This is a genomic window from Stenotrophomonas maltophilia group sp. SKK55 (assembly GCF_057179845.1).
The window spans coordinates 698,252-923,999 of record NZ_JBXUHP010000018.1 but is presented as its reverse complement, the minus strand read 5'-3'; the positions used below and the strand labels follow the sequence as shown (position 1 = coordinate 923,999).

Annotated in this window: 205 protein-coding genes, 1 tRNA gene and 1 pseudogene (2 of these 207 cut by a window edge); 132 read left to right on the top strand and 75 right to left on the bottom strand. The window is 64.5% G+C overall.

Annotation, left to right across the window (positions count from 1 at the left end):
• On the top strand, positions 1-511 hold the end of the coding sequence (locus tag AC2A1N_RS13320) for an MFS transporter (protein WP_484372500.1). 749 nt of this gene lie to the left of the window's left edge; the window shows 511 of its 1,260 coding nt (coding positions 750-1,260); its start codon lies off the left edge, out of view; its stop codon occupies positions 509-511.
• A 4-nt stretch (positions 512-515) separates the two neighbouring features.
• Here AC2A1N_RS13320 and AC2A1N_RS13315 read toward each other — a convergent pair whose 3' ends face one another.
• Positions 516-1,463 (bottom strand): nucleoside hydrolase, encoded by a 948-nt coding sequence (locus AC2A1N_RS13315; RefSeq protein ID WP_134968082.1) that lies wholly within the window; start codon positions 1,461-1,463, stop codon positions 516-518.
• 151 nt (positions 1,464-1,614) lie between these two features.
• Here AC2A1N_RS13315 and AC2A1N_RS13310 point away from each other — a divergent pair, with 151 nt between their 5' ends.
• Positions 1,615-1,926 carry a hypothetical protein gene (locus tag AC2A1N_RS13310; RefSeq protein WP_242893538.1) on the top strand — a complete coding sequence of 104 codons (312 nt, stop codon included), beginning with the start codon at positions 1,615-1,617 and terminating at the stop codon, positions 1,924-1,926.
• A gap of 148 nt (positions 1,927-2,074) precedes the next feature.
• On the opposite strand, the gene AC2A1N_RS13305 is transcribed toward AC2A1N_RS13310, so the two are convergent.
• The 13 genes and pseudogenes from AC2A1N_RS13305 to AC2A1N_RS13245 form a co-directional block, all read right to left on the bottom strand.
• Positions 2,075-2,794: a GntR family transcriptional regulator gene (locus tag AC2A1N_RS13305; protein ID WP_242893574.1), complete on the bottom strand. Its 720-nt coding sequence runs from the start codon at positions 2,792-2,794 to the stop codon at positions 2,075-2,077.
• A gap of 105 nt (positions 2,795-2,899) precedes the next feature.
• Positions 2,900-4,267, bottom strand: coding sequence for an SLC13 family permease (locus AC2A1N_RS13300; protein WP_242894389.1), 1,368 nt, complete (start codon positions 4,265-4,267; stop codon positions 2,900-2,902).
• Positions 4,268-4,371: 104 nt separating this feature from the next.
• Positions 4,372-5,292 (bottom strand): malonate decarboxylase subunit epsilon, encoded by a 921-nt coding sequence (mdcH, locus tag AC2A1N_RS13295; protein WP_242894391.1) that lies wholly within the window; start codon positions 5,290-5,292, stop codon positions 4,372-4,374.
• Positions 5,289-6,146 carry a triphosphoribosyl-dephospho-CoA synthase MdcB gene (gene mdcB, locus AC2A1N_RS13290; RefSeq protein ID WP_242894393.1) on the bottom strand — a complete coding sequence of 286 codons (858 nt, stop codon included), beginning with the start codon at positions 6,144-6,146 and terminating at the stop codon, positions 5,289-5,291. Before mdcB ends, mdcH begins: the two co-directional genes overlap by 4 nt.
• Positions 6,143-6,784, bottom strand: a complete 642-nt coding sequence (gene mdcG / locus AC2A1N_RS13285) for a malonate decarboxylase holo-[acyl-carrier-protein] synthase (RefSeq protein WP_242894395.1) — start codon at positions 6,782-6,784, stop codon at positions 6,143-6,145. The genes mdcB and mdcG overlap by 4 nt, the downstream gene beginning before the upstream one ends.
• Positions 6,777-7,481 (bottom strand): biotin-independent malonate decarboxylase subunit gamma, encoded by a 705-nt coding sequence (gene mdcE, locus AC2A1N_RS13280; protein WP_242894407.1) that lies wholly within the window; start codon positions 7,479-7,481, stop codon positions 6,777-6,779. Before mdcE ends, mdcG begins: the two co-directional genes overlap by 8 nt.
• Positions 7,482-7,483: 2 nt before the next feature.
• A complete protein-coding gene (locus AC2A1N_RS13275; protein WP_242894397.1) occupies positions 7,484-8,392 on the bottom strand; it encodes a biotin-independent malonate decarboxylase subunit beta in 909 nt (302 codons plus the stop codon).
• On the bottom strand, positions 8,389-8,709 hold the full coding sequence (gene mdcC / locus AC2A1N_RS13270; protein WP_111201157.1) for a malonate decarboxylase acyl carrier protein: 321 nt from the start codon (positions 8,707-8,709) through the stop codon (positions 8,389-8,391). The genes AC2A1N_RS13275 and mdcC overlap by 4 nt, the downstream gene beginning before the upstream one ends.
• A gap of 10 nt (positions 8,710-8,719) precedes the next feature.
• Positions 8,720-10,363, bottom strand: coding sequence for a malonate decarboxylase subunit alpha (gene mdcA, locus AC2A1N_RS13265; protein ID WP_242894399.1), 1,644 nt, complete (start codon positions 10,361-10,363; stop codon positions 8,720-8,722).
• 156 nt (positions 10,364-10,519) lie between these two features.
• A complete protein-coding gene (locus AC2A1N_RS13260; protein WP_478458072.1) occupies positions 10,520-12,712 on the bottom strand; it encodes a TonB-dependent siderophore receptor in 2,193 nt (730 codons plus the stop codon).
• Between the two features lie 328 nt (positions 12,713-13,040).
• A pseudogene (mqo, locus tag AC2A1N_RS13255) lies at positions 13,041-14,735 on the bottom strand (malate dehydrogenase (quinone)).
• Positions 14,736-14,928: 193 nt separating this feature from the next.
• Positions 14,929-15,375 carry a GNAT family N-acetyltransferase gene (locus AC2A1N_RS13250; RefSeq protein WP_019336987.1) on the bottom strand — a complete coding sequence of 149 codons (447 nt, stop codon included), beginning with the start codon at positions 15,373-15,375 and terminating at the stop codon, positions 14,929-14,931.
• A gap of 169 nt (positions 15,376-15,544) precedes the next feature.
• On the bottom strand, positions 15,545-16,450 hold the full coding sequence (locus AC2A1N_RS13245; RefSeq protein ID WP_061480394.1) for a LysR family transcriptional regulator ArgP: 906 nt from the start codon (positions 16,448-16,450) through the stop codon (positions 15,545-15,547).
• A 138-nt stretch (positions 16,451-16,588) separates the two neighbouring features.
• Between AC2A1N_RS13245 and AC2A1N_RS13240 the strand changes: the two genes are divergently transcribed.
• Complete coding sequence (locus AC2A1N_RS13240) at positions 16,589-17,224, top strand: LysE/ArgO family amino acid transporter (protein WP_049422777.1); 636 nt, start codon at positions 16,589-16,591, stop codon at positions 17,222-17,224.
• 163 nt (positions 17,225-17,387) lie between these two features.
• Positions 17,388-19,376, top strand: coding sequence for an alpha/beta hydrolase family protein (locus AC2A1N_RS13235; RefSeq protein ID WP_061480393.1), 1,989 nt, complete (start codon positions 17,388-17,390; stop codon positions 19,374-19,376).
• A 56-nt stretch (positions 19,377-19,432) separates the two neighbouring features.
• Here the strand turns inward: AC2A1N_RS13235 and AC2A1N_RS13230 are convergent, their stop codons facing one another.
• Both AC2A1N_RS13230 and AC2A1N_RS13225 read right to left on the bottom strand, forming a co-directional pair.
• Positions 19,433-21,187: a peptide MFS transporter gene (locus AC2A1N_RS13230; protein ID WP_484372493.1), complete on the bottom strand. Its 1,755-nt coding sequence runs from the start codon at positions 21,185-21,187 to the stop codon at positions 19,433-19,435.
• 79 nt (positions 21,188-21,266) lie between these two features.
• A complete protein-coding gene (locus tag AC2A1N_RS13225) occupies positions 21,267-22,415 on the bottom strand; it encodes an acetyltransferase domain-containing protein (protein WP_484372491.1) in 1,149 nt (382 codons plus the stop codon).
• 200 nt (positions 22,416-22,615) lie between these two features.
• On the opposite strand from AC2A1N_RS13225, the gene AC2A1N_RS13220 reads away from it, so the two are divergent.
• The 3 genes from AC2A1N_RS13220 to AC2A1N_RS13210 all read left to right on the top strand — a co-directional run bounded on the left by AC2A1N_RS13220 (position 22,616) and on the right by AC2A1N_RS13210 (position 28,214).
• Complete coding sequence (locus AC2A1N_RS13220) at positions 22,616-24,580, top strand: OPT family oligopeptide transporter (protein WP_049435318.1); 1,965 nt, start codon at positions 22,616-22,618, stop codon at positions 24,578-24,580.
• A 184-nt stretch (positions 24,581-24,764) separates the two neighbouring features.
• A complete protein-coding gene (locus tag AC2A1N_RS13215) occupies positions 24,765-26,843 on the top strand; it encodes an alpha/beta hydrolase family protein (protein ID WP_154350387.1) in 2,079 nt (692 codons plus the stop codon).
• 141 nt (positions 26,844-26,984) lie between these two features.
• Entirely contained in the window at positions 26,985-28,214 is a 1,230-nt protein-coding gene (locus AC2A1N_RS13210) for a DUF819 family protein (protein ID WP_061480388.1), read from the top strand.
• Positions 28,215-28,381: 167 nt separating this feature from the next.
• On the opposite strand, the gene AC2A1N_RS13205 is transcribed toward AC2A1N_RS13210, so the two are convergent.
• Genes AC2A1N_RS13205 through AC2A1N_RS13185 form a run of 5 tightly spaced genes read right to left on the bottom strand, consistent with a single transcriptional unit; the run spans position 28,382 to position 31,406 of the window.
• Entirely contained in the window at positions 28,382-28,864 is a 483-nt protein-coding gene (locus tag AC2A1N_RS13205) for a hypothetical protein (RefSeq protein WP_484372488.1), read from the bottom strand.
• Between the two features lie 46 nt (positions 28,865-28,910).
• Positions 28,911-29,171, bottom strand: a complete 261-nt coding sequence (minE, locus tag AC2A1N_RS13200) for a cell division topological specificity factor MinE (protein ID WP_005408532.1) — start codon at positions 29,169-29,171, stop codon at positions 28,911-28,913.
• 2 nt (positions 29,172-29,173) lie between these two features.
• A complete protein-coding gene (gene minD, locus AC2A1N_RS13195; protein WP_006424120.1) occupies positions 29,174-29,983 on the bottom strand; it encodes a septum site-determining protein MinD in 810 nt (269 codons plus the stop codon).
• A 35-nt stretch (positions 29,984-30,018) separates the two neighbouring features.
• Positions 30,019-30,864 carry a septum site-determining protein MinC gene (gene minC, locus AC2A1N_RS13190; RefSeq protein WP_049413254.1) on the bottom strand — a complete coding sequence of 282 codons (846 nt, stop codon included), beginning with the start codon at positions 30,862-30,864 and terminating at the stop codon, positions 30,019-30,021.
• Positions 30,810-31,406: a GNAT family N-acetyltransferase gene (locus tag AC2A1N_RS13185; RefSeq protein WP_005415684.1), complete on the bottom strand. Its 597-nt coding sequence runs from the start codon at positions 31,404-31,406 to the stop codon at positions 30,810-30,812. Before AC2A1N_RS13185 ends, minC begins: the two co-directional genes overlap by 55 nt.
• Before the next feature lie 151 nt (positions 31,407-31,557).
• Here AC2A1N_RS13185 and AC2A1N_RS13180 point away from each other — a divergent pair, with 151 nt between their 5' ends.
• The 4 genes from AC2A1N_RS13180 to AC2A1N_RS13165 all read left to right on the top strand — a co-directional run bounded on the left by AC2A1N_RS13180 (position 31,558) and on the right by AC2A1N_RS13165 (position 35,181).
• Positions 31,558-32,754 (top strand): sensor histidine kinase, encoded by a 1,197-nt coding sequence (locus AC2A1N_RS13180; protein ID WP_154350389.1) that lies wholly within the window; start codon positions 31,558-31,560, stop codon positions 32,752-32,754.
• Entirely contained in the window at positions 32,754-33,395 is a 642-nt protein-coding gene (locus AC2A1N_RS13175; RefSeq protein WP_006424175.1) for a response regulator, read from the top strand. The genes AC2A1N_RS13180 and AC2A1N_RS13175 overlap by 1 nt, the downstream gene beginning before the upstream one ends.
• Positions 33,396-33,630: 235 nt before the next feature.
• Positions 33,631-34,704, top strand: a complete 1,074-nt coding sequence (locus AC2A1N_RS13170) for a polyketide cyclase (protein WP_005415686.1) — start codon at positions 33,631-33,633, stop codon at positions 34,702-34,704.
• Between the two features lie 105 nt (positions 34,705-34,809).
• On the top strand, positions 34,810-35,181 hold the full coding sequence (locus tag AC2A1N_RS13165) for a DUF423 domain-containing protein (protein WP_484372484.1): 372 nt from the start codon (positions 34,810-34,812) through the stop codon (positions 35,179-35,181).
• Positions 35,182-35,592: 411 nt separating this feature from the next.
• Here AC2A1N_RS13165 and AC2A1N_RS13160 read toward each other — a convergent pair whose 3' ends face one another.
• Genes AC2A1N_RS13160 through AC2A1N_RS13140 form a run of 5 tightly spaced genes read right to left on the bottom strand, consistent with a single transcriptional unit; the run spans position 35,593 to position 38,291 of the window.
• Positions 35,593-36,402, bottom strand: a complete 810-nt coding sequence (locus AC2A1N_RS13160; RefSeq protein ID WP_484372482.1) for a M15 family metallopeptidase — start codon at positions 36,400-36,402, stop codon at positions 35,593-35,595.
• 9 nt (positions 36,403-36,411) lie between these two features.
• The gene (locus AC2A1N_RS13155) at positions 36,412-37,005 is read right to left on the bottom strand and encodes a PH domain-containing protein (RefSeq protein WP_484372480.1); all 594 of its coding nucleotides are present in this window, start codon (positions 37,003-37,005) and stop codon (positions 36,412-36,414) included.
• A 3-nt stretch (positions 37,006-37,008) separates the two neighbouring features.
• On the bottom strand, positions 37,009-37,188 hold the full coding sequence (locus AC2A1N_RS13150; RefSeq protein ID WP_005415690.1) for a DUF4177 domain-containing protein: 180 nt from the start codon (positions 37,186-37,188) through the stop codon (positions 37,009-37,011).
• Positions 37,185-37,364: a type II toxin-antitoxin system antitoxin gene (locus AC2A1N_RS13145; protein ID WP_005415691.1), complete on the bottom strand. Its 180-nt coding sequence runs from the start codon at positions 37,362-37,364 to the stop codon at positions 37,185-37,187. The genes AC2A1N_RS13150 and AC2A1N_RS13145 overlap by 4 nt, the downstream gene beginning before the upstream one ends.
• A 45-nt stretch (positions 37,365-37,409) precedes the next feature.
• Positions 37,410-38,291 carry an SPFH domain-containing protein gene (locus AC2A1N_RS13140; RefSeq protein ID WP_484372478.1) on the bottom strand — a complete coding sequence of 294 codons (882 nt, stop codon included), beginning with the start codon at positions 38,289-38,291 and terminating at the stop codon, positions 37,410-37,412.
• A 137-nt stretch (positions 38,292-38,428) separates the two neighbouring features.
• Here AC2A1N_RS13140 and purT point away from each other — a divergent pair, with 137 nt between their 5' ends.
• The gene (purT, locus tag AC2A1N_RS13135) at positions 38,429-39,616 is read left to right on the top strand and encodes a formate-dependent phosphoribosylglycinamide formyltransferase (protein WP_014646362.1); all 1,188 of its coding nucleotides are present in this window, start codon (positions 38,429-38,431) and stop codon (positions 39,614-39,616) included.
• A 405-nt stretch (positions 39,617-40,021) separates the two neighbouring features.
• Complete coding sequence (locus AC2A1N_RS13130) at positions 40,022-40,315, top strand: immunity protein YezG family protein (RefSeq protein WP_484372475.1); 294 nt, start codon at positions 40,022-40,024, stop codon at positions 40,313-40,315.
• Positions 40,316-40,406: 91 nt separating this feature from the next.
• On the opposite strand, the gene AC2A1N_RS13125 is transcribed toward AC2A1N_RS13130, so the two are convergent.
• Both AC2A1N_RS13125 and AC2A1N_RS13120 read right to left on the bottom strand, forming a co-directional pair.
• Positions 40,407-41,615 (bottom strand): endonuclease/exonuclease/phosphatase family protein, encoded by a 1,209-nt coding sequence (locus AC2A1N_RS13125; protein WP_154350392.1) that lies wholly within the window; start codon positions 41,613-41,615, stop codon positions 40,407-40,409.
• A 37-nt stretch (positions 41,616-41,652) separates the two neighbouring features.
• Positions 41,653-42,408 (bottom strand): arginyltransferase, encoded by a 756-nt coding sequence (locus AC2A1N_RS13120; RefSeq protein WP_061480378.1) that lies wholly within the window; start codon positions 42,406-42,408, stop codon positions 41,653-41,655.
• A gap of 156 nt (positions 42,409-42,564) precedes the next feature.
• Between AC2A1N_RS13120 and AC2A1N_RS13115 the strand changes: the two genes are divergently transcribed.
• Positions 42,565-43,125 carry an EF-hand domain-containing protein gene (locus tag AC2A1N_RS13115; RefSeq protein WP_061480377.1) on the top strand — a complete coding sequence of 187 codons (561 nt, stop codon included), beginning with the start codon at positions 42,565-42,567 and terminating at the stop codon, positions 43,123-43,125.
• A gap of 51 nt (positions 43,126-43,176) precedes the next feature.
• Here AC2A1N_RS13115 and AC2A1N_RS13110 read toward each other — a convergent pair whose 3' ends face one another.
• The 4 genes from AC2A1N_RS13110 to AC2A1N_RS13095 all read right to left on the bottom strand — a co-directional run bounded on the left by AC2A1N_RS13110 (position 43,177) and on the right by AC2A1N_RS13095 (position 46,911).
• Entirely contained in the window at positions 43,177-44,394 is a 1,218-nt protein-coding gene (locus AC2A1N_RS13110; protein ID WP_478486544.1) for an RNA polymerase sigma factor, read from the bottom strand.
• Between the two features lie 224 nt (positions 44,395-44,618).
• Positions 44,619-45,113: a hypothetical protein gene (locus tag AC2A1N_RS13105; RefSeq protein ID WP_061480375.1), complete on the bottom strand. Its 495-nt coding sequence runs from the start codon at positions 45,111-45,113 to the stop codon at positions 44,619-44,621.
• A gap of 4 nt (positions 45,114-45,117) precedes the next feature.
• Positions 45,118-46,038 (bottom strand): acyl-CoA thioesterase II, encoded by a 921-nt coding sequence (gene tesB, locus AC2A1N_RS13100; protein WP_429000375.1) that lies wholly within the window; start codon positions 46,036-46,038, stop codon positions 45,118-45,120.
• 96 nt (positions 46,039-46,134) lie between these two features.
• Positions 46,135-46,911 carry an enoyl-CoA hydratase/isomerase family protein gene (locus AC2A1N_RS13095; protein WP_134968499.1) on the bottom strand — a complete coding sequence of 259 codons (777 nt, stop codon included), beginning with the start codon at positions 46,909-46,911 and terminating at the stop codon, positions 46,135-46,137.
• 34 nt (positions 46,912-46,945) lie between these two features.
• Between AC2A1N_RS13095 and AC2A1N_RS13090 the strand changes: the two genes are divergently transcribed.
• Positions 46,946-47,392 carry a copper chaperone PCu(A)C gene (locus AC2A1N_RS13090; RefSeq protein ID WP_154350394.1) on the top strand — a complete coding sequence of 149 codons (447 nt, stop codon included), beginning with the start codon at positions 46,946-46,948 and terminating at the stop codon, positions 47,390-47,392.
• A gap of 72 nt (positions 47,393-47,464) precedes the next feature.
• On the opposite strand, the gene AC2A1N_RS13085 is transcribed toward AC2A1N_RS13090, so the two are convergent.
• The 3 genes from AC2A1N_RS13085 to uvrA form a co-directional block, all read right to left on the bottom strand.
• On the bottom strand, positions 47,465-48,190 hold the full coding sequence (locus AC2A1N_RS13085) for a hypothetical protein (protein ID WP_061480768.1): 726 nt from the start codon (positions 48,188-48,190) through the stop codon (positions 47,465-47,467).
• A gap of 90 nt (positions 48,191-48,280) precedes the next feature.
• On the bottom strand, positions 48,281-48,688 hold the full coding sequence (locus tag AC2A1N_RS13080; protein WP_061480767.1) for an acyl-CoA thioesterase: 408 nt from the start codon (positions 48,686-48,688) through the stop codon (positions 48,281-48,283).
• A complete protein-coding gene (gene uvrA / locus AC2A1N_RS13075; protein WP_484372470.1) occupies positions 48,688-51,681 on the bottom strand; it encodes an excinuclease ABC subunit UvrA in 2,994 nt (997 codons plus the stop codon). Before uvrA ends, AC2A1N_RS13080 begins: the two co-directional genes overlap by 1 nt.
• A 317-nt stretch (positions 51,682-51,998) precedes the next feature.
• On the opposite strand from uvrA, the gene rplU reads away from it, so the two are divergent.
• The 3 genes from rplU to cgtA all read left to right on the top strand — a co-directional run bounded on the left by rplU (position 51,999) and on the right by cgtA (position 53,819).
• Complete coding sequence (gene rplU / locus AC2A1N_RS13070) at positions 51,999-52,307, top strand: 50S ribosomal protein L21 (RefSeq protein WP_005408557.1); 309 nt, start codon at positions 51,999-52,001, stop codon at positions 52,305-52,307.
• An 18-nt stretch (positions 52,308-52,325) separates the two neighbouring features.
• A complete protein-coding gene (gene rpmA, locus AC2A1N_RS13065; protein WP_005415704.1) occupies positions 52,326-52,589 on the top strand; it encodes a 50S ribosomal protein L27 in 264 nt (87 codons plus the stop codon).
• A gap of 177 nt (positions 52,590-52,766) precedes the next feature.
• Positions 52,767-53,819 carry an Obg family GTPase CgtA gene (gene cgtA / locus AC2A1N_RS13060; protein ID WP_484372468.1) on the top strand — a complete coding sequence of 351 codons (1,053 nt, stop codon included), beginning with the start codon at positions 52,767-52,769 and terminating at the stop codon, positions 53,817-53,819.
• A gap of 217 nt (positions 53,820-54,036) precedes the next feature.
• Here cgtA and rpsT read toward each other — a convergent pair whose 3' ends face one another.
• Complete coding sequence (gene rpsT / locus AC2A1N_RS13055) at positions 54,037-54,306, bottom strand: 30S ribosomal protein S20 (protein ID WP_005408560.1); 270 nt, start codon at positions 54,304-54,306, stop codon at positions 54,037-54,039.
• Positions 54,307-54,423: 117 nt separating this feature from the next.
• Here rpsT and murJ point away from each other — a divergent pair, with 117 nt between their 5' ends.
• From murJ to AC2A1N_RS13020, 7 genes are all read left to right on the top strand, one after another.
• Complete coding sequence (murJ, locus tag AC2A1N_RS13050; RefSeq protein WP_095377769.1) at positions 54,424-56,028, top strand: murein biosynthesis integral membrane protein MurJ; 1,605 nt, start codon at positions 54,424-54,426, stop codon at positions 56,026-56,028.
• A gap of 75 nt (positions 56,029-56,103) precedes the next feature.
• Entirely contained in the window at positions 56,104-57,051 is a 948-nt protein-coding gene (locus tag AC2A1N_RS13045; RefSeq protein WP_069139084.1) for a bifunctional riboflavin kinase/FAD synthetase, read from the top strand.
• The gene (ileS, locus tag AC2A1N_RS13040) at positions 57,048-59,879 is read left to right on the top strand and encodes an isoleucine--tRNA ligase (RefSeq protein ID WP_484372466.1); all 2,832 of its coding nucleotides are present in this window, start codon (positions 57,048-57,050) and stop codon (positions 59,877-59,879) included. The genes AC2A1N_RS13045 and ileS overlap by 4 nt, the downstream gene beginning before the upstream one ends.
• Positions 59,879-60,403, top strand: a complete 525-nt coding sequence (lspA, locus tag AC2A1N_RS13035; protein WP_005415709.1) for a signal peptidase II — start codon at positions 59,879-59,881, stop codon at positions 60,401-60,403. Before ileS ends, lspA begins: the two co-directional genes overlap by 1 nt.
• A 27-nt stretch (positions 60,404-60,430) precedes the next feature.
• The gene (gene ispH, locus AC2A1N_RS13030; RefSeq protein ID WP_242893937.1) at positions 60,431-61,381 is read left to right on the top strand and encodes a 4-hydroxy-3-methylbut-2-enyl diphosphate reductase; all 951 of its coding nucleotides are present in this window, start codon (positions 60,431-60,433) and stop codon (positions 61,379-61,381) included.
• A 164-nt stretch (positions 61,382-61,545) separates the two neighbouring features.
• Complete coding sequence (locus tag AC2A1N_RS13025) at positions 61,546-63,429, top strand: M61 family metallopeptidase (RefSeq protein ID WP_484372463.1); 1,884 nt, start codon at positions 61,546-61,548, stop codon at positions 63,427-63,429.
• Positions 63,426-64,091, top strand: coding sequence for a lysoplasmalogenase (locus AC2A1N_RS13020; RefSeq protein ID WP_484372461.1), 666 nt, complete (start codon positions 63,426-63,428; stop codon positions 64,089-64,091). The genes AC2A1N_RS13025 and AC2A1N_RS13020 overlap by 4 nt, the downstream gene beginning before the upstream one ends.
• A gap of 82 nt (positions 64,092-64,173) precedes the next feature.
• Here AC2A1N_RS13020 and AC2A1N_RS13015 read toward each other — a convergent pair whose 3' ends face one another.
• The 5 genes from AC2A1N_RS13015 to AC2A1N_RS12995 are packed head-to-tail and all read right to left on the bottom strand — an operon-like array spanning position 64,174 to position 70,182.
• Positions 64,174-64,881, bottom strand: a complete 708-nt coding sequence (locus tag AC2A1N_RS13015; protein ID WP_484372459.1) for a hypothetical protein — start codon at positions 64,879-64,881, stop codon at positions 64,174-64,176.
• Positions 64,878-65,834, bottom strand: a complete 957-nt coding sequence (locus tag AC2A1N_RS13010) for a hypothetical protein (protein ID WP_484372457.1) — start codon at positions 65,832-65,834, stop codon at positions 64,878-64,880. Before AC2A1N_RS13010 ends, AC2A1N_RS13015 begins: the two co-directional genes overlap by 4 nt.
• A gap of 45 nt (positions 65,835-65,879) precedes the next feature.
• Positions 65,880-68,678, bottom strand: a complete 2,799-nt coding sequence (locus AC2A1N_RS13005; protein ID WP_484372455.1) for a TonB-dependent receptor plug domain-containing protein — start codon at positions 68,676-68,678, stop codon at positions 65,880-65,882.
• An 11-nt stretch (positions 68,679-68,689) separates the two neighbouring features.
• A complete protein-coding gene (locus tag AC2A1N_RS13000; RefSeq protein WP_061479135.1) occupies positions 68,690-69,658 on the bottom strand; it encodes a FecR family protein in 969 nt (322 codons plus the stop codon).
• Positions 69,655-70,182 (bottom strand): RNA polymerase sigma factor, encoded by a 528-nt coding sequence (locus tag AC2A1N_RS12995; RefSeq protein ID WP_080352916.1) that lies wholly within the window; start codon positions 70,180-70,182, stop codon positions 69,655-69,657. Before AC2A1N_RS12995 ends, AC2A1N_RS13000 begins: the two co-directional genes overlap by 4 nt.
• A 236-nt stretch (positions 70,183-70,418) precedes the next feature.
• On the opposite strand from AC2A1N_RS12995, the gene AC2A1N_RS12990 reads away from it, so the two are divergent.
• The 7 genes from AC2A1N_RS12990 to AC2A1N_RS12960 all read left to right on the top strand — a co-directional run bounded on the left by AC2A1N_RS12990 (position 70,419) and on the right by AC2A1N_RS12960 (position 82,887).
• Positions 70,419-73,292, top strand: a complete 2,874-nt coding sequence (locus AC2A1N_RS12990) for an autotransporter domain-containing protein (protein WP_484372452.1) — start codon at positions 70,419-70,421, stop codon at positions 73,290-73,292.
• A gap of 97 nt (positions 73,293-73,389) precedes the next feature.
• The gene (locus tag AC2A1N_RS12985; protein ID WP_242893919.1) at positions 73,390-74,394 is read left to right on the top strand and encodes a 2-hydroxyacid dehydrogenase; all 1,005 of its coding nucleotides are present in this window, start codon (positions 73,390-73,392) and stop codon (positions 74,392-74,394) included.
• Between the two features lie 205 nt (positions 74,395-74,599).
• Positions 74,600-79,981 (top strand): hypothetical protein, encoded by a 5,382-nt coding sequence (locus AC2A1N_RS12980; protein ID WP_484372450.1) that lies wholly within the window; start codon positions 74,600-74,602, stop codon positions 79,979-79,981.
• Positions 79,923-80,975: an RHS repeat-associated core domain-containing protein gene (locus tag AC2A1N_RS12975; RefSeq protein ID WP_484372448.1), complete on the top strand. Its 1,053-nt coding sequence runs from the start codon at positions 79,923-79,925 to the stop codon at positions 80,973-80,975. The genes AC2A1N_RS12980 and AC2A1N_RS12975 overlap by 59 nt, the downstream gene beginning before the upstream one ends.
• A 27-nt stretch (positions 80,976-81,002) precedes the next feature.
• Complete coding sequence (locus tag AC2A1N_RS12970; RefSeq protein WP_156476635.1) at positions 81,003-81,461, top strand: hypothetical protein; 459 nt, start codon at positions 81,003-81,005, stop codon at positions 81,459-81,461.
• A 145-nt stretch (positions 81,462-81,606) separates the two neighbouring features.
• Positions 81,607-81,682 (top strand) — tRNA-Thr (locus tag AC2A1N_RS12965).
• Positions 81,682-82,887, top strand: coding sequence for an RHS repeat domain-containing protein (locus AC2A1N_RS12960; RefSeq protein ID WP_484372446.1), 1,206 nt, complete (start codon positions 81,682-81,684; stop codon positions 82,885-82,887). Before AC2A1N_RS12965 ends, AC2A1N_RS12960 begins: the two co-directional genes overlap by 1 nt.
• Positions 82,888-83,347: 460 nt before the next feature.
• On the opposite strand, the gene AC2A1N_RS12955 is transcribed toward AC2A1N_RS12960, so the two are convergent.
• Positions 83,348-83,680 carry a hypothetical protein gene (locus AC2A1N_RS12955; protein ID WP_061479140.1) on the bottom strand — a complete coding sequence of 111 codons (333 nt, stop codon included), beginning with the start codon at positions 83,678-83,680 and terminating at the stop codon, positions 83,348-83,350.
• Between the two features lie 13 nt (positions 83,681-83,693).
• Complete coding sequence (locus AC2A1N_RS12950; RefSeq protein ID WP_061479141.1) at positions 83,694-84,329, bottom strand: GyrI-like domain-containing protein; 636 nt, start codon at positions 84,327-84,329, stop codon at positions 83,694-83,696.
• 353 nt (positions 84,330-84,682) lie between these two features.
• On the opposite strand from AC2A1N_RS12950, the gene cyoA reads away from it, so the two are divergent.
• Genes cyoA through cyoD form a run of 4 tightly spaced genes read left to right on the top strand, consistent with a single transcriptional unit; the run spans position 84,683 to position 88,699 of the window.
• The gene (gene cyoA / locus AC2A1N_RS12945; RefSeq protein WP_061479142.1) at positions 84,683-85,723 is read left to right on the top strand and encodes a ubiquinol oxidase subunit II; all 1,041 of its coding nucleotides are present in this window, start codon (positions 84,683-84,685) and stop codon (positions 85,721-85,723) included.
• A gap of 2 nt (positions 85,724-85,725) precedes the next feature.
• Positions 85,726-87,723: a cytochrome o ubiquinol oxidase subunit I gene (cyoB, locus tag AC2A1N_RS12940; RefSeq protein ID WP_061479143.1), complete on the top strand. Its 1,998-nt coding sequence runs from the start codon at positions 85,726-85,728 to the stop codon at positions 87,721-87,723.
• A complete protein-coding gene (cyoC, locus tag AC2A1N_RS12935; protein ID WP_005408583.1) occupies positions 87,720-88,358 on the top strand; it encodes a cytochrome o ubiquinol oxidase subunit III in 639 nt (212 codons plus the stop codon). The genes cyoB and cyoC overlap by 4 nt, the downstream gene beginning before the upstream one ends.
• The gene (gene cyoD, locus AC2A1N_RS12930; RefSeq protein ID WP_005415725.1) at positions 88,358-88,699 is read left to right on the top strand and encodes a cytochrome o ubiquinol oxidase subunit IV; all 342 of its coding nucleotides are present in this window, start codon (positions 88,358-88,360) and stop codon (positions 88,697-88,699) included. Before cyoC ends, cyoD begins: the two co-directional genes overlap by 1 nt.
• Positions 88,700-88,860: 161 nt before the next feature.
• Here the strand turns inward: cyoD and AC2A1N_RS12925 are convergent, their stop codons facing one another.
• Positions 88,861-90,918: a putative bifunctional diguanylate cyclase/phosphodiesterase gene (locus AC2A1N_RS12925; RefSeq protein WP_061479144.1), complete on the bottom strand. Its 2,058-nt coding sequence runs from the start codon at positions 90,916-90,918 to the stop codon at positions 88,861-88,863.
• Between the two features lie 150 nt (positions 90,919-91,068).
• Between AC2A1N_RS12925 and radA the strand changes: the two genes are divergently transcribed.
• The 4 genes from radA to AC2A1N_RS12905 all read left to right on the top strand — a co-directional run bounded on the left by radA (position 91,069) and on the right by AC2A1N_RS12905 (position 97,428).
• Positions 91,069-92,445 carry a DNA repair protein RadA gene (radA, locus tag AC2A1N_RS12920; protein ID WP_061479145.1) on the top strand — a complete coding sequence of 459 codons (1,377 nt, stop codon included), beginning with the start codon at positions 91,069-91,071 and terminating at the stop codon, positions 92,443-92,445.
• Between the two features lie 202 nt (positions 92,446-92,647).
• A complete protein-coding gene (locus tag AC2A1N_RS12915; protein ID WP_484372442.1) occupies positions 92,648-94,504 on the top strand; it encodes an ATP-binding protein in 1,857 nt (618 codons plus the stop codon).
• A gap of 49 nt (positions 94,505-94,553) precedes the next feature.
• On the top strand, positions 94,554-96,860 hold the full coding sequence (locus AC2A1N_RS12910; protein WP_484372440.1) for a tetratricopeptide repeat protein: 2,307 nt from the start codon (positions 94,554-94,556) through the stop codon (positions 96,858-96,860).
• A 103-nt stretch (positions 96,861-96,963) separates the two neighbouring features.
• A complete protein-coding gene (locus AC2A1N_RS12905; protein ID WP_484372438.1) occupies positions 96,964-97,428 on the top strand; it encodes a YqhG/Tai3 family protein in 465 nt (154 codons plus the stop codon).
• An 89-nt stretch (positions 97,429-97,517) separates the two neighbouring features.
• On the opposite strand, the gene AC2A1N_RS12900 is transcribed toward AC2A1N_RS12905, so the two are convergent.
• Positions 97,518-98,312 (bottom strand): cytochrome C assembly family protein, encoded by a 795-nt coding sequence (locus AC2A1N_RS12900; RefSeq protein ID WP_484372436.1) that lies wholly within the window; start codon positions 98,310-98,312, stop codon positions 97,518-97,520.
• Between the two features lie 122 nt (positions 98,313-98,434).
• Here AC2A1N_RS12900 and ffh point away from each other — a divergent pair, with 122 nt between their 5' ends.
• The 11 genes from ffh (at position 98,435) to AC2A1N_RS12845 (ending at position 106,297) form a co-directional block, all read left to right on the top strand.
• The gene (gene ffh / locus AC2A1N_RS12895; protein ID WP_014036403.1) at positions 98,435-99,811 is read left to right on the top strand and encodes a signal recognition particle protein; all 1,377 of its coding nucleotides are present in this window, start codon (positions 98,435-98,437) and stop codon (positions 99,809-99,811) included.
• A gap of 148 nt (positions 99,812-99,959) precedes the next feature.
• Complete coding sequence (locus AC2A1N_RS12890; protein ID WP_484372434.1) at positions 99,960-101,036, top strand: NAD(P)H-dependent flavin oxidoreductase; 1,077 nt, start codon at positions 99,960-99,962, stop codon at positions 101,034-101,036.
• Positions 101,033-101,815: an aminotransferase class IV family protein gene (locus AC2A1N_RS12885; protein ID WP_484372432.1), complete on the top strand. Its 783-nt coding sequence runs from the start codon at positions 101,033-101,035 to the stop codon at positions 101,813-101,815. The genes AC2A1N_RS12890 and AC2A1N_RS12885 overlap by 4 nt, the downstream gene beginning before the upstream one ends.
• 128 nt (positions 101,816-101,943) lie before the next feature.
• Entirely contained in the window at positions 101,944-102,546 is a 603-nt protein-coding gene (locus AC2A1N_RS12880) for a suppressor of fused domain protein (RefSeq protein ID WP_484372430.1), read from the top strand.
• A gap of 188 nt (positions 102,547-102,734) precedes the next feature.
• Positions 102,735-102,995 carry a 30S ribosomal protein S16 gene (rpsP, locus tag AC2A1N_RS12875; RefSeq protein WP_005415733.1) on the top strand — a complete coding sequence of 87 codons (261 nt, stop codon included), beginning with the start codon at positions 102,735-102,737 and terminating at the stop codon, positions 102,993-102,995.
• A gap of 44 nt (positions 102,996-103,039) precedes the next feature.
• Positions 103,040-103,552, top strand: a complete 513-nt coding sequence (gene rimM, locus AC2A1N_RS12870; protein WP_005415734.1) for a ribosome maturation factor RimM — start codon at positions 103,040-103,042, stop codon at positions 103,550-103,552.
• An 8-nt stretch (positions 103,553-103,560) separates the two neighbouring features.
• The gene (gene trmD, locus AC2A1N_RS12865) at positions 103,561-104,319 is read left to right on the top strand and encodes a tRNA (guanosine(37)-N1)-methyltransferase TrmD (RefSeq protein ID WP_005415735.1); all 759 of its coding nucleotides are present in this window, start codon (positions 103,561-103,563) and stop codon (positions 104,317-104,319) included.
• Positions 104,320-104,473: 154 nt separating this feature from the next.
• On the top strand, positions 104,474-104,875 hold the full coding sequence (gene rplS / locus AC2A1N_RS12860) for a 50S ribosomal protein L19 (RefSeq protein ID WP_005415736.1): 402 nt from the start codon (positions 104,474-104,476) through the stop codon (positions 104,873-104,875).
• Positions 104,876-104,957: 82 nt separating this feature from the next.
• Positions 104,958-105,338 carry a DUF6404 family protein gene (locus AC2A1N_RS12855; RefSeq protein WP_049417408.1) on the top strand — a complete coding sequence of 127 codons (381 nt, stop codon included), beginning with the start codon at positions 104,958-104,960 and terminating at the stop codon, positions 105,336-105,338.
• A 78-nt stretch (positions 105,339-105,416) separates the two neighbouring features.
• Positions 105,417-105,851 (top strand): DUF1801 domain-containing protein, encoded by a 435-nt coding sequence (locus tag AC2A1N_RS12850; protein ID WP_242890018.1) that lies wholly within the window; start codon positions 105,417-105,419, stop codon positions 105,849-105,851.
• A 38-nt stretch (positions 105,852-105,889) separates the two neighbouring features.
• Positions 105,890-106,297 (top strand): DUF1801 domain-containing protein, encoded by a 408-nt coding sequence (locus AC2A1N_RS12845; RefSeq protein WP_061479152.1) that lies wholly within the window; start codon positions 105,890-105,892, stop codon positions 106,295-106,297.
• A 68-nt stretch (positions 106,298-106,365) separates the two neighbouring features.
• Here the strand turns inward: AC2A1N_RS12845 and AC2A1N_RS12840 are convergent, their stop codons facing one another.
• Complete coding sequence (locus tag AC2A1N_RS12840; protein ID WP_484372427.1) at positions 106,366-107,838, bottom strand: MATE family efflux transporter; 1,473 nt, start codon at positions 107,836-107,838, stop codon at positions 106,366-106,368.
• A 62-nt stretch (positions 107,839-107,900) separates the two neighbouring features.
• On the opposite strand from AC2A1N_RS12840, the gene AC2A1N_RS12835 reads away from it, so the two are divergent.
• Both AC2A1N_RS12835 and AC2A1N_RS12830 read left to right on the top strand, forming a co-directional pair.
• Positions 107,901-108,140, top strand: coding sequence for a hypothetical protein (locus tag AC2A1N_RS12835; RefSeq protein ID WP_061479154.1), 240 nt, complete (start codon positions 107,901-107,903; stop codon positions 108,138-108,140).
• Positions 108,141-108,149: 9 nt separating this feature from the next.
• A complete protein-coding gene (locus AC2A1N_RS12830) occupies positions 108,150-108,557 on the top strand; it encodes an RNA-binding S4 domain-containing protein (protein WP_005415742.1) in 408 nt (135 codons plus the stop codon).
• Positions 108,558-108,776: 219 nt separating this feature from the next.
• On the opposite strand, the gene katG is transcribed toward AC2A1N_RS12830, so the two are convergent.
• From katG to mutS, 3 genes are all read right to left on the bottom strand, one after another.
• On the bottom strand, positions 108,777-111,014 hold the full coding sequence (gene katG, locus AC2A1N_RS12825) for a catalase/peroxidase HPI (RefSeq protein ID WP_484372425.1): 2,238 nt from the start codon (positions 111,012-111,014) through the stop codon (positions 108,777-108,779).
• A gap of 147 nt (positions 111,015-111,161) precedes the next feature.
• Positions 111,162-111,761: a DUF937 domain-containing protein gene (locus AC2A1N_RS12820; protein WP_231352615.1), complete on the bottom strand. Its 600-nt coding sequence runs from the start codon at positions 111,759-111,761 to the stop codon at positions 111,162-111,164.
• Positions 111,762-111,967: 206 nt separating this feature from the next.
• A complete protein-coding gene (gene mutS, locus AC2A1N_RS12815; protein ID WP_484372557.1) occupies positions 111,968-114,523 on the bottom strand; it encodes a DNA mismatch repair protein MutS in 2,556 nt (851 codons plus the stop codon).
• Positions 114,524-114,817: 294 nt separating this feature from the next.
• Between mutS and AC2A1N_RS12810 the strand changes: the two genes are divergently transcribed.
• From AC2A1N_RS12810 to AC2A1N_RS12700, 23 genes are all read left to right on the top strand, one after another.
• Positions 114,818-116,674: an integrase arm-type DNA-binding domain-containing protein gene (locus tag AC2A1N_RS12810; RefSeq protein WP_229295619.1), complete on the top strand. Its 1,857-nt coding sequence runs from the start codon at positions 114,818-114,820 to the stop codon at positions 116,672-116,674.
• A 91-nt stretch (positions 116,675-116,765) separates the two neighbouring features.
• The gene (locus tag AC2A1N_RS12805) at positions 116,766-117,422 is read left to right on the top strand and encodes a nucleotide-binding protein (protein WP_229295620.1); all 657 of its coding nucleotides are present in this window, start codon (positions 116,766-116,768) and stop codon (positions 117,420-117,422) included.
• Positions 117,423-117,459: 37 nt separating this feature from the next.
• Positions 117,460-118,389: a hypothetical protein gene (locus tag AC2A1N_RS12800; protein ID WP_032960358.1), complete on the top strand. Its 930-nt coding sequence runs from the start codon at positions 117,460-117,462 to the stop codon at positions 118,387-118,389.
• Positions 118,390-118,615: 226 nt separating this feature from the next.
• Positions 118,616-118,828: a hypothetical protein gene (locus tag AC2A1N_RS12795; protein WP_032960356.1), complete on the top strand. Its 213-nt coding sequence runs from the start codon at positions 118,616-118,618 to the stop codon at positions 118,826-118,828.
• Between the two features lie 120 nt (positions 118,829-118,948).
• The gene (locus AC2A1N_RS12790; RefSeq protein WP_484372422.1) at positions 118,949-119,638 is read left to right on the top strand and encodes a DNA N-6-adenine-methyltransferase; all 690 of its coding nucleotides are present in this window, start codon (positions 118,949-118,951) and stop codon (positions 119,636-119,638) included.
• Positions 119,631-120,356, top strand: coding sequence for an N-6 DNA methylase (locus AC2A1N_RS12785; protein WP_033833383.1), 726 nt, complete (start codon positions 119,631-119,633; stop codon positions 120,354-120,356). The genes AC2A1N_RS12790 and AC2A1N_RS12785 overlap by 8 nt, the downstream gene beginning before the upstream one ends.
• 613 nt (positions 120,357-120,969) lie before the next feature.
• A complete protein-coding gene (locus AC2A1N_RS12780; protein ID WP_136191690.1) occupies positions 120,970-121,131 on the top strand; it encodes a DUF3450 domain-containing protein in 162 nt (53 codons plus the stop codon).
• A 57-nt stretch (positions 121,132-121,188) separates the two neighbouring features.
• The gene (locus AC2A1N_RS12775) at positions 121,189-123,063 is read left to right on the top strand and encodes a DUF5906 domain-containing protein (RefSeq protein WP_141098023.1); all 1,875 of its coding nucleotides are present in this window, start codon (positions 121,189-121,191) and stop codon (positions 123,061-123,063) included.
• Positions 123,064-123,154: 91 nt separating this feature from the next.
• Positions 123,155-123,400, top strand: coding sequence for a hypothetical protein (locus tag AC2A1N_RS12770; RefSeq protein WP_032960353.1), 246 nt, complete (start codon positions 123,155-123,157; stop codon positions 123,398-123,400).
• Between the two features lie 67 nt (positions 123,401-123,467).
• Complete coding sequence (locus AC2A1N_RS12765; RefSeq protein ID WP_049451931.1) at positions 123,468-124,481, top strand: ArdC family protein; 1,014 nt, start codon at positions 123,468-123,470, stop codon at positions 124,479-124,481.
• A 367-nt stretch (positions 124,482-124,848) separates the two neighbouring features.
• Entirely contained in the window at positions 124,849-126,603 is a 1,755-nt protein-coding gene (locus AC2A1N_RS12760) for an ankyrin repeat domain-containing protein (protein WP_197624133.1), read from the top strand.
• A 106-nt stretch (positions 126,604-126,709) separates the two neighbouring features.
• Positions 126,710-127,294 (top strand): hypothetical protein, encoded by a 585-nt coding sequence (locus tag AC2A1N_RS12755; RefSeq protein ID WP_024957517.1) that lies wholly within the window; start codon positions 126,710-126,712, stop codon positions 127,292-127,294.
• Entirely contained in the window at positions 127,294-127,503 is a 210-nt protein-coding gene (locus AC2A1N_RS12750; protein ID WP_008266166.1) for a hypothetical protein, read from the top strand. The genes AC2A1N_RS12755 and AC2A1N_RS12750 overlap by 1 nt, the downstream gene beginning before the upstream one ends.
• A 187-nt stretch (positions 127,504-127,690) precedes the next feature.
• Entirely contained in the window at positions 127,691-128,011 is a 321-nt protein-coding gene (locus AC2A1N_RS12745) for a hypothetical protein (protein WP_040008455.1), read from the top strand.
• Positions 128,008-128,322, top strand: a complete 315-nt coding sequence (locus tag AC2A1N_RS12740; RefSeq protein WP_024957519.1) for a hypothetical protein — start codon at positions 128,008-128,010, stop codon at positions 128,320-128,322. The genes AC2A1N_RS12745 and AC2A1N_RS12740 overlap by 4 nt, the downstream gene beginning before the upstream one ends.
• 68 nt (positions 128,323-128,390) lie before the next feature.
• The gene (locus tag AC2A1N_RS12735; RefSeq protein ID WP_157806597.1) at positions 128,391-129,434 is read left to right on the top strand and encodes a hypothetical protein; all 1,044 of its coding nucleotides are present in this window, start codon (positions 128,391-128,393) and stop codon (positions 129,432-129,434) included.
• A complete protein-coding gene (locus AC2A1N_RS12730) occupies positions 129,431-129,910 on the top strand; it encodes a hypothetical protein (RefSeq protein ID WP_197624136.1) in 480 nt (159 codons plus the stop codon). The genes AC2A1N_RS12735 and AC2A1N_RS12730 overlap by 4 nt, the downstream gene beginning before the upstream one ends.
• Positions 129,911-130,041: 131 nt before the next feature.
• Positions 130,042-131,697: a site-specific DNA-methyltransferase gene (locus AC2A1N_RS12725; RefSeq protein ID WP_197585577.1), complete on the top strand. Its 1,656-nt coding sequence runs from the start codon at positions 130,042-130,044 to the stop codon at positions 131,695-131,697.
• Positions 131,698-131,699: 2 nt separating this feature from the next.
• Positions 131,700-134,345: a DEAD/DEAH box helicase gene (locus AC2A1N_RS12720; RefSeq protein WP_033833386.1), complete on the top strand. Its 2,646-nt coding sequence runs from the start codon at positions 131,700-131,702 to the stop codon at positions 134,343-134,345.
• Between the two features lie 75 nt (positions 134,346-134,420).
• The gene (locus tag AC2A1N_RS12715; RefSeq protein ID WP_032960334.1) at positions 134,421-134,678 is read left to right on the top strand and encodes a hypothetical protein; all 258 of its coding nucleotides are present in this window, start codon (positions 134,421-134,423) and stop codon (positions 134,676-134,678) included.
• A 211-nt stretch (positions 134,679-134,889) separates the two neighbouring features.
• Positions 134,890-135,270, top strand: coding sequence for a hypothetical protein (locus AC2A1N_RS12710; RefSeq protein WP_033833387.1), 381 nt, complete (start codon positions 134,890-134,892; stop codon positions 135,268-135,270).
• 2 nt (positions 135,271-135,272) lie between these two features.
• The gene (locus AC2A1N_RS12705) at positions 135,273-135,731 is read left to right on the top strand and encodes a hypothetical protein (protein WP_032960331.1); all 459 of its coding nucleotides are present in this window, start codon (positions 135,273-135,275) and stop codon (positions 135,729-135,731) included.
• Positions 135,728-136,186: a hypothetical protein gene (locus AC2A1N_RS12700; RefSeq protein ID WP_033833388.1), complete on the top strand. Its 459-nt coding sequence runs from the start codon at positions 135,728-135,730 to the stop codon at positions 136,184-136,186. Before AC2A1N_RS12705 ends, AC2A1N_RS12700 begins: the two co-directional genes overlap by 4 nt.
• A gap of 129 nt (positions 136,187-136,315) precedes the next feature.
• Here AC2A1N_RS12700 and AC2A1N_RS12695 read toward each other — a convergent pair whose 3' ends face one another.
• Together AC2A1N_RS12695 and AC2A1N_RS12690 are read right to left on the bottom strand one after the other, a co-directional pair.
• On the bottom strand, positions 136,316-137,293 hold the full coding sequence (locus AC2A1N_RS12695) for a hypothetical protein (RefSeq protein WP_033833389.1): 978 nt from the start codon (positions 137,291-137,293) through the stop codon (positions 136,316-136,318).
• 34 nt (positions 137,294-137,327) lie between these two features.
• Positions 137,328-137,684: an HNH endonuclease gene (locus AC2A1N_RS12690; RefSeq protein WP_032960326.1), complete on the bottom strand. Its 357-nt coding sequence runs from the start codon at positions 137,682-137,684 to the stop codon at positions 137,328-137,330.
• 269 nt (positions 137,685-137,953) lie between these two features.
• Here AC2A1N_RS12690 and AC2A1N_RS12685 point away from each other — a divergent pair, with 269 nt between their 5' ends.
• From AC2A1N_RS12685 to AC2A1N_RS12675, 3 genes are all read left to right on the top strand, one after another.
• Positions 137,954-138,451, top strand: a complete 498-nt coding sequence (locus AC2A1N_RS12685) for a Csu type fimbrial protein (protein ID WP_080264260.1) — start codon at positions 137,954-137,956, stop codon at positions 138,449-138,451.
• A 116-nt stretch (positions 138,452-138,567) separates the two neighbouring features.
• Positions 138,568-139,224, top strand: a complete 657-nt coding sequence (locus AC2A1N_RS12680) for a fimbria/pilus periplasmic chaperone (protein ID WP_197624142.1) — start codon at positions 138,568-138,570, stop codon at positions 139,222-139,224.
• Positions 139,225-139,233: 9 nt separating this feature from the next.
• Positions 139,234-141,435 carry a fimbria/pilus outer membrane usher protein gene (locus AC2A1N_RS12675; RefSeq protein ID WP_484372413.1) on the top strand — a complete coding sequence of 734 codons (2,202 nt, stop codon included), beginning with the start codon at positions 139,234-139,236 and terminating at the stop codon, positions 141,433-141,435.
• On the opposite strand, the gene AC2A1N_RS12670 is transcribed toward AC2A1N_RS12675, so the two are convergent.
• Complete coding sequence (locus AC2A1N_RS12670; protein WP_008267208.1) at positions 141,432-142,265, bottom strand: hypothetical protein; 834 nt, start codon at positions 142,263-142,265, stop codon at positions 141,432-141,434. The two genes, AC2A1N_RS12675 and AC2A1N_RS12670, sit on opposite strands and share 4 nt — an antisense overlap.
• A 144-nt stretch (positions 142,266-142,409) precedes the next feature.
• On the opposite strand from AC2A1N_RS12670, the gene AC2A1N_RS12665 reads away from it, so the two are divergent.
• Positions 142,410-142,862: a BLUF domain-containing protein gene (locus tag AC2A1N_RS12665; RefSeq protein WP_040008429.1), complete on the top strand. Its 453-nt coding sequence runs from the start codon at positions 142,410-142,412 to the stop codon at positions 142,860-142,862.
• A 39-nt stretch (positions 142,863-142,901) separates the two neighbouring features.
• On the opposite strand, the gene AC2A1N_RS12660 is transcribed toward AC2A1N_RS12665, so the two are convergent.
• Together AC2A1N_RS12660 and AC2A1N_RS12655 are read right to left on the bottom strand one after the other, a co-directional pair.
• Complete coding sequence (locus tag AC2A1N_RS12660; RefSeq protein WP_008264577.1) at positions 142,902-143,264, bottom strand: response regulator; 363 nt, start codon at positions 143,262-143,264, stop codon at positions 142,902-142,904.
• A gap of 1 nt (position 143,265) precedes the next feature.
• Positions 143,266-144,408, bottom strand: coding sequence for a two-component system sensor histidine kinase NtrB (locus tag AC2A1N_RS12655; protein WP_008267080.1), 1,143 nt, complete (start codon positions 144,406-144,408; stop codon positions 143,266-143,268).
• A gap of 161 nt (positions 144,409-144,569) precedes the next feature.
• On the opposite strand from AC2A1N_RS12655, the gene AC2A1N_RS12650 reads away from it, so the two are divergent.
• Positions 144,570-144,947: a response regulator gene (locus tag AC2A1N_RS12650; protein WP_197624148.1), complete on the top strand. Its 378-nt coding sequence runs from the start codon at positions 144,570-144,572 to the stop codon at positions 144,945-144,947.
• Positions 144,948-144,992: 45 nt separating this feature from the next.
• On the opposite strand, the gene AC2A1N_RS12645 is transcribed toward AC2A1N_RS12650, so the two are convergent.
• On the bottom strand, positions 144,993-146,858 hold the full coding sequence (locus AC2A1N_RS12645) for a YbhB/YbcL family Raf kinase inhibitor-like protein (protein ID WP_484372409.1): 1,866 nt from the start codon (positions 146,856-146,858) through the stop codon (positions 144,993-144,995).
• Positions 146,859-146,988: 130 nt separating this feature from the next.
• Here AC2A1N_RS12645 and AC2A1N_RS12640 point away from each other — a divergent pair, with 130 nt between their 5' ends.
• The 5 genes from AC2A1N_RS12640 to AC2A1N_RS12620 all read left to right on the top strand — a co-directional run bounded on the left by AC2A1N_RS12640 (position 146,989) and on the right by AC2A1N_RS12620 (position 151,957).
• Positions 146,989-147,498: a ferritin-like domain-containing protein gene (locus tag AC2A1N_RS12640; protein ID WP_024957537.1), complete on the top strand. Its 510-nt coding sequence runs from the start codon at positions 146,989-146,991 to the stop codon at positions 147,496-147,498.
• Between the two features lie 84 nt (positions 147,499-147,582).
• Positions 147,583-148,527: a non-homologous end joining protein Ku gene (gene ku / locus AC2A1N_RS12635; RefSeq protein ID WP_024957538.1), complete on the top strand. Its 945-nt coding sequence runs from the start codon at positions 147,583-147,585 to the stop codon at positions 148,525-148,527.
• 18 nt (positions 148,528-148,545) lie between these two features.
• A complete protein-coding gene (locus AC2A1N_RS12630; protein ID WP_064485349.1) occupies positions 148,546-148,722 on the top strand; it encodes a DUF3606 domain-containing protein in 177 nt (58 codons plus the stop codon).
• 12 nt (positions 148,723-148,734) lie between these two features.
• Positions 148,735-151,281, top strand: a complete 2,547-nt coding sequence (gene ligD / locus AC2A1N_RS12625) for a DNA ligase D (protein ID WP_064237928.1) — start codon at positions 148,735-148,737, stop codon at positions 151,279-151,281.
• A gap of 106 nt (positions 151,282-151,387) precedes the next feature.
• A complete protein-coding gene (locus AC2A1N_RS12620) occupies positions 151,388-151,957 on the top strand; it encodes a DUF488 domain-containing protein (RefSeq protein WP_080473117.1) in 570 nt (189 codons plus the stop codon).
• A 654-nt stretch (positions 151,958-152,611) separates the two neighbouring features.
• Here the strand turns inward: AC2A1N_RS12620 and AC2A1N_RS12615 are convergent.
• On the bottom strand, positions 152,612-152,890 hold the full coding sequence (locus AC2A1N_RS12615; RefSeq protein WP_024957542.1) for a membrane protein: 279 nt from the start codon (positions 152,888-152,890) through the stop codon (positions 152,612-152,614).
• Between the two features lie 6 nt (positions 152,891-152,896).
• The gene (locus AC2A1N_RS12610) at positions 152,897-153,151 is read right to left on the bottom strand and encodes a hypothetical protein (protein WP_024957543.1); all 255 of its coding nucleotides are present in this window, start codon (positions 153,149-153,151) and stop codon (positions 152,897-152,899) included.
• Positions 153,152-153,464: 313 nt separating this feature from the next.
• Between AC2A1N_RS12610 and AC2A1N_RS12605 the strand changes: the two genes are divergently transcribed.
• The 7 genes from AC2A1N_RS12605 (at position 153,465) to AC2A1N_RS12575 (ending at position 157,391) form a co-directional block, all read left to right on the top strand.
• Positions 153,465-154,028, top strand: coding sequence for a hypothetical protein (locus AC2A1N_RS12605; RefSeq protein WP_154589952.1), 564 nt, complete (start codon positions 153,465-153,467; stop codon positions 154,026-154,028).
• A gap of 361 nt (positions 154,029-154,389) precedes the next feature.
• Positions 154,390-154,776 carry an H-NS family nucleoid-associated regulatory protein gene (locus AC2A1N_RS12600; RefSeq protein WP_024957545.1) on the top strand — a complete coding sequence of 129 codons (387 nt, stop codon included), beginning with the start codon at positions 154,390-154,392 and terminating at the stop codon, positions 154,774-154,776.
• Positions 154,777-155,554: 778 nt separating this feature from the next.
• Positions 155,555-155,779, top strand: a complete 225-nt coding sequence (locus AC2A1N_RS12595) for a hypothetical protein (RefSeq protein WP_024957547.1) — start codon at positions 155,555-155,557, stop codon at positions 155,777-155,779.
• Positions 155,776-156,144: a hypothetical protein gene (locus AC2A1N_RS12590; RefSeq protein ID WP_024957548.1), complete on the top strand. Its 369-nt coding sequence runs from the start codon at positions 155,776-155,778 to the stop codon at positions 156,142-156,144. Before AC2A1N_RS12595 ends, AC2A1N_RS12590 begins: the two co-directional genes overlap by 4 nt.
• 471 nt (positions 156,145-156,615) lie before the next feature.
• Positions 156,616-156,861: a hypothetical protein gene (locus AC2A1N_RS12585; RefSeq protein WP_024958712.1), complete on the top strand. Its 246-nt coding sequence runs from the start codon at positions 156,616-156,618 to the stop codon at positions 156,859-156,861.
• Positions 156,862-156,897: 36 nt separating this feature from the next.
• Positions 156,898-157,083, top strand: coding sequence for a hypothetical protein (locus AC2A1N_RS12580; protein WP_008268538.1), 186 nt, complete (start codon positions 156,898-156,900; stop codon positions 157,081-157,083).
• Positions 157,083-157,391: a hypothetical protein gene (locus AC2A1N_RS12575; RefSeq protein ID WP_024958711.1), complete on the top strand. Its 309-nt coding sequence runs from the start codon at positions 157,083-157,085 to the stop codon at positions 157,389-157,391. Before AC2A1N_RS12580 ends, AC2A1N_RS12575 begins: the two co-directional genes overlap by 1 nt.
• Positions 157,392-157,424: 33 nt before the next feature.
• Here the strand turns inward: AC2A1N_RS12575 and AC2A1N_RS12570 are convergent, their stop codons facing one another.
• The 3 genes from AC2A1N_RS12570 to AC2A1N_RS12560 form a co-directional block, all read right to left on the bottom strand.
• On the bottom strand, positions 157,425-160,031 hold the full coding sequence (locus AC2A1N_RS12570; RefSeq protein WP_230548558.1) for an AAA family ATPase: 2,607 nt from the start codon (positions 160,029-160,031) through the stop codon (positions 157,425-157,427).
• A gap of 135 nt (positions 160,032-160,166) precedes the next feature.
• Positions 160,167-160,478: a hypothetical protein gene (locus tag AC2A1N_RS12565; RefSeq protein ID WP_136191685.1), complete on the bottom strand. Its 312-nt coding sequence runs from the start codon at positions 160,476-160,478 to the stop codon at positions 160,167-160,169.
• A complete protein-coding gene (locus AC2A1N_RS12560) occupies positions 160,472-160,858 on the bottom strand; it encodes a helix-turn-helix domain-containing protein (RefSeq protein WP_024958708.1) in 387 nt (128 codons plus the stop codon). Before AC2A1N_RS12560 ends, AC2A1N_RS12565 begins: the two co-directional genes overlap by 7 nt.
• 106 nt (positions 160,859-160,964) lie before the next feature.
• On the opposite strand from AC2A1N_RS12560, the gene AC2A1N_RS12555 reads away from it, so the two are divergent.
• The 4 genes from AC2A1N_RS12555 (at position 160,965) to AC2A1N_RS12540 (ending at position 164,808) form a co-directional block, all read left to right on the top strand.
• Positions 160,965-161,783 carry a hypothetical protein gene (locus tag AC2A1N_RS12555; RefSeq protein WP_484372401.1) on the top strand — a complete coding sequence of 273 codons (819 nt, stop codon included), beginning with the start codon at positions 160,965-160,967 and terminating at the stop codon, positions 161,781-161,783.
• A gap of 1 nt (position 161,784) precedes the next feature.
• Positions 161,785-162,168 carry a hypothetical protein gene (locus AC2A1N_RS12550; protein WP_050483551.1) on the top strand — a complete coding sequence of 128 codons (384 nt, stop codon included), beginning with the start codon at positions 161,785-161,787 and terminating at the stop codon, positions 162,166-162,168.
• A 74-nt stretch (positions 162,169-162,242) separates the two neighbouring features.
• Positions 162,243-162,863, top strand: coding sequence for a hypothetical protein (locus tag AC2A1N_RS12545; protein ID WP_484372399.1), 621 nt, complete (start codon positions 162,243-162,245; stop codon positions 162,861-162,863).
• Positions 162,856-164,808, top strand: a complete 1,953-nt coding sequence (locus AC2A1N_RS12540; protein WP_050483550.1) for an ATP-binding protein — start codon at positions 162,856-162,858, stop codon at positions 164,806-164,808. The genes AC2A1N_RS12545 and AC2A1N_RS12540 overlap by 8 nt, the downstream gene beginning before the upstream one ends.
• A gap of 39 nt (positions 164,809-164,847) precedes the next feature.
• On the opposite strand, the gene AC2A1N_RS12535 is transcribed toward AC2A1N_RS12540, so the two are convergent.
• Complete coding sequence (locus AC2A1N_RS12535; protein ID WP_162272193.1) at positions 164,848-166,764, bottom strand: type 4 pilus major pilin; 1,917 nt, start codon at positions 166,762-166,764, stop codon at positions 164,848-164,850.
• Between the two features lie 133 nt (positions 166,765-166,897).
• Between AC2A1N_RS12535 and AC2A1N_RS12530 the strand changes: the two genes are divergently transcribed.
• From AC2A1N_RS12530 to AC2A1N_RS12480, 11 genes are all read left to right on the top strand, one after another.
• On the top strand, positions 166,898-167,125 hold the full coding sequence (locus tag AC2A1N_RS12530) for a hypothetical protein (protein WP_140222678.1): 228 nt from the start codon (positions 166,898-166,900) through the stop codon (positions 167,123-167,125).
• A complete protein-coding gene (locus AC2A1N_RS12525) occupies positions 167,122-167,367 on the top strand; it encodes a hypothetical protein (RefSeq protein WP_032960280.1) in 246 nt (81 codons plus the stop codon). The genes AC2A1N_RS12530 and AC2A1N_RS12525 overlap by 4 nt, the downstream gene beginning before the upstream one ends.
• Positions 167,364-167,834 (top strand): hypothetical protein, encoded by a 471-nt coding sequence (locus AC2A1N_RS12520; protein ID WP_032960278.1) that lies wholly within the window; start codon positions 167,364-167,366, stop codon positions 167,832-167,834. The genes AC2A1N_RS12525 and AC2A1N_RS12520 overlap by 4 nt, the downstream gene beginning before the upstream one ends.
• A gap of 197 nt (positions 167,835-168,031) precedes the next feature.
• Positions 168,032-168,619 carry a ParA family protein gene (locus AC2A1N_RS12515; RefSeq protein ID WP_053451587.1) on the top strand — a complete coding sequence of 196 codons (588 nt, stop codon included), beginning with the start codon at positions 168,032-168,034 and terminating at the stop codon, positions 168,617-168,619.
• 11 nt (positions 168,620-168,630) lie between these two features.
• Entirely contained in the window at positions 168,631-169,185 is a 555-nt protein-coding gene (locus tag AC2A1N_RS12510; protein ID WP_053451586.1) for a hypothetical protein, read from the top strand.
• A gap of 322 nt (positions 169,186-169,507) precedes the next feature.
• Complete coding sequence (locus AC2A1N_RS12505; RefSeq protein WP_053451585.1) at positions 169,508-169,726, top strand: hypothetical protein; 219 nt, start codon at positions 169,508-169,510, stop codon at positions 169,724-169,726.
• Positions 169,713-169,928, top strand: a complete 216-nt coding sequence (locus AC2A1N_RS12500; RefSeq protein ID WP_053451584.1) for a hypothetical protein — start codon at positions 169,713-169,715, stop codon at positions 169,926-169,928. The genes AC2A1N_RS12505 and AC2A1N_RS12500 overlap by 14 nt, the downstream gene beginning before the upstream one ends.
• Positions 169,918-170,277 carry a hypothetical protein gene (locus tag AC2A1N_RS12495; RefSeq protein WP_053451583.1) on the top strand — a complete coding sequence of 120 codons (360 nt, stop codon included), beginning with the start codon at positions 169,918-169,920 and terminating at the stop codon, positions 170,275-170,277. Before AC2A1N_RS12500 ends, AC2A1N_RS12495 begins: the two co-directional genes overlap by 11 nt.
• 483 nt (positions 170,278-170,760) lie before the next feature.
• Positions 170,761-171,342 (top strand): hypothetical protein, encoded by a 582-nt coding sequence (locus tag AC2A1N_RS12490; protein ID WP_053451582.1) that lies wholly within the window; start codon positions 170,761-170,763, stop codon positions 171,340-171,342.
• Between the two features lie 74 nt (positions 171,343-171,416).
• Complete coding sequence (locus tag AC2A1N_RS12485) at positions 171,417-171,758, top strand: hypothetical protein (RefSeq protein ID WP_053451581.1); 342 nt, start codon at positions 171,417-171,419, stop codon at positions 171,756-171,758.
• Between the two features lie 50 nt (positions 171,759-171,808).
• Positions 171,809-172,597, top strand: a complete 789-nt coding sequence (locus tag AC2A1N_RS12480; RefSeq protein ID WP_032960260.1) for a hypothetical protein — start codon at positions 171,809-171,811, stop codon at positions 172,595-172,597.
• 22 nt (positions 172,598-172,619) lie between these two features.
• Here AC2A1N_RS12480 and AC2A1N_RS12475 read toward each other — a convergent pair whose 3' ends face one another.
• Positions 172,620-173,669, bottom strand: a complete 1,050-nt coding sequence (locus AC2A1N_RS12475; RefSeq protein ID WP_141098027.1) for a hypothetical protein — start codon at positions 173,667-173,669, stop codon at positions 172,620-172,622.
• Positions 173,670-174,754: 1,085 nt separating this feature from the next.
• On the opposite strand from AC2A1N_RS12475, the gene AC2A1N_RS12470 reads away from it, so the two are divergent.
• From AC2A1N_RS12470 to mobF, 10 genes are all read left to right on the top strand, one after another.
• Complete coding sequence (locus AC2A1N_RS12470) at positions 174,755-175,087, top strand: hypothetical protein (protein WP_130519073.1); 333 nt, start codon at positions 174,755-174,757, stop codon at positions 175,085-175,087.
• Positions 175,088-175,121: 34 nt separating this feature from the next.
• Positions 175,122-175,730, top strand: a complete 609-nt coding sequence (locus AC2A1N_RS12465; protein ID WP_049419283.1) for a hypothetical protein — start codon at positions 175,122-175,124, stop codon at positions 175,728-175,730.
• Positions 175,731-175,796: 66 nt separating this feature from the next.
• Positions 175,797-176,945: a hypothetical protein gene (locus tag AC2A1N_RS12460; protein WP_049419281.1), complete on the top strand. Its 1,149-nt coding sequence runs from the start codon at positions 175,797-175,799 to the stop codon at positions 176,943-176,945.
• Positions 176,946-177,009: 64 nt separating this feature from the next.
• On the top strand, positions 177,010-177,504 hold the full coding sequence (locus AC2A1N_RS12455) for a hypothetical protein (protein ID WP_064968313.1): 495 nt from the start codon (positions 177,010-177,012) through the stop codon (positions 177,502-177,504).
• A 2-nt stretch (positions 177,505-177,506) separates the two neighbouring features.
• A complete protein-coding gene (locus tag AC2A1N_RS12450; RefSeq protein ID WP_049419279.1) occupies positions 177,507-180,521 on the top strand; it encodes a TraM recognition domain-containing protein in 3,015 nt (1,004 codons plus the stop codon).
• Between the two features lie 85 nt (positions 180,522-180,606).
• A complete protein-coding gene (locus AC2A1N_RS12445) occupies positions 180,607-181,137 on the top strand; it encodes a hypothetical protein (RefSeq protein WP_049419277.1) in 531 nt (176 codons plus the stop codon).
• Between the two features lie 270 nt (positions 181,138-181,407).
• Positions 181,408-181,530, top strand: a complete 123-nt coding sequence (locus AC2A1N_RS12440) for a hypothetical protein (RefSeq protein ID WP_255313069.1) — start codon at positions 181,408-181,410, stop codon at positions 181,528-181,530.
• 195 nt (positions 181,531-181,725) lie between these two features.
• On the top strand, positions 181,726-182,745 hold the full coding sequence (locus AC2A1N_RS12435; protein WP_484372391.1) for an ankyrin repeat domain-containing protein: 1,020 nt from the start codon (positions 181,726-181,728) through the stop codon (positions 182,743-182,745).
• A 151-nt stretch (positions 182,746-182,896) separates the two neighbouring features.
• Entirely contained in the window at positions 182,897-184,633 is a 1,737-nt protein-coding gene (locus tag AC2A1N_RS12430) for a type IV secretion system DNA-binding domain-containing protein (protein WP_229295684.1), read from the top strand.
• A gap of 62 nt (positions 184,634-184,695) precedes the next feature.
• Positions 184,696-187,746, top strand: coding sequence for a MobF family relaxase (gene mobF, locus AC2A1N_RS12425; RefSeq protein WP_051383673.1), 3,051 nt, complete (start codon positions 184,696-184,698; stop codon positions 187,744-187,746).
• Between the two features lie 172 nt (positions 187,747-187,918).
• On the opposite strand, the gene AC2A1N_RS12420 is transcribed toward mobF, so the two are convergent.
• The 7 genes from AC2A1N_RS12420 to AC2A1N_RS12390 all read right to left on the bottom strand — a co-directional run bounded on the left by AC2A1N_RS12420 (position 187,919) and on the right by AC2A1N_RS12390 (position 195,170).
• Positions 187,919-189,025, bottom strand: coding sequence for a hypothetical protein (locus AC2A1N_RS12420; protein ID WP_141097976.1), 1,107 nt, complete (start codon positions 189,023-189,025; stop codon positions 187,919-187,921).
• 115 nt (positions 189,026-189,140) lie between these two features.
• A complete protein-coding gene (locus tag AC2A1N_RS12415; RefSeq protein WP_141097975.1) occupies positions 189,141-189,620 on the bottom strand; it encodes a GIY-YIG nuclease family protein in 480 nt (159 codons plus the stop codon).
• Positions 189,621-189,752: 132 nt separating this feature from the next.
• Positions 189,753-191,444: a YadA-like family protein gene (locus AC2A1N_RS12410; RefSeq protein ID WP_162272194.1), complete on the bottom strand. Its 1,692-nt coding sequence runs from the start codon at positions 191,442-191,444 to the stop codon at positions 189,753-189,755.
• Positions 191,445-191,508: 64 nt separating this feature from the next.
• Complete coding sequence (locus AC2A1N_RS12405) at positions 191,509-192,264, bottom strand: M15 family metallopeptidase (RefSeq protein WP_050483500.1); 756 nt, start codon at positions 192,262-192,264, stop codon at positions 191,509-191,511.
• 184 nt (positions 192,265-192,448) lie between these two features.
• Positions 192,449-193,420 (bottom strand): hypothetical protein, encoded by a 972-nt coding sequence (locus AC2A1N_RS12400; protein ID WP_033834493.1) that lies wholly within the window; start codon positions 193,418-193,420, stop codon positions 192,449-192,451.
• Complete coding sequence (locus tag AC2A1N_RS12395) at positions 193,411-194,115, bottom strand: YaaW family protein (RefSeq protein ID WP_141097974.1); 705 nt, start codon at positions 194,113-194,115, stop codon at positions 193,411-193,413. Before AC2A1N_RS12395 ends, AC2A1N_RS12400 begins: the two co-directional genes overlap by 10 nt.
• 662 nt (positions 194,116-194,777) lie before the next feature.
• On the bottom strand, positions 194,778-195,170 hold the full coding sequence (locus tag AC2A1N_RS12390; protein WP_061479158.1) for a barstar family protein: 393 nt from the start codon (positions 195,168-195,170) through the stop codon (positions 194,778-194,780).
• Positions 195,171-195,534: 364 nt separating this feature from the next.
• On the opposite strand from AC2A1N_RS12390, the gene AC2A1N_RS12385 reads away from it, so the two are divergent.
• The 6 genes from AC2A1N_RS12385 (at position 195,535) to AC2A1N_RS12360 (ending at position 212,563) form a co-directional block, all read left to right on the top strand.
• The gene (locus tag AC2A1N_RS12385; RefSeq protein WP_484372387.1) at positions 195,535-197,211 is read left to right on the top strand and encodes a ShlB/FhaC/HecB family hemolysin secretion/activation protein; all 1,677 of its coding nucleotides are present in this window, start codon (positions 195,535-195,537) and stop codon (positions 197,209-197,211) included.
• A gap of 21 nt (positions 197,212-197,232) precedes the next feature.
• Entirely contained in the window at positions 197,233-209,805 is a 12,573-nt protein-coding gene (locus tag AC2A1N_RS12380) for a hemagglutinin repeat-containing protein (RefSeq protein WP_484372385.1), read from the top strand.
• A complete protein-coding gene (locus AC2A1N_RS12375) occupies positions 209,802-210,164 on the top strand; it encodes a hypothetical protein (protein WP_134967847.1) in 363 nt (120 codons plus the stop codon). Before AC2A1N_RS12380 ends, AC2A1N_RS12375 begins: the two co-directional genes overlap by 4 nt.
• A gap of 154 nt (positions 210,165-210,318) precedes the next feature.
• Entirely contained in the window at positions 210,319-210,702 is a 384-nt protein-coding gene (locus AC2A1N_RS12370) for a hypothetical protein (RefSeq protein ID WP_134967848.1), read from the top strand.
• 470 nt (positions 210,703-211,172) lie between these two features.
• Positions 211,173-211,544, top strand: coding sequence for a ribonuclease toxin immunity protein CdiI (cdiI, locus tag AC2A1N_RS12365; RefSeq protein ID WP_141239355.1), 372 nt, complete (start codon positions 211,173-211,175; stop codon positions 211,542-211,544).
• A 674-nt stretch (positions 211,545-212,218) separates the two neighbouring features.
• Positions 212,219-212,563 (top strand): DUF596 domain-containing protein, encoded by a 345-nt coding sequence (locus AC2A1N_RS12360; RefSeq protein WP_242890033.1) that lies wholly within the window; start codon positions 212,219-212,221, stop codon positions 212,561-212,563.
• Between the two features lie 18 nt (positions 212,564-212,581).
• Here AC2A1N_RS12360 and AC2A1N_RS12355 read toward each other — a convergent pair whose 3' ends face one another.
• Entirely contained in the window at positions 212,582-212,773 is a 192-nt protein-coding gene (locus AC2A1N_RS12355; protein WP_065196529.1) for a hypothetical protein, read from the bottom strand.
• Positions 212,774-212,802: 29 nt separating this feature from the next.
• On the opposite strand from AC2A1N_RS12355, the gene AC2A1N_RS12350 reads away from it, so the two are divergent.
• From AC2A1N_RS12350 to AC2A1N_RS12320, 7 genes are all read left to right on the top strand, one after another.
• Positions 212,803-213,270, top strand: a complete 468-nt coding sequence (locus tag AC2A1N_RS12350) for a hypothetical protein (protein WP_484372382.1) — start codon at positions 212,803-212,805, stop codon at positions 213,268-213,270.
• Positions 213,271-213,462: 192 nt separating this feature from the next.
• Positions 213,463-214,344: a DUF2628 domain-containing protein gene (locus AC2A1N_RS12345; RefSeq protein ID WP_065196528.1), complete on the top strand. Its 882-nt coding sequence runs from the start codon at positions 213,463-213,465 to the stop codon at positions 214,342-214,344.
• Positions 214,345-214,399: 55 nt separating this feature from the next.
• A complete protein-coding gene (locus AC2A1N_RS12340) occupies positions 214,400-214,654 on the top strand; it encodes a hypothetical protein (protein WP_138952904.1) in 255 nt (84 codons plus the stop codon).
• Positions 214,655-214,797: 143 nt separating this feature from the next.
• Positions 214,798-215,229, top strand: a complete 432-nt coding sequence (locus AC2A1N_RS12335; RefSeq protein ID WP_484372380.1) for a hypothetical protein — start codon at positions 214,798-214,800, stop codon at positions 215,227-215,229.
• Between the two features lie 166 nt (positions 215,230-215,395).
• Positions 215,396-217,618, top strand: coding sequence for a methyl-accepting chemotaxis protein (locus tag AC2A1N_RS12330; protein WP_484372555.1), 2,223 nt, complete (start codon positions 215,396-215,398; stop codon positions 217,616-217,618).
• A gap of 165 nt (positions 217,619-217,783) precedes the next feature.
• Entirely contained in the window at positions 217,784-218,152 is a 369-nt protein-coding gene (locus tag AC2A1N_RS12325) for a glycine zipper 2TM domain-containing protein (protein ID WP_005415760.1), read from the top strand.
• Positions 218,153-218,377: 225 nt separating this feature from the next.
• Positions 218,378-219,670: a hypothetical protein gene (locus AC2A1N_RS12320; RefSeq protein WP_185807363.1), complete on the top strand. Its 1,293-nt coding sequence runs from the start codon at positions 218,378-218,380 to the stop codon at positions 219,668-219,670.
• A 43-nt stretch (positions 219,671-219,713) separates the two neighbouring features.
• Here AC2A1N_RS12320 and AC2A1N_RS12315 read toward each other — a convergent pair whose 3' ends face one another.
• From AC2A1N_RS12315 to AC2A1N_RS12295, 5 genes are all read right to left on the bottom strand, one after another.
• On the bottom strand, positions 219,714-220,841 hold the full coding sequence (locus tag AC2A1N_RS12315) for an ABC transporter permease (RefSeq protein WP_484372377.1): 1,128 nt from the start codon (positions 220,839-220,841) through the stop codon (positions 219,714-219,716).
• On the bottom strand, positions 220,838-222,025 hold the full coding sequence (locus AC2A1N_RS12310) for an ABC transporter permease (protein ID WP_171955915.1): 1,188 nt from the start codon (positions 222,023-222,025) through the stop codon (positions 220,838-220,840). Before AC2A1N_RS12310 ends, AC2A1N_RS12315 begins: the two co-directional genes overlap by 4 nt.
• On the bottom strand, positions 222,010-223,023 hold the full coding sequence (locus AC2A1N_RS12305; RefSeq protein ID WP_484372375.1) for an HlyD family secretion protein: 1,014 nt from the start codon (positions 223,021-223,023) through the stop codon (positions 222,010-222,012). Before AC2A1N_RS12305 ends, AC2A1N_RS12310 begins: the two co-directional genes overlap by 16 nt.
• Positions 223,016-224,422, bottom strand: a complete 1,407-nt coding sequence (locus AC2A1N_RS12300) for a TolC family protein (RefSeq protein ID WP_484372373.1) — start codon at positions 224,420-224,422, stop codon at positions 223,016-223,018. Before AC2A1N_RS12300 ends, AC2A1N_RS12305 begins: the two co-directional genes overlap by 8 nt.
• A gap of 78 nt (positions 224,423-224,500) precedes the next feature.
• Positions 224,501-225,394, bottom strand: coding sequence for a LysR family transcriptional regulator ArgP (locus tag AC2A1N_RS12295; protein ID WP_484372371.1), 894 nt, complete (start codon positions 225,392-225,394; stop codon positions 224,501-224,503).
• Between the two features lie 106 nt (positions 225,395-225,500).
• Between AC2A1N_RS12295 and AC2A1N_RS12290 the strand changes: the two genes are divergently transcribed.
• Positions 225,501-225,748, top strand: the 5' portion of a protein-coding gene (locus AC2A1N_RS12290; protein WP_484372369.1) for a LysE/ArgO family amino acid transporter. It continues 367 nt past the right edge of the window; 248 of the gene's 615 nt are visible here — the first part of the coding sequence; it begins with the start codon at positions 225,501-225,503; its stop codon lies beyond the right edge, outside the window.

Genomic DNA, 225,748 nt, shown 5'->3' with positions numbered 1-225,748 from the left:
CACCTATGTGCCTGCATTCCTGCACGCGCAGGGCCACGATGAGGGTGACGCACTGTGGCTGTCGACGATCGCGGCGGTGGCAGTGATTGCGATCACGCCCCTGTGTGGCGCATTGTCGGACCGGGTCGGACGACGGCCGGTGTTGTTGGGCCTGACCGTGCTGGCAGCGCTGCTGCCGCTGTCCCTGTTTGCGTGGATGGCACAGGCGACGGCGCTGGGCATCGTGCTGGCTGCGGTGCTGCTGGCCTGCGTGGCCGGCGGTGTAAGCGCGGTGGCCGCCCCGGCCACGGCTGAGCAGTTCCCAGGCGAAGGCCGGGTCAGCGGTCTCGCACTGGGGGTAACCATGGCCACTGCCTTCTTCGGCGGCGCAACGCCGTGGCTGGCGCAATGGTGGGTGGAGCGCAGCGGCTGGGCGGCGGCGCCGGGCGCGATGATCGCACTGGTGGCGGTGCTGGTGCTGCCGGTGCTGTGGACCCTGCCCGAGACGGTCCCGGGCAGGGCCAAGCGCTAGACGGTCAGACCTTCAGGGTCTGCTCGATGTCGGCCAGTACCGCGGCCGCATCCACACCGATGGCAATCGACTGCACCACGTGGCCGTCCCACACGCTGGGGCCGAATGCCAGGCCTTCCGGCTTGGGAATGGTCATGCCGCGGGCAACGCCGTCGGTGGCCACACGCACGCTGGCGCGCTCGAACTGGAACAGTTCCGGGCGGGTCAGCGCGATGCATGCGCAGCAGTCGTGCACGACCATGCCCTTGTGGCCGGCCTGCAGGTAGAAGTCGACGTAATCCTGCGACAGCGCACGGACCAGCTCGGCGTCGGCACCGCCGATGGCGGCCAGCTTATCCAGGCCGTCACGGTCCATTTCCACGCGGGTGGTCACGTCCAGGCCGATCGCGGTGACCGGCCAGCTGGCGGTGAACACCACGTCGGCCGCTTCGGCATCGCCCCAGATGTTGGCCTCGGCGGCCGGGGTGATGTTGCCGTTGACGTGGAAGGCGCCGCCCATGATCACCACGCCGCGTACCAGGCCGGCGATGTCCGGGGCCTGCTGCAGGGCCAGGGCCAGGTTGGTCATGCGGCCGACCGCGACCAGGGTCACTTCGCCCGGATGGGCGCGGACCAGATCGATGATCAGCTGATGGGCCGGGCGGGCATCGGCGGTCACGTCCAGGCTGGCCGGCACCGGGTGGTTGCCCAGGCCGTTGTGGCCGTGGATGTGCACCGGCCAGGCTTCCGGGGTGGCTTCCGGCTGCAGCGGGCCATCGGCACCGCGCGCGACCGGGGCGGCGAAGCCCCAGGCCTGCTTCAGGTACAGCGCGTTGTGCGTGGTCGACTCCACCGAGGCATTGCCGAAGGTGGTGGTGACACCGATCAGGTCGATCTGGGCGTGCTTGTGCAGGTACAGCAGGGCCAGGGCGTCGTCGACGCCCGGGTCGGTATCGAAAATGACTTTCAGCATGTTGTTGTTCTTCTTCTTCCGTGTGGTGCGAGGGGCGCCGGCGGCCAGGGGCAGGCCGGCACGCCCCCACATTGTCCCATCTTCATGACAGGCAGGGCCATTGCCGGGGTGGCAGGCCATAATGCCCCCAGTCCAGGCATGGTGTCGCCGAATGCTGATCGTTGCCCTTCTGCTGGTCCTGCTGGTGCTGGGCTTGAACGTGGTGGCTACCGTGCTGATCGTCAGGCGTGATGGACTGTCGGCGGGTGGCCAGACGGTGCAGCTGCTGATGGTCTGGCTGCTGCCGCTGGTCGGCGCCATCCTGTGCATGGCGGTGGCTACGGCCGATGGCTCCGGGATCCGGGGCGACAACAGTTTCGGCGGTGGCTACGATCATCCGGGCGGCCAATCCGGCGACAGCTACAGCCATCACAGTCACAGCAGCTCCGACTGCAGCAGCGACGGTGGCAGCTGCAGCGATTGAGGTCCCTGTAGCGTCGAGCCATGCTCGACTGCACTTCGCTCCAACGCCGCGGTGTCTGATCGAAAAGCAGTCGAGCATGGCTCGACTCTACAGAACAGCGGTTGGCTGCGGCCGGTAGTGCCGGCCGCTGGCCGGCAACCTCATCCGCTCAAACGCCGCCTTCGGTCGGCAAGGGCGCTGGCACGTTCAACAGCCCGCCTGCCGCGACATAGGCGGCCAGCGCCTGGCCCTGGCTGAGCAGGTGGCGCTCCATGGTGCGTTCGGCGGCAGCGGCATCACGCTTGCGGAAACACTCCATCAGTTCGCGGTGCTCAGCCAGCGACTGCGCGGTACGGCCCGGGGTCAGCAATTGGCGTCCACGGTGCATCTTCAGGATGCGGTGCAGGTCGTGGGTGATGCGGATCAGCCACGGATTGCCGGCATAGTGCTGCACGGTTTCATGGATCAGGTAGTTGTTGCGGTAGTACTCGGCAATGTTGCCCTCGGCCGCCGCCGCTTCCATCGCCGCATGCAGGGCCTCCAGTTGTTGCACGCCGGCATCGTCGATGTGCTTCACCGCCTCGTGCGCGCAACGGCCTTCCAGCATGGCCATTACCGGGAACAGCTGGTTGAGGTCTTCCAGCGTCAACCGGGTGACCCGGCTGCCACGACCTGCGTCGATCTGTACCAGGCCTTCGGCGGCCAGCAGCTTCAACGCCTCGCGCAGCGGCGTGCGGCTGATGCCCAGCTCTTCGCACAGCGCGGGCTCGTCGATCCACTCGCCCGGCGGCAGCCGGTAGTCGTAGATGCGCTCGCGCACGTGGTCGGCCACCTCTTCATACAGAGGTGCGCGCTTCTTCGGTGACCGCGGGGCAGGGGCAATGGCCATGGAGGAAGTGTACCGCCAGGTAGTGCCGGCCGCTGGCCGGCAACCCATGATCACTGGATGGCTTCATGAGATTGCCGGCCAGCGGCCGGCACGACCGTTGGGTGGTTACATCCAGCCCGGCACCACGAACACCAGCCAGGCCAGCAGCGGTCCAAGCGCCACCACCAGGCCGCTGTAGACCAGGAAGCGGCGGAACAGGGTCTCGCGTTCTTCCTTCGCGGCCGAGGCCACCACCAGTGCGCCATTGGTCGAGAACGGGCTGACATCGACGATGGTGGATGACACCGCCAGCGCGCAGATCACGCCAGCGGCGCTGAGGTGGCCCTGCATGAGGAACGGCACCGCCAATGGGATCGTCGCGCCGAGTACCGCTGCCGACGAAGCGAATGCGGAGACGATGCCGCCGACGTAGCAGACCAGCAGCGCGCCGAGCAGCGGAATGCCGATGTCGGACACGCCATTGCCGATGAAGTCCACCGCGCCGGCATGTTCCAGCACGCCGATGTAGGTCACCACGCCACAGATCAGCAGCACGGTGGACCAGCTGATGCCATCGACCGCGCCCTTCTGGCTTTGTGGCGACAGCAGCGCCAGCGCCACCGAGACGGTGATCGAGACCAGGCCGACGTTGAGGTTATAGATCAGCGCGGCCACGCCCAGGCCGAGCAGGCCGATCAGAGTGAACAACCGTTCGCGAGTCAGGCCCACCGCATCCAGTGCCGCCGGATCATTGCTGAGCGTGCCGCCGCCTGCTGCGACCAGCGCGCCATGGCCTTCGATCGCGAACTGGCGCGACGACGCCTGCGGGCCACCGGCCATCGCCAGTTCGGCATTGCCGATCGTTCCTGCCGCGGTGATCGAGCCGCGACGCAGCAGGGCGATGCCACCGAAGGCGAAGAAGCAGATCGTCGCCATCATGAAGTTGAAGCCCAGGCTGGTCAGGAACACTGCCATCTCGGTCACTTCCAGCCCAGCCTTCTGCACCACGCCGTTGGTGATGCTGCCGTACACGCTGATGGGCGAGAAGCCGCCGGCCTGCGCACCATGGATGACCAGCAGGCCCATCATCAGCGGGTTGATGTTGTACTGCTTGGCAAAGCGCAGCGCGACCGGGCCGATGATCGCGACCGCCGCCGGGCCCAGCGCACCGAACGCGGTGAGCACCGCAGTGATCACGAACATCACCCACGGAATGGCCACGATATGGCCACGCACCACTTTCACCGCCCAGTGCACCAGCAGGTCGATGGTGCCGTTCTTCTGCGCGATGGCGAACAGGTAGGTGATGCCGACCAGGGTCAGGAACAGATCGCCGGGAAAGCCGGCCAAAACCTCCTTGCCGCCCATGTCGACCCACAGCCCGCCGATGATGAAGGCCAGCGCAAAGGCGACCGCGCCCATGTTGATCGGCATCGCCGTGGCGACGATGAACATGATCACCAGGCCGATGATCGTTGCGATTTGTGGACTCATGCGCCCTCCCAGACACGTGGCTCACGTACAGCGCGGATGGAGACCCGCCATCCCGGGGTAAGGCGACGTACTGCGTGATGCGTGATACGTACTGCTGGAACCCGTTACTGCAGCCGCTCCAGCGCACTGCGGACCCACGCCGCGGCGCCTTCCAGGCTCTGGAACTCTTCCACTGCGCGCACTTCGCAGCACGGATAGGACGGCGCGACCATGCGCGCCAGTGCGTTGCCCGGGCCCAGCTGCAGGAACACCCGCGCGCCGCGCTCGAAGGCCTGGCGCATCACCTGCGCCCATTCGATGGTCTGCGCCAGCTGCGCCGACAGCGTGTGGACCGCCATTGCGCGATCCCGCACCGGTCGCGCATCGATGCCGGCCAGCAGCGGCAGGCGTGGGGCCTGCAGTGGCGAGGCATCGAGTGCGGCAGCAAACGGTGCTACCGCCGCCGCCAGCAACGGTGTGTGTGCAGGCACGTGCACCGGCAGCGGACGGATTCCGGCACCCTGCGCCCGTGCGGCACCGGCCAGCCGCTGCAATGCGGCGTGCGTGCCGCCCACGATGAAATGGTCCTGCCCGTTGGCGATGGCCATGTGCGCACCGTGCAGATCGCACAGCGGCTGCAGTACATGTCGTTCCAGGCCGAGCACGGCCTGCAGGCCTGCATCGGCGGGGCTGGCGCCGTCCATCAACTGCGCGCGCTGCGCCGCCAGGGCAAGGCAGGTGGCCGCATCGAAGCTGCCGGCGATGGCATGCGCAGCCAACTCGCCGATGCTGTAGCCGGCGGCCAGCGTCGGCGTTGGCACGTTGTCGCGCAGCCCCTGCCACTGAGCCAGAGTGGCCGCGCACAGCAGCGGTTGCGCCTGCGCATTGTCGAAACGGTCGTCGGCCGCCGCGGCGGAAAACACATCGCGGCCGAGCACCGTGCTGGCCCGATCAAGGGTGTGGCGCGCGGCCGGAAGATCGCGCACGCGGTCGAACATCGCTGCGTGCTGCGCGCCTTGGCCGGGGCAGAGCAGGGCCAGGCTCATGCGCGCTCCTGCAGCAGCAGGAACCCGCTGCAGGCCAACAGGTCTGCGCTGCCGCCCGGGCTCAGCCGGCGCGCGACGAAGCCATCACCGATGCGACGCAGATGTGTCCGCCAGTCCGGCGCGAAGGTGCCGCCCGCTTCCAGGAAGGTGCGGGCCTGCCGCTGGGCCCAGCGCAGGCCGTCGGCGCCGCCACGGTGCAGCAGGTTGAGGTCATCCACGCACGCGATCAGCTGCATCAGGGTCTGGCACATCGCGGCCTCGCGTGGCAGGCCGCTGGCCAGCGCGTGACGCATGGTAGGCAATGCCACGCCGCGCAGCAGCGGATAGCCGGCGGCCGCTTGTTCGCGCACGCCCTGCACGCCGTGCCGTGCGCGCGCGCGCTGGCCAGGGCTATTCGCATCCAGAGGTGCGTCGGCGAGCTCGGCAGACCAGCGGCGCACTTCCTGGCAGACCTGCTCACCCGTGGCGGCACGGTCCAGGCGGGAGCGACAGGCCGCGGCGGCCGCCACCAGCAGGCCGAGACTGAAGACCGCGCCACGATGGGTATTGACGCCGGCGGTCGCGCGCAGCATCGCGATTTCAGCGGCGATGCCACATCGGCGCAAGGCGTCGAAGTCCGCCCCGGCTGCACCGAGGCAGGCCACGGCGGTGAAATAGTGGCGCAGCGCGAACAGGCTGCGCAGGAATGTGCCGGCGTCCATGTCGTGATGGCTGCCGCTGTCGAATGGCGTGACCAGTCCGGGCTTGGGCGCCAGCGCCAGCTCCGCATGCAGGCTGGCGACGGCGAGGCGCCCCAGGCGCGCGCTGTCCACGGCAGCTGCCGGCCTGACTGCCGATTGCACGACGGCGGTCATGCGCTCACCCCGGCGGAGGCGAACATCGCATCGCGTAGTTCCAGTGCGGCACCATCGAGGCGCTTGACCAGTACCTCGCGGCTGCGTCCGGCGTACTCGCGCCAGTTCACGGCGGCGTCGCCGCCCAGGCACAGCTCGCCATCGACCCGCCGGTCGTGTTCGGCTTCCCATGCCTGTAGCCGTGCAGCCAGGGCATCGGCCTGCGCGGTGGTGTCGATCGGCCACAGCAGATCGACGTCCGAGCGCGCGTGCACATAGCGCAGGCCAGTAAGGTGCTGCCACGCGAAGGCACCGAATACGCGCGCCTCAGCGATGTTCTGCAGCACTTCAAGGGGCCGCCGCCAGTCCTGCGGAACGTCGCCTTTCAGCACCGTCTGAAGTGCCGGCGGCGGCGTGGTGCGCAGCACATCGCATGCTGGCACGCGCAGGGCCAGGCGCAGTTTGCCCTCGGCGGGCGGCAGCGGCACGCCGAGACGCAGGCGTGGATCGGCATCGTCGGCGGTACGCCGCGCGACGATGGCCGGGCGGCCCTGCGCAAACCAGTCGGTCAGGCGCGACTCATGCGCGGCGATGTCCGCCTGCCAGCCGGCGTGCGCTGACAGCCAGACCAGCGTATGGCGGGGCAGCCGCTCAGGCATCGCCCTGGCTCACCGCTTCAGCCACGCGTGCGGCCAGCATGCGCCCGCCACGTTCGGCTCCGCGCAGGGCGCGGCGGTCGCCATCGGCGGGCGTGCGCAGGGCCTGCAGAAGGTGCTGGGCAAGATCGCCCTCCCACAGCGATTCCACCGCACCCATCGCCACGTAGTTCTCCACGCCCGGTGCGAACACCGGTGAGGTCTGGCTCAGCGCCTGCAGTTTATCCAGCGGCTGCTTGGTCACCCGGGCCATCGCGCGCAGGTCCATCACCCGCACCTGCGCATCCGGCAGGGCATGGATGTGGTCGGCCATCAGCCCGAACGAGAGGAAGCCACCACTGACGGATTCACCGTAGACCAGCGTGACCAGTCGCGCGCCACGTCGACGCGCGAGATCCAGCGTCTGCGCCAGGTGCGCGAAACAGCCGTTGATGCCGAGCAGTTCGTCGCGGCGTGCCAGGCGCTGGCCGGCGGTGTCGACCAGCATCACGATCGGTTGCTGCGGATGCGCGGCGGTGCTGGCCAGCACCGTTTCGGCCAGTGCCAGTGCGTGGTCCACGCCCACCTCGAGCTTGTCGGCGGTGCCGATCACAGTCACATCGCCGTTGTCGGTGGTGGCGCTGCCGGTCAGCACCGAATCGCTCACCGCAATGGCATGCCCATGCGGAAACAGGGCATCGAGCAGTGTCTGCAACGGCATGCTCATGGCAGGCTCCGGTCGCCGGTGGCGGTGAGGAATTCATCGGTGTCGAGCAGTGGCAGGCGTTCGGGGTGGGCAATGCCCAGCCGCGTCCAGATCTCCAGGCCATCGCGGCAATCGCCCCAGGCCCGCACGCGCGCCTTCAAGGCCGCATGGCGTTCCTGCAATGCGGCCAGTGCAGCATCCGGGTCAGTGCTGCCCGCATCGGGGTGCAGCGCGTCGCGTGCGGCCAGCGCGAATGCTTCAAGGGCATCGGGCACCAGCACCTGCGCCTGGTCGATCAGGTACCGGTGCTTGCCACCGGTCACACGCCAGACCAGTGCGCGGTCGCGGGAATCGAACTCTTCCACGCCGCGTACGGTTTCGATCACCTCTGGCCCGGACAGCGACATCCGGCCTTCCTCGGACATGATGACCGTGGTGCAGCAACGAGCAACGATGCCCATGCCACCGAATGCGCCGTTGCCGCTGCCGATCAGCGCGATCACCGGCACGCCCGCTGCACGCGCGTCCAGGGTGGCGCGCATGATCTCGGAGATCGCAATCAGACCCGCATTGGCTTCGTGCAGCCGCACGCCGCCGGTATCGAGCAGCAGCAGCACGCCGTCAGGGCGGGTGTGCGCCGCACGGCGCAGCAGCCCAGTCAGCTTGGCGCCATGTACTTCGCCCACGCCTCCGCCCATGAATTCACCCTGTTGTGCGGCCAGCAGCACGTGTTTGCCCTGCAGCCTGGCCTCGCCGACGACGATGCCATCGTCGAACGCGGCCGGCTGGTCGAGCTGGGCCAGGTGCGGACTCATCATCCGTCGCGCCGGGCCGAGGAACTCGTGGAACGAGCCGGCGTCGACCAGCCCGGCGATGCGCTCGCGCGCATTGGCTTCGTAATAGCTGTGGCGCTGTACGTGGTTCATGGCGCGCCTCCGGCCAGCAGGGTTTCCACGGCCTGGTCCAGGCGCAGGCTGACCACGGCCGGGGTCGCACCGGCGTCGTTGATCGAGACGCGCACATCGCGCAGCGGATGACGCTGTGCGAAGTCGTTGATCACCGCCTGCCAGATGCTGCCGAAGCCCTGCGCGGCGGTGATGACGCGCACCGTCATCGCGCCCTGCTGCGCCGCCGGTTCCAGCAGGATTTCCAGGTTGCCCGACGCCAGCACGCCCACCAGCACCGCATTGCGCGCGAACGGCACGTCGGTGCGGCCTTCGAATCGATAGTCGAGGGTTTCCATGCTCAGCCCCTTACCAGTTGCGGAAGCGCTTGGGCGGGTCGTACAGACCGCCGGACCAGCGCACCAGGTCCTTCACCGAACGCGCCGCCAGCAAGTCACGGCTGGCATCGCGCACGGAGATGCCGAGGTCACCGGGACGGCGGATCACGCCGCGGTCGCGCAGGTTCTCCACCATCGCGCGGTCGCGCCCGATGCCCACGGCGGTATAGCCGGCCACGCCACGGATCGCCTGTTCGCGCTCCTCGGGATTGCGGCACAGCAGCAGGTTGGCGATGCCTTCCTCGGTCAGCACATGGCTGACGTCGTCGCCGTAGATCATCACTGGCGGCAGCGGCATGTTCGCGCGTTCGGCCAGTTCCCAGGCGTCGAGGCGGTCAACGAATGCCGGGGCCATGTGCTCGCGGAAGGTTTCCACCATCTGCACCACCAGCTTGCGCCCGCGTGGCATCTCGCCCGGGCGTGCGGCCTGCTGGCCGGCCTTGATCCAGGCCTCGCTGGCATGGCGGCGGCCGCGCGCGTCCGAGCCCATGTTCGGTGCGCCGCCAAAGCCGGCGATGCGGTCGCGGGTGGCAGTGGAACTGTTGCCCTGCAGGTCGATCTGCAGGGTGGAACCGATGAACATGTCGCAGGCATACAGGCCTGCGGTCTGCGAGAACGCGCGGTTGGAACGCATCGAGCCGTCGGCGCCGGTGAAAAACACATCGCCCCGCGCGGCAATGTATTTCTCCATGCCCAGTTCCGAACCGAACGAATGCACCGATCTGACGAAGCCCGATTCGATCGCCGGAATCAGTGCCGGGTGTGGGTTCAACGCCCAGTGCTGGCAGATCTTTCCCTTCAGACCGAGCGATTCGGCGTAGGTGGGGAGCAGCAGTTCGATGGCGGCGGTATCGAAGCCGATGCCGTGATTCAAACGATTCACGCCGTACTCGGCGTAGATGCCCTTGATGGCCATCATTGCCATCAGCACCTGGATCTCGGAGATCTGCGCAGGGTCGCGGGTGAACAACGGCTCGATATGGTTCGGCTTCGGCGCCTGCACCACGAAGTTGACCCAGTCCGCAGGAATATCGACGCGGGGGAGGCTGTCGACGATCTCGTTGACCTGGGCGATGACGATGCCGCCACCGAAGGCGGTGGCTTCGACGATCACCGGAGTGTCTTCGGTATTCGGCCCGGTATAGAGGTTGCCGTGGCGGTCGGCGGCCTGCGCGGCGACCAGCGCTACGCGCGGCGTAAGGTCGATGAAGTAGCGGCCGAACAGTTCCAGGTAGGTGTGGATGGCACCGATCTGGATGCGCCCTTCGGCCACCAGGTTGGCCAGTCGCACCGATTGCGGGCCGGAGAACGAGAAATCCAGTTTCGAGGCGATGCCACGCTCGAATACGTCCAGGTGCGAGGGCAGTGAGAGGACCGACTGCACCATGTGCAGGTCATGCACGCGGGCGGGGTCGAGGTCGGCCAGCGCCTGGGCGAGGAAATCTGCCTGCTTCTGGTTGTTGCCCTCCAGGCAGACCTTGTCGCCTGGCTCCAGCACTGCGTGCAGCAACTCGCCGACGTCGCTGCTGGCGACCTCGCGTCCCCGGGCCCACGGCGCGGCACGTTCCAGGCGGGCCTGGCGACTGCGTTCCAACGTATCCCAGCTCGGGTTCATTGACCGGCTTCCGACGGGTGTTGGGATAATTACGGCATAATTACGAAGCGGGTACAACCTGCAGTGCAGCAAAGAGAAGGGCCCGCACGGAGGCGGGCCCATTCAGGGTGTGGGGTGTGCCGACCAACGGTCGGCACCCACCGGTTCGCAGGTGGCTCAGAACTTCCAGCGCAGGCTGGCCGACACGAAGCGCGGCTCGCCGAAGTTGTTGTAGTCCAGGTTGGCCCAGTAGGTCTTGTCCAGCGCGTTGCGCACGCTCAGCGTCGCGGTCCAGTTGTCGCTGATGCGGTAGTTGGCGTTGAACTGCACCAGCGAATACGCCGGCTGGTTCACCGTCACCGTGCCGCCCAGCGGGTAGGCGATGTTGTAGCCCTGCACCTTGCTCTGCCACTGCAGGCCACCGCCGATGCTCAGGCGTTCCAGCGCACCGCGCAGCTGCAGTTGCGTGTTGAGCTGCAGCAGGTCCTTGGGCGGGTTGGCGTACAGCAGGTCGGTGGCGGCGCGGGTGACCTTGACGTGGGTGTAGCCGGCATTGACCGTCCAGCCCGGCAGGATTTCGCCGTTGATATCCATCTCCCAGCCACGCGCCTTGGTACCGTTGACGCCGATGTAGGCCGAGCTGCCGTCGCTGAGCGAACCCTCCGGCACGCCCATGTCACGCACCGCGTAGTTGTCCTGCTTGGCCTCGAACACAGCGGCATTTGCGGTCAGGCGGCCATCGAACCACTGCGTCTTGAGGCCCGCTTCCAGGTTCGAGCCCTGCACCGGCGCCAGCAGGTTCTCGTTGCGGTCCTTGTAGTTCTGCGGATTGAAGATCTCGGTGTAGCTGGCATAGGCCGACACGTTCGGGGTGATCTCGTAGACCAGGCCCACGTACGGAGTGACTTCATCGCTCACCTTGTACGCACCGCTGGTGCCGGTATAGGCGCCGGCGGCGTTGTAGGAGCGGGTGAGGGTTTCCCACCGGCTCAGGCGTGCACCGGCGATCAGCGACAGCGGATCGGCCAGGTGCAGGCGGGTGGCCAGATAGACGCCACTCTGCGTGGTCTTGGCCACGCGGCGCGCGCCGGTGCGGCGGTAGGTCACCTCGGAGATGTCGCCGTTCCAGCTGTATACGTTGGGGATGTAGTAGCAGCGCTCGCTGCCACAGCGCGCCCAGTCGGTCGGGTAGTTCAGCGCGAGGGTATTCGTCGTGCCTTCCAGGTCCGACCACTGCGCGCCAACGGTGAGGTCGTGCTCGCGGCCGAACAGGTCGAAGCTGCCGGACAGGTAGGCATCGACATTGCGGCGGGTGTCCTTGGAATCACCGGCGGCGGCACGCAGGTAGATGCCCGAGCCGGTCACCGGGTCTGGGTTGCCGGTGCCGTACAGGCGCACGTTCTGCACGTTGCCACGGGTGTAGGCGGTGTTGATCTTCAACAGCCAGTTGTCGCCGAAACGCTGCTCCAGGTTGGCGAAGGCGGTGTTGCTCTCGCGCTTCCAGTAGCTCCACTTCGGCGACAGGTTGGTCGAGCGCGGCAGATGGGCGAAATTGCCCTGGCTGTCGAAGAACGGCACGGTGCCCCAGGTCGAACCGGTCGGGTTGTTGTCCTGGGTCTGGTAGCCGAGGGTGAGCGTGGTGCTGTCGGTGACATCGCCTTCCAGCACCGCCATGCCGGCCATCTTGTTCTCGTCGTAACGGTCGTAATACAGGCCCCGATCGGTGTAGGCGGCGACCACACGGCTGCGGAAACGGCCGTCATCGGTCAGCGGCGCGGTCACGTCGGCTTCCATGCGGCGGTAGTCCCAGCTGCCGGCACTGACCGCGAACGACGCGTCGAATTCCTTGCCGGGGCGCTTGCGCAGCAGGTTGACCGTGGCCGACGGCACGCCGGCGCCGCTGAGCAGGCCGTTGGCACCGCGGATCACTTCGATGCGGTCGTAGAAGGCGGTGTCGTATTCCTGGTTGGTGGAGCCGCTGTAGGTGGGAATGCCGTCGACCTGGAAGTCGGTGATGGCGAAGCCACGCGCGTAGTACAGCGGGCGCTGCGTGTCATAGAAGGACACGCTGACGCCGGTCACGTTGCGCATCACATCGTTGATGCTGAACAGTGATTCGTCCTGCAGGCGCTGCAGGCTGATCGCGGTGGCCGACTGCGGGGTTTCCTGCAGGGTGATCGGCAGGCGCGTGGTACTGGCGGGCGGCGCCGACTGTTCGGCCCGGACGCTGACCCGGTCCAGGGTCTTGGCATCGGCGGCGGCATCGGTGGCGGCGAACGCGCTGGGCGCGGCCAGCAGGGACAGCGACGAAAGCAGGGCAGCCGGCAGCAGCGCGCGGCGGGGCAGGCGGTTACGGAGAGGCTGGGACATGGTGGGCTCGAAGCTTGGAAACGGGGGAAGGGCGGCAACAGTCGTCCAGCACCCGGGGCGGCGGCTTCGGGTACGGTCAGGTCCGTCTGCTAAGGCGCGAGGTCACTGCACGGGGTGCAAATGTAAATAATTCTTAACAACATTACAATTCGCGTCATCGTGCATCGGCTTTCCGGCACCAGGCATCGCCTTCTGTAGAGCCGAGCCCATGCTCGGCTGCTTTTGGCTGGAGCCGAGCATGGGCTCGGCTCTACAGCAGGGAGCCGCCCCAAAAACGAACGGCCACCCGAAGGTGGCCGTCCGTGTGCGTCGAAAGGAAACGGCGGGCTTACAGCGCCTGCAGTTCCTCGTTGGCATTGCGCTTTTCCTTGACCGGAGCCGGAGCCGGAATTGCGGCCGGTGCAGGTGCTGCCGCGTTGGCATCCACCGGCACCTCCAGGTACGGCAGGTGCAGGGTCTGGCTGGTCAGCGTACGGATCTCGTTCACCAGCGCCGGGCTGTCGTTGAGCTTGCGCCCGTACGACGGCACGATCTCGCGCAGGCGGGTTTCCCAGCCGGCCTTCATCTGCTCCGGGAAGGCCTTGGCCATCAGGTCCAGCATGATCGGCGGCGAGGTCGACGCACCCGGCGAGGCGCCGAGCAGGGCCGCGATGGTGTGGTCCTTGTCGGTCACGATCTCGGTACCGAACTGCAGCACCGGGCCCTTCAGCGGGTCACGCTTGATGATCTGCACGCGCTGGCCGGCGGTCACCAGCTTCCAGTCACCCGGCTTGGCATTGGGGAAGTACTTGACCAGTTCGGCCTGGCGGTCGGCATCGTTCAGGCGCGCCTGGCCCATCAGGTACTGCACCAGGTCCAGGTTGTCCTTGCCCACTTCCAGCATCGGGCCAACGTTGTTGTGGGTCACCGAGGAATACAGGTCCCACCACGAGCCGTGCTTGAGGAACTTGGTGCTGTACAGCGCGAACGGCCCGAACAGGACCACCGGCTTGCCATCCAGCTTGCGCGCGTCCAGATGCGGCACCGACATCGGCGGCGAACCGGTTTCGGCCATGCCGTAGGCTTTCACGCCATGGCGCGAGGTCACGTCCTGGCCCTGGAAGGCGAGGAACTGGCCACCGACCGGGAAGCCGGCATAGTCCTTCGACTCCGGAATGCCGGACATCTGCAGCAGCTTCAGCGCGGCGCCGCCGGCACCGATGAAGACGAAGCGGGTGTGGGTGGTGGTTTCGGTGCCGGCCTTGAGATCCTTCACCGTCACGTTCCAGCTCTTGTCGGCGTTCTGCCGCAGCGCGGTCACTTCATGGTTCAGGTGCAGGCTGAAGTTCGGGTTGCGCTGCAGGCCGGCGGTCAGCTGGCGGGTGATCACGCCGAAATTGACGTCGGTGCCCAGCGGCATTCAGGTCGCGGCCACCTTCTGCTTCGGGTCGCGGCCTTCCATCAGCAGCGGCGCCCACTGCTTGATCTGTGCCGGATCTTCCGAGTACTGCATGCCGTAGAACAGCGGGTTCTTCACCAGCGCCTGCTGGCGCTTGTGCAGGTAGGCGATGTTGTCATCGCCCCAGACGAAGCTCATGTGCGGCGTCGGGTTGATGAAGTCGCTGGGCTGGCTCAGCCGGCCTTGCTTGACCTGGTGCGACCAGAACTGGCGCGAGACCTCGAACGATTCGGCGATGCCGACCGCGCGCTTGGTCTCGATGCTGCCATCGGGCAGTTCCGGGGTGTAGTTCAGTTCGGCGAACGCCGAATGGCCGGTGCCGGCGTTGTTCCAGCCGTCGGAGCTTTCACCGGCGACGCCGTCGAGGCGTTCGTAGACCTGGATGTTCCAGTCCGGCTGCAGTTCCTGCAGGTAGGTGGCCAGGGTAATGCTCATGATGCCGGCGCCGACCAGCACAACATCGACGGGCTTGTCGTTGCTGGCGGCGGGCACCGAGCGCTGGGTCAGCGGCCAGTACAGGAACAGCGCGGCGGCCAGCAACAGCAGCACGAGCAGGGCGAGAAGAGCCTTGCCAAATTTCTTCATGGGGGCGGGATCGTTGGCGGAGGGGAGGAGGTCAGGATGCGCATGAAGCAGGGAAAGGGCGTGAAGAAACAACGCCTTGCAACATCCTGGCGCGATTCTAACCGGTTCCGGTCCTTTTTTGATGCAACGCAGCATCCGACCTTTCGCGGCCCCGTCACCCATAGCGCCAGGTCATGCCTGGCGACGCCTTCAATCAGACCAGCTCCAGAATCTCGTCTCCGGCGTCGTCGATCTCGCCGGTCGGGCGCCAGCCCAGGCGGCGGTAGAAGCCGTGCGAGCGCGATCGCGGGTCGGCCGAGCAGGCCAGGAACAGCCGCCGGTGGCCGGCATCGCGGGTCAGGCTCACCACGTCCTGCAGCAGTTGGCGGCCGATGCCGCGGCCTTCGTAGTCCGGCAGCAGGGCCAGCACCAGCACCTCGCCGCTGTCGCGGTCGGCGAAGCAGTAACCGGCCATGCGCTCGCCCTCCCAGGCGACGCGGCCGATCGAATCGCCTTGGGCGATGCCGGCCGCCCAGCTGTCCTCGGTGATGCCCAGTTCCGCCAGTTGGGCGGCACTGAAGGCGTTCTCGCGGGTGCGCCCGCGCAGGTCGATGCAGGCGGCGGCATCTTCGGGGCGCGCATCGCGGACGAATACAGGCATGCAGGGCATCCTTGCAGTGATCGGCCGACCAGTATCCGCATCACGCATGGACCCGGTGTGGAGGTTTCGTGGAGATTGGATGGAGCAAAAAGGGGACGGAGGGGATTAAGCCGTCTTTGCCCGATATGTCGTTTGGGTCTTGAACGACTTAATCCCCTCCGTCCCCTTTTCAGCGCTTGCGCCGGACCAGCGCGGAGGAGGCATCCAGCACCGCGCGGGTCAGAAGAGCCATGGTCTGCACGTCGCCTTTCCAGTGTTGCCAGTACAGCGGCACGTCTTCCCACGCGCGCTGGCGCACGTAGACCAGTCGCCCGGCGTCCAGATGCCGCTTGACCAAGGGCAGGGGGTTCATGGTCCAGCCCAGTCCGCCGAGGTTGGCCTGCACGAAGGCCCGGGTGGAGGGAATCCACCAGGTCGGTGCGGTGCTGGGCAGGTCGTCGCCGGCCATGCGCCGGGCGAAGCGCGACTGCATTTCGTCCTTGCGGTTGAACACCAGCACCGGGGCTTGCGCCAGCGCCTGCGCGGTCACGCCCTTGGCGAAATGGCGCTCGCGGAATTCGGGGGTGCAGGTCGCTGCATAGCGGATGCTGCCCAGCGCGTGGATCTGGCAGCCCTGCACCGGCTCGTCCAGGGTGGTCACTGCGCCCAGCACCGTGCCCTGGCGCAGCAGCTCCACCGTGTGGTCCTGGTCTTCCACACGCAGGTCCAAGGTGGTGCCGGTGCTCTGCGCGAACTGGTGGGCCGCCTGCGGAAACCAGGTTTCCAGGCTGTCGTGGTTCACCGCCACCGGGATGCTGGCCTGGGGCAGATCCTCATCGGCCAGGCCCATCCGGTGCAGCGCATCGTGTTCGAGCAGGGCGGTCTGCTCGGCCAGCTGCACCAGCAGCTGCCCCTCGGCGGTGGCGGTGGCCGGCGTGCCGCGCTTGACCAGCAGGCGGCCGATCCGATCCTCCAGTGCCTTGACCCGCTGCGAGATGGCCGAGGGCGTGACATTCAGCGACTGCGCGGCGCGGTCGAAGCTGCCTTCGCGGATCACCGCGGCCAGGGCGCGCAGCTGGGCATGGTCGATACGCATCGAATTAAGCTCCGCTAATGTTGATTTAGGAAGTTTAGCTCGTCTTTTTCATGTTGCGGCGCGACAATGGCGCCCGTTCCGGTGCTGTCCGCCTTCGCGAGGCACCGTCCCCCCAAGCAAGTAAAGGCAGTGAATCCCATGTTCTCGGTCATCTCCGCCAGCACCGGCCTCGGTGCCTGGTTCTCTGGTGCAGCTACCGGCATCGGCCTGTTCGCCGTGGTCGGGGCCCAGAGCGCCTTCATTCTGCGCCAGGGCATCCTGCGCAAGCACATCGTGCCGGTGGTCGCCACCTGCGCGGCCATCGATGCCATCTTCATCTTCGCCAGCGTGGCCGGCCTGCGCACGCTCACCTCGGCGCTGCCGTGGCTGACCAGCGCCGTGCTGTGGACCGGTGTCGCGTTCCTGGCCTGGTATGCGATGAAGTCGGCACGCCGTGCAATCGCCGGGGGCGGTGGCATGGGCGAGGCCGACAGCGACGACGGCAGCCGCCGCGCGGTGCTGATGGCCGCGGTCGGCTTCTCGCTGATCAACCCGCACTTCTGGCTGGACATGATGGTGATCGGCTCGATCGCCGAGAACTTCGGCAACGCCCGCATGGCTTTCGCTGCTGGCGTGGTCACGGCCAGCTGCCTGTGGCTGACCGCGCAGGGCCTCGGCGCACGCCTGCTGGCGCCGCTGTTCACCAAGCCCGGCACCTGGCGCGTGCTCGACGGCACCATCGCCGTGATCCTCAGCATCCTGGCCCTCATGTTGGCGGTGCGCGGGGTCCACTGACCCGGCGCACGCCCCCCGAACCCACGTCCTGACTCTCTCTCCAAGGTAGTGGCAACGACGGCACCGGCAACGGTGCCGTCGTCTTTTCCGGCTCTGGCGGGAAAGGCATGGCCCTGCCTAGAATCGGCCACCAGGACAAGGTGTCCAGAGGAGCAGGGGAAGGATGCACAAGACGATTCTGGCGGCCGCACTGGCCGTCATCGGGGGCGTTGCCGCAGGCAGCGCGGGGGCGGTGGACCTGACGCAGTACCTGCGCCGGGAGACCTTCACCGATATCAAGATCTCGCCGGGGGGCGAGTACGTGGCGGCGACGGTGCCGATGGAGGACGCCACCGCGATCGCCGTGCTGCGGTTGAAGGACAAGCAGATGGTCGGCAGTTTCCGGCCACCCAGCCGCAACCACGCGCAGGAATTCGACTGGGTCAGCAACGAGCGCCTGTTGATCGGCCTGGCCCAGAAGTGGGGCTCGCTCGACCAGCCCAATCCCACCGGCGAACTCTACGCCATCGATGCCAACGGCAATCGCGGCGAACTGCTGGTGGGCTACCGCGTGGAGAGCAACGGCCCGGGAACCCGCATCCAGCCGAAGAAGGTCGAGGCGGTCGCCGCCTTCCTGGCCGACGACCTGCCGGGCGACGAGCGCAACGTGCTGGTGACCGTATGGCCGCTGGCCGAGGATCCGTTCACCCGCGTCGATCGCATGGATGTGACCACCGGCCGCCGTGCGCGGGTGGCATCTTCGCCGGTACGGCGCGGCGAATTCACCACCGATGGCGCCGGCGAGGTCCGCTTCGTGCACGGCTCGGGCAGCGACAACATCAACAAGCTGTATTTCCGCGAACGCAGCGGCGACACCTGGAAGCTGATCAACGATGAGGCGGTCAGCAAGCGCATCGAAACCGCCCTCGGCTTCTCGGCCGATGACAGCCTGGCCTACCTCAACGTCGAGCAGGCCCAGGGCCCGGATGCGATCGTCAGCTGGAATCCGCAGACCGGCGAGCGTGCCACGCTGCTGCGCGACGAGGTGGTCAATCCGTATCGCATCATCCATCGGCCCGGCACCCACGTGCCGGTGGGCGCGCTGTATCTGGGCGATACGCCGCGTACCCGGTTCTTCGACGAGAAGTCGCCGGAGGCGCGCCTGTACCGCAGCCTGGAAGCCGCCTTCGGAGGGCCCGTCTACATCACCTCCAGCACCCGCGATGGCCGTGTCGTGCTGGTGGAAACCTGGTCGGGCTCGAACCCGGGCGATTTCTACGTGTACGACACGGTGGCGCGCAAGGCCGATCACCTGATCAGCCGCAGCGACTGGATCGACGTGGACCGTAGTGCCAGCGTGAAGCCGATTGCACTGAAGGCGCGCGACGGGCTGCCACTGCATGGCTTCCTGACCCTGCCGGCCGGCAGCGACGGGCGCAACCTGCCGATGGTGGTGATGCCGCATGGCGGCCCGTTCGACATCTTCGATTCCGGCCAGTACGACCGCGAAACGCAGATGCTGGCCGCGGCCGGTTATGCCGTGCTGCAGGTCAACTTCCGTGGTTCGGGCAACTACGGCCGGGCCCACACCCAGGCCGGTGCGCAGCAGTGGGGCGCGGCAATGCAGGACGATGTCACCGATGCCACCCGCTGGGCAATCAGCGAAGGCATCGCCGACGGCCGTCGCATCTGCATCTACGGCGCCAGCTACGGGGCCTACTCGGCGATGATGGGTGCCGCCCGCGAACCCGGGTTGTATCAGTGCGCGGCGGGCTATGTCGGGGTTTACGACCTGCCGATGATGTACACCCGCGGCGACATCCAGGACCGGGGTTCAGGCGTGACCTATCTGCGCGAATGGCTGGGGGATCCGGCCAAGCTGGGCGCGGTGTCGCCGGTGAACCTGGCCGAACGGATCAAGGTGCCGGTGTTCCTGGCCGCCGGTGGCGAAGACAAGCGCGCGCCGATCCAGCACACCGAGCGCATGGAAGCGGCGCTCAAGCGCGCCGGCACGCCGGTGGAAAGCCTGTACTACAAGACCGAAGGCCACGGCTTCTACACCGAGGCCCATCGCAGCGAGTACTACGACAAGTTGCTGGCCTTCCTGGCGCGCAGCCTGGGTGGCAAGACCGCGACGGCCGCGCCCGCGACCGGCAAGGACAAGGCGCCCTGAGCTGACAGGGCGGCGGATGAACGTTCCGCCGCCCTGGTTTTCCGCAAGCGCGGGGTTTACTTCACCCCGTGCATCATCTTCTTCAGCAGCGGTGCGGCGATGAAGGCCGCCAGTGCGCAACCCAGGCCGATCCACATCAGCAGCCAGAACAGGTGCGCATAGGCGCCGGCTGCGGCCACCATGTCCAGCGATTCGCCTTCCGGCACCTCGATCGCGGCCAGCTTGCCGAACAGCGCGGCCAGCGTCTCCGAGAATGCGGTGGCCAGGAACCAGGTGCCCATCATCAGGTTCATCACCCGCGGCACGGCCAGCTGTGTCACTGCCGACAGGCCGACCGGCGACAGGCACATCTCGCCGCTGGCGAGCAGGAAGTAGGCCAGCACCAGCCACCACACGCTGGCCATCTCGCCCGTGGCGCCCACCTGCTGCGCCGCCAGTGCCAGCGGCAAGAACGACAGTGCGCCGATCACCAGGCCCCAGGCCGACTTCACCGGCTTGCCCGGCTCCCAGCCGCGGCGGTCCATCCACGTCCACAGCGCGGCGAAGGCCGGCGCCAGCAGCACCAGGAACAGGCCGCCGAGATAGGTGAGCGAGCCGGCGGTCTGCGGAATCACCAGGCAGTCGCGCACCAGCAGCACCAGCATCAGCACGACGATGGCGGCGAAGAACGTGCGCGGCGCAGCCGAACCCGGGCGCCGTTCGGACAGCCGCGCGCTGACCACGAAGCCCAGCGGTGCCAGCAGCAGCGAGAGGATCGACCACGGCAGCGGCGTGCCGCCGGTGATCACCAGCGAGGGCACGATGTCCTTGGTCAACAGGCGGTCGGTGAAGGTCACCCACGAGCCGTAGGACTGCTCGTACATGGTGAAGAACACCAGCGCCATGAAGATCAGCACCATCAGCGCGATCATCTGCTGGCGCTGCACCGGCGTGCATTTCGTGCCGGTGAACCAGGCGAACCAGACCAGCACGCCGCCCAGCACCACCAGCATCAGCATCAGCGCCAGGCTGATTTCTCCGCCCAGCGCGAACGCGCCGTTGCCGGCAGCCCACATCAGCCACGCCACCGGCAGCACACCCAGCACCGCGCACAGATAGATGAGCCATTCGCGCGGCAGTCCCAGCACCTTCTGCTTCAGCGCGGCCGGCTGCGGCGGTTCGGCATGGCCCTGCAGGTACTTCTGGCCCCACAGGAACATCGCCAGGCCGGCCAGCATGCCGATGCCGGCAGCACCGAACCCATACTTCCAGCCATAGGCCTCACCGAGGAAGCCACACACCAGCGAAGAGAACAGCGCGCCGAGGTTGATGCCGGCGTAGAACAGCGAGAAGCCCGAGTCGCGACGGGGGTCGTCCTTGGCGTACAGCTTGCCGACGATGGTGGAGATGTTCGGCTTCAGGAAGCCGACGCCCATGATGATCAGCGCCAGGGACAGGTAGGTCACCGCCAGTGCGGAGGTGTCGCGCACCACTTCGCCGTTCACCCGGTACGCGGCGTGGCCCTCGAAGGCCATGCCGAGGTGGCCGAGCACCAGCAGGATGCCGCCGAACAGCACTGCCCGGCGCATGCCCAGCCAGCGGTCGGCCAGCATGCCACCGAACACCGGGATGCAGTACACCAGGCCGCCATAGGCACCGAGCAGGTCCAGGCCGGCCTTGTCGCCGAACAGGTGGTACTTGGTCAGGTACAGCAGCAGCAGCGCCTTCATGCCGTAGAAGGAGAAGCGCTCCCACATTTCAGTGAAGAAGCAGACGTAGACGCCCTTGGGATGGCCCAGGAAATCGTCGGAAGCGATAGCGGTGGAATTCATCGCGGAATTATAGGCCTGTGGCCTGATCCGCTTTCAGTAGATCCACGCCATGCGTGGATTGCCGGGCTGGCCTGGGCGATCACAGGTATCGCAACCACCGCAGATCGCGCCTTCGCGCTTTGAACCGCGCGAAGGCCCGCGTCGGCGGGTACAGCACCACCGCCAGCACACAGGCCACCAGCAGCAGGCCGGCGACCGAATCCAGCGCGTACAGGTCACCGTGTGTCGGGCCCCAGATTGCCAGCGCGCCCAGGTACAGCCCCTTCAGCACATACAGGTGCAGAAGGTAGAAGAACATCGGCGCAGCGCCGATATCGGCCAGCGGCTGCAGTGCCCGCGCCAGCGGCGGCCATTCGTACAGCCGCAGCAGCAACATTCCCACCCCCAGGGTCAGCAGCAGGAACTGCAAGGACGGCGGGTATTTGGTGACATTGAAGATGCTCAACCACGTGCGTAGCGTAGTGGTCTGGTACGACCAGGGGGCGTCCCCGTACTGGTTGGCGAACCGCAGCAATGCGAACAGGGCCAGCGCGCCGACGCCTGTCCACAGCAGCCAGCGCTGGCGCTGCTCCAGTGCGCGCTCGCGGGCGAACCAGGGCCCCATCAGATAACCCAGTGCGATCACCCCGATCCACAGCAGCACCGGATAGGAGGTACGCAGGCGCAGCGCGCCAGCCGAGATCCAGTCGCGCTGATGCAGCACTTTCCACAGCACCGCCAGCAGGCCATCGCCTTGCACCCGCATGCCGTCGAACAGGTTGTGCGCGGCCACCACCGCGATTGCCAGCATCAGCAGGGCCGGGCGTGGCAGCCACAGCAGGCCGGCCAGCGCGATCATGCTCAGCCCGATGGCCCAGATCACCTGCAGGTACAGCGTGTCCGGCGGCAGCTGGAAGGTCCAGGCGAAGTTCACCAGGGTCAGTTCCAGCACCACCAGGAACAAGCCGCGCTTGAGCAGGAACGTGGCCGTGGCCCGGCGCGGATCCGCCTGGCGCTGGCCGTACAGCCAGGCCGACAGGCCGGTCAAGAGGACGAACACGGGTGCGCACAGGTGGGCCAGCAGACGGCAGGCGAACAGCGCAGGAGAGACTGTCGCTGCATCCATCGGGTCGCTCACCTGGTGCTGCAGGAAGAAGGTCTCGCGCACGTGGTCCAGCAGCATCAGCAGCATCACGGTGCCGCGCAGCTGGTCGATGGAGGCCAGGCGAGGGGAGGGGGAAGGGGGCATGCGATGCAGTAAGAACAAGGTAGCATTAAGATATAACATATCATTTGCGGCGCGCCCATCAGGACTTTGCCGGGTCGGTCGATTGCCGGGCCACGTGTTGGCCCGTTGCGCTGCAGCGCACGCCCCCATCCTTTGGCACGCTGGACTTGATCTGCCCTGAACGCTAGCGTGCAAGGGATTTTTTGCCAGCAGGGGCTTCCATGAACCACGACGCTGCGCCCAAGCAGCTCACCTTCCGCGCAGTGGCCCTGGCCATCGTGCTGGCGGTGGTGCTGTCGGCCGCAAACGCCTACCTCGGTCTGTTCGCAGGCCTGACCATCGCCACCGCCATTCCCGCCGCGGTGATTTCCATGGGCGTGCTGCGCCTGCTGGGCGGTGGTTCCATCCTCGAGAACAACATCGTGCAGACCGGCGCCTCGGCCGGTTCATCAATCGCCGCCGGTGTGATCTTCACCATCCCCGCGCTGGTGATCATGGGCTACTGGCCGGACTTCAAGTACTGGTGGGTGCTGGGCATCGCCGGCCTGGGCGGCCTGCTGGGCGTGCTGTTCTCGGTGCCGCTGCGCCGTTCGATGATCGTTGAAGACCCGCTGCCGTTCCCGGAAGGCAAGGCGGCGGCGGAAGTGCTCAAGGCCGGTGAGAACCCGGGTCCGGGCCTGAAGATCCTGGGCCTGTCGGCGGTGATCGGCGCCTTCGTCAAGCTGGCCGCGGAAAGCGGCATGCGCCTGATCCCGGACGCCTGGGCCACCTCGGCCTATGTCGGCAGCTCCAAGGTCACCGCCTTCATCGGCACCAACCTGTCGCCTGCACTGCTGGGCGTGGGCTACATCGTCGGCCTCAACGTCGGCATCGTGGTGGTGTCCGGCTCGATCCTGACCTGGCACATCGCCATTCCGATCTACCAGGCGTTCTTCATGAACACCGATCCGGCGCTGGCCGCATCGGTTGCCGCAGCTTCCTCCACCGAGGCCGCGTTCGCCATCTGGGGCGCGAAGATGCGCTACCTGGGCGTTGGTGCGATGCTGATCGGTGGCATCTGGACCCTGATCTCGCTGCGCAAGTCGCTGCTCAACGGCGTCAAGAGCGGCTTCGCCGCGGCCCGCAAGAGTGGCGGCCCGGTGCTGGCGCATACCGAGCGCGACCTGCCGATGAAGTGGATGCTGGTCGCCCTGGTGGCGTTCGTGCTGCCGCTGCTGGCCCTGTATCAGGCCATCGTCGGCCAGTGGCACGTGTCGATCCCGATGACCCTCATCATGATCGTCGCCGGCTTCCTGTTCGTCTCGGTCTCGGCCTACCTGGCCGGCCTGATCGGTTCGTCCAACAACCCGGTCTCGGGCATCACCATCTCCACCATCCTGTTCGCCTCGGCCGTGCTGGTGGTGCTGCTGGGCGCTGACGGCCTCAAGCCGGTCGGTGCCGGCGGTGCGCCGCTGGGTGCGGTGGCCGCGATCATGATCGGCGCGGTGGTGTGCTGCGCCGCTGCGGTCGGTGGTGACAACCTGCAGGACCTCAAGGCCGGTTACATCGTCGGTGCCACCCCGTGGAAGCAGCAGCTGATGCTGGGCATCGGTGCGTTCTCGTGCGCGCTGATCATGGCCCCGGTACTGAACCTGCTGGCCACTGCCTACGGCATCGGCGTGAAGTCCGAGCTGCACCCGAACGCGCTGGCTGCGCCGCAGGCCAACCTGATGGCCTCGGTGGCCAAGGGCCTGTTCGGTGGTGAACTGCCGTGGACCTTCATCGGCATCGGTGCTGTGGTCGGTGCTGCCATCATCGCCTTCGACAGCTGGCTGAAGTCGCGCAACGCGCGCTTCCGCGTGCCGGTGCTGGCCGCCGCCATCGGCATCTACCTGCCGCTGGAACTGATGGTGCCGATCTTCCTCGGCGGCCTGATCGCCCATCTGGTCGAGCGCTTCCACAAGGTGCGCGCCGATGACGAAGAAGGCCGCGACCGCGTGCACAAGCCGGGCGTGCTGTTTGCCGCCGGCCTGATCACCGGCGAGGCGCTGATGGGCATCGCCATCGCGATTCCGATCGTGGTCAGCAGCCGCGCAGACGTGCTGGCCGTGCCGTTCCACCTGCCGGGCGCACAGTGGATCGGCCTGGCCGTGCTGTTCCTGGTCGGCTGGCTGATCTACCGCACCGGCAAGTACGCCAAGGCGTAAGGGGCGGGCTCTGACCCTGGGTTCAACGGGTAGTGCCGGCCAGCGGCCGGCACTACCGCAAAACCCCGCTCCGGCGGGGTTTGCTGTTTCTGGCGATTGTCTGTCTGCAGCCATGACCGATGGCCTTGGCAGCCCCGGCCATGCGGGCCTACCATCGGTTTTTTGCCGTCCTGCGGAGACCCCGATGAAACTGCGTCATGCCCTGCTGCCACTGAGCCTGCTGGCCGCCCTGCCCAGCGTCGCCGCTGCCCGCGGCCTGGAAGTCCGCGACATGGTGGCCATGGACCGCGTCTCCGCGCCGGTACTGACCGCTGACGGCGGCACCGTGGTGTTCGCCAAGCGCAGCGTGGACGCCAACCTGAAGGCCTCCACGGCGCTGTTCGCGCGCAACCTGCGCACCCGCGACGCAGCGCCGCCGAAGCAGATCACCCCGGCCGGCTGGAACGTCAATTCCGCTTCGCTGTCGGCCGATGGCCAGACCGTGTATTTCCTCAGTGCCAGGAACGGCAGCCAGCAGCTGTACGCGCAGCCGATCAGCGGCGGCACGCCGCGCCAGCTGACCGACTTCCCGGTCGACGTGGACAGCTACCGTGTGTCGCCGCAGGACGACCGCGTGTTGTTCAGCGCCGGCGTGTTCCAGGCGTGCGCCTCGGACCTGGCCTGCACCGAGAAGAAGCTGAAGGAAAAGAAGGACGCCAAGGCCAGCGGCCAGGTGTGGGATTCGCTGTTCGTGCGCCATTGGGACACCTGGAACGACGGTCGCCGCAACACCCTGTTCGTCGCTCCGCTGCCGGCAGCCAAGGCCGGTGCGGTCAAGGGCGCTTCGGCGCTGAGCGCGACCATCGATGGTGATGCGCCGTCCAAGCCATTCGGCGGCAATGACGACTTCGTTTGGTCGCCGGACGGCGCCAGCGTGGTGGCCAGCATCCGCGTGGCCGGCAAGCAGGAGCCGTGGTCGACCAACTTCGACCTGTACCGCTTCGACGCCGCCGGCAAGCAGGCGCCGGTCAACCTGACGGCCTCCAACCCGGCCTGGGATGCCGGCCCGGTGTTCAGTGCCGACGGCAAGACGCTGTTCTACCGCGCGATGAAGCGCCCGGGCTTCGAGGCCGACCGCTTCGGCCTGATGGCGATGGACGTTGCCAGCGGCAAGACCCGCGAGATTGCCCCGCAGTGGGATCGTTCGGCCGGTGGCATCACCCTGTCCGCCGACGGCGCCAGCATCTACACCACTGCCGATGACCTCGGCGAACACCCGCTGTTCCAGATCGACGTGGCCAGCGGCAAGGCCACCAAGCTGATCGGCGACGGCAGCGTGACCGCGGTCGACGTGGCCGGCAACAGCGTGGCGATCACCCGCAACAGCCTGAAGAGCAACGACCAGGTGCTGGTCGGCCTGCTGCCGGCCGCGGGCGAAGCCATCGGCGAACTGCGCGCGCTGACCCCGGCCGCAGGCGAGGTGCTGAAGGACGTGTCCTTCGGCGACTACGAGCAGTTCGAGTTCAAGGGCTGGAACAACGACACCGTGCACGGCTACGTGGTCAAGCCGCACAACTACCAGGAAGGCAAGTCCTATCCAGTGGCGTTCCTGATCCACGGCGGCCCGCAGGGCAGCTTCGGCAATGGCTGGAGCTACCGCTGGAACCCGCAGACCTACGCGGGCCAGGGCTACGCGGTGGTGATGATCGACTTCCACGGCTCCACCGGCTATGGCCAGGCATTCACCGATGCGATCAGCCAGCACTGGGGCGACCGCCCGCTGGAAGACCTGCAGAAGGGCTGGGATGCGGCGCTGAAGAAGTACGCCTTCCTCAACGGTGACAAGGCCTGCGCGCTGGGCGCCAGCTACGGCGGCTTCATGGTCAACTGGATCGCCGGCAACTGGAACGGCCCGTTCAAGTGCCTGGTCAACCACGACGGCGTGTTCGACCAGCGCATGATGGGCTACGCCACCGAAGAACTGTGGTTCACCGAGTGGGAACAGGGCGGCACGCCGTACCAGAAGGCCGCCAACTACGAGAAGTTCAACCCGGTCAACCACGTGGCGGACTGGAAGAAGCCGATCCTGGTCATCCACGGCCAGCAGGACTTCCGCATTCCGGTCGAGCAGGGCCTGGCCGCATTCACCGCCGCCCAGCGCCAGGGCATCGAATCGAAGTTCCTGTACTTCCCGGATGAAAACCACTGGGTGCTGAAGCCGAACAATAGCATCCTGTGGCATGACACCGTCAATGCCTGGCTGAAGCAGCACATCGGCAATTGATGATTGCAGCGCCGCCCTTCGAGGCGGCGCTTTTGTCTCCGCCGGTGGGTGCCGATGTTCCCGCCGGTGGGTGCCGACCGTTGGTCGGCACACCTTCGCCAACAGCAGCCGAGCATGGCTCGGCTCTACAAGAGCCCCTGCATGATCCAGAACGACATCGTCGTCTTCGGTTTGATCGCCGCCACCCTTGGCGCCGTGTTCTGGACCGCCTCGCGGGAGCAGGGCCTGTGGAAGCGCGTCTACACCTTCGTGCCGGCACTGCTGCTGTGCTACCTGATTCCCGGCATCTACAACACCGTCGGCCTGATCGACGGGCAGAACACCCGGCTCTACAACCCGATCGCGCGCGACATCCTGCTGCCGGCGGCGCTGATCCTGCTGACCCTTGCGGTCGACATCAAGGGCATCCTGCGGCTCGGCCCGAAGCTGGTGCTGATGTACCTGGGGGCCTCGGCCAGCATCATGCTCGGTGCGGTGGTGGCGTTCCTGCTGATGCGTGCCGTGCATCCGGAAACCGTGGCCGGCGACACCTGGGCCGGCATGGCCGCGCTGGCCGGCAGCTGGATCGGTGGCGGCGCCAACATGCTGGCGATGCGTGAAGTGTTCGACGTCAATGCGACCACCTTCGGACAGTTCGCGGTGGTCGACGTGGGGGTCGGCTACGTATGGATGGCCGCGCTGATCTTCCTGGCCGGGCGCGCGGCGAAGATCGACGCACGCAGTGGTGCCGATACCTCGGCCATCGATGAGCTGAAGGAGCGCATTGCGCGCTTCCAGGCCGAACACGAGCGCATTCCCAGCCTCACCGACCTGATGCTGATCGTGGCGGTGGCCTTCGGCGGTGTCGGCCTGGCTCACGCCATTGGCGCACCGCTGGCGGCGTGGTTCAAGGCGAATGTCAGCTGGGCTGCGCAGTTCAGCCTGGACGCGCCGTTCGTGTGGGTGGTGGTGCTGTCGACCACGCTCGGCCTCAGCCTCAGTTTCACCCGTGCGCGCAACCTGGAAGGTGCGGGCGCATCGCGCCTGGGCTCGCTGCTGCTGTACTTCCTGATCGCCTGCATCGGCATGCAGATGGATCTGCTGGCGCTGCTGGATCGCCCGTGGCTGTTCCTGCTGGGCATCATCTGGATCAGCGTGCACATCGTGCTGCTGTGGTGCCTGGGCAAGCTGCTGAAGGTGCCGTTCTTCTATTTCGCCATCGGTTCGCAGTCGAACATTGGTGGCCCAGCCTCGGCGCCGGTGGTGGCCGCGGCGTTCCATCCGGCCCTGGCGCCGGTCGGCGTGCTGCTGGGAACGATGGGTTATGCCACCGGCACGTACCTGGCCTACATCGTCGGCATTACCTTGCGGACGCTGGCCGGGCAGGGCTGATTGTGCACGGGGCGATGGGGCAGATCCTGTAGAGCCGAGCCCGCGCTCGGCTGCATCTGTATTTGTGCAGGTAACAGCGAAGAGCAGCCGAGCATGGGCTCGGCTCTACAGTAGATCCACGCCATGCGTGAATGGTGCGTACCAAGGTCCGCACCCACCAGCGGCGGCTACGCCGCCTGCAGCAATCCGCGTTCGACCAACCACGCCTTCGCGTCCTCGGCGTCCTGCTCGAACCACGCCTTCGTGGATCCCAGCCGATACGTATACCCCCAAGCATCCATGTCGGCCATCAGCCGCTGGCTGCCGACACCGGGCAGCTGCCCGGCCAGCACGATCTGCAGGTAACAGGTCGCGTCTTCCTCGGCCACCGAGTCGGTGGCATCGGTGTGCACCTGCGCACGCCGCTCCGGCGGCAGTACGATCAGGTGGCAGGCCTCATGCAGCATCGAGTGCACGGGCGTGTCATCGCGCACGTAGACGTTGCTGGCGATGATGCCGGCCTCTGGCTCGCCCCAGTAACTGCCGGGAATCGGTTCGCCGGGCGCCACGTGGTGCAGCCGAAGGCCATGCGCGGCGAGCAGGCGCTGCGCGTCGGCGAAGGCGATGTCGCCCACGCAGGTGATGTCCACGGCGGTTGTCGTATCGGTCATGCGGGTCAGGCAGCCCCGCCCATGCAGGCACGGGCGGGGCAGGGGATCAGGGTTTGTCCGGGCCTTCGGGCAGCGCCACGGAAATATCCAGCACGTCGTGCTGGCCATCCTTCACCAGGTCGACCTTCACCGCATCGACGTCGATGTTCACGTACTTCTTGATCACTTCCAGCAGCTCGCGCTGCAGCAGCGGCAGGTAGTCCGGGCCACCGCGGTGGCTGCGTTCCTGCGCGATGATGATCTGCAGGCGGTTCTTGGCGGTTTCGGCGGTGGTCTTCTTCGCTTTGAGGAAATCAAACAGGCCCATGCTTACCCTCCGAACAGCTTGCTGAAGAAGCCCTTCTTCTCGACGTTGGTGAAGCGCATCGGGCGTTCTTCGCCGAGGATGCGCGCGACGGCGTCTTCATAGGCCTGGCCGGCAGCGGATTCGACATCCAGGATGACCGGCTCGCCCTTGTTGGAGGCGTTGAGCACGTCGCCCGACTCCGGAATCACGCCGATCGCCTTCAGGCCGAGCACTTCCTCGACGTCGGCGATGCTCAGCATCTCGCCGCTTTCCACGCGCACCGGGGTGTAGCGGGTCAGCAGCAGGAAGGCCGGCACGTCCTGGCCGGACTCGGCCTTGTGGGTCTTCGAGTCGAGCAGGCCGATGATGCGGTCGGAGTCGCGCACCGACGACACTTCCGGGTTCACCACCACCACCGCGCGGTCGGCGAAATACATCGCCAGGAAGGCACCCTTCTCGATGCCGGCCGGGGAGTCGCAGATGATGTAGTCGAAACCGTCGGCGGCCAGGTCCTTCAGGACCTTGCCCACGCCTTCCTGGGTCAGTGCGTCCTTGTCGCGGGTCTGCGAGGCGGCCAGCACGTACAGGTTGTCAAAGCGCTTGTCCTTGATCAGGGCCTGCTTGAGGGTGGCTTCGCCGTGCACGACGTTGACGAAGTCATACACCACGCGGCGTTCGCAGCCCATGATCAGGTCGAGGTTGCGCAGGCCGACGTCGAAGTCGATCACCGCCACCTTCTTGCCGCGCCGCGCCAGGCCGCAGGCCAGGCTCGCGCTGGAAGTGGTCTTGCCGACGCCGCCCTTGCCGGAGGTGACTACGATGATTTCAGCCAAAGGACTTCTCCTGATGATTCTGTTTGGGGGCTGCGTCAGTCCAGCGCAGCGATCTTGATCTGGTCCTGTTCCAGCCAGACCTGCACGGCCTTGCCGCGCAGGTTGTCCGGGACATCGTCCAGTACCTTGTAATGGCCGGCAATGGCGACCAGTTCCGCATGGAAATCACGGCAGAAAATGCGTGCCGCGGTGTTGCCCTGGGCCCCTGCCAGCGCGCGGCCGCGCAGGGTGCCGTAGATGTGGATGCTGCCATCGGCGATGACCTCGGCGCCGGCGCCGACGGTGGCCATCACGGTCAGGTCGCAGTTTTCCGCGTACAGCTGCTGGCCCGAACGCACGTTGCCCAGCTGCATGCGGCCCGGCTTCGGTGCAGCCGCGTCGGCCACCTTGGCCACCGGCGTTGCCGGGGCGGGCTTCGGTTCGGCACGGGCTGCGCGGCGCGGCTCCGGTGCAGGCGGCGGCGGGGCCGGTTCGGCCTCGGCACGCTCGTACTGCGCGCGGAACTTGGCCAGCAGCGGCAGGCCGAGCTGCTGCGAGAGCAGGTCGATCGCGCTGGTGCCATAGGCCAGCGCCACCGGCAGCACGCCGGCGCTGCGCAGGCCATCGACCAGCGCCTGCGCGGTGGCCACATCCGGCACCTGGCTCAGGCCGCCGAAGTCGAGGATCACCGCGGCGCGGCCGAACAGCTTCGGGGCGCGGGTCACGCGCTCGCGCATTTCCTGCACGAGGCGTTCGACATCAAGGGTACGGATGCGCAGGTTGGCGATGCCCACCTGGCCGATCTTCAGTTCACCGGCTTGTTCGTAATCGAAATTCACCGCCACGCTCAGGTCCCCGTCGGCCGCTGTGCCTGCGCCGGCAGCTGCCGTGCGCGTGTCCATGCCACATCCGGCAGCTTGCCGCCGTAGGTCTCCTTGACCCAGGGGTAGCTGCACAGTTCCTTGGCCAGCATGCTGGCGCGCACATCGACCTGCGGCATCGTGTTCTGGCCCAGCTCGCGGAAGCCGAAGCTGCCGTGGAAGAGCAGGGCGGCATCGGCGCCATGGTCGAGGAAGACTTCGCAGGTCATCTGCGGGTAGCGCAGCTCGGCGAAGCTCTGCGCGTCGGCATAGAACGCACGGCCGACGCCGCCGCCACGACGGCGGCTGGCGACCACGATGCGGTCGATATAGAAGAACGGGGTGTCCAGCTGCTGCTTGAACCAGGCGAAATTGCTGCTGTCGTGCTGGCTGTCGCTGCCAAAGCCGATCAGGAAGCCGGCCAGGTTGCCGTCGCGCTCGGCGACGCGGAAGTATTCAGCGGTTTCATAGAACAGGCGCAGGCGGGCCGCATCCAGGGGAAGGATGGCCAGGCCAGCATTGTTGTTCAAAGCCAGGACGGAATCGAGCTCGTGCTCGCGCACGTCGCGGATGACAATCGACATTGTGACTCCGTGGGGTAACGCGGTTGGTCCATCAAGGGACCCTGCGCACGATTATTGCATGCCCGGGGTGGGCTGCGGCATGAACAGGCGACCGCAGGGGCATGACTTCCGTGGGAGTGCGCGACGCAGGCCAGACTCGTAGAGTGCTGACATGTTGGGAGTCCTCAGCCATACCCGCGTCCTCCGCCTGGCCGGCCTGTTCACCTGGGTCATGGTCGGCCTGCCGCTGGCGTACTCGCAGTTCGAGAACCTGCACAGCCGCGCTGACATGGGCGGCTGGGCGATCCTGCTGTTCATCGCCTACCTGTCCTTCGGCACGGCCTACTACTGGCTGACCCGCATCCTGCGCAGCGACAGCCACACCAGCTGGCTGGACCGCGGCCTGCTGCTGTTGCTGACGGTCTCGGCGCTGGGGGTCAGCTTCCTCAGCGGGTCGGGCCTGGGCAGCATCCTGATGATGGTGGCCGCCGGGGTCATTCCGTGGATGCTGTCGGTACGGCTGGGCGTGCTGTGGCTGCTGGTCAGCCAGCTGGCCGTGGCTCCGGTCTATTACCTGCTGCTGCGCTTCCCGCTGTTCGAAGCGGTGATGCAGTCGCTGCTGTATGGCGGCTTCTCCATGTTCATCTTCGTGACCAGCCTGGTCGCGCGGCAGCAGACCGAGGCCCGCGACGAGCAGCGCCGGCTCAATTCGGAACTGCGCGCCACCCGCGCCCTGCTGGCCGAGAGCGCGCGGGTCAACGAACGCACCCGCATTTCGCGCGAACTGCATGACCTGCTGGGCCACCAGCTGACCGCGCTGACCCTGAACCTGGAGGTCGCCGGGCACCTGGCCGAGGGCCAGGCCCTCGATCACGTGAAGCGCTCGCACGCGCTGGCCAAGCTGCTGCTGGGCAACGTGCGCGAGGTGGTGAGCCAGCTGCGCGAGACCGGCGCGATCGATCTGGCTGCGGCGCTGCGCCCGCTGACCGAGAACGTGCCCTCGCTGGACATCCAGCTGGAGATCGAGGATCCGCTGAACGTGGAGGACCCGCAGCGGGCCCACGTACTGCTGCGCTGCACCCAGGAGATCATCACCAACGCGGTGCGCCATGCCAGTGCCCGCCACCTGTGGATCAGGGTGTACCGTGAAGCCCCCGATCGGGTGGTGGTCGAGGCCCGCGACGACGGCGTCGGCGCGGATATGGTCAATGTGGGCAATGGCTTGCGCGGCATGCGCGAGCGCCTGCAACAATGTGGTGGCCAGCTGCAGATCGAAACCCGCCCCGGTGAGGGTTTCCGGCTGCGGGCGACGGTGCCGGCAACGGTGCTGGTGGCGGCCCTTACCAAGGTTCCTGAAGGAGTGCGTTGATGATTCGCGTCTGCCTGGTCGACGACCAAACCCTGGTGCGGCAGGGAATCCGCTCCCTGCTGGCGCTCGACGACGGCATCGAGGTGGTGGCCGAGGCCGGCGACGGCCGGCAGGCGGTCGAGCTGATCCCCCAGGTACGCCCCGACGTGGTGCTGATGGACATGCGCATGCCGGTGATGTCGGGGCTGGAGGCCCTGCAGGTGCTGTCGCGGCAGGAACAGCTGCCGCCGACCATCATCCTCACCACCTTCGACGACGACCAGCTGGTGCTGGCCGGGCTCAAGGCCGGTGCCAAGGGCTACCTGCTCAAGGACGTCACCCTGGCACAGCTGGTCGGTGCCATCCGCACCGTGGCCGACGGGGGATCGCTGGTGCAGCCGGCGGTAACCCAGCGCCTGCTGTCCGGCCTGGAGCACATGCGCAATGAATTCGTCAGCCTGGACCGCCCGGACCCGCTGACCGACCGCGAGACCGAGATCCTGCGGCTGATGGCCAGTGGCTTCTCCAACAAGGAGATCGCCAATTCGCTGGGCGTCGCCGAGGGCACCATCAAGAACCACGTGTCCAACATCCTTTCCAAGCTGGGTGTGCGCGACCGTACGCGTGCCGTATTGAAGGCGTTCGAACTCCAGCTGGTCTGATAAAAAATCTTTCAAGTACAAAGACTTGGGTCGTGGTCCGGGGTTTCCGCCAAGGTTGCCCCCTACTTGCCGGGTAGCGGTATGCGTTACCCTTCGAATCCTTTGTCCATACAAATACGCAGCCGGCAGGGAAACCGGTGCGCCAATCCCGATAAACAATGCCCGCGAAGCCTGCTAGGATTGGCGCTTCGCTTCAATCAACCCGGCCGTGGGATCGGCCCCGGAGACTCTCTGAATGACCCGTATTATCGAGTTCCTGATCGCCTTGGGGATCGTGGCTGGCCTGTTCGTCATCATTGGCGTATGTCTGCCGGGCGAGCGTCACATCACCGAAAGCATCGAGACCAACCGCAAGATGACGATCGTGTACGACACGGTCAGCAGCCTGCGCCGCTTCAAGGACTGGAACCCGCTGGTACTGCGCGATCCCGCCGTTGACCTGAAGCTGTCCGGCCCGGCCTCGGGTGTCGGTGCCACCCTCGACTTCACCTCCAAGGACCTGGGTACCGGTTCCTGGAAGATCACCGAAGCCGAAGAGAACAAGCGTGTTGTGATCGCCATCGAGGACGCCACCAAGGGTCACGACAAGGTCACCACCTTCAACCTGGAGCCGACCGGCAAGGGCGGTCGCAACGTCAAGATCACCCAGGACTACTCGGTGAAGTACGGCTTCGACCTGTTCGGCCGTTACGCCGGCCTGTATGTCAGCCGCCAGATCGGCGACGACATCAAGATGGGTCTGTCGCGCATGGCCAACATGCTCGCAACCGTGCCGAACGTGGACTACCGCACGCCGGAAGCCCCGCTGACCGACCTGGCCATCGTTGAAGTGCCGGCCGAGAACCTGCTGGTGGTCAACGCCGGCAACGTGGACCGCGGTCAGGACACCATCACCAAGTCCATCAAGGACAACCAGGAGTGGATCAAGCGCGTGATGGAGGCCAATGGCCTTGAAGCTGCCGGTCCGTTCCGCATCATCACCACCGACTTCGGCCAGGAGAAGTACGCCTTCGACATCGCCCAGCCGGTGAAGAAGAAGGGTGCTGAAGGTGCTGCTGCCGACGAGCTGACCGTCAAGATCGACGGCGGCGCTCCGGTCAAGTACGTGCACGTTGCTCCGCACCGTTCGGCGCATGCGGCCTACACCGGCCACATGGCGGGTCTGGACGTGGCGCGCAACGGCCTGCGTGCCTGGGCCGTGACCTCGGGCAACGAAGTCATCGACCGTCCGTACGAAACCTGGAAGGACGGCATCGACAAGTCGTTCACCCCGGAAGGTACCTACGACATCTACTGGGCCGTCAAGTAATCCCCGGCTGACCCATGTAGTGTTGGACACGAAAACGCGCCGCTCATTGCGGCGCGTTTTTTTTTCATCCGGCGCCCGTCAAGGGGCGCTGCGCAAGGAGCCCTCATGTTCAATCTGGAACGTCGCGCACGTAAGCCTTCCCTGCTGGCCTGCCTGGGGGCGCTGTTGGCTGCCGCCTCGATCGGCCTGTCTGCTTATGCATCGCATGGCGTAGCCGACCCGTTGGCGCAGCAGCATCTGAACATGGCGGCGCTGTATGCGTTCGCGCATGGCGCGGTGCTGGTGGCGCTTGGGCCGCGCGCGCAGGGGGCGATCGCACACCTGGCGCTGTACGTGCTGCTGCTGGGTGTCCTGCTGTTTTCCGGCAGCCTGATGGGTGGGGCGTTGTGGCAGTGGCCGACGCGGATGGCGCCGATCGGTGGCACCATCATGATGGCCGGATGGGTGTTGCTGGCGATCAATGCGTTGAGGCGGTGAGGGTCGCAGGGCTGTCGCTCCGATCCATGCCGATGCGATCGTGATGGTTCATGGGCGTTACTTTTCTTTTCGCGCGAAAAGAAACGTAACCCAAAGAAACGCGCCGCCGGCCGCGAGCCGGTGCTGTGCACCGGTCCCCTGCGCTCCTCGGCCCGTCGAGGGGCGGTGCGGAGAGCAGCCGAGCGTGGCTCGGCTCTACAGAATCGCACGCACCTCTTCGCCCTCACCGGACCTGCGGTGCTCGGCTCGCTTGAAGGCGGACCCAACAGCCGCGCGCTGATCCCTTATAGAGGCTTCGAGCGAAGCGACCGGCTTCTGTCTTTGCCTTCTTGTTCCATCTCGTGGTGGGCGCGCGCGGAATCCGCCCGGACAGCTCCATGAATTTCGCCCTGCGACCGTCACGAGGGGGGCTCAGCCGTTGGCCGGTCTCCAGCACCAGTGCCAGGGTTCGTAGACGATGCCGTGCGGGTTGTCGCGCGGGTAGCTCAGCTGGAAGCCATGCGCGCCGGCATGGGCCTGCAGCCAAGCAAATGCATCGGTAGCGTCGAACGATTCCTCGGCCGGGGCATCGCCCGGCGTGCCGATGTCCAGCGCGTGGCCGCTGTGGTGTTCACTGAACCCCGGCGCGGCATTCACCTTCAGGATCTCCGTCACGCTCAGCCCGCGCGCCCGTTTCCGTTCGAAGATGCCCAGCTGGTAGGCATGGCTGCGGAAGCCGGAGATTGCATCCAGTGCGATGCCATCGCGCGCTGCATGCAGGCGCATCCGCCGCCAGCCCTGTGCAGCGCCGCGGCGCAGCCACAGCGGGCGGGCGAAGCGGTCGCGCCCAGCGAAGTGCAGCAGGCACGGTTCGGGTTCCAGCGGCAGGCCGCTGTCGTCGGCATAGCGCTGGGCATCCAGGCCGAGCTGCTGCAGGCGCTGCTGCAGCCCGGCGAGGGGCAGCCACTGCGCTTCCAGATTTGCACCGAATGGCCGGGCCGCGGCTGCATCCAGCAAGGCCAGTGCTTCCTCGGCCCCGGGCTCGCGCGCCAGGCGCGGCACCATGGCGTGCACGCCGTGTTCCACCACCGCCGCCAGGTAACGGCCATCGCATTTGCGCCGCAGCACCCAGTTCGCTCGTGACAGCACGCGCGCGTCGAGATTGCTGCGCGCACGCAGCAGGTCTGCGGGCCACAGTTCGATGGCTTCGGTATTGATCAGCAGGGGCAGGCGTCGTTGCATCGCCGCAGCTTACTGCCGCAGGCCCGGCACGGCCACCTTGCGCAGTGCTTCCAGCAGCGCCTGTGGCCGATCGAGACTGAGCAGCAGGGTGCTGCCATCGCGGACCGGCAGGGCGAGGACGCGCGCGCGGTTGGTGACCAGCGCGAAGCCCTTGGCACCGCCCTGCAGGCGAAAGTGGCCGGAATAGAAGCCCGGCATTGCGTAGCCGTTGGTCTTGAAGCGGATGCCATAGCGGGGGTCACGCTGCAGGTCGACCACCTCGGCCTGGTCCAGCCGCAGCTGCGCCACCGGAACGCGGCGGCGGTACATCGTCGAGCGCACATCCAGCACGTTGTCGGCCAGTTCCACCCGGCGACGGAAGAATGCTGCGCCCAACCCGATGCCGAGTACCGCGATCACCAGCAGACTCCAGGCGGCACTGCCGCCCATCCGGAACCAGGGCGGCGACAGCGTTACTTCGATCCAGGGGGCACTGGCCGGCGTCTTGTACAGCTGCGCATACAAGCAGGCCACGAAGGCGGCGAGCAGGGGCAGCACGATCCACAGCACGCGCAACGGCGAGCTCTCGGCCACCTCGTACTGTTTCGGATCGCTGGCGCCCATGGCTCAGGCCTCCTTCTTGAACACCAGCATCGCCGGGCGCATCGGTGCGGGGATGATGATGTTGACCAGCTCCCAGCCCAGTTGGCCCTGGCGGCTCAGTTCGCTCTGGATGTCCTCGGCCTTGAGCAGGCCCATCATGGACGTCTTGACCTCGATCGTCTGGTAGCTCCAACGCTTGCTCATTCCTTGTCCTCCGAAGATGGCGTGGGTTTCGGCAGGCGTCCTGCCTTGCGCAGGGCGTCGCGCAGCACGTATTCGATCTGTGCGTTGAGGCTGCGCAGCTCGTCGTCAGCCCAGCGTTGCGCGGCGGCCAGGACGTCGGCATTGATGCGCAGCGGGTAGGCTTTCTTCTCACTCATGCAAGCTCCTGGCGGGGCGGTGGGGCGCCCCGTTGCGAGGGTGGTTCAGTACAGCGAACCGGCGTTGACGATCGGCTGGGTGCCGCGGTCCGAGCACAGCACGGTCAGCAGGTTGCTGACCATGTGCGCCTTGCGTTCCTCATCCAGCTGCACCACGCCGTTCTTCTGCAGTTCGGCCAGGGCCATTTCAACCATGCCGACCGCACCGGCCACGATGCGCGTGCGTGCAGCGATCACTGCGTTGGCCTGCTGCCGCTGCAGCATCGCCTGGGCGATTTCGGCGGCGTAGGCGAGGTGGCTGATGCGTGCGTCGATCACCTGCACGCCAGCGTCGGCCAGGCGTTCGGCCAGCTCGTTCTTCAGGTGCTGGGAGATCTCGCTGGCATGGCTGCGCAGCGCCAGCTGTCCCTCCTCGTGCTGGTCGTAGGGATAGCTGGTGGCCATCGCGCGCAACGCCGATTCGGACTGGATGTGCACGAAGCTTTCGTAGTCGTCCACGTTGTAGACGGCCTCGGAGGCATCGACCACCTGCCAGACGATGACCGCAGCGATCTCGATTGGGCTGCCGTCCAGCTCGTTGACCTTCAGCTTGCCGCTCTCGAAGTTGCGCACGCGCTGGCTGACCCGGCGCTTGGCATAGAAGGGGTTGTTCCAGCGCAGGCCGTTGTCCTTGACGGTGCCGACGTACTTGCCGAACAGGCTCAGCACCGCCGCCTGGTTGGGCTGGATGGTGTACAGGCCGGCCAGGATGAAGACCGCAGCGAAGATCACCAGCATGCCGGTCAGCATCAGCAGCAGGTTCGGTGAGCCGGAACCGGTCCTGGTCGTCGCCCCGAGTACGAACAGTGCGGTACCCGCCAGCGCGACCAGCAGGGATCCGGCCAGGGTGCCCAGGCCGTTGAGGGAGGCAAGCGACTTCTCTTTCATGGCGGTACGTCCTTGAGGGTTCGAATTGAAGATATCAAATTGATATCACTTGTCGACTACCGTTCGTCGGATGCCATGGTCAGGGTGCGCGGCCAGCTAGAATGCCCACCCGCCTTCACGTCGCTGCTGGAACCGCCATGGCCAAGCTTGGAACTCCGTTGTCCCCCTCCGCCACCCGCGTGCTGCTGCTGGGCTCGGGCGAACTTGGCAAGGAGGTGGCCATCGAGCTGCAGCGGCTGGGCGTGGAAGTGATCGCCGCTGACCGCTACGCCGATGCCCCGGCCATGCAGGTCGCCCACCGCTCGCACGTGATCGACATGCTCGATGCGATGGCGCTGCGCGCCCTGATCGCCCAGGAGCAGCCACATCTGGTGGTGCCGGAGATCGAGGCCATCCATACCGAGACCCTGGTCCAGCTGGAGCAGGAGCAGGGCCTGCGGGTGATCCCGACCGCACGCGCCGCGCGCCTGACCATGGACCGCGAGGGCATCCGCCGCCTCGCCGCCGAAACCCTGGGCCTGCCGACCTCGCCGTACCGCTTCGTCGATACCGAGGCCGAGTACCGTGCTGCCGTGGCCGCCATCGGCCTGCCGTGCGTGGTCAAGCCGGTCATGTCGTCCTCGGGCAAGGGCCAGAGCACCCTGCGCAGCGAAGCGGACATCGCTCCGGCCTGGGACTACGCACAGACCGGTGGCCGCGCCGGCGCCGGCCGCTGCATCGTCGAGGGTTTCATCGACTTCGATTACGAGATCACCCTGCTGACCGTGCGCCATGCCGGCGGCACCTCGTTCTGTGCGCCGATCGGCCACCTGCAGAAGGATGGCGATTACCGCGAAAGCTGGCAGCCGCAGCCGATGTCGAGCGCGGCACTGGCGCGTGCCGAAGAGATTTCGCGTGCGATCACCGACGACCTTGGCGGCTGGGGCCTGTTCGGTGTCGAGCTGTTCGTGAAGGGCGACGAAGTGTGGTTCAGCGAAGTGTCGCCGCGCCCGCACGATACCGGCCTGGTGACGCTGGTATCGCAGGAGCTGAGCGAGTTCGCGCTGCACGCGCGCGCGATCCTCGGCTTGCCGATTCCGGTGATCCGCCAGAGTGGTCCGTCGGCGTCGTGCGCGCTGTTGGCACACGGCGAGGGTGTGCCGTACTTCAACAACGTCGCCGCCGCGCTGCAGGTGCCGGATACCGCCGTGCGCCTGTTCGGCAAGCCGAGCGTGCATGGCCACCGCCGCGTCGGTGTGACCCTGGCGCGCGCGGAAACCATCGACGAAGCACGTGCCATCGCGCGTGATGCCGCCGACGCCATCGGCGTCGAACTGCGCCCGTAAAACGATAGCGCCGGGCCATGCCCGGCGGGAATCTTCTGTAGAGCCGAGCCCGCGCTCGGCTGCTTTTCCATGTGACGCTTCAGCCCGACAATGGATTCAAGTATTCAGTCTTGCGCGGTCTACCGGGGCGCTATTGAGCGCCGAATGACGCTGTTGGAGGATTTGCCGCAAAGCAGGTAAACGCTTCGCCGCACCTTCGAACTGAAAAGTGACATCTGGTTGAGCGTCAGAATCCTGCGTGTTTTATCTTCTGACGGATGAATGCCAAAGACACCTCAGGAGAAGGCTTGGACGAGCGGCTTACATCAGCGCTACCTGCCTTGTATCACCGAATTGGCCAATCACTGATTGATGCCGTGCCTACCGACCAATGCGGGATCTGGCTGAACTTCGAGATCATCAAGAATGCCCGGTCGGGTTGGGCGTTCTACCGCAAGCCGTCAGGCTCATAACGGCTATCTGGAAATTCCAGATGATGCGGAAGCAGCGCTTCTGGAGATGCATCAGCTCTTTGCGCAATGGCACCATGCACTCTGGACGAGTTTGACGTTTCATCTGGATCCAGAGAACAAGATGGAAATCGAGCTCGGATATGAGCAGCTTTCCGAGGATGAGTTCATCGATTCCCTGGGTCGGGAGCAGGCTTGGCAGGACCGCTGTCTCGGGGCTGACGCTCAGATTGACTGGCAGAGCTACTAAGCTTGGTTGGTTGCAGTAGCCGAGCATGGGCTCGGCTCTACAACATCTTCAGCAACCGGTGGCGCCGGGTGATGCCCGGCGGCTGCGCCGGTTACGGCTTCACGTCCACCCACACCAGGTGGTGGTCGCTGCCGTCGGCGATCTTCGCTTCCGGGCTTTCATTGGCCGGCCAGAAGATGCCGCTGCCCACGTACTCGAAACCGGTCGAGGGCAGCACGTAGTCCAGGCGCATGGTGCCGGACTTCGGCCCGAAATCGCCGGTGGCGTGGAACGGCGCGCCCTTGCGCTCGATGCCCTTGGCCGCATAGGCCAGGCTGGTCTGCTCGCCGCCGACGCTGCGCGGGGTGGGGTAGCGCAGCACGCGCGCGTTCTCGATCAGCTCGACGATCGCCTCGTGGCGGCCATCGCCATCGACCGGGTCGTTGTTCAGATCGCCAAGGATCACGAAGCGCGCGTCCTGCGCCAGGCCGCCACACTGGCCCTTGTCGTCGCACAGCCAGGGCTTGTCACCCTTGGACAGGTATTCCTGCCACAGGCGCAGTTCGTCATGGTTGCGCGCCGCGTTGCGCTTTTCCGGGCCATCGAACACCGGCGGGGTCGGGTGCGAAACCAGCGCGTGCACCACGCCGGCCGGGGTCTTCACCGGCACGTCCCAATGCGACTTCGACGACAGGCGCAGCTGCGACCACACATGATCGTTGTAGAAGCTCTGGCCGGTACGCGGGTCGACCGGGCGGATCGCACCGGGCATCGCACTCCACTTCAGCAGCTGGAAGCTGCGCACCTTGGTTTCATCGATCGGGTAGCGCGACAGCACCAGCATGCCGTACTGGCCCGGGTGCAGGCCGTAGCCCCACGCATCATTGCCACGGCCGCGGCCTTCGCCGCCGACCACGCCGTTGTTGTCCAGGTCCAGGCCGCTGGGCACACCTGTGTTGACCGGCGCCAGGTAGCGGTAGGCAAAGTGCAGCGGCTTGCCGCCGCCGGGCTGGGCGACTTCCAGGTAGCGCTTCTGGAACAGGTCGGCGGCGCGATGGGCATCGTCGAAATCGAATTCGTTCAGCAGCACCAGGTCCGGGCGCACCTGCTGCAGCACGGCGGCGATCTTGCGTGCGTGCTCGCTGTCGCCCTCCAGTTCCTTGATCAGGCCACCGGCATCATCGGAGTACAGCGAAGTGTTGTAGGTGGCCAGGCGCAGCGCAGTGGACGGCTTCTCAGTCATCGCGGGGGACGTGGCAAAGGCGGGGACGGTGGCGCCGCAGAGCAGGGCCAGGGCGAGGATCAGGGGTTTGGCGTTCATCCCCCTATTCTGCACCCGGCCCGGTGTCAGCGGTTTGTCAGCGCCCGTCCAGTTCGTTGTCGAAATCGTGCCAGCGGCGGCCGTCGTAGGCCTCAAGGGGATGGAAGCGGCGCTTGTAGTCCATCTTCTGGTGCCCGCGGATCCAGTAGCCCAGGTACACGTGCGGCAGCCCCTCGCGGCGCGCCCACTCGATCTGTTGGAGGATTGCGAAGGTACCCAGCCCGCGCGCGGCGTGGTCCGGGTCGAAGAACGTATAGACCGCCGACAGGCCATGCTCGGTGACGTCGGTCACCGCCACCCCCAGCAGCTGGCTGGGCTGGCCGTCGTGGCCGGGCAGGCGCATCTCCATGAAGCGGGTGTGCGACCAGCTGCCGATCAGGAACTGCTCGAATTCGTGCGGGCCATGGTCGTCCATGCCGCCATTGGCGTGGCGGTGGGTGAGGTAGCGGTGATACAGCGCGAACAGGTCGTCACGGGCGGTGGCGGCGGTGATCCGCACCTCCAGGTCGTCATTGCGGGCGGCACAGCGGCGCTGGCTGCGGTCCGGGGCGAAGCGCGCCACCGGGATCCGCACCGCCACACAGGCCTGGCAGTGCGCGCAGTGCGGCCGGTAGACCAGGTCGCCGCTGCGGCGGAAGCCCCAGCTCAGTGCCAGCGGGTACAGGCCACCCAGCCGGCGATCGTGCGGATCCAGCACCAGATCGCGCGCCACCCGGTCCGACCAGTACCCGCAGGGGTGCTCGCCGGTCTGGAAAAGTCGCAGTTCGTCGTCTCTGTCGCCATGTATCGCCATGGGCACAGCATAGCCCCAGCCTGTCGCAGAGGCGGCGACTGTCCAGCGGATGAATGGAATCGGCAGTGACGTCAACCGACGTCGCGCCCGGGCGTTGTTGTCCCCCGAGGGTGAAGTGATCACCCCGACGCTGTTCCCATCCCCAGGAGTGACCTCATGATCCGTACCCCCCTGCTGCTGGCCCTGCTGCTGGGCACCTCCGCTTCCGGAATCGCGCTGGCCGCCGACACCCCGGCCATGCCGGCGCAGCGCCCGGCCAAGCTGGACACCAATGGCGACGGCGTGATCGACCGCAGCGAGGCGGCTGCCAATCCGCGCCTGGCCGCGAAGTTCGACGAGCTGGACAAGAACAAGGACGGCAAGCTCTCGCGCGATGAGCTGCCGCGCTGGCAGCATGGCCGCCGTGGCCACGGCGGTGAGCGCTGGGCCAGGCTGGACGTCAACAAGGACGGCCGCATCAGCCGCGACGAGGCCAAGGCCGATCCGCGCCTGGCTGCGCGCTTCGACCGGCTCGACCTCAACAAGGACGGTTACCTGGACAAGGCCGACCGCGAGCTGCGCATGAAGCAGCATCGTGATGCCTGGTTCGCTGCCGCCGACACCAACAAGGACGGCCAGCTGAGCAAGGCCGAGTTCGACGCAGCCAAGGGCCCGATGCACGGCGGCCCGCGCCAGGGCGGTCCACGCGATGGCGGCGCACCGAAGCCGCAGCGCTGAGCGTCAATGCGGTGATCGGAGACAACGCCGGCGCAGTGCCGGCGTTGTCGGTTACAAGTGGCCGTTGCGCATCAGCACATACACCACCAGGGCGATCACCAGCAGGTTCGCCCCGATGATGCCGGTGCGACCGTACATGGATTCGAATTTCCAGTTGGTTCCGCGGCGCCCACGCCGCGCCGAATCGCGCGCGATCATCGGCGCCATCACCCGTTGCAGCGGCACCAGGCACTGGTAGTTGACCACACCCAGGCCCAATGCCAGCAGCAGCATCTGGCTCCAGATCGGAGCCTGCAACAGTGCCGCCAGCAGCATCGCCAGGCACCAGACCAGGCCTGTACCGGTGTTGAGGCGGACAAAGTGCCGAACCTGCGCGCGTTCGCGTTCGGTCTCGGTATAGGACATCAGGAAGCGTGCACCGAGGTAGCTGCCGATCGCGCCGCCGGCGACACCGGCGAGGATCGCCCCCCAGCTTGACACTGGCAGCACATGCAGTTGGCCGAGCGTGGCGGTCAGGGTGCCCATTGCGGTACCACCGGCTACGCTGGCGCCGCCCAGGCCGAGCTTGCTGCCACCGATGCCGACGCCGGTGCCGAGCAGGATCGCGGCGCTGGCGGTGCCGGGCGCGGCCACCAGCATCATCGACACCACGGCGGTGGCGAAGGCGGCGCTTGGCGCGCTGCTGCGGGCGAATTCACCGAAGCGCTGCAGCAGGCCGTCGCGCACCAGCGCGCGCGCGCGCGACAGGCGCTTGCGCACGGCGGCGTCGCTGAGCCCGAGCAGGTCGGCCACCTGCTGCGAGCGCTGGCCTTCGCGGTAGTACAGCAACAGCACTTCGCGGCTGTCGGCGGGCAGGGTGGAGATGATGTCCTCGGCGGCGATTTCTTCCTCCACCCGCTGCAGGCGATCGGCTGCGCCCGGGGACGGATCTGCGGCCATGCCCATCGCCACCTCGGCCGCCTCGCCGGTCAGTGGACGGCCACGCTGGGCGCGCAGCCAGTCGCGGGCCAGGTTGCGGGTGATCTGCCGCAGCCACGGCAGGAAGCTGGTCGCGCTGCGCAGCTGGTGCAGCTGCTGCCAGCCCTTCACAAAGGCCTCCTGGGCGATGTCCTCGCTGGCCTGGCGGTCCCGGGTGATGGCCAGCGCGATGGCGGTGACCGTGTTCTGGCAGGCCAGCACGATGCGGCCGTAGGCGTGCTGGCAACCGCTGGCGGCGGCGGGCAGTTCGCGTTCCAGGGTCTGGTCGATCGATGCGGCGAACGTCGTCATGGCGGCAGCTCTCCTGCTGGGATTGTGTCCCATGACGGAGCCGCGCGCGAAGTGTGACCGCAGATGCTGATGCATCTGCGGTCCGCGCATTCCACCTCATCCCCGCGCCGTTGGCGCGCCCCCTTGAACAACAAGGGGGGGCCAATCCTGACGGGTTACGGTGAAGTCGCGGCCCTGCTGACAGGCCGCTGCGCTCGCCGGGCATGGCCCGGCGCTACCGCCTCTTACTTGGAGGGCTGGATGCGGACCCGGACCTCGTCCTCTTCCGGGGCGGCCTGCGGTGCCGGTTGCGCCTGCTGCGGCTGGGCCTGCGGGGCGGGTGCCGGGGCACCACGATGGCGCAGGCCGATGACCAACGCCACGCCAGCAATCACCACCAGCAGGGCAATGCGGATGCGCCAGGCCCAGCTGCGGCCGCCGCTGCCCGGTTCCGCCGCGTCGCGGAAGGCGAATTCGGCGGTGGGGTGGTCGCGGCGGGTAGTGTCGAGCAGGCGCGCCTCGCGCAGGATTTCGCGCGCGCGAGGCTGGTCGTCGGCACGCACGATCCATACCGCCGGATAGGCGTTGGCGTTGCCCAGGTCGGTATAACTGAACTGGCCGCGGCGACGGGTCTTGTACGAGCGCCCGTTGGTCACCTTGACCTCGATCCCATGCCCGCGCAGGAGCTCGGCCACGCCTTCGACGGTTTCCACGCGCTGGCTGCTGAAGATCTGGCGCATGGGTTTACTCCTTGGCCGGCACGGCAGTGGCCGCGGCCTGGTCAGGAACGACGCGGATCAGGCCTTCCTGCGCGGTGCTGGCCACCAGCACGCCGTTGCGGGTGAAGAACTGGCCGCGGGCCAGGCCGCGCGAATCCTGCGCGCTGGGGCTGTCCAGCGAATACAGCAGCCAGTCGTCGGCGCGGAACGGGCGGTGGAACCAGATTGCGTGGTCGAGCGAGGCCATCTGCACGTGCGGGTGGTAGTAGCTGATGCCGTGCGGGAAGGTTGCCGTGCCCAGCAGGTGGAAGTCGGAGGCATAGGCCAGCAGCGCCTGGTGCAGCTCCGGTGCATCGCCGACCGGCTCGCTCAGGCGCAGCCACACCTGGTGGTAGGGCGGGCGCTTGGGCGGGTTCAGTTCGTCGCGCGGGTAGACGTGGCGGAACTCGAACGGGCCGCCACGCGACAGCCAGCGCTGCACCTTGATCGGGAGGCGTTCCAGCACTTCGGCCGGCAGCGGCCGGTTCGGTTCGATGTCTTCCGGCTGCGGCACTTCGGGCATCTTGTGCTGGTGCTCGGCGCCGGTCTCGGCCTGCTGGAACGAGGCCGCGCAGAAGAAGATCACCTTGCCGTGCTGGATCGCGGTGACCCGTCGCACCGAGAAGCTGCCTCCATCGCGGGTGCGGTCCACGTCGTAGACGATCGGGTGGTCGATGTTGCCGGCGCGCAGGAAGTAGGCGTGCAGCGAGTGCACGTGGCGGCCGTTGTCGACCGTGGCCTGCGCCGCAGCCAGTGCCTGGCCCAGCACCTGCCCACCGAACACGTACTTGGTGCCGATGTCGCGGCTTTGCCCGCGGAACAGGTTGTCCTCCAGCCGCTCCAGCGTGAGCAGGTCGATCAGCTCGGAGACGACGGGTTCGGGCGTGTCGTTCAAGGGGGCGGCCACAGCAGTGAAGAGGCCCCGATTATACCGGTCAGGGGTCAGATCCCTTTCGCCTGGCGAAAGGGATCTGACCCCGATGCCACGCGATGCCCCAACCGCCTACTTGCCCAGCCGGGCGACCAGGGCCTGCAGGGCGTTCTGTGCGTCCGGGGCGAACCAGGCGTCGACGAAGCGGTCGAGCTGGATCAGGTCCGGGTGCAGCGCTTCGTGCAGGTCGGCGCGGGCGATGGCGCGGGTCAGCAGCATCGGCTGCCGAGGCTGCTTCAGCAGGTTCTGCAGCCAGGCCACGGCGCGGGCCACCACCAGGTCGCCCTCAGCCAGCTCGTCGACCAGGCCGATCTGCAGCGCCTGTTCGGCCGGTACCAGCGAACCGGTGGTCAGCAGCACGCCGGCGCGGTGCACGCCAACCGCACGGCGCAGCAGGCGCTGGATGCCCTCCGGCGCGATCAGGCCCACCTGCACCTCGTTCAGGCCGATGGCATACGGCCGCGACGGATCGGCGCTGCGCGCCATTACTCGGTAGTCGCAGCACAGGGCCAGCACGCAGCCGCCGGCCGGGGCGTGGCCGGTGATCGCCGCGACCACCGGGATACGGCTCTCGGCCAGCGTGCGCACCGCGCCGAAGAAGGCGTTCCAGGTGTCCAGCAGCCTGTGCTTGTCATCGCCATGCGAGAGCAGGTGCGGCACGTCCATTCCACCGGTGAAGATGCGCTCGCTGCCCGACAGCACGATGCCGTGCGCGTCTTCGGCCATGGCCAGTTCGATGGCATGGATCAACTGCCGGCACAGATCGGTGTCCAGTGCATTGACCGGCGGCCGCGCCAGGCGCAGTTCGCGGATGGGGCCGTGGTTGATCACCTCGATGAGCGTCGTCATGCTGCGGTCTCGTTGCGAAGAAGGAACCTGGGCGATGATAACCAAACCATTCGTTGGCGTACTGTGGGTGCTGTGTGCGGCCGCAGCATCGGCTTCGGCTGCGGAATCACGCTGCGTCACGATGGAGCAGGGTTGGGCGCGGTTGCCACCGAATCCGGCAATGCCCATGACTGCCGGCTATGGCGTGATCCACAACGGCTGCAGCAGGGCGGTGGTGATCACCGGTGCGACCAGCAGTAGTTTCGGCGACGTGTCGCTGCACGAGACCACGATTGTCGATGGGGTCAGCCGCATGCGTGCGATCGAGCGCATGCCGCTGGCAGCCGGCGCGCGTGCCGAACTCAAGCCCGGTGGCCTGCACCTGATGCTGATGCAGGGCCAGGGCGCGCTGAAGGAGGGGCAGGCGGTACCGCTGCGGCTGCAGCTGGAAGGCGGCGGCGAAGCGAGTGCGGCGTTGACCGTGCGCAAGGCCGCGAAATGACGGTCGGGTAGTGCCGGTCGCTGGCCGGCAGCACAGGAAATGCCGGCCAGCGGCCGGCACTACCGCAGGGTCTTACGACCAGTCGTACGAGAACAGCACCGTGCGGCTTACCGGCTCATACAGCATCACGATCGCGTCGGGGCCGGTGGCGCACCAGTTGTAGCCGGCGACTTCGGCGACGGCGAAGAACTTGTGGCCATCGCGGCGGATGATCGCCAGTTCGGCATCATCTGGAGCATGCCGGTCGTTGGCGGCGTCGGTGAATTCCAGGGTGAAGGCGGCCGGAATATCGGCCGTTTCGATCCAGTTGCCACAGGAAATCTGTCCCCCCAGCGTATCCAGATAATCGCGCTCGCTGGCCTCACCCTTGCCGTAGCGCGAGTAGCAGGCGAGGCGGCCATGCGTGGCGTGGTAGTGGCGGGCCTTGGCGTAGCTGTCGCGCATCTGCGCAATGTGTTCCTGCGCGTCCTTGTCCTGTACTGCGTCGCCGATGAAATAGCCCTCGTTGCCGAGGAAGCGCATCTGGTTGCCGGTGGTCAGCTCGAAGGCGATCCAGTTGGTGCCGGTGAAATCGTTGTGGTGTTCTTCGGTGGTTTCGCCGATGCAGCCGTCGTACGGCTCGATCGGGCACAGCATCGTTGCCACCTGGCCGGCCAGTTCCGGGCGCAGCACACCGAGGTCGATCTTCAGCAGCGGCAGCAGGTGCTTGCCGAGCCACGTCTGGTCGGCGGGGAAGACATCGGTAGGGAAGGGGACCATGCCGGGCAGCAGGTCGCGCAGTTCAGTCTGGTGGATCATCTCAGTCCTTTGAATGGATTCGGTAGTGCCGGCCGCTGGCCGGCATGCGCGAAGCGTCTGGAGGTTGCCGGCCAGCGGCCGGCACTACCTTCAGGTGGAAGCGCTGCGGATCGCCTCAGGCAGCGGCGCGCTCCTGCCGGTCTGGGTATCCATCCAGACCACCACCACGTTGCCGTCGGAATACAGCTTCGACGCGTCCTGCTGGTCGACAATGCGGTGGCCGATGGTCACGCTGCTGTTGCCCAGGCGCTCGACGAACAATTCGACCACGATGTCGTTGGGCCACACGATCGGCAGCCGGTAATTGACGTTGGTCGCGGCCACGACCGGGGCGATGCGGTCGGTCATCGACACGCCGTCCACGCCGAGCATCCAGCGCACGCGCGCTTCTTCCAGGTAGGAAATGTACTTGGCGTTGTTGACGTGGCCCATGCTGTCCATGTCACGCCAGCGCACGCTGATCGGGATGCGGGCCAGGATCTTGTGTTCGCTGCTCATCAGGCGTCCTTCTTCTTCGACGTGCTCTTGCTGGCCTTGCCGGTGCTCTTGGCGGCCACGGCCTTCTTCGCCACCCTGGCCGGCTTCTCGGGCTTCACCTTGCGCGGGGGGCGGGCGTCGGGCTTGTTGGCCACGGCGGCCGGCTGCTCGGGGCGCGCGCTGGTGGAGGGCAGCATGCGGGCCAGGAACTGGCCGGTGTACGACTGCGGGCAGGCCGCCACGTCTTCCGGCGTGCCGGTGACCAGGATGGTGCCGCCGCGGTGGCCACCCTCCGGACCCAGATCGACGATCCAGTCGGCGGTCTTGATCACGTCCAGGTTGTGCTCGATCACCACCACCGTGTTGCCTTCGTCGCGCAGCTTGTGCAGCACGCCCAGCAGCGCTTCGATGTCGTGGAAGTGCAGGCCGGTGGTCGGCTCGTCGAGGATGTACAGGGTGCGGCCGGTATCGCGGCGCGACAGTTCCTTGGACAGCTTCACGCGCTGCGCTTCGCCACCGGACAGCGTGGTCGCGCTCTGGCCCAGCTTGATGTAGCTCAGGCCGACGTCGACCAGCGTTTCCAGCTTGCGTGCAATCGACGGCACCGGCTCGAACAGCTTCAGCGCATCCTCGACGGTCATTTCCAGCACGTCGTTGATATTGAAACCCTTGTACAGGATCTCCAGCGTCTCGCGGTTGTAGCGCTTGCCGTGGCAGACATCGCACGGCACGTACACGTCCGGCAGGAAGTGCATCTCGACCTTGATCAGGCCATCGCCCTGGCAGGCCTCGCAGCGGCCACCACGCACATTGAAGCTGAAGCGGCCCGGCGAGTAGCCGCGTGCACGCGCTTCGGGCACCTGTGCGAACAGTTCGCGCAGGGGAGTGAACAGGCCGGTGTAGGTGGCCGGGTTCGAACGCGGGGTGCGGCCGATCGGCGACTGGTCGATGTCCACCACCTTGTCGAACAGGTCCAGGCCATCGATCTCCTTGTACGGGGCGATCGGGTGCGAGGCGCCGTTGATCTCGTTGGCAGCCAGCGAGAACAGGGTGTCGTTGATCAGGGTCGACTTGCCGGAGCCGGACACTCCGGTCACGCAGGTCAGCAGGCCCGACGGAATCGCCAGGTCCACGCCCTTGAGGTTGTTGCCGCTGGCCCCACGCAGGTGCAGGGTCATCTTCGGGTTCGGCTTGTGCCGGCGCGCCGGGATCTCGATCGCGCGCTTGCCCGACAGGTACTGGCCGGTCAGCGAGCGCGGTGCCTCCAGGATGTCCTGCAGGGTGCCCTGGCCGACGATCTCGCCGCCATGCACGCCCGCGCCCGGGCCGATGTCCAGCACGTAGTCGGCCAGGCGGATCGCGTCCTCGTCATGCTCGACCACGATCACCGTGTTGCCGAGGTCGCGCAGGCGGGTGAGGGTGCCGAGCAGGCGTTCGTTGTCGCGCTGGTGCAGGCCGATCGACGGTTCGTCGAGCACGTACATCACGCCGACCAGGCCGGCGCCGATCTGGCTGGCCAGGCGGATGCGCTGCGCCTCGCCACCGGACAGGGTGTCGGCCTTGCGCTCGAGGGTCAGGTAATCCAGGCCCACGTCGACCAGGAAGCCGAGGCGTTCGCCGATTTCCTTGACGATCTTCGCGGCGATCTCGCCGCGCCAGCCCGGCAGGCTCAGCTCACTGAAGAACTTCAGCGCCTCGTCGATCGGCAGCACCACCAGCTCCGGCAGCGGGCGGTCGGCCACGAACACATTGCGTGCAGCCTTGTTCAGGCGCGCGCCATGGCATTCCGGGCAGGGTTGTTCGCTGATGTACTTGGACAGCTCTTCGCGCACCGCCGGCGATTCGGTTTCCTTGTAGCGGCGCTCGAGGTTGGGAATGATGCCCTCGAAGCGATGCTTGCGCTGGGTGCGGCCACCGGCTTCGGTGAAGTAGGTGAAGGTGATCGCTTCGTCGCCGCTGCCGTACAGCACGGCCTGCTGCACCTTGTCCGGCAGCGAGTTCCAGGCCGCGTCGACGTCGAACCGGTAGTGCTTGGCCAGCGAAGCGATCAGCTGGAAGTAGTAGGCATTGCGGCGGTCCCAGCCGCGCACCGCACCGGCGGCCAGCGACAGCTCGGGGTGCACCACCACGCGCGAGGGATCGAAGAACTCGGCCATGCCCAGGCCATCGCAGCCGGGGCAGGCGCCCATCGGTGCGTTGAACGAGAACAGGCGCGGCTCCAGTTCCGGCAGCGAGTAATCGCAGACCGGGCAGGAGTATTTGGAGGAGAACAGGGTCGGCGCGGTTTCCGTGTTGTCCAGGCTCTGCACCGACGCCATGCCGTCGCCCAGCTTCAGCGCGGTCTCGAAGCTCTCGGCCAGGCGCTGCTTGATGTCCTCGCGCGGGCGGAAGCGGTCGATCACCGCCTCGATGGTGTGCTTCTGGCGCAGCGCCAGCGGCGGCACCGCGTCGATCTCATGCAGCTCGCCGTCCACGCGCACGCGCACGAAACCCTGCGCACGCAGCTGGTCGAATACCTGCGCGTGCTCCCCCTTGCGGTCGCGGATGACCGGCGCCAGCAGCATGTAGCGCTGTTCCGGGTCCAGGGTCAGCACCTGGTCGACCATCTGGCTGACCGTCTGTGCTTCCAGCGGGTAGCCGTGGTCCGGGCAGCGCGGGGTGCCGACGCGGGCGTACAGCAGGCGCAGGTAGTCGTAGATCTCGGTGATCGTGCCGACCGTCGAACGCGGGTTGTGCGAGGTCGACTTCTGCTCGATCGAGATCGCCGGGGACAGGCCCTCGATGTGATCCAGGTCCGGCTTTTCCATCACGCTCAGGAACTGGCGCGCATAGGCCGACAACGACTCGACATAGCGGCGCTGGCCTTCTGCATAGATGGTGTCGAACGCCAGCGAGGACTTGCCCGAGCCGGACAGGCCGGTGATCACGATCAGCTTGTCGCGGGGCAGGTCGAGGTCGAGGTTCTTCAGGTTGTGCGTCCGCGCGCCGCGGATGCGGATGAAATCCATCGCCATGGGGGATCCGGTTGTGGGGGCGTTGGCTGGGTGCCGGGCCAGCAGGGAACGGCAATCGGTCAGCCTACCGAGGTGACCAGATGGGGGCAATGGGCGACAATGCCAGCCCGGTGTCTCACCTTGTGAGACAGGCCGACAGGCAGGGGTCAGATCCCTTTTCACAACGTGAAAAGGGATCTGACCCCGTTCCGGCCGGGCCCCCCAGGCCGTCCAGGGGTTGACTTGACCCGCGCCCGATGTTCTGCGTACAATCCCGCTCCTGTCCGCCCTCGATGGCGGCAGCTCAGACCACAATAACTACAGAGGAAGGCCTGGTCATGTACGCAGTACTGGTCACCGGCGGTAAGCAATACCGCGTGGCGCAGGGCGAAAAGCTCCGCATTGAAAAGCTCGAAGTCGAAGTCGGCAGCGAGATCAAGTTTGACAACATCCTGATGCTGGGTGACAGCGACGGCGTGAAGCTGGGCGATGCGCTGAAGGGCGCTGCCGTCACCGCCAAGGTCCTGTCCCAGGGTCGTGCTGACAAGGTCCGGATCATCAAGTTCCGTCGCCGCAAGCACCACATGAAGCGTCAGGGTCACCGTCAGTACTACACCGAAATCGAGATCACCGGCATCGCCGGCTAAGCATCAGGAGAAGCAGTCATGGCACATAAAAAGGGCGTAGGCTCCTCGCGCAACGGTCGCGACTCCAACCCGAAGTACCTGGGCGTCAAGATCTTCGGCGGCCAGGCCATCGAAGCCGGCAACATCATCGTGCGTCAGCGCGGCACCCAGTTCCACCCGGGTTCGGGCGTTGGCCTGGGCCGTGACCACACCCTGTTCGCCCTCGTGGACGGCAAGGTGGAGTTCTCGGTCAAGGGCGCCAAGAAGCGTCGCACCGTCAGCATCGTCTCGGCCGACGCCTGATCCAGGCATCGCCGGCACCCGTGCCCCGGCACGGGAGTGCTGCATGAAGAGCCCCGCTTCGGCGGGGCTTTTCGTTAGAGTGGACGCAAGACCGGCCAGGCCGGGCTGCCGGCCATCGGCAGGCATAACATTCAAGGCGGCGGCCGGCAGGCCACGCCCATCGCAGGCATCGAAACAATGAAACTGGTAGACGAAGCAGAAATCGAAGTGTTCGCCGGCAACGGCGGCAACGGCTGCATTGGCTTCCGTCGCGAGAAGTTCATTCCGCTCGGCGGCCCGGACGGCGGCGACGGCGGTGCGGGCGGCAGCGTGTACATCCGCGCCGACGAAAACCTGAACACTCTGGTCGACTTCCGCCATGAGCGCATCTTCAAGGCGCAGCGCGGCGAGAACGGCATGGGCCGCCAGGCCTATGGCAAGGGCGGCGAAGACCTGACCATCACCGTGCCGGTCGGCACCGTGGTGATCAACGTGGCCACCGATGAAGTCATCGGCGACCTGACCCGGCACGGCGATCGCCTGCTGGTGGCCAAGGGCGGTCGTGGCGGCCTGGGCAACATGCACTTCAAGAGCTCGACCAACCGCTCGCCGCGCCAGGCGTTGCCGGGCGAGCCGGGCGAGGAGCGCACGCTGAAGCTGGAGCTGAAGCTGCTGGCCGATGTCGGCCTGCTGGGCTTCCCCAACGCCGGCAAGAGCACCCTGATCCGCGCCGTTTCAGCGGCGACGCCGAAGGTGGCTGATTACCCGTTCACCACGCTGTACCCGAACCTGGGCGTGGTGAAGGTGGAGAACCACCGCAGCTTCGTGATCGCCGACATTCCGGGCCTGATCGAAGGCGCGGCCGATGGCGCCGGCCTGGGCGCGCAGTTCCTGCGCCATCTGCAGCGCACCCGCCTGCTGCTGCACCTGGTGGACATCTCGCCGATGGAAGGGGGCGTGGACGGCATCTCGCCGGTGGAGCAGGTGCGTGCGATCGAGCGCGAGCTGGAGAAGCACGACCCGGAACTGCTGAAAAAGCCGCGCTGGCTGGTGCTGAACAAGGCTGACCTGATGTTCGAAGACGAGGCGCAGGCTGCGGCCGAGCAGATCGTTGCCGAGCTGGGCTGGAAGGAGCCGTGGTTCCTGGTCTCCGCACTGGGTCGCGAAGGCACCTTCCCGATCATGAGCCGGATCATGGCCTTCTTCGATCGCCAGAAGGAAGAAGAGCAGGAAGCCCGCGACGCGCAATGATGGCGTTGTGGTTCCGTGCAAAAAAACCCGGCTTTGGCCGGGTTTTTTTGGGCTGCCGCTCTTCTGTAGGGCCGAGCCCATGCTCGGCTGCTGTTCGCGCGGCCAGCCGAGCATGGGCTCGGCTCTACAGGGTGGAAACCGCAGGCAACAAAAAACCCGGCCGGGGCCGGGCTTTTGTCTGCAGCCCAACCCCGAAGGGCAGGGCGGCAACGCCGGATCAGGCGGCCTTGAGGGCCTTGATGCGGTCGTTCAGGCGGCTCTTGTGGCGAGCAGCCTTGTTCTTGTGGATCAGGCCACGCGCGCTGAAGCGATCCAGGATCGGCTGGGCAACGGCGAAGGCGGCTTCGGCGCCGGCGGCATCGTTGGCGTCCAGCGCCTTGATCACTTTCTTGACAGCGGTGCGCAGCATCGAGCGCTGAGCCACGTTGCGCGCGTTGCGCACGACGGTCTGCTTGGCGCGCTTCTTGGCGGACTTGATATTGGCCACGGTGGTGGTTTCCTGAAAAAATCGGTGTTATGGGAACAGCAAGCTAGCTAGTATGATGGCGTAAGAAATGCACGTCAAGTCGATTGTCAAGAGGGACGCTGAGTGAGTTCACCCAAGTTGTTGCGGGGCCTGCTGTCGTTCAGCAGCATGACCATGGTCTCGCGCGTTCTCGGACTTGTCCGGGACTTCGTGGTGACCACCACGTTCGGCACCAACGCCATCACTGATGCTTTCTGGGTCGCCTTCAGAGTACCCAATTTCCTGCGCCGGTTGTTCGCCGAAGGGTCTTTTGCCACCGCTTTCGTGCCGGTGTTCACGGAAGTGAAGGAAACCCGCAGCCACGCCGAGCTGCGCGAACTGATGGCCCGTACCGCCGGCACCCTGGGCGGGGTGCTGATGCTGGTCACCGCACTGGCGCTGATCTTCGCGCCGCAGCTGGCCTCGGTCTTCTCCAGTGGCGTTGATACCGACCCGGTCAAGCAGGGCCTGCTGGTCGACCTGTTCCGCCTGACCTTCCCGTTCCTGCTGTTCGTCTCGCTGACCGCACTGGCCGGTGGTGCGCTGAACAGCTTCCAGCGCTTTGCCATGCCGGCGCTGACCCCGGTCATTCTCAACCTGTGCATGATCGCCGGCGCGCTGTGGCTGGCACCGCGGCTGGGCGGTACGCCGGAAAAGCAGATCCTGGCGCTGGGCTGGGCGGTGCTGGCCGCCGGCATCCTGCAGTTGCTGTTCCAGCTGCCCTCGCTGAAGGGCATCAACCTGCTGACCCTGCCGCGCTGGGGCTGGCGCCACCCGGGCGTGCGCAAGGTCATGACGCTGATGGTGCCGACCCTGTTTGGTTCCTCGGTGGCGCAGATCAACCTGCTGCTGGATACGGTGATCGCGGCCAAGCTGACCGACGGCTCGCAGTCCTGGCTGTCGCTGGCTGACCGCTTCCTGGAGCTGCCGCTGGGCGTGTTCGGCGTGGCCCTGGGGACGGTGATCCTGCCGGCGCTGGCCCGCCACCATGTCAGCACCGACCGCGAGGGCTTCTCGCGTTCGCTGGACTGGGGCCTGCGCATGACCCTGCTGATCTCGGTGCCGGCCATGCTGGGCCTGCTGCTGCTGGCCGAGCCGCTGATCGCGACCATCTTCCAGCACGGCCAGTTCAGCGCCTTCGACACCCGCATGACCGCGCTGTCGGTGTACGGCCTGAGCTTCGGCCTGCCGGCATTCGCCCTGCTGAAGGTGGTGCTGCCGGCCTTCTACGCCCGCCAGGACACCAAGACCCCGGTGCGCGCCGGGGTGGCGGCGCTGGTGGCCAACATGGTGTTCAACTTCGCCCTGCTGGCCGTGCTGTACCAGGTGATGGTCCCCGACGCGCTGAAGGCGCAGGGCGTGATGGCGGCGATCGGCAAGCAGCCGGGCCTGCACCTGGCACTGGGCATCGCCAGCGCGCTGTCCAGTTACCTGAACCTGGGCCTGCTCTGGTACTGGCTGGGCAAGACCGATGTCTACCAGCGCCGGCCAGGCTGGGGCGGCTATCTGCTGCGCCTGGTGCTGGCCTGCGCGGCCATGGTTGGCGTGCTGTTGGCCCTGCTGCACTGGCTGCCGGGTTTCTCCGCGATGCGTGTGTGGGAGCGGATCGGTGCCCTGGCGTTGCTGGTCGGCGGCGGCGGCGCGACCTATGCGGTGGCCATGCTGGCGATGGGCTTCCGCCCGCGCGACCTGCGCGGGCATTGATCGCGGCCCGTGGCGGCTATACTTCAGGGTTACACCATTGAAGCGGCGGCCCCGGTCGGGCCGGAACGAGAGTTGATGAGCAGGCTGTTCAGAAGCGTCGAGGGCGGGGAGCTGTTCCCCAACGGAAGCGTGGTCTGTATCGGTGCATTCGACGGCCTCCACCTGGGCCATCGTGCGCTGGTCCGCCACGCGGTCGCCCGCGCGCGCGCCTTGGGCGTGGCCGCAGTGGCCGTGGCATTCGAACCGCTGCCGCGTGAGTTCTTCGCGCAGGGCACGCCGCCGCCGCGGCTGACCCTGGCGCGCAGCAAGGTCGAGATCCTGCGCGAGCTCGGCGTCGATGCGATCGGCCTGCTGCGCTTCGATGCCGCGATGGCGGCGATGCCGGCCGAGACCTTTGTGCGCCAGTTGCTGGTGCACCGGCTGGGCGCCCGCGAAGTCTGGATCGGGCCGGAGTTCTGCTTCGGCAACCGCCGCCGCGGTGATCTGGCACTGCTGCAGGAGATGGGCGCCGAACTGGGCTTCAGCGCCGGCGAGATTGAAGCGGTGGACCTGCATGGCGAGCGCATTTCCAGCACCCGCATCCGCCAGCTGCTGCAGGGGGGCGATTTCGCCCGCGCCAACGACCTGCTCGGCCGCCCCTACGCGATCAGCGGGCGGGTGGTGCGCGGGCGCCAGCTTGGCCGTACGCTGGGCTTCCCCACCGCCAACCTGCGCTTCCCGAAGACCCCGGCACTGTCGGGCATCTACGCGACCTGGGTGCACGGCGTGTTCGACCAGCCGTGGCCGTCGGTGTCCAGCTTCGGCACCCGGCCGACAGTGGACGGCGTGGAGCCGCTGCTGGAGGCCCACCTGTTCGATTTCCAGGGCGACCTGTACGGGCGCCACATCGACGTGGAGTTTGTCGCCAAGCTGCGCGACGAAGAGAAATTCAATGATCTGGCGGCACTGACCGACCAGATGCACCGCGACGCCGAACAGGCGCGCGCCCTCCTTTCCGAACATAGATTGCGAGCCACTGCGTGAGCCAGGACTACAAGACCACCCTGAACCTGCCAGCCACCGAATTCCCGATGCGCGGCGACCTGCCCAAGCGCGAGCCGGGCATTCTGGCGCGGTGGGAAGCGCAGGGGCTCTACCAGCAGCTGCGTGACAACGCCGCCGGCCGCCCGCTGTTCGTGCTGCATGACGGCCCGCCGTACGCCAACGGCCGCATCCACCTGGGTCACGCGGTCAACAAGATCCTGAAGGACATCATCGTCAAGTCGCGCTACCTGGCCGGCTTCGATGCGCCCTATGTGCCGGGCTGGGACTGCCATGGCCTGCCGATCGAGATCGCGGTCGAAAAGAAGTGGGGCAAGGTCGGCACCAAGCTCGACGCCGTCGAATTCCGCCAGAAGTGCCGCGAGTTCGCCGAAGAGCAGATCAACATCCAGCGCGTGGACTTCAAGCGCCTGGGCGTGACCGGCGACTGGGACAACCCGTACAAGACCCTGAGCTTCGACTTCGAAGCCAACGAGATCCGTGCGCTGTCCAAGGTCGTGGCCAACGGCCACCTGGTGCGTGGCGCCAAGCCGGTGTACTGGTGCTTCGACTGTGGCTCGGCGCTGGCCGAGGCCGAGATCGAGTACCAGGAAAAGGAATCGCCGGCGATCGACGTGGCCTACGCCGCGCGTGACGCGCAGGCCATCGGCCAGGCGTTCGGCGTGGGCGTGCCGGCCGACGTCGAAGTGGCCGTACCGATCTGGACCACCACGCCGTGGACGCTGCCGGCCTCGCTGGCGGTGTCGCTGGGTGCGGAAATCAACTACGTGCTGGCCGAAGGCCCGGCCCACAACGGCAAGCGCCGTTGGCTGGTGCTGGCCGCCGCGCTGGCCGAGCGCGCGCTGCAGCGCTACGACGTCGAGAGCGTGGTGCTGCACGGTGAAACCACCGGCGCGGCACTGGAGAACCAGCTGCTGGCGCATCCGTTCTATCCGCAGCGCGACATCCCGCTGCTCATCGGCGACCACGTCTCCGACGAGGACGGTACCGGTGCGGTGCACACCGCCCCCGGTCACGGCCAGGAAGACTTCGTGGTCAGCCAGAAGTACGGCCTGCTGGACAAGTACAACGCCGGGCAGGTGACCCCGATCGACGGCCGTGGCGTGTACCTGGAATCGACCCCGCCGGCCGGTGAGGTGGTGCTGGCCGGCCAGCACCTGTGGAAGGCGCAGGAGGCCATCGTCGGCGTGCTGCGCGACAACGGTGCGCTGCTTGCCTTCCACCCGATCCGCCACAGCTACCCGCACTGCTGGCGCCACAAGACGCCAGTGGTGTTCCGCGCCACCCCGCAGTGGTTCATCTCGATGGACAAGGCCAACCTGCGCAGCGATGCGCTGGCTGCGATCGACACTGTCGGCTGGTTCCCGACCTGGGGCAAGGCGCGCATCCAGAGCATGGTCGACGGTCGCCCGGACTGGACCATCTCGCGCCAGCGCACCTGGGGCGTGCCGATCGCACTGTTCACCCATCGCCAGACCGGCGAGATCCATCCGCGTTCGGTGGAGCTGATGCAGCAGGTCGCCGACCGCGTCGAAGCCGAGGGCATCGACGTGTGGTACTCGCTGGACGCCGCCGAGCTGCTCGGCGCCGAAGCGGCCGACTACGAGAAGGTCACCGACATCCTCGACGTCTGGTTCGATTCGGGCGTGACCCATGAAGGCGTGCTCGCCGCGCGTGGCTTCGGCAAGCCGGCCGACCTGTACCTGGAAGGCTCCGACCAGCACCGCGGCTGGTTCCAGTCCTCGCTGCTGACCGGCGTGGCGATCGACAAGCGCGCGCCGTACAAGCAGTGCCTCACCCATGGTTTCACCGTGGACGAGCACGGCCGCAAGATGTCCAAGTCGCTGGGCAACGGCATCGAGCCGCAGGACATCATGAACAAGCTGGGCGCGGACATCCTGCGCCTGTGGATCGCCTCGGCCGACTACAGCAACGAGATGTCGCTGTCGCAGGAGATCCTCAAGCGCAACGCCGACGCCTACCGTCGCCTGCGCAACACTGCACGCTTCCTGCTCGGCAACCTGGACGGTTTCGATCCGGCGCAGCACCTGCAACCGCTTGAACAGATGGTCGCGCTGGACCGCTGGATCGTGCACCGCGCGTGGGAGCTGCAGGAAAAGATCAAGGCGGCCTACGACGGCTACAACATGGCCGAGATCGTGCAGCTGCTGCTGAATTTCTGCAGCGTGGACCTGGGCTCGCTGTACCTGGACGTGACCAAGGACCGCCTGTACACCATGCCGACCGATTCGCACGGTCGCCGTTCGGCACAGAGCGCGATGTACCACATCGCGGAAGCATTCACCCGCTGGATGGCGCCGATCCTGACCTTCACCGCCGACGAGCTGTGGGGCTACCTGCCGGGCGAACGTGCCGGCCATGTGCTGTTCACCACCTGGTACGACGGCCTGGCGCCGCTGCCGGCGGATGCCCAGCTCAATGCCGCTGACTTCGACCAGCTGCTGGCCGTGCGCGAGCAGGTGGCCAAGGTACTCGAGCCGATGCGCGCCAACGGTGCGATCGGTGCCGCGCTGGAAGCGGAGATCACCATCGCCGCCAGCGAAGAGCAGGCCGCGCGCTGGCAGCCGCTGGCCGATGAACTGCGTTTCCTGTTCATCAGTGGCGACGTGCAGGTGCGCCCGGCGACCACCGACGAGGTGTTCGTCAGCGCCCAGCCGACCACCAAGGCCAAGTGCGTGCGCTGCTGGCACCACCGCGCCGACGTCGGCAGCAACGCCGACCATCCGGAACTGTGCGGCCGCTGCGTGAGCAACGTGACCGGCGCCGGCGAAGTGCGGAGCTGGTTCTGATGGCCGCGTCCCGTCCGCATCCGAACGCCCTGGTCTGGCTGCTGCTGTCGGCGGCCATCATCGGCCTGGACCAGTGGTCCAAGGCCTGGGTGCTGTCGAGCCTGCCGGAGTTCCAGCCGGTGGTGGTCATCGACGGCTTCTGGAACTGGTACCGCACCTACAACACCGGCGCGGCATTCAGTTTCCTGAGCGACGCCGGTGGTTGGCAGAAGTACTTCTTCACCGCGCTGGCGATCGCCATCAGCGGCCTGATGGCCTGGTGGCTGCGCGGCACCGCCCGCGGCAACTGGAAGGCCGCAGTGCCGTATGCACTGATCATCGGCGGCGCCATCGGCAACGTGATCGACCGCCAGGTGCACGGCCACGTGGTCGATTTCATCCAGTGGTACGTGGGCAGCTACACCTGGCCCTCGTTCAACATCGCCGACTCGGCCATCGTGGTGGGTGCCATCGGCATCGCCCTGTTTGGCCTGTTCGACGGCAAGTCCGCCAAAAAGGCGGATAATGCCAATCCGAAACCGTAAGCCGGCCGCTGCCGGGAGATTGAACTGATGGATGTGCTGCTCGCCAACCCGCGTGGTTTCTGTGCCGGTGTCGATCGTGCGATCGAGATCGTCAAGCGCGCGATCGAAACGCTGGGCGCGCCCATCTACGTCCGCCATGAAGTGGTGCACAACCGCTTCGTGGTCGACGACCTGAAGCAGCGCGGTGCGATCTTCGTCGAGGAGCTCGATGAAGTGCCGGACAACAACACGGTGATCTTCAGCGCGCATGGCGTCTCGCAGGCCGTGCGCCAGGAAGCCGAGCGTCGTGGCCTGAAGGTGTTCGATGCGACCTGCCCGCTGGTGACCAAGGTCCACTTCGAGGTCGCCCGCCACTGCCGTGCCGGCCGTGACGTGGTGCTGATCGGCCATGCCGGTCACCCGGAAGTGGAAGGCACCATGGGCCAGTGGAACCGCGAAGCCGGAACCGGCCAGATCTACCTGGTCGAGGATGTCGAGCAGGTCGCCACGCTGCAGATCAACCAGCCGGACAACTTCGCCTACACCACCCAGACGACGCTGTCGGTGGACGATACGCGCGGCATCATCGATGCGCTGCGCGAGCGTTTCCCGGCGATGCAGGGCCCGAAGAACGACGACATCTGCTACGCCACGCAGAACCGCCAGGACGCCGTACGCGATCTGGCCAAGCGCTGCGACCTGGTGCTGGTGGTCGGTTCGCCGAACAGCTCCAACTCGAACCGTCTGAGCGAACTGGCCCGCCGTGAAGGTGTGGAGTCGTACCTGATCGACGGTGCGCACGAGATCGACCCGGCGTGGGTGGTGGGCAAGCAGCACATCGGCGTGACTGCCGGCGCCTCGGCACCGCAGGTGCTGGTCGATGGAGTGCTGGCACGCTTGGCCGAGCTGGGTGCCAGTGGCGTGTCCGAGCTGGACGGCGAGCCGGAATCGATGGTGTTCGCGCTGCCGAAGGAACTGCGTCTGCGCCTGGTCGACTGACCCGGCCTGGCTCTGGTAGGTGAGAACTGCACAAGGTGGGTGCGAACCTTGGTTCGCACGCCTTTGGCATGCACTGATGGGCGCACCGCCCATGACCTTTGGCCATGGGGCAGGGCACCGCACAGGCCTAGCATCGGAGGATTCTCCGCTGCTGGAAGTTGCCGATGAAGACCCGAGCCCTGGCGATGTCGTTGCTGTTCGCGCTGGCCGCCACGCCCGCGCTGGCGCAGGCCTCGCCATCGGGTGATGCCGCAGCCCCAGGACTGCTGCGCATCGATGTGGATGCGCGTGACCTGGCCCGGCGCATCTTCAAGGTGACTGCCACCGTGCCGGCCAAGCCCGGCCCGATGACCCTGCTGTACCCGCAGTGGATTCCCGGCAACCATTCACCCACTGGCCCGATCGACAAACTGGCCGGCCTGCGTGTCACCGCCAACGGCAAGCCGCTGGCCTGGCAGCGCGACCAGTACAACGTCTATGCGTTCAAGGTGGACGTGCCCGAGGGCGTCAGCGAGATCGTCGCCCACTTCGATTTCCTGTCCTCGCAGGGGGGCAGCCAGGGGCGGGTGGTGATGACCCCGGAGATGCTCAACCTGCAGTGGAATGCCAACTCGCTGTATCCGGCCGGCGTCGATGCACGCGACCTGCAGGCGCAGGCCAGCGTGACCCTGCCCAAGGGCTGGTCGTTTGCCACTGCGCTGGAAACCGCGCGCCGCGACGGCGATACCGTGGTGTTCAAGCCGATCTCGTATGACCATCTGGTCGATTCGCCGTTGTTTGCTGGCGAGCACTACCAGCGCATCGATCTCGATCCGGGCGCGAAGGTGCCGGTGCACCTCAATGTGTTTGCCGACGAAGCCAAGTCGCTGAAGCCGAGCGAGGCGCAGATCATGATGCACCGCGCGCTGGTGCAGCAGGCGGACAAGCTCTACGGTGCGCGTCACTACAACCACTATGAATTCCTGCTGGCGTTGACCGACCGTCTTGGTGGCATCGGCCTGGAGCATCACCGCTCCAGCGAGAACAGCGCCGACCCGGGTTACTTCACCGAGTGGGACGACAACGCCTGGATGCGCGATCTGCTGCCGCACGAGTACACCCATTCCTGGAACGGCAAATACCGCCGTGGCGCTGACCTGGCTACCGCCAACTTCAACACGCCGATGGGTGACAGCCTGCTGTGGGTATACGAGGGGCAGACCCAGTTCTGGGGGCAGGTGTTGGCGGCGCGCTCTGGGCTGTGGTCGGTCGCGCAGGCACGCGACATGCTGGCCAATGTGGCCGCGACCTATGATCGCGGCCGCCCGGGCCTGGCCTGGCGGCCGTTGCAGGACACCACCAACGACCCGACCATCGCCCAGCGCCGCACGTTGCCGTACCGCAACTACCAGATGAGCGAAGACTATTACTCCGGTGGCCAGATGCTGTGGCTGGAAGTGGAGGGCAAGCTGCGCGCGCTGAGCGGCAACCGTCGCAGCCTGGATGACTTCGCGCGTGCGTTCTTCGGCGTCGGCAACGGCGACTGGGACGTCAACCCGTACACCTTCGACGACGTGGTGGCGACCTTGAACGGCATCGCGCGCTACGACTGGGCGACGTTCCTGCGCGGGCGCCTGGACGGCCACGGCGCGTTGACCGGGGGGCTGGAACTGGCGGGCTGGAAGCTGGTCTACCGCGATACCCCGAACGACGCCTACAAGGCACAGGAGAAACGCGCCAAGGCGGCGTTGCTGGCGTACTCGCTGGGCGCGACCGTGCTCGACAGCGGCGTGGTCGGCGACGTGATCTGGGACAGCCCGGCGTTCAACGCCGGTCTTGCACCCGGCATGAAGGTGATCGCGGTCGGCGGGCGCGAGTACAGCAGCCAGTGCTTGAAGGATGCGGTGGCGACGGCGGCCAAGGACAAGGCGCCGATCGTGCTGCTGGTGAAGCAGTTCGACCGCATCGAGACGATGAACATCGACTACCACGGTGGCCTGCAGTATCCGGTGCTGGAGCGCATTGCCGGCAAGCCTGACCGTCTGGCGGATCTGTGGAAGGCGCGATGACAGCGCGCGTGCGCGACGTCGGGATCCTTCTGATGGCGGTCCTCGCCATCATCGGCGCGTTCCTGCACGGTGACGGGCGCTGGCTGCATTGGCTGGCGAAGCCGGCGACCACGCTGCTGATCGCTGCCATCGCCTGGCGGGTGCGTGATCCTGCGCGGCCGTCCTACCGGCGCGCGGTGCTGGCCGGCATGCTGCTGTCGTGCGTGGGTGACATCGCGCTGATGTTGCCGATGGACGCGTTCGTACCGGGGCTGGTGGCGTTCCTGCTGGCGCACCTCTGCTACATCGTCGCCTTCCGTGAGGGCCTGCGTGTCGGGCGTGGCCTGCTCGCAGCCAGCATCCTGCTCGGTGCGTTCGCTGTACTCAATGTGCTTGGGCTGTGGCCGCACCTGCCCGCACCGATGCGCATTCCGGTGCTGGCATACGTAGTGGTGCTGGCCTCGATGGCGGTGCTGGCGCTCGCACGCCAGTGGCGGCGACCGCAAACCGATGCAATGGAAGCCAGCAGCGCCCGCTGGGCGGCCGCCGGTGCGCTGCTGTTCGTCGCCAGCGATTCGCTGCTGGCCTGGGACCGCTTCGCCGGCGGCCTGCAGCTGGCCAGCCTGCTGGTGCTGTCCACCTATTACGGCGCGCAGTACGCCATCGCCCGTTCGGTGAAATAGAAAAAGGGGACGGAGGGGATTAAGTCGCAGACGGCACCAAGGCGCAAACGACTTAATCCCCTCCGTCCCCTCTTTGCGTTGACTATCGGAGGCTCGCGTTGCCGGAACGGCCCTGTGCATCGAACGAGAGTCGCACGGACTGGCGATCACCGGCGACTTCATCCGGCAGCCACACCAGCTTGCCACCCTTGCGCACGATCACATAGACGTGGCCGACGTCACCCGGCGTGGCCATCAGCGCGTTGCGCTGCGCCTGCAGCGCCTGGGCGACGCGTGGCACCGCCTCGAAATCGATGTTGGCCAGCGCCGTGCTGCTGCGGCGCAGGGTGATGGTGGGCGCGAAGCGCTGCGGATCGACCGGCTCGCCCTTGCGCCACTGGCCGTGCTCGAAGTGGTAGCTGTCCACGTGCGTAGGTTGCTGCGGATCGACCAGGTCCAGATTGATGCGGCCGTCGTCGTAGAAGTGGATGCTGTGGAACACCATCAACCGGTGCCCGGCCAGGGCTGGCATCTGTTCCAGTGCCTGGCGGGCGGCCAGCAGGTAGTCCGCATCGAACAAGCGGTTGCTGCGTTCGGGCATCGGCATCGACCGCGGTTCGGGAATCGGTGCGAGCGAAGCAGGCCGCTCGCGCGGTGGTGGCGTGGTGATCGGCGTAGTTGCGCGGTCATCCTGCACCGGATGGCCCATCGTTTCGGCAAGGGTCTGCAGTGCCCCGCCGGCAACGGCGACGCCGGCCAGCAACAGCAGCACCATCGAAAATACCAGCCGCGTCGAGGGGGGCTGCTTCATACACCATCCAGGCGAACGTTGCCGCGATCTTCCGGGTCGTACAGCAGCGTGACCTGCTCGCGTGGAAGGTTGGCCAGCTCGATCAACGGGATGAAGCGGCGCACGCTCACCTGCTGTATGCCACCTTCGCGGTCGGTGTACTCCAGCTGGAACTCCACCTGCGGCTGCTCGTTGAGGTAGGTGCCGGTCTGGCGCAGCTTCAGCACCTTCGCATCCACGCCGATGCCGCGGTACTTCAGCGCGTCGCCGCGTGCATCGGCCTGCAGCAGGCGCCCCAGGACGCGCAGGCCCAGGGCGTAGCCGCACAACACCAGCGGGCACACCAGCAGTGGGTGGCCGAAGGACAGGAACGTCCAGCCCAGGCCCTCGCTCTGCAGCCGATAGGCGAGCACGTAGGCGCTGGCAACCACGACGATGCCGATGACCGCTCCGGCGCCGCGGCGCCAAAGGCTGGCGACATCAAGTTCGGGCTGGGCACCGTCCAGCACCACATTGGGGAACGCACCCGGCATCCGGCTCAGGCGAACCTCGATGCGCTGGCCGGCCACGAAACGCTGCAGCTGCGGTTTGCTGTCCACCACCAGCATCTGCTCGTTGATCGGCGTGCCGGACAGGTTCTGGAAGCCCAGTTGCAGCTTCCACTGCGCGAAGCCGCGCACGTGCACGCCGGTCTGCTCGGCCTGTTCGATCAACGCCTCACGTGGCTCACCGTCGGCCAGGATGGTGCGCACCCGATGCAGCGCGCGCGGCGGGCCCAGCAGCAGGTAGTGCAGGAAGGCGAGCAGCAACGCGAGCCACAGGGCCAGCGACAGCGCGAGCAGCAGCAGGGCCAGCCATGGCGCGCTGCGGTCGGCCAGTGGCACCGGCCACGACGTGCCGAAGTAGAGGATGCTCGGGAAGGGCAACGCGAAGAACAGCAGGAACGCGCCCCAGAACCAGAGATAGGCCTTCATGGGGTGGTGGGGGACCGATGGAACAGGGCGCGTAGGGTACTACGCTCAGCGGATCTGCAGGGTCAGCAGGAAGTAGCGGCCAAGTGGATCGTCCAGCCCAGGCATCTGGCCGCCATTGCCGACCAGGTAGTTCACCGGTTGCGTGTCGAGCACGTTGTGCACGTCCAGCGCGGCGACCACGCGCGGCCCCAGCCGCCTTGCCAGATGCAGGTTCCAGCGCAGCTGCCGCGGATTCATGCAATGGTTCTTCTCGCGCTGTTCCTCCGGGCATTCCGCACCGGGCAGCCAGGCACGCGTGCGTCCCACCTGGTTGCCGCGCAGGGCGATGTCCCAGTTGCTGTTCTGCCACTGCACATTGAGCACGGCGGCCATCGCTGGCGTGACATGGCCACGCAGGTCCACCGTCGCTTCGTGGCCACGCTCGCGGCGTAGCTCCTGCTGTTTCAATGCATCGACGGAGAACAGCCACTGGCCGGTGCTGCCGGTGTCGATGTGGTACTCCCCGCGCAGAACAAGGTTGCGCGACGTGGTGCGGCCGATGTTGTCGAAGGACAGGCGCAGGTTGTGCAGGTTGCCGTCCTCGTCCAACTCCCACGTGCTTGAGTTCCACACTGCGTCGGCCGGTTGCAGGGCCAGGATCTCGTTGCGCAGTTCGACGATGTTGTGGGTCAGCGACAGTGAAAACGCGTCGGTCGGTGTCCAGGTCGCACCCAAGGAATGACTGCGCGACCGCTCCGCTTTCAGCGCATCGTTCTCCACCACGTCCACGGTTACGCTGCAGCGTCCGTTGCCGTTGCTCTGCGCGCAGTCGGGCAGTGCACTGGAGGCGGGTAGTTCGATCGCGCCGAAATAGCCCGGCGGCCGCCGTTGCTCGAACAGGCTGGGGGCCCGGTAGCCGCGCCCGGTGGCAAGCAGGAATGACCACTGCGGTGTCGGGCTCCAGCGTACGCCCACGCGGGGCGAGAAAGCCTGGTAATCGCCATCGCGGTCCCAGCGTGCTGCCAGGTCCATGCGCAGCGTGCGCGCCAAGGGCAGGCCGAGTTCGGCGTAGGCACCGCCACTGCGGCGTGACAGGTGGCGTTGTTCCTGTGGCAGGCCCAGCGCCAGGTCGCCCTGGCTCAGCAGCGCGTCGGGATGCGACGTCCAGCGTTCCTTGCGCAGGTCGATGCCGGTGGCCACTTGTGCAGCACCGCCGGCCAATGGCATCAACTCGCGCTGCATGCCCCACCAGCCCTGCCACTGCTCGGTGCGCCCGCGGTTGCGGATCGACGGGAACAACTGCGCGGCGGTCTCTGCCGGCAACGAGGTGAAGCCGGGCAGGAAATCCAGCGTCTCGGCCGCGCGCAAAAGTGGTTGGGCGCGCACGGTGCCGGACGTCGTCAGAGTGACATCGCTGCGCTGTGCGCTGATGCCGGCATCCCAGCTGCGGCGGCCCTGGTCGCGGCCGATGCCGAAGGTGACGTCGGCATCGGTGGCACGTACATGCGGACGCACGTTGCCGGCTTCGCGCAGCACGCTGTTGAAGGTGAACCCATAAAGTCCGATGGCTACGGCGGTCGGGCCGAGGTCGAAGCGCTGCCGGTTGTGGCTGGCCCGCGCCTCGGCGTAGGCATAGCGACCCTCGCCGCGCTCATGCCGATAGCGCAGGTAGGCCGAGGCGGTGTCCGAGGCCGGTTGCAGCGAACGCGGGCGTGCGCTGTCGAACCAGCAGGCACCATCGCGCCGTTTCAATGGCCCTTCGCAGCGCGTTGCCGGCCAGTAGCGTCCATCGCGGAACGCGCCGATCAGGTACTGCGAGGTTTCCGCATGCCATTCGCGGCGATCGCCGGCCACGTGGTCGATGCGATGCAGGTCGATGCCAGCGAACCAGCGGTCCCCTCCGTCGCGCACGCCACCGGTGGCCGCCTGCAGGCGATACTGGCCGGCGTCGCCGCGCCCGCTCAGGCCGGTCTGCAGCATGGCTTCAGGGCCATCGGCCTGGTCACGCAGGATGATGTTGACCACGCCGGACATCGCGTCGGCACCATAGATGGCCGACGCACCGCCACGCACCAGTTCGATGCGCTCGACGAAGCTGAGCGGGATGCCCCCCAGGTCGGTGAGCCCGCCCTGTTCCAGCGACACCATCGGATAGCGTGGCAGGCGCCGGCCATTGACCAGAAACAAGGTCGCGCGCGGTCCCATGCCGTCCAGGCTGGTGGTGGTGGCCGCACCCACCGGCAGGTACTGCGAATCGCCACTGCGCGAGGTGCTCATTGCCGGGTGGCCGTTCATGCCCGGCAAGTGCCGCAGCAGGTCGAACAGGCTGCCGTAACCGCTGCGCAGGATGTCATCGCGGTCGATGATGGTCACCGGCAGCGTGGTCTGCACGGAGGTGCGCGGCAGCCGGCTGCCGGTGACATGGATCGGCGCCAGCTCCACCTGCGGTGGCGTCTCGGGCACCCTGCCCGGCGACGGTGCCGCGGGCATCGCACGCGCCGCGACTGGCGGTGGCGATGGCGGTGCCGGCCGGGTGCGGCGGACGACGAATCCACCGGCAGGCGTGCGCAGGATGGTCACCGGCATGCCGGCGACCAGTTCCTTCAGGGCCGCGGCCGCGTCGCTATGGCCATGGGTGCCGGCCGTGCGCAGGCCATCCAGTTCACGCGCATCGAACAGCAGGGCGATGCCACTCTGGCGCGCCCATTGCTGCAGGGCAGGTGCGAGCGGGCCTGAACCCACATCGACCTCCAGGGTGCCGGCCTGTTCGGCTGCATCGGCAGAGGGCAGCGCGGCGAAGCTCAGCGCGAAGCAGAACAGGGTGCGGAGCAGCCCCTCCCGCAGCGCGCCTGGTACTGCCTTCACTGCAGGCCTCCTCAGTACGTGCGGCGCAGTTCCAGCGCGCCATCCGGTCGCGCCTGGCCAGCCACCGACCAGCCTAGTTCCAGCGCCGACAGCAGTTCCTGCGCATCGCCGGCACGGAAGGTGCCACTCACGGCCAGGCTGGCGATCTCGGGATCGGCGATCACCAGCGGCGTGCGACCGTAGCGGTTCATGCGCTCGACCACGATCGACAGCGGCGTGGCATCGAACACCAGCTGTCCCTTCAGCCAGCCTTCGGCAGCGGCATTGGACGACAGCGCCGGGCCGGGCTGGAAGCGGCCCGAGGGCAGCACCTGCAGCTGCTGGCCGGGTGCCAGGGTGTGCTGGCCCCCCCCATTGCTGACTTCCACCGCACCTTCCAGTAGCGCGACTTCGACCAGGCCGTCGTTCAGGCGCTCCACCTGGAAGGTGGTGCCGATGTCGCGGATGGTGCTGTCGCCGGCGCGCAGCTGCAGCGCCTTGCTCGACGGTGCGACCTGCAGCTGCAGGCGGCCCCGTTCCAGCACCAGGTTGCGATGGCGCCAACCGAATCGGGCGTGCAGCGTGGTGCCCGCATCCAGCGTGGCCACGCTGCCATCGGCCAGCGTCTGCTGCCGGGGCTGGTGGGAATCGTTGGCATAGCGCAGCGGTGTGGGGTTGCCGTCGATGGCGACCATCCAGCCGATCCCGATGGCCAGGCAGACGCCTGCGGCGGCGGCCACTGCCGGCAGCCAGCGACGCTGCGCCGGCCGTGCCGCACGTGCTGCGGCGGTGCGCAGCCACGGGTCGGCGGCCAGTTCTTCGCCCCGCTGGAACAGGGTCTCGGCCTGGATCCAGGCGCTGACATGGGCCGGGTCCTCGGCCAGCCAGTCCTCGAACCTCTCTCGCTCGCCCGGCGTGCAGTCCGGAGCCTCCAGCCGCGCCACCCAGGCGCTGGCGCGTTCAAACAGCAGGGTGTCTTCCCTGGGTCTGGCGTGACTCATCCGTTGTCCCTGTCGTTGTGCAGCGGATCCGATCCGAGTTCCTGGCGCAGGCCCTGCAGGGCGCGGGCGATATGTTTTTCCACGGTCTTGGCGGTGATTCCACAGTGCCGCGCGATCTGCGTATAGCTCATGCCGGTGATCCGGTTGAGCAGGTACACCTCGCGCGCGCGCTCGGGCAGCTTGAACAGGGCCTGCCGCAGCAGGGACAGCATCTGCCCGGACTCGGCCTGGCGCAATGGATCGGGCGACGTGCTGGAGGGCTCGTCGCCGCCATCGTGTTCGGCAAGAGACAGGTGTGGCCGCGACTGCGACGAGCGGCCGCGGTCTGCCAGGCGGTTGCGGGCGATACGATACAGCAGCAACCGCAGCTCGTCGGCACTGTGCGCGCGATAGCGGATCAGCCGCTCCATGCAGTCCTGCGCGATGTCCTCGGCATCCTCCGGCCCAACGCCGCGCGTGCGCAGGAAAGCGCACAACGGCGCGCGTTCTTCCCGTACGAACGCAATGAACGCGTCCGTCGGCACGGACAGGTCCGGCGCGCGATGGATCAGAGGAGAGGGCGTGGACAGGGCTGGCCTCGGGCGTCGGTGGCGGGTGCGTCTTCGAGTTTTACGCGACGATGACCGGATGGGGAAGAGTGTGCATGGCCCCTGATTCCATTGTGAATGCATTCATGTTTCGGGGGCTGGTGCGCTGGGGGAGTTTGCGCCGCCCGGACGTTGAACTCCTGACCCGTGTGTTGCGGGTGGAGAGAGAACACATGAAGCATTCGAAGTTGAGCCTGGCCCTGGCCGGGCTGATGGGCATCACCGCCATGGCGGCGGTTGATGACGTCATGGCAATGAATTATCACGTGCGGGACGATCGCGTCTTCCTCAGCGGCGGCGTCACCGTCGCCGACGTGGTGGCGCTGCCCGCGCTGCTGGCCAAGGCACAGGCTGAAGGCCGTCCGATCCGCGAAGTCGTGCTGCGCACATCCAATGGTGGCGCGCTGATCGCTGGCGAGTGGCTGCAGGCGGTGATCCGCACCCAGGGCCTGGACACCATCGTGTCCGGCCACTGCATCTCGTCCTGCTCGATCATGCAGTCCGGTGGCGTCAACCGTTACCTCGGCGGCGATCTGCCACTGGTCGACTCGGTGCAGATCCATGCCGCCAGCAGTGGCGGCAAGATCACCTATGCGCCGTCAGCGCGCATGACCCAGATCTACACAGGCAACTACGGCGGCGGCATGGATGCGGGCCTGTTGCACAAGGCGATGTATGAAGTGGTTCAACCCAATGGCCTGCTGGTATTCCGCGACCCGGCGCGCACCACGGGTACGTCGGTCACCTTCGATCCGGATGGCAGCGGCAGCAAGCTGGAGTCGTTCCCGAGCCAGGACATCCGCGGCAACAACATCATCAACACGGCAGGCTATCGCGATCCGGGCGACACCCTCCGTGTCACCAGCAACGTCAGCGGCGACATCAACCCGGGCTACCTGCGCACCGCGCGCCAGCTGCAGGCCTTCGTCGACGACGATTTCGCGCGCTGGAACACCGACTGGGCCAGCACCTACATCAACTACGCGGTGAGCCTGTACAACGTCTCCACGCGGGGGCCGAACGGCATCGGCACGCAGTCGCTGCAACAGCTGCTCGCCGATCCCGACCTCCAGGATGAGCTGCGCGGCCAGTTGCGGCTGGCCGATCTGGATGCGTCCACCCTGGCCAGTTCGGCGGGCGTGATCCGTGTCAGCAACGGCGCCACCTGGCGCACCGCCGAAACCACTGGCGCCGATTTCATTGTGGTGGACAACGGCACCATCGCACTGGAGGGTGGTGCGCTGCGCACCCCCGAACTGCGGGTGATGCCGGGCAGCATCGTGGTCGGCCATGGCGATATCGCATCGGTCGGCACCGACAGCGATGCGTTGCTGGATGGCACCGGCCCGTCCTACCGCGAGGATGGCTTCAACCGCCTGCGCGTGTTCGGCACGCTGATGCCGCGTGGCGGTGATCTGGTGACCCACGGCTACGTCAACATCATGCCCGGCGGGCAGGTGCTGTTCGATGTTACCGAAGCGGGTGGTGCCGGCAGTGGCCGCCTGCGCGTGGGCAGCTTCTACGATGGCGGCTCCGAGGAGGGCGCGCTGGTGATCGCGCAGGGCGCGCACCTGGCGCTGAACGTGGCCCAGGGCTTCTATGCCGGCACCTACCGTCGCGACCTGGTGGAAGGGCCGATCTACCAGGGGGGCTTCCAGGATGCCGTGCGGCTGGGCGATGCCGGCTACAGCGCCAGCATCACGGCCGGTGAAGTGTTCCGCCCGCGCCACAATTCGCTGCTCAGCTTCAACGTCAACCAGACCGCCGATGGCCTGTGGTTGACTGCCAATCCAGGCTTCGACCAGCTGGGCCTGTTCACCAACGGCACCTCCGGCGACGGCCTGGGGCGCGCGCTGGCCGCTGCATCGGACCGGCAGGACAGCGGCCTGAAGTCGTTGCTCGGCGCGCTGCAGTTCGCTGACCGTGATGTGATCGCACAGCAGGCTGGCGCCCTGCGCGGTGACGCGCACGCCAGCCTGCGCCTGGCCGACAATGCACTGATCGGCAGCATCGGCAACGTCGTGCAGCAGCACCAAGCAGCGATGCGCAGTGGCGGCGATGCAGACGGGTTGGCTTCGCAGGCGGCGCAGTCGGTCTCAGCGCAGCCGGGCATGCGCCATGGCAGCCTGTTCAATCAGCTGGCCATGCATCTGGTCGAGCCGGCGGGCGAGGCTGCTGGCGACAGCCGCGTGGCGGGGCGCAGCCATGGCCTGTGGGCACGCGGTTTCGCCAGCCATGGCCGCATCGATGCCGACGGCGGCGTGGCCGGCCTGAGCCACGACATCGGTGGCATCGTGGTCGGTGCCGACACCCGCGTGGCCGATGACCGCGTCACCCTTGGCGTCAGCGTGGCAGCGGCCGACATGTCGACCAAGGCCAGCGATGGCTCCGAATTCAGCGGAGACGTGCGCGCGCTGGACGTGGGCGGCTATCTGGACGCGACCTATTCGCGGGGCTATCTGTCGGCGGCCGTGCGCTACACCGACCTGCGGCATGACACCCGCCGCGGTGTCGGCGGCATTGATGGGCTGCAGCAGCCTCTGCGCGCGAAGTACAGCAACGATGCGATCTCCGCACGTGTTGAACATGCGTTCTCGATCACCACCGGCAAGGGCCTGGTGATCCAGCCGCTGCTGCCGGTGGTGGACTACGCACGGACCTCGGCCACCCGTTTCAATGAAGGGCAGGGCGCCGGTGCGCTGGTTGGCCGCAGTGGCAGCCTGGAGAGCATCCGCGTGGGTGCGGGCCTGCAGCTGTTCAAGACCTTCGAAGGCAACAACGGCGAGCGCATCACCCCGCGCGCGCGGGTGGTCTGGCAGAAGGAGCTGGGCGATTCGCAGGCGCGCTACAGCACCGGCTTTGCTGCGGCCCCGGACCTGGTGTTTGGTGCCAGCAGCCAGGCCGTGGGCGAGCAGGTGCTGGCCTGGAACGTGGGCGTGACCAGTCGCGCCAGCGAGCGCCTCTCGATCATGGCCGACTACGTGGGTGAGCGCCGCGACGGGCAGATCCAGAACGGCGTGATGCTGGGCCTGGGCTATCGGTTCTAAGTGGTACCCGGCCCCGGCGATATGCGTATCGCCGGGGCCATCCCATCAGGGCAGGTGCTGCGGTATGGTCGGCAGGGAACTCCAGCCAGGCCCCGTCATGCAGATCGCCGTTTTCAGTGCCCGCCCCTACGATCGTCGTTTCCTCGACGAGGCCAACCAGCGCGATGCGGCCGGGCAGGGCTTTGTGTTCGTGTACTTCGATGCCGCGCTGGACGTGCATACCGCTGCGTTGGCACAGGAATGCGCCGCGGTATGCGTGTTCGTCAATGACCGCCTGGACGCGCCGGTACTGCACGCGCTGCATGCGCTGGGCGTGCGCGCCGTGCTGCTGCGCTGCGCCGGTTTCAACAACGTGGATCTCGTCGCCGCGAAAGCGCTGGATCTTTTCGTGGCCCGTGTTCCTGCCTATTCGCCCGAGGCCGTGGCCGAGCATGCACTGGCGCTGGTGATGACCCTCAACCGGCAGACCCATCGCGCCTACAACCGCGTGCGCGAAGGCAACTTCATGCTCGATGGCCTGCTCGGGCGCACCCTGCACGGGCGCACGGTCGGCATCGTCGGCACCGGCAAGATCGGCCTGGCTACTGCGCGCATCTTCAGGGGCATGGGCTGCATCGTGCTGGGGCACGACCCGTATCCATCGCCGGCCTTCGCCGGCGTGGGCGACATGGTTGGGCTGGATGAACTGCTGGCGCGCGCCGATATCGTGTCGCTGCATTGCCCGCTGACACCCGATACCCAGCATCTGATCAACGACGCCTCGCTGGCGCGGATGAAGACCGGCGCGATGCTGGTCAACACCTCGCGCGGCGGGCTGGTCGATACCCATGCGGTGATCCGCGCGCTGAAGTCACGGCGGCTGGGTCATCTGGCCATCGACGTGTACGAGCAGGAAAGCGCGCTGTTCTTCCAGGACCTCTCCGGCGAGATCATCGACGACGAGGCCTTCCAGCGCCTGATGACCTTCCCCAATGTGCTGGTGACCGGCCACCAGGGCTTCTTCACCGTGGAGGCGCTGCAGGAGATCTCGGCGATTACGCTGGGGAATCTGCGGGATTTTGCCGAGGGGCGGGTGTGTGCGAACCGGGTGGGGGATGAGTAGGCGTCGCGGCGCACTTGTAGGCGGGTAGGGTCTTTACTTTGAATGAATATCATATGAAGCTGGGGTGAAGGAGGGGCTTGCGCCTCTCTGAATCATAGGGGCGCAAGGGACGGCGCAGTTGCAGGTTGGCCGGAACATGACGCCAGGACAGGTCGGCGGATGTGCGTAGTCCGTTTGCCGACGCATCTGGAAAGAGGGATGTTCCATGCGCAATTGGCCGTTGCGGGGGGTGTTGGGGACGGTATTGGTGGGTATGGTCTGGTCGGCTGTCGCAAGCAGCCCGTTGACCCCGCATACCGAATACAACAAGCGGATCCGGACAGGTGAGATGCTCTCGCCGCTGACATCGGAACTGTTCGGCGAGAAGATCAATCCAAGCTCCGGCGCGACCGAGTTCGTGGTTACCGACGTTGAACTCCCTGGCAACTCTGCCTTGCCGGTGCGGCTGCAGCGCCGCTTGTCGATAGGCTCATTCAAGGACCGCCAGCCACTGGGCGGATTCGGTAGCTGGGACATCGATGTCCCCTTCATCGATGGGACGTTCGAAGCCACAAGCAAATGGAACATCGGGGGCAACGGGGCGACGCAACGCTGTGGTCAGCCCTTCTACCCGAAGGTTCCGACCATCGCGAATCTGTACGAAGTTTGGACCGGCAACAAGGCACACATCCCCGGTGGCTCCGACCAGGAGCTCCTCTATATCGGCGCAGCCGGCACGGTCAATCCGCGGCCGACCGATGGCGCCATCTACAACTGGGGAACGCGGGGTAATCTCCGTTTCTCCTGCCTGCCAGCCACCGCCAACGGCTATCCAGGTGAAGGATTTCTTGGGGTGGATGGCGAGGGCAACCGGTACTTCTTCGACGTGGGAATCGAGCGTTGGGTCGGGCCGATGGACTTCGGTGGCTCGAGCTTCGGAATGGTGCGGGTGTTGCTGATGGCAAGCCGGGTCGAAGACCGCCACGGCAACTGGGTCGCCTACGACTATGCCGGAGACAAGCTGGTCGGGATCCGAAGCAACGATGGGCGTGCCATCGACATCGCCTACGCTGGTGACGAAATCACCAGTGCGACCGCCAATGGCCGCACCTGGCGCTATGAGTACAACGCGCGAGCCGGGGCGCTGGGATTCGCGCGCTGGCCAAGCCTGCGCGCGGTGGTCCAGCCGGACGGTTCGCGTTACACCTATGAGTACAGCGCACCTGACGAGTTTGGCGGACTGAACCCCGAGTATGGATCCTGGGATGGAAACCCGACGCGTTGCACCAAACCATCGTTCATTCCTTCGACGTTTACGTTGGTCGCGACCCATCCAGCGGGCGCGCGCGGCGAATTCGAGTTTGAGTACGTTCGGCGCATCCGCACGGGTATCGGTGCAAACGCCTGCGCAAAACTGGGTACCCGTTACTACCAGCGCGCCTCGGCTTCGTTCGACCTCTATGCAATCAAGCGGAAGCTTTTGTCTGGGCCGGGGTTGAGCGCCCAGGCCTGGTCATTTGAAGGCGGCGGTTACGACTCGCGTGCCGATGCTGCGGTTTCCACCGTCGTTGAACCGGATGGCACCCGCCGCCATCGCGTGTTCGGAATCAAGATTGACGAGAACGAAGGTCAGCTGTTGGAAGAGGCTGTCCGCGCCCCTGACGGAACGATCGTCCAGGTCGTTAGCAACAGCTACGTTACCGAGGCGGATGCGCCCACGATGCCGTTCGCTGACAGCTATGGTCTGCTGTCTGCAGCGGATGATGCGTTCGCGGTGAGGGCGCGTCCCTTGAAGCAGTCCGTTCTCAGCCAGGATGGCGTCAGCTTCGTCAACACGACAGATCAGTTCGATGTGCATGTGCGGCCGGTGGTGCAGACCGAGAGCAACTCGTTGGGGCGCTCGCGGACGCTGAGAACCACCTACTTCGACGACACCGGCCGCTGGATACTCGGCCAGGTCGGGCGCAGTACACAGACCGTTGGTGGCGTCGAGATCGAGACCGAGCGCACTGACTTCGACGCCTTGGCGCGCCCGCAGCGTACCTACGCCTTCGGTATGCTGCAGCAGGCGCTGGGTTACCACGCGGATGGCACGCTCGCCTCCCTGGCCGACGGCAAGGGCAATGCCATTGCACTGGGCAGCTGGAAGCGTGGTCTGCCGCAGACTGTTGCGTACCCGGACGGCAGCAGTGCCTCGCTGCAGGTCGACGACAATGGTTGGGTGCGCACGGCGGTGGAGCCCAATGGTGCCAGCCGAAGCTTCGACTACGACGGGATGGGCCGGATCGTACTGGCGACCCAGGCCGCCAATGACAGCGTGGCCTGGAATCCTGCAACGACGCGGTTCTTCCAGGTGGCGGGCGCGGAGGTCGGGCTGGAAGCAGGGCATTGGAAACGCGAGTCCAGCACCGGCAACGCGCGCGCGGTGACGTACTACGACGGGTTGTGGCGCCCAGTACTGGAAGAGTCGTTCGACGCTGCGGACCGTGACGGTACATTGCGCCAGACGGTGACCCGTTATGACAGCAATGGACGCACGGTTTTCACCTCCTATCCGACTCGTGCGGCGACCGACTTCCGCTCGGCGCTGCCCGGCACCCATACCGGCTATGACGCGCTCGGGCGCCCCAATCGCAGCGAGCAGGACAGCGAACTGGGCCGGCTTGTCACGACCACCGAGCAGCTCGGTGGAGGCAGCGTAAGGGTGACCAATCCGCGCGGCATTGCCACCACCACCGACTACCTGATGTACGGCAAGCCCAGCCAGGACACGCCTATCCGGATTCTCCACGCTGAGGGAGTGGTGACGGAGATTCAGCGCGACACGCTGGGTAAGCCGCTGTCGATCCTGCGACGCAACGGCGATGGCAGCATCAGTGTGCGGCGGCAGTACGTCTATGACGGCGCCCAGCGACTGTGCAAGAGCATGGAGCCCGAAACGGGTGCGACCGGCATGGGCTATGACGCTGCAGGCAATCTGCTCTGGTCTGCCTCGGGCCTGACGTTGCTGGGCCCTCAATGCGACAGCGAGGCTGCCTATGCGTCGCCTTCACGGGCTGACCGCACCTACGACAGCATGAATCGTTTGCTGACGCTGCGCTTCTCGGATGGCCAGGGTGATCAGGACTGGAACTACTGGCCTGGCGGGAAAGTGAAGCGTGTGCAGACCCGCAACAACGGCGCCGTCACCACCAACGACTACACCTACAACCTACGCGGGCTGCCTACGTCCGAGAGCGTGGCCTACGACGGCGGCGAGCCTTGGGCACTGGGCTATGGCTACGATGCGAACGGCGCCTTGGCAACTCATGTGCAGCCGTCCGGCCTGACGATCGACTACGGCCCGAATGCGCTGGGGCAGCCGACGCGCGCCGGAACCTTCGCCACCAACGTGCGCTATTACGCGAACGGCGGCATGAGCGGCTTCACCTATGGTAACGGCGTCGTGCATCAGATGACGCAGAACGCGCGCGGCCTTCCCGATCGCAGCACCGACAGTGGTGCCGGTGGCAAGGTCATCGATGATGGCTACGATTACGATGCCAATGGCAATGTGGCGGCCATCAGTGACGGCCTGCCGGCAGCCCCTGGAAACCGCGACATGCGCTATGACGGTCTGGATCGTCTGACCGAGGTGACGGCAGCCAGCTTCGGAAACGCAAGCTATGCGTACAACGTTCTGGACAACATCGTGGCCGCCAACGTCGGCGCGCGGCGGCAGTCCTTTGAATACGACTTCAACAATCGGTTGACGAACGTGCGGGATGTCGACAGTGGTGCGACCGTGACCGGGCTGGGGTATGACGCGCAGGGCAATCTGAAGATCCGCAACGGCGTGGCGTTCCGGTTCGACTATGGCAATCGCCTGCGCGAGGTCGATGGCAAGGAGGCTTATCAGTACGATGCACATGGCCGTCGTACCTTGGCCAGCGCAACCAATGGCAACATTCGCTCCCTGTATGGGCAGGATGGCGTGCTGCGCTATCAGCACGACCAGCGCCAGGCGAAGGGCTTTGACTATATCCAGCTCAACGGCAGCCTCGTTGCCAAGCGTGCTGTGGATATCGCGCCTGCAGCATTGGTCGTAACGGTTCCGGGTTACAGCGCGGACGGCGCGTTTGCGGTGCAGTGGGCAGCCGTTGCCGGTGCGCAGCGTTACGAGGTGCAGGAGTCGAATGGCGGAGACTGGCAGGCTGTCTATCAAGGGCCCGCGCTGAACGTTTCGCTGGCCGGGCGAAGCTCCGGCGTCTATCGATATCGTGGCCGTGCCTGCAATGGCACTGTCTGCGGCGCTTGGGGTGTGGAAGCCTCCATCCAGGTGGAGCTTGCTCCCACAGCTGCACCGGTGATCACCGCACCGGCACAAGGTATCAACGGAACCTATTCCCTAAGCTGGTCAGCGGTGCAGGGTGCTGCCCGCTTTGTGCTTGAAGAGGCCGTGGGTGATGGTTGGAATGTGGCCTTTGATGGCTCTGGCCGAACCTATCAAGTGACCAGCAAGCCTGCAGGCACCCATCGCTATCGGGTCAAAGCATGCAATCCACAGGGCTGCGGCGCCTACTCGGCCGAAGCGGCGATTACCGCGCTGTATGCCCCATCCGTGCCGACAGTGTCCGTGCCCGCCGCGAGCTACAACGGCAGCTACACGCTCTCTCTTTCGAGTGTGGCTCAAGCCAGTAGCTACCGCATTGAAGAGCAGCTCAACGGTGGCACGTGGACAGAGATCAACAGGATCAGCGGCACTCAGCTGGCCATCAGCGGACGAAGCGCTGGTAGTCATGCCTATCGTGCGTTCGCATGTAATGACGCCGGGTGCAGTGCGGCCAGTTCAACTGCGAACATCGTCGTGACGCTGCCCCCTGTCCAGGCAACGGGGATCCACCTTGGCGGCACGAGTTACAGTTCCACCGTGAGCATGTGGTGGGGTGCGATTCCCGCAGCGACAAGCTATCAGTTGATGGAACAGTTCAATGGTGGTGGCTTCGGCCTTGCTCAGGAGGATGGCGCTACCTCGGTGGCGCGTGGCGGCCGTTGGCCTGGTCAGTGGGATTATCAGGTGCGTGGTTGCAATGTTGCTGGATGCGGCCCATGGTCGGCGGTAGCGGGTGTGCGCGTGATTGGTCCTCCGGCTGCTCCCGAGATCCGGGTGCCTGGAACAGCGGGCATGGGAGTGGGTTACTCCGTCGCCTTGCTGGAAGTGGCGGAGGCGTCCCGCTACGAGATCGACGAGAGCACCGACAATGCCAACTGGAGCACCATCGCGGGTGAACGCAGCGTCACCCTGAGCAAGGGCAGTGGTGGGACGTTCTTCTACCGTGGTCGTGCCTGCAATCCTGCCGGGTGCGGGCCGAGTTCCGTGTCGGGTCAGATCGTCATCTCCAGTGCGCCTCCGGTTCCGACCGGCGTGAGGATCGCCAAGAATCAACCTCAGCTGTGCTCCATCGTCTGGAATATTTCCACTGGTGCAACCTACTACCAGGTGCGTTCGTCCCGCGGTGGTGCGACCTATACGACCACGGGGGCAGGCTACGAGCTGGACACTCGATGCGATGCAGCCTACGTCGTTCGTGCCTGCAATGCGCAGGCGTGCTCGGCCTGGTCGAACTGAGGTGGACTCGATGGACGCAGGAATGAGGACGCTGCTGATTCGGACCGCTGCCGGGGCCGCGCTGATTCTGGGTGGGCTGTTCAATCAGGCTGCTGCGGAGACGATTACCTATATCCACACCGATGCGTTAGGGTCACCGGTCGCTGAGACTGACTCAGCTGGCATCGTTATCCGACGTACCACCTATGAGCCCTATGGTGCTGTGATTGGTGGGTCCGTCGCTGATGGGCCTGGTTATACCGGGCATGTGACCGATGCCTCGACAGGCTTGAGCTACATGCAGCAACGGTACATGGATTCACAGTTGGGTGTGTTTCTAAGTGTGGATCCTGTATCGGCTATGCGCGATCCGGTGGGCGCATTCGGACGCTACAGGTACGCCAATTCGAATCCCTACCGCTACTTTGATCCCGATGGCCGACGAGCGTGTGGCAAAGACACAGGCTGCCAGTTGGAGCAGGGGGCGCTTGGCGGTTCCTCCGGAGTGAGCAGGTCAACAGCGGGAGTGAGGAGCACTTCTATCGGTGGGCAGCGTCTCGTTGCAGACGAGACGATCAACCGTTCCGCAGGTGCCAATGGGACAAGTGAACTGGTGCGGAATTGGAGCCTTTCTCAGGTTTCGCCAAGAGGTGGTGCGATAGTCCAAGATATTTCAGTTACTGTTGAGGCGTTTGACAGGGCAGGGCATCGCATCGTGGGTCTTCCATCCACTCGCTACTGGGAAGCTTGGACGGTGTCTCCAGGGAGTTCGGTTCCTACACCCTATGGACAGGATACATTCAAGGTCAACAGGCTTCCGAGTGAATGGTATAGGGGAAAGGTGACCTGGTCTGGAAGTGCTAGGTTCTATGAGGGTTTGAGTTTGCCTTCTTCCTTTGTGCCTGGTGGAGTAGGGTTCGCAGGAGTACTTCCTTCAACATCAGTTGATCCGAAATTGAGTACTTCCTCGGCGACGCCTTCGGTAGATGTTAGATTTCAAGTGGAATGGCCTTGATGAGTTATTCGGGTATTGGAGGGATGTATGGAAGTGTTTGCACTTTTTTTTGTTCTCAGTGTTGCATCTGTAGGAGGTGGTCAGGACGTTAACCGAAGTGTCACTTCATCAGTTCATGAGATAAAAGCGCAACCTACCGCCGATGGAAGGGCTCTGGGTATGAGTGCCTTGTTCGAATATCTTTCGGGTCTCAGGAAGGAGGAAGTTAATGAAGTCAACAGCTCGACAGTGCGCGAGATCGCTTCACTTCTAGATGTTGATGGCGATGTGGGGCGGTTTTACGCATCGAAGACATTGGCAGTGCTTGGATGCCATTCTCGAGTGGCGCTGCCTCTTCTCCATGATGCAATTAAAAAGACAGAACCCATTGAGTCCAACTTGGGACCGCTGGTTCTTGCACCAGCAGTAAGCCCTCGCGAAGAGATTGAAAAGGCGATCAAAGCCATAGAGGGGACATCAACGTGCGAATTGCCACCGGGGCCGTAGGTTCACCCCCTGGCAGGCTGGGAAGGTGGCGTGGGTTGAGAGTGTGACTCAATGACTGCGGACGTTCTGAGGGGCCAGTAGGCAATTGTCCACCCGTGGGGGTAATTGACCACAGCGAAAAGTTGCTGCTATGATGCCCAGCTAAGCCGGAATAGCTCAGTTGGTAGAGCGGCGCATTCGTAATGCGTAGGTCGCAGGTTCGACTCCTGTTTCCGGCACCATGTTTGATGGAAAGCCCCGGCCCTGGTCGGGGCTTTTTTGTGCTCCGGTAGTGCCGGCCGCTGGCCGGCAACCCGTAGTGCCAGCCCATGGCTGGCAGGTCGCGATTTCCGAATCTCGGGGGGGCAGCTCGCCCCTCCGGCTTCCCAGACGCTTACCTCCTCGCCCTGTTCCTGACTTGGCAACCGCAGCCGGTCATTCCTGTGCTATGAGTACACGGCCTTGCTTCGAGGCTCTTTCAGGGATTGGAAGGATGCGCAGGTTCGGGGGAACTGCAGGCGGTGTGTCGACCCGCTTCAGGAGGATTGAAGATCGAGTTCGGAAGCTGGGGGCATTGGGCGCTTGGCTGTGCTGCGTGCTGCTGATCGGCCTTGGCGTGTCGCCAGCCGCAATTGCCCAAGCGACGGTCACCTACATCCACACGGACGCGCTGGGCTCGGTCGTGGCCGAGAGCGATGCCAACGGCAACGTGATCAAGCGCTATGACTACGAGCCCTACGGAGCCGTAGTCGGTGGTCAGGTCACGGACGGACCAGGGTATACGGGGCATGTGAGCGACTCGACCACCGGGCTGAGCTACATGCAGCAGCGGTACATGGATCCGCAGTTGGGGGTGTTCCTGTCGGTGGATCCGGTGACGGCGTATGAGCAGCCGGTTGGGCAGTTCAATCGGTATCGCTATGCCAACGGGAATCCGTACAAGTTCACTGATCCTGATGGACGGCAGGCGATTCCGATGCCGGCCCCTTACATCCTCCCCATCCCGGTTCCCAACCCCGGTGGAAACATCCAGCGCAGTGAGGATACATCCGGGGGGAATCGCGAGAGCGGGCCAAGTGGAAGGCCAACTTCGAGACCCACTGAACGTCCCGCAGGTCGGGATACAGTTCGGCGGGGGCGAGACGGGCAGCCAATACCCAATCGTTTCCCCGACCGACCACTACCCACTAAGCCCAATGGTGAGCCTGCACCAGAACCGGATGCGGCTGGCCCGCATACGCAACTGGGGCAGCGAGATGGTAGAAATGGAAAGTACGACCAGGCGAGAGAATTCGACGGTCACGGGAGGCCGGTAAAGACTATTGATTTTACTGACCACGGCCGGCCGGGCAGTCATACGAACCCGCACGAACATCCTTATGGGCCGAGTGCTACCGGGGGCACTCCTTCACGCGGACCCGCGCGGCCGCTTAACGGAGGCGGATAGTCATGACGGTAAACGCTTGGGACTTCCCAATCACGGGAGACAGGGTAGTTGAGGCGTTAAGAGATAACTTCAGCACGAATGATATTTGGCTGCTATCGCATTTGGATGTCCCTTCGGGAGCGGAGTCAAAAGCGACCTTGGGTCATCTTCGAGAGCGGATGGTGAACAGGCCGTTAGAGGTGTCTACGGGTGATCTGTGCGATGCGCTTGCCGGCGCGCCGCAAGTATGGGTACTGGACATCCGGCTATCATCCGACCACGAAGTCCAGCTCTACATTGAAGATGGTGAGGTATTTGAGGAGAGTCTGGACAGGATGGTCGGAACCGGAAATATCGCTGGACCGACAGACCCGGGACTGAGATGAAATGTAGGTTCGACTCCTGTTTCCGGCACCAGTTGTAGAAAAGCCCTGGCCTTTGGTCGGGGCTTTTCGTTGGGCCGATTAGCGGCGCGACGCCATCAACGCCGCGCCATCCCCGCATCCTTCGCCAGCCACCACGCCAGCTGCCGGATGTAGCCACCTGCAGCTCCCGCCAATGCGCCGATCAGCAGGCGTGCGAGCACTCTGATCCCGCGCGCGGCCCGCTCCCGCACCCAAGGCAGTACCGCCACCACCTGCGCACCCAGCAACAGCATCAGCACGTCCAGCCCCAGCGCATCCACCACCGGTAACAACGGCAGCAGATCCGGATTGCAGGCCAGCACGATCACCAGCGCAGCACCCAGCACGGCCATCAGGCGGCGCCCGGCGGGCAGGGTGTTCCAGTGCAGGAGTCGGTTGATCAGGCGCATGGCATTCCTTGTGTCATCTGCGGGAATCCTCATCAGGCCCGATCGGCCGCACCGGCTGCCGCAGCACGGTTTTCAACCGCGCTGCGTCGGTCCTGCGCGGGTCGCTGAGGTAGATCTCATGATGGGGGCCGGCAAAGGTGTATCCCAGTGCGGGCATCACTTGGTCATGCAGCTGCGCCAGGATGGGGCCTTCGTCGTCGTAGGCGCCCACGTGCAACGTCTGCAGGCTGGGGCCTTCGGCAAGGCGTTCATGGCGGAGGCTGGGCGGCGCATCTCCCAGCTTCGCGCGCGCGTTGCTGATCGCCGCTTGCCACTGCGCAGGCCGGATGTCCTCAGGCGTGCGGATCATCACGGTCCAGGCCCACTCATCCTTGCGCCGCGCGACGAAGCTGGCCGGGTTCTCGGCACTCCACAGTGCTTCCAGCGGTGGCACCACGTAGTCGCGCCCTTCGGCCTTCAGCGCGAACTTCAGTGCATAGCTCACCGAATACAGCCACTGCACGGCCTGCAGGTAGGCGGGGGCCGTGTTCGGGTCGCCGCGACCATCGACCATCACGTAGGGAATGGGCGGTACATCCACGCGTACGAACCTGCCGGCGGGCGGTTGATAGAGCGCCCGGTCGCGCTTCTTGAAGTCGATCTTGTCCACGGGCCTTCCTCCTGCGCCGAGCATCCCACGCCAGGCACCCGTCAGCACGCCTGAACAGGTTCAGGTGACTTTGCCGAACGAGGGCGGACTGCCGGCCAGCACCTGATGCCAGGATGCCGCCCGCGGGCGTCCTGCCCGCCGCGCGTGCGCGGTGCGACAACGTGTCGCAGCCAGATTCGGGCCTTTCCTGCGCTCGATCAATGTCAATGCCTTTCTTAAATGGTGGGCGACGGCCTAAAATTGAAAGGCTGACTCGACCCCACCTCCCTGCCTGTCTTCCGGACCGGTGGGACCGGCTTTGGCCGGAACAGGCAGGGACGGGGAACGGCATTCCCTCGCAATTGGATCGACCGATGATTCCGTTGAAAACCCTTGGGCGCTGGTTGCGCCCGGGCCTGCTGCTGTCGTTGCTGGTGATGCTCACCGGCTGCGATGCCGTGGCCATCCTCAGTCCGAAGGGCCAGATCGGCCAGGATGAGAAGACCCTGCTGATCACGGCCACCGTGCTCATGCTGCTGGTCGTCATCCCGGTCATCATCATGACCCTGACGTTCGCGTGGAAGTATCGCGCCTCCAACACCAAGGCCCGCTACGAGCCGAAGTGGTCCCACTCGACGGCGATCGAGGTGGTGGTGTGGTCGATCCCGTGCATGATCGTGCTGGTCCTGGCGGTCCTGACCTGGCGCTCGTCGCACGCACTGGACCCGTACCGTCCGCTGGATTCGGACGTCAAGCCGGTCACCATCGAGGCGATCTCGCTGGACTGGAAGTGGCTGTTCATCTATCCGGAAGAGAAGGTGGCGGTCGTCAACGAAATCAAGTTCCCGGTCAACACGCCGCTGAACTTCAAGATCACGTCCGATTCGGTGATGAATGCGTTCTTCATCCCGCACCTGGGCAGCATGATCTACTCGATGGCTGCGATGGAGACCAAGCTCCACCTGATCGCCAACGAGACCGGTGAATTCCCGGGCATGTCCTCGCACTACAGCGGCGCGGGCTTCGCCAAGATGCACTTCACCGCCTACTCGGTCACCGATGCCGAGTACCGCCAGTGGCTGGACCAGGTCCGCGCCGGCGAGCAGACCCTGGACAAGGCCTCGTTCAAGGCCCTGGGTGAAGCACGCAACGCCGAGTGGTATCCGGTCACTTACTTCGGCAAGACCGAAGAAGGCCTGTTCGACTGGGTCATCGCCAAGCACATGGGCGACAACAAGCATTACGGCATGAAGCACTCGCATGCTGGTGCCGCCGCTGCCGATGCCGCCACCCATGAAGCGCACGAGGGCCACGCCCCGAGTGACGCGCATGATTCCAAGGAATCGGGTGAAAACCTGGATGCCACCGAACACGAACACGCAGGCCATTCCGGCCACGCGGGTTCGGGAGAATGAACATGTTGGGAAAACTCTCTCTTGAGTCGATCCCCCACGATCCGATCGTGCTGACCACTCTGGTCGGCGCGGTTCTTGGTGGCCTGGGCGTCGTCGCCCTGATCACCAAGTTCAAGCTGTGGGGCTATCTGTGGAAGGAGTGGTTCACTTCGGTGGATCACAAGAAGATCGGCGTGATGTACCTCATCGTCGCCTTCGTCATGCTGCTGCGCGGTTTCTCCGACGCCATCATGATGCGTACCCAGCAGGCCATCGCCGTCGGTGGTTCCGAGGGTTACCTGCCGCCGCACCACTACGACCAGATCTTCACCGCCCACGGCGTGATCATGATCTTCTTCGTGGCGATGCCGCTGATCACCGGCCTGATGAACCTGGCCGTGCCGCTGCAGATCGGTGCGCGCGACGTCGCGTTCCCGTTCGTCAACTCGCTCAGCTTCTGGCTGTTCGTGTCCGGTGCGGTGCTGATCATGCTGTCGCTGTGGATCGGTGAGTTCGCTGCCACCGGCTGGCTGGCGTTCCCGCCGTTGTCGGGCATCGAATACAGTCCAAGCGTCGGCATGGACTACTACATCTGGGGTCTACAGGTGGCGGGTTTGGGTACCACGCTCAGTGGTATCAACTTCTTCATCACCATCCTCAAGATGCGCACCCCGAGCATGAAGCTGATGCAGATGCCGGTGTTCACCTGGACCGCCCTGGTGACCAACGTGCTGATCGTCGCGGCCTTCCCGGTGCTGACCATCACCCTGGTGCTGCTGACCCTGGACCGTTACCTGGGTACGCACTTCTTCACCAATGACGGTGGCGGCAACGCCATGCTGTACATCAACCTGATCTGGATCTGGGGTCACCCGGAGGTGTACATCCTGGTCCTGCCGGCGTTCGGTGTGTTCTCCGAAGTCATCGCGACCTTCTCGCGCAAGGCGCTGTTCGGCTACAAGGGCATGGTCTACGCCACCGCCTGCATCGGCGTGCTGTCGTTCATCGTGTGGCTGCACCACTTCTTCACCATGGGTTCGGGTGCCAACGTCAATGCCTTCTTCGGCATCACGACGATGATCATCTCGATCCCGACCGGCGTGAAGATCTTCAACTGGTTGTTCACCATGTTCCGCGGTCGCGTGCACTTCACCACCCCGGTGCTGTGGACGATCGGCTTCATGGTCACCTTCGTCATCGGCGGCATGACCGGCGTGATGCTGGCGATCCCGGCCATCGACTTCGTGCTGCACAACAGCCTGTTCCTGATCGCCCACTTCCACAACGTCATCATCGGCGGCGTGGTGTTCGGCATGTTCGCCGGCATCACCTACTGGTGGCCGAAGATGTTCGGCTTCCGCCTCAATGAGTTCTGGGGCAAGTGCGCGTTCTGGTGCTGGTTCATCGGCTTCTACGTGACCTTCATGCCGATGTACGTGCTGGGCTTCATGGGCATGACCCGCCGCCTGCAGAGCACCGTGAACCCGGCCTACGAGCCGCTGCTGCTGGTTGCTGCCTGCGGCGCGTTCATCGTCGGCGCCGGCATCCTGTGCCAGATCATCCAGGTGGCCGTGTCGATCCGCGACCGCAAGAAGACCGTCGACCTGACCGGCGACCCGTGGGATGCCCGTACGCTGGAGTGGGAAACCTCCTCGCCGCCGGCCTTCTACAACTTCGCGACGCTGCCGGAAGTCACCGAGCTGGACGATTTCTGGGAGCGCAAGCAGCGGGGTGAAGCCTGGCCGAAGCCGGCCAAGTACACCGACATCCACATGCCGCGCAACACCGGCACGGGCGTTGTCATCGGTGCCTTCAGCCTGGTGTTCGGCTTCGCGATGATCTGGCACATCTGGTGGCTGGCCATCGTCGGCTTCGTCGGCATGATCGCCACGTTCATCTACCGCACCTTCGACCAGGACGTGGACTACTGGGTCCCGGCCGCCGAGGTGGAACGCATCGAGAACGAACACCGCAAGCACCTGGAAGCCCAGGGCCTGGTGAAGTCGGAGCTGAAGGCATGAGCACCAATACCTCGACCCTGAGCCACGGGCACGCCGCGCATGCGGCGGCCCATGGCCATGACGACCACGAGCACCACGATACCGGCGGCAACACCGTCTTCGGTTTCTGGGTGTACCTGATGAGCGACTGCCTCATCTTCGCCTCGCTGTTCGCCACCTACGTGGTGCTGGCAGGCGGTACCGATGGCGGTCCCACCGCGAAGGACCTGTTCGAGCTGCCGTTCGTGGCGTGGGAAACCGCGCTGCTGCTGACCTCGTCGCTGACCTTCGGCCTGGGCATGATTGCCATGCACCGCAAGCAGATGGGCCAGATGTACCTGTGGCTGGGCATCACCTGGCTGCTGGGCTTCGGCTTCATGTGCATGGAAGTGTGGGAGTTCCAGCACCTGATCCATCAGGGCTACGGTCCGGACCGCAGTGCCTTCCTGTCGGCGTTCTTCGCCCTGGTCGGTACCCACGGCCTGCACGTCAGCGCCGGCCTGCTGTGGCTGCTGGTGATGTTCGTGCAGCTGAAGAAGTACGGCCTGACCCCGACCAACAAGACCCGCATGGCGTGCCTGAGCCTGTTCTGGCACTTCCTGGACCTGATCTGGATCGGCGTGTTCTCCGTCGTCTACCTCAATGGAGCGCTGTAATGGCACATGACAACCATGCACACGACCACGGCACCGGCGGCGAAAGCCACGGCAGCGTGAAGTCGTACCTGATCGGCTTCGTGCTGGCGGTGGTGCTGACCGTCATCCCGTTCTGGATGGTGATGTCGGGCGATTTCTCGCGCACCGTCAACGGTGTGGTGATCGCGGTCACCGCGGTGCTGCAGATGCTGGTCCACCTGGTGTTCTTCCTGCACCTGGACCGCTCTTCGGAAAGCCGCTGGAACGTCAACGCTGCGGCCTTCACCGTCGTGGTGATCGGCATCATCGTGATCGGCACCCTGTGGGTCATGCACAACATGAACGTGCACATGATGCACTGACGTCCTCGCGACGTTGCCACGCAGAAAGGCCGCCCTCGGGCGGCCTTTCTGGTTTTCCGTTGTCCGGTAGTAGTGCCGGCCGCTGGCCGGCAATTGCGGGACGCCGGCCAGCGGCCGGCTCTACCCGTGGCTCCACCCCGTGCGTGGAGGAGCCGCGCGCCTCACCCCACCCGGCGCAGGAACTCCTCGGGCTCCATCGGCCGCCCCAGGTGATAACCCTGCAACTGGTCGCAGCCGAGCTCGCTCAGGTATTCGCGCTGTGCCTGCGTCTCCACGCCTTCGGCCACCACCTGCAGCTGCAGGGTGCGGCCCAGCGCGATGATCGACGAGACGATGGCGGCGTCCTCGTCATTGCGCTCCAGGTCGTGCACGAACGCACGGTCGATCTTCAGTTCGGTGGCTGGCATCCGCTTGAGGTACAGCAGGCTGGAGTAGCCGGTACCGAAATCATCGATGGCGATGTGCACGCCCATTGTGGTCAGGTCGCTGAGGATCGCCAAGCTGGCATCGACGTCCTTCATCGCCGTGGTCTCGGTGATCTCCAGGGTCAGCCGTGCCGGTTCGATCCGGTGCCGCTCCAGCACCTCGCGCACGCTGTCCAGCAGTGCCGGCGAGGCGAACTGCAACGGCGACAGGTTCACCGCCATGGTCCATTCCGCATGCCCGGCATCGTGCCATGCCCGCAGTTGCGCGCAGGCCTGGTCCAGTACCCAGTCACCGATCGGCAGGATCAGGCCGCTGCGTTCGGCGATCGGAATGAACACATCCGGCGCCAGCAGCCCCAGCTCCGGGTGCTGCCAGCGCAGCAGCGCCTCGGCGCCGGTGGCCGGTGCGCCCGCGGCCGGAAATTTGGGCTGGTAATGCAGGATCAGTTCGTTGCGGGCGATGGCCTTGCGCAGGTCCTGCAGCAGGCGCAGCTGGCGATTGGCACTGAGCTGCATCGAGGGCGTGAAGAAGGTATAGCCGTTCCGCCCGGTTTCCTTGGTGTGGTACATCGCCGCATCGGCGTGCGCCATCAGCTCGCGCTCGTTGCTGGCGTCATCCGGGTACAGGGCGATGCCCAGGCTCGCGCTGACCTGCAGTTCGGCCGCATCCAGCGTGAACGGCTCACCGGCGGCGGCAATGATGCGCTCGGCCACCACGACCGCATCGTCGGGAATGTCGATGGCCAGCACGATCACGAACTCGTCGCCGCCGAGACGGGCGAACGTGTCCTGCGGGCGCAGCAGGCCGCCGATGCGCTGCGCCACCGCCACCAGCAGGCGGTCGCCAAGCTGATGGCCATAGGCATCATTGACCGCCTTGAAGCCATCCAGGTCGCAGAACATCACCGCCACCGCATGATTGCGGCGCCGCGCCTTCTCGATAGCCTGCTCGATGCGGTCCTGCAGCAGCATGCGGTTGGGCAGCTGGGTCAACGGGTCGTGCAGGGCCGCCTGGATCAGCTTGTCGTTGGCGTGCGCCAGCGAATCGGCCAGCAGCCCGGTGCGCACGCGCATCTGCCGGTCGAACAGCGAGGCCACCAGGGCGATGCCCAGCGTGGCCACGGTGGTGACGATCACCAGCACCGCCAGCCAGCGCGTGTCGATGCCGCCACTGCCGACGGCGCCACAGAGGCTGCCTTCCGGGAAGCGTGCCGCCGCCATGCCGGTGTAATGCATGCCGACGATGGCCAGGCCCATCACCAGCGATGCGAGCGCACGCAGGAGGAGGGTGCGGCGCTGCTCGGCGCGCAGGCGGAAGGCGATCCACAGGGCGGCGCCAGCGGCACCGATGGCCACCGCGATGGAGGCGGCAAACCAGCCCGGGTGGTAGTCGATGCCGGGCTGCATGCGCATCGCTGCCATGCCCAGGTAGTGCATGGCTGCGATGCCCAGGCCCATCAGCACGGCCCCGGCCAGCAGCCGGCGCCACGGCAGGCTGGGGCGCGATACCAGCCACAGCGCATAGGCCGAGGCACCGATCGAGACCGCCAGCGAGTACAGGGTGATGCCGAGGTCATAGCCCAGCGGGATCGGCAGGTCGAAGGCCAGCATGCCGATGAAGTGCATCGACCAGATGCCCAGGCCCATGGCCGCCGCGCCTCCGGCCAGCCACCAGCGCGCCACGCGCCCCTCGGCGGTGGCCAGGCGCCCGGCCATGTCCAGCGCCGTGTACGAAGCAAGAATGGCCACCAGCAGGGAGATGATGACCAGGCTCTGACTGTAACTGCCAGTCATGTTGAATCCAGTGGGGGAGGAAGGGGGCGCCCGCAAGGCGCACGCCCGCGACCCCTATCGGCGCGGGTGGGCAGGACTTGAGCGGTCGCAGCAGCTGCGACCCGGCTCGGCTATCCTGCCACGCCTGTTCCCGTTGCTGGAAATCATCCGATGGCCAAAGCCCGCACCGCCTACGTCTGCAATGAATGCGGCGCCGAATTCAGCAAGTGGCAGGGCCAGTGCACCGAGTGCAACGCCTGGAACTCGTTGTCGGAAATCGTGCTGGAGAGCGCGGCGGCGGCCAAGGCACCGGCGTCGCGCCGGGCAGGCTGGGCCGGCAAGATCGATCCGCCGAAGATCACCGCGCTGAAGGATGTGGAGCAGACCGAGCATCGCCGGGTCTCCACCGGCATCGGCGAGTTCGACCGTGTGCTGGGCGGCGGCCTGGTCGAAGGCGCGGTGGTGCTGGTGGGCGGCGACCCGGGCATCGGCAAGTCGACGCTGCTGCTGCAGGCGGTGGCGAAGATGGCCGCTGAACTGCCAGTGCTGTACGTCACCGGCGAGGAGTCACTGGCGCAGGTGGCTGGCCGTGCGCATCGCCTGGAGCTGCCGCTGGACGGCGTCAATGCGCTGGCCGAGACCGGGGTCGAGTCGATCCTGCAGCACGCATCCAAGGCCGGCCCGCGGCTGATCGTGGCCGATTCGGTGCAGACCCTGTGGACCGAGAGCCTGACCGCTGCGCCCGGTTCGGTCAGCCAGGTGCGCGAGAGCGCGGCGCGGCTGGTGCGGTTTGCCAAGGAAACCGGCACTGCCGTGTTCCTGGTCGGCCATGTGACCAAGGAGGGCGGCATCGCCGGCCCGCGCGTGCTGGAACACATGGTGGACGCGGTGCTGTACTTCGAGGGCGAGAGCGGCAGCCGCTTCCGCCTGTTGCGCGCGTTCAAGAACCGCTTCGGTGCGGTCAACGAGCTGGGTGTGTTCGCGATGGGCGACAAGGGCCTGAAGGAGGTCTCCAACCCCTCGGCGATCTTCCTGTCCGGCGGCAGCACCCATCAGCCGGGCAGCTGCGTGATGGTCACCCGCGAGGGCACGCGGCCGCTGCTGGTGGAGGTACAGGCGCTGGTCGACGCATCGCCGCTGTCGAACCCGCGCCGTGTCGCGGTCGGCCTGGAGCAGAATCGCCTGGCCATGCTGCTGGCAGTGCTGCATCGCCATGGCGGCGTACTGGTCGGCGACCAGGACGTGTTCGTCAATGTGGTCGGTGGCATCCGCGTCCAGGAGACCGCCGCCGATCTACCGGTGCTGCTGGCGGTGTTGTCGTCGCTGCAGGATCGGCCGCTGGCGGAGAAGACCATCGCCTTCGGCGAGGTGGGCCTGTCCGGCGAGATCCGCCCGGTGCCCAATGGCGAAGACCGCCTGCGCGAGGCCGCCACCCATGGCTTCAAGCGCGCCATCGTGCCCAGGGCCAATGCGCCCAAGGGCGGTTCGGTGAAAGGCATGGAGGTGATCGCGGTAGAACGCCTGTCCGAGGCCATCGACGCGGCGTGATGCCAGCCCTGTAGAGCCGAGCCCACGCTCGGCTGCTTTCTGTGGAGTCGAGCCATGCTCGACTGGTGGTCGAACAGCAGCCGAGCATGGGCTCGGCTCTACAAATGTCCAATGCAGTAACGGTCAGCTTCACTGTGCTAGTTTTTCCCGCTCGACGAAGACGCCCTCTGGCGTCTTTCCGTGCCCAGGAGTAAACGATTACATGCAGGACACCGCACTCACCGCCCCCAACGCCGAGATCCGTCGTGCCGGGGTTGATCTCAATGGACTGATGACGGTGCTGGGCAAGCACCTGTATTCCACCCCGGTGGTGGCGCTGCGTGAGCTGGTACAGAACGCGCATGACTCGATCATCCGCCGCCGCATCGAGCAGCCCGGCGTTGACGTGCCTTCGCGCATTTCGGTGCAGGTTGATGCCGGTGCCGGCGTGCTGCGCATCACCGATACTGGGGCCGGCCTGACCCGCCAGGAGATCCACGATTACCTGGCCACCGTCGGCGTCGGCTACACCCGTGGCCTGCGCCAGGGCGGTGAGGACGATGAAGGGCTGATCGGCATGTTCGGCCTCGGCTTCCTGTCGGCCTTCGTGCTGGCGCGCCGGGTCAGCGTGCGCACCACCTCGTACCAGACGCCGGATCTGGGCCACCTGTACGTGTCCAGCAACGCCGAGCAGTACACCGTCAGCGAAGTGCCGGCACGCGCGGTGGGTACCGAGGTGGAGCTGGAGCTGCATCCGGACTTCCTGCCGCTGGCCAACGAAGCGCGCCTGCATGAGGTGCTGGGCCGCTACTGCGCGTTGCTGTCCGAGCCGATCTTCATCGGTGCTGCGGGCGAGGCGCTCAATCCCGAGCCGCCGCCGTGGCGCGGCCAGGGGGATGTCGCCGTGCATCCGGTGCAGGCCCGCCGGCAGGCACTGCAGTTCGCCGCGCGGTTCGAGCATGATTTCGAGCCGATCGTCACCGTGCCGTTGCGTGCCGATGGCCACAGCGATGCCACTGGCCTGCTGTGGGTGCAGGATGGCGCCACCTATGGCACCAGCGACAACCGCAACCTGTCGGTGTTCGTGCGTGGGATGCTGCTGGATGACGACGCGCGCGACCTGCTGCCGCCGTGGGCCGGTTTCATCGGCGGGGTGATCGAATCCTCGCGGTTGACGCCCACCGCCAGCCGCGAAGACCTGCAGCGCGATGACCAGTACCGCGCGGTGCAGCATGCACTTCTGGAGGCGCTGATCGACGGCCTGGCCGACGTTGCGAAGCAGCAACCGGAAGCCTGGCGGCGCGTGCTGACCCGCCACAACGAGGCCCTGCTGGGTGCGTCGCTGTGCGATGAGCGCCTGTTCGAACTGCTGATGGAGCATGTGCGGGTGCCGACTTCGCAGGGCGACCTGCCGGCCAGTGCGCTGCCGGCGCGCGGTGCCGTGCATGTCATCCTCGACAACGGCGGTGGCTTTGAAGAGATGCTGTTCCGCGCGATGGGCGTACCGGTCGCGCATGGCCATCGCTATGCGGTGGTGCCGTTCCTGCGGCGCTGGGCCCAGGCCAAGGGCCTGCGCCTGGTCGAGCTGGGTACCGAACAGGGCAACCGCACACTGTTCCGCAGTGATGACAGCCTCGACGAGGCGCAGCTGGCGTGGCTGCGCGAACAACTGGGCGACGGCGAGCAGCTGCTGCCCGCGCGTTTCAGCCCGGAGGCGCTGCCGGTGGTGGTGGTGCCCGACCGCGAGGCCGAGCTGAAGCAGCGGCTGGAAGACGACGAGAACGACAAGCGCGTCTCGATGGCCGCGCTGCGCCTGGCGCGACAGTTCACCGCGCGCATCGAATCGCGCGCACCGTCGCGGCTGTATCTCAATCTCGACAACCCGGCGGTGCAGGCACTGCTGCGCGCCCAGCGCGAGGGCCACCCACAGGCCGAGGCCGCAGCCCGCCTGCTGCGCTCGCTGAAAGTCATCGTCGCCGCGCAGGGCCGCCCGCTGGCACGCGCGACTGCTACGCCGGGCCCGGATCTCAATGGTGCCTTCACCGATATCGCCGGTGCCCTGCAGCAGATGCTGCGCTGAGCACCGCACCTTCTCATCCAGCCTTCGCTAGACAGGAGCAATTACCCCCATGGACATCTGGAACTGGGTCGAAAAGCTGCAGGGTGACCTGCGCCAGGCCGGCCAGGCGCAGAACGCGCACCTGCTGAACCGCCTCGCCGACGAGGTCAGTGAACTGCAGATCGACCGCGTCGATGCGCTGCTGCCCGAAGCACGCGCCCTGGGCAAGGCACTGGACAACCCGTGGGTTGACGTCTATGTCGGCCACTGGGCGCTGCGCAACCGCGTCGGCAACCGCGTGGAAGGCGAGAGCGCACTCGGCGAAGCCGTAGCGCTGTTCGAGCGCGCGCACCGCGAGGACACCCTGGAATGCCCGCAGTCGATCTGCGTGACCCAGGACCTGGCCGCCTGCTACGGCAACATCGACGGCCCGGGCTGGGTGCCCGAGCGCATCGAGGTCTGCGACGAAACCCTTGGCCGCATCGATCCGAGCTGGGCCTGTTTCCAGTGCCTGAGCTGCGAGAAGGCCGATGCGCTGCTCGATGATGGCCGTGGCCAGGCGGCGCTGGATTACCTGCAGGTGCAGGCCGATGCCGTGGAAGCCTGTGGCAAGGAAGTGTTCGACAGCTTCCCGGAGATGCAGATCAAGATCCTGCTGGGCATGGGCCGTGCCGATGAGGCACTGGCGCTGATCGAAAAGCGGGAGGCCGAAGTTGCTGCGTCCGGAGAGTACGAGCCGGCCAACTGCACGGTGCCGCGCCGCCTGTCCAAGGCCTGGGCGCTGGCCCAGCTGGGCCGCGACGAAGAGGCGCTGCAGCAGCTGGTGCCGTGGAGCGAACTGACCCCGAACTACTGGCGGCTGTGGGCAAACACTGCGGCAGCGCTGTGCCAGCGGGATCCTGCGCGCAACAGCTGGGACCTGGGCACGCGCTTCAACACCATCATCGAGCACTTCGCCCGGGTTGGTTCGCATCGCCTGCTGATCGAAGTGGCGGCGCTGAGCCTGGAGCTGGCGCTGCAGCGTGGCGCGCGCTGGGTCGCACTGCGGCAGCTGGAACTGGCCCGCACCCATCTGGCGCAGCTGCGCCAGGACCGTGGTGCCGCGGCGCTGGTGGCCGGCCTGGCCGCGCGCATCGAGGCATTGCCGGACGTCGCGCCGCTGCCGGTGCCGGCCGGCGAGCTGCTGGCATGGCTGGACGCGCAGGGCGAACAGAACCAGTCGCGCGATCCCGAGCGCGAAGCGCAGTGGTTGCTGCAGGCGCATGCCGAGCTGCCCGATGACGAGGCGCTGGCCGACATGGCCGCCTCGGCACTGAATGCCTGCGGCGCGCAGGCCGAGGCGCGAGCGCTGTTGTGGCGGTTCGTACGCAGCCATGCGCAGAACGATGGTCCTGCAGCCTACACGCTGATGCGCTGGCTGGCCGAACAGGGCGACGACGACGGACTGCGCCAGCTGGCCGATCTCTATCGCGGCAGCGTGTCCGTGTTCGCGCACTGGTGCGAGGTGCAGCGTGCACGCCGCGTGTCCGACTGGCCGGCGCTGGAGCAGGCGGCCCGATCGCTTCTGGAGCTGTCTCCGGGCTCGCACGGCGCGCGCGGCACGCTGGCGCGCATGTACATGGAAACCGGCCGTTTCAGCGAGGCCCAGGCCTGTTATGCACAGCTGGTGGAGCTGCTGGACGAGCCCAATGCCGCGCATTGGGACCACATGAGCGCAGCCAGCGCCGCGCGCGACTGGGACGCCGTGCGCCGCTCGGCGGCGGCGCTTGGCATGGAATTGTCCAGCCAGGACGGCGTGGTAGAGGAGCCGTGGGGCTGGGTGATCATCCGCAGCGAAGAAAACGGCGAGCCGATGGAGTACTACGCCCGTCGCAGCGGTCCGGTGACCGCGCGCATCGTAGAGAACGCGCCGTCCAACCGCGCCCAGCAGGTGGGCGACTGGGTGGTGTTCGATGCCGCGCTGGTGCATCCGGCACCCGAGGAGGAGGAAGCACGCGAGCATTTCATCCCGACCTATGCGCAGGTGCATGTGCTGGAGCGCGGCGGCTTCGCCCGCAGCTGGATGATCGATGGCGCGCACCCGGGCGAAGAGGCCTGGAATGCCTTCGTCGAGGCGGCCGAAGCACAGGGTTGGAGAGTGTGGTCACACAGCCGGCCGGACTACACCGTCACCGACCCCGATGTGGAAGAGGGTACGCTGCCCGGCCTGCTGTTCACCGTGGCCCAGCCGCAGGACCACGCACCGCTGGCACTGCACCGCTTCCTGCAGCAGCACACCGCGACGTGGCCGCATCCGCATTGCTGGTTGCGCCTGGCTGAAGCCTGTGACCAGGATCGCCAGCCGCATCTGGACGTGATCGAGCGTTACGGGTTGTAAGCTCCAGGCTCATGTAGAGCCGAGCCTGTGCTCGGCTCATGCGGATAATCAGCCGAGCATGGGCTCGGCTCTACAACGAATCATCATCACCAAGGAACGCGATATGCGCGGGACAAGGATGTTCGTGATCGCCGGGGTGCTGCTGGCCCCTACCGCACAGGCTGCACCCGCATGCCAGGAGCCTGCGGCTGTCGCCCGCGCTTTCTACGAGGCGACGACCGGCAACGGTGACCTGCTGGAGCCGCCGGCCGCGCTGGTCAGCGTGGCCTTCGGCAAGGCACTGCGTGGAGAGCGCGCCTGCCAGCAGCGCGAAGAGGGCATCTGCACAATCGATTCGGATCCGTGGCTGGATGCGCAGGACGGTGACATCGAAACCCCGGTGCGCTACAGCTGGAAGGAGGCTTCGGCCTCCGCCGGCCAGGTCGAGATGCGCTATTCGGTGTGGAAGAAGGCCTACCTGACCCGCCTGCCGATGGTGCGCCACGGGCAGGGGTGCTGGCAGGTTGATGACATCGTCACCAACAGTGGTCGTTCGGTGCGGAAAATCCTGGCCCAGCCGCTGCCTTGACCGCCCACGGCATCCACGCATGGTGCGGTCCAGCGGCCGGCACTACCCGGTGATGCTGGGGTGGGTGCCGACCGTTGGTCGGCACGCCTTTATCGCGAATGCCCGAACACCAGTTCGATCACGAACTGGCTGCCGAAGAAGGCCAGCAGCAGCAACAGCATCGCTGCCAGCGTCCAGTGCACCGCCTTCATGCCGCGCCAGCCGTAGCGCCGGCGGCCGATCAGCAGCACGCCGAACACGATCCACGACAGCACGCTCAGCACGGTCTTGTGCACCAGCTTCTGCGCCAGCAGGTCGTCGACGAACAGCACCCCGGTGACCAGGGTCAGGGTCAGCAGCGCGAAGCCGACGGTGATCACCCGGAACAGCAGTGATTCCAGGTCGGCCAGCGGCGGCAGTGCCCGCAGCCAAGGCCGGAACTCGCGGCGGCGCAGCGCGCGTTCCTGCAGCCACAGCATGATCGCCAGCAACGCGGCGATGCTCAGCGTGGCGTAGGCCAGCAGGGCCAGCCAGGCGTGGCTGGCCAGGCGCCAGCCCAGTACCTTGCTCGGTTCGTGGCCGTAACCGTGGTAGGCCAGCAGCAGCACGGCGGCCAGCGGGAACACCACCACGCCCAGCGCCGACATCCGCCCGCGCGCGCCGACCAGCGACGTCAGCCAGGTCATGCCCAGGCCGACCAGCGACAGTGCGGCGAAGAAGTGCATGTCCGGCCCGCCGTTGGTGCGCATCGCCACCATCACGTGGTAGCCGCCGTGCAGCAGCATGGCGGGCAGGGCCGGCCACAGCCAGATGGGGGAGCCGGTCGTCTCATCGCGGCCAAGCGCGCGCACCAGCAGGGCACTGGCAGCCAGGTAGAGCAGGACGGCGATGAGAACGATTGTCATCGTTGCAGTTTCGCATACCCCCGTGATGCTGGCGACGGCCCCGTGGCCGCAGTCCGGGGAGACAGCCGGACCCGTTATACTGTCTGCCTTATTGTCCCCCGCTTTCAGACAGGTTGCGCCGCATGTTCGAGTCCCTGACCCAGCGCCTTTCCGGCACCATCGAGCGCCTGCGTGGCCGTGGCCGCCTGACCGAGGAGAACATCCGCGAGGCGACCCGCGAAGTGCGCATCGCGCTGCTCGAGGCCGACGTTGCGCTGCCGGTGGTGCAGGCCCTGATCGAGCGCATCAAGGTGCGCGCGGTCGGCCAGGAAGTGCTGAAGTCGCTGACCCCGGGCCAGGCGCTGATCAAGGTCGTGCGCGACGAGCTGACTGCGGTGATGGGCGCCGAAGCCAGCGACCTGAACCTCAATGTGCCCGCTCCGGCCATCATCCTGATGGCGGGCCTGCAGGGCGCCGGCAAGACCACCACCGTGGGCAAGCTGGCCAAGCACCTGAAGGAAAAGCGCAAGAAGAAGGTGATGGTGGTCTCGGCCGACGTCTACCGTCCGGCCGCGATCGAACAGCTGAAGACCCTGGCCGAGCAGGTCGGCGTGCTGTTCTTCCCGTCCAGTGCCGACCAGAAGCCGGAAGCCATCGTCCGCGCCGCCATCGACGATGCACGCAAGTCGTTCGTCGACGTGCTGCTGGTCGATACCGCCGGCCGCCTGGCCATCGACGAAGCGATGATGGCCGAGATCAAGGCCCTGCACGCTGCGGTGAATCCGGCCGAAACGCTGTTCGTGGTCGATGCCATGACCGGCCAGGACGCGGCCAATACCGCCAAGGCCTTCGGCGATGCCCTGCCGCTGACCGGCGTGGTGCTGACCAAGACCGACGGCGACGCCCGCGGCGGCGCCGCGCTGAGCGTGCGCTACATCACCGGCAAGCCGATCAAGTTCGTCGGTGTCAGTGAAAAGCCGGAAGGCCTGGACGTGTTCCACCCGGACCGTATCGCCAGCCGCATCCTCGACATGGGCGACGTGCTGTCGCTGGTCGAGCAGGTCGAGCAGCAGGTCGACAAGGACAAGGCCGCCAAGCTGGCCGAGAAGGTCGCCAAGGGCAAGAAATTCGACTTGAACGACATGCGTGACCAGCTGGAGCAGATGCAGAACATGGGCGGCATCGGCGGCCTGATGGACAAGCTGCCGGGCCTGGGCAACATCCCCGACCATCTGAAGCAGCAGGTCAGCCAGGGCAAGGAAGTGCCGCGCATGATCGCCATCATCGGCTCGATGACCAAGAAGGAACGGCGCAATCCGAACCTGCTCAACGGCTCGCGCCGCGCGCGCATCGCCAAGGGCTCGGGCGTGACGCCGGCCGACGTCAACAAGCTGATGAAGCAGTACATGCAGATGGAAAAGATGATGAGCAAGATGGCCGGCGGTGGCATGAAGGGCATGTTGCGCAGCATGAAGGGCATGATGGGCGCCATGGGCGGCCGCGGCATGCCGTTCCGTTGATGACGGCCCCCTCCGCAATCTGATGTAGCGCCCGGGCCCACGCTCGGGCGGCGGCGCACAAGCGCCGCAGCAGGCCGTCGGGCAGCAGGCTCGACTCTTCCCCTGTCCTGCGCGCACCATGGGGGCCTGTCCGAAACGATGGGCCGTCATGCAGAGTTCCGCTGTAGCTTCCCGCGCCGAGGCGTTCTGCCGGCGCTTTGGCGTTTCCGTTCCGATCCTGCTGGCACCGATGGCCGGTGCCTGCCCGGTACCGTTGTCGGCTGCGCTGGCCAACGCCGGCAGCATGGGCGCAATGGGCGCGGTGTTGTCCTCTTCGGCCGATATCGGTCGCTGGATGGATGACTTCCGCGCAGCCTCCAGCGGTCCGGTGCAGGTGAACCTGTGGATGCCGGACCCTGTACCTGCCCGTGACGTTGCCGCCGAGGCCGCCAGCCGCGCCTTCCTCGCGCAATGGGGCCCGGAGGTGCCGGCCAGCGCCGCCGACGCCACGCCGGCCGACTTCGAAGAACAGTTCGCCGCACTGCTGGCGGCGCGTCCTGCGGTGGCCTCGACCATCATGGGCGTGCTGTTGCCGCGCCACGTGCAGCAGTTGAAGGACGCCGGCATCGCCTGGATCGCCTGTGCCACCACCTTGTCCGAAGCGCGCGCGGCACAGGACGCCGGCGCCGACGCGGTGGTGGCGCAGGGCGCGGAGGCCGGCGGCCATCGTGGTTCCTTTGATCCGGCGATGGCCGAGCGCCAGCTGGTGGGACTGTTTGCGCTGCTGCCGCGCCTGGCTGATCAGCTGCAGATTCCGGTGATTGCCGCCGGCGGCATCGCCGATGGCCGTGGCATCGCTGCCGCACTCACCTTGGGCGCCAGTGCGGTGCAGATCGGCACCGCCTTCCTGCGCACGCCGGAAGCGGCGATTGCTTCGGCGTGGGCCGATGGGCTGGCCGCCAGCGAACCGGAAGACACCTGGCCGACCCGCGCCTTCAGTGGTCGCCTGGGCCGTGGCCTGGCGACGCCCTATGTGCGCGCCGCTGCCGCAGAAGGCGCCCCCGCGCCGCGTCCATACCCGGTGCAGCGCGGCCTGACCGCCCCGATGCGCAGGCAGGCGGCACAGGAGAATCGTCTGGCGGCGATGCAGGCCTGGGCCGGGCAGTCGGCGTGGATGGCGCCGGCGCAGCCGGCCGCCGACGTGCTGCGCGGCATGTGGGAACAGGCGCAGGCACTGCTGCCGTGATGGTGAGCTGCAACGGCCGGGCGGCGCAGGTGGAGGATCTCCTGCCGGCGCTGGTGAATTACGGCCACTTCACCTCGCTGCAGGTGCGTGGTGGTGCAGTGCAGGGGCTGGACCTGCATCTGGCGCGGCTGTCACAGGCTACGCGCGAACTGTTCGGCAGCGAACTGGACACGGTGCAGGTACAGGCATGGATGGCGCAGGCATTGCAGCAGTCAGGGCAGGCCGATGCCTCGCTGCGGGTGACGGTGTACTCGCGCCGCTTCGATTTCCGCAATCCGCTGGCGGCGGTGCCGGTGGACGTGCTGGTGGCGGTGTCAGCGCCGGTGACGCTGACCGTCGCCAAGCGCGTGCGCAGCGTGGCCTGGCAGCGTGAACTGCCGCAGATCAAGCACGTCGGCACGTTTGGTTTGTTCGCCGAACGCCGCGCGGCGCTGGCGGCCGGATTCGACGATGCGCTGTTCGTGACCGCCGATGGCGAAGTGAGTGAAGGCAGTACCTGGAACCTGGCCGTGCACGATGGTGAACGGCTGCTCTGGCCGCAGGCGCCGGCCCTGCGCGGTACGGCTGAGGCGCTGCTGAAGCAGCATTGGCCGGGACCTCAGGTCACTCAGCCGCTGCCGCTGGCCGATCTGGCCGGCGTGAAGGCGGCTTTTGCCTGCAACGCCAGCGGCCTGTGGGCGCTGGAGGCCATTGACGGGCATGTCCTGCCCGGCTCGCAGGCGCTGGCTGAACAGGGCAGGGCGGTGCTGGCGGCGGTGGCCTGGCAGCCGCTCTCCTGAACGAGGCGCGCGGGCTGCCGGTCGCCAAGCATGGCCGCACGCTACCTTGAAGCGTTGCAGCTGGTAGCGCCGGGCCATGCCCGGCGGATGCCGCCGCAGCGAACAACGCACCGGGGTACCAATCAGATATGAGTACGGTCACCGAGCAGCATCGCGCGGTAGCGATGCACGCAATCAAGATCATGGGCGGTGAGGGGCGGCCGAAGGTCCAGGCCTTTCACGATGATCATCGCCTGCGTTCGGTCGATATCCTTACGACGTCCAACTCGCCTGAAGCAGGGCTGAAGTCCATCTCGTCCATCGGACTATCGGATTTTGCTTTACGTCATTCAGAGGGGCACGAGCTGGAAACCCGCGTCGAGCTGTGCGCGTGTGCGGAAGATGACACGCAGCACTGGGACAACGTGGTCGCCTCGACCGCCTTTGCAATCATGCGTGATCGTGCGGCGGTGTGGCCGGGTTGCGTGATTCCCGACATCCTGCAGGACTACTTCCCATCGACCCGGATGCCGCACGTCTATCTGGTGCTGCCCTTCTTCTGGAATGACGCAAGTTTTCCAGGGTTGGAGGTTCCGCCCGTGGCGATCAATTGGCTGCAGTGCATCGCCATCCACGAATCCGAGCGGCAACTTGTCGAGCGGATTGGCGGCGATGCATTTGACGACCTGCTGCAGCGGCACGAGGTAGATGTGCTGGACATGCATCGGGCGCCTGTCGCTGGAGCACGTTGACGTTATCGCCATGGGGACGTCGGCGGGGTAAGTCAGAAGTCGATCACATTGCTGAACAAAAGCCGCCGGGCAGGGCCCGGCGCTACCGTGAGGGCGCGGCGTCATATGGGGTTGGCTAGGCCGGGCTCTGCCGCTATAATCGCCCGCTTACCTCGCCATCCTGGCGACTGGGCAATAGGAAAAACACCATGGTCAAGATCCGACTGACCCGCGGCGGCGCCAAGAAGCGTCCGTTCTACCACATCATCGTCACCGACGTGCGCAGCGCGCGCGACGGCCGCAACATCGAGCGCGTTGGCTTCTACAACCCGGTCGCCCAGGGCGCCGAGAAGCGCATCGAGCTGGACCTGGCCCGCGTTGACCATTGGGTCAAGAACGGCGCCCAGCCGACCGACAAGGTCCGCAACCTGATCAAGGAAGCGACCAAGTCCCAGGCCGCTGCGGCCTGATCCTGACGGGCCACGCTTCGGCGTGGCCCTCTTGGTTGAAGCAGATGAAAGATATCGAGCGCCGCATCCTGCTGGGCAGGGTTGTCGGCGCTTTTGGTGTGCGCGGCGAAATCAAGCTCGAGTCCTGGACCGAGCCTCGTTCCGCCATTTTCCGTTACCAGCCGTGGATCGTGCGCAGCCCGTCCGGCGTGGAAACCACGGTTGAGGGTGTACGCGGCCGCGACAGTGGCAAGCACCTGGTGGCCCGTTTTCCCGGGGTCGAGGATCGCGATGTGGTCGAAGCGATGCGCGGCACCGAGATCTACGTGGCCCGCAGTGCCTTGCCGCCGCCGAAGCCCGATGAGTATTACTGGGTGGACCTGGAAGGCCTGGATGTGAAGACCACCGAGGGCGTCGCCCTGGGCCAGGTCTCGCACCTGTTCAGCACCGGCGCCAATGACGTGGTGGTGGTCCGGGGTGACCGCGAGCGGATGATTCCGTTCGTGCAGCCGGACTTCGTCAAATCGGTCGATTTCGAGGCCAACCTGATCGTGGTCGACTGGGACCCCGAGTTCTGAGTGCGAGCATGCGTTTCGACGTCATCACCCTGTTTCCCGAGTTCCTCGCCCAGTCCGCTGGACTGGGCGTGGTCGGGCGCGCGCAGGAGAAGGGACTGTTCAGCCTGCATGGCTGGAACCCCCGTGATTACGCCGAAGGCAACTACCGCCGGGTGGACGACCGTCCGTTCGGTGGTGGCCCGGGCATGGTGATGCTGATCGAGCCGCTGCAGGCCTGCCTGCAGGCGATCCGCGAGGCCGATCCAACCCCTGCGCGGGTGATCTACCTCAGCCCGCAGGGCGCGCCGTTGACCCAGGCCAAGGTGCGGGAACTGGCGGCGCTGCCGCGCATGGTCCTGCTCTGTGGCCGCTACGAGGGCATCGACGAGCGTTTCCTGGAGGCCAATGTCGACGAGGAAATCTCCCTCGGCGACTACGTGCTGTCCGGGGGCGAGCTGGGCGCGGCGGTGATCATCGACGCCGTGGCCCGCCTGCAGGACGGTGCCCTGAACGATGCGGAGTCGGCGGCGCAGGACAGCTTCGAGGGCGACCTCGGTCTGCTCGACTGCCCGCATTACAGCCAGCCGGCCCAGCACCCGCTGGGGGACGTGCCGGAGGTGCTGCGCTCGGGCAACCACGCGGCCATCGCCGCCTGGCGCCGCCAGCAGTCGCTGCTCCGGACCGCCCAGCGGCGCCCGGACCTGCTGGATGAACAGGCACTGGGCAAGGCCGACCGCAAACTGCTGGAGCAGGGCCGCCAGGCCCGGAACCAGAAGGCCAGCCCCTAGCGCAGGGCTGGCTTTATCGGCTATCATGGTCAATTACCGCCAGCCCCGGTTGGCGCGCGCAGTACCCAAAACAAACGTGCAGCACAGTCCGGTGACTGCATGAGCCCACGTTGTCGATACGACACGCCCACCCGAACAAGAATCGGTGTAACCCATGAGCAAGCTGAACAAGTCCATCGTCGCGGAATTCGAATCCGCCCAGATCACCCGTGAACTGCCGAAGTTCAGCCAGGGCGACACCGTTGTCGTCAACGTGAAGGTGAAGGAAGGCAGCCGCGAGCGCGTGCAGGCCTACGAAGGCGTCGTCATCGCCACCAAGAATGCCGGCCTGAACTCCTCGTTCACCGTCCGCAAGATCTCGCACGGCTACGGCGTCGAGCGCGTTTTCCAGACCCACAGCGCCATCATCGACTCGGTCGAAGTGAAGCGTCGTGGTAAGGTCCGCGCCGGCAAGCTGTACTACCTGCGTGGCCTGGAAGGCAAGGCTGCCCGCATCAAGGAAGACCTGGCTGCCGCTGCTGCCGCCAAGGCTGCCCGTCTGGCCGACAAGGCCTGATAAACAACTTCGGTTGTTGCCGTGACGGCCACCTTCGGGTGGCCGTTTGCGTTTCCGGCATCGCATCGGCCACGATCAGCTGATGAACGATATCAACCCGCGCTATCCCGCCGTGATCCAGTCGGCGCTGCGCTTTCTCGACGGCAAGGGGCTGGCGCGCGTGCAGTCGGCGCCGTTGCTGCACCGCCTGCTGTGGCGCGCGGGCATCGCGCTGCCACCACCGATCTTGGCTGGTTTTGGTACCAATGCGCTGGTGCAGGGCCTGCTGTTCGGGCTGTTCTGGACCGCGCTGATGTGGCTGATGCTGTGGCAGGGCAGCGAGCGCCCGCTGGCGCTGTTGCTGGTAGCCGGTCTGTTGGCTGGCGCGCTGTTCGGCATCGTGATGGCAGCGCTGATGCGCTCGCTGCGACGCCACCGCAAGCTGCCGGACTGGCGCCGGTTCCGCGCACGGCAGGCGGACTGAGCCGATGGCGCACTGCGCCGTGACCACACGGCGGGCCCGCGCTAGGCTGCAGCTTCATCCCGATGGACGTATCGTGCGATGCCTGCCAAGCGAACCGCACCTTCCACTGCGCCCACGCTGCTGTCCGGTGGCAACCCGCAGATCGCCAAGGGCGAGGGCGATGCGCCGGTGCAGGCATACATCGCCGCCATGCCGGATTGGAAACGTGCGATCGGCGCGCGACTGGATGCATTGATCGAGCAGGCCGTACCTGGCGTGCACAAGGCGGTGAAGTGGAACTCGCCGATGTATGCGGTTGCGCCGGGCGAAGGGTGGTTTCTCAGCTTCCATTGCTTCACCCGCTACATCAAGGTGGCGTTCTTCCGCGGCGCGGCACTGGCGCCAGTGCCGCCCGAGCCGTCCAGGAGCGCCAATACGCGTTACCTGCACATCTTCGAAGATGCCCCGTTGGATGAAACGCAGTTCCGCGACTGGGTGCGCCAGGCCGCCGCGTTGCCCGGCGAGCGCATGTAACCCCGACGTTCCGATTCCCTTCCCGACGAGAGCCGCTGATGGTCACGCATGCACCGAACCCTGCCGATGCCGGAACACCGGCGGCTGAACTGATCGACGCGCGCATCGCCGAACTGGGTGACTGGCGCGGCGAAACGCTGGCACGCGTGCGCGCCTTGATCCATGAAGCCCTGCCCGACGTGCAGGAAACCTGGAAGTGGCGCGGCACGCCGGTGTGGGAGCAGGACGGCATCCTGTGCACCGGCGAAACCTACAGGCAGGCGGTGAAACTGACCTTCGCCCACGGCGCGGCGCTGCCGGACCCGAAGGGCCTGTTCAATGCCAGCCTGGACGGCAACACCCGGCGCGCGATCGATATCCATCAAGGCGCGATGCCGGATGCCGCTGCGTTCAAGGCGCTGCTGCGCGCGGCGGCGACGTTCAACGCGGCGAAGAAGAAGCGCTGACCGTCTTCTGTAGAGCCGAGCCCATGCTCGGCTGACAGGCCTGTGCGGACCAACGGTCCGCACCCACCTCAACGTGGCGGCGCTGGCTCCAGTGCGGCATCCGGGTCGGCCACCGGCGAGGGTGGGCAGGCGGGAATCTCCGAGGGCGTGGCCAGCGTTTCGGCATGCGAGGGCTTGCCCATCATCTTCGCCTTGCGCCAGCCACCCCAGCGGTAATACGCCAGCGACAGCAGCATCGACACCAGCGAGCTGACCGGGAAGCTCCACCAGATCGCATCGGCGCCCCAGTACGGCTGCAGCAGTTCGGCGAACGGCACGCGCACGCCCCACAGCGAGCCGGCCAGGATCAGCAACGGCGGAATCACCGCGCCGGTGGAGCGCACCACGCCGGAGATCACGAAGCTGACGCCGAAGAACAGGAACGAGCCGATCACTACGTGGTTGAGGTGGCGCGCGATCTCCAGCGCCTGGCTGGCCGGTGGCAGGAACAGCGCCAGCAGCTGGCGATCGAACACCACCAGCGGCAGGATCAACGCGCCGGTCAGCAGGAAGTTGAACAGCACGCCCTGGCGCGCGGTGCCGCGCACGCGGTCCCAGCGCTGCGCCCCCACGTTCTGTGCGGCCATCGAAGAGCACGCTGCACCGATCGCCATCGCTGGCATCTGCAGGTAGTTCCACAGTTGCAGGGCAGCGCCGTAGCCCGCGCCGGTGTCGGTCCCGTACTGGTTGACCATGGTCATCAGCAGGATCACCGACAGCGAGATCAGCACCATCTGCAGGCCCATCGGCACGCCCTTGACCACCAGCGCCTTGAGGATGGTCATGTCGAGCTTGAACAGGCGCATGTCGGCGCGGCCCAGCCACAGGGTGTGGCGCTTGTGCCGCATGTACAGCAGCAGGCCGGCCAGCGACAGCGTCTGTGCGACCAGCGTGGCCCAGGCCGAGCCGGCGATACCCAGCGCGGGGAACGGCCCCATGCCGAAGATCAGCACCGGGTTCAGCACGATGTCCAGTGCCACCGACACCATCAGGAAACGGAATGGCGTACGCGAGTCACCGGCACCGCGCAGCGCGGCGGTGAGGAAGGCGAACGCGTACAGCGTCGGCATCGCCAGGAAGATGATCTGCAGGTAGGCCTCGGCCAATGGCAGCGAAGCGGCCGGCGTGCCCATCGCCGCCAGCAGCGGATGGGCCATGAACCAGCCGGCGAGGGCGATGATCACCGACAGGCCGATGAAGAAGGTGGCGCTGGTGCCGACCACGCGCCGCGCCTGCGCGATGTCGCGCGCGCCGATCGCCTGGCCGATCAGGATGGTGGAGGCCATGCCGAAACCGAACACCGAGCCGATCAGGAAGAACATGATGTTGTTGGCGTTCGCGGTGGCGGTCAGTGCCGCCTCGCCGAGGAAGCGCCCGACCCAGACCGCGTTCACCGAACCGTTCAGCGACTGCGCGATGTTGCCCGCCAGGATCGGCAGGGAGAACAACAGGAGATTGCGCCCGATCGGGCCGGAGGTCAGGTCAAGCGGCGCTTTGGCCATGGAGTGGTGATCGAATCCCGGGAGGCGCACACTAGCACCAAGCCGGTTCGCGGGATGTGGCAATGCATCAACGACTGCAGGTGGAGCGGAGGTTGGCGCTGGCCTTGATCAGCGCTGTATTGGCCGCATGTTCGATGGACGACCGGCTGGGTGATACCCAGATCCGGCCAACCGACCGTCCCGAGTGCCTGGTCGGCAGCCAGCGCCAGGACCTGGCCTCCGGGGTGCGGCCATTGATCGGCGGCACCGGCTGCCGCGCCGACCCGGACAACCCGCGTCCCCTCAACAAGCCACTGGAGTAGCCTGCCCCCATGCCCGAGCTTTCCCCGCTGTCACCCAGTGTCCGCCTGGACATCTGGTTGTGGGCGGCCCGTTTCTTCAAGACCCGCAGCCTGGCCAAGCAGGCGATCGAGACCGGCAAGGTCAGCGTTGCCGGGCAGCGTCCGAAATCCTCACGCGCGGTGCGCGTGGGCGAGCAGCTTCAGGTCGACCGTGGTGAAGAGCATTTCGAGGTCCAGGTGCTCGGCTTGAGCGATCAGCGCGGGCCCGCAGCGACGGCGCAGCAGCTGTATGCCGAGAGCGAGGCCTCCAAGGCGCGTCGTGCCGAACAGCGTGCGCTGCGCATCGCCGCGCGCGATGGGTTCCAGCCGCCGGAGCACAAGCCGGACAAGCGCGCACGCCGGTTGATCCGCGCGCTGGGGGACATCGACGCGCTGTGACGCAGCCCCGGCGTTCGCCGGCGACATCACCTTCCGGGATACGCCGCAGCGCGGTGGCAACGGCTTCAACGAGAGCTCGCCGGACCGTGCCTGCGTCCAGGCGCTGCGGGACGCCAGCCGAAATGGCGTACTGCTGCGGAGAGCATGCGAACCGACGCTTCGCACCCGGTGGAGCGCGCCGGTAGCGCCGGGCCATGCCCGGCGACTACCCCGATCGCCTCAACCGTGCAGGTCGTAGCGGTCCAGTTCCATCACCCGCGTCCAGGCGGCGATGAAATCCTGCACGAACTTCTTCTCGCCATCGGCGCTGGCATAGACCTCGGCCAATGCGCGCAGCACCGCGTTTGAGCCGAACACCAGGTCGGTGCGGGTACCGGTCCAGCGCAAAGCGCCGTCGGTGCGGCCACGGCCTTCGTAGCTTTCGCGGCCGGTGGCCTTCCACTGCGTACCCATGTCCAGCAGGTTGACGAAGAAGTCGTTGCTGAGCGTGCCTGGGCGCGTGGTGAACACGCCGTGCTTGCCACCATCGGCATTGGCACCGAGCACGCGCAGGCCGCCGACCAGCACGGTCATCTCCGGCGCGGTCAGCGTAAGCAGCTGCGCCTTGTCGATCAGCAGCGCCTCCCCGGGCACGCTGTAGGCGCCCTTCAGGTAATTGCGGAAGCCATCGGCGACCGGCTCGAGCACCGCGAACGATTCGACGTCGGTCTGTTCCTGGCTGGCATCGGTGCGGCCCGGGGTGAACGGCACGCTGACCTCATGGCCACCGGCCTTGGCCGCCTGCTCGACACCTACGCCACCGGCCAGCACGATCAGGTCGGCCAGTGACACGTGCTTGCCGCCGGCATTGAAGCTGGCCTGCACCTTTTCCAGCGCGGCCAGCACCTTGGCCAGCTGCTGCGGCTGGTTCACCGCCCAGTCCTTCTGCGGCGCCAGACGAATGCGCGCACCGTTGGCGCCGCCGCGCTTGTCCGAACCACGGAAGGTCGAAGCCGACGCCCATGCGGTGGACACCAGCTCGGCGACGCTCAGGCCCGCTGCGGCGATCTGCTGCTTCAGCGCGGCGATGTCCCTGGCGTCGATCAGCGGGTGCTGTGCTTCCGGCAGCGGGTCCTGCCAGATGAACTGTTCGGCCGGAATTTCCGGGCCGAGGTAACGTGCGCGCGGGCCCATGTCGCGGTGGGTCAGCTTGAACCAGGCGCGGGCGAAGGCATCGGCGAAGGCCTGGGGCTCGGCGAGGAACCGGCGCGAGATCTTTTCGTAGGCCGGATCCATGCGCAGCGACAGGTCGGTGGTGAGCATGGTGGGGCGGTGCTTCTTCGACGGGTCGTGCGCGTCGGGAATCACCGCTTCGGCGTTCTTGGCCACCCACTGGTGGGCACCGGCCGGGCTCTTGCTCAGCTCCCATTCGTTGCCGAACAGGATTTCGAAGAAATCGTGGCTCCACTGCGCCGGGGTGCGCGTCCAGGTCACTTCCAGGCCGCTGGTGATGGCGTCGCCGCCCTTGCCGCTGCGGAAGCTGCTGGCCCAGCCCAGGCCCTGGTTTTCCAGCCCGGCGGCTTCCGGTTCCTTGCCGACGTTGTCGGCCGGGCCGGCACCGTGGGTTTTGCCGAAGCTGTGGCCGCCGGCGATAAGCGCGACGGTTTCCTCGTCGTCCATGGCCATGCGGCCGAACGTATCGCGGATGTCATGCGCGGCCAGCACCGGATCCGGGTTGCCATCCGGCCCCTCCGGATTGACGTAGATCAGGCCCATCTGCACTGCGGCCAGCGGGTTTTCCAGCGTGCGCGAGTGCACGTCGCCGTCCGCATCGTCATCGGATACGAGCACGCCATGGTTCTCTTCAACGCCTTCCGAGCCATGCTTGTAGCGCACGTCACCGCCCAGCCAGGTGGTCTCGCGGCCCCAGTACACATCCTGGTCCGGCTCCCAGGTATCGGGGCGGCCGCCGGCAAAGCCCAGGGTCTTGAACCCCATCGATTCCAGAGCGACGTTACCGGTGAGGATGAGCAGGTCGGCCCAGGAAATGGCCTGGCCGTACTTCTGCTTGATCGGCCACAGCAGGCGCCGGGCCTTGTCCAGGCTGACATTGTCCGGCCAGCTGTTGAGCGGTGCGAAGCGCTGCTGGCCACGACCGCCGCCGCCGCGGCCGTCGCCGATGCGATAGGTGCCGGCACTGTGCCAGGCCATGCGGATGAACAGGCCACCGTAGTGCCCGAAGTCGGCCGGCCACCAGTCCTGCGAATCGGTCATCAGCGCCTTCAGGTCCGCCTTCAGCGCGGTGTAGTCCAGCCCCTTGAAGGCCTTGGCGTAATCGAAGCCGGCATCGAGCGGATTGGAGCGCGCCGAATGCTGGTTGAGCAGGTCCACGCGCAACTGGTTCGGCCACCAGTCGCGGTTGGTCGTCGCGTCGCCGACGACGGCATGGTTGAACGGGCACTTCGCTTCGCTTTTCATGGGTCTCTACCTGTGGACTGGCGAAAGGTGGAATCGGGGGAGGCCTGACCACGATAGGTGGCGCCTACCAATGGGTAAATTCGATTGATTCAACCGATGCGATAGTGGCGAACTATGGAGCCGTCCGACTAGGACGGTCGTGTCCGATCAACGCTTCAGCAGGCCCGCGCCCAGCTTCATCAAGTCACTGGCTCCGAACTGGCCGTCGCCGTCCTGGTCCAGGACGCCGCCGAGCAGGTTGCCGATGCCGCCGGACTGCTGCGTTTCCTGGCCCAATGCCTGGCTCAGCTGGCCTGCGTTGCCACCCTGGGCGAAGCGCTGGGCCAGGAAGGACATGACGATGGGGGCGAGGATTGCCAGCAGCTTGCCCGAAGTGCCGCTGTCGAGACCGGTCTTCTGCCCGAGCAGTTGTGCCGCCTGCGGTTGCTGGCCACCGAACACGTGGCCGAGGATGCCGGCGCCATCGGTGGCGCCGCTGCCGCCCCCGCCCATCACCGCGCCCAGGATCCCGCTCAGGTCGAAACCGCCGCCACCGCTGTGGTCGCGCTGCAACGCGTTGAGCAGCGACTGCGCGCCCTGCGGCTCACTGGCGTTCTGCCCCATCGCGCCAAGCAGCAGGGGCAGGGCGCTGCCGACGGCCTGGGCGGTCTGGCTGCTGTCCAGGCCGAGTTGCTGGGACACCTGCTGCAGGCCCTGGCCCTGCTGCAGCTGCTGGAAGAGGGATGCAGCGAGCGATTCGGTGTTCATGGCAGTCTCTGTTCTGTGAAGGAAGGACGGCCCGAGCATAACGCTGCGTGCACTACGGGAATGCGAAGGCAGCCGAGCATGGGCCCGGCTCTACAGACAGAGCGCCACGGGGTCGTTGTGGAGCCGAGCATGGGCTCGGCTCTACAGGCAGGGCGTGAGTTGTAGAGCCGAGCCCGCGCTCGGCCCAGGCCTGCCAGCGGGCGCGGTTACAGCAGCGTCTTCAACCGGTACAGCGCCTCAAGCGCCTGCTTCGGCGTCAACTCGTCCGGGTCGATCGCCGCCAGCGCTTCCTGCGCCTTGCTGGACGGCGCGCTGAACAGGCCGAACTGCTGCGGTGCATCCAGTGCCTGCGGTGCCAGTTCGGCCGCGTGGCTTTCACCGCCGCGCTGTTCCAGCTCGGCCAGGCGGCGACGCGCCTGCGCCACAGTAGCCCGCGGCAGGCCGGCCAGTGCCGCCACCTGCAGGCCGAAGCTGCGGTTGGCCGGGCCATCCTTCACCGCGTGCATGAACACCAGCCCCTCACCGTGCTCGACGGCGTCCAGGTGCACGTTGGCGATGCCACTGCGGCCGCCCTCATGCTGTTCGTCGGCCAGCGCGGTCAGTTCGAAGTAATGGGTGGCGAACAGCGTGTAGCAGCGATTCTGGTGGGCCAGGTGGCGGGCCACCGCGTCCGCCAGCGCCAGGCCGTCGTAGGTGGAGGTGCCGCGGCCGATCTCGTCCATCAGCACCAGCGAATGGGCGGTGGCGTGATGCAGGATGTAGCTGGTCTCGGCCATCTCGACCATGAAGGTCGACTGCCCGCGGGCGAGGTCGTCACCGGCGCCGATGCGGGTCAGGATGCGGTCGATCGGGCCGATCACAGCGCGGCTGGCCGGCACGAAACTGCCGATATGGGCCAGCAGCACGATCAGCGCGTTCTGCCGCATGTAGGTCGATTTACCGCCCATGTTCGGGCCGGTGATGACCAGCATGCGACGGTCGGGATGCAGGTCCAGGTCGTTCGGTTCGAACGGCTGCTCACGCACCGCTTCGACCACCGGATGGCGGCCACGCTCGATCTTCAGGCACGGTGCCGTTTCCAGTTCCGGGCGCGACCAGTCCAGTGCCTGCGCGCGCTCGGCGAAGGCGGCCAGCACGTCCAGTTCGCTCAGCGCAGCGGCGCACTGCTTCAACGGTTCCAGCTGTTCGCCGAGGGTGTCCAGCAGCTGCTCGTACAGGTATTTCTCTCGCGACAACGAACGGTCGCGCGCGGACAGCACCTTGTCTTCGAACGCCTTCAGTTCTTCGGTGATGTAGCGCTCGGCATTGGTCAGCGTCTGGCGGCGGGTGTAGTGCACCGGCGCACGGTCGGACTGGCCCTTGCTGATCTCGATGTAGTAGCCGTGCACGCGGTTGTAGCCCACCTTCAGGGTAGGAATGCCGCTGCTTTCGCGTTCACGCTGTTCCAGGTCCACCAGGAACTGGTCGGCATGGGTGGACAGGCGGCGCAGCTCGTCCAGCTCTTCGTCGAAGCCGTCGGCAAGCACGCCGCCGTCGCTCAGTTTCAGCGGTGGCATCTCGGCGATGGCGCTGGCCAGCAGCTGCGCGCACGCGTCATGCTCGCCCAGCGCGGCGTGCAGGGCCTGCAGGCGCGGCGAATCCAGCGGCGCCAGCACCTCGCGCACGGCGGGCAGCAAGCCCAGGCCATCGCGCAGGGTGGAGAAATCGCGCGGGCGCGCCGAACGCAGCGCGACGCGGGTGAGGATGCGTTCCAGGTCGCCCAGGCGGCGGAACTGTTCGCGGATATCGGCGTCGCTGCCGCGGTCGATCAGGGTTTCCACCGCATGGTGACGCTGTACCAGGACCTCGCGCAGGCGCAGCGGGCGGTGCAGCCAGCGCCGCAGCAGGCGGCCGCCCATCGGCGTCACCGTGCTGTCGAGCACGCCCAGCAGGGTATTACGGGTATCGCCGTCGACGCGCGTGTCCAGTTCCAGGTGGCGACGGGTGGCGGCGTTCATCGCGATCGCCTCGCCAGCGGTTTCCATCGCGATCGAGGTCAGGTGCGGCAGGCGCTGCTTCTGGGTTTCCTCGACATAGCCGAGCAGGGCGCCGGCGGCGGCGGTGGCACGGGGCTTGTCATCGATACCGAAGCCGCTCAGATCGTGCAGCTTGAAGAAGTTCAGCAGCTGGCGGCGGCCGCTGTCGGCGTCGAACAGCCACGGCGCACGGCGGCGCACGCCGGTGCGCTGGCGCAGGAACTCCGGCCAGTTCTCCTCGTCGGGCACCAGCAGCTCGGCCGGCTCCAGCCGTGCCAGCTCGGCTTCCAGGGCGTCGTCGGTTTCCACTTCGTTGACCAGGAAGCGGCCACCGGCCAGGTCGGCCCAGGCCAGGCCGTAGCCCTGCTTCGTGCGCGACAGCGCCATCAGCAGGGTGTCACGGCGCTCGTCCAGCAGCGCTTCGTCGGTGACGGTGCCGGGGGTGACGATGCGCACCACCTTGCGTTCGACCAGGCCCTTGGCCAGCGCCGGGTCACCGATCTGCTCGCAGATCGCCACTGACTCGCCCAGCGCCACCAGCCTTGCCAGGTAGCCTTCGTAGGCATGCACCGGCACGCCGGCCATCGGGATCGGCGCGCCGCCGGAGCTGCCACGCTGGGTCAGGGTGATGTCGAGCAGGCGCGCGGCCTTGCGCGCATCGTCGTAGAACAGCTCGTAGAAGTCGCCCATGCGGAAGAACAGCAGCAGGTCCGGGTACTCGGACTTGGCTGCGAAGAACTGCTTCATCGCAGGCGTATGTTCCTTGGAACCCTTGGTGGTTTCAGTGTTTTCTTTGATATCAGTCACTTGAGGTCTGCGTTGTTCGAGGCAGTGGCGGTGATTCGAGGCGAATGAGGGCGAGTGACGGTGTTTGTTGTAGCGACGTTGTAGCGATATGCGGCCGAGAGTGCTCTATCGGGTGTAGCAACGGCTTGTAGCAATGGTCCTGGGCGTGCGCTACTGTAGCAACTCTGGCATCCAGAGGGGCATGCGTTGAAAAGTCCAGCGTCGAGCAATAGGTCCGGTTCACTCAAGTTTAGTTTGACCTACGCCCAGGTGCTGGCGTTGTCGGTCAACAAAGGCCCGGCCTTGGATGCGCAGGGAAAGGTTCGCTTGGTCCCCCGCCCGGAAGCCAAACCCTACGTGGTGCTCGACGGTGGACCAGGCGCTCCCACGGGGTTCGGCTTCCGGGTCGGCTCCACGATGACCACCTACGTGGGCCAGAAGCGCGGGCCCACGGGCACGCCGATCCGCTTTACCTTGGGCAACGTGAGCGACATGGGGCTGGACGAGGCCAGGGACGCGTGCAGGGAGCACTTGGCGCTGCTCAAAGAAACGGGAAAGAACCCCGTCCACGTCAAGCGCCAGCAGTTGCTGGAGTCGCTGGAGAGGGAATCGGAAAAGGAGTTCGGGGATCTGACCTTGCGCGAGGCATTGGAGCGTTACATCGCCCACCTGGACGCCCGCGCAAAGAACAAGAAGATCAAGCCGGCCAGCGTGGACGCGGTGCGGGACAGTTTGGCCCGCCTTTTGCGCCCCGCGGTTGGGTTGGCGGATAAATCCTTGAACGAGCTCCACTTGGAGGTCATCCAACAGGCCTTTGATGCTTGCCGGATCAGTTCCATGCAACTGTCCAATCGCATCCCGCGGGACATGAGCAAGAAGCTGGCGGAGGTGGCGGATTGGGCGAAGCTCACCGTGTCCCAGCTGGAAGCGTTGGGCATCACCGGCAAATACATCCAGCGTGTGCGAGCTGCAGGGTTGAGTTCAACGGAACACACGTTTTCAGATGCCAGGCGAGCGGTCGACTTCCTCATCGAAGAGGAAAGAGCCCGCGATCATCGCTTTGGCCGGCCCCAACGCCAGTTCTACAACCCGCTGGTGGTCATCCATACCCGGGACATGCTCCGAGAAGCACACGAGCTGCGAAACCATTACAGCCGGGCCGAGGTTCGCAATCCCCTGAACGACAAAACCCTGCCCAAGGTCCTCAAAGCCATTGCAGCACGGCGGGACGAACAAGGCGGGCGCAACGCGGCCGGGGCGGACTACCTGCTGCTGACTTTGCTTTGGGGGACACGGCGCAGCGAGGCGGCCCCGTTGCGGTGGTATGACCGCTGCACCGCCGGAGAGTTGTCGCAGGAAATGGTGTCCTGGGTCTGGCTGGCGGGTCCTGAGGACATCAACCCGACCACCAAGCGGGCGGGCAGCCAGGTCTACCTTTTCGAGACCAAGAACAAAGAGCAGCGGTTCTTGCCCGTCACCTACTTTGCCGAGCGCGTCCTGCGGCGGCGCTTCAGCGAGCGCGTGGACGATACGGGGGCCAAGCAGGGATTGGAGGCCGCCAAGGCCGCGCTGAGCGCCGCGAGCAAACGGGGTGGACAACGGGGACTGATCGACGCCTTGGAGGCGGCGGTGGCTGACGCTGAGCACGCGTTGGATCGAACCCGGTTCGTCTTTCCGGCAAGGTCCGGGCGCAGCAAAACGGGTCATTACTCCGACAGCAAATCCATCATCGCCAACGTGCGTCGCGACGCTGGGCTGATCGATTTGCGCGAGGAGGTGGACATCGGCCTGACCCCCCACGACTTGCGTCGCACTTTGGGGCGCTATGCCGAACGGATTCACGGCACCAAGGCCCGGGTCGTGTCGCAGATGCTTCACCACCGGATCAAGGACAAGGATTCCGCGGCCACCGACGCGATCTACACCGAGCAGGAGTGGTCGGTCCTGCGTCAAGCGTTTGCCGTGGTGGAAGAGCACATGATGGCGAGCAGTCCCCGGGTCTGGAACCGCTGGAAGGGCACGGACAAGCCGCGGCTGGATGAGGTCAACGACCCGCCAGTGACGATTTTTGCAGCACGCAACCAGAAGGTGGCGCTCGATGACGAGGATTGAGCCCGTTCGCACAGAAGAGGCGTTCCAAGCCAAAGCGGAAGCCTCTTGGAACGCAGAGTTGGCCCGGGCGAAGAGCGCTGGAGGCGGGTTGGTGTCCGCCAAGGCCGCCGCGTGGTTCTTGGGCATCCATGCCGACACGCTGGGCGAGTGGAGGCGACGCACCCCGCCCACCGGGCCCCGCTTTCAGAAGGCCACCGGCAGCGCCGTCAATGGCCCCAACCAGCGTGTGAAATACGACTACGACGAACTGGTGGCTTGGAAGGATGGGCGTCAGGGCAGGTCAGCGAAAGAGCGTCGGCTGACCGCTGAGCTGGAGCGCTTGAGCCAACAGCAGCGAGAGCTGGAGCTGGAGCGGCAGATCCACGAGGCCAAGGTGGCATTGGAAAAGCTGCGCAAGAACGCCGGGCGCTTTGCTGCGTTGATCACGTGCCATGAAGGTTGGGCCATTCCCCACCCATGGGCGGTGGTGGGAGGGCTCATTGCCGGGCACGTGCTCACCGTGGACGAGGACACCCTGGATCGCGCCCTGGCCGAGGGCGAACTCTGGGAGGCCCCCCTGGCCGAGGCGCTGCTGGAGCCTTGGACCAGCGTCGCGGCGCGCGAGCCATTCGATGACGCAATGGAGGCGGCACAATCCGCGTTCCAGGCGGCGTGGAGGGCGGTCCGGAACCAAGCCCGTGCGCAAGGCTTGGACGACGGCCTGCCGCCCGCGGCGGACCCAATCACTCGCACACCGTTCCGGTTCTGACCGGCTACCATCGTCATTCCACCCGTGCGGCAAACCCATGTCCCTTGATTCCAAGCAGGAAGCGGAAACACAGCTGTTAAAACGCTACAGAAAAACCTGGGGCCAAAAGCACCCGGCGTTCCTGGCCGGCGAGGGCGTCTCCTGGAAGCGTCTGAAGAACGACATTGACCAAGAGGCGAAAGCGGCCAAGGCGAAAACGAAGGTGGAGTTGAGCCCGCCGTGGACATCGGCGCAGGCCGCTGGACTTCTGGGAATCAACCAAAAGGTTTTCCGGGTTCTCGCAACGATGGACAGCGAAACAGGTCCGTTGCTTGCAGACGATGGCAAGCATGCGGCCATTGGCCTGCCCCGACTTCTGGAATGGGCAGAAGGGGTGAGGGGCGCCCCCAAGGTTCGCCGCTGGCGTGAGTCTCGGCGCGATGAGGACTTGCTTGGGGCAACCGTCAAAAGGCCAGCGGCGACGTTCCAAGTGGTCAAAAAAACCCAGATCCGCCTGGGGCTGGTGGACGGCAAGGTGTCAACGCTGGACCTTTCCCACCTCAGTGAAGAGGAGAGGGTTGCACTTGCAGCGCTGCTGCGTGGCGCGCGTGGGGCGCTCCAGCAGGACGAGCGGGGCGTGGTGATGTTCATGCACAAGGAAGCCACGCTGCCCGAAGCGTTCACGCTGCCCTGGGCGGACGAGGCGCTGAAAAAGGATTGCGCGGGACGCTACAAGGAGCTGCTGGAAAGCGCCCAGGGCGAGCTGGCCCAGCTCCTAGCCCGGGTGGAGCAAGACATCCGAAAAGCCCGTGAGGCGGTTGCTCAAGAGGAAAGCCCAACCGCCCAAGCCGTCCAGGCGGCAATGCTGGACATGTGGGGGGAGGAGGAGCGCGACGTGCAGATGCTTCAGTCCGAGGTTCGCGAGGCGTTGTTCGATTTGACCCTGCCGGCTGCCACAGGTCAGGCTCGCAAGCCGTGCCCGTTCTGACCGGAGGCTGGAGCATTTCTCGCCGGCTACCCGCCGGCTCGGTCTTGGGAGAAAAGGCAGGGAGGCCGCGGCTTCCGCCGCAGCCTTGTTCACCCGCTCAAGCCCCAGGTCGCCCTTGGGGCTTTTTTGTGTCCGCACGGGAAAGGGGCAAGCGCCCCTTTCGGGCCCGATTCCCATGTCCTGATCGATAGGCTGGCGCCACCAAGTCAATGACGCAGACACCGCCATGCAGCCGCTCATCCTCTCGCTCGACCCCTCGCTCTCGACCCACTTCTCCACCCTGACCCCCCAGGCCCTGGCCCAGCTCGCCGCTGACACCAGCACGTCGGTCATCGTGCCCAACCTCGACATGCGCGGCCTCCACCCCGGCCAGGTGCTTACCCTGCAGCTGGCAACGCTGGACAGCTTCCTGGACGTGGCCGACGCCGCCAACGGCTAAGCCAGCAGCGCAGCGGTAACCCGGGCCGGCCCAACCCCCTCAACCCTTTTCGCGAAACGCGGCAGACCAGCCGTGCTGGCGGAGCTTTGCCCAAAAACCCCTCAACCCTGGAGATTTCCCATGAACGCTGCTGCTCACCCCTTCGACCCCAGCGCGCTGTCCCTGCCGAAGCAGCGCAAGAACACCTCGGCCCCTCGCGCCACCAAGCTCGCGTCCGCCATGGTCGGTTACGACCGCCTGCCCGCAGCACAAAGCACGGACACCTGGCTCACCCCGCCGGAGCTCATTTGGGGCAGCCCGAAGGAAGGCTACACTGGCCTGGGGCCCTTCGACCTGGATCCGGCAACGCCCGAGAACGGGATGCCGTGGCCCACCGCGGCTCGGATGCTCAAGCCCAGCGATGACGGCCTGGCGTCGGAATGGCCGGCGGATGCCTTCGTTTTCATGAACCCGCCGTTCGGCCGGGGGCAAGAGGCCTGGATGGAGAAGATGGCCAACCACCCGGGCGGTGGCATCGCCCTGGTGTTTGCGAGGACGGAAACCAAGTGGTTTCAGCGCTTCGTGCTCAACCATCCCAACATCAGCGCGGTGGTTTTCCAGGAGGGCCGCCTGAAGTTCCACCGGGCCAACGGAGACGTAGGTGACGCGCCCCCTGCTGGCCCTGCGTGGATTGCCTACGGCGAGGAGGGTGCCCGTCGCTTGAAGCGGGCGGTCAGGGAGGCGCAGATCCGCGGGTGTTACTTGGAGCTGGATTTCGCGCGTGTGAGTTGGGTGTTGGATGCTGACATGGGGGCGGCCAACGATGAATGAGGTCGCCAACCTGGTGAAGGCCATTCGCGCCATCCCTTCCACCGATGGCAAACCGTGGAATCCGCGGGTTGCAGTCGAAACGTTTGTTCAGCACGCGCTGATGTCACTCGGGATTTACCACGTGAAGCTGGTGGCTCACATCGACCCCAAAGTGCTTGCATTTACCCCCTTGCAAGAAAGAGCCGTCGCAGTGGCCGAGGTGGGGGCGGCCATCACCGCTTACTTCGACGCTGTCGCTGCAAGCAGGCCGTTTGAAGACATTCTTGGGCAGGTCCATGCCGAGCTGCTGGCCAGGAAGGGCGGGGAAGGGCTGGGGCAGTCTTTCACTCCCGGCGATCTTCTCGATCTGGTTCAAGCCCTTGCCACCAACCTCACCTGGCGGCACCCCAGTGCCAGCGTGGGTAACGTCTATGACTGTTGTTGTGGTGCCGGCTCACTGGCCCTGGCCGCGATCCGGAGTCGCCTCAACCTCATTTCAAGCAATGAAATCCGGGTTCGCGCGGGAGACATTGATCCCTTGTGCGCAGCGATGACAGCTTTGCAGATTCACATGAACCAGACCTTTCATTCCCTGCCGCTTAGGGAAGTCAAAGTGACGGTGGGAAACGAGCTGGTCCGAGGAAAAAAGCAGACGGAAGGAGAGGGGCAGGCAGAAGGGGACGAGTTGGCCGACCCTAGGCGATGCGGGTTCTGGTCCCACTCCTTCAACTACGAGTAGGCCGGAGGCCCGCCTTTCCCCTCTCCAAGACTCGGCGGCGAGCAGCCGCCGGCTCTTGCTCCAAGCCGCTTTTGCTTTTGCTCTTCAACCCGCAGAAACCGGGTAACAAGTGCTTGTTACCCCGCTTTCCTGAAAGCCATTCCATACGAAAAATAATCCAACCGTATCGGCTTGTTAGGAAAGACTGCTGGTTAACGCTCCTGCTGGTTAACCCCAAAACCGTTAACCAGCAGCCAAACCAGCAGCAAAACCCTTGTCACGTAAGGCTTTGAAGGCTCCTGCTGGTTTGCTGGTTAATTTTTTTCACTTTTTCTCTGCAACTGTAAAATGTTAAGAATAAGTGAAAATCTCTCGACCAAATGAGACGTTGGCGCGTAGCGTAAACCTGTTTTTTTAACCAGCAAACCAGCAGTTAGCTTATTTTTTGAACAAAAACGAGATTAAACAATCACTTGGAAGGTTTTTAGTTGCTGGTTTGTCTGCTGGTTTAAGAAAAAACAGAAAACCAGCAGAAAAGTTAACCAGCAGCTAAAAAATATTTCTGGGGAAGGGGCTTGACGGTTTCAAGAAACCTGCTTTCTTGAATGTATTACGGATGCAACACGGAGAACCCATGAGCACGCAGCAGAACCAAACCCCACGCAAAGACCCTTTCAATGCCCGCATGGAAAGGGCGTTGATTGAGCGGCTGAAAGCCGAAGCCAAGCGGTCGGGGATTTCTCCCAGCGAGAAGCTGCGCCGGATCCTCGACAACGCGTTGCCGCACGTCGCCTAACCCCACAAACGCGAAACCCCGCCTTGCCGGGCGGGGAGTCGTTGGAGCCGAACTACAATGTCTACGAACAATCTCCCTCAAGATCCGTCGGTCGTCAACCCCCCTGAGGTTGCTTTTCTCATCGAAAAGCACTGGGAGAAAAACCGGCGGGATTACGCCAGCAATCTCAAGGTTGAACAACGGGCCTTGGATCGCCACAAGCAAGCCAAGCTCAACAAAGGCGAGCTGCGCCCGGAAAGCCTGGACTTCTTGTTCGCTCGCCACCTCCAGTTGGGGCTCGACGGCCACCTCTGGGCCAGCGTCCGCGACGAATCCGCGACGCAATCGACGCTGGTCTACCGTTGGAGTGCAAATCACTGGGCGCTGGTTCACCGCGGCCTCGGCGACGGCCTGGCGTCCGACTGGCTCGATGCCAACATCCCCGCAAAGGCCAGCGACAAGCTCGCTTCGAGTTGCTGGGCCTACGCCCGCACCCGCCTAGGCCAGCAAAGCGCGTTGCCGCAGTTGGAACCCAAGCGGGCGGTGGTCCCCTGCGCTGACGCTTACCTGGAAATCACCGCCGACAGCATCCAGGCGTTGGAACCCCGGCCGCGCTATGGCATGACCCACGCCCTGAACATCGCCACGGGTGCCACGCCCGGCCAGCGCTACATCCCCAGCCCCGTGCCGGCCGATAGCCTGCTGGGCAAGTTCCTGGCCCATGCGTTGCCGGACGAAGGCGTGCGCGCCTTGGTGCAGGAGCAGTGCGGGATGACCTTGCTGCCCGGTTCCTACCAGATTGCAGCGTGGTGGCACGGCGCCGCCGGCAGCGGCAAGAGCACGCTGGCCGAGTGCGTGGAAGGCGTCCACAACAAAGTGGCTCGCTTGGACCTGGCCACTCTGGGAGACACGTTTGCGCTCGAAGGCATCCTCGGCAGCCAGCTGATCCTGGTGGATGAGGTGGAGTGCGAGAAGTGGAAGGAAGGCACATTCAAAACGCTGGTTAGTGGCAACGGCATCGGCATCAATCGCAAGCACCTCTCCGTTCTGAACTACCACTCCAAGGCCAAGTGGATCATCAGCTCCAACTCCGCGCCGTTCTACCGTGACAAGTCCGGTGGCGTCGCCCGACGCCTTTCCATCGTGGAGTGGGCCAACGTCATTCCGGAAAAAGACCGCGTGGAGGACTTCAGTCGTAAGTTGCTGGAGGAAGAAGGTCAGCTGTTCCTCGATTGGATGCTCGAAGGCGCACGCCGAGTCGTGGCCCGCGGTCGCTTCATGGCCGACCACGAGCTCCCGGAGGCCGCACGTGCTTACAAGCAGGCTGTCATCCACAACGCCGATTCCATCGCCGCCTGGGCCCACGCCGACCGGGTGCTGTTCGGTGCCGCCGCTGGCAGTGAGCAATGGCAAAGCGTCAAGGCCATCCATGCCCGCTATGTGGCCTGGTGCGAGAAGAAGGGCTTTGAACCGGAGGAAATCCTCTCGCAGCGCCAGTTCACCCGTGGCCTGAAGACCGCCGGGCACCTGCGGGGGCGCCCGTCGAACCGGCGCGTAGAGGGCGAGCAGTTGGACTGCTACCTCTGCTGCTGGAAGGGCGAGCAGACCGACGCCGAGCGCGCACAAGAGCAGGAGCTCAAGCGGCTGGAGGCCCTGACCCCAGAAGCCCGTCAAGCCGAATCTGAGCAGGCCAAGGCGGCCAACGACGCCCAGAACGAAGCACTGGCCGTCGCCGCCGAACGGCAAGACGAGCAGGACTTCGCCGACATGCCCGATGCCATCCGAGACGTCTTTGGCTTCACCAATACGCCCTACGAGCAGGTCCAGGCGGAACGCCGCGCCGAACGGGAGCGCCAAGCCAAGAACGCCGCCGCATGGGAGAGGCAGGATCGCCGGGAGCGACAGGCACGGGAGCAGCGCAAGGCCGAGGCAGCAAAGAAGAAGGCCGGCTAACCCAGCAACGCCGGGCATTTCCGGGGCAGGCCTTTACAACCGGCGACGTTGCGCTATTGCAAAGGGGTATCCAAACCAAAACGGAGCCCCCATGCCATCGCCCAACCACATCCCCGACGACGCGTTCCCCGAATCGGCCATCAGCCCGGCCGATCTGGAGAGCCCAGAGACACCGGAAGCGGACCCGCAATATTTGCTCGTGCAGAGCGGGTTTGGTCTCCATGTCCGTCTGGGAAAAGACGGCGACCAGGGATTGCGCAGCGAGGACGAAATCGCCGAGCTGGTGCGACGAGCGTTGTATCACCGAAAGACGCTGACCCTTCATATCGAGTTCTGACCCCATCCACCCACAACCACCTGTTGAGAGGCGCAGGAGGTTGAAAAAGATTTGAGGCAACCACCCCATGTCCAAGTATTCTGATCTCATTGAAGCCACTGCCGAGCGAATGCTTTCGCTCATGCAGCAGGGCACCATCCCCTGGCGCCGGCCCTGGAACGACCCCGACGCCCCGCAGAACGGCTCGATCAACGGGCCGTGGAATCCAACCTCGGGCAAGTCCTATCGCGGCTCCAACACGCTGATCCTGCGCGGGGCGCAGATGGCCCATGGCTACAACGACAATCGCTGGCTGACCTACCGGCAGGCAGAAAGCATTGGGGCCCAAGTCAAGCGCGGCGAGAAGGGGCAGCAGATCACCTACTGGGACTTCAGCAAGACGGGCAAAGCCAAAGACGGTGCCGAGCCGTTGATCGAAGGCGAAGAGAAGAGCGGATACCAAGGGCCATCGGTGTTCGTCGCCACGGTGTTCAATGCCAGCCAAATGGACGGCATGCCCGAGCCCCCGCCGCCCTTCATCATGCCCGAGTCGATCCGCAACTTGCGTCTGCGGGAGTTGTTGGACAAGCACCAGCCAAAACTTCATCACGATGGCGGGAACAGGGCCTTCTACTCCGTTGCTACCGACAGCATCCACGTTCCGAAAGCCGGCAGCTTTCAAGACCCGATTAGTTATGCGTCAACCGTGCTCCACGAACTGGCCCATTGGACCGGGGCCAAGCACCGGCTCGGCCGCGATCTAACCGGGCGATTCGGGACGGAGGGGTATGCCAAGGAGGAACTGGTGGCAGAGCTGTCCAGCCTTTTCATTTCCGAGCGCCTCGGGATCGGGCTGGGGAAAGAACACGAAGAACAGCACGCCGGCTACCTGCAGTCTTGGATGAAAGCCCTGGCCGATGACCCGAGGACCCTGTTCCGCGCAGCCAGCCAAGCGGAGAAGGTCATGACCTTCCTCGACATCCCGACGTTTGAACGCGAGCCGCTGCCGCAGGTCAAGAAGGAGCAGGACACGGAGCAGGGGCGGGAGGCGGAAGCCGGCCGAAGGTCTCCATCGCGACGCAAGGAACGCCAGGTTGCTTAACGCAGGTGGGGGTTGACCTTTTGAGGTTTCGAGTTAGAAATGAATGTGTCGGGGGAAGTCCCGGCTGAGGTCCGATTCCTCTGCTTCTAACTGATAACTTTCTGAGGGTGAGCGGTTAGGGGGTGGTTGGGTGGTTGGGTGGTTATCCTTGCTGTTTTGGTGGTTTCCGGTGGTTGCTGTCGCCGGGGTGGAAAGAATGCTTAGTTAACCGACCTCAGAAATCACTAACTAGGCGCCATGTTGTTTCTTGAGCTTCTTGCGCTGGATTGAGAGGGGTGGCGAACGCCACCCCTTTTCTCTTTGCAGACCCTTGCGCATCCCCCTTTCTTTGTTAAGACATGGGTATCACTCATCAAGCGGAGGAACCATGGCTGGCAACGTCTTTTCAAATCTACTTCGACCCTTCATCCGTCAAAAGGACACGGAACTTCCAGGCGTGGCTCCTTCTGAGCCGCCTGAACCCCCGGTCCGGGAGCGCTTGGACGATTCAAGCCAGCGGCCAGTGGCTTCAGCGGAGCCGGCAACCCTTTCGCCCGTTGAGGGCCCTCAAAGTGTGCCCTTCAACGATGAGGCAACGGATCGGTTGGGGAGCACTCTGGCCTTTGCTGGTCTGAAGACGAAGGGTCGCTTCGAGGACGAGGTGAGGCAGGCCATCGAAGACGGCGCCGATGTGAAAGGGTATCGCGACTCGCGCGGCGATTCCGCCTTGCATAAATGTCAGGAACCGTGGCAGATGGAGCTGCTCATCTCGGCTGGGGCGGATGTTCACGCGTTGGACAAACAAGGGCGTTCGCCTTTTGATCGCCTGTTGAGCACCTACCAAAGGGAACCCGCTTGGTCCGAAAAACCTACTGCGGAAGGTTTGGCGTTGTTGGCGAAGGCCGGAGCGGATGTCAATGCCCTGAGCCAAGGGCAATCCGCTCTGCATGTCGCTGCGAAGCGAGGGCTTGACGGCGACATCCACATGCTTGTCGATGCCGGCGCCGACGTGAATCTGCGGGCGGACGGGGGAGACACCCCGCTCCACCTGGCCAGCGATCTAGGCGTTGTGCTGCGCTTGCTGGATGCCAAGGCCGATCCCTCCCTGCTGAACTCCAGTGGCGAGCCAGCGCTCAAACATGATCCGGTGCTTTATCGAGAAAACGCTCGGAACCACCGAGACGATTTTTCGCCGCGTGAGCGCGTCGATGCGGCGACCGACCCGATTTTCCTGGCCGAAACGCCCAGCGAGCTTGTCGCTGCGTTGGGGCAGGGCGGCAGTGTGAGGGACACCGATGCGCTGGGCCGAACCCCGCTTCATTACGTCAAAACGGGGGAGATGGTGCAGGCGTTGGTGTTGGCCGGCGCCCAGGTTGACGCAAAAGACATGGAGGGAAACATTCCTGCTCACACCGCGGACGAGCGCGCCATGAAAGAGTTGGTCGATGGGGTGGGGCGAGGCGTTCCCCAGCACCACGTAGAGAACGACAGGGGGGAAACCCCTTATGCGACCCGCGATTACTACCACGAGGATCGGTATTGGGATGCCGAAGCGGAAGAGCAGGCCGCGGAAAAGGCGGAGGAGACGAAGGAGGAGCAAGACCGCGTGCTCAACATTGTGGCCCTCGTTGAGGCCGGCGACGCCAAACGTCTGCTGGAGCAGGTGGATCCCAACGAAGAACTGGTCAGTCGGAACCGAACGTTCAACATCGACGGAGACGAGGGCTGGGCCTACAACAACTATGCCGGCTACAGCGTCCTCCATGAAGCGGCGAAGCAGGGAAAGACGGAACTCTGCCGAGAACTGGTGTTCGCAGGGGCGGACTGGGACAAGGGGTGTAAGCTCGTCGGCGAGCAAGGCTTTGACAACCATGTCAACGGCTTTCGAAACGAGCCTGGCATGAAGCCCATCGATTTTGCGAGCAACCGAGAGACCAAGTCGTTCTTGAACAACGCTGAGAACGAGCTGCGAGCCCACAACCGATCCAAGCTCTTGGACGAGCTTCTTCCCGCTGCCAATGCTTGGAAGCCACCGGAAGGCGGGTTTGCGGCCGACGCCCAGCGCCAGGTCGGTGCGGCCATGAAGGCCCACGGGCAGGACGGCCAAGCCCTGGAAGCCCCTCGCTTGCGAGCGCGCTTCTAAGGCCAAGGGAAAGGGCGGCGAAAGCCGCCTTTTCTTTTCCCGATCCCCTTGCGCAAACCAAACCGTTTGTTATGGGTAGTGCAACCCATTCAAAAAAGGAGGCCTCATGCGCGCGTTGATTCTTTCTCTGGCCCTTGCCAGCCTGCTCCCCCTTGCCGCCAGCGCCGCCGAGCCCCGTAGCGATTCGGTCGCCGTTGCCGTCGGGGTGAATGCCACCGTGATCACGCCGCACACCATCGCAGTAAGGGTCACACACGCCTGGGAGGCGTCCCCCACGGAAACCGCCACCGGGGTTCAGTCCTTCGAACCCATGGAAGCGCCGGGCCGTGGCCCATACGCGGCTTACAACTCAATCTTGAAGAAGAACCCCGCAACACGCGAAAGCGTCACGCTGTGGGTGATTGACGAGGCGCAGCGCTACTACACGCTCCGAGTGACGTATGAGCGCGTCCCATGCCGCGACACGCGAAACAACGGTGTGGATGACAGCGTATGTGCGCTGCGCATCGCTGGCCGCATTCTGCCGTTCTACATGCAGGGCGACGAGCAGGGGGCTTTTGAGGTGGGGGATCAAGTTTTTCTCCGCTCCGAAGGGACCGCGCAGCCAGTGATTACAGAGCTTGAGGCAGCTTCCGTATCCGTAGTCATCGGTGCGGGCAGAGAAAATGTAGCCGTTGGAGGGCAGCGCTGATGAAATGGCTCGCATTTTTCCGCAAGCGCCCCGATGCCGCGCTGAGCATCGAGGACTTCAAGCAATCTCCAGGCCACGTTTTGATGGACGAGAGCGGATACCTGGGCCTTTCTCACGAAGCAGCAGCCCAGATCGATCGGTTGCGCCAAGCCAAGGGCTGGGGCGTGCGCTCTGCCAACGCGGCAACGACCGGCAAAGGGCGGCGCTAATGGGAGCCACATTCAAAAGCATTGCCCACCATTACGGTCACCTCATTCTAGACGGCATGGATTGCTCCCCTGCGCAACCTCACGAGCTGCACCACCTGCCAATGGCGTGGAATCTCAAGCCCAGCCAGTGGGGCCAACCTCTCACCTTCCAAGCGCGCCCTCTCAGAAGTCACCCGGGGGGCCGCCCATGGTGAGCGCGATTCTTTTGCTGACCCTGCTCGGCCTCATGGTCCTGGTCCCTCTCTGGACGCTGAAGCGCTTTGCCGACGCCAAGGCAGCCTGGCAACGGGTGAGGGGCGGTGAGCGAGACGCTCGCACGCACGGCCGCGTCGTGATCCATGGCGGGCTGTTTGGAGTTGGGATGGTGGTCATCGCCGCGTTCTTGGCCCAAGCCACCTTCAGCGTCTGGCACCAGCTCGCCACCGGGGGAGGCCTGTTTGTCCTCGGCACGGTCGCGGTGCTCTGTCTGCTGGCCTTTTTCTGGGGCAAGGGGAGGTCGCGCGGATGAGTGCGTTGACGATGCTGGTCCTTTCCATGCTGGTCCTTGCTGTGTTTCTCTGCTCGGCGGCGTTTCTCTCTTTTATGATCGCGTTGACTTACCCGACCGTAAAGCAATCGCTGGCCCTTTTCTGCGCCGGGAAGCGCGACGCATCGCTCTACGTGGATTTCGCGATTTTTGGGGGGATCTTCGCGGGTTGCGTCCTCACGCTCGCATTCGGGGCGGTGGTAATGGCCCTCAACATTTCCAGCGCTGAGGACGCCGCTCTATACGCGGCCACCTTGCTTAGCGCGGGGCTGGGCTACTGGGTGGGCCGATGACACGCGAGCCGTCCACCTTGTTTGCCCCAGGCGTTCTTCCCGGGCCTGACGGCATCGAGCTGCTCCCCATGCCTGCGGAGATCCAAGCCATCTACGACGCTGCCCAACGCAACACGCCTTTCAGCATGGACGTGGACGACGCCCTGGCCGCGCACCGCAACGCACACGGCGAAGCGGAGCAAATCGAGCACGCTCAGCGTGTGGATCCTGCGGATGCCATGCCCTCGGAGCGCTACCGGGCTTATGTGAGCCAACGCCGCTATGCGGTCCGCGCCTGCATTCAGGCCGGCATGGCACGAAAGGACATCGCAAGGTTCCTCGGGGTGGCTGTTTACACCTTGCAGAAAGATGCTCAAGCCCTTGGACTGCGGTTGCCGGTCTGCCAACGACAACCGAGGAGCATTGCAGGGCACTCGGTTGAGGAAGTGCTGAGCCTGCTCCACGAACTGGGCACCCGCACCCGTGTGGCGGCTCGGATCGGCGTCACGCAGCAAGCGGTTAGCCTGTTTTGCAAGAAATACGAACTGGACATGCCGCAAAACGGAAAGAAGGCGGTTGTTCTGGCTCGGCGCAAAGAGGTGCGCCGGTTGAGCGAGGCCGGCCTATCGGTGTCTGAAATGGCGCAACAGTTGGCCGTGCCATACGCGTGCATAACGGCCGACCGCCAAGCGCTGAAGCTGCCGCGTGTGCGTCTGCCGGCAGAGAAAATGACCCTCTTGGGCTTGAGTCGAGCAGAGATCGAGGCCCTTCTTGCTCGATTCCAGACCATCAAGGCAGTGGCGTTGCATCTCGGAACCAGTGGGGCGCATGTGTCCTCTTACATGAAGAGAGCCGGCCTCAAAGCGCCACGGGACGGGCGATGCCGCCAGGCCACTACACCATCGACCGACCGCAAACCGCTGAAGCTTCCGGGCATGCGTAAACCGGCGGAGAAAATGACCCTCTCGGGCTTGAGTCGAGCAGAGGTCGAGATCCTGCTCGCCCGATTCCAGACGGCCAACGCTGTGGCTCTGCATCTTGGGGTCAGCGCGTCGTCTATATCTGTTTACATGAAAAGAGCAGGTCTCAAAGCGCCGCGCGATGGGCGACGTCGTCAGGCCACTCCATCATGATTCCACGCAAAGGCTTCCTCGGCGGCTGCTCCCCGGCCCAGGTTCAATCCTGGCTGGACGAAGGGGGGACTCAGCGCGCCTTGGCCCAACGCCTGGGCGTCACCCACCAAGCCGTGAACCGCTTTGTCCGGCGGCACCGCCTGGCGGGCTCCGGACGGCAGGCGTTCCGGGACCGCCAAGCCCGCGAGCTCGCTGAGCGTCGCCAGCAGGTGCAGCGGCTGGTCCGAGCCGGGCTGACCTCGGTCGAGGTGGCCCAGCGCTTGGGCGTGTCGCCGGCCACCATCGGCCTGGACCGCCAAGCCCTTTGGTTGGGGCGCGTCCTGAAAGGGCCGGAGCACCGCACCTTGCGGGGGCTGGCCCTGGACCAAGTTCGGGATCGCTTGAAGGTGGTCAGCCGGGCTCAGTTGGCGCGGGAGCTCGGGGTGAGCAGCTCGGCCGTGTATCGCTACTGCAGGAATGCGGGCCTCAGCACGTAGTAGCCGAGACATATCTCCAGGCCCAAGTGCCGATGCGTCGTCAGGCTCTAAAGCCCCGCCGGTTTCTTATTTCGCAAAGCTCATTTCGATCAATGATTTAGAGCCGGATGGTCCCTTAGGGATTGGCCCAAATGCACCCGTTGAAGGATACTTGGAGCCTGTTCGAGGGGATGTATTCGATGCCACTGCTCAACTGGTCCGACCGTGATGAGGACCTGACCCGCTCCGCCCTGACGCCCTATCGACTCTTGGAGCCGGTGGCAAGCTTGTCCTATGGGGAGGTGGACGCTCCCAACATGCTGATCGAGGGCGACAACCTGGATGCGTTGAAGGCGTTGCTGCCTTACTACGCCGGCCAGGTTGGTTGCGTCTACATAGACCCGCCGTTCAATACCGGAGCGATGTTCCCGAAATACGACGACAACTTCGAGCATTCGATTTGGTTGTCAATGATGTATGCCAGGCTCGAACTCATCCACGAGCTTGTTTCAGAGAAGGGATCTCTTTTTCTTCATCTGGACGATAACGAGGTTGACTATGCGAAGGTGATGCTGGATGAGATTTTTGGCCGGTCCAACTTCGTCAACAGGATAACTATCGCTGCCCGCTCTCCTTCTGCATTTAGCACTGTCAATCCTGGTGTATTCAAAGCATCGGAATACATTCTTTGGTATGCCAAGAACAAAGAGAAGTTTGAAGACGTAAGTGCCCGCATTCCACGCGGTGTTGACTATGCCTACAACCTTTGGCTGGAGAACCGGGATTTGCCTGAGAGTGAATGGAGGTTTTCGTCTCTTGCCGATAAATACGCTGAGGTGCCACGGAACGCAAGGATCAAACACCCTAAGTCTATTCTCCAGCACTTCGACAAGTGGGTTCTGAAGAACTCAAGCCAAGTCTGCCGCTTAGCATCCATTAGCGACTCCGGTGCGGGTCAGGCAATCGTTGATCTAAAGAAAGAGTCTCTCAGTCGACCTGGTGAGGTTCTAAAGCTGGAGCGGGGCGAATCGCTCGATACGGTCTACATCTTGGACGGTCAGCAAATCCTTTTCTACAGCAAGAACGTTGTTGAGATTGATGGAGAGCCTGTCGCCTCCTCAATGCTTACGAATATCTGGAGTGATATCTCGTGGGAGGGTATTGCTGGCGAGGGCGGCGTGACATTTAAGAAAGGTAAAAAGCCCGAGCGGCTCCTGCGTCGTTGCATTGAGTTAACGACTAAACCTGGGGACCTTGTTCTCGATAGTTTTCTTGGAAGCGGGACGACAGCAGCAGTTGCTTTGAAGCTCAATCGCAGGTTTGTTGGTATTGAGCGAGGTGACCAGGCGCGAAGCCATTGCCAAGCGAGGCTTGTATCCGTTGTGGAAGGAGAGCAATCAGGTATTTCGAAAGAAGTCGGTTGGAAAGGTGGCGGTGGCTTTCGCTTCTACAAGCTCGGCGTGCCCGTGTTCGATGACGAGGGTCACATCCGCGACGGCATCAAGTTCGAGCACCTGGCCGCCCACGTCTGGTTCGCCGAGACTGGTGCCGCACGCTCCACTCGAGCCCCGAAGCAGTCGTTCCTGGGTGAGCACCATGGGATCGGCTACTACCTGCTGTTCAACGGCATTTTGGGCGATGAGAGCAAGACCGGCGGCAACGTGCTGACCAAGCGGGTGTTGAAAGGCCTGCAGCCCTTTGACGGGCCCAAGGTGATCTACGGGGAGTCCTGCGACTTGCCAAAGGAGCGTCTGGAAGAACTCCAGATCACCTTCAAACAGACCCCCTACGACATCAAGGCACGCTAAGCATGGCTCTCTCCCTCAAGGTGTATCAGCAGCGGGCCCTGTCCAGCCTGGCCCAGTTCCTCGAAGACGCCCGGCTGACTGGCGCCGCATCCGCGTTTGAGAAGAACGTGGATGCCGGTCTGGTCACGCAATACAAACCCATGCCTCATCTGGAGGCCTCGCCCTACGTGTGCCTGCGCATTCCGACGGGCGGCGGCAAAACCGTCATGGGCGCACACATCATCCAGGCGGCAGGTGACGCCTACCTCGAGCGCGAGTTTCCGCTGGTCATGTGGATGGTCCCCACCACCCAGATCAAGACCCAGACGCTGGAAGCCTTCAAAAACCCCCGACACCCCTACCGGCAAGAACTGGACGAGGCGTTCGGGGGCAAGGTCGCCGTGTTCGATGTGGAGGACTTCACCCACATCCGCCCCGCTGATCTGGGAACCAAGGTCTGCGTGGTCATTTCGACGATGGCCGCGCTGCGCGTGGAGAACCAGGAGGGGCGCAAGGTCTATGAGCACCACGAGGACCTAGAGCCCCATTTCGCCGGCAGCGTGTCCGATTTGCCCTACTTGGAGCAGAACAAGGCGGGAAAGGCCATCGCGTCCTTTGCCAATCTGCTGAAACTTCACGGTCCGTTGGTCATCACCGACGAAGCCCACAATGCCAACACGCCCTTGTCCTACCAGGTCTACGAGCGGCTTGGTGCCAAGGTCGTGGTGGAGCTCACGGCCACGCCGGAAGCCAGTAAGAGCAACGTGCTGGTCAGCGTCAGTGCCTTTGAGCTCAAGGGCGCGGACATGATCAAGTTCCCAGTCGTGCTCAAGGAGCACGTGGGGCAATGGGAAGTCGCCGTGGGCAGCGCTGTGGCCCGCCGCAACGAGTTGGGCAAGACCGCGCTGGGCGAGCCGGACTACATCCGGCCGATCCTGCTCATCCAAGCCGAAAACGCCAAAGGCACCGCCACGGTCGAGGAGGTCAAGAAGCACCTCATCGACAACGAGAAGGTGCCCGAGAAGGCGATTGCCATCGCCACGGGCGATCAGCGGGAGATCGACGGGGTGGACCTGTTCGCCAAGGACTGCCCCATCGAGGTCATCATCACCAAGCAAGCGCTCAAGGAAGGGTGGGATTGCTCCTTTGCCTACGTCTTTTGCTCGGTGGCCCAGGTCAAGAGCGACAAGGACATCCAGCAGCTGCTGGGCCGCGTGCTGCGCATGCCGTATGCCACCCGCCGCAAGCAGGAGGCCATGAACAAGGCCTACGCGCACGTCACCACTGCGGCGTTCAATCTGGCTGCCGCAGAGCTCACCAAGTCGCTCATCGACATCGGGTTCAACCCGCTGGAGGCCGTGGGCGCGGTGCTGGCGGATCCCACACCTGGGCCCGGCTTGGACTTGCGAGGCGGCAAGGTCAATCCGGTTCCCGTGACGCCCAAGACCACCATTGCCGTGAGCAAACAACCGGATCTTACTGGTATCCCTGCTCGGGACCAGACCAGCGTTGTTTTCACTCCGAACGAGGAAGGCAAGGGCGGCTCGGTGGAGATCACGGGCGAGGTGGACGAGTCCACCGTGGAAGCGATCACCAAGGCTGTGCCAACCAAGGAGCGCGAGGAAGCGGCGGCTACAATCCAGCGGCACCAGATCGCCGCCAAGGCCGTCAAAGCCCCTAGCCAGAACGGCGCGGTGTTCAGCGTGCCGCGGCTGGGGGTCATGGAGCAGGGCGAGCTGGAGTTCGTGGAGAGCGGCGCCACGCCGCCGGGCTTCACCTGGGACTTGCTGGCCTATCCGCCGGACCTGTCCAGCCTCAAGTTCAACGTCGACAGCCAGACCTTTGAGGTGGACCTGGTCGATTCGAAAGTGAGCTACACCAAGATCGACGACGACGTGAATACCTACCTGCCGGGCTTTGCCAAGGACCGCACTCAAGCGGACTTGGTCGGCTGGCTGGACCAGAAGATCCGCGATCCGGCGGTCAAGCAGCCCGTGCTGCGGGAGTGGTTGCGCCGGTCCATCAGCGGGCTGTCCGAAGATCGGGGCTTCTCGCTATCGCAACTGCTCAATGGCCAGTTCGTGCTCCGACGGAAGCTCGGCGAGCAGCTTCAGATCGCCAAGGCGGAGGCGCTCAAGGAAGGCTTCCAGCAAGCGCTGTTCGGTGCCGACGCCGACATCGTGGTCAGCGACGAGCCCGGTGCGATGTTCACCTACCCGGCGGACATGACCCAGTATCCGGCGCATGCCTACTACCAAGGCGGCACGTATCGCTTCCGCAAGCACTACTACCCCCTCGTGGGCGATCTTCAATGGAAGACCGCTGGGGGCAAGGTGGGTGAGGAGTTCCTCTGTGCCCAGGCCATCGACCAGCTGGATGAGGTGGAGTTCTGGGTTCGCAACTTGGTGGACAAGAGCCAGTTCTGGATGCCGACGTCCAAGCAGCGCACCTACCCGGACTTCGTGGCGCGGCTTAAAGATGGTCGACTGCTCGTCGTTGAATACAAGGGTGGTGACCGTTACTCCGCGGACTCCGAGAAGGAGAAGCGCATGATCGGCGAGCTATGGGCCGCTAAGAGCAACGGCCGAGGTGTCTACCTCATGGCCCAGCTGCGGGACGAGAAGGGCAACAGCATCACCGAGCAACTTAAAGCAGCGATCTCTAAATGATCAGGTGTGAGTGGGGTTCACCCCCGTATTACGAACACCGGAAGGCCGCTTGACCATACAGTGCAAGGAGGGTGTGTGACCGAAGACGAGATCGAACAACGAAAGATTGAAGCCAGAGTGCGCTTGGCTAAAGGAAGCATGGATAAGGCTGGAAAAGAGCTTGAAGAAGCTGAAAGGGTCGCGAAGGAGAGTCCTACACCTTTCAAGCGGAAGCTGGTGAATCAGGCTAAGGGGCGCTACAGCAAGGCCGCGCAAGTTTTTGACAGAGCCGTGGGCGACAAGATGAAGAGAGAGCTTGGGGGCGGTAAGGATGGACCCGGGCGAAGGATGTAAACGGGATGCTTATCGCACGGGCTGATTCTCGGATCGTTGATCGCCCGCTATACGAGCCCGCGATGCCTTGGTTGAAATCCTAGATATGGATCGAAGGCTGAAGCGCATGGCGGATCACGTAGCCTCCCGTTGGCTGTTCTCCGCTAAGGTCTCAAGCTGCGATACGGCGAGCGTCTAGGTTGGCAATGCCCAGAATGTCGAGAGCAAGGAAATGGTCCGCACCACAAACTGGCCCAGCGCGAAGTTGTCCCCCCAGCAGAAGGCCATCGTCGCCGCGCACGCGGTGCTGAACCTGGCAGAAGGCAAGGCCGGCGAACGCGAGCTGCGCAGCCTGCTGGTCAACGAGATCGGCCTGGCCTGGGCACCGTTAAACTGCCTCCAATACCTGTCCGGCAAAGAAGCCCCGGCCGCGCTCACTGCGTTGCCAGACGAATGGCAGGCGCTGGAGCGCAACAAGAAAGACCCCCTGCGTGCCTCGGTCATTTCCTTGGTCATGGTCAAAGACGTCTGCGGCGCTGGGGGCTGCAAGCTCTCCGGCGCCAAGATAGCCGAGCGGCTGGAAGAGCTGCGAACCGCAATGGAGCCCAAATAGCGATGGATCACTTCGAAGGTGTGGTGCTGGACTATCTGCGCGCCGACCGAGCGCTGTTCGTCAACAGCCAGTGCTGCATCCAACTCAACGAAGGCGCGAACCCGGATACTAGCGGCCCGCACTGGTATTGCGACGCCGTCGCGGTCAGCTTCAAGGAGCAGGCGGCCTACCTCTGCGAAATCACCTACGCCGCACGCGCGCCGTCGCTGCTGGCCCGTCTGCGGGCGTGGGACGAGCATTGGCCTGGGGTCAGGGCAGCCCTGGCTCGGGACAGCGGTGTGCCGCTGGATTGGAGTGCCAGGCCCTGGCTCTTTGTCCCAGAGTCCAATGCCAAGGGCATTCAATCCGCCATCGGCGGGCTGAAGAACCTCCCCAGCCCCCGTGTCACCTTCTTGGAGGAAGTGTTGCCCTGGCGCTACCGCTCCTGGGATCGCGGTGCATACGTGGACGAGTCCCCATGACCGATCTCAATATCACGGCCACCAGCTACGCCCTGCTGCAGGGCAAGTTCACTTGTTGGAAGTGCTCGGAGTCGATCGTGGTGACCGCCATTTGGGTGCCTGGGTTCCTCGACAACGAGGACGAGGAGTATCCCGAGGAAGGCGGCCCATCGCTGCTGAAATACGTCAGCGAGCTGGACGTGGGCACGATGGCCCGGGTCAGGGCCGCGGCCCCCTGGCTCAAGCCCAACTGCTCGCAGACGGCCAACCAGACCTACGTGGCCAACCACTGTCAAATCTGCGGCACGCTGCAGGGAGACCATTTCATATTCAGCCCAGACGGCCCGTTCTTCCCCCAAGACCAGGCCGGCGTGGACCAGCTCAAGGTCATCCCAGGGCACGGGCCCCTGATGGCGAGCGCTTCCACGGCGCAGTCGGACTGGATGGGACTGGTCAAGCTTCCCACGCACGCCTGACATCGAGGCAGACGGGATTTCGGCCAAGGGTCTCTACCACTGCGAATGAGGCTGGGCATACTTCTGCCCATCCCTTGTTCCTCGGAATCCTTCTGCTGGCTCATCCCCGGCCTATTTTTTTGCCTGGTGTCAGGCCTCGCCTCGCTGGGCTTGGCGGTCCTTGGTGAGCGCAACCGCCTCCTCATACGTGGCTGCTTTGCCGCTAAGAAGCAGATCCAACGCGACCCGGTGCCGGGCGGTGTAGTAAATGTTCCCCAGTGGCAACACCGTCGCTGGACGCATCGCGGGGCCAAGGGTGTAGACGAAGTGCGGAGAATGGGTTTCCGGCCAATGCGGGTCTACGTCCTGAAGCCGATCAACCGTGTCTACGCGCTCGATGAAGTGGACACTTCGGAACTGCGATAGGTAGCGGAAGCCGATGTAGGCCGGCGGGACAGTGGGCCAGCCATTGCCACCGATGGGATGGAAATACTTGCCCTGCTTGGTGACGACATCGATCCAGGTCAGCTCTTGAGAGCTGGGCATCAAGTCTCGGCTTAGCGAAACCACATAGGCGAGCGAGTCAAACGCGTTGGAGGTCATTCCGTATTCCGATAGGTGCAAGGCGAGCTGGTCCAGCCACAAGCGTTCGATTTGGTTTCTGGTCGCAGCATGAGCCCGCTTCGCCATGGCACGGATTTCAGACCAGGAGAGGTGATCGACGGGGATGCCCTTGACGTCCGCGGGAAGGTGCCTAACGGCCCAATCCTTCCGAGCCGCGCTGACCGAGATGAGCCGCTTGTGCTGCACATTCGAGTCGGCCAAGCGATGGACATACCGGGCAAGTTGCGCATGCGTGGCCACCTGCCAGTGTCGCTTGGCTTCAAACACCAGATGAAAGGCCGTGCCTGAAAGAACCTCCAAATCAGTGAACCCGCGATCCTTCATGCCGAACTCTTGGCTGGAAAGCGCCACCTGTGCCAACGGATCAAGCCCCATGGCACCGAAGAGCTCCGCACGAAGCGCTGCGGACTGCTCCAGGCACCATCCCAGGGCATAGGTGCCCGCGTTCTCATCGCAGCCGGCTAGCCCAAAGCAACTGACGGGTTCTGCCCCCCGAATCAACATCAAAGCCTCCTTGCAGTGGGGCAAGGCATCGCCCCTACTGGGTCGACTGATGTTGCCAGAACTTCTGGTTTTGGGGCCACCACTTCCCCGCGTTGACGCGCCTCATCACGAGCGCGCGGAAAGCATCGGGGGAAGGGGCTGGCCCCTTCCGCTTATGCCTGCACTGGTTGCATCGGGCATGTGCGGCCACCACGTTCCCGGACACGTCTCGGCCCCCGTCTTGCTGGGCCAGCAGGTGTTCGGCGGTGCACTGAAAGGCTTGAGCCTTGCGGGACTTCAGTCCCAGTTCTGATGGAGCTTCGAGCCACATCGGCAGACCGCAATAGAAGCAGCGGCCAGACTGGGCATGGAAGGCGGATGTGCGGATGGATTTGAGGCGCTTGGTCGTCATGGATGGCTCCGGAATCGAAAAAAAGATTCCCGCGCCCCCATTGGGTGGACCTCGGGCACCCGGAGCCTACTGGCATGCGGGCACAACACCGACGCTTCTGCGACCGGCGGTTGCTTTTTAGCTTACTCGTGCCTTCGGTGCAAGCGCTTGGGTTGGCGCCTCCAAATCTTGTTGCCCGATCCTCTTGCGGAAATGGATTTATCGAGTATTGGTGAAGCAAGCCCAATCCGGGCCACTTTCCCTTTCCCTAAATCCGAGGATGATTTTTCATGCGCAAGACCCTTTCTTTTTCTCTGGCCTTGATGGCCGCGTTTTCTGCCGCTTCGGCGTCCGCCGCCGACGTCACCGAAGACTTGATGATTTCTGCGACCGTGAACAACGAGTGCAGCATGCTCGTGACCCAGCTGGGCGGCGGTGAATACAACGGCTTGGCGTCCGGCACGCAGGGCTATTCCAATGGTGCGTTGATGGTTCGCTGCAACCAAGGCACCGCCTTCAGCATCGTGCCCGGCGATGGGTTGAACTACGGCGCCGCGATTGCTCGTCCCAATCACCGCGCCGTGTCCGATGGGGCCGGAAACTTCGTCGCCTACGGCCTCTTCAAAGATCCTGGTGCCAGCCAAGTGTGGGGCAGTGGGGCCGATGCTTGGGAGGGCGTGGGGACCGGTGAGCAGCAGATGATCGGCATCGGTTATGCCTTCTACGATTTGAACAAGGTGCCCGGCGGGACCTTCTCCGACACCATTGCGGTCACCCTGACTTACTGACCCTCAAAGGGTTTCTACCAAACCCCCGGATATCTCCGGGGGTTTTCTTTTGAGGGTGGGTTGACAACTTTGAATGTTTTGGTTGGATCAAAGGAGGTGATCGGTTTGGAGGAGTGATGTTGAAGCGTTTGTTGGCCGTTTCGTTGTGCTCATTGTTCGCCGTGCCTGCGTGGGCGGGAAATGTGTCGTTGTTTCCCACGAGCATCGTGGCGCCGGCTGGGGAAAAATCGGGCGCGTTGACCTTGGAAAACCACGGGGACAGCCCCGAGCGCTTTCAGGTGACGGTGCTGGACTGGTCCCAAGATCCCAGCGGGCAGGACGTGACCAGCCCAGCTACAACCGTGCTTGCGGCGCCGTCCATTGTCGAAATCCCACCTGGGTCCCGCCGGGCCGTGCGGTTGGTCCGCACCCAGAGCGTCGGCGCCCCCGGCTACTACCGCGTGCTGCTGCGCCAGTTGCCCCAGCCGTCCACGGCGGGCCAAGTGCAGTTGTTGATCCACCAGAACCTGCCGGTGGGGTTTGAAGACGCCAAGGCCGGTCCTCCGGTGCTCACGGCCCGCTTCACCGCCGACGGCCTTCTGCTGACCAACACCGGTTCGACCGCTGCGCGCCTGACCGCCGTCGGTCCTCAAGGCATGCCGGCATGGCGCGAAGGGGCGTTGGGATGGGTATTGCCGGGGCAGAGCAAATCCGTGGAGCTCAAGCCCGGCCAGCGAGCCGCCTCGGTCACCGTCACGGTCAACGGGACCCCCGTCGCCGTCCCCGCAAACTAAGGGCAACGCATGCGGCGGGGAAGCGTCCTGGGCCTCGCGCTGGCCCTGTCCATCGGCAGCGCGCACGCGGCCATCCCAGACGGGGTGGAGCCGGTGCTGGCCGCGCCAATCCGGGCCAACGGGCTGCCCGCGAAGGACCCCGTGTTGCTCTGGCAGCAAAGTGGGGCCTGGGTGGCCGAATCCACGACCTGGCAGCAGCTCGGCGTGACCCTTCGCCCGGGCGAGGAGGGCCAGGACCTGACCGACCAAGCCTTGGGCGTGACCGTGGCTTACACCCCCGAGAACGCCACCGTCCAGCTCACCATTCCGGCTGACCGCAAGCCGGCGCAGCAGCTCAGCCAGCACGGCACTCCGGTTTCTCAGGTGTCGCCCGGCATCGGTGGCTTCTTGGTCAACTACAACGTCGCCACCCAGATTGCACGCGGCCAACAGGCCACGTCCTTGGCGCTGGACGCGCGCACGGGCGGCCGTTGGGGTGTGGTCTCCACCACCGGGCAGCTCAACCAATCCCCCAATGGGTTTGGCATGCGCCGCGGCGTGACGGCCTGGCAGAAAGACGACCTGCAGCGCCAACGGACCTGGCAAGCCGGCGATGTCTACGCCACGCCCCGCATCGGCCCCGTGGCGCTGGGCGGCATTCGCCTCGCGCAGGACCCGGCAGCCCTGGATCCGCTCACGCCGACGTGGCCCGTCCCGACCTTGGGGGGCATCGCGTTGGATCCGGGGCAGGTCAAGGTCCTGTCCAACCAAGCCGAAATCACGCGCCAGGACGTCAAGGCCGGCCCCTTCACCGTGGACGGTCGAAACGTGGCCCTGGGAGCCAGCCAAACGGCCGTGGTCGTGCGCGACGCCTACGGCCGGGAAACCGCCGTTTCCACTGCACGCCTCTACGTCGCCCCAACCCTGCTGCGCCCCGGGCTCTCCGCGTGGGAAATCGCCGCCGGCCAGGTCCGCGAAGACGAAAACCGCTACGGCACGGCCGGCGTCAGCGCTTCCTGGGCCAAGGGCGTCAACGACCGCTGGACCATCCGAGCCGGTGGCCAGCTGGACGAGAACGGCAAGGGCAACGTCACCGTGGGTTCCACCTGGGCCCCGGGCACCTGGGGCGTGCTCGACGGGGAGGTGGGGCGCTCAAGCGACGGCGGGACGCGTTGGGCTGCTGCCTACGACTACCGAGGGCCCACCTTTGGCCTGCGGCTGGAACACGAAGAAAACGACGGTTTCTGGCGACTGCAGATCGAGACGGCGCTGCCCATCGCTTCGCGCACCCAAGCCAGCGTTTCCTACCGCCCGGATCGCCGCTTCACTTTGCGTGGCATCTACAGCGCCATCGACACGGGGCGCTCCAGCCTGGCCTTCGCTTCCTTGGGCGTGAGCGCGAACCTGGGCACTGCAGGCCAGGTGTCCGCCAACGTGCTGAAGGACCTCAACGGCGGCGATCTCCAGGTATCGGCGACCTACACGTATCGCTTCGGCAGCAAGGCCAGCGTGGGTGTGCGGGCCCGCCAGGCCCCAGGCCAGGATGCCCTGACCACCCGAGCGACCTACCGCACCGAGGGCGGCCTTCGCGTGGCTGCAGAGCACACCGAGGGCGATCAGGGCAGCACCCAGGCCACGGCGGATGCCATGACGCGTTACGGCGACGCCCGGATCATGCTGGACCGCTACGACGGGCAAACCCAGGTGGCGGCCAACTTCTCCGGCGCCGTGTTCCTGGACCACCGCGGCGTGGCCTTCGGGCGACCCGCCTACGCCAGCTTCGCCGTGGTGGATGTGCCGGGCCAAGCGGGCGTGCCGGTGCGGGTCAACGGCGCACCGGTCGGCCAGACCAACAAGCAAGGCCGCGTGCTGGTCACCGACGTTCCCTCCTTGCTGCCCACCACCGTCAGCCTCAAGGACAAGGAGCTGCCGGTGGGCGTGGAGATCGGGGAGACCGAAAAGCAATCGGTGGCCCCCCGCCAAGGCGGTGTGCGGGTGACCTTCCCCGTGCTGACGCAGAACGCCCGGGCCTTCACTCTGACAGGGGCCAGCATCGCGCCGGGCACCCTGGCATCTACGCCGAACGAACAAGCAATGGTGGGCTACGACGGAGCGCTCTACCTGGAACACCCCGAGCCGGGGATGGCCGTTGAGGTGTCGGACGTGTGCAAAGCCGTGTTGCCGTCTCCACTGCTGGGCGTGGACGAAGTGGCGAAGTTAAGGTGCAACTAGCCGCTCAGATCTCCCTCGCGAGTGGGCGGCACCCCTAGCACTCTTGCCTTTGCAGCAATGACTGCGCAAACGGTCAACCCACATTCCGGGCAAACCGCAGGCTTGAGGAGCCTCTCTGGCAAGATAGGAACGATGGCCCCGCATTCGCAGCGCAGCCCCAGGGCTTCGACCTTCTGCACCCGTCGCTCCGGGTCCCCCTTGATGGCCAAATAGCTCGAGTTGCACTTGGTATTCGGGCAGAAAACGGGCTTGTCCCCCGCTTGCTCTGCCGGGCCGAGAATCAGCACATGGCCGCAGTCGACGCATTTGCCCGTCGCGAGATCCTTGCCGGCAGCGATCAGCGTCGAGCTCGCAACCTCTTCCAGCTCACCGATGAGAACACGGAGCCTTTCGATCTTCGGCCGTGCGTTCGTCAGATCTTTGCGCAAATGGAGAAAGCTCCCCAACGAGTTGTAGTAACTGCGAAACTTGCCCCAAGGAATGCGTTTGGCCTCGCCTATCGGCAAAAAATCCTTGTCCTTGAAAGCGGCCTTCAAGTCAGTTGAGGCGAAATCGAGGTCTTCGGGCAGCGGCGTGACCGAGATGGAAAAGCTGGCTGTTTGATCAGAGTTGGGGTCGAACGTGGCCAGCATTTTGATGATCTGGTCCGGTCGCCATTCGCGAGCAAGCTCGGTGGAAACGTCTTCACCGTATGCAGCCAAGTTCTGATAAGCCACAGATTCCAAGCAGAATCGTAGTTCCAGCGCGGCGTAGATGAATGACGCGTCATCGCCCCTGCTGATTAGTTCTTTAGCCGTGCTTAAACGTTCCGCGATGTTGTAAAGGGCCATAATCAAAGGTTACTCGATTGGAACTCGGGATCAAGTTAACAGCCGCCTGTAGGCACTATCTCCCAACGAGATTGCCTAAATGCGTGGGCGGGACTAGAGTTCGTGGAAGGGGGGATGGCCAGACCAGTTGAGAAGGAGCGCCCAATGCCCATCAGGGCCGTGGTGTATGTCAGCGAGGCATCCGACGCGTTGCGCGGCGATCTGCTTGGCCTCCGGAGCGGCAAGCTCCAGGAGCTGGTCGACGACGCAACTCGATTTAACCGGGACGCAGGTGTCAGTGGGGTGCTCTTGTTCGACGGCACGCGCTTCCTCCAATACATGGAAGGCCCCCCGGACGGGTTGGACGTGGCGTTCTCAAGGGTGCTCGGAGCCTCGAGTCATCACGATCTGATCGAACTGCAAAGAGGGACGATCAAGGATCGCCGCTTGCCTTACTGGCCTATGCGCTGGTTGCCTGTGGAAGTCAAAGAGTTGAGCGAGGTCGCGGTGGGCGACTGGGCTGGTTTCAAGGTGCGCGGGGATGGAGAAGCGTTGAACGCAACGGCGATCGACCGGCTGCTGTTCCTAGTGAGCAGACGCGCACTGGTAGGACGATGAACCAGTGGCGACCGCCTGGCCGCGCAAGGAATCCGCCCCCTACGTGCAGCCCAAGTCTTCGTGGATCGCCGTAACAAGCTGTCGGAAGCGGTAAGGCTTCGGGAGAAATCGAACGTTCTCGGGCAGCGGGGGCAGCTGCGAGCGTTGAAGGCCAGACGCGAGCATGACGCGGGCCTGGGGTTGAGCAACCGCGGCTTCCGCCGCGACCTCCAGCCCGTCGGCGCTGTCCGGCATGTTGAAGTCGGTCACTACCACCGCGAACTTGGCGCTGCCGCGCAGGAGGACGAGGGCCTCGTCCCCGTTGCTGGCGGGAGTGACTTGGAAGCCCTGAGAGGTCAGGGCCTCGACGACGACGCTGCGGAGATCGTCTTCGTCTTCAACAAACAACACGTGGATCGGCATCTCAATGCTCTGGTGCGGGGAAGCAAAGGCTAACGCGGGTTCCCTTCCCAAGCTCGCTCTGGAGCTCGGTGAACCCGCCGGACTGGGCCGTGAAGCCAAACACTTGGCTCAAGCCCAGCCCGCTGCCCCTTCCAATGGGTTTGGTGGTGAAAAACGGTTCAAATACCCTGGCCTGCTGGTCTGCCTCAATCCCTGAACCGTCGTCTCGGATGCTCAGGCAGATGTAAGGTCTTTCACTGGTGTTGGGCAACGTAGGATCACGGGTTTGCCGCGCAGACGCCGTGATGAGGATCGTTCCGCCCTTCGGCATGGCGTCGCGGCTGTTGCACACCAGGTTAAGGATTGCGGCCTCCAGCTGTGCCTTGTCCAGCGACAGGGTCGGAAGGCCCCGGGAAACTTCGACGGTCAATGCGATCGCGTCGCCGGCGGAGCGGCGCAGCATCGCTTCGCATTCGGCCATCAAGGCGGCCAAGTCGACTGCCTCTGGCACCAAGGTTTGTCCCTTGCCGAAGGTCAGCAACTGCCGAGTCAGAAGGGCCCCGCGCTCGGCGGCCCGCTGCGCGGTATCGATGAGCTTGGCCACGCCTCCGTTTTTCACCCGCAGGCTGATGAGGTCTAAACAGTTGGCCACGATGGTCAACAGGTTGTTGAAATCGTGGGCCAAGCCGAGCGTGAACTTGCCGATGGCCTCCATCTTCTGCGCCTGCAGGAGATCGCGCTGGGCTTGGAGCAGCTGCTCCTGCGCTTCGTGGCGCTGGGTGATGTCGCGGGTGATTTTGGCAAACCCCACCAGTTCCCCGTCTTCCCAGATGGGATCGATCACGACGCTGGCACGAAAGCGGGTCCCGTCCTGCCGCAATCGCCAGCCCTCGGCGACGTAGCGCCCTTCTAAGGCCGCGGTCCGCAGGTTTCGCTCTGGTAGGCCGGCTTGGGCCTCCTCGGGCAGGTAGAAGCGGGAAAAGTTGGTGCCGACCACGTCGGCAGCCTGGTAGCCCTTGATTCGTTGCCCACCCGGGTTCCAGGTCTGGATCACCCCGCTGGGGTCGAGCATGTATAGGGCGTAGTCGGTGACCGAGTTCACCAGCAGGGCAAACTGCCGGCTCTCGTCCCTCAAATCGGTTTTCGCTTTCGCTGGTTGGTTCATGGGTCATCCTCTCGGCAGGGCCACCGAAGGGCGACAGAGTGCGCAGTGTAGAAGAGCGACGGCCGTCATCCTTTTGCGCCCTCTTAACAAATCGGGCGAGCCCTCGGGCCACACTGTCCAATCGTGGCACATCCACTCAGAGCGCTTGTAGGGAGAAAGTCATGGGATTGGACGGCAAAGCAGTAAGGGTTCTTCTTGTAGAGGACGAACCCACTCTCATGATGGTCTTGGAGCAGGCCATTGCCCAAGTCGGCTACGACGTCTCCAAGACGGCCGAAGATTTGCCCACAGCCTTGGTATGCGCCGAGGAGGCGGCCTTCGATGTTGCGGTGCTGGACGTCAACTTGAACGGGGTCGAGTCTTACCCCGTGGCCGATCGCTTGGTCGAGTTGGGGGTGCCGTTCCTGTTTACGACCGGCCTTGGGGCCAACCGGCTGCCCGAACGCTTCAAAGGCACGCCCTTCCTTGAAAAGCCGTTCCGCCTGAAAGAGATCGCCGCCGCCCTCCAGTCCCTTTGCCACGAACTGGAGGTTCACTGAGTTTCCGGGCCTTGGGCGCCGGTCGGGACCTTCGGGTCCCTTTTTTTATTTCAGCGGGGCCTCGACCTGCTGGTAGGTTCCCACAGTCTTGCTCATGCCCAGAATGTGGCCCTTCGCGGCCTTTAGCACTTCGTCCCGCGTCGCGCCGGCCTTCAGATCAAGCACGGTGTCCAAGGCCAACAGCTGGAAGTGGTAATGGTGCGGTGGATCGCCCACAGGCGGTTTGGGGCCGAAATAGCCCACCGATCCTCGGCTGTTCGCCCCCTGCAGCATTCCCTCCGGTTTCAGAAGCCGCGGATCGACCGGCAGGCCCTCGGGCAGCGATTGCTCGGTGGCTGGGATGTTGTAAGCGACCCAGTGAACGAAGGGTTTGACGTTGGCTGCATCCGGATCCTCCATGATCAGCGCATAGGACTTGGCACCAGGCACCGGGCTCCAAGAAAGAGCGGGCGATGCATCGTCGTGATACGCGCTGAAGCGGGGAGGCAATGCTTGGCCCGAGGAGAACGACGGGGAGCGGAACTCGAACGTGGCGGCTTTGCCGATCCGATCCTTGGCCAACGGCACGCCCGAGCCTTGATTGACTTGGGCCATCAAGGGCCCGCTAGGCACTGCGGTCGCGGGGGAGGCGGACGCTTGGCCTGGGCCGTAAGTCACTCTGTAGATGACGCCGTTGGCATCGTCGCCGACCAAAAGTGCACCGCCCTTCGTCATCGCCAGACCGACGGGCCTTGCGATATGCGCCTGGCCGTTGTCGACCAGGAAGCCGGTCAAGAAGGGCTCAAACCCGACCGGCTCGCCGGCGTCGAAACGAACCCGCACCACCTCGTAGCCCGACGCAGGCTTGCGGTTCCAGGAACCGCGCATCGTCACGAAGGCGTCCCCCCGGTAAGCCGTCGGGAACTGCTGGCCGGTGTAGAACAGCATCTGCATGGGGGCCGCGTGGGCTGTGTAGCCGAGCACCATGGGCTCGCTTGTCGCCGCCCATTGCTGTTTGCTGATCTGCCCTGGCGGTGTGCTCTGGGGATTCACCCCGTCCTTGCCCCAGATGTGGGGCCAACCATACCTCTTTCCTTTCTGAATGCGGTTGAGCTCCTCGGGCTGCTCATCGTTGCCCAAGTAGTCGATGCCGTGATCCATCCCCCACAGCTCCCCCGTTTTGGAGTCCCAAGCAAAGCCGATGGTGTTCCGCAGGCCGCTGGCAAAGATGGACCGGCTCTTGCCATCCGGCGAGGACCTCAGCAGCGCCGCATGCTCGGGATTGGTCTCGTTGCACGCGTTACAGGACGAGCCCACGCTGATGTAGAGCATCTCATCAGGGCCAAAGGCCAGCGTGCGGTTGGGGTGCTGACCGCCATCGGGCAGGTCGTTGATGATCCGTTCCTCTGGACCCAACGTCCCGTCCGGGTGTATGGGGGCGCGATACACGTCGTTGGCCGTGGCGACATACAGCTGCCCGTTGGCGATGACCAGGCCGTGCGCCCCTGGCCGCGAGAAGACCACCTTCGGTTCGGCGTCCAAGGCTCCGTCTTCATTGGCATCCTCCAGCAACAGCACGTCGCCTTGATCTCGACGTGAGACATAAATCCGCCCGTCTGGTGCCACGGCGATGATCCGCGGATTCTGAAGGCCTTGCGCAAGGGGACGCACTTGGAAGCCACTGGGCACCGTCAGGGCCTGAACGCGCTCGGGCGTCGCATCTACCTTGGCGGGTTTGAACGTATGGACGTTGGCTTGGACGTCGGTTCCGTCCCCCTGCTGAGCGAAGGCGAGGGAGGGGGCCAAGAAGACGAGCAAAAGCGCGGAACGGGTCATGAGGATGGCCTGGCGCTGAGGAGCGTTCAGCATGTGGCGGGAGCGGTCAATGGCCTGCGAATGCGTTGCATGCGCGCCGTTCACCACGAGGGCCATCGATCTCCAGGCCCACGCACCGCCGGTCTGAGATGCTCCGCCGTTCGCCAAGCCTTCACTCGGGGATCGCTTGATCCGCATCCCAGCCTCGATACGGTAAGGCTTCGCCCGACACGAGAGGAAGACATCCATGGCAGAGCTCAAAGAGAACCTGTTGGACTGGCTGCGCGACGCACACGCGATGGAACAGCAAGCCGAAACCATGCTGAAGGGGCAGGCTTCGCGGATCGAGCACTACCCAGTGCTGAAGGCGCGCATTGAAGAGCACATTCAGGAAACCATTGGCCAGCGCGAACGGCTGGAAGGGTGCATCAAGCGCTTGGGCGGCTCGCCGTCGACCCTCAAGGACGTGATGGGCAAGATGGCAGCCTTCGGTCAGGCCGTCGGCGGCATGACGGCCTCCGACGAGATCGTCAAAGGCGCGATGGCCGGTTACGTCTTCGAGCATTTCGAGATCGCCTCCTACACGGCCCTGATCGCCGCAGCGAAGACGGTGGGCGATGCAGAAACGGCCCGGATCTGCGAAGAAATCCTCGTGCAGGAAGAGGCGATGGCCGACTGGCTGGCGGCCCACCTGCCCGAGGTGACCGAAGAGTTCATGGTGCGCGACGCCACGCCGGGCGTCGAAGCCAAAAAGTAACCGCTGCGCCGCGCCGGCCGGGTTCACGCCCGGCCGACGCGGCCGGGCCTACAACGAAAGGCCCTAGGATTGGAGGCGGCTGGCATGCCCAGGCCCATCTGGAGTGGTTCGTTGTCCTTCGGGCTGCTCAACGTTCCGGTGTCCCTCATGTCCGGCGAGCGTCGCATGGATCTGAGCTTTCGCATGTTGGACGCACGAAACAAAAAGCCCATTCGCTACGAGCGGGTCAACGCCGAAACCGGCGAAGAAGTGCCTTGGAAGGACATCGTCAAAGCCTTTGAATACGACAAGGGCAGCTACGTCGTCATAGAGAAAGAAGACATCGCCGCGGCCGCCCCCGAGACGCACGAGTCCATCGACGTGGAGGCCTTTGTCGACGCCGAGAGCATCGGGCTGAGGTTCTTCGAAAAGCCCTACATCTTGGTGCCCGGCAAGAAGGCCGAAAAGGGCTATGTCCTGCTCCGAGAGACCCTGAAGGAAACCGGCAAGGTGGGCATCGCCAGGGTGGTCATCCGCACGCGCGAATACATTTGCGCGGTGATGCCCGAAGGCGATGCGTTGATCATGATCCTGCTTCGCTACCCGCAGGAGTTGGTGGCTCCGGACGAATACAAACTGCCGCAGGGGGGGGCGTCGGACTACCGGGTTGCGCCCAAAGAGCTCGAAATGGCCAAGCAGCTGATTGAGAGCATGACCTCTGAGTGGGAGCCGGACAGCTACCAGGACGAGTTCCGCGAGCGCCTGTCCGACATCATCAAGAAGCGGGTGAAGCAGGCCGGAGCCACGACCACCTTCGAGGAACCGGAACATCGCGAGGACTCGGCGACCAACGTGGTGGACTTCATGGCGCTGCTCCAGAAGAGCTTGGAAACCAACAAGCGCACCCCGGCGAAAGCAACGCCGGTGAAGACCGCCTCCAAGTCCTCCACCAAAGACAGCAAGCCTGCCAAGAAGGCCGCCATAAAGAAGGCCCCAGCAAAGAAAGCCGCAAAGAAAGCCCCCGCCAAGAAGGCTCTAAAGAGCGCCTGATCACCCAAGGAGAATCCCATGAGCGACGACAAGAAGAACACCGGCAGCCCGGACCGCGACCGCATCAACGTCAACGAAGACTACGAGCTGCAGTATTGGACCAAGGCGCTGGGCGTGTCGGTCGATCAGGTCCGGGCCGCTGTCAAAGCCGTTGGCCCCACCGCTGCGGCCGTTCGCAAGCACTTGGGCAAGTAACGTGGCGCCGTCATGTCCTTGGTCGAATACCGTCGCAAGCGCCGCTTTGACCAGACCAACGAGCCCGAGCCTGGCAAAGCGCTGCCGCAAGGGCAGCGCGCCATTTTCGTGGTCCAACTTCACCACGCCAGCCGCCGGCACTACGACTTCCGGCTGCAAATCGGCGACGCCCTGAAGAGTTGGGCCGTCCCCAAGGGCCCTAGCTACGACCCCAAGGTCAAACGGATGGCGGTCGAAGTGGAAGACCATCCCGTCGACTACGCTAGCTTCGAAGGCGAGATCCCCAAGGGGCAATACGGCGGTGGGCACGTGGCCCAGTTTGATCACGGCGTTTGGGCCACCCAAGGAGACCCAGAGGCACAACTTGCCAAGGGTCACCTGCGATTCGAGCTGTTCGGCACCAAGCTCAAAGGCGGGTGGCACTTGGTCCGGTCCGGCAAACCGGCCCGTCAGCCGCAGTGGCTGTTGTTCAAGGACGACGATGCGTATGCGAGCGATCTGGAAGCGGACGATCTGCTCGCCGATGTGTCGGCGGCCCCAACGGCAGACATCAGGAGGGCCGGCGGCGGTAAAGCCGACAAGAAGAAGCTCAAAGCCCTCCCTGCAAAGCGTGCGCGACGGAAGAACTGGGCCAAGAAGGCCTTGGCCCTGCCCAAAGCGAAAGAGGCGGCTCCGCCTTCCGGCCCCTTCGAGCCCCAGTTGGCCAAGCTGGGGGAGGCCCCGCCGCAGGGCGACCAATGGGTCCATGAGATCAAGTGGGACGGGTATCGGATCCTCGCAACGGTCGCCGATGGGGCCGTCCGGCTCTGGTCCCGCAACGCGTTGGAGTGGACCGACAAGATCCCCGAGATACGCGACGCCGTGGCGGAGTTGGGCCTTACCTCTGCTGCCTTGGATGGCGAACTCATCGCCGGATCGGGCACCAAGGAGGACTTCAACCTGCTCCAGGCGACATTGTCCGGGGAGCGGCAAGGCGCGCTGGCCTACGCGCTCTTCGACCTGCTCCACATCGATGGCGTGGACGTGGCCGCAGCACCTCTGTTGGAGCGCAAGGCGCTCCTGCAGGAGCTGCTGGCGGGCCAGGCCGGCCACTTGGCCTTCAGCTCTCACGTCCAAGGCGACGGCAACGAAGCCTACCGCCTGGCTGGCGAACAGCACTTTGAAGGCATCATTTCCAAGCGCGCCGATCGCGGCTACCACCCCGGCCGCAGCGACGACTGGCGCAAGACCAAGCAGCTGGCCAGCGACGAGTTCGCCGTGGTCGGTTACACGGCCCCCAAGGGCAGCCGCAGCGGCTTTGGCTCGCTTTTACTGGCCAAGCCCGACGCCAAACACGGTTGGCTCTACGTGGGCCGGGTGGGCACCGGGTTCTCCGACGCCTTGATCAACGACGTGAGCAAGAGGATCCAAGGGGGAGGCAAGAAGCCGACGGCCTACGTGCCCACCGAGGACACCGATCTTCGCTCTGCCACGTGGTTCGAGCCGCGCTTCGTGGTGGAGGTGTTCTATCGCGGCATCGGGGGGCAGCAACTGCTGCGCCAAGCCTCCTTGAAAGCCGTGCGGGCCGACAAGGAAGTGAATGATTTGGCGGATTCGGATCGCGCCGCCCCGGCGAAACCGGCCCGTGGCAAACGGGCATCGGCGGCGTCTTCTGCCCGCAAGACCGCCGCAACGCCTCAAGTCGAACGCGTGCCCCCCAAACTGTCCTCCCCGAGCAAGGTCCTTTTCCCTGGCGACGGCTATACGAAGCAAGACGTTTGGGATTACTACTCGGCAGTGATGGATCACCTGCTGCCCGAGGTGATCAACCGGCCCTTGTCGATCATTCGCTGTCCCGCCGGCACTGGCAAGCCTTGCTTCTTCCAGAAGCACCACACCGCCGGGCTGGAGCTGGTGGACTCGGTCAAGCTGAAGGAGGACAGCGGCATCAACGCCCACTACCTCGTAGTGCGCGACGCGGCCAGCTTGCTGGAGCTGGTCCAGTTCAATGCCCTGGAGTTCCATCCGTGGGGAAGCCACGCGGAGGAGCCTGACCGTGCCGACCGGGTGGTATTCGATCTAGACCCCGGCCCAGATGTGCCTTTCGCGGAGGTAAAAAAGGCTGCCACTGATATCCGGAAGCTTCTGGCCCAACTAGAGCTGGAGTCCTTCCTGCGGGTATCCGGAGGCAAGGGCCTTCATGTCGTGGTGCCCTTGAATCCCGGGTGCGACTGGGACCTGACCAAGCGCTTCGCCAAAGGATTCGCCGACGCGTTGGCCCAGTCGGAACCTCAGCGGTTCTTGGCCACCGCCACCAAAGCCCTTCGAAACAAGCGGATCTTTGTCGACTACCTGCGTAACGGTCGAGGTGCCACCGCAGTGGCGTCGTATTCCCTGCGGGGTAGACCGGGCGCGCCTGTCGCGATGCCTCTGGCGTGGAGCGAGCTGCCAAACCTCAAACGGGCTGACGCGTTCACGATCAAGGACGTGCCGGGCAAGCTGAAACGTCGCCGCAAGGATCCCTGGGAGGGCATCGATGCGTTGAAGCAGAACTTGTCGAAATGGGCCCGAAACGACTAGCCGCTATCCCCGCGGTCGTGTCCGAGCGTAGACGGGCAGACGCGAGCGTCGTTGGCAGCTGCCGAGCACGTGATGAGCACGCGGGCTTGATGCCGGCTCCTGTCCAATGAGCCTCATGCAGTGCGATGCTCCCGCTCCGACCCCGGTGACCGTCTGGACCATCGGGCATTCCACTCGACCTTGGGACGAGTTCTTACGCCTGCTGTTCGCACAAGGCATCTCGGCGATCGCGGACGTGCGTCGTTTCCCAGGATCGCGTCGTCACCCTTGGTTCGCATCCGAGCAGATGGCTAAAACGCTGCCAGCGCACGGCGTGGAGTATCTTTGGATTCCTGAACTGGGCGGGCGGCGCAAGGTGCAGCCGGATTCGCCCAATGGTGCGTGGGACAACGCCGCGTTTCAGGGCTACGCAGACCACATGGCGACCGCCGAGTTCGCCGGCGGGCTATCGAAGGTGCTTGCGCTGGGGGGCGAACATCGGACCGCGCTGATGTGCGCGGAGGCACCGTGGTGGCGTTGCCACCGACGTCTCATCTCCGACCTGCTGACGCACCGGGGCCATGAGGTGCTGCACATCGTGTCCCACGCCGAACCCAAACCGCATCCGCTGAACCCGATGGCGCAGGCCGTCGGGCCAGCGCTTGTCTACCCACCGGCTCAGACGGAGCTGTTCTGAACCAACCAGTAGGGCGATCGCGTGTCGGGCCCGCCCGGCGCATTTTCTCCCTATCGAAGCTATGCGGACATGTCGGCTGCCTTGCAGTTGGCGCGCGCTTGCCGCACGGTGTTGTTGATAGACGACGGGCAGCCGCGCAACCCTGCCTGAATCGGCTTAGGCGGTCGTCCCTGGTCCCAGCTTCAGGTAATGGATCGGAGGCTGCCCCGTCAGAAAGTTGGCGTTCTCCTGAGGGATTCAGACTGGCTTTCGATCTTCATGTCTGCCATGAAGTAGTCTGGGATGGATGGTGAAGCGCAGGTTAGAAAACGATGCAAGGGGGAGGGGAGTGAGGAGTGCTCAGTATGATTCGCTTTGCAGCGCGCTCGATAGGATACATGGACGGCAAGCGCTGACGGATTTCGCCTCGGATTGGGGCCTCCACCGCAGTCCCAGCGAGGATGGCACAGTGGAGGTATGGAAAGGCGCGGCGATGGGGGCCGGCGTTGAGATCTTGTTGCTTCCGCCCGTGTCCGCTTCCAGCGACTGGGCCATCTCGACGCTGGTCACGGTCGGAGGCCGGGTCGAGGATGTCAGGCGACGTCCGTTTCGGATCTGACGAAGAGTGGCTGCTAAACGCCTACGACGGCCTTCCTTGGTGCAGCCAATACTGGGTCAGCAGGGAGGCGGCGCGCCGGTTCGCCGACGTCGACGCCAAGCCAGGACCTGTCCCACCACGGCCGTGAGCAGCAGCAGGGCATTGGTCACCACAAACACCGTTGACCCCAAAAGTGCACTGTAGGCGGTGAACAGGGTCGACGCGGTCATCTGACCGACAAACAGCCATTTGGAGACCGTTTCCGGATGGGGAGACTGCCACTGTTTGATCATTTGCCGGACCAACGTGGCTATCAACACGGCGGTTGCAGTCCAGCCAAGAACATCAGGATGCATGGCCGCTCACCCGTCCTTTGGGTCGTGGACAGTTGAACCGTCTTGGCCGTGCGCCGGGCGCTTATGAGGCTCCTCAATGATTTCCTTGTTGAGGATGCGAACCTCGCCCACCATCAGCAGGCGCATGTCGCGCACGATGTAGTCGGCCAACGCCTCATCGGTGATGTCATCACCGGCGATGTCCAGCCGGAAGCCTTGGCCCTGAATCCCGCCCCCGTTGCTGAAATCAATCTCGAAATCAAAGCACACCCGCTTCTCCATGTTGCCCTCTCCATCGGTGAGACTGGGCGGCACTGAAAGGCCGCTTACTACGCTTAGAAGGCGATCATCGGCGTAAGGAGGGCAGCCCACAACTGGCCCCATGCCCGGATCTGAGGGCAGGCTCTCTGCCGTTCCCGCTTTCGGCGGTCGTAGAGTTTCATGTCCGCGCGATTGATGGTATCGGCCACCGATTCCGAGGGCCGACCAATGGCGCAACCGCCGGAAAAAGCGGATCGGTGCAGGTCAGCGTGGCCGAAATAGTGCGGCGGGCGTTGAACGATTTCTGACCGTGCCAGCACCCGTGGTGGTGCCCGTGTGCGACAAGATCCTGGCTTGCGGACACTACATCCACGGTCGCCAGTGGAAGCACCCGGAAACCCTCCGGGCCGTGTTTGAAAGTCGGCTCTACCTGCACCCGGCTGATCCGTCTGACGACACCGCAAGCGCTTGGAACTGGGTCAAGGCATGCTCGCCAGCGCAAGTGTGGACGCGCATGGGGGCTCCAACCCCAGCAGAGCTTGAGCGGGTCATACAGGCCGATACGAAGGCCCGAGATGCATTGCTTGCTCCGCGCTTGGAACTATCCGAGGAAGAAACGAGGCGATGCTTTGACGTTCGGTTGATCGCCGGACTGGCCATGACCGTCGCCCGGAAAGGATGGCCAGGGGCGCCATTGATGCATGGCGCGTATGGCCGCCACTGGATCATCGAATCGACCGCGAGAAAGAGGGAAGATATCCTTCTGCAGGACATCGGATTGCGTGTCTGGGCCGAGACGATGGCCATGAAGGCCAATCGCGCCACCCAGCAGGCTGCATCCGATAAGACACGGGGCTCCGAAGGGTTCTTGGTGACGCACGAGGTGGGGAGCTGCTGAAGCCGTTCCTGGGCGGGCGGTTTAAGAACGGCAACATCCACGTCATCTTCCACAAGCACGCCTTGCACCTGGTTGACCGCCTGAACGCCCGGATCGCGGGACCGCTGCCCAAGGCTTTGCCGGCGCCCGGTTGCCCCTGGACATTGCGGCATTGCATGGTGGAACGTGGAGGTGGGCACGGCCGGTCCCCTGAACCGCCAAGGGCTTGCTCCAGTGGCCGGCGGAAGGCATGCCCTCAGTGACTTTTGAGGGTGAAGCCCCGTGGCAGTCGCCACTGGAGAGCCGGGGTTGGGCCGTTGAGGGTTTACAGTAATCTCGCAAAACGGCAGGATCGGGGTTTGACCAAATCCAAGGGAAAACCGTGGCACTGACGCTCGAAGAAATCCGCAAGAAAAAGGCTGAAGCGGAGGCCTTGGTGGCCGAAATGGAAAAGGCCGAAGGCGACGCGCTGGCGGCCGAAGCCGGGGCCAGCTTTGCAGGAGTCTACGAGACCTTGCAGCAGTTTGCGCAGCATTACACGACGAAGCAGAAGAACGATCTGAAGGCGCTGCTTGAGCCACGCAAGGCGGTTTCTGCAAGCGCCGGCATCAGTCGCGCCCCGAAGTTCCAGATCCCGGACGGGACCACGTGGGCTGGCACCGGGCGGCAGCCCAAGGCATTCCTTGCGTGGGCCGAAACTGCTGAAGGCAAGGCGTGGAAGAAGAATAACCCGGACCAAGAATGGCCGGCGCACCCGTATAAGGCCTGACCGGCATTACAGCGTTGCAGATAGAGCCCCGGGAAACCGGGGCTTTTTTTGTGGGCGTTGAACCAATGACAGCCACGCTCAGGCTGGGGCGCAAGCCCCGGCCCCGAGCCTTTCTTCCCCGAAGGGGGCTCTTCAGGCGCGGCCCAAGCCGCGTTCTTTTGAGCTCTTGAAGACAAAAAGCAACGTCAAAAGTAGCATGGAGCAAAAGCGCTTTGGGAAAAAAGGCAGGTGGGGCCTCGGCTTCCGCCGGGCCCGGCGCTTGGCGGGAAATGTGCTGCGTTTCAAGTTTTCCATCGATCTGCGGCCCGTTTGGCGGTTTTGATACTTAGTCAATAAAACGTAGACGCAAAGTATTGCGATTTTTTGGGGGTGGCTTAGTTTGCGTGGGTAGCGAGGGAGCGCCCCCTCTTCAAAGGTTTTCGCATGATTGCTTACGTTATTGGCCGGTCCGGCTTACTTGCCCATGGTTATCGGGGGTTCTTCTAATGGCCCACCACCACGCCAGCCCCATCCAACTCCAGACGGGCGAGTGGGGCGCCCGGGTGCCCGCCCCGAACGTTCGGAACGGCGACAGGCTCACTGTGGTTGCCGGGAGCGGCAGCTCCTGGGAAGCCGTCGTTGTCGGCGTGGTTTGGCAAGGCCCGGAGGCCGCGATTTGCCAAACGGCTCGGGGGCTCATGCAGTGTGGGTGCTGCGGGGAAGTGGGGCAGAAAGGGGCCTACCCCTTCTCAACGTATCCGGCAGAAATGCAGCGTTGCGACGATTGCGCGGGTTCGGCATGAAGACGCCAGCAACGAGTCGCCGCAAACGCTTCTACGCATACCAGCGCCGCTCGGGTGGCCAGTGCTACTTCGACAAAGCCATGCACGCCCACCTCCAGCGGTATCCGCACACCATCGGCCATTACCAGCTCACACGCTTCCTGGGCACTTCCGCGTTGCTGACCGCTGAAGAAGCGGCCGCCCAAGGATGGATGGCCAAGCCGCACGGGAGCCCTGCATGACCAAACGCTACATTCTCCGCCCCCCAGAACGCTTGGTCGAAACCATCCACGAGACGTGGATTGACGCGCCCAGCAAAGCCGCGTTTCAAGCCCTGGCCGCCGCGCAAGGCCTGAGCATGCGCGCTGCACTGGCTCAACTCATCGAGCAACACGCCCAGATTCGAGAACCGTTTTCCCCTCGACGCCCGACGCCGTGGACCGGGGAGGGGTCGAAGGGGCGAGAGCGCTACAGGGCCGCGCTCCCCAGTGTGCAGCTGGGACTCCATGCCGTGACGGCCCTGCAGATTGACGCTAACCGGGCTGGGATTCGTCTGACCGAGGCCGTCCGCCAGCTGGTCTGGCTATGCATCCAAGCCAACGCCTGATCCCTCGGACGCCTTTTGCGGGCATGGGGCCAAGGACAGCCACGCGGAGGCTGGGGGAAGCCCTGGCCCACGTCCTAACCTCCCCGGAGGGGGCTTTTCAGGCGCGGCCCAGGCCGCGTTCTTTTGAGCTCTTGAAGAGAAAAAGGCAACGTCAAAAGTGGCATGAAGCAAAAGCGCATTGGGGGAAGGGCGGGTGGGGCCTCGGCTTCCGCCGGGCCCGACGCTGGGCTGGAAATGTGAGGTGTTTTAGGGTTTTTGTGTTTTCTGCTTTTTTCCGTCAGTTTTGTGTTTTAGTCATAAAAATGTAGGGTCAATCTATTGCGAAAAGTTGGTTTTCTTTTACTTTGAGATCAGAGAAGAGCGCCGATGCTCTTTAACCAAAGGGAACCCCATGTTGACGTTCTTTGCTTTTTGCCTCTTGGCTGGATTGGTCGCCGGATTGGCCATTGCTGATCGACTGGATGCGCTCTGATGAATACCCGCAGCCAAACCCAAGCGCCCGCCCGGTCCTCCACCCCTGGAGCCCTCCTGCGATTCCTGTTCGACGCCATGTCGGGCATGGGAGCGGCCAAGCTGGGATGGGAGATGGTGACCGACCCCAAGGCCAAGCTGTCGGACATTGCCATCGGCGTGTCGCTCTGCCTGGCTCCTGCAGCGATTGCGGCCACTTGGGCGCTTTGCCTGTTCGGCATCGCCCAACACCACCAGCTTTTTTGAAACCCGAACCCCTGACAACCACGGAGGACCTCGCTCGTGCGAAAACTTTTCAACAAACTGCTCAACATCGCCCTTTTTGGCATGGTTCTGTTCGCCCTGGACCAAGTCCCGGAACGCCTGGATCGCATGTCGCAAACCGCCCAGAACCTGGTTCAGCAGGTGGGCTACTCGGGCCCCATGCAGGGCATCCCCTCGGGCGTGCCAGACGGTTACGAGTTCTGATGACCCCCGCACCCTGGCCATCGTCGGAGCTCGTTCGCCTCGCATGGGCGGCACGCCGGGATCCTCTTGCCCGGCAGCACCTGCTTCAGGCGTTCCAAGAGGGGGCCGATTTCCATACCCCTCTGTCCAGCAGCGATCTGAACGACGACCTGTTTGCCGTCCCTGGGGATTGCTTGGCCGGGGTGGTGATTCGGGAAATGACGGGCGTCAAGGACGCCGAAGAGTGGCTGCACGCGTTTCTTCGCGCGCACGAGTTGCATCAAGCGCTGCCACCTGCTGTGGGAAGCGCTGGCAAGCGGCGCTTCTGATGAACGTGAGCACGCAGTAACGGGTGGTCAGGGCTACGCCTTGGGTTTCGCCGCGGTTTCCGCTCGCTTACCGAACTCCTTGCACCATTCGAGCATGTCTTGAACGTCCTTTAGCAGTTCGTCCGGACCCGGAAGCCAACTGGGGGTGTCGGTGGGTTGGGAGTGCTCGAATGCCGAATACTTCGTCATCATCCCGTCGATCAGTGCGCAGTCTGCTGGGGTGATTGCACTGAGCCGCTGTAGCTTGTTGAGCGTGTTGATCTCGCGCCGGTAGCGGTTGATGACGCCAGAACAAAGCTCGTCCTCTACAGAGCGCTCAACCAAGATTCGGAAGTTGCTGCAGGCGGCCTTCAGGGCAAGTTCTTTTAGTGGCGGATCAAGCTTCTTAAGCTGTCCGATGCTGCTGATCATTTGGTTCAAGCCGGATTGTGGCTTCAGAGAGAACGTATTGATCTGCGCCGGCATGCCGGTCCTGCTTCCATCGCGGGCGATCGATTCAACCGCGACCTTGACCGTAGGCTGATCGAGGTTGGCCCGCTGCTTGGCGGCACTCTGCAGTAGGACCATCAGTGACAATCGATGTGTGAACACGATCACCTGGCGATGCTCGGCCAGATCTACGAGGCGTTTGGCGACCGCCTCCTCAAAGCGCTGATCCAGGGAGGAGATGGGGTCGTCGAAGATCACGGGCATGCCCCGTTCAAGGCCCGTCGCGTCGGCCAGGAAGGCTGCCAACGCCACGATGCGTTGCTCACCCTCGCTCAGGATTTCACGATTCTTCTGGGCGCCTTGCGCGTCCTTCAGCTCAACGTAAAACGTGAACGCCCCTTTGCCTTGGGATCGATACGACATGCGGACAGGAAGCGAATGGCCCCCCAGCGCCCGCAACTCGGCATTGAAGCGGTCGCAATAGCCCTTGGCCAACTCCGACTCGCCAATGTCATTGCTTTTGGTCGTCAACTGGCTGGTTGAGGTGGACCGGACAGCGGCTTCCACCGTTCCCACGCGTTTGAGGCGGATCACGTCGGCCCATACCGCATCGCGCTGCTCCGACAGCCACTGTTGTGCTTTCAGCTCTGCTAGGCGGCTTTCCTTCTCCTTCCGTCCCGTCGGGTCCAGCAAGCCCGCCAGCGCGTCGCGATCAGCGCTAGTGGTCTTGACCTTCTGATCGTAGGCGTTGGTCCACACCGACCACTGCACTGCCGGAGCCGCCGTGGCCTCGGCCATGGCTTTCAATCTCGCATGGATGGCCTCAAACAGCTCAGTGGCTTGGGGGGCTTCCAAGCCAATAGCAGCGCACTGGGCCTGCCAGGCGACATCGGTGAGAGGACTGGGCAACGCTTTCTTCAGCGCCGTCAGCGCGTCTTCCGCGCTCTTAGCTTCTGTCTGCAGGGTGTCGTTGAGGTAGCTTTCAAAGCTGGCCAAGCGGGCCTTGCCGTCGTCTCCCAACGGTTGCTGGCAGAGGACACAACGGGATTCGTCCCCAACGTGGGGGAAAGGGTGGTCACGGTAGGCAAGACCTGTCGAATACGCCTTTGCAGCGTCCCAAAGGGTTCGCCACACGGCGTCTCCGACGCCTTTGAGCGGCAGCCCATTGAGGAAGGCCGTGGCATAGGCGGTGGCGGCCTGGCGCTTGACCTCTGCATTGCTGCGGGCATCCAAGAGGGCTTGGGCCTTCTCGCCGTTCAAGCTCTCCTTCAATGCCGAGATGCTTGTGGCCATCTGCGACAAGCGTTCTAGCTCTCCGACGGCCTTGGCGTGGGCCACTTCAGGGTTCGCCTGGGCCAGTGCGGTCTCCAGCGCCAAACGCTCATCGTTCAGTGCAGCGGGGAAGGCGCAACGCTGGTTAATATCCTCTTCGGTCAGTTTCGCCGTCAACTTCCGGAGGACCGTTGCAGCGCTGCTCTGCGCGTGCTCTTCCGGGATGATGGGCAGTTTGCTGGTGAGCTTGGCGGCGCGGGCCTTCAATCGGGTGGCGAGATCGTCTGAGATGTGGATGAGCATCCCGACGAACCGCATCGCCCGGGGAAGATGGGTGGCGGTGGTGGCGCTGTCTCCGAACTCCAGCGCTGTGGCTGAGTCGAAGACCGGGACCGCTTTCAACGTCGAATGGGCACCGTCGGATGCTTGCCAAGTGAGATCAGCAGACGATGTCGTGCCGTCGGATCGGGTCGCCGTGACTTTGATCAAGGCAGAGGCAGCATCGGGATTCTGCTTGAACACGTTGCCGTGGATAGATCCCTTGGCCCGCGCGCCACAAACGTGCTTCATCAAACGGGCGTAGCCCGATTTCCCGGCCCCGTTGGGTCCGTAGACCACGGTCATCTGGCCTTGGCTGAGGTCCAATGCCGCGTCCTCGCCAAGGGCATTGACGCCGCAGATGGAGGAGACCGAGTCGATGCGAAGCTCAGCGGCGGTGGGTGTCCCCAAGATGGTTCCCGGTGCCAACGCCGGGTGGGGAGCATCCAGCTTCTTGGCTGCCTCGGCCAGGCAGTGATCCGCCAGCGCCTCCATCTCCTCTTCGTTCGGCATGCGGCGGTGCTGGATCACCGTGGAAGCGGCCATGCGCAGCCAGCTTGGGCGGCCATTCAACCACTCTTCCAGAGTCGTAGGCGCAGCGGCCCCATTCTTGTTCGCCATCGGTCACTTCCCCTGTGAATGGCCAGAGCCAGGAAGGCTCCGTTCCCCTTCCGCAATAGTGACGCGGGTCACATTTGGAGGCAAGTCGGTGATGGTCGTAGGGGATGGGGAAATGGTTTTCCCGAACGGTAGGGATCAGGCCTCTGAGGGGGCATCGATCTGGGCGGCAGCCAGGGCGGCTGCCAGATCACGGTTCAGTGCTCGCGCTTCAGCCCGCAGTTCGCTCCAGTTCGGCGTCCCGACCGGGCCTTGCCCACGCATCGACGCGAGCCAAGCATGGGATCGCAGCCTGGCCGCTTCCGCGGCTGGCGTCGAGGACTTGAGGGCGTCCAACGCGGCCAACTGGATTTCCAGAAGGTTGATGTCCATCAGCGCCTGCAACTGCTCCGGTGCCATCGGGCTTGGCGCATCCCGCTGCAGCCACCAGCGTCGAAGTCGTTTCAGCATGTCTTCTCTTCCCTGAGATCGTTGTCGCTACTCGGGAGGATGGCCACGCCACGGCTCTGGGCGTAATCCCTCACCTTCGTCAGCAGCTCTCGCTGCTGTTCGGGTTCAAGCCGCGACATCACCAGCAACGTCTCTGCCACTAGATCATTTGTGGCATGGAAATAGGCGACCGGCATGCCAAGTGCTTGGGCCAGCTTTTCCATCGTTGCAGGATCCGGCACGCGATCTCCTCTCTCGTAACGAGAAACCCTGGGAGCGGCGGAGTTTTCCTCGTCCAACCCAAGCACGGCCCCCAACTGTGCTTGCGTCAGGCCCTTGGCCAGCCGGGCCTCGCGCAAGCGGCGGCCAAACGTGTGAGCTGGGGCGAGAGGGGCAGGCATGGGCGATCACGAACCGGGAACAATCCCCAAGTCTGCCGCTTCCCATGCTGCACCGCATTTGCCAAAATGGCAAATAAGGCCATGGTGGCCGGGATCAGGGGGATGCATGAAGCAAGCGATTGCAGCCGTGGCCGTGTGCCTGGCGTTGGCCAGCGGGACGGCCACCGCCCAGGACGGCATTTTGGGAAGGATTGGCAAGGGGTTGATGCAGGCGGGCAAGGACGCCGCCTCGGCCCCGGCGACCAAGCGTTACCTGGAGCCGGCAGGCACTTACTGGGACGACGGCGACCCTCCAGTGCTCGACGGCTACACCCGGATCCGGTGGGGCTTGGCGGCCACCGCGTCGGCCGGTTTCGGCATGTGCGAAGACAACCTCTTTGCCCAGGCCAAGGCCGGCGCTGCCCTGGCACCGGCGATGCGAACCCACTGCATTGGCTCATGGGGGCACCAGTTCAAACGCGTCGGCCTGCAGGGCGATCCGGCGTCTGCGTTTGAGGCCAAAGCGAGGCAGATCGCCTCGACCGACGCGTTCTACCTGCGCCCCTATATCGATGTGGAGCTCGACCCCAAGACCAACATCCTCCACGCCTACGTGTTGGTCATGAACCATGAGTGGTATCCCCGCTCGCCTGACTTTCTTCCGACGGCCGTTATCGGCCCTTCGCCGTTGGGCAAGGGCAGTGCGGTGGTCGGGGTCGAGCACGGCGGGCGCTACCACGCCGCGTTGCGATTGAAGCCGGAAGACGCGGCCGAGCTGCGACGGGTGGGGCGCGACGCCACGGGAGACCGAATCTTTTTCAAGGTCGTGGAGGGCAGGTTGAAGCCCAACGGCCTGCCCGACATCGTTCTCCAAATCGACCGCCTCGAGACCGGCTACAAGAACCAGATCATCGGCATCACCCCTTCCAAAGACAAGGACGCATGACATGAAGCACGCACTGATCGTGGCCGCAGCAGCGGCACTTTTGACCCTGACGGCCTGCTCTGGCGACAAGGGCCCCACGAAGGAGGACGGGGTGAAGGTCGTGGAAGGCTTCTTCACCGAACAGGGAAGACAGGCAACCCTCCAGCGCACCTGGAAGTTTGAGGTCACCGATGCGGATGGCCTGGAGCTCGATTGCGAGAAAAAGCCCAATGGGGATCAAGAGTGCTTGGTGGCAGGGTCCGTGAAGGCGTTGGGTTACATCGGTGGCCAGCCCACCAAGCCCGAGCCGAGCACCCTCAAGCCGAAGCTGCGGGCCCTGTTCCGCCCGCAAGGCGAGGGCTGGCAGATTGTGGAAGTGAAGGACGAAGGGACGTCTGCGGGCTAAACGGGCCGCAGTCCGCCGCTTGACTGCACGCCGGTCCCGATCAAGCGTGCAGCCATCCAACAGGGGAGGACCATATGAACCGCTATCCGCCGCAGCAAGTTGTGTATGCGCCGCCGGGCCCATCCGCGCTGATCCTCCCTAGCGTCATCTTGGGCCCGTTGGGCCTGGTTGGGCTGGCGGCCGGCCTGGAGGTGATGAAGCGCGACTTCTTCATCGGCGTGGTCTGTTGTGTGCCCGGTGCGCTCGTCTTCGCGTTTTTGGCATTTTGCCTGGCGCTTCACATCCGCGCTCAGCGGCTCTGGGACTGGCACGTCCGCACGGGGCGGATGCCGTATTTCCGGAAACATGGGTTCCTGAAAGGGGCGCTGCTCGGTGGCGGGTTGGGCGTGGTGACGGTGGTGGCGGCCGCCGTTCTGGGGTTCAAGTATGCAGAGCATCCCGTGTATGGAGAGGTGGCCGCGATGGCGTTCTACGGCGCGTGGCTGTATGGCGTGTTCCTGATCGGCGTGCTGGCCGTCGTGTTGGGGTGGGTCAAGCGCGCGTGGGATAGAACCGCACTCCCAGCTAACACGCGCCCGCTGGCGTCGCGGCAGGTGAGATGGGTAGGGCTTAGCTTTTTTGCCAAAGTCGGCAGAAGGCGGCATAGTCTTGCAACCATTACCAATCAAGCATTTAGCGGACATCCCCATGGCTAAGAAGGGCAAAGCAGCCAACGAAGCTCTCTTTGAAGAAGACTACGTGCTGCGGTCACTCGGGCGGATTGGCTATGACCCAGATGTAGCGCTAACCGAGTTGGTGGCCAACACATGGGATGCGGGAGCGGCTAAGGTTGCCGTGATCATCCCGGAGGAAACAGGTGGCTTGCTGTCGGTGGAAGATGATGGCCATGGAATGACCGAGGATCAGTTTCGCAAGCGCTGGATGACCTTGGGATACAACCGGCATCGAAGCCAAGGGGCGAACGTCCAGTTTCCGTCGGGGCGTCGCGATTGGGTGCGCATGGCCTTCGGGCGCAACGGCATTGGTCGCCATGGCCTTCTGTGCTTCTCTGATCATTACACGGTCGAAACTTGGACGAACGGCGTTCTCTCAACCTTCGTGATCGGCACTCGAAATCAGCCGTCCCCGTTCTACATCCAGAGCCATGAAACAGGCACCCGTTCCGGCCATGGCACCCGGTTGTTGGTAGAGGTTGAACGCCACCGCCCGGATCCAGATCGGATCAGAACGGTCTTGTCGGGACGTTTCCTACACGATCCGCAGTTCATCGTTTCGGTGAACGGCCAGTCCGTCCCTCTGTCTGAGCATGAGGGCCTTCTAGAAGAGCGCAAGATTCAGGTTGAACCAGGCTTTGGCGTCACCGCGTATGTGGTGGACACAACGCGCACGGCCAAATCCACGCGTTACCAAGGCGTGGCATTCTGGGTGAGCAATCGGTTGGTGGGGCTGCCGAGTTGGACCGTTGGGCCAATGGCCGTTCTGGATGGGCGGGTGCGCTTTGCGAAGCGCTATGCCATCGTGATCGAGTGTGGGGCAGAGTGGCTGTCCGAAGTCGAACCAGACTGGTCGAAGTTCAAGAATACCGAGCGCACCGATCGCCTTTTCGAAGCGGCCAACGGGTATGCGCAGGAAATGGTCGAAAAGTTATCGGCCCACTTGATTGAAGAAAACTCAGAGGACGCACTCTACAAGAATCGAGAGGATCTGCGCACGCTGCCTAGGCGTTCCATGCTTGAAGTGGCACAGTTCACGAAGACGGTGGTGCATGACCAACCAGGCATACCGCCTGAAACGCTCAACAAGGTCGTCAAGGCAGTCATAAAGATTCAAAAGGCACGAAGCGGTTCAAGCTTCCTCGACAAACTGATGCAGCTGGATGAGCACGACATCGACGGGCTCGACAGGTTGCTGGGGCAGTGGACGGTGGAGGATGCACTTACCGTTCTGGACGAGATCGACAGTCGGTTGTCCATCATTGCGGCCATGGAGAAGCTCAGCGGCGACCCGGAGGCTGACGAGCTGCACACCCTCCACCCGCTCGTGACGCAGGCGCGTTGGCTGTTTGGTCCTGAGTTCGATAGCTCGGAGTATGCGTCGAACAATACCCTGCGCACCGTCGCCACCAGCTTGTTCAAAGTCAGAAAGGGTGGACAGGCGTTTGCCAATGCAGCGAAACGCCCTGACATTGTCGTCCTATCCGATGCGACACTCTCTGTTGTTGGGACGGAGACTTTCGATACTGCCAGGGATCAGCTGGTGATGATGCGCGATGTCCTACTCATTGAGCTAAAGAAAGGGCGCTCTGAAATCGGTCGCAAAGAGATGAATCAAGCGGCTGAGTATGTCGATGAGCTTGTCTCCAGCGGAGGCATCGAAGGGGTTCCCTTCTTCCATGCCTTCGTGGTCGGTCATTCGGTCGCATCCAATATCTCGACCGTCACTAACCGGGAATACAACGGAGCCCAGCGTGGACGCATCACGGCGACCACTTACAACCAGCTCGCATTGACGGCGAATCGGCGCCTTCATGGGCTCAAAGCAAGAATACCCTCCCGTTATGAGGAGGTCTCTGGTTACGAGCTTGTCCAGAAGGTCATGGGGACGCCCAGCCAAGCATCGTTCGTGCCCCCAGCTGAGTAGTGCACTGTTCCGTGCGTGTCCGACGATTGCCTCTGGCCGCTAGCTCACAGGTCCCCTGCACGTCAGCGTCAGCGACTGGTAATCCACCCGCACGGGGTTGTAGAACTGGCGATACCAGTTGAAAGCGATGGTCTGGCCCACGTTGTGCTCGTTGCACGCCGGCAGGCCTTGCTGGGTGCCAAAACCGCCGTTGGGCGTGCATCCAGGCTGGCCCGTGCAGGTGGTGTAGGGCGTTGAAGCCACCACCGAGGACTCAGGCCACTCCCAGCGATAGGGGTTGTTGCTCTTGCCGACCAGATCGGACGCGCAGGCCTGGCGGCACACGGCCAAAGAGGTGCCGCCGCTGGTCCAGTTGTAGTCGCAGTAGTGCATGCCCATGTTGGAGACGCACTCAAAATCGTAGGAGTAGGCATAACGGATGTTCCCCGCGTCCGAAAGCGCGTTGCATTGCTCTTCATAGAAAGCCGACTCGCTCACGTTGGCGGGCCAGTTGCCAGGCATCGGGGCAGGGGTCTCCACGCGGGTTACCGGCACGTTGTTCAATGCCCATTGCAGCCGTGCTGTCTCCGCTGGAGTCAGACGAACCACTGCGTCGGGATACCAGTATTGAATCGCGGAGGAACCCGAAGGGAGCGGGAGGTCCACGTAATCGGAGGAATACCACGCCGCCACCTGCAAGCTGCCATCGCTGCAGCGCGGGGCCGTGGGCTTGCACGTGTTGACCTCGTTGCGACGGCCCCCCGTATCTGCCCACGCCGACCAGTCGCCGTAAGTGGGGCCGGGCAGGGCGGTGGTGCCGAACGGGCAATGGGTGAACACGTCCCGCGACCGCACCTGCTGGCGCTCCCAGGTGTGCGTGCCGGTTTGGCCTGACGGGCAGGCTTGCGAAGTGGACAGCCATTGATCCCGTTCCTCCTGGGCGGCTCCAGGGCAGGCCTGGCAATCCCTCGCCGTCACGGCCGCCACCGTCTGGGCTTGAACCCACGCCTCGGGATGCTCCCACGCGGCGTCTGAGGTTGGATCCACGTCGCCAGCGGCGCAGACCTGGCGTGTCCGCACCGTTTCCGTGCCCCACGTGCCCGTCGGACAGCTGGCCCGAGCCACCGAGCTTTCCGATTGCCGGCACGGCACCAAGGCCGGCGGAGCCGGGGTGAGGACCGGCGTTGGGAGCGGCTGAGGCACCGGAACGCTGGGCGCAACAGGAAGCGGCGGAACCGCCGGGGAAGGAGCAACCCCAGGGCCTGGCGACACACTCCCAGGAACGCCCGGCACTGCATCGGGCACGCTGGGAGCGGTGGATACGGGGCCAGCCGGTGTCGGCGTTGAAGGGCCAGGGACGGCGGGCGTGGAGGGCAGGGGAAGCGTGGGCACCACGGCGACCGACGACCCGGCGACCAGGCCTGAGTAATAGACGACATCGACCACGGCCCCATCGGCCCCGCACGCCAATCCCGAGCCGGGGACGTCCAGGGTTCCGCCGTTGCCCAACAAAACACTGGTGTTGCCCACGATCACGTCCCGCACGTTCGCGTCGCCCGCAAGGGCGGAGACGAACGGCACGCAGGCCCGCGCAGGAAGCCCGGACAGCCCCACGGAGAAGGCATCCCCCGCCAAGCGCACCGTGGCCGGGGACACAGTCACTGCACCACCCCACGCGTTGCTCATGGTCGCTGCGCTGGCTTGGCGGAAGTCGGCGGGGGCCAGCCCATCTTCAAGGACGTTCAACGTGCTGACGCCGCGGAACGAGCCAACGACGCCATGGGACCGATCAACGCGGTTGGCCAGGTCCCGAACGTTCTCGACGTCCGATGCCACGTTCACCCGGGTGGTGGCGCGGGGGTAGACCCAAAACGCGGCGGCGCCCATTGCGGTGGCAACCCCCAATGCGAGCAGCAACTCGACCAGGCCAAAGCCTGGGGCAGGAGAACGACGGTGAGGGCGAGCTTGCGTTGTCATGCACTTAAGCATGCGACACGAACGCGTTTTGACAAGCCCTAAAAGCAGTTCTTGATTTTAGTCAAAAACCCTTCAAATCAATGGGTTGACAAGGGTTGGCGATGTGGTTGGATCGTGGTGTAGGAGCGGTTTAATGGGTAAACCGACCTATCCACAAAAAGAGAGTGACGACATGAAGATTCATCCCGTCGAGCCTGCCAGCACTGACCTGGCGCATTTCCAACTCCACACCGCCGCGCGGTTCCTGGACCGCACCAATGGCCTCAATCAGCTGGCCGACAAGCACCGCAGGATCCAGCGCTTGGCCACCCGCGCCCGCCATGAGCGGCGTTGGAAGAAGGAAGAGGAGCGCTTCGTATGAGCATTTTGAACATGGCCCTGCTGTTTGTCGGTCTCCTGGGCACCGCGGTGTTCTACCGGGACCTGGTCGCCAACCCCATCTCCGCCGGGCGCGCCCTGGTGCGCTTCTATCAACTGCCGGCGGAGCATCGCCAAGGAAGGGTGCTGCAAGAGGTTTCGAAGACGTGGTGGAGCATCGTGCTGGTGCCGTTCTACGCGTTGGTGGCCTTGGTGCTCATCGGGGTTCTGGGAGGTGGGCAATGAGTGCCGGGACCGAAAGCCTCATCAGGGCCATCCAAACCAACGACCCGCTGGCCTTCTATGGGTGGCTCCACACACTCAAGGGGACGCCCGACCTGGACGCTGGCGTGGCCGGCGATCCTGGCATCACTGCGTTGGGCGTCGCCTCCGTCATGTATGCCAAGGCGATCCAGTCGGACCGGATCCTGGCGGCGCGCTATGCCGCGATGATCGAAGCGCTCATGGACGCCGGGGCCAACCCGCTGGTCCGGATTGGGGAGCGGTTCGTGGTGCGACGGGGGCACACCGGGAAGCTAGAACGTCGTCAGATCTCAGAAGTTCGGAGCGTCGCAGAGGTCTGTGGAGGCGTTCTGTGCCCGGCAATGCAGGCATGGTTCGCACGCCATACCGCGGATTTGATGAACACCCACCTTCACCGCTACCACCCAGCGTTCATCAAGACTCAGCAACCGGTCGCTGAAGAGGTTTGAAGCACGTGCCGGCGGCTACTCGCCGCCGAACGGCGTCGTGGGAGAAGGGGCGGGGAGGGCCACGGCTCCCGCCGCGGCCTGAGTCGCTGAATCCCGGACGTCTGCACGGCGAAAACCCTCTGGATGCAGAGGCCCTTGCGGGAATAGGTTTGCATCGTAGTGTGTTGCACGACCTACCCATAAAAGGAGCCCATCTCATGCGTCTCGTTGTCTGTTGCTTCAAAGGGGGTGTGGGGCGCACCACGCTCTCGCTCAACCTCGCCGCCGCGTTTGCCGGCCAATCCCGCGTGCTCGTCAACGACCGCGACCCGCAATGCGGTTCCGTGGCGTGGTCAGCGATGAGCGACGGGGAAACGCCGTTCACCGTGAGCCGTGCCTCATCCCCAGGCTTCGACCTGGAGATTCAAGACCTGCCGCCCAGCGCCCCAGTGAAAGACCAGCTGCCGGACGCGGACCTCTACATCGTCCCAACGCTGCTCGACGGGGGCAGTTACGTCGTCTACCTGCGGACCATCGACACGCTGCGACGTCAGGGCAAGCCCTTCCTGCCGGTCGCCAACCGAGTCAACCTCAAGCGGGCGGAGCACCGCCGCCGGCTGGAAGATCCCAGCCTGGCAGGCGCCATCGTCATTCCCGAGCGGGCGGCGTTGGCGAGCTACTACGAGCTTGGCGAGACCGTGTTCTCCATGCGCGGCACTGGCGTGGACAAGGCGCGAGAGGACATTCTGCGGGTAGGTCAGGCTATCCAAAAAAGATTGGCCAACCCGGCGCGGGGGCATGCATGATGGAGCTCCCAATGCTGCCCCTGCCGGACCTCATGGCTGCCAAGAAGACCCCCGCCAAGAACGCCGTTGCCAAAGCCCGCAAAGACCTGTCCAAGGCCGCGAAAGTGGTCCACGCCAAGCCGGAACGCACGTATGCGCCGCTCATTGATCTGGGCCAGTTTTCCGAAGGGCAACTGGCAGAGCTGATGGTGGCTGCAGGGGACGCGCCTGGGCGGAGAACCTATTTCGACTACTCCGAGGAGCGGCCCTACCTGCGGGACGGCCAGAGGGTTCATCTGGACGTGGGACGCGACTCCACCATGTTCGACTACCGCGACGAGAACGGGGCGCGTGTGGAGCGAACGATGGTCACCGTGCCGCCCAAGCTCCGGGAGCAGATTCAGGACGTCACCGGGGAAGAACAGCCGATTCTCACCACCGCGCTCATTGCGCTGGCTTCCTGGGCTTGCCAGGAGCTCAAAAAGAGCAAGCGTCGCCTCGTCGTGACCACGGCAACCGATGACCTGGATCCAATGCGGAGACAGGTTCGGAAAGCCATCGTGGGGCGGGCGAGGAAACAACGGTAGCCCTAGGTTGGTAGTGAACGACAGGCGGCCATGGGCCGCCTTTTTTATGGCTGGCGGCGGGTGGAAAGAGCAACGGCAAAAGCGGCTAGAGCAAAAGCGTTGTGGAGGAAAGGCGGGTGGGGCCTCGGCTTCCGCCGGGCCCAGTGCTGGGCTGGAAATGTGAGGTTTTTCAGGGTTTTTGTGTCTTTTGCGGTTGCCCGTCAGTTCTATACTTTAGTCAAATAAATGTGTTGTTTTGTGGTTTACATTTTTTGGGTCTGTCGTAACCTGGATTCATGGGAAGGCAATACCGCTGACCGAAAAAGACAAAAAGGTAACCGCCATGCAAAACAACACTTTCACCATCGAAGCCGACTACTCCACCAACAGCTGGGGCAGCAACTGGGAGTCCATCGACAACGCGGAATACTCGACACTCGCCGAAGCCGAAGCCGGCATGGAAGATCTGGAGCAGAAACTGGGCTGGCGCAACATGCGCATCGTGGATGAAACGCGTTTTGTTTGGGCCTACGGACAGGAGGGCGAGGATGAAGATGCCTAAGCTCTATGCCATCCAATCCAAGCAACCGGCCTCACGCCGGTTGCTTGGGCCGCACAAAGAACTGATCTACGTCGATGAATGCAACGTTCTGATTGAAAGCGATGCGCATGTCTTTGACTTCCGCGAGCTTCTCAGGCTCTACAAAGAAGATTTGGAAAGGCGGAAGAGCAACCTATTTCCGGACACACCCTATGGCGGGTAACCTCTACGCCATCCAACCCAAGCAACCGGCCTCGCGACGGTTGCCTACGGTTCGCATTGCCCCGGACAAGGTCGCTCAGTTCCGGGCTCTAGCTCGCCAGAAGGGGCTTACTCCCACCGCCGCCCTTGCTGCCCTGGTGGCCGCCCATGCCGACATCCGCCAGCCGTTCGGGCCCCGAGTCCGTGCCCAGCATGGGCCTGATGGGATGCGCTACGGAGCGGTGCTGCCCGATCCCAAGGTGTCTGAAGAGGTGGCCTTCGGATTGGTGGAAGACGCCCGAGCTGCCGGTATCTCGTTGGGCGAGGCTATGCGGCAACTGGTGGACCGGTGCCTGGAGCAGAGCCGGTGAAGAAATGGAAAGGAAAAACGGCGGCCTGAGGGGCGCCTTTTTTATGACTTGGGTTCGGAGAAAATGCTTTCGAAAGGAGCAGGTGCCCATTGCTGGGGGCAGGGGTAGATGGTTGGGGGATAGTAGAGCGGTGGCTGGGGCGGAAGCCCCGGCCCATGTCCTAACCTCCCCGGAGGGGGCTTTTCAGGCGCGGCCCCGGGCCGCGTTCTTTTGAGCTCTAGGAGAGAGAAGGCAACGGCAAAAGCGGCTCAAAGCAAAAGCGTGGTGGAGAAAAGGCAGGTGGGGCCTCGGCTTCCGCCGGGCCCAGTGCTGGGCGGGAAATGTGAAGCGTTTCGGGTTTTTGGGTTTTCTGCGGTTGCCCGTCAGTTCTGCACTTTAGTCAAATAAATGTGTTGTTTTAGGGTTTACATTTTTATGTCCTGTCGTAACCTGGATTTGTAGGGGGGGCTATGACGCCGACCCAAAAAAGAAAAGATAACCGCCATGCTCATGCGTCATTTCTACCACTGCTCCCGCAATGCCAACCTGGCCGACCAGCCCTTGGAGCCCTTTGATGGGCAAACCTCTGAAATCCGTGGCCTCTGCTTTTCGGATGGCGAAGAGCAGCATTTCGGGCCCCACAGTTACCAGATCAGCCTCCCAGACGACTGCGATTTTCTCACCGCCAACTTGGTGTGGAACATGAAGCTGGCCGTGGAAGAAGGAACCCGGGCGGTGGGCAGGAATGGCGAACAGCTCCAGTTGACCCTCACCATGGCCGAGCAAGCCTGCAAGGAAGCCATGGCAGAGATGGGCTATGACCTGGACGATGAAACCGTTGAGTTTGTTTTTTGCCGCGCCATTGAGTTCGACGATTGCGATGAGAGCATCGGCGGTGACGATAGCGACTGTTGCGACCCCTGGGATGAGCAGATCGACGGCTGGGGCCTGCAAAGCGTTCGGGCCCTGGTGGCGCACAAGCTGGGCTTGGTGGGGGCCGCCATCGATGATGAAAACGGCCAGTGCTACATCAGCGCCAACCCGGACCTGGTGCTGAAAAAGGTGGAAGAGGACGAGGTGTCTTGAAAGTAAGGGCGGATCAATGGCCGTCCTTCTCTTGTCTGCTCCCCCGTCACCGCTGGCCCCATACACTCTTCCCCATGACTCCACTTACCACCCCAGACGGCCGTTACCTCATCGTCCGAGGGCGCCTCTGGCGAACCACCAACCCGGGCCTAAGCGAGCCGCAGAGGGAGCGACTGGTCCACGAGCTGATGGACGCCCGGCGTGCCGTGAAGTCAGCAAAAGCCAACCAGGATGGGGAAGCACTCGCCGCCGCACGGCGCGCCGTGGACAGCGCGAAAACGGGCTTGGGCGAACGTGGCCCGGTGTGGTGGACGGACGGGGAGCCGGATTGGAACCGGCACTTGGTGAAGAACTCCCCCTATGCGGGGTGGTTCTACCAACAAGCCAATGGTGAGGCGGAGACCGGCGAGATGTAGGATGTGGGCTTGCACCGACTTCCGCCTCATGCGTCAGGGATGCTGTAGCCATGGCAAGGAACAAGCCTATCGATTTCCCCGTGCTCCTGGTCGAGTGCGACACAACTGGCGTAACGCGAGACGACCCGATCATTCACATCATGTGCGTGCTGGTCGATAAGGGGCAGGACGGCAACGCGCATCCTGCTGCCACTTATACCGGCTACCAGGAGGTGGCCACGCCATCTTCGGAAGAGGCCTTCAGGGCACACGGTATCTCAAACGAGCGGCTGAAAGGGGAGAGCCTCGACTTGGAGCAGATCCGCGGTCTGATCGCCCAAGCCGGCTCCATTGTTTCGAGGAGCCCACGGTTCAACGCTAAAAAACTTCACGCGCTAGTGCCCGAGTGCTTGGAGAAGCGTTGGTTCCCCTATTCCCACAGGATTCAGAACTGGCGCTGGGAGCATTTCCCGGCCGTGGCTCGCATGGCGATCATGTGTGGTGAGGTGGAGAACGACGGCTATGGAACCATCCATCACCTGTCCGAGCTCCTCAAAATCGAGGCAAGCTCATACGAGGTGGTGTTTGACGAGGACGGGCCGCCTACGCTGACCGTCAAGTTCGGGAGGCGCAAGGTGCTGGAATGCTTCCCCGAGGCCTTGCTGAAGTGTGTAGAAGGGGATCGGTTCCGCTTCCATGGGAAGGAGGGCTACGACTTCATCACCGCCTACTGCGACTCGGGCGATGCCTTCCGTGACCGCGCCTTCCGCTTGCAAACAACGCCTTCAAACCTGGCGCTGGCTGGCACACGGGCCTACTTGCAGAAGATCAAGGGCAACGAATACGTCATTGGTGCATAGGCCGCATTCCGCGCGCCGAGCGTCAGCCCAGTCTCTCGTTCACCAAACGCGCCCAGGCAAGCTGTAGGGATCTAACCTCATCGGCCCACGCCCGGTAATCGTCCAGCGGCATCGGGGCCTCCTGGCCGCGCTTCACCCTCTCCAGGTATTTGGCCTTCCGGGCCAGCGCTTCTCGATACCGCAACTCCGCTTCTTCCAGCCTGTCCGCCCGTTTCGCAGCCTGCAGCTGGGACAGCCGGCGAACGGAATCCGGGTTGGTGGACAGCACGCGGGGAGCATGAGGCAGCGCCTGGCCTTCGGTCATCGGGACGCGCTTGTGGTTGCTGGCCGGGTCCATGACGCGGTGGCGCCAGCACTCTCTCCAGTCGTCTGCGTCCAGCGGGCCATCGCCTGGCACATCCAACGGCACGACGATCCCATGGGCCTCGATGAGCGCCCACACGGCCCGCAGGAACGCGTCCACCGGAAGCCGTAGAAGGGTGACCTGGCCCTCTGCTAGCACCTCGCCCCCGTCCCTCATTCGTAACGCCAGCAGGGTCTCGCTCAGTGCCAAGGCATCGCCTGACCGGGAGTTCCAGCCCACCATGCACACCCTCTCCCCATCCACCTCACCCGACCACGCATAGACCTGGAAGCGGGGCCTGGCGAAACGCGCCAACAGGTGGGAGAGCAGCCGCTCACGCTTGGAGTGACGCGATAGGGGCGTGAAGTGGTTTTCAGCGTAGAGCAACGCAGAGCGCCGACGCTCCAGCAGCAGGGCCACCCGGTCAGGGTCTGCCTTCGCTCGCCATTCGGACCAGCTCACCACATCGCGCAGGCCCTTGGCAGCAGCGCAGGGACGGCAGGACGGCACCCAGTTTTCGACAACGGAAGTCGGCCCTCCCAGTTGAGCGGGAACCAGCGGTGTAGCCGTCCAGGACTGGGGTGAGGACAGGTCCAGCGGAGCGGAGCAGAAGGCACAGGCGTTGCCGAACTCGACCAGCCCTGCTTTGCGTTGCCACCCGTTGGCCTTGCCTTCCAGCGGGGCATCGGCTCGGGCAATGGAATCCAAGAAGGGGGGCAGCTCAAGCACGGAACACCCCCCAGCCGTTCTGCGTAGGCCGAGCACTTGGATCGCAGAACGGGGGCAGTGGGGCGTTGCAGGAGCCTGAAAAAGATTTGACTAAAACGCTTTGCCGAGCCTGTCGAACCACCCCAGCAACCGCCGATCCAAAACCCAGAGCCCGCTTGCCTGATCCATTCCCAGCCCAGCACTGGACCGCCAATCGCTGATCAAAGGCCGGGGGACAGCGAACGAGAGCAAGGTCAGCCCGCTTGACTAAAACGCATTGACTCAAGGCTTTCCAGGCACCCGAAACGGACGCAAGAACCCCAGCACTCCACCACCCGAACCCCCAAGCAGAGTTGACTAAAACGGATGGAGACAGGGCTTTCCGAACACCCGGGTAGCGTGACTGAACCCAACCACTCACGGGATCCCATGCTGGCCTCCGCTTGACTAAAGCGAACAGGAGCAGGGCGCGGGAGTGGGGAAAACGGCGGTCCCCGATTTCTGAGCCAGGGGGCGCGGAGTCGGTGGGGAGGTGGGGAGCTGGCTGGGTGGGGAGGAAGGCTGCGGGGGCTGGCAGAAACTTTTCCGAGGGGCTGAGCGTGGCGGGGGCGAGGGGCATTCGGGTCTCCGGGTCTGTTGAGGATTGGGGCTTTCCTAAACTTCTACCGTGGAAAATCGGAAGCGCAAGATCGGTGGAGCGAAAACTTGGGGAGGACTGCGGGGGAAGAGGTTGGCTGCCCATTCACCGTTCAAGGTTTTCCGAAGGGTGAAGGGAGTAGGCCATACACAAGTCGCACTGAAGTGTTTTTCCGGCTTGGCTAGAAACGCTGCGCCTTTCCACCCGTCCAGGCCTTGCTGCGCCTTGTTTTCAGTCTTGGCTAACAACTTGGCCAACCGTTCGGCTGAAAAATGGCCGGAACCCCAGAAAAACAGAAGAAAAACGGCTTAGCCCACTTGCGCTTCTTAAATCCTTTGCTAATCCATGGGTGTGGATTTTCATTGCAGGGGGTTAAGTGGGTCGTCCGTCGCTTCTAACCAAATCTTTCAGCATCGCTCCCGATGAGTTGGAGAGCGCGCGGTATTGCGCGAAAGAACAAGGCGTTTCCTTGAACAAGTATTTGCGCCTGGCGGTCCTGGAGAAAAACCGGGGCGTGGTTCAGGGGCTTGAAGCGTCCGATGCGTTGGGCGACATCCGAGCCACGGTCCGCGAATCCGAAACGCGGAATGCCCTTGCCCTAGAAAGCGCGCTGGCGGACTTGCGAGCAGAGCAGAGCGCGGCGCTCCAGGCCAATGAAGAACTGGTGGTGAAAACCCTTCAAGCGTTTTCCCAGTTCCTGGCGCAGCAAGAACCCGACGCCGAAACCCTCTCCAAGCAACCGGCTGCCGAACCCAGTCGAGCTTCTGCTGCTACCTCGGCGTTCCTGCCTCCAAAACTCTAACCCTTTCCCCACTACCTCATAAGGAGGCATACCCATGAAGCGTTTCATCCTCACTCTCACCATCGCCGCGTTGCTGGCTCCGGGGCTTTCGTTTGCCCAGGACAGCACCCGGCCCGAACCCCAAAAGACCAACAAGCTGCGCCTGTTCAAGGCCGGCGGGATTGGCTGCGCTGCCGGTGCAGGCATCGCCCTGCTGACCGGCAAGAAAGACAAGGCCCTGACGGTGTGCGCTGCTGGGGCGATTGTCGGAGGCATTGCGTCCTATCAAGCCCAGCTCAAGGAGTTCCGCGAACTGGAAGCCGAAGCCAAGGCAGCTGGCCTGGATGCTCAGGTGCATACCAAGACCGTCGAAACCAAGGACGGCCAGGCCGAAGCCCTGGACAAGCTGGTCATCCGTTACCCGGCCGCTGACATGCAGCCGGTGAGTGCCAAGACCGGCGCCACGCTGGACAAGCTGGCCGCGTTGCTCAAGGCGAGCAAAGAAAAGCTGACGGTTGGCTTCAGTGGTGCCGATGCCGCCGTGTGCCAGGTGCCGGTCGTTGAGCTGGCAAAGCGCGGTGCGCTTCAGAACGCCACGGTCGATGACCAGTGCGGCCGGGGCGATTACGCCATCACGGTTTCGCCGATCCCCGACGTTCGCTAAGCCAACCGAGAGCTGGGGGGCGAAAGCCCCCTGGCTCAAATCTTTTTCAAGCGCCTGGGAGGAACCATGACACCCGAAGAACTCATCAAACAACGCAAGCAGCGCGAGCTGCTCGCCAAAGCAGCACAAGCCAAGACCACCGCCCCCACGGACGCGGAGAAGCTCGTCAGCGATGCGACAAAAGAAAACTTGAAAACCGCAGGCCGGCTGGCTGCAAGTTTTGGCAAAGCCTTGGCAGACAAAACCAAGCAAGCGGCCTCGGTCGCCGCTGAGAAGGGGCGAGAGGCGCAAGAAGCGTTGGCCCGGCGTGCGGAAGAGGCCAAGGCGCGCAAGGAAGCCGAAGCCGCAGAGAACGCGCGCCTGGAAGTCGAGCGCGCCCAGGCGTTGGCCGAGCAAGAAGCGACTGCCCAGCCCGAGCCGCGGGTGGTTGAGCCCGAGCCCGTTCAAACCGATTCCGCTCCCGAAGCGCCCGAGCCGGTTGTTGAGGAGGTGGTTCCCGAGCCGACAGCAGAACCAGAAGCAGGCCCCGCGCCTGTCATCAAAGAGCCGGTCAGCGCTCCTGCGCCTGCCGTCAGTGAAGCCGTGGACGCAACGCCTGCCGCTCCAGTGCCGGCCGAGCTGGTGGCCCCGTCTGTTCCGAACCCCGAACCGAGCAAGTCAGCTCAAGCCCCGGCACCGGCCCCCAAGGCGACGTCGACCCGGGCCCCGGTGAAACCGGAAGCCCTCAAGGCCAATCCGGCCGGTGAGGCGTCGGCGAAGGCCAGCAACAAGAAGGGCTGGCAACTTCTGGCTGGGTCGGGCGTGGCCGTCCTTGTGCTGGGTGGGGCGTTGGCGTGGTGGACCACTCACCGCTCCAGCGAAACCGTTCCGCTCCAAGACAAACCGGCTGCAGCAGTGACTGCCCCGGCCCCCGTCGCCGTGCCAGTTGCTCCGGTTGTATCCGCGCCGCCCCAGGTCGAGGAGCCCAAGCCCGTGACTGCCCCGGTGGAAGAGAAGGCCGCGGTCGCTGCCCCGGTTGTGGAAGCCCCGGTGCTGGCAGAGCCACCTAAGGCCCAGACCCCGGCAACTGCCCCGGCGTCAAAGCCGGTGCCGGTTTCGAAACCAGCTGCAAAGCCCAAGCCGGCCCCCAAGCCTGTTGCTAAACCCGAGCCGAAAAACGATTGGCAGGACCAAGCCAACAGCGATATCGACGCGTGGGCAGAAAAGATCAGGTGAGGTGCTTGCGCTTATCGAAAGCCTTGCTAGAAAGAATGTGTATCCATGAAAGATGGGAGGAAAAATGTTTGGGTGGTTGTTTACGCAGTATCGAAAGCCCGGAAAGCTCCACTTCGGATCGAAGTGGCTCAACCTGCATGGGCGATTTTTCATTGGTAACCCAGAAAGATTTGGGCTCTCCGATTGCCGAGAGAACGTCCTGACCTCGTATTACTACCTGCGGGCGGACCGGAAGATGCCGGTGGCAAACGATGAGGACTTTGATGCCTGGAGGATGGACGCCCTGCGCGCCAGCCAGGTTCGGCACGCCAGCGAAAAACATGTGTCCAAAGCCGGCTTTCTTGTCACCTCGGCCGCGTGCGTGGCCCTTTGCTTTGGGGCATTGGTCGTCAACAAAGTGAAAGGAACACGCCCTTCGCCGGCGGCGATCCAACTCGCGCCCTCGTTGTCGTTGAACGAGTGCAAAAAGAAATGGACGAGCGGCACCATCACGCCTCAGGAAATCGTGGCGTGTCAGGCGCTATCTCAAACCAACAACAACAACAACGGGAGGCACTGAGCATGTTGCTATCGCTGATGGATTGGACGGTCGGTATTGGCCGCAAGCTGTTCAAGAAGGACGATCAAGCGTCGAGCACGCTGGAGCAAATCATTCTGGACGGCAATGACCGCTACGAAAACTTGGTCGGGCGCTTTGACGTGAGCGACCGCGTGAAGAGCCGCGTGCTGGACGTTCCCCCAGAGGATGTAGATATGGCGGTCCAAGCGGGCGCGGTTTTCGACGAGAAAGAGATGGCACTGGTTGTGCCCGAAGAACTGGATCTGGACCAGTTCCATCCGTGGTGGCCGAAGGTTCCGGAGGATCTGCGCAACACCCAGGCCCGCATGATCATCACCAAGGAAGGACGTCGTGCCGAAGGCTTCGTGCTGGGGGACGACATGGCGCTGGGCGGCGACAGCACTGCAACCTCGCTGATGTATCTGGCCTTCCCGCTGATTGGTGCGGTTCAATACTTCTTGGGCTCGCTCATTGGCGCTTTTAGTTACGTGGTGCTGCTGGCTGCCATTCCTTACTTTGTTGCGTTGAAGCAAGCGGAAGGGATGAAGGAAGCCTTCAAGGGCCTGGCCCTGATGGTGCTGCCCGTGCTGATTGCAACCGCTTCGGCGGCGTTGTCGTCCGCGCTCCACGTGGACGCGGCCAGCATGGGGCAAGCAGCGGTTGACCCGATGAACACGGGAGCGGGGATGATGGCGGTCGCTGCGGGCTTTGCCAAAATGGCGGGCATCGTTCTTCTGATCTTGACCATTCCTGGCCTGCTGTTGTTTGCGGCCTTCCTGAGTGCGGCCTCGCATCCCCACCGGGGCGTGCTGGGGGGGACCGCCGAGCGCTTCATTCAGATGATGAAGTGGATGGTGGTGATCTTGGCCCTTGTTGGGATTGGCTCCCTTCTCCCGGACGGGATGGGCGTGGCCGTGGCGTTTGTGATCGCGGCCATGTATGCCTTGCAGTTCACGGAAGGCAACTTCGTTCAAACGGCCGCTCGCCTCTACCTGCAAAACCTGGACAACAACCTGGCGACCCAGGGTGCCCTGTCCAAGTCCCACGTGAAGGCCCGCGAGCAGCAGGCTGCCGAAGCGTTGCGCGACAAGACCCCGCTTTTGAAGGTGGGTCGAGCGTCTGGTCACCTGAACGACCGCGGCCATGGCTTTGCGCCGGACAAGGGCACGGTGATGATGCTGTCCTGGCGCGACCTGACCCAAGGCCTGATCGTCTACGGGCGTATCGGTTCGGGCAAGTCCTTCAGCGTGCTGCGGCCGTTGGCCCGTCGCTATCGCGAGTCCGCATTAGCCGTAGGACTGCGGAATGAACTGAAGGGGAGCGCCGCGGGCGAGACCGTTCTTGATGCGAAGCGCAGCGGGGGTGGAGCACTCATCCTCGACGCGAAGGACGGCGCGATCATCTCCGATCTGGGCAAGGACGCGTTTGATATCGTCGTGCGCGCAGGCATGTCGGTGGCCCCCTACGAGGGCCTGGAGCCGGATCAAATCACCAAGGCCCTTCGCGGCGCGACCGGCGGCAAGGTTGATGAGAAGTCCAAGCTCTGGAGCGATGGCGGCGACGCTTTCCTCTTCCACACCGGCATCATCCTGAAGGCCGCATGCGAGCACGAGCAGGCCTACCGAGACTTCTGCATCGCCAAGCTGGAAGGGTTGGAGCACGCCCGGTTGATGATGCTGCTGGAGCGGGAGGAGTTGGAGAAGCGTGGCTTGGGGTTGGAAGACCTGGAAGCGGCGCTGGCTCGCGTGGAAGAGCAAATGGGCACTTACGCGATTGTGGCGGAGGCTTCCCGGAACTGGTTCTACACCCCATTCCACCATGCCAAGCTGTTGGCGATGGTTGAGCAGGTGGTGCCGACGCCGCGTGGCGGGGAGATTGCCAGCGCTCGCGTGCTGGAGTTGGTGAACTGGTTGGGGTTGGAGCGCCCGGATACGTCTAGCACTGACGAAGAGCGGGAGGCCTATGCCGCCTACTCCCGGGACTACCACAACCGCTTGGCCACCCGGTCCGAGACCGTCCATCCCGACTTGCTGCGTCCCATGTCCCAGCTGCAAAGCTCGCTGGAATGGGCATTGCTGGGCGTTCCTGCAATGCATAAAGAGCAGCGCCAGTCCTTCACGTTGAACTCGCGGGGGCTCATCGAAAAACTGCTTCGGGGTGAAAAGCTCCGGACGGCAGATGACATCCCGTGGCATTCCGTCGAACGTGGGGAAGTGGACGTCTCTCAGGCGCTTTACGGGAAGTTCGTGGGCTTGTTCCTGCCCCCCACCCAGTTCGGCGAAGCGGGCGACATGATGCAGCGGTTGCTCAAGCAGCGTGTCATGAACGGCATTCGGGCACGCGGGGCGCACGGCGACAAGTGGCGCGAAATGCTGCCGGGCCAAACCGACGTGCTGCTGATGATGGACGAGGCGCATTTGCTGCTGACTTCGGACGACGTGCTGCTCTTCAGCACCTCCCGAAGCCTGGGGTTGATGCCGGTGATCGCGGTGCAGGGCCACGACAGCCTTATCAACACCTACGGGTCGGAGAACGAAGCCGATTTGCTGGCCAACACCATGCAATCGGTCATCGCGCTCAACCACTCGTTTGTCACACGCAACTACTTGATGAAGCGGCTGGGCAAGGCTCAGTTGACCACCTTCAAGGAGCCGACGCGTGGCATCGATTTCTCGGGTGGCTTGACCAACTTCCGCCACAGCGTTCTCAACGACCCGAACCACCCCTACGCAGCGGCCTACGAGCAAATGCTGATGCAGGGCGCAGGCCGCTTGAGCGCGCTTCGCGTGGATCCGGCGACGGGGCGCAAATGGCGCGTCGGGGCTGAAGACACGGTGGGCCAAGAGGAGCTGGCACGGGACATCGACATGCCCACAGGGGGCAAGCGGGAGGTCCTGCCGCTCTTCCTGGAAGAGGAATACCCGGCCCTGACCGCTGCACGCGGCAATGCGATTGTCTCGCTCTGCCGGGCAGGCGTGAGCCGCACGGACTTGGCCGAGATGATGCCCAACGACTGAGCCCAAAAAGGGCAAGGCAACCCTTGCCCTTTCCCAAAATCGATCAATGCTGACCTAACCACCCATTTCCTTGAAGGAGGACTTTATGAGCAATGCCCACCTCGATGCCTTGAACGACCTGCTGGGCGCTCGCGATAAACGGCGAGCCAAGCTGGCCGGAGAGCGTCCAAACGACCACCAACCGCAGAAGAAAGCAGCCTTCGACCAGTCGCTGGCGAAGGACCAGGCCGATATCCAGGAGAAGCAACAAGCCGTGTTGGACTGGGCCAAGCAAGCCAAGCCCGACGAGATCACCGACGCGCGTGAGCGGTTGCACGCACAGGTGCAGCAGCGCGCTGAAGACGCGCCCAAAGACAAGCACGCCCAAGTGGTGTTCAGCACCGTGGACGAATGGCGACAGAAGCGCCAGCAGAAGGACGGAGGGCAATCCTTGGGGGAAAACATCCCCATGCTGACTGCGGCCCAGCGGCAGCAAACCATGGGGCCTGGTAAGTTGGGCTACGCGCACTACGCCGCCAGCGCGAAGAAGGAAGCGGACTTCATGAAGCGCTATGAGGCGGGCTTCGACTGGGACAAGCACGAGGCCCAAGTCCAGAAGAACATCTACCGTCAATGACGGTCCATTCCCCGTGTCGCATCCAGGGCCCTTCGGGGCCCTTTTTGTTGGGCACGTTCCCTTGTTTGTGAGTGGATCGATCTACCCATAAAAGCAAACGGAAAAAGCGGCTCAAAGCAAGAAGCGGGGTGGGGGTTGATCATCTGGGGAAGAGAGAAAAAAAGGTTTGACTAAACATCAAAAGTGTCGATCAATCGAGATTTTTAGGGTTGCCAGTTTTATGGGATGTGTTTGACTGTAATCAGTCAAACACAACCGGGGGGGGCCCTTATGTATATTTTTGCCGATGCTTACGAGTTCGCCGTGGACAACGTGGGGAACCTGCTGATCACCTTGCTTTCGTTTTCGGTGGTGAGCTACGTGGCCGCCAACGTGGCAGGGTTGCTGGCTTGATGGCCTGGTTGAGGGGGGATTTGGAGCAGATGGATCTGCACACCGTTTCGCTTTTCCTACAAACCGGGGTTTTGGTTGGCGCGGCTTTCATCCTCAAGATCGCTTGCTGATTGCCAAAACCGAAAAAGACGGTATGCAAAGGGGATGGAACCCCAACACGACAACCCAGTAGGCAACCCAGGTGGGGGCGATTTCTTGAATCGTCCCCACGAGCCGTTGCTTCATCCCATTCTGCACCCCCTGACGCTGGCCCAGTTCTACGGGAAGCATCACGAGGCCGCCGCGGGCGCCGATGCGCGGGAAGTGTTGGACCTGGCCACGCGGTTTTGCCGAGACGCCCAGGTTTTCGGGGTGGACACCCAGACCGACGCGGGTTTTGACTGGGTGATGACCCCCAGCCGTTTCTCCAACCGCATTTTCCTGGAGCTGGGGCAGGGCGGCCACGCCGCGTTGCTTCAGGTCGATCCAGACCTGTCCGCTCACCCGCTCGACGCAGCCATCCATGCCGGCGTGCTGGGCCACAAACCCCTGGCTTCCGCTTACGCTGTGCTCCCGGCCGAGCAGCGGGATGGGCTGTTGAGAGAGCTGAGGGAATCCATCGACCAGGTCCAGTCGAACCGTTCCGCAGCGAAGCAGCTCCAGGCCCTCCGAGCCCTGCCTGAACTGCCGGTGCCGTCTCAGCCGCCTCTGGACATCGCCCAACTGCTCCGGCGGTTTGAGGTCCCCGATGCCCAAGCCCGGTTGGCGGCGGACCACGTCAAGGCAACCTATGGAGGAGCGCTGACCACGATGCATGGTAGCCAGGTGCTGGCAGCAGCCCATGCGCATGCCCCGCACTTGGGGCTATACGTAGCCCCTTGGCAGACGTGGCTTTGCGAGAACGCCACGATCGGGAACCTGAAGGGGGTGGAGGCCTGTTTGCGCATGCAGGCCGAGCCCAATGTGCCCGACGCCAACGGCGAGACGCCGCTACACCTCGCCGCGCGCCACGGCCACCCCGGCATCGTTCGTCGGTTGATTGAGGCCGGCGCGGACCCCGCCTTGGGGAACCCCCGCGGGGAAACTCCCCTACATGTGGCGGCCCAGCACAAACGCGCGCAGTGCTGCCTGGAGCTCATGGCTGCAGGCGCGGACCCTGGGCGGCTCGACAACGCCGGCCGCAAGCCGGGCGACGCTCACCGGGAGAAGGCACGTGAGCAAGTCCACGATTTATGACTGCTGGAGCTGGACGGTCCCGTCGAGCATCGAACCAAGTCGGGCCGTCCGCTATTGGCCCCAGGCCCTGCTGTCTGGGGCGTGTGTGGCTGGTCTGGTCTTCCCAGCAGCGCTTTGGTTGGGCTGGCAGGTGCCCAGCAGTCACACGCTCATGAACTTCAACCAGGCCCTCACTGGCAGCCTGGCAGCGCTGGGCAACCTTGCCACCGGCACGATCTCATTCCGAGAGCCTGCCGCCGCATTCTGGGAGGTGGCCAAGGAGCAGGCCACGTTTGGCACGTTGGCACGGGTCGGCGTCGCCGCTTGCTTGGCCGGGTGGGCGTCGGCTTGGGTGACGCGGCGGGGGCTCATCCCGCGATCAAATACTTGGCATGTGTCCGGCGCTCAACTGCTACAGGGGAAAGATGCCTTGACTGAGGCCCGTCGCCGTTCGCTCACGAAGAAAGAGCAGGAAGACGAGCTGCATGCCTTGTCGCTGCATCCCGACTGGACCGTCAGCAAAAAGCTGCTGGCCCGTCACCTCTTCATCTACGGAAGCGTGGGCTCGGGAAAATCAGTCATCTTGAAGCACCTGCTGGAACAGGTTGTTCGGCTCGACAAAAAGGCATTCATCTACGACATCAAGGGCGACTTCACTTCGATCTTTGAACGGCCAGCGATTGTCTGTCCGTTCGACAAGCGAAGCTGGATCTGGGACGTGGGCCGTGACGTGGCGACGCAAACCCAGGCTGCCGCGTTCTCCCAATCCATCATCCCCCCGGAGGAGGGCAGCGGCGCATTCTGGGCGTCTGCGGCGCAAGCCTTGCTGGAAGGGTGCGTGCGCGAACTCCAGGCCACGAAGGGCAAGAACTGGGGGTGGGCAGAGTTGGCCGCGTTGGTTGCCCGCCCCGCTGAACTGATGGCTAAAGCACTGTCGCTCTACTACCCCCGAGCCGCCGCTCTCATTTCCAATCCCGATTCGAACACCACCAGCAGCTGCATCGCCGTGCTCGCCAACGGCACCGCGGTTATTGAGCGCCTAGCCTTGGCATGGCCCGAGCGCACGCCCGGGCAGATGTTCTCCATGCTGGACTGGATCAAGGACGACTACACGGGATGCAAGCAGGTCATTGTTCAATCAGGTCCTGATGAGGTGCTAACCAAGGCCTACATCTCCGCCATGATCAACTGCGCGGTGCCGGAAATCATCGGCCCCTCGCTGCCAGATGACGAAACCGGGCGATTCCTGGGGTTCTTCTTCGATGAGCTTACCTCCACCGGCAAGCTCAACATCGAGCCGTTGCTTGCCTTGGGACGCTCAAAAGGCGTGGTGGCCTGCATGGCCGTGCAGGATTGGTCACAGGTCGAGAGGATCTATGGGGACAAGACCGCGCAAGCCTTTTCAGGGTTGGTTGGCACACACATTATTTGCCAGCTCCAAGTTGGCGAGACCCGGGAAAAAGTCTCCCGGAACCTGGGCAAGCGCACCGTGGCTTGGCGGACCCACGACGAAAAAGCAACCGTCCACGAGGAGTCGAAAGCCGTTGTTCCGCCAGGGCGCCTCACGGACGATCTGGGCTTCCGCAAAGGGAAGGCATACGGCCCCGAGCGCTGGGGCATCCGAGCCATCGTCCAGACGACCGGGGATCCGCTCTTGTTGGACTGGCCGGGGGTCAGTTATCCGAAGGTTCGGGAGGGGCAGAAGCGGGCACGGTGGACGAAGCAGGGCGCTCGCCCGGTGGAGCAAAAGCCCATGCCACCGAGCGACGCGCAGAGCGCAGCCGAGGTCCAGCGGGTCTTGAAGATGACCGCAGACCAAGCCGCCGCAGAGCTGGAGAAGCGGGGTGCCACTCCGCCGAAACTTCGCGCCGTTTCTGACGACGAGCTGGAAGCCATCTTCCGCAAGTAGTGGGGTTGTGGAGTCGCTGGGTTTTGGTAGATCTGGAGGGATAACCAGGACCTGGAGGACTCATGATCAACGCCACACTGCTGAAGCGAAACGCCGGGGGGACCAAGGGTGGTTCCGCGTCGATTTACTACCTCTTGGCCCAGGAAAAGCTCTCTGAAGAAGCCGAGCAGGCAAGCATGGCCGTTGGCTACTACAGCCGCTCCGCGCCGAGCAAAGAGGCGCAATCGAAGTTCTACGGCGGCTTGGCCCAGCACCTGGGTCTGGCAGGCGTCCGCGCCACGGAAGAGCTGATGATTCCGCTGACGGATGGATTTGACCCCAAGACCGGGCGAGCGCTATGCCACGGAGCCGGGGATCGCGGCCAAGTCAAAGTCCGCTTTGATAAGACCGGCAAGGCCCCGTTGCGCGACAAAGACGGCAAGGTGGTCACGTATCTTGCCGGCGGGCATCGCATCGGTTTTGACCTGACAATCAGCGCGCCGCTGGATATCAGCGTGGCGTTTGCACTGGCGTCCGATCCGGCAGAACAAGAAGCCATCCATGCCGCGCACCGCAACGCGGTCCAGCGGGCGATGGAAGCCTTTGAAGCCATGTCCGAAACCCGGCGCAACAGGGCCGGGAAAGATGTCATTGGGGTGGATGGGTTGATCTGGAGCAGCCATCACCACTACGCCTCCCGAGCCAATGAGGCGACCGGCGAGATGGGCCCGAACCTCCACACCCACAACCTGCTCTACAACCTTTCCTTGGGCAACGACGGCGAAGAGGCCAGCCTCTCTGCTGAAGAAATCTACCGCTACCGCAAAGCGATGGATGAGGTCTACAAGACCGAGCTCTATCAAGGCATGAAAGCGCTGGGCTATGGGGTAGACCGCATCCGTGAACTGGACGACGACGGCCAGGAAACCGGGCGCGTCTACGCGCGGATCGCGGGCCTGGACGAGGAGGTGACGGATCGCTACGGCAACCGCCGCAAGGAAATCCTGGCCTACGCGGCCAAGCACAACGTGTCTAATCAGCAGGCCACGTTGGCCACGCGCAAAGACAAGGACGAGCCGCCTTACCAGGAGCTCATCGCACACTGGCAGGACACGCTGAAAGGCTTCGACGTATCCACGGAAAGCCTGAAGCAGGCCAAGGGCAACGCGCACGAAATGCAGCAAAAATCCCCGGCAGAACTGCTGGAGCGGCTCCACGAGACGGACGCCATTTTCTGCGACCACAACCTCTTGGAGGTCCTGGGCCAAGAATACGCCGGCAGCGTCACCGTGGCAGAGCTCTACAGCTTGGTTGAAGCGTTTAAGAAGGAGCACGGCCTGGTGCTGGTCAACCCCACGCGCCTGCACGACGACGACAAGGGCGATTCGCTGGCAAGGCGGCATACCCAGGAGCGCTACTGCGCCACGTGGATGCTCCAGATCGAGCAGGAGGTGGTGGCCTTCGCGATTGAGCGAGCCAAGGAAACCCATCACCACGTGCCCCAGGCCGACGTGGACCGGGTGGTGGAAGACTACGAGAAGGCCAAGGGCTTTCAGCTCTCAAAGGAGCAGCGCCACGCGCTGGACCACATCACCCAGGGCAGCGGGGGCGTGGTCAACCTTTCCGGGCTCGCCGGAACCGGTAAAACGACGATCAGTGAGTGTTTTCGGGCAGCTTACGAAAGCCAAGGATTTGAGCTGCTGGGCGTCTGCGTTTCCAACGCCGCGGCCGAGAAGCTGGAGGCGGAAAGCGGCATGTCCAGCGTGAGCATGGCGCAGATGCTCCATGACCTGGACAAAGGAAAGATGCAGTTCCGCAAGACGGACGTCATCGTGGTGGATGAGGCAGGCATGGTCGATGCGCGCAACACCCACAAGCTTTTCAGCTACGCCGCCAAGGCGGGGGCGAAGGTCATCATGCAGGGGGACGTGGAGCAGCTTCAGCCCATCGGGGCTGGTTCCGGCTTTCAGTTGACCAAGCAAGCGGTGGGCGACGCCAAACTCACGGAGATCCGACGCCAGGGCAAACAGGGAGACCGAGACACCGCTCTGTCGTTCTACGCCACCGACGAGCACGGCCAGGTCATCGACTTGAAGAAGGCCAGCCGTTCACGGTCGCAGACCCTCGACAAGGGCAACGAAATAAAGGCCCGGTTGCTCGACACCATCCGCGAAACGGCCACGGAGAAGGAAGCTCGCGAGCGGCTGCTACACGAATACTTCGAAGACCCGGCGCCGATGAGCGAGAAGCTGGTAATCGCCCATACCCGAGCCGACGTGGCCGCGCTCAACGCCGGCATCCGGGCTGGGTTGAAAGAACGGGGAGAGCTGGGCCAGGACGAAGTGGTGATCGAGGCCCGGGACAAGGGGCGCAAGTTCGACCTGGCGTTGTCCAAGGGCGATCAGATCGTCTTCACCGCGAAGAACAAGGATCTGGGGGTCATCAATGGCACCCAGGCCGTGGTGGACAACATCAAGCCCTCAAGGGCGGGCGGCTACGACATCAGCGTGTCCATTCGCTCGGAGACCAAGGGCGACGGGCGGCGGCTGACGTTCAACAGTTTTGAGATGAAGAGTTTTCAGCATTCCTACGCAGGGACAGTGCATAAGAGCCAAGGCCAGGGCAAGCGGGAGGTCTACCACCTGGCGAACCTGGGCATGCTCGACGCCCACAGCGCCCTGGTGGCCTTTACCCGTCTCACGAAGGGTTCCTACCGCATGTATGCGACGTCCGATGACGTGGAGCGGTTGAACGAGCGGCTCGGGTTGGAGCGCTTGAAGGAGACCGTGCTGGACGCTGGCTTGGTCAAGGACACCAAAGCCGCGCAGCGCAGCGGGGCCAAGGTGACGTTGGACGACTTGCTGAAAAAGCAGGTCGGGGAAGTAGAGCAGAAGGCATCCAACCGCCCGGGGCAGCAGCGCAGCGGCGCGGAGGTCAAGTTGGATGCCCTGCTGAAGGAGCACCAGGAGCAGAAGCAAGCGAAGCTGGCCGTGGCGAAGATGAGCGAATCCGAGCGCAAGGCCCGCCAACTGCTGGAGGTGTTCGAGCTGGCACGAGGACAGAAGGCCAAGCCCGTGTTGCCGGTCGCACAGCCCGTCCAGCGCGAGCGGGTGCGCCAGGGCATGGATCGGTGAGTAACGCAGGGTTGCGGCGGAAGCCGCAGCCCATGGCTTTTCCCTCTCAAGACGCTTTTCAGGCGCGGCCCTCTGGCCGCGTTCTTTTCAAGAGCCGGCGGCTACTCGCCGCCGCAGTCTGAAAGAGGAAAGGCGGGTGGGCGTCGGCTTCCGCCGGGCCCCTGCTCCCGTATCAAGCTCGGTTCTTCACGATTCGGTGGTTATGAAGCGGGCGGATAAAGTTGGCAGGTGACGACTTGTCCAAAGGTTGCGCCCTGACTTGGTAGAGGCCGCTTTCGCACTTGCGAAGGAGGTCTGCCTCGTCAGTGACTTCAACCGTTCCATCCTTTGTATTCCCTTGCTTTGCCAGGCGGAAAGCCACGCGTCCCGTGTCTTTGTTCTTCATCATGACAGGAACGACCTTCTTCCCATCTCCGCGGACCAGGTGGAAGGTCTGGGCAAAGCGGTCATTGGTGGTGCTGGTCATCGGAATGCTGTCCTTGGCGACTGGGGCCTGGGTTGGAGTGCTTGATGCAGTGGGGCGTGGGGGCTTTGTAACGGCAACGGTCGGTGCGATTGCAGATGGCACCACAGGGGCTGAGCCAAGGGCCTTAAGAGCCAGCTGCAGCTTTCGCCCTGACGCGGATCCCATGTCCCCGCCCAGCCAGTGCTTGAACTCACCGTTGGCGGGGCTCGGGTGCGCAGCGAAGACCCAGGTCCGGCCCTGCGCAGTGAATGCCACCTCGTTGATGTTCCGGTAGTCGGAGAACCGGTCTGCCATCAGGGCCTTGACCCCTTTGATGTAGGCATCCGTGGTTCCCAGCATCACCACCTTTTCGACGCTGGCAGGCAGCGGGCTCAAGTGCTGCTCCACACAGGAGCGCATGACCTGCCGGGTGAACGTCGCCGAAGCCGCCTTGGGCATGATGGTGCCGCTGGTGGTCAGCTTGCCGTCGATGTCCAGCGAGAGGCCGCAGCGAATCAGCGACGCGGCACCCAGCCAACGGCTTGACGCCGAGAGGGCTTGATCGACTGTCTCCGTTCCCAGGTCGATGCCCAGCGCATCCAGAACCTGGCGTAGGCGAGGGCGCATGCCGGCGAAGGCAACCCCGTCGAAGTTGCCTGACTGAGAGGCGGAAATCTGAGTGGCGCCCTTGGAGAATCCCAGCACAAGAACCGTGGGCTCGCTGGTGCCCCAGTAGCCTGGATTGGCGCGTAGATGCCATGGCCCCTCAACGCGCAAATCGCTGTTGGAAGCGTGGCAGTTTCGGCAAGCCTGCCATCCGTGTTGCAGTGTCATTGAAGCCCCTGTTGTTTGTGAGGGCAACATATTTAGGACACGTTCCGTAGGCGCGCAACAGATTTCTTTAGGCAGTTTGTAGGCGATACGAGCGATTCCTATTTGAGCCCTCGCTTCACCGACCAATCCCAAAGGCCAGCAGCACCAGCAGCAGGACACCGGGGTAGACGAAACACCACTTGAACACCGTCCACCCAATCCCGCTGCTCCCCATGCTCCCACCCCCAGCCGGTGTTGGCGCAGCACCAGGCCACGTATAGCCCGCAGCCAATGACTTCATGTGCCCCGTGGTGCGGCGACGCGGATTGCGGATGATGAGGCCCGGCGGCTTGCTATAGATTCGCCAGCCATGCTGAAAGGCCTTGTAGCGCCACGCGTATTCGTGAGCCTCCGCATTGGCCTGGGTGCCCGTCATGCTCGACAGCGGCACGAACGAGAATCGGCGCCCCTGCCAGCCCCCACGAGCGCTGCGGTGCTGCTGCTCGCGTTGGTTTAAGTCGACGGTCTGCCCCACGTAGCAGCACCCGTTGTCAAAGAACAAGCCGTAGAGATGCCGTGGGCGGGACAGGTATTTCTGATTGCGTTTCCAGTTCAAAGGTCCTCCCAAGATGGGTATACCTACATACCCATAAAAGAAAGATCCGATTCGTCAAGGCTCGCCACGAACAAAGGCCCCGAAGGGCCCTTGCCGAGATACGATCACCTCCGTTTTCCACCACGCAATCGTTTAACGCCCCAGGTTGATGCTGATCCCAAGCCCGGCTACCGGCTTGTTGCCAGAGCCGAAGGACAGGCCCGCCGAGACGCTGACCTTTTCAGACACCCGAGCACCCCAGCCCACGGCCATTGCAGCACTGCCTCCCGAGAATCCCACGCCCACGTTCAGGTTCACCAGGCCAACGGCCGTGCCCCCGTTCTGCGCCGCAGCGGTGGCCATCTGGCTCATCGCGCCGAGTTGCGCGCCCAAGCCGTTGATGCGGCGATCCTGGTGCCGCAGGCGGCGGTCCGTATCGACCCAGCGGTCATCCCACACCTGCTGCATTTCGTAGACCTGCCCACCGTTCACAGCATCCGTGGACCCGCGTTCGATGCGCCCCGGAGCCACGCTGGTCACGCGCTGATTGCCCGCGTTGACGCCCGAAGTGGTCACCGAAGCGCCGCCCTGAACCGTCACGCCGTGGGCGTTGACCGTGGTCTGGCCGACCTGGACCGAGCCCGCGTCAGACAGTTGAACGTTGTCGCTGACCGCCACGGTTTGGGTGCCATCCGCGCTCTCGGTGACTTCGATGTTCTTGCCCGCCTTTACAGTCGAGCCCGTGCCGTTGCCGGCGGTTCCATCCACCCCATCGTTGCCGGCAGGCCCTTGTTCCCCTGGCTCCCCTTTCAGGCTTGCCAGCCAAACTTGTTCATTGCCTTGGAAGCCGTTGGCCAACGCCACCTCGTAAGCGCTCAACCCATCTGCGCCACGCGGGCCTGGCGTGCCCGAGCCACCGCCTGGATTCTGCTCTTGGACAGTCAAGCGACCATCAAGATCATCCATAGCGGCCTCGACAGTGTTGTAGGTGGCTCCACTACGGAACTGAAAGATGGGCGCGACAAAGTTGCCGTTGACGAACGTGGCACCGCCGCCCAGCGCTTGGGCCGCCTGACGGACCTGTCCAAGGTTTGCGACGTCGGTGTCCGAGGTGCCGGCGCGGACGTTGGTGATTCGGCGGGTGCTCTGGCCTCCGTCCTCAGAAGTGGATCCCACGCTGACTTCGTCGCTGGCCCAGCATCGGCTATGGGAGCCCAGGGCGACGCAATCTTGCGCTCGTGCTTCTGCCCCGGCGCCCAGTGCGACAGACTGGCGCGCGTCGGCGACCGTGGAGGAGCCAATGGCGACTGCATGATCCGCGTTGGCTTCTGCCAAGGTGCCCTGAGCCAACGACGAGTTGCCTCGCGACCGGCTGAAGTAGCCCAGCGACAACGAGAGGTCCCCGCTGGCTTGTGACTGGACACCAGCCGCCAAGGAATGGACGCCGGTAGCCGCGGATTGCGCTCCTAGGGCCATGGCCGCTTCGCCCCCGGCGTAGCTCAGCGTGCCTACCGCAACGGCGTTCACCGCCGTGGCATTCGCGGCTTGGCCCATCGCAATGGAGTTCGCGCCGGACGCTTGGGCATTCGTGCCCGACGCCACTGCGTTGTCTGCGGAGGCGTTGGCTTGAACACCGGTGGCGACGGCCCCGTTCCCGGAGGCATTGGCATAGGCCCCCGTTGCAGTGGCATTCGGGGCTAAGGCTTGGGCGTATTCCCCGGTCGCCGTCGAGTTGGGGTCCGAAGCCGTGGCCCCGGTCCCCGTGGCGGTTTGAGCAAACGATGGTGAGGAAAACAACGCGGCCCCCATCAAAGCCGTCAAAATCGAAATGCGAAGCGAAGCCATGAAAACCCTCCGAGTATGGATTGATACTTCATCCATAGCAGGCGATTTCATTTCCGCAAGGCGATCATCCGATCTTTTTCAATGTGTTAGGAAAGGTCGCAAAACAAACCCGACGCGGGAGCGTCCAGTTCCAGGCCATCCGGTTTTCATTGCCCCACGCCAGACACTCCGTTTCCATGCCAGCAGGACACCAGGCCGGAGCCAGCGCCCGGGCCAGCACTTCAGAAGAGGGTGTCCCGGTCACTGGAGGAAACGCGCCCGGCTTGCGTCCCTGCCGGTAGGCCCACTTGGCCTGGCCGCACTCGGCTTTCAGTTCGACGTGGGGATAGTCTTTCGGGTTGGTCCACCGGCCGCCCCAGTTCAGCCCCACGATCTCCGCCAGCTCGCCAAAGCGTTGATAGCCGGCCATTACATAGGCATCGTCCAGGTTCCAGCTCGGCTCGCCATTGACGAAAACGGCGGCATCCAATGCGAGGCCGAAGTTGTGGCAACTACTGTAGGCACCAACCGTCGTGACATTAGAAGCTGAAGCGAGTAGCGCAGCTTGCCGCTCTGGCGAACGGTAGCCCTCGACCGGGCGGACGTCGTAGCCCTCTGCTGCGAGTTGAGCTTGGACGGCTTCAACCTTTTCCCGCAGCGCTGGGGAAACCCCTTTCCACATCCTTTCACTTTTCGGATGGAAGAACCGGTAAATGGCGCCGTGCGGCTTAGGGGTTTGGTAGATCCAAGGGGTGCTGGGCTTGGGTTTGGGTTGAACGGTCGAACACCCGGCCAAGGCCAGGCAAGCCAGGATGGCGGTGATGGTAAATCGGGACTGCATGCTTTCCTCCCAGAAAGATCGTTGGATGCTTTCAGGGATAGTGGATTGTATGGAAAGCGCAAGGCGAAAAAAATAAAAAGCCCCCGAGTCATCCGGGGGCGGGGGCTTAATGAGGCATGGGGAGGTAAGAAAGCATGCCTCATTTAGTTAATAGCACGCATCAAATAAAAGTCAATCCAGGTGACTACGCCGCAATCACCACGATCTCTCCTGTCGTCGCCGCTTCGTTCACAGCGTCGACATCGAAGTGTTCGAGGGCGAGAAGGTCGGCCTGGTAGGTAAGGGCAGGGATGGCTTGCTGCCCCTGTTGGATGAAAGAAGTCACCTTGCTCAGCTGATCTTCGGTGATGCTGAAAGCGAACTGGCGATCCGAGGTCAAGGCCTGCACGCGGCTCCCGTTGAGTTCCTCCAGATCCTGCGCAAGGTTCCGAAGGGTTTCTTGCCCGCGCTCGCGGGCTCCCACCTTGGTCTGGATATGGGAGAGGAACAGGCCAAGGTTCACTAGGCGGTCTTGGAGAACCTGGATATCAATCAAGCGAGCTTCGTTGTTGCTTGCTGCCTTAACTGCGTGGCGCTGCAACACCAGCTTGGTGAACTGGTATTGCTCGTGGAAATCTTGGATCTTGTGCTTGAGGAGCTCCGTGTCGCCTTCCTCAAAGTGCTGTTGGCAAGCCAGGACCAGGCCGCGGAACCTCGCCTCATCCATCAGCAAGCTACGCTCGTGGGCCTCGCTCACCAGCTGAAGTGTCTGGGCTATGCCAGCGGACTGGGACTCGATTTGGCCACTGATCTTGTTGAGCTTTCTACAAACAATGACGAAGCCTGCGGTTGTGACCGCCAGATTCAAGCCAGCCATGGCGAGGTTTGCCATCTGCAGGGCCTGAAGTGAGCCCATGCTCTGTTGGAGGACATCAATGCCGCCCTGAAGGTTGCCCATGCTTTGTTGCATGGCGGCCTGCAGCTGGGAAATGCTCTGCTGGGCCTGCTGCGGGTCGCTCGGGAATACAAGGTGCGCGGCGATCTGGCCCCCCTTGCCAGTTCCCGCGGCGTATCGCACCACGCCACCAAAAACGTTCAGCTCCTTAGAGGCGATACGCGCAAGGATATCTTGGAGCTTGGGCAGACCACGCGCCAGCTCCGCATTGGTCACAGACATGCTTTCAGCCTCTCGGAATAGTGTTGGAAATCGGCGTCAATGCGCTTGCGACGAATTTTGGCGATCTGGAGAACAGCTGGCACTGTAATGCGGAATGCTGGGCCTGTCGCTTCGTAGAGCGAGTATCCCGCGGCCCCAACAGCGACAGGGCCTGCGACAAGCGATGCCGCACGAGCGCCCAAAGCGGATGCAAAGCCTGCTACTCCACCAGCGGAGGCCAAGCCTGTTGCCCTCCCTGCGTTCTGGACTAGCTGTTGCACCACCTTGTCGATGACCGAGTTCGGCGTGGTCTCGCGAGCGCCCTCTGGAGTTACATCGTCGGGCGAGTATTTCCCGATGGCTCCCGCAAGGGCCAACTCTTCGAGAGCATAGACGTCGGCGCCCTCTGGGATCTTGCTACCCAGCTTTTTAGCAACGTCTTTAACTAGCTCCGAGTATTCAACCCCGTAGGACCGGTAGGTGTTCATCAGGGTGTTGCCGCCGAAGTCGCAGATCTCCTTTTCCAGGACATCAGCAATCGACTGAAGGGCCCCGTCGGCCTTTCTCTTAACGATGAGCGCCTTGATGCCAGAGTTGAGCGCGAGCCGCCCCTTGCCGTTGTCGGTGATCAAGTCAGCCAGAACGTCCAGATCTTCACTGCAGGCTTGAGAAAGAAGCTCGGCCAATGGCCGGTTCCGTGGAACGCTGAAATCCATGTTATCCCCTGTATGTTGCCTAACCCGTCTCTCTCTTAGCGTCAGGGCTCTATCTAGAATCGGCCCATCGGATCGGATTCTAACCAAAGCCACCGTAGTCTCGGTCATTGGAGTCGCACCGAAAGAGATCGGAAGTTCGGTCACTGGGAAAAGCGCGTGCATCGCTTCTCGGCCATGAAGAGCGAGGGGCGGGCGATGTTGAAAGTCAAGGCGGTTCAGGGGCCCAACCGCGGCGGCGCCGCTGTCATGATGTCGATCAGCCCATGCGGCTCCTCAGTGTTGAAAGGGTTCAGTCCCCCCAGCGCGTCTAGCGACCGCCATTTGATGTCCTTAGGAGGTCGGGGGATGACTCCAGGATGAAGGCTATAAGCCGGGCCACGGTTCAAGGGCTATGTAGTGGTGGTGTAGCGATGGTGGCCCTCAATGGATAAGTTCTCGGAAAAGGCTCACAAAAACATATAGATGGAATACATACGCCCCTGATGCTTCATCAGCGGGGTATGTTCGGCGGACTTGTCTTTGGACATGGGACTCGTGGATCAGGGCGTCCGGCCGCGCCGGAGGGCAGCGGCAGCGGAGCGGGTACAGGGCCGTCCATGGTAACTGCTGGGGCCGGTGGGCGCCGCTGCGGTTGGTGGGCATTGCCCGTGCGGGGCACACAGTCAGGCCGGAACCAGGGTGATCTGCCGGTGGCTTGCGAAGATCTCCATTACGATCTCGAAGTAGGTCTGGCCCTGGCCTCGTTGCAGGGCGTCCAGCTGGAGCGCAATGGTCCGCGTATTGAACGTGCCCGGGGCTTCCAGCTTGGACTGCAGCCACTGACATGTGGTAGTTCGTCCCAGTGCGGCGCGGCTGTGCTCGATATCACCCCAGATCACCGTGGCCCGGTCGTGGCCGGCCAACACCCCATAGCCGCCATGCAGCAGGTCATCCAGGGCGTCCAGGCTTGGCCCGAGCTGCCAGTTCCCGCCGGCCATGAACACGCGATTGATCTCCGCGTACAGGCTGGGGATGTCATTGATGGCGGCGCCTTCAATCTGTAGGACGATGGTCATGCGGCGACTGTAGCGTCAGCAGGCGGAAGCTGGCGTGCTGTAGGACCAGGGTTCGCGCCATGGCCCGAACGCGCAGCGTCCTGGGCATTTGCGGTGTGTTGCCCCGCAGTCGACTGAATTTGCAATCTTTCCTATAGAAGTTCCTGAGGCGGCCGATACCCTTTGCGCCTTTCTGCGCTTCGCGTAGCGGCGTGCTGTCGCCTGTGCGTCGGCAGACCCGAATCAAGCCGGCACGTCGATGCCTTGTCCTTTTCCGGACAGAGCGCCTGACGGCCTGCATCAATATCAGGAAAACACTGTGCGGTCAGGGAAGAAGCAGGCACGACAGGCGTGCCGTGGTGGTGGGTGGGTGGTGTTGCTTGGCATGACCTTCGGTGTTGCCGCCCAGCAGGCCGGTGATCCAGCCGCGCAGGAACTGCTGAGGCAACAGGAACGCGAACGCGTGCTGCGCGAGCAGCAGGAACAACGCCCCGACGTCCGCCTGGAGCGGAACGCGCAGAAGGAGGGCGACCGACTGCCGGCGCAGGAGCACCCCTGCGTGCGCATCGATCGCATCGTGTTGGAAGGCGAGGACAGCCAGCGCTTCGGCTGGGCACTGGCGGCTGCCGACCCGGTCGACGATCCGGCCACAGGCCGTTGCCTGGGGACCGAAGGCATCAACGTGGTGATGAAGCGCGTGCAGAACGCGATCATCGCCCGCGGCTATGTCACCACGCGGGTGCTGTCGGCACCGCAGGACCTCAACCAGGGCACGCTGACGTTGTCGGTGGTGCCAGGCCGGTTCCGCGAGGCCGTGTTCTCCGACCCGCAGGGACGGCATCCGGCCCTTGCCAATGCACTGCCGATCCGCAGCGGCGGCCTGCTCAACCTGCGCGACATCGAGCAGGGGCTGGAGAACCTGCAGCGCGTGCCCACCGTGAGCGCCGACATCAAGATCGCGCCGGCCGACGGCGAGGGCGCCGCGCCGGGCCAGAGCGACCTGCAGATCGACTGGACGCAGCGTTCACCGGTACGCGCCAGCGTCACCCTGGACGATGCCGGCAGCCGTGGCACCGGCAAGCTGCAGGCCAATGCCACGCTGTCATTGGACAATCCGCTGGGCCTGAACGAGCTGTTCTACATCAGCGCCGGCCGTGGCGTGTTCAATGGCCGCGGCAAGGACACCGACAGCTGGACCGCGCACTACGACGTGCCCTACGGGTATTGGCTGTTCGGTGCCACCGCCAGCGCTTACGACTACAGCCAGAACGTGGTTGGTGCCTTTGAAAGCTATGACTACAGCGGCCGCAGCCAAAACGCCGAAGCGCGGGTAGACCGGCTGTTGCTGCGCAATGCCAAGGTCAAGTTCAGCGCCTACGCGCGCGGCTGGCAGCGAGAGTCGAAGAACTACATCGACGATACCGAGATCGAAGTACAGCGTCGCCGCACCGCGGGCTGGGAACTGGGCCTGACCCACAAGCAGTTCATCGGCAACGCCACGCTCGATGCCAGCGTGGTCTACCGGCGTGGCACGGGGGCCTTCCACGCCTTGCGCTCGCCAGAAGAGATGGCGCAGCAGTGGGATCCGACGCTGCCGCTGGAAGGGACCTCGCGGATGAAGCTGATCACCGCCGACGCGCAGTTCAGCGTGCCGTTCCAGCTGGGCAGGCAGCGCCTTCGCTACACCGCCGCATGGCGGGCGCAGTGGAACCGCACGCCGCTCTCGCCACAGGACCGCTTCGCCATCGGCGGCCGCTATACCGTGCGCGGTTTCGATGGTGAAAGCTCGCTCAGCGGTGAGCGCGGCTGGTCGCTGCGCAACGATCTTTCGCTGGGCATCGGCGGTGGCCAGGAGTTCTACGTCGCCGCCGACTACGGCCGCATCGGCGGCCCATCCGCGCAGTGGCAGTCCGGCCGTGACCTGGCGGGCATGGCGCTGGGCCTGCGCGGCGGCTGGCAGCAGCTTTCCTGGGATGGCTTCGTCGGTTCGGCACTGCACAAGCCCGCCCATTTCCCCACCGACTACACCACATTCGGCTTCAGCCTGGCCTGGCGCTACTGATCTGCCACAAGGACACGTGACATGAACACTATCTATCGTCTGGTTTTCAACCGCGCGCTGCGCGTCTGGCAGGTGGCGTCGGAGCTGGTGAAGGGGGGCGGTGGCCTGGTCGGCCATGTGCCGGGCCGGCAGAGCGCCGCGCTGTCGCTCCTGGGCTTCGCACTGATGTGCTCACTGGGCTGGGTCAGCTTGGTACCCCCTGCGCTGGCGCAGTCCGATGCGCGCATCATTTCCGACCCCAATGCGCCGGGCCGTGAACGGCCGACGATGGTGACGGCCCCCAATGGCGTGCCGATGGTGAACATCACCACGCCGTCGGCGGCGGGTGTGTCGCGCAACCGCTATTCGCAGTTCGACGTGGGCCGCGATGGCGTCATCCTGAACAACGCCCGCGGCCAGGTGCAGACGCAGCTGGGCGGCTGGGTACAGGGCAACCCGTGGCTCGCCACCGGCAGTGCACGGGTGATCCTCAATGAAGTGAATGGTCCGGCCAGCCGGCTCAACGGCTATGTGGAAGTGGCCGGGCAGCGCGCCGAAGTGATCATTGCCAACCCGGCCGGGATCCAGGTCAACGGCGGTGGGTTCCTCAATGCCAGCCGGGTGACCCTGACCACCGGCACGCCGATGTTCACGGGTGCAGGCGCACTTGAGGGATATCGCGTCACAGGGGGCGCGATCCAGATCGATGGTCAGGGCCTGGACACCAGCCGTGCCGACTACACCGACCTGATCACCCGTTCGTTGCAGGTCAACGCCGGCATCTGGGCCAACCAGCTGCAGGCGACGCTGGGCAACAACGTGGTCAGTGCCGACCACAGCCAGGCCAGCGCGACCGCGGCCAGCGGCGAGGCACCGGCCTTCGCGCTGGACGTTGGCGCGCTGGGCGGCATGTTCGCCAACAAGATCTGGCTGGTCGGCAACGAGCACGGCGTGGGCGTGCGCAATGCCGGCAGCATTGGCGCACAGGCCGGCGAGCTGGTGGTGACGGTGGATGGCCGGCTGGAAAACACCGGCGCCCTGCAGTCGCGGCAGAACGTGCGCGTGCAGGCCAGTGGCGATCTTGCCAATGGCGGCACCATCGCGGCCACGCGCGAAGTTGCGATCACCGCCGGTGGCACGCTGGACAACAGCGGCGGCACGCTCAATGCACAGCGCCTGCAGGTGGAGGCGCACGGGTTGCGCAACCATGGCGGCGCCATTGAACAGACCGGCGCGCAAGCGCTGGCGCTCAAGGCCGACGCAGCCAGCAACCGTAGCAATGGCCTGTTGGGTGCACTGGATGCCGTAGCGTCAGGTGGTAACGGGAGCAGCGTTGGCAGCGGCACGTCGCCCGGCAATGGCGGTGGAACACCCGGAACCGGCACGCCGGGAACGCCGGGAACCGGAGGCGGCAATGGCGGCTCGGCGGGCACGCCGACGTCGCCGGAGCTGCCCCTGGCCGAGGGCCTGATCGCCATCGCCGGTACGCTGGACAACGACGGCGGCAGCATCAGCAACGGCGGCACGGTGTCACTGGCCGCACGCAACGGTCTCGACAACAGCGGCGGTCGCCTGGGCGTGAGCGCGCTGCAGGCCGGGGGGGAGCTGCGCAATGACGGCGGCATGCTGCAGGTGCATGGCGATGCCGCGTTGCAGGTGGGCCTGTTGTCGAACCAGAAGGGTGCGCTGAGCGTGGCCGGCGACCTGTGGCTGGATGCGCAGTCGCTCGACAACCGCGGGGGTGAACTGCGCCACGCCGGCAAAGCGGCATCGTCGTGGACGGTGCAGGGCCTGTTCAACAACGACGGTGGTCTGCTGGCCACCAACGCCGCGCAGTTGGCGCTGCAAGCAGGCCAGGTCGGCAATGCCGGTGGCCGTATCGAACATGCCGGTGGCGATGGTCTCGCGTTGGTTACGGGCGACTGGGCCGGCAGCGGTGGGCGACTCAGTACCCTGGGCCGCCTGCAATGGTCGGCCGGCAACGCCGATCTGCGCAACGGTTCGCTCAGTGCGGCCGGGTTCGAGATCCTGGCCGCGACGCTGGACAACCGGGGCGGCAGCCTGCTGTCGCTGGGTAGCGGGGCCAGTTCGGTGAAGGCCACGACGCTGGACAACAGTGCCCGCGGCACGTTGGCCGGCAACGGCGATCTGGCACTGGTCGCGACCACGCTGGACAACAGCAACGGCCTGGTTCAGCAGGCTGGCACCGGCACCCTGAGCGTGCAGGCCGATACGTTGCGTGGCAGCGAAGGGCGCCTGCTCAGCAACGGCGCGCTGGTGCTGTCCGGCGGCGAGCTGGACGTGAGTGGCGGTACGACATCGGCGCAGAGTGTGCAGATCCACGCCGGGGCACTGCGCAACCGCCAGGGCCAGATCGTTTCGCAGGGTGTCTCGGCGCTGGCGCTGGACGTGCGCGATGCGCTCGACAACCAGGGCGGCAAGATCGTCGGCAACGGAGGCCTGCGCATCGACGCCGGTCGCATCGACAACCAGAAGGGCACGCTGCAGTCGGCCGGTACGCAGGGCGTGGCGCTGACGGTGCGCGACACGCTGGATAACAGCGGCGGCGGCATCTCCGGCAATGGCCAGGTGCAGCTGCAGGTTGGCAGCCTGGTCAACCAGGGCGGCAAGGTGCTGGCCGCAGGCAGTGGTGCGCTGCAGGTGCTGGCCCGCGAGCTGCTGGACAACAGCAACGGTGGCCGATTGGCCGGTACCGGTGATGTGCAGCTGCAGGCAGCGCGCCTGGACAACCGCGGCGGCGCGATCGAACACGCCGGCAGCGGCATCTTGCAGATCCACGCCGACAGCCTGCAGGGCGCGGCGGGCCGCATCCTCAGCCAGTCGTCGCTGATGCTTGAGGGCGGCCAACTGCAGCTGGGGGCCGGCAGCATTACCCAGGCCGAGCGCATCGCCATCGATGCGCAGCACCTGGACAATGCCGGCGGCAACCTCAGCGCGACCGGCAGCGACGCGCTGCGGCTGCACGTGGCGCAGCGCGTGGACAACAGTGGCGGTACGATCGCCGGCAACGGCGCGCTGGATGTACAGGCCGGTGAACTGATCAACCGCAAGGGCACGCTCAGCGGTGCCGGAACGGCTGACAGCACGCTGCAGATCGTCGCTGCGCTGGACAACCACGAAGGCACGATCGCCAGCAATGCCAATCGCCTGACGGTCACTTCCGCACGGCTGGACAACAGTGGCGGCAGCATCCGCCAGGCCGGCAACCAGGGCCTGGACATCACTACCGGCCGCCTGGACGGCAGCAAGGGCACGCTGGTCTCCTCGGCCACGCTGACCCTGCGTGCTGGCGACGTGGATCATCGTGACGCGACGCTGGGCGCCGATCGCCTCGACCTTGAGGCCACTACGCTCGACAACGCCGGTGGCCGCATCATCGCCAGCGGCGAAGGCGCCAGTCGCATCAAGGCCACGACGCTGGGCAATGCCGGTGGCACGCTGGCCAGCAATGGCGACCTGGCCCTGCTGGCACAGGCGCTGGACAACCGTGCAGGCAGGATCCAGCACGCGGGGAGCGGCCAGCTGCAGGTCTCGGCGAAGACCCTGCTGGGCAACGGCGGCAGCGTGCTCAGCAATGGCAGCTTCGCGCTGGACGGCGCCAACCTCGATCTGACCGCGGCAACCACCTCGGCGCGCCGCGTCGACATCACCGCCGATACCCTGACCACCGCCGGTGGCACGCTCACCGCAACCGGTGAAGACGCGCTGCGCCTGCGCGTACAGGGTGTGCTGGACAATCGCGGTGGATCGCTGGCCAGCAATGGCGCGCTGGCTGTCACCGCGCAGCAGCTGATCAATGCACAGGGCACGCTGCAGGGTGCAGGCGCGGGTCACTCCACGCTGGCGATCGGCCAGGCGCTGGACAACCAGAAGGGCCGCATCCTGCTCGGCGGTGCCGGCACGGTCACCGCGGCCAGCCTTGGTAACCAGGGCGGCACAGTGCATGCGGGCGGCAGCGCGCTGGTGCTGGGCGTTGACGGTCGCCTCGACAATGGCGATCAGGGCCTGCTGTCCAGCACCGGCACGTTGACCCTGGGCGCCGGCAGTCTCGACAACCGCCACGGCACCCTGGTCGCTGGCAAGGACCTGAGCGCGACCACGGCGGCAGGCGTAGACAACAGCGACGGCGCGATGCAGGCCGGCGAACGGCTGCAGTTGCAGGGCAACGGTCTGCTCAACCAGCGCGGCACGCTGCTGAGCGGCCAGCTGGACATCGATACCCGCGGCCAGCGGCTGGACAACCGCGCCGGCACGCTGGGCACGCAGAAGGGCGCGCTGAGCGTTCGCAGTGGCGCGATGGACAACCAGGGCGGCCGCGTGCAGTCGGCGGCCGACCTGGCCATCAACACGACCGGGCAGGACATCGACAACCGCGCCACCGCCGGCAGCGGTGGATTGCTGGCGGCAGGGAAGCTGCAGCTGGATGGTGGCGTGCTGGACAACCGTGGCGGCGCAGTCAATGCACAAGGCGATGCGCGCTTGCTGCTGGCCCGCGTCGACAACAGTGCCGGTGGAACACTTGCCAGCGCCGCGAATCTGTCGCTGCAGGCGGCGAGCCTGGCCAATGCCAGTGGTCGCGTGCAGGCCGGGCGCAACCTCGACCTGACCCTGGACGGGCACCTGGACAACGCCGCCGGCGCGATCGCGGCCGGCCAGCTGCTGACCCTCACGGCCGCCAGCGTGGACAACCGCAACACCCGTGGCGGCGACGGCACGCGTGGCCTGCAGGCGGGCCAGCTGCAGTTCGGTGCACAGTGGCTGGACAACAGCCAGGGCCAGATCGTCACCGATGGCGGTGCGCGGCTGCAGATCAACGGCCAGCTGCAGAACACCGGCGGCGTGATCAGCACCGGCGGCAACCTGGACAGCCAGGCGGACAACGTCGCCAACAGCGGCGGCCTGCTGCGCGCCGATGGCAGCCAGACCCTGGTCGCACGTGCGCTCAGCGAAGACGGCCAGGTGCATGCGCAGCGGGACCTCGGCCTCACCCTGCAGCAGGGCATGCGCCATCGTGGCGAATGGATCGCCAACGGTACGCTGTCGCTGAACCTGTCCGGCGACCTCGACAACCAGGGTGTGGTGCGCGGTGGCAACCTCGACCTCAACGCCCAGAACATCACCAATGCCGCGTCAGGCGAGATCTCCAGCCAGGGCACGACCCACCTCAATGCCCGTGGCCAGCTGACCAACCGGGGCCTGATCGATGGCGCGCTGACCCACCTGGAGGCCAGCGAAATCGACAATCTTGGCACCGGGCGCATCTACGGTGATCGCGTGGCGATCTCCACCGGCGTGCTGAAGAACCGCGCCGAAGAGGCCGGTGGTGCCACCCGCGTCGGCACCGTGGCCGCACGCGAGCGGCTGGACCTGGGCGTGCGCGAGCTGCAGAACACCGGCAAGGGCCTGATCTACAGCGGCGGTGATGCGGCCATCGGCGGCACGCTGAGTGCCGATCGCATCGCCAGCGGCATTGCCGGGCGGATCGACAACATCAGCTCGGTCATCGATGTGACCGGCAACCTGTCCATTGATGCGCAGGTGGTCAACAACATCCGCGAGAACGTGGCGATCGCCCCGACCCAGGTCAAGACCATCGACACTACCGTCAACATGATGGTGGCGGCGTGGCAGAAGAACTCGAAGAACACCGCAGGCACGGTCAGCGATACCAGCAATTACAAGGCCTGGGAGTTCTACTACATCGCGCCGGAAGACGTGCTGCAGGACGAGCCCTACATTGCGCCGGACGGCACCCGCCTGGGCAAGGCGGTGGTTCGCTTGACCGCGAGCACCTCGCGCTTCTTCTTCGGCTCTGGTGGATTGGGCTATGACGTGCGCGGTGAGCGCTGGCGCATGGATCCGGTCAACGGCACCGTCACGATCTACTACGTGAGCAAGGGCACTGCCGCCAATCCGGACCAGGTGCCGGGCGGCGATCCGTTCGACGTGCTCAAGTCGAAGGAGAAGTTCACCTACCAGAACGATCGCCTGACGTTCTCCAGCGCCTACGGCACCTGCAGCACTACCTGCATCCAGTTCATCACCCCGGCGTCGTTGAGCAATCCCGATGCGACCATCGTCGGTCGCCGCCAGCACACGCAGGAACACGGCCTCAATGAAGAAAAGCGCGTTGCCCACCACGTGGCCCATGAGGACCAGCTGCAGCCCGGTGCCGGTGCCGATGCGGTGATCCGTTCCGGCGGCAACATGCGCCTGTCGGTGGACGAGCTGAACAACCGCTACGCGCAGATTGCTGCGGGCGGCAATCTGCAGATCGTCGGTCACGGCGCCGACAGCCGTGTCAGTAACGTCGGTCTCGAATTGTTCCGCACGCATACCTTCAACAACACCTCCATCGCCTACGACGGCACCCGAACGCAATGGACCGCCGAGCCCATCTCCGAAAAGATCGGCCAGCTGGGGGGCCAGATTACCGCCAACGGCACGTTGAGCATCGACGTCGGTGACCTGAGCAACCTCAACCAGGGGCGAAACGCGCCGAACGTGCAGAACGGTTCGGCCATGGCCAACCTCAACGTGCAGGGGCCCGAGGCGCTGCCGGATGGGCCGGGCCATGGCGGTGCGCAGGGGCCGGGCCAGTCCACCGGCACCGGTGCCGAACGCGCGCTGGCACAGGCGGCCGATGGTGCCAGTACCCAGCAAGGGAGCAGCTTCGGCGGCGTGAGTGGTAACACCGGCACGTCCGGGCCGCGCGTGGTCGCGGCCAGTGGCGGATCGCCGGACCGCATCGCAATGGGGGCGCCGGATACGCGCGCACCCAGCGCCAGCCTGTTCAACGTCAATCCCAACGGCGGCCAGTACCTGGTCGAGACCGATCCGCGCTTCACCGACCACAAGACCTGGCTGAGCTCGGACCACCTGCTGGGCCAGATGGGCTACTCGCCCGATACCGTGCAGAAGCGGCTGGGTGACGGCTACTACGAGCAGAAGCTGGTGCGTGAGCAGATCGGCCAGTTGACCGGTCGCCGCTTCCTCGACGGCTACGCCAGCGACGAGGCGCAGTACCGCGCGCTGCTGGAGGCCGGTGCCACGGTCGCCAGCGAATGGGGCCTTCGCCCCGGCGTGGCGCTGACCGAAGCGCAGATGGCACAGCTGACCAGCGACATCGTCTGGCTGGTCGAGCAGACCGTCACCCTGGCCGATGGCAGCACCACCACCGCGCTGGTGCCGCAGGTCTACCTGCGCCTGCGCCCGGGCGACCTGGACGGCAACGGTGCACTGCTGGCCGGCGCCAATGTCGATATCAAACTGGGCAATGGCCTGGTCAACACCGGCAACATCGCCGGGCGCAAGCTGGTGACCATCGATGCCGGCAACATCGAGCATCTGGGCGGCAGCATTTCCGGCCAGTACGTTGGGCTGTCGTCGGACAAGGACATCCGTGTTGTGGGTGCCGCCGTGACGGCCACCGATGCGCTGTCGGTCAAGGCTGCGGGCAATGTCACGGTGGCCTCCACGGTGGAGACACAGCAGGGCGGTGGCACCTACCAGTACGAGACCAACCGCATCGATCGGGTTGCCGGCCTGTATGTGACCAACCCCAGTGGCGACGGCATGCTGTCGGTGGTGGCCGGTGGTGACATCAGCCTGCAGGCCGCACAGATCCGCAACGCCGGCGCCGACGGCCTGACCCAGCTGGCCGCAGGCGGCACTCTGGATGTTGGCGCGATTGCGTTGGAGGAGCGCCGCGACGCCACCTTCGATGAACGCAACCACCAGCGCAGCAGCAGGACGACACACGCTGCCACATCGGTGCAGGGCGCTGGCGATGTGGTGCTGGCCGCAGGCAAGGACATCAACCTGGCCGCCGCGCAGATCAAGGCGGCGGGCGGTCTGGCATTGCAGGCCGGTGGGGACATCAACAGCCAGGCGCTGGTGGACAGCGAGAGCCGGGATTTTGCGAACGCGGGCAAGCGCAGCTCGCTGCAGATCAGCCAGAGTGATGAGATCGTGCGGGGCAGTACATTGCAGGCCGGGGAAGATTTGCTGCTGAACGCGGGCCGGGATGTGAACCTGACAGCCGCGTTGGTCGACAGCAATGACGGCGCGGTAAGCGTGGCTGCGGGCCGCGACGTCAACCTGCTCTCGGCCAACGAGACGCACGACTACAGCCTGGACAGCTACGACAAGAAAAAGAAGACGCTCTCCAGTACCACCACCACGCGCAGCGTCGACGCCAGCGACAGCTATGCCATCGGCACGGCGATCCAGGGCGAGCGTATCAACATCACGGCTGGACGCGATCTGACTGCGGTAGGTGCGGTGGTCGATGCCACCGGCAACGTGATTCTGGGGGCTGGCAACAATGTGCTGATCACCGCCGCCGAGGACCATCACAGCAATGAGTCCAACGAAAGCAAAAAGAAATCCGGTGTCACCGGAGGCTTCGGCAACGGCGTGGCATCGGTGGGCTATAGCAGCGCGAAGAACAGCAGCACCCACGCCGAGCAGTCCACCACCCAGGTGGGATCGGCGATCGCCTCGCGCGACGGCAATGTGCTGATCAATGCTGGCAACACACTGACGATCGAGGCCTCGGACGTCGCCGCAGGCGAGAACCTGACACTGGTGGGCAAGGACATTGCGCTGCTGGCGCGACAGGACACCACGGACAGCCAATCCAGCCAGGCCAGCAAGTCCAGCGGCTTCTCGGTGGGCGTGACCTACGACCCGACCAAGGCCTACCGCAGCGCCCGCGATTCGACCACCGACGGCATGGCCGACAGTGGCTCGGCGATGGGGCGGATCACCCGCACCGCTGAAGGCGCAGCCTCCGGCCTGCGCGCGGCCACCACGTCGACCGTGGTGACTGCCGGCAGCCAGCGCACCAACAGCGAACAGAGCCATTCGACCAGTGATGCCCGCGTCAGCCAGTTGGCTGCTGGCGGCGATCTCACGTTGATTGCCAACGGCGGCTCGATCCTCAGCCAGGGCACACAGATGTCTGCCGAGGGCAACGCTGTGCTGCTGGCCACCCAGGACATCGTGTTCGACGTGGCCCACAACACCGAGCGCAGCGACAGCAGCAGCCGCGGCAAGGGCTGGGGCTTTGCCAACAACACCAGCGGCCTGCCGTTCGGTACCAACAACGCGCAGAGCCAGGGCAGCGGCAGCAGTGACACCATCACCGGCACGCAGTTGTCGGTCGGCGGCGGCGTGCGCATGGCCACCACCGAGGGCAACATCCGCCTGACCGCAGCCAACATCGCCGCCGAGAAGGACGTCAGCATTCGTGCGGCCGGCGATCTGCTGGTGCGCAGCGGGCAGGATACGGTCAGCAACGCCAATACGTCCGACAGCAAGGCGATCGGCACGGTACAGATATCGGATACAGAGAAGTTCTCCGGCTGGCACCGCGAGCAGCACCAGGACGATAGCGCGCAGGTGTCACAGGTGGCCAGCAGCATCGGCAGCCTGGGCGGTAGCGTGAGCCTGACCGCCGGTGGCAAGTACACGCAGACGGCCAGCAACGTGGTGGCCGCCAAGGACGTGAACATCACCGCCGCCGAGATCGAGCTGCTGACCGCCGACGAAAGCGGCCACTACGCGCAGAGCGACAAGGACCTGAAGATCGGCGTGTTCGCGCGGGTTAAGTCGCCGTTGATCGACCTGATCAACAACGTGGACGCGGCCCGTCAGTCCGATGATCGCCTGCAGAAGATGCAGGGCATGGCGGCGGGCGCCAACGCGTACCAGGCAGCCAGTGCGATCTCAGCGCTGTCCGGCCGTGGCGGCAGTGGCGAACTGTTCCGTGCTGAAGCGGGCATCGGCTTCAAGACCGCCAACAGCAGTGCCGATGGCAGCAGCATGGTGTCGCGTGGCTCCACCATCCAGGGCGGCGGCAACGTCAACCTGACCAGCACCCAGGGCGACATCCACGTGGTGCAGGGCAATCTAAGTGCAGGCAACACCCTCAGCCTGGATTCGGCCGGCGACATCCTGCTGGAAGCAGGCAAGGCGCATGTGGCTGACCGCAGCAAGAGCAGCAATGCCGGCGCCGAAGTCGGCGTGGGCGTCTCTGTTGGGGCGCAGACCGGCGTGTACGTGTACGCCGAAGCCAGTGTTGGCAGCAGCAAGGCCAATGCCGAGAGCAGCACCTGGCAGAACACCACGCTGACCGGCAAGAACATCTCGATGAAGGCCGAGGGCGATACCACGCTGCGTGGCGCCACGGCGACCGCTGATCGCATCGACGTCAAGACCGGCGGCACGCTGACGATCGAGTCGCTGCAGGACATCGCCGAGAGCATGTCCAGGAACAGCCAGGTGGGTGGCCGCGTGCAGGTGTCGTTCGGCACCGCGTGGAATGCAGACGGTTACGCCAGTGCAGGCAAGGCCAGCGGCAGCTACCAGGGTGTTGGCCAGCAGAGCGGCCTGTTTGCCGGCAATGGCGGCTACCACGTCGACGCCGGCCACGTGAATCTGGTGGGCGGGGCGATTGCCAGCACCCATGCGGGCAACAGTGAACTGACTGCGGGCTCGCTGACGTTCACCGACCTGCAGAACCACATGGACTACGCAGCCAGCTCCGGCAGCATCAGTGGTGGTGCGGGCGGGCAGATGAATGGCTGGGCGCCCAAGCCGGGAACGGCCGCACCGCGAGGTGGTCCGAGCCTGCCGATGATGGAAAAGGGCAGCGACAGCAGCTCCACCCTTGCCACCTTGACCGAGGGCAACATCACCATCGGTGGCAAGCAGACGTCGGCGGCGGAGCTGGGCATCAACATCGATGCCAGTGGAGCGCATCGTGCGCTGGAGGCATTGCCGGATGCGAGCAAGCTGCTGGCAGACCAGCAGGCGATGGCGGCTGCGGCGGGGACAGTGATGGCCACCAGCCAGCAGATTGCCTGGGATATTGGCAGTGCGGATGCGAAAAAGATCACGGACAAGTATCGGGAGCCGATGAGTCCCGAAGAGAGACGGGCGTTCGACGCGCTTCTTCCCGATGAGCAGTTCAAGCGCCTTGTCGCGTTCGATGCATCCTACCCCGATGCGCTGGTGACCCAGCAGAAGTGGGCCCCTGATGGCGTCTATGGTCGCGCGCTCGGCGCAGTGACCAGCGCGTTGGTCGGTGGTGTTGAAGGACAGGGACTGGGTCAGCTGGGTTCCAATGCGCTGGCGCCGTATGCGGCTGAACTGATCGGCAAGACGTTTGACCCGAACAAGCAGAGTGCTGTGCCTAGCGAGGCCATGCAGATGCTGTCGCACGCGCTGCTGGGCGCGCTGTTGGCTGAGGCCAATGGTGGCAAGGCGGGGAGTGGGGCGTTGGCGGCCGGTGGTGGTGAGTTGGCGGCGAAGTTGCTGACGGACACCTTGTTCGGCGGCAACCCCGCGAATCTCAGCCCGCAGCAAAGGGAGGCAGTTCTGGCGCTTTCACAAGCGGTGGGAGCGCTGGCGGGTGGGCTGTCGGGGCAGGATCTGGCTGGGATCGCATTGAATGCGGGGATTGCCAAGAATTCGGTTGAGAACAACTGGCTTAGTAGGCAGGAAGGGCGTCAGTACGACGAAGCGAAAGTAGGTTGCAAGAATGGGGACGAGGCGAGTTGCAGTGTTCAACGAAAGCTGGAGAATCTTTCCCATGAGCGCGATGTCGATCACGCCGGATTTGTAAATGCGGCAAGAGAGGCCTTGGTCGCACAGGGGTATGCAATCACTCCCGCTGCGATGGCGGCGATTGAAAATCGCTATTGGCAGAGGCATGGGGAAGATATCCAGTCCGTAGTCTTTACGCAACCTGGGATGAGACCCACTCAGCTGGGTGCCTTGCATCTGTTTGCAGATGCTGCACTGGATAATTCCGCATTAATGGATCGCTTCATCCCGGGGAGCGGAACCAGTCCTCGAATTCTCGCGAATACGTTGATTGGGCTTGGGCAAACCGTGGGTGCATGGACAGGGATAAATCCCGTGACCGGCCTCGAGGTGGTCGGTGTCGACGCATTCGATGCCCGATTTATGACCGTGGTCGACATCGCGACTGCTGCATATGCTGGCGGTAGTACTGTTGCGCGAGCAGCAGGAAAAAGTGCGTTGCGAGACGTTGTTGAGACTTCTGGTCAGAACGCTGGGCGTAACACGGCTAAGGATTTAGCGTCTGAAGGGATGTTGCCGGTAAATATGCTGCCAGACAACATCAATGGTACGGGTCTTATTTCCGGCGGGGTAATAAGTCGTGATCCGGTTGCTCATTCTAACAATCTAATGAATGATATAATATCAAAGTTTGCGGATCCTGCATTGAGGCCAAAGGATTTTACAATAACGATTGATGGGAAATTCATGCGCGCCGATCCCGTAAATAGTATTAATGCGCCAATATTTCAAGGGGCGTCTGATAATCTTGTAAAGAGCTATTTCATGCAATTGGGTGGTGTTGATTCATTGCCCCTCCCTAAGTCGGTTATGATCAGGGGTTCGAGTGCTGAGGTCTATACTCTCACCAGAAAGGATGGTGTGAGTATAAATTTAAGAAATGGTTCTAGTTCGAGCAATGTTACTGGTGCGAAGTGGACTATAGATATAATGTCGCCGAATGGGATCAGGGCAAAAAGAGTGGAGATTAAGTTCAAGTGATCAATAACTGGTTGGGTGATCTTGATGCAAGGGAATTTATTGGTAGGGTGGAGCTTCTTGATGTTGATGTGATCTGGTGGAATAGTTTTGACTATCTTCCGGGTCTTTCGTTTGAAGAAAGGAAGCAGTTCTTCCGGTGGGGGTTGGGTGCTGTTTTGAGGGAGGGGAGGGCCAGGCTCGAAGATGTGAATGGTTTTTGGGGTGGTACCGTTAATGAGCAGATTGAGCGTTTCATGGCGGCGTGGCCGCCTGAGTTGGACTGGGATCCGGACATGTTCTGGGTTGCCAAGCCTGGATATGGATGGGTTCCTAGCGGTTTTGTCTGGAAGCTGGAAGATGGTAGTTATTTCAGTCCGTAGATCTAAGTGCTGCTGGGGGCGGAGACGTCGGACGAAGGAGGATGAATCCGAAACATGGACAAGGGTCTTGACCCATTCGGTCGCTGACGGGATCTGAGGGGGAGCTATTGATGAATGATGCGTTCTGTCCGCGGTGCTGGAATCGATCGGTCGCATGGCTGATTCCGTCTCGCGGACCGAGCTGGATGGCGAGCCGATAGCGATTGGCGACTGGCTTGCAGGAAGTGTCGACGGCTTCCCATGCAGCTCTTGCATGATCCAGATGATCAATGGTTTTAGGTTGGGATCTGCCGTCTATATTCCAGCGTTGTTGATTCGTGTCTTTAAGGTTGACGGGACGATAATTTTCGATTTTTCATTCGACATGGATTGGTCGAATGTTGCCGTGGCCATGCCTATGCTGCATCGGCATTTCCAGCAATTGAAGTTGCTGAGTGAAGCGCGCACTGTGTTTGGAGGGATGGAGCCGGCGCAGGATCTGGACACTAGATTTTTCACTGATGATGCGCGCGGCCCTTTGGGGAGTTCCATTGTCTGATCTGGAAGGGAATCGCCGCTCCGTGAGGGCTTAGGCTTGATCTCTTAGGGGATTTCAACCACTGGCGATTGCGGCAAGGGTGATTCACAAGGGTTGGGTACTACGTGAAGCTGAGTGGGATCGGTTCTACGGGTGGGGGGCGAAGTCCCCGTTGATCGATCCGATCATCAACGTCGACGCGGCTCGAAATCCCAATGATCGCCTGCAGAAGATGCGAGGCGCGCAATAACATCTCGATGAAGGCCGGGGGCGATACCGCGTTGCGTGGTGCCACGGCGACCGATGATCGCATCCTATAATGTCAGATAGGAAGGTTTTGGTGCTCGGCCAGGAAGCTGCTGTGAAGGGTTACAAGGACGCTGTTGCTGCGGGGAAGAGGATATATGAGTCCAATGCGGGAGGCGTCTCTTTCGTTGTGTACATCGATGATGCCGGTGTAGTTAAAAATTTCCACCCTAAGTGAGGTTGGTATGAGTGATCAGTTGTTTGGATCTTGGATGGATAAGAGGGATTCTGATTGGGTGGTTTTTGCTTACTTTGATTGGATTTATTCTTCGGGAGTGTTTATTCAGATGCTCGAGTGTTTATCAAGGGGCTGGGGTTTTGGCACCGATGATGTTGACTGTAGATTCCCAGATAATAGTAGCTTCGACGTGGATGATCACTTTTCTGGGGTGGAATTTTCATATGGGCTCAAGTATGACCCGGACGTTGTGATTGTTAGTGATGAAGAGTTTAGTCGATACCTGGGTATGGCATGTCTCAAGTATATAGAAAGAACTCCGGGATCGGCTGAGTACGTTCGCTCAATGCTGTGCCGGAATGAGCTGGGAAATGGCTAATCGAGACTGCGGCCCTGCTGATGATTGCAGCATCGTTGATGCGGGCGCTGTGGCTGGCGCTGTTGCCATCGCTGATGAGCCGTCTGCTTACGCATTACTGGCGAGCTCGCTGTGCCTGTGCCATCGCCAGAAACTTATTGGGTGCTTTAGGGTAGGATTTGGCCGGGATCGCGTTGAATGCGGGGATTGCCAAGAACTCGGTTGAGAATAACTTCCTTGCTGAGGATCAAGCTCGAGTAATGAAGCAGCAACTCGACGAGTATGGCAGCGACACGTCATGCCAAAAGATGGTGCGTGACGTTGCCAAGCAACTGTCGGAGCGAATGGACTGTGAGCTGCTCTCGGTTTGTACAGCGAACTCGGCGAGCCCTGCGTGTCAGGCGTTTGTGAATGCGGCTGTTTCGTACAAGTATGGGTTCGTGGCCCGGAGAGCTTGGACTGTTCGATGATCCAAACGGAGGCGGTTCTGGCGCTTTCTAAAGCGGTGGGAGCGCTGGCGGGTGGGTTGTCGGGCAGGATCTGGCGGGGACCGTGTTGAATGTGAGGATTGCCAGGAACTTGTTTGAGAACAACTTCCACGCAGGGGATCAGGCGAGCGCAATCTGGTGCGAGTTGGGCGACTGATGTGCGGGACAAGTCGATAGGTAATGGGGGCAAGTAGGGGTGAGGCTAGAATGAGGGATGAAGTCTATTCTGCAGTGATGAATTCTTCGTTTGGGTTGTCTCTTGGTGCCGTCTGGCAGCACATGACGATGGAGATGGGGGATGTTGGGATTTCTGGAAGGAGGGGCGCGTTCTTCGAGTTGATGGGGCGTTTGCTGAGAGAGCGGAAAGTAAAACTCGCATCGGACGGGAGGACCTTGGAGGGTGACTGGCGGGAACAATTGTTGTTCATCTCAAAGGCATGGCCTGAGAGTCCTGGCGAAGATGATATTGATGGATTCGGCCTTTGGTTCTTGATCGATGCTCCGGCGGGCTTGGTTTGGATTGGCGCAGATGGCCGTGAGCATTGGACGTAGCATTCCAGTCCAAATCGATCACACCTCACCATCGATGGCAAACAGATGTTGGCGGCTGAGCTGGGCGTCAACATCGATACCAGCGCAGCGCGCGGTGAAGGCATTGCTGATGCAAGCACTTTGCTGATGGACAGGCAGGCGACGGCGGCTGCCGCAGGTACGGTGACGGCCACCAGCCAGCTGATTGCCAATGGTGTTTGCAGTGCGCATGTGAGCCGGTTCAGAAGAGAGGGGGCGGGATGAGTGTTGGTGATATGGGAGATTTCAAAGAAATTTCTGTTCAGGCTGCATATGTGTTGATGTGCGTTTTCCTGCAAAATTATTTGGATAGGGGTAGTAATCAGGACGCTCTTGTTGATCTATTATCTTCGGCGCGCTCTTTTTTGTGGGCAGATGACCTGCCCAACGATCCGGTAATGTGGGATGACTGGCGCGACGCGTTTGCAGAGGTCAACACCGCTGGGGGCGCACTTAATGCTGAATTCTGTGTCGCACAAATGAATTCATCGGGTGGGTGTTTGACGTTGCTGAATTCGTTCTCAGTAATGCTGGTATTCCCCGAGGCGATTTTTGATCGATCCGGTGAGGGTCTTCCACTGTTCGAAGTTATTGGGCGTCTCACGTCGCCTTTAAATGATTCCAGTTGCCTGAATGATTCCTCTGTCTGGGTTGAGTGGATGGAGTCGGTTGGAAAGGTTAGGTCGTAGGGGTTTGGGTAGCGGCTTCTCTGATGGCAATAGCGATTGAATGGGGTGGGGCGGGCGATGCAAGAGGATCTTGAATTCGGTTGTGAATTCGAAGTCGAGATTCTTGCCGGCCGCAGTAGGCCTCATGTTGAGGTGACAGAGGAGCCTGCCTGGAGCAAGGTTTAGTTTCGTGGCGAGTTTGGATAGAGGATAATGAAAGTAAGGATTGAACCCACCTTCGGCAGCGCCGTCGGTGAAGCGGTGCAGAGCACAGATGCAACCTCAGATGGGTTGAGCGAGAAGGAAGCACTGGCGATCGTGGTAGGTGACAGGTTCCGCGCCTATCTCCGTCACTGGAGGCTGTACGAAGCAAGCGGCAGGGCGCCAAGGCGATGGAACTGGCCGGCATTCCTGTTCTCGTCACTCTGGTTCTTCTTCCGGCGCATGCATGCGTGGGGCGCGATCTGGTTCATCCTTTCGCCGTTGCTGATGACCACCTTCGTGCTGCTGGGGCTGCCATGGTTGTCCTTGCTCTCTTTCCTGGTGTTTCGCGTACTTGCAGGAATTCTGGCGAATCCGCTGTACCTGTCGCATTGCCGAAGGATTGTCCGCAAGGTTGATGCCGAGCATCGCGGGGCACATCGGCGGCACCTTGAGCTGCAGAAGGCTGGTGGTGTCAGCTACACCGCTCTGGTGATCGCCTTGGCGGTAACGGCCTCACAGAACACCCTGATCAAACTGATCGTTGGTTCGATATCAGAGCCAACGCCCACGCAGTCTGCTGTGCACGTGGCGGCGAACCCGCCGTATCTGCCGGACCCGCAGATGGAGGAAGCAGAGCGGGTGGCGTACCAGGAGCAAATGCGTGCGATCACAATGACGGCGTGGCCAGCAGGTGTCCCCATCGAGGGCAATGCCTGCATTGTCGAGCTGCGACTGGCGCCCCCGGGGCGAGTGCTGGAGGCCAATGTTCTGGAGCCGTGCACGTTGAACGACGCCCAACGCGAGATGATGCTGGGTGAAATCAGGCGCACGGACTTCACGATCGAGGGGAAGATGCGGTTCTTCAACCGGCATACCCTCATTGGATTGTGATCGCTGACATCCGGCGAGAGTCGCTCTGGAAATGGGGCATGCAGGGAGATTATTGGTGAAAGAACAGCTCTTGACGATCGAGGAAGCTTACATGGCGATGTTCTACTTCCTCCAGATCGACTATTCCCGCGGCCCCAGCGATGAGATCGGGGGGCTGCTGGGTTCACTTGGCTGGAGTCTTAAGGAGGATCGAAGCCCCACGGATCCAGGTGCGTGGGAGGACTGGTTGGACGCGGTGAGAGCGTCCATGGGGAACAGCGAGGAGGGCATAAAGGATATGAGTGCTACCTACACTGATCTGAAGCGGTAGCCGGATTGTTGCGAGCTCCCATGGGTGAGGTGGGCAGGGGTAGTCCGTATGAATCAGGAATTCTTCAGGACAGAAATGAAGCCGAAGACGAAAGCGGCCATGCCGAGTCATGAAGCTGTTGGCTTCAGATTGATGGTTCGATAATGAGCATTTCGCTGTTTCTGGAAGTCGAAGCCGGTGCCGATCTGGGTGCCGTGCTGCACGCCCTGGATTCGATCCAGGCCGAGTACTCCGACGGTACTGACGGTCTGCGTGGATATCTTCCAGCATCCAACACTGGCTTCGGGTTCGGCATCGTCGACGCGCCGGAAGCTGTCGTAGCGGAAGGGATTGAGGCCTCGTGGCAGGTGGGCCTGCTCGGCTCGTTTCATTTCCGCGCGAGCGGGTTTGAACGTGCCTGGGAGGAAATCTGCCGCTTCAGCGCTACGCCGCGATGTGGGGTTCCGGTTTGTGCTCTCGTTCCAGTTCGAGAGCGTCTATGCGGCAAGGCTCGGGAAGGATCTGGTCCTTCCGGGGCCTGCTGCACCGTAATGCTGGATACCGGAGCGGCAGGCCCCGGCCCGATCTCATTCTGACTATCAGTGGCGATATACCTTATGGATATAACACGTCCGTGGGTCGTCTGATTTCACACCTGTCTGCACAGTTCCAGAGTTTTGGATCGATATAATAATATCGCCCTATAAAGTTTCCCTTGCCTGCGCCGCCATCGATCATACGGCCATGATCAAGGGAATTGAGATGCTCGCCCTACGCAACCTCCGAGTGGGATCCCGGCTGGGTGCCGGGTTCGGTTTGCTGCTGCTGTTCATCGTGGCCATCGTCGGCCTGGCGCTGTACGGAAACCATCTGAAGTCTGCCCAGTTCTCGAAAGTGGTGGACGTCAACATGGTGAAGATGCGGCTGTTGAACGAGATGCTGGATACCAACAACGCAGTGTTGATGCACCGCAGGCTGATGGTGATCAAGCGCGGCGAGGATTTCGACAAGGATTATCAGAAAGCGCAGGAGCTGTCGCAGACCTACGATGGTATCTGGGCCGAGTACATCAAGATTCCACGCGACGCCACCGGCGATGCCTTGGTTGCGAAAATCGACGCGGCACGCAAGGCGACAGACGCCTCCACCCAGCATCTGCACGAGCGCATGAAGGCGGGTGATTTTGACGGTGCGGCCAAGGAACTGCTCGCCGAGCACGGACTGGCTACCGCATGGAACGAGACGATCTCGACCCTGCTGCGGCATCAGGAGACACTGACCGCGCGCAGCCGCGAGGAATACCGTTCAACCGAATCCTGGACCGGCACGCTGTCGATCGTGTTCGGCGTGCTGAGCCTGATACTGGGCTCGCTGGCCGCGTGGGCCATCACCCGCAGCCTGACCCGCCCGCTGGAAGGTGCGGTGAAGCTGGCCGACGGCATCGCCAACGGGCGGCTGGACAACAGCATCGACGCGTCCGGCAACGATGAGGTGACGCAGCTGCTCAGGTCGATGCAGCGCATGCAGGCGCAGTTGCAGTCGGTGATGGCGGCGCAGGGCGAGTTGGCCCGTCAGCACGATGCAGGCAGCCTCAGCTATCGCATGGACGAAGGTGCCTTCCCCGGCGACTACGGGCGCATGGTGCACGAGACGAATGCGCTGGTCGGCTCGCACGTGCAAGTGCAGAACCGGCTGATCGAAGTGATGAAGCATTACGCCCGTGGCGACCTGTCGGTGGACATGGATCCGCTGCCGGGCGAGAAGGCGGCGATCACCCAGGCAATGGACGAGACCAAGACCAGCCTGTCGGCGATCAACAGCGAGATCCGCCGGTTGGCGACAGCGGCCGCGGCAGGCGACTTCAGCCTGCGCGGTGACGAAGGTCGCTTCGCCTACGATTTCCGCGACATGGTGGCCGGGCTCAATCGTCTGATGCAGACCACCGACGAGAACCTGGTACAGGTGTCGACGCTGCTGCAGGCGATTTCGCGCGGTGACCTCACCGTACGCATGCAAGGTGATTTCCACGGCGTGTTCGCCCGCATGCGCGATGACTGCAACGCCACCGTCGATCAGCTCAAGCAGATTGTCGGCCGCATCCAGTCCAGTGCGTCCAGCATCAACCTGGCAGCGGGCGAGATTGCCTCGGGCAACACCGATCTGTCGCGGCGTACCGAGCAGCAGGCGGCGAACCTGGAAGAGACGGCGGCGTCGATGGAGGAACTGACCTCCACCGTGAAGCAGAACGCCGAGCATGCACGCCAGGCCAACCAGCTCGCGATCGGCGCGCACGGTGTCGCCTCGCAGGGCGGCGAGGTGGTCGGCCAGGTGGTCACCACGATGTCGGCCATCGAAGCCTCGTCGAAGAAGATCGCCGAGATCATCAGCGTCATCGACGGCATCGCCTTCCAGACCAACATCCTGGCCTTGAACGCGGCGGTGGAAGCCGCGCGTGCCGGCGAGCAGGGCAGGGGCTTTGCGGTGGTGGCCAGTGAGGTGCGCACACTGGCGCAACGCTCAGCCGGCGCGGCCAAGGAGATCAAGGGCCTGATCGAGGATTCGGTCGGCAAGGTCGCCGATGGATCGGCGCTGGTCCGCCAGGCAGGCACTACGATGGGTGAGATCGTGGCGTCGGTGCAGCGCGTGACCGACATCATGGCCGAGATCTCTGCCGCGTCGCAGGAGCAGAGCTCGGGCATCGAACAGGTCAACCAGGCGGTGGTGCAGATGGACGAAACCACGCAGCAGAATGCGGCGCTGGTGGAAGAAGCCAGCGCGGCGGCACGCTCCATGGCGGAGCAGGCCACCCTGCTGGCCGAGGCGGTATCGGTGTTCCGCACCGGTGCGGCAACCGCGGCTGCACCCGTGCGTCCGGCCCTGGCTGCGGTGGCCGCGACGGTTACTCCGGTGCGCAGGCCGGCGGCACTGTCGCCGCGCATCGAGCCGACACTGGCGGCCAATGCCGGTGGTTGGGAAGAGTTCTAGAACGTGGCACGCCGGTAGGGAGACGGCGCCCATCACGACGGCTGATCGTGATGGGCGCGGATTTTCTTCCTGAACGCGCTATGGCCGATGAGGTGGCGGACACGCGCATTTCACTTCCGGTTGCCAACCGCAGGAGGAGACTTGCGCCATACCGGAACTCAGGAGATGGCCATGAAGACCTCGACCCGATTGCTTGTGCTGGGCACCCTGCTGGCGGCTTCGTCGGTGGCCGGCGCGCAGACGTATGGCCCGCGCGATGAGGGACGCAAGTTCAACGACGGCAGCCGCGTGGTCTGCAAGAACGTGGAAGTGCAGCGCAACTCGCGCGATCCGAACCGCATTGCGGGTACGGCCACGGGCGCAGTGATCGGCGGCCTGCTGGGCAACCAGGTGGGCGGCGGCAATGGCAAGAAGCTCGCTACCGTGGCCGGTGCTGTGGCCGGTGGCGCGGCCGGTCGCCAGATCCAGGGCAACAGCCAGCAGAAGAACGGCGACCGCGTGGTCGAGCGCCGTTGCGAGCGCGTCTATCGTTGATCGGTTGCCGGCAGCGCCCGTTCCCCCTTACACATCGCAGTACTCGAACGCCGGCCCCGCGCCGGCGTTCTTCGTTCCGGACCTGTATCGCTGACTCCGGCGTCGTGCCTATACTGCGCCGACTCAACGGATGAATGTCCAGTGAACGAATCGGCTCCAGCTCCCCAACCGGCACCGCTCGCAAGGCACGACCCGATACCGGAAGCGACTGCCCATCCCCATCGGGTGCGTGATCGCACCGATGAACTCGAGCTCTTCATTTCGGGCCTGCTGGCGTTCGCGCTGCTGGCTGTGCCGGGTTATCTGTTCGACGCCTGGGCGCGCAGCAGCCTGCACACCGAAGGCATGTACTTCCAGATGCTCTGGTTCGGTTTCAGCATCAGTGTCGGCATGTGCTATGTGCTGGCAGTGGCTTTGATCATCCACCTCACGGTGCGCGGCTACTGGATCGGGCTGATCGGCCTCAGGTCGCATTTCCCCGATGGCATTGACTGGGGGCGCCTGCCAAGAATGGGGGCGGTCACGCGCGCCTTCCTGCAGGCCCGGGACGGAGGCCTAGATGGCAGCATCGAACGTGCCGACCGGCTGGCGACGATGCTGTTCTCGACCACCCTGCTTGCCGTACAGACATTGGCGGGCACGCTGGTATTGGCCGTCCTGACGCTTGGTGTGTCGATGGTGATCGGCGCGCTGTCCGGTGGCGCCGATCATGTCGCCATGCTCGCCCTGTGCACCGTGCTGGCCGCAATGTTGGCGCTGGCTGTTACCCCCGGGATCCTGGAGAAGATCGTGGCGCGGCGGCAGGCGCGCGGGCGGCCCCATGAGCGACCGCAGCGACTGCTGCAGGGCATGCTGGCGGCACTGCAACGGGTTCCGCTGTTGCGCCTGATGCAGACCATGCAGCTGACCATGCAGAGCAACCTGCGCTCGCGCTCGTTCATGGCGGCCTACCTGTTCGCGGTGCTGGTAGCGATGCTGCTGGCGGCCGTGCAGGTGATGGCGTCGTTGAAGTTCTCGCTGTTCAACCGTTACCAGATCGTCACGGAAGCGGCGGTTGAGCACGGCATGCTGAGTGCGCATTACGAATCGATGCGTTCGGCGCATGACCAGCTGCTGCCGTACCCGATGATCCCGTCGGACACGATCAGCGGTGCGCAGCTTCGTTTGTTCATTCCGCATCGCCCGCAACGCGACAATCCGCTGGCGCGCCAGCATTGCACCGCACTTCCGGACGCGCGCAATGAGGCCACCGGGCAACAGGCCGCCAATGCCGCAGTGGAGTGCCTTTCCCGGCTCTGGCTGGTCAAGCTGGACGGCACCCCGGTCGACCTGCATGGCTTCGTGCCCATGGAGCGGCGTGACCTGGATATGCGGGGCCTGGTGGGGTACCTGCCTACCCGGGGACTCGCACCCGGACGCCATGACCTGGAGCTGGTGTGGAATGCTGCAGGCGGCGAGCGGGGGGCCGGACGGCGCCGCGCGTTCCGCATCCCGTTCTGGTACGCCCCGGATCCATAAACGTGGGTCAAAGCGGCCATGCCGCGCCGCTTGAACTGGCCGCTTACGACTTAATTCCCTCCGTCCCCTTTTGGGCGAGGAGGCGCCAGGAGGCGAGGCTGCCGTAGAGCAGCAGCAGGACGGTGAGGGTGATCAGTTCGTGGCTGACGTCGGCCAGGCGGGCGTCCATCTGGTTCAGGCGCACCATCAGATTGATGCCCGAGGTGGTCGGCAGCAGCTGTGCCAGCCAGACCAGCGGTTGCGGCGTCATCACCGCCGGCCACGACAGGTTGGCCAGGAAAAACAGCGGGATGGAGGTGGCGATGATGTACTGGAAGGCGCGCTCGCGGGTGCGGAAGAAGCTGCCGACGAACAGGCCGAAGGCCACGGTGGTGGCGATGAACAAGGTGCCGCCCAGCAGCTGGCCCATCGGGTTGCCGCCGCGTGGATAGTCCTGCACCCAGGCAGTGAAACCGGCGTACCAGAACAGGCCGAACAGGCCGATCAGGCCGAAGCCCAACGCCATGCCGGCCAACGTCGGCAGGTCGAAGCGCAGGCGCCGGCCCAGTGCGAGGCGGCGGCCGCCGAGCAGAACGCCGATGCCCATCAACAGCGTCTGGTGCACGATCAGCTCGGCCACGCCGGGCACGATGGCGCTGCCATAGCCTTCCTGCGTGTTGTACAGCGGGCGCTGCACCAGGGTGACCGGCGGTGCCTGCGGCGCACCCATGAAGGCGGCCTGGCCGACCACCGCATCACGCCCGAACGCACCCAGCGCATCAGCTACGCTGCCCAGCACCCAGCTGGCGCGGCCCAGGTAGGCACCGTTGCCAAGCAATACCAGCTTGGCCGGATGGCCGCGCAGGATGTCGCGCTCCAGGTTGGCCGGGATCACGACGATGCCTTCGGCGTGGCCGGCTTCGAGCTGCTGGCGTGCGCTGTCGACGTCCGCCGGTTGCCCGACCACGCGCGCAACGCGCAGTGCGTCGAGCTTGCGCAGCAGCTCGCGGCTGGTCGCGCTATGGTCCTCGTCCACCACCAGCACCGGCAGGTTGCCGGCCACCTGGTGCCGGTAGGCGGCTGGATAGAAGAACGAATACAGGATCACCGCACCGACCATCACCACGATCGCGTAGCGGTCGCACAGCACCGCCATCAGGGTCTGCCGCAGGCTGCGCCAGAGCATGCTCATGCGTCAGCCCCTGCGGATTGTGCGGCGGCAGGCGTGCGTGCAAAGGCGATCAGGCGCAGGCCGCCGATGCCACCGGCCACCACCGTCATCAACAGCAGCGTAGCCAGCGGCCATGCCGAAACCTGCAGCGGCGAGCCGATGAACTGCTGCTGGGTCTGCAGCTTGATGTAGGCGCTCAACGGCAGCAGCTGGTGCCAGACGCGGGTAAACAACGGCCCGTCCAGCACCGGGAAGGTAGCGCTGGAGAACGCCAGTGCGGTGCCGATGCTCAGACCGACCGCAGACAACGCGGTGCCCATGTCGCGGGTGACGCCGACGAAGAACAGCGCGTAGGCGGCCGTGGCCAGGTAGAACAACGGCTGCGCGAGCAGCAGCAGAAGCACGCTGCCGGCCACACCATCGCCGCGCAGCCACGCCAGGTAGCCGATGCCGAGCGCGCCATACAGCGAGAACAGCAGGAGGTACGGCGCGACCTTGCCGGCAATCGCCGACCACGGCGTGCGAGCCAGCCAGGCGGGCAGGGTGCCATCGCGGATCTCGCGGCCGAGGCTGCCGGCCACCGCAAGTGCCAGTACCAGTGACAGCACCGCCGGGAAGATCAGTGGCAGCAGGAACAGTTCGTAGCTGCGCGCCGGGTTGTAGAGGATGTCCGACTGCACCGCGATCGGCGCCGCGCGCAGCTTGCCCGGGCCGACCTGCAGGCCGATGCGCTCGCGCAGCAGGCGTGCGTTCCATGCGGAAACCGCGTCGCCGATGTCGCGCGACGCCGACTGGCCGGTGGTCATGTAGGTGGCGTTGTAATAGGCGAACACCGTGCCCTGGCGCCCACGCAGCGCCTGCCGGGTGACATCGCGCGGCACCAGCACGATGGCGAACACGTCCAGGCTGCGCAGCTGCGAACGTGCCTCCTCCAGGTCCGCTGGCTGGCTGGCGACGCGTACGCCGGGACTGGCGTCGAGCATGCGCAGCAGCAGGCGGCTGTCACTGCTGTGGTCAAGGTCGACCACAGCAATCGGGATATCGCGCATCACCGACGGCGTGAACATCCATGCCATCACGACCAGCATCAGCAGTGGCAGCAAGGTGACCAGCAGCAGGTCGGCACGGTTGCCGCGCAGCGACTGCAGCTCGCGCCGCCACGAAGCGGCGAAGCCGTTGCGGTCCGGGCTCAGTGCTGGGGCCATGCGAACAGCACGCTCATGCCGGGGCGGAAGCCCTCGATGCGGCGTACCGGGCGCACCCGCACCTCGAAGCTGCGGACGTCATAGCCGGACGACTGGCGGGTGGTACGCCAGGTTGCGTAGTCGCCGGCCGGATTGATGAAGTAGACCTCGAACTCACCATCCAGGCCCAGCGCCGGCACGCTTCCCTGCAGTTTGCTGCCGACCTTCAGGCCCTGCATCTGCGATTCGCGCAGGTTCATCGCCACCCACATGCGGTCGATGTCGACCAGGGTGAACACCGGATAGCCGGCCGGCACCAGCTCGCCCGGATCGGCCATGCGCTTGTTGATCTCGCCCGCCACCGGCGCGCGTCCTTCCACTTCGGCTCGCGCGGCGTTGACCTCGGCCACCGCGCCCTGCGCCTGCTGTACCTGGCCTTGCGCGGCGCGCTTGTCCTGCTCGCGGGCGCCGGCCAATGCCATGTCGTACTGCGCGCGGGCGGCGCGGGCCAGTTCGCGCGAACTGGTGGCTTGGGCATGCGCTTCATCGCGCTTCTGCCGGGTCATCACCCCTTCGTTGAACAGGTTCTGCACGCGCTGGTAGGTGGCTTCGGCCAGTGTCGCGCCGGCTTCGGCCCGCTTCCAGTTCGCTTCGGCGGCGCGGATGTCTTCGCTGCGCGCGCCTTCGTCGGCCTTGTCGGCCACCGCCTGCGCAGCCGCCAATGCGCCGTGCGCCTGCTGTTCCTTGGCAGCCACTTCGGGGCTGTCGAGCAGGAACAGCACCTGCCCGGGCTGCACGCGGTCGCCCTCGCGTACCTTCAGCTCGGCCACGCGCGCGGTGATCTTGGCAGCCACGTTGATCGTGTCCGCATCGGCCATGCCCTGGATCTGGTCGGTCGGGCTGCGCCAGGCCAGCCACAGGCCCAGCACCACCGCGACCAGCAGGACCACCAGCAGGATCGGTCCCAGCCGTCGCTTGCCGGGGGGCGTCGTCGCATCGTCGTGCAGCACATCACTCATGGTCGATCACCTCGTCCGCACGCCGCCGGAATTCTTCGAAACGGTCCATCTGTCCACTGATCTCCAGCAACTGTGCCAGCGCAATGTCGTATTGGTAGGCGGCCTGTGCGCGCTCGACACGGGCGCCGCCCAGGCCGAGCCGCGCATCGATCACATCCAGCGAGGTGGCCTGGCCTTCGCGGAATGCCAGCTCCTGCAGGCGCAGGTTTTCCTGTGCCTGGGCGATGCTGCTGTCGAGCAGCACGAACTGCTGGCGCGCGGTTTCCAGTTCGTTCCAGGCCTTGCGCACGCCCAGCGCGACCTGGTTCTCGGCCTCGCGCAGGCCGGCCTCGGCCTGCTCCTGCTGCGCACGCGCAGCGCTGATCTGCGCCGGTCGCAAGTTCGGCGACAGGAAGGTGTACTTCAGGCCGATGCCGAACGCCCAGTCCGGGTCGGTCAGCATCTCGTCGCGGCGACGGAAGTCGTACTGGCCGAAGGCGAAGATCTGCGGCTTCAGCTTGGCCTGCTGCACGCGCACGCCCTGTTCGGCCTGCGCCACCATCGCGCGCAAGCGCGCGATTTGCGGCTGGCGCGCCTGCGCCGTGCGCTCGAAGCTGGCCACCGGTTCCAGCGGCACGCGCTGCACGAACAGCGGCGATACCGGCTGCACCTCGCCGCCGCTGCGCAGCAGTGTGGACAGCGCGGCCTTGAGCGTGGCCAGGTCGTTCACCGTCTTCTGGTACTCGCGCTCGGCCTTGTCGCGGGCCACGGTGGCCTGCAGGCGCTGGGCGCGGGTGGCGAAGCCCTCGCGTTCCAGCTTTTCTGCATCGGACAGGTGGCGGTTGAGGCCGTCGCGCACGTCGCGGCGCACGTCCACCGCCTGCTCGGCCAGGCGCTGGCCGAAGTAGGCCTGGGCCAGCTGCACGGTCAATGATTGGCGCTGCGCCTCGCGCTCGGCGTTGGCCTGCTCATGGGCGGCGCTGGCCGCACGTTGCGCGGCCGGGATCACGCCGCCGGTGTACAGCGGCAGCACCGCGGTCACTACCGGGCGTGTACGCCAGTCGCGCTCGGTGAACGACAGCGGCGAATCGATACCGAAGGCTTCAGCCACGGGCGCCAGCGAACCCAGTGGCAGGGTCAGGGTCTTCTGGAACTGCAGGCGGCGCACTTCGCCGGTGATCTCCGGCAGGCGCAGCAGGCGCGTGGCGTCCTGCAGGTCCTGCTTGTTGCGTACCGCTGCATCAGCGGCCGCCAGCGCATCGGAGACCTGCTCCAGGCGTTGGCGTGCCTGTTCCCAGTCCAATGCGGGGGCGTCGTTGCTGTTCTGCGCGGACGCAGCGGTTGGCAGGCAGGTCGCCAGCACCAGCGCCAGCGCGGCCTTCGCGCGGTGCATCCTTGTACGTCGGCCGTTCACGCCCATGCCGTCCCAGTGGTAAAGAAGTGCGCAAACGGTAGTGCGCGCGGCGTGAAGCCCGAGTCTGCGGTCATCGGATTGTCCTCAACGAAGGGTGCCGCTGGCTGCAGTGCGCAGCGCCTGGGTGATGTGCTGCAGCGTGCTTGAGCGCACGGCGGCATGTTGCCAGTACAGCGGCACATCCAGCCAGCGGCGGGGTTCCAGTACCACCACGCGGCCGGCGCGCACGGCGGGCGCGACCAGGGTTTCCGGGGCCATGCCCCAACCGAGTCCACACGCGGCGGCTTCGACGAAACCGGTGGAAGAGGGCAGGTAGTGTAGCGGCGGCTGCAGTCGCGCGCGGGTCAGGCGCCGCACGAAGCGCCATTGCAGTTCATCCTTGCGGTTGAACACCAGCATCGGTGCGCGCGCCAGGGCCGCGGCCTGCATGCCATCGTTGAAGTATTGGCGTGCGAAGCCGGACGAAGCGATCGCGTGGTAACGCATGGCGCCGAGCGGGTACACGTTGCAGCCCTTCACCGGCTGGCTTTCGGCGGTCACTGCGCCGAGCACGCTGCCATCGCGCAGCAACTGCAGGGTGTGGTCCTGGTCGTCCATGCGCAGGTCGAACAGGTAGCCATGGCGCTGGTGCAGGTCGGCGACGGCGGGCACGAACCAGGTATCAAGCGAGTCGTCGTTGACCGCCAGGGGGATGGGCGTACGCGCAGCGTCGTTGCCACGCTCGGGTAGCAGCTCGGCCAGCGCCTCGGCTTCCAGCGCCTGCATCGGGCGTACCCGGCGCAGCAGCGCTTCCCCCGCAGCAGTCGGTCGGCAGGGTGCCTGGCGCACCACCAGGACCTGCCCGAGCCTGTCTTCCAGCGCTTTGATCCGTTGCGACAGTGCTGATGGGCTGATCGACAGGCGGCGTGCCGCGGCCTCGAAGCTGCCTTCTTCCAGCACCGCAGCGAATGCGGCCAATTGTGGATGTACCAGATCCATGCCGGTGCCCCTTCAGTTTTCCTGCACAGGATAAAGAAAAATCAGATTGTCTAAACAGGGGCGGTGGCCGCACCCTGCGCGTCCCCTCGCTGCCTGGCCTGTCCTGATGTGGATCGCCGCTACCGCCGCCGGCCTGTTCGCAGGTGCCGGCCTGATCATCGCCATCGGCGCACAGAATGCCTTCGTGCTGCGCCAGGGCCTGCAGCAGCGGCATGTGGGCAGGGTGGTGCTGGCCTGCGCCGGCGCGGACACCGCGTTGATCCTGGCCGGCGTCGGTGGCATGGGCGCGCTGGTGCTGCAGTGGCCGCTGCTGCTGCAGGTGCTGCGCTTCGGTGGCGCGGCATTCCTGCTCTG

Bases quoted from the DNA above. Each gene is read 5' to 3' on its own strand.
- AC2A1N_RS13205 (WP_484372488.1), bottom strand. From the start codon at position 28,864: ATGACCGATACGACAACCGCCGTGGACATCACCTGCGTGGGCGACATC.
- AC2A1N_RS12505 (WP_053451585.1), top strand. From the start codon at position 169,508: ATGCAAAACAACACTTTCACCATCGAAGCCGACTACTCCACCAACAGC.
- AC2A1N_RS12740 (WP_024957519.1), top strand. From the start codon at position 128,008: ATGAGTGCGTTGACGATGCTGGTCCTTTCCATGCTGGTCCTTGCTGTG.
- lspA (WP_005415709.1), top strand. From the start codon at position 59,879: ATGGCCGCGTCCCGTCCGCATCCGAACGCCCTGGTCTGGCTGCTGCTG.
- AC2A1N_RS12610 (WP_024957543.1), bottom strand. From the start codon at position 153,151: ATGGAGAAGCGGGTGTGCTTTGATTTCGAGATTGATTTCAGCAACGGG.
- AC2A1N_RS12735 (WP_157806597.1), top strand. From the start codon at position 128,391: ATGCCTGCGGAGATCCAAGCCATCTACGACGCTGCCCAACGCAACACG.
- AC2A1N_RS13150 (WP_005415690.1), bottom strand. From the start codon at position 37,188: ATGAGCAAGCGTTGGAGCTACCAGACGATCGAGGTCAAGACGTCCATG.
- AC2A1N_RS12980 (WP_484372450.1), top strand. From the start codon at position 74,600: ATGCGCAATTGGCCGTTGCGGGGGGTGTTGGGGACGGTATTGGTGGGT.
- AC2A1N_RS12750 (WP_008266166.1), top strand. From the start codon at position 127,294: ATGAAATGGCTCGCATTTTTCCGCAAGCGCCCCGATGCCGCGCTGAGC.
- minC (WP_049413254.1), bottom strand. From the start codon at position 30,864: ATGGACACGCGCACGGCAGCTGCCGGCGCAGGCACAGCGGCCGACGGG.
- AC2A1N_RS13250 (WP_019336987.1), bottom strand. From the start codon at position 15,375: ATGCCTGTATTCGTCCGCGATGCGCGCCCCGAAGATGCCGCCGCCTGC.
- AC2A1N_RS12890 (WP_484372434.1), top strand. From the start codon at position 99,960: ATGCAGAGTTCCGCTGTAGCTTCCCGCGCCGAGGCGTTCTGCCGGCGC.
- AC2A1N_RS12445 (WP_049419277.1), top strand. From the start codon at position 180,607: ATGAGCAATGCCCACCTCGATGCCTTGAACGACCTGCTGGGCGCTCGC.
- AC2A1N_RS12790 (WP_484372422.1), top strand. From the start codon at position 118,949: ATGAACGCTGCTGCTCACCCCTTCGACCCCAGCGCGCTGTCCCTGCCG.
- AC2A1N_RS12795 (WP_032960356.1), top strand. From the start codon at position 118,616: ATGCAGCCGCTCATCCTCTCGCTCGACCCCTCGCTCTCGACCCACTTC.
- AC2A1N_RS12370 (WP_134967848.1), top strand. From the start codon at position 210,319: ATGGCTGATTCCGTCTCGCGGACCGAGCTGGATGGCGAGCCGATAGCG.
- AC2A1N_RS12655 (WP_008267080.1), bottom strand. From the start codon at position 144,408: ATGAACCAACCAGCGAAAGCGAAAACCGATTTGAGGGACGAGAGCCGG.
- AC2A1N_RS12295 (WP_484372371.1), bottom strand. From the start codon at position 225,394: ATGGATCTGGTACATCCACAATTGGCCGCATTCGCTGCGGTGCTGGAA.
- AC2A1N_RS12595 (WP_024957547.1), top strand. From the start codon at position 155,555: ATGAAGACGCCAGCAACGAGTCGCCGCAAACGCTTCTACGCATACCAG.
- AC2A1N_RS13110 (WP_478486544.1), bottom strand. From the start codon at position 44,394: ATGACGACGTTCGCCGCATCGATCGACCAGACCCTGGAACGCGAACTG.
- ku (WP_024957538.1), top strand. From the start codon at position 147,583: ATGCCCAGGCCCATCTGGAGTGGTTCGTTGTCCTTCGGGCTGCTCAAC.
- AC2A1N_RS12700 (WP_033833388.1), top strand. From the start codon at position 135,728: ATGACCGATCTCAATATCACGGCCACCAGCTACGCCCTGCTGCAGGGC.
- AC2A1N_RS13275 (WP_242894397.1), bottom strand. From the start codon at position 8,392: ATGAACCACGTACAGCGCCACAGCTATTACGAAGCCAATGCGCGCGAG.
- AC2A1N_RS12620 (WP_080473117.1), top strand. From the start codon at position 151,388: ATGAGCCTCATGCAGTGCGATGCTCCCGCTCCGACCCCGGTGACCGTC.
- AC2A1N_RS13090 (WP_154350394.1), top strand. From the start codon at position 46,946: ATGATAACCAAACCATTCGTTGGCGTACTGTGGGTGCTGTGTGCGGCC.
- AC2A1N_RS12405 (WP_050483500.1), bottom strand. From the start codon at position 192,264: ATGCAGTCCCGATTTACCATCACCGCCATCCTGGCTTGCCTGGCCTTG.
- AC2A1N_RS13010 (WP_484372457.1), bottom strand. From the start codon at position 65,834: ATGAAGGCCTATCTCTGGTTCTGGGGCGCGTTCCTGCTGTTCTTCGCG.
- AC2A1N_RS12845 (WP_061479152.1), top strand. From the start codon at position 105,890: ATGGTCACGCATGCACCGAACCCTGCCGATGCCGGAACACCGGCGGCT.
- AC2A1N_RS12710 (WP_033833387.1), top strand. From the start codon at position 134,890: ATGGTCCGCACCACAAACTGGCCCAGCGCGAAGTTGTCCCCCCAGCAG.
- mdcE (WP_242894407.1), bottom strand. From the start codon at position 7,481: ATGCCGTTGCAGACACTGCTCGATGCCCTGTTTCCGCATGGGCATGCC.
- cyoA (WP_061479142.1), top strand. From the start codon at position 84,683: ATGATTCCGTTGAAAACCCTTGGGCGCTGGTTGCGCCCGGGCCTGCTG.
- AC2A1N_RS12530 (WP_140222678.1), top strand. From the start codon at position 166,898: ATGGGTAAACCGACCTATCCACAAAAAGAGAGTGACGACATGAAGATT.
- AC2A1N_RS12305 (WP_484372375.1), bottom strand. From the start codon at position 223,023: ATGAGTGATGTGCTGCACGACGATGCGACGACGCCCCCCGGCAAGCGA.
- AC2A1N_RS12500 (WP_053451584.1), top strand. From the start codon at position 169,713: ATGAAGATGCCTAAGCTCTATGCCATCCAATCCAAGCAACCGGCCTCA.
- AC2A1N_RS12395 (WP_141097974.1), bottom strand. From the start codon at position 194,115: ATGGATTTCAGCGTTCCACGGAACCGGCCATTGGCCGAGCTTCTTTCT.
- mdcA (WP_242894399.1), bottom strand. From the start codon at position 10,363: ATGAACCCGAGCTGGGATACGTTGGAACGCAGTCGCCAGGCCCGCCTG.
- AC2A1N_RS12765 (WP_049451931.1), top strand. From the start codon at position 123,468: ATGTCCAAGTATTCTGATCTCATTGAAGCCACTGCCGAGCGAATGCTT.
- AC2A1N_RS12630 (WP_064485349.1), top strand. From the start codon at position 148,546: ATGAGCGACGACAAGAAGAACACCGGCAGCCCGGACCGCGACCGCATC.
- AC2A1N_RS12775 (WP_141098023.1), top strand. From the start codon at position 121,189: ATGTCTACGAACAATCTCCCTCAAGATCCGTCGGTCGTCAACCCCCCT.
- AC2A1N_RS13020 (WP_484372461.1), top strand. From the start codon at position 63,426: ATGACAGCGCGCGTGCGCGACGTCGGGATCCTTCTGATGGCGGTCCTC.
- AC2A1N_RS12670 (WP_008267208.1), bottom strand. From the start codon at position 142,265: ATGGCCCTTTACAACATCGCGGAACGTTTAAGCACGGCTAAAGAACTA.
- AC2A1N_RS12645 (WP_484372409.1), bottom strand. From the start codon at position 146,858: ATGGCCCTCGTGGTGAACGGCGCGCATGCAACGCATTCGCAGGCCATT.
- AC2A1N_RS12420 (WP_141097976.1), bottom strand. From the start codon at position 189,025: ATGACACTGCAACACGGATGGCAGGCTTGCCGAAACTGCCACGCTTCC.
- cgtA (WP_484372468.1), top strand. From the start codon at position 52,767: ATGAAACTGGTAGACGAAGCAGAAATCGAAGTGTTCGCCGGCAACGGC.
- AC2A1N_RS12555 (WP_484372401.1), top strand. From the start codon at position 160,965: ATGAAGCAAGCGATTGCAGCCGTGGCCGTGTGCCTGGCGTTGGCCAGC.
- AC2A1N_RS12410 (WP_162272194.1), bottom strand. From the start codon at position 191,444: ATGGCTTCGCTTCGCATTTCGATTTTGACGGCTTTGATGGGGGCCGCG.
- AC2A1N_RS13210 (WP_061480388.1), top strand. From the start codon at position 26,985: ATGATCCAGAACGACATCGTCGTCTTCGGTTTGATCGCCGCCACCCTT.
- AC2A1N_RS12985 (WP_242893919.1), top strand. From the start codon at position 73,390: ATGCAGATCGCCGTTTTCAGTGCCCGCCCCTACGATCGTCGTTTCCTC.
- AC2A1N_RS12310 (WP_171955915.1), bottom strand. From the start codon at position 222,025: ATGGCCCCAGCACTGAGCCCGGACCGCAACGGCTTCGCCGCTTCGTGG.
- AC2A1N_RS12690 (WP_032960326.1), bottom strand. From the start codon at position 137,684: ATGACGACCAAGCGCCTCAAATCCATCCGCACATCCGCCTTCCATGCC.
- AC2A1N_RS12785 (WP_033833383.1), top strand. From the start codon at position 119,631: ATGAATGAGGTCGCCAACCTGGTGAAGGCCATTCGCGCCATCCCTTCC.
- AC2A1N_RS12300 (WP_484372373.1), bottom strand. From the start codon at position 224,422: ATGGGCGTGAACGGCCGACGTACAAGGATGCACCGCGCGAAGGCCGCG.
- AC2A1N_RS12855 (WP_049417408.1), top strand. From the start codon at position 104,958: ATGAACGATATCAACCCGCGCTATCCCGCCGTGATCCAGTCGGCGCTG.
- AC2A1N_RS12660 (WP_008264577.1), bottom strand. From the start codon at position 143,264: ATGCCGATCCACGTGTTGTTTGTTGAAGACGAAGACGATCTCCGCAGC.
- AC2A1N_RS12990 (WP_484372452.1), top strand. From the start codon at position 70,419: ATGAAGCATTCGAAGTTGAGCCTGGCCCTGGCCGGGCTGATGGGCATC.
- rplS (WP_005415736.1), top strand. From the start codon at position 104,474: ATGAGCAAGCTGAACAAGTCCATCGTCGCGGAATTCGAATCCGCCCAG.
- AC2A1N_RS12570 (WP_230548558.1), bottom strand. From the start codon at position 160,031: ATGGCGAACAAGAATGGGGCCGCTGCGCCTACGACTCTGGAAGAGTGG.
- AC2A1N_RS12680 (WP_197624142.1), top strand. From the start codon at position 138,568: ATGTTGAAGCGTTTGTTGGCCGTTTCGTTGTGCTCATTGTTCGCCGTG.
- AC2A1N_RS13235 (WP_061480393.1), top strand. From the start codon at position 17,388: ATGCACAAGACGATTCTGGCGGCCGCACTGGCCGTCATCGGGGGCGTT.
- AC2A1N_RS13260 (WP_478458072.1), bottom strand. From the start codon at position 12,712: ATGTCCCAGCCTCTCCGTAACCGCCTGCCCCGCCGCGCGCTGCTGCCG.
- AC2A1N_RS13015 (WP_484372459.1), bottom strand. From the start codon at position 64,881: ATGAAGCAGCCCCCCTCGACGCGGCTGGTATTTTCGATGGTGCTGCTG.
- AC2A1N_RS12575 (WP_024958711.1), top strand. From the start codon at position 157,083: ATGACCCCCGCACCCTGGCCATCGTCGGAGCTCGTTCGCCTCGCATGG.
- AC2A1N_RS13175 (WP_006424175.1), top strand. From the start codon at position 32,754: ATGATTCGCGTCTGCCTGGTCGACGACCAAACCCTGGTGCGGCAGGGA.
- cdiI (WP_141239355.1), top strand. From the start codon at position 211,173: ATGAGTGATCAGTTGTTTGGATCTTGGATGGATAAGAGGGATTCTGAT.
- mutS (WP_484372557.1), bottom strand. From the start codon at position 114,523: ATGAAGCAGTTCTTCGCAGCCAAGTCCGAGTACCCGGACCTGCTGCTG.
- AC2A1N_RS13130 (WP_484372475.1), top strand. From the start codon at position 40,022: ATGCCCGGTCGGGTTGGGCGTTCTACCGCAAGCCGTCAGGCTCATAAC.
- AC2A1N_RS12725 (WP_197585577.1), top strand. From the start codon at position 130,042: ATGCACCCGTTGAAGGATACTTGGAGCCTGTTCGAGGGGATGTATTCG.
- AC2A1N_RS12515 (WP_053451587.1), top strand. From the start codon at position 168,032: ATGCGTCTCGTTGTCTGTTGCTTCAAAGGGGGTGTGGGGCGCACCACG.
- mdcB (WP_242894393.1), bottom strand. From the start codon at position 6,146: ATGACCGCCGTCGTGCAATCGGCAGTCAGGCCGGCAGCTGCCGTGGAC.
- AC2A1N_RS12770 (WP_032960353.1), top strand. From the start codon at position 123,155: ATGCCATCGCCCAACCACATCCCCGACGACGCGTTCCCCGAATCGGCC.
- AC2A1N_RS12465 (WP_049419283.1), top strand. From the start codon at position 175,122: ATGAAGCGTTTCATCCTCACTCTCACCATCGCCGCGTTGCTGGCTCCG.
- cyoB (WP_061479143.1), top strand. From the start codon at position 85,726: ATGTTGGGAAAACTCTCTCTTGAGTCGATCCCCCACGATCCGATCGTG.
- AC2A1N_RS12915 (WP_484372442.1), top strand. From the start codon at position 92,648: ATGCAGGACACCGCACTCACCGCCCCCAACGCCGAGATCCGTCGTGCC.
- AC2A1N_RS13315 (WP_134968082.1), bottom strand. From the start codon at position 1,463: ATGCTGAAAGTCATTTTCGATACCGACCCGGGCGTCGACGACGCCCTG.
- AC2A1N_RS13220 (WP_049435318.1), top strand. From the start codon at position 22,616: ATGAACCACGACGCTGCGCCCAAGCAGCTCACCTTCCGCGCAGTGGCC.
- AC2A1N_RS12480 (WP_032960260.1), top strand. From the start codon at position 171,809: ATGGCAAGGAACAAGCCTATCGATTTCCCCGTGCTCCTGGTCGAGTGC.
- AC2A1N_RS12905 (WP_484372438.1), top strand. From the start codon at position 96,964: ATGCGCGGGACAAGGATGTTCGTGATCGCCGGGGTGCTGCTGGCCCCT.
- AC2A1N_RS13120 (WP_061480378.1), bottom strand. From the start codon at position 42,408: ATGGCGATACATGGCGACAGAGACGACGAACTGCGACTTTTCCAGACC.
- AC2A1N_RS13095 (WP_134968499.1), bottom strand. From the start codon at position 46,911: ATGACGACGCTCATCGAGGTGATCAACCACGGCCCCATCCGCGAACTG.
- AC2A1N_RS13240 (WP_049422777.1), top strand. From the start codon at position 16,589: ATGTTCTCGGTCATCTCCGCCAGCACCGGCCTCGGTGCCTGGTTCTCT.
- AC2A1N_RS12520 (WP_032960278.1), top strand. From the start codon at position 167,364: ATGAGTGCCGGGACCGAAAGCCTCATCAGGGCCATCCAAACCAACGAC.
- AC2A1N_RS12485 (WP_053451581.1), top strand. From the start codon at position 171,417: ATGACTCCACTTACCACCCCAGACGGCCGTTACCTCATCGTCCGAGGG.
- uvrA (WP_484372470.1), bottom strand. From the start codon at position 51,681: ATGGCGATGGATTTCATCCGCATCCGCGGCGCGCGGACGCACAACCTG.
- radA (WP_061479145.1), top strand. From the start codon at position 91,069: ATGGCCAAAGCCCGCACCGCCTACGTCTGCAATGAATGCGGCGCCGAA.
- AC2A1N_RS12830 (WP_005415742.1), top strand. From the start codon at position 108,150: ATGCCCGAGCTTTCCCCGCTGTCACCCAGTGTCCGCCTGGACATCTGG.
- AC2A1N_RS12590 (WP_024957548.1), top strand. From the start codon at position 155,776: ATGACCAAACGCTACATTCTCCGCCCCCCAGAACGCTTGGTCGAAACC.
- AC2A1N_RS12840 (WP_484372427.1), bottom strand. From the start codon at position 107,838: ATGGCCAAAGCGCCGCTTGACCTGACCTCCGGCCCGATCGGGCGCAAT.
- AC2A1N_RS12925 (WP_061479144.1), bottom strand. From the start codon at position 90,918: ATGACTGGCAGTTACAGTCAGAGCCTGGTCATCATCTCCCTGCTGGTG.
- AC2A1N_RS13185 (WP_005415684.1), bottom strand. From the start codon at position 31,406: ATGTCGATTGTCATCCGCGACGTGCGCGAGCACGAGCTCGATTCCGTC.
- AC2A1N_RS13080 (WP_061480767.1), bottom strand. From the start codon at position 48,688: ATGAGCAGCGAACACAAGATCCTGGCCCGCATCCCGATCAGCGTGCGC.
- AC2A1N_RS12675 (WP_484372413.1), top strand. From the start codon at position 139,234: ATGCGGCGGGGAAGCGTCCTGGGCCTCGCGCTGGCCCTGTCCATCGGC.
- AC2A1N_RS13300 (WP_242894389.1), bottom strand. From the start codon at position 4,267: ATGAGTCCACAAATCGCAACGATCATCGGCCTGGTGATCATGTTCATC.
- AC2A1N_RS12650 (WP_197624148.1), top strand. From the start codon at position 144,570: ATGGGATTGGACGGCAAAGCAGTAAGGGTTCTTCTTGTAGAGGACGAA.
- AC2A1N_RS12880 (WP_484372430.1), top strand. From the start codon at position 101,944: ATGAGTACGGTCACCGAGCAGCATCGCGCGGTAGCGATGCACGCAATC.
- AC2A1N_RS12450 (WP_049419279.1), top strand. From the start codon at position 177,507: ATGTTGCTATCGCTGATGGATTGGACGGTCGGTATTGGCCGCAAGCTG.
- AC2A1N_RS12745 (WP_040008455.1), top strand. From the start codon at position 127,691: ATGGTGAGCGCGATTCTTTTGCTGACCCTGCTCGGCCTCATGGTCCTG.
- AC2A1N_RS12955 (WP_061479140.1), bottom strand. From the start codon at position 83,680: ATGCGCCTGATCAACCGACTCCTGCACTGGAACACCCTGCCCGCCGGG.
- cyoD (WP_005415725.1), top strand. From the start codon at position 88,358: ATGGCACATGACAACCATGCACACGACCACGGCACCGGCGGCGAAAGC.
- AC2A1N_RS13145 (WP_005415691.1), bottom strand. From the start codon at position 37,364: ATGAGTGAGAAGAAAGCCTACCCGCTGCGCATCAATGCCGACGTCCTG.
- AC2A1N_RS12910 (WP_484372440.1), top strand. From the start codon at position 94,554: ATGGACATCTGGAACTGGGTCGAAAAGCTGCAGGGTGACCTGCGCCAG.
- AC2A1N_RS12350 (WP_484372382.1), top strand. From the start codon at position 212,803: ATGAGTGTTGGTGATATGGGAGATTTCAAAGAAATTTCTGTTCAGGCT.
- AC2A1N_RS13045 (WP_069139084.1), top strand. From the start codon at position 56,104: ATGAGCAGGCTGTTCAGAAGCGTCGAGGGCGGGGAGCTGTTCCCCAAC.
- rpmA (WP_005415704.1), top strand. From the start codon at position 52,326: ATGGCACATAAAAAGGGCGTAGGCTCCTCGCGCAACGGTCGCGACTCC.
- AC2A1N_RS13310 (WP_242893538.1), top strand. From the start codon at position 1,615: ATGCTGATCGTTGCCCTTCTGCTGGTCCTGCTGGTGCTGGGCTTGAAC.
- AC2A1N_RS12585 (WP_024958712.1), top strand. From the start codon at position 156,616: ATGAATACCCGCAGCCAAACCCAAGCGCCCGCCCGGTCCTCCACCCCT.
- AC2A1N_RS12335 (WP_484372380.1), top strand. From the start codon at position 214,798: ATGAGCATTTCGCTGTTTCTGGAAGTCGAAGCCGGTGCCGATCTGGGT.
- AC2A1N_RS13125 (WP_154350392.1), bottom strand. From the start codon at position 41,615: ATGAACGCCAAACCCCTGATCCTCGCCCTGGCCCTGCTCTGCGGCGCC.
- AC2A1N_RS12970 (WP_156476635.1), top strand. From the start codon at position 81,003: ATGGAAGTGTTTGCACTTTTTTTTGTTCTCAGTGTTGCATCTGTAGGA.
- AC2A1N_RS13105 (WP_061480375.1), bottom strand. From the start codon at position 45,113: ATGCGCCAGATCTTCAGCAGCCAGCGCGTGGAAACCGTCGAAGGCGTG.
- cyoC (WP_005408583.1), top strand. From the start codon at position 87,720: ATGAGCACCAATACCTCGACCCTGAGCCACGGGCACGCCGCGCATGCG.
- mdcH (WP_242894391.1), bottom strand. From the start codon at position 5,292: ATGAGCCTGGCCCTGCTCTGCCCCGGCCAAGGCGCGCAGCACGCAGCG.
- AC2A1N_RS12640 (WP_024957537.1), top strand. From the start codon at position 146,989: ATGGCAGAGCTCAAAGAGAACCTGTTGGACTGGCTGCGCGACGCACAC.
- AC2A1N_RS12345 (WP_065196528.1), top strand. From the start codon at position 213,463: ATGAAAGTAAGGATTGAACCCACCTTCGGCAGCGCCGTCGGTGAAGCG.
- AC2A1N_RS12850 (WP_242890018.1), top strand. From the start codon at position 105,417: ATGCCTGCCAAGCGAACCGCACCTTCCACTGCGCCCACGCTGCTGTCC.
- ffh (WP_014036403.1), top strand. From the start codon at position 98,435: ATGTTCGAGTCCCTGACCCAGCGCCTTTCCGGCACCATCGAGCGCCTG.
- AC2A1N_RS12540 (WP_050483550.1), top strand. From the start codon at position 162,856: ATGGCTAAGAAGGGCAAAGCAGCCAACGAAGCTCTCTTTGAAGAAGAC.
- AC2A1N_RS13225 (WP_484372491.1), bottom strand. From the start codon at position 22,415: ATGCCCCCTTCCCCCTCCCCTCGCCTGGCCTCCATCGACCAGCTGCGC.
- AC2A1N_RS12550 (WP_050483551.1), top strand. From the start codon at position 161,785: ATGAAGCACGCACTGATCGTGGCCGCAGCAGCGGCACTTTTGACCCTG.
- AC2A1N_RS12615 (WP_024957542.1), bottom strand. From the start codon at position 152,890: ATGCATCCTGATGTTCTTGGCTGGACTGCAACCGCCGTGTTGATAGCC.
- AC2A1N_RS13165 (WP_484372484.1), top strand. From the start codon at position 34,810: ATGTTCAATCTGGAACGTCGCGCACGTAAGCCTTCCCTGCTGGCCTGC.
- AC2A1N_RS12430 (WP_229295684.1), top strand. From the start codon at position 182,897: ATGAACTTCAACCAGGCCCTCACTGGCAGCCTGGCAGCGCTGGGCAAC.
- AC2A1N_RS13215 (WP_154350387.1), top strand. From the start codon at position 24,765: ATGAAACTGCGTCATGCCCTGCTGCCACTGAGCCTGCTGGCCGCCCTG.
- AC2A1N_RS12800 (WP_032960358.1), top strand. From the start codon at position 117,460: ATGTCCCTTGATTCCAAGCAGGAAGCGGAAACACAGCTGTTAAAACGC.
- AC2A1N_RS12440 (WP_255313069.1), top strand. From the start codon at position 181,408: ATGTATATTTTTGCCGATGCTTACGAGTTCGCCGTGGACAACGTGGGG.
- AC2A1N_RS12535 (WP_162272193.1), bottom strand. From the start codon at position 166,764: ATGACAACGCAAGCTCGCCCTCACCGTCGTTCTCCTGCCCCAGGCTTT.
- mobF (WP_051383673.1), top strand. From the start codon at position 184,696: ATGATCAACGCCACACTGCTGAAGCGAAACGCCGGGGGGACCAAGGGT.
- AC2A1N_RS12455 (WP_064968313.1), top strand. From the start codon at position 177,010: ATGTTTGGGTGGTTGTTTACGCAGTATCGAAAGCCCGGAAAGCTCCAC.
- AC2A1N_RS12975 (WP_484372448.1), top strand. From the start codon at position 79,923: ATGCAGCCTACGTCGTTCGTGCCTGCAATGCGCAGGCGTGCTCGGCCT.
- AC2A1N_RS12780 (WP_136191690.1), top strand. From the start codon at position 120,970: ATGAGCACGCAGCAGAACCAAACCCCACGCAAAGACCCTTTCAATGCC.
- trmD (WP_005415735.1), top strand. From the start codon at position 103,561: ATGCGTTTCGACGTCATCACCCTGTTTCCCGAGTTCCTCGCCCAGTCC.
- AC2A1N_RS12730 (WP_197624136.1), top strand. From the start codon at position 129,431: ATGATTCCACGCAAAGGCTTCCTCGGCGGCTGCTCCCCGGCCCAGGTT.
- AC2A1N_RS12705 (WP_032960331.1), top strand. From the start codon at position 135,273: ATGGATCACTTCGAAGGTGTGGTGCTGGACTATCTGCGCGCCGACCGA.
- AC2A1N_RS13305 (WP_242893574.1), bottom strand. From the start codon at position 2,794: ATGGCCATTGCCCCTGCCCCGCGGTCACCGAAGAAGCGCGCACCTCTG.
- AC2A1N_RS12325 (WP_005415760.1), top strand. From the start codon at position 217,784: ATGGCCATGAAGACCTCGACCCGATTGCTTGTGCTGGGCACCCTGCTG.
- AC2A1N_RS12685 (WP_080264260.1), top strand. From the start codon at position 137,954: ATGCGCAAGACCCTTTCTTTTTCTCTGGCCTTGATGGCCGCGTTTTCT.
- AC2A1N_RS12525 (WP_032960280.1), top strand. From the start codon at position 167,122: ATGAGCATTTTGAACATGGCCCTGCTGTTTGTCGGTCTCCTGGGCACC.
- AC2A1N_RS12490 (WP_053451582.1), top strand. From the start codon at position 170,761: ATGCTCATGCGTCATTTCTACCACTGCTCCCGCAATGCCAACCTGGCC.
- AC2A1N_RS12545 (WP_484372399.1), top strand. From the start codon at position 162,243: ATGAACCGCTATCCGCCGCAGCAAGTTGTGTATGCGCCGCCGGGCCCA.
- mdcC (WP_111201157.1), bottom strand. From the start codon at position 8,709: ATGGAAACCCTCGACTATCGATTCGAAGGCCGCACCGACGTGCCGTTC.
- AC2A1N_RS12760 (WP_197624133.1), top strand. From the start codon at position 124,849: ATGGCTGGCAACGTCTTTTCAAATCTACTTCGACCCTTCATCCGTCAA.
- rimM (WP_005415734.1), top strand. From the start codon at position 103,040: ATGAAAGATATCGAGCGCCGCATCCTGCTGGGCAGGGTTGTCGGCGCT.
- AC2A1N_RS13085 (WP_061480768.1), bottom strand. From the start codon at position 48,190: ATGATCCACCAGACTGAACTGCGCGACCTGCTGCCCGGCATGGTCCCC.
- mdcG (WP_242894395.1), bottom strand. From the start codon at position 6,784: ATGCCTGAGCGGCTGCCCCGCCATACGCTGGTCTGGCTGTCAGCGCAC.
- AC2A1N_RS12835 (WP_061479154.1), top strand. From the start codon at position 107,901: ATGCATCAACGACTGCAGGTGGAGCGGAGGTTGGCGCTGGCCTTGATC.
- rplU (WP_005408557.1), top strand. From the start codon at position 51,999: ATGTACGCAGTACTGGTCACCGGCGGTAAGCAATACCGCGTGGCGCAG.
- AC2A1N_RS12820 (WP_231352615.1), bottom strand. From the start codon at position 111,761: ATGAACACCGAATCGCTCGCTGCATCCCTCTTCCAGCAGCTGCAGCAG.
- AC2A1N_RS12960 (WP_484372446.1), top strand. From the start codon at position 81,682: ATGTTTGATGGAAAGCCCCGGCCCTGGTCGGGGCTTTTTTGTGCTCCG.
- AC2A1N_RS12390 (WP_061479158.1), bottom strand. From the start codon at position 195,170: ATGACCATCGTCCTACAGATTGAAGGCGCCGCCATCAATGACATCCCC.
- AC2A1N_RS12665 (WP_040008429.1), top strand. From the start codon at position 142,410: ATGCCCATCAGGGCCGTGGTGTATGTCAGCGAGGCATCCGACGCGTTG.
- AC2A1N_RS12495 (WP_053451583.1), top strand. From the start codon at position 169,918: ATGGCGGGTAACCTCTACGCCATCCAACCCAAGCAACCGGCCTCGCGA.
- katG (WP_484372425.1), bottom strand. From the start codon at position 111,014: ATGAAAAGCGAAGCGAAGTGCCCGTTCAACCATGCCGTCGTCGGCGAC.
- AC2A1N_RS12565 (WP_136191685.1), bottom strand. From the start codon at position 160,478: ATGCTGAAACGACTTCGACGCTGGTGGCTGCAGCGGGATGCGCCAAGC.
- AC2A1N_RS12400 (WP_033834493.1), bottom strand. From the start codon at position 193,420: ATGTCTGTGACCAATGCGGAGCTGGCGCGTGGTCTGCCCAAGCTCCAA.
- AC2A1N_RS13115 (WP_061480377.1), top strand. From the start codon at position 42,565: ATGATCCGTACCCCCCTGCTGCTGGCCCTGCTGCTGGGCACCTCCGCT.
- AC2A1N_RS12510 (WP_053451586.1), top strand. From the start codon at position 168,631: ATGCTGCCCCTGCCGGACCTCATGGCTGCCAAGAAGACCCCCGCCAAG.
- AC2A1N_RS12355 (WP_065196529.1), bottom strand. From the start codon at position 212,773: ATGCGCACTGCAAACACCATTGGCAATCAGCTGGCTGGTGGCCGTCAC.
- AC2A1N_RS12460 (WP_049419281.1), top strand. From the start codon at position 175,797: ATGACACCCGAAGAACTCATCAAACAACGCAAGCAGCGCGAGCTGCTC.
- AC2A1N_RS12330 (WP_484372555.1), top strand. From the start codon at position 215,396: ATGCTCGCCCTACGCAACCTCCGAGTGGGATCCCGGCTGGGTGCCGGG.
- AC2A1N_RS13180 (WP_154350389.1), top strand. From the start codon at position 31,558: ATGTTGGGAGTCCTCAGCCATACCCGCGTCCTCCGCCTGGCCGGCCTG.
- ispH (WP_242893937.1), top strand. From the start codon at position 60,431: ATGGATGTGCTGCTCGCCAACCCGCGTGGTTTCTGTGCCGGTGTCGAT.
- AC2A1N_RS12380 (WP_484372385.1), top strand. From the start codon at position 197,233: ATGAACACTATCTATCGTCTGGTTTTCAACCGCGCGCTGCGCGTCTGG.
- AC2A1N_RS12755 (WP_024957517.1), top strand. From the start codon at position 126,710: ATGCGCGCGTTGATTCTTTCTCTGGCCCTTGCCAGCCTGCTCCCCCTT.
- AC2A1N_RS13170 (WP_005415686.1), top strand. From the start codon at position 33,631: ATGACCCGTATTATCGAGTTCCTGATCGCCTTGGGGATCGTGGCTGGC.
- minE (WP_005408532.1), bottom strand. From the start codon at position 29,171: ATGGGCCTGTTTGATTTCCTCAAAGCGAAGAAGACCACCGCCGAAACC.
- AC2A1N_RS13155 (WP_484372480.1), bottom strand. From the start codon at position 37,005: ATGGGCGCCAGCGATCCGAAACAGTACGAGGTGGCCGAGAGCTCGCCG.
- AC2A1N_RS12695 (WP_033833389.1), bottom strand. From the start codon at position 137,293: ATGTTGATTCGGGGGGCAGAACCCGTCAGTTGCTTTGGGCTAGCCGGC.
- AC2A1N_RS13140 (WP_484372478.1), bottom strand. From the start codon at position 38,291: ATGAAAGAGAAGTCGCTTGCCTCCCTCAACGGCCTGGGCACCCTGGCC.
- AC2A1N_RS13000 (WP_061479135.1), bottom strand. From the start codon at position 69,658: ATGAGTCACGCCAGACCCAGGGAAGACACCCTGCTGTTTGAACGCGCC.
- AC2A1N_RS13160 (WP_484372482.1), bottom strand. From the start codon at position 36,402: ATGCAACGACGCCTGCCCCTGCTGATCAATACCGAAGCCATCGAACTG.
- AC2A1N_RS12900 (WP_484372436.1), bottom strand. From the start codon at position 98,312: ATGACAATCGTTCTCATCGCCGTCCTGCTCTACCTGGCTGCCAGTGCC.
- AC2A1N_RS13230 (WP_484372493.1), bottom strand. From the start codon at position 21,187: ATGAATTCCACCGCTATCGCTTCCGACGATTTCCTGGGCCATCCCAAG.
- AC2A1N_RS12560 (WP_024958708.1), bottom strand. From the start codon at position 160,858: ATGCCTGCCCCTCTCGCCCCAGCTCACACGTTTGGCCGCCGCTTGCGC.
- AC2A1N_RS12360 (WP_242890033.1), top strand. From the start codon at position 212,219: ATGAGGGATGAAGTCTATTCTGCAGTGATGAATTCTTCGTTTGGGTTG.
- AC2A1N_RS13245 (WP_061480394.1), bottom strand. From the start codon at position 16,450: ATGCGTATCGACCATGCCCAGCTGCGCGCCCTGGCCGCGGTGATCCGC.
- ligD (WP_064237928.1), top strand. From the start codon at position 148,735: ATGTCCTTGGTCGAATACCGTCGCAAGCGCCGCTTTGACCAGACCAAC.
- AC2A1N_RS12385 (WP_484372387.1), top strand. From the start codon at position 195,535: ATGACCTTCGGTGTTGCCGCCCAGCAGGCCGGTGATCCAGCCGCGCAG.
- rpsP (WP_005415733.1), top strand. From the start codon at position 102,735: ATGGTCAAGATCCGACTGACCCGCGGCGGCGCCAAGAAGCGTCCGTTC.
- AC2A1N_RS13025 (WP_484372463.1), top strand. From the start codon at position 61,546: ATGAAGACCCGAGCCCTGGCGATGTCGTTGCTGTTCGCGCTGGCCGCC.
- purT (WP_014646362.1), top strand. From the start codon at position 38,429: ATGGCCAAGCTTGGAACTCCGTTGTCCCCCTCCGCCACCCGCGTGCTG.
- AC2A1N_RS12720 (WP_033833386.1), top strand. From the start codon at position 131,700: ATGGCTCTCTCCCTCAAGGTGTATCAGCAGCGGGCCCTGTCCAGCCTG.
- AC2A1N_RS12315 (WP_484372377.1), bottom strand. From the start codon at position 220,841: ATGAGCATGCTCTGGCGCAGCCTGCGGCAGACCCTGATGGCGGTGCTG.